We start from the raw sequence: 186946 nt of genomic DNA, 5'->3' as shown, positions 1-186946 counted from the left end.
ACGCGGCGTCGCTGCATCAGGGTTTCCCCCATTGTGCAAGATTCCCAACTGCTGCCACCCGTAGGTGTGTGGGCCGTGTCTCAGTCCCACTCGGGGGGATCATCCTCTCAGACCCCCTACACGTCGTAGCCTTGGTAGGCCTTTACCCCACCAACTAGCTGATGTGTCATGAGCCGCTCCACAAGCGAAAAACCATTTAATTGCACGGGGATGCCCCCTCGCAATCACATTCGGTATTTATGGCATTTCTGCGTTTGTCCCGATCTTGTGGGCACGTTGCTCATGTATTACTCCGCCGTTCGCCACTAGGTCCGAAGACCTCGTTCGACTTGCATGTTTTAGGCACGCCGCCAGCGTTCGTCCTGAGCCATGATCAAACTCTCCGAAGAAAGTGTTCCTACTCCTGGCGAACCAGGCTTAGTTTTCATGGTATTTACTCAAATTTGAACGTTGGCCAAAAATAAATTTTGACTTTGTTCTATCAAGAACACGCATCCTTATTCAACTTTCAAGCTGCTTCCCGATGTCCGGGGCGAGTGATATTGTTCCGCATTCACCCCCCGGCTGTCAAGGCCCTAGGGGAAAATTCTCAAAATAGACGGTGCGATCCTCCGAGCTCCGCCGTCTTGTATCTCTTGCGGGCTCTCTACCCGCTCAACGCTCATTCACCCCCGGCAGCCTCACCACGGGTGAATTCTTGCGCTCTCACATTCCCTGCGACCGGGAAGATTTGTTCAAGTCGCGAGAATATTTTGCATATTCCTATGGTTTCGGTGACACTTCAGCCAAAGTTGCCGAAAGATTCTCGTACCATCAGGGTAACGGCCCCCGCGGAGTGCTGGGGCATGCTTGGAGAAGTGAAATGAGAAACAGACTTTTGATTCTTGCGCTCGGTATCGCCGCCGTTTCGATGAGCTCGACGGCGTCGGCGGTCGATCGGCGGTGGCTGACCGCAACGTCCGGCAACTGGAACGTCACTACCAACTGGTTCGCCACTGGAATACCTTCCGGGGACTCGGTCTACATCGACTACGCTCCCTATGCTCTCACCGGAGGGGTCGGCAACTTTACGACGACGATTTCAGACAGCTATACCATCAGCCAACTTTTCTCGCGAGCGAACATCACGCACAGCGGTGGAATCCTTACGATTCAGAACCCCGGTTCCGATGTGAAGGGGACTTATACGCTGAACGGTGGAAACCTTAACGTTCTGGCAAACGCGACGTTCGGCCCCGTCACCTTCAATTCGGGGAATATCAATGGAAATGGGCACACCATCACGGGCCTGTTTATGCTAGATACTGCGCCGAACAAACAATTCCAGGGCTCATGGGGAGTTAGCGGCAACACCCAATTCAAGGGCGGCGCGGTCTACGCTTTCGGCTCGACCCTGACCAACTCAGGAACCTTCCAGGTGATGGGGGACCTGATCTACCGCGACGGCATCATCAACAACTCAGGCATTCTCGAAAAGACCGCTGGCGCTGGCACCACGACGATGAACGAGGCGTGGAGCGGTGGCGCCGCTGGAGTGAACAACACCGGTACCGTCCGCTCCTCTTCCGGAACCCTTGCGCTAGCGGGATCGGGCACCTCGACTGGCACGTTTTCGGCGTCAGGAAGTGGCAAGGTGCGCTTTGCAGCGGGATCACCCGTGCTGAATGCAGGCGCATTCCTGGGCCCAGGAGATGTGGGTATGTATGGTGGAACACTCACCGCCAACGCGGGGGTCAACGGGCAGGACTTTGCACTCGAGGGTGGCAACCTCGGCGGATCCGGGCTTGTGCTCAACGGCAAGCTCATCCAGAGCGGCGGAAACGTCACCGGAACGGTGGTCGCCAACGGCGGCATGAACCAGAACGGTGGGGGAGATCGCTTCATCTACGGGTCCCTGACGGCTGGCGGCACGTCCACTTGGACTGGCGGCATCGTTTACTCTTTCAATGGAGCCTTCACTAACAGTGGGTCCATGCAAATCCAAGGTGACCTGACCTGGCGTGACGGTACCTTGACCAACAATGGGACGATCGCCAAGACCTCGGGTGTTGGGACTGCGATTCTCAACACGCCGTGGAGCGGCGGCACCATTTTGACGAAGAACCAAGGGACGATGACTTCGTCCAGTGGCGTGCTCGCGTTTGGCGCTAACGGCCTCCATACAGGCGGCACCTTTTCTGGCACTGGCTCCGGAACCGTGCAATTTGTCACGGGAAACCACACTATTACAGGCTGTACACTAGCAACTGGTTCTGCGGTCAACGGCGCAACACTCACGGTGACCGGGACGAACACGTTGAGCGGTACCCCCCAGTTCCTCGCTGGCACCATCACGGGTACTGGCAAGTTCGTCGGGAGTGCGCTCGTGTTCACAGGAGGCTCAAGCCGAAGTCTTTCCGGCTCAGTGGAGAACGCGGGCACGATCTACCTAGACGCGTCGAACACTTACGCGTACAGTTCTAGTTGGAAGAACTCCGGAATCTGGGATGTGCGCGCCGATGGATTCTTGCGCGATGGCGTGTTGCTCAACACGGGCATCCTGCGCAAAACGGCCGGAGCGGGCACGATGAGCTTTAACGAGGCTTGGAGCGGCGGCGCCCGCGGCGTTTCGAACCAAGGCCAGGTGCTCAGTACAAGCGGCGTGCTCGCGCTCCACGGCAGCGGAACCCACTCCGGGTTCTTCAACGGCACCGGTGGGGGCATTGTCACCTTCGCGGAAGGGAATCAGTCGCTCGTAACCGGCATGTCCACAGGAACCGGCGACGTTCGCGTGACGGGTGCGACGGTGAGCATCGTGAACGACGTGAGCGTCCAGAAATTCGCGGTGGATGGTGGCAACCTGACCGGCTCCGCGAATATGACCTGCACCGATCGATTCACGCAGCGGGGTGGAACACTCTCGGGAACGGGAACTCTGAACATGTTCGGCGGGGCCACGTTCACCACCTCGAACAGCAAAGCGGTGGGGCGAAAAGTCGTGATCCTCGGCAACTCGCTGTTCGATCAAGGCACCATTTATGCCTACACGGGAACGATCACGAACCAAGGCACGTTCCACATCGCGGGGGACCTGAGCATTCGCGACGGCATCTTCAACAACGAGGGAGTCCTGCAAAAGACAGCGGGCGCGGGCAGTGCGTTCATTGGCGAAGGCTGGAACGGCGGTCCTACTTCATTCAATAACAAGGGCACGGTGCAGTCGCTCTCAGGCGTCCTGCGACCTCTCAACAGCGGCACCCACTCGGGTGCATTCTATGGTTCGGGCGGAGGCACCTTCCAATTCACGAACGGGACGCACGTCATGCAAACCAACGCCACCATGGGGACGGGGTGCTACCTGAATGGTGCAACGATGACCCTTGCGGGTGCCGTCACCCTCGATGGATCTCCGAAAATGCTGAGCGGCACTCTGAACGGAGTCGGCAGCATCAACGGAGGAACATTGATGGTTGATGGAGCGTTCGGGCTTTCAGCGGACTTGACCTCCTTTAGCACGATCCAGCAAAACTCAACGATCTACTCGTACAACGGAACGATCCGCAACAAGGCCACCTATATTGTGAACGGACCACAATCACATCGCGATGGGTGGTTCATCAACGACGCGTTGATCCAGCGCGTGAACGGTGGAGGAACGTCGTACTTCAATCTGGGTTGGAGTGGCGGGCCGACAGGCTTTACGAACAACGGCACCCTCGAGTTGCTCGACGGAAACGTGGTGATGACCGCGGGCATGTCGAACTACAGCGCGGGCACCTTTGGCGGCGGCACGATCATCGTCAACGACAACTGCATGCTCTCGACGCAAGTGCCGCCTCCAGTTAAGAACGCCTCGCGCATTCGTCTACTGGGAGTCAACTCTGGCTTGCGGGATAACGCAAATCAAGACTTCCTGCGCAACATGGTCACCAACACGGGAAGCATCATCTACTCGGGTGGCCGTTCCCAAAGCGTGAGCGGCTCGGTGAACAACCAGGGTGATATTACGATGGGTACCGGAGGTACCTTCACGACGAGCCCTGCGGCCAGCACCTACACCCAATCCGCAGGGCTCACAATCATCGACGGAACGCTGACGACGAATGGCGTCACGCTCAGCGGTGGTTCGTTCCGCGGCAAGGGTACGGTGGGCTCAGCGATCAACCAGTCAAACGGAATCCTCGCTCCGGGTAACCCCACCGGGACCCTCACGACTGGTAACGTCACCATGACAGGCGGCCAGTACAGCGCGCGCATCGGCGGATACGCGGTGGGCCAGATCGGCAAGCTCGCGGGCGCAGCGGTCACCGTCGCTGGCAAGCTGGAAGTCAGCGTGCTTCCGGGCATGGTGGTCCAGCCAAACGACACGTTCCGCATCATCACCGGCACGAGCCGGGCGGGCACCTTCACCACCTTGCCACCGGCAGCAGACTGGTCGGTGATCTACGGCGGAACGTTTGTGGACATCAAGGCGAATCGGCAAATCATCGGGCAAGCCGTGGTCTCGGGCAAGGTCGATCTCAAGTCCTGGAACTTGAGCGTTACCACCATCCCGGTGACGATCCAGCTGAAGCAGGCTGGCAACGTCCTCGACACGAAGATCGTGAACTTGGATGCAAGTGGCAACTACTCGTTCGTCACTTCGGTGGGAGGCACCTACGACATCGTCGCCAAGGCCTCGCACTGGTTATCCGACAAACAGTCCAACGTCTTCATCGGCGACTCCGCGGTGACCGACGTGAACTTCAGCCTCATCAATGGCGACTGTAACGGCGACAACACCGTCGACTTCTTCGACTTCCTGGTGATGTCCGCGGGCTACGAGTCGACCACGGGCGATCCGGCCTACACCGCCAACATAGGTGCAGACCTGAACGGCGACGGCTCGATCGACCTCTTCGACTACTTCGTGATGAGCGAAGCTTGGGAACTGCAGGGCGAAGACTAATCTCGCGCCCCAGTCTAGCCCCGATCCTGGATAGGATCGGGGCTTTCTTTTGCCTCAGGCACTGCTGGAGTCCGCAACAATCCGTTGTACACTGAAGGGGCCTGATGAATCGTTATTGCTTGCTTGCTTTTGCTGTCCTCGCCTCCGCTACCGCGCTTGGACAGACCTACCGTTCTGACCGCCCGATTCGAGGCGTCTGGCTACGACCGCCCTCGACCATCTCTAGCCTAGAGACGAGCCTTCAAGCGTATGCCCGCGCGGGCATCACGGACCTGTACCTAGAGACCTTCTACCACGGCCTCAGCACGGGCAAGCAGGGGATCTTCAACAGCCGGTTCGGATACGACTACCTTGGCCAAGCGATCCCGCTCGCCGCACGCTACAACATCCGAGTTCATGCCTGGGTCGAAGCCGGCTACTGGCAATACCAGACCACCGGTGCCTACAACTTCACCTCGAACCCTGAGTGGCAGGTGAAAAGCATCGCTACCGGGGCGACCGGAGGCGATCAAGCTGGCCAAGTCTTCGCGAATCTGTGCCATCCCGGAGTGCAAGCCAAGCTCAGGGCCTACTGCACCGAACTGGCGGGCTACTCCGGACTCTGGGGCATTCAGACGGACTACCACCGCATGCCCATCGACGATGTCACCAACGACGTGTACAGCGCGCCTTGGAGCTACGAATCGTGGTCAAATGCGCAGTTCATGGCGATCTACGGGGCGGGCGCAGACATCTTTACGCAAGCCGACCGATCGACTAAGCCGTACTGGAATCAATTCCTCAATTGGCGACGTGCGGGCATCAGCGAGGCTGCACGGCAGATGTATCTCGGGATCAAGGACGGATCGGACGACATCCCGTTCGAGGGGGCGATTTTCGCGTCCGCGATGAGCAGCAGCGCTCAGATTGCCAAGTGCCAAGACTGGCCAAGCTGGTGCAGCGGCGGCTACCTGGATATGCCAACTCCGATGGCCTACGGCTCGCTGAGTGGCATCACCAGCGACTTGAACACCGCCAAGAGTTCCGCAGCAGGCAAACGGGTCGTTGCGGGCCTCGCGATCACGAGCGGCCACCCGGCGCTGACCGACCAACTCGACAAAACGAGGGATGCAGGCGTCGGAGATTTCATCCTCTGGGAAGGCAACCAGATTACGGCATCGATTGAGCCAACACTTCTCGCCTGGCTGCAGAACACAACCAATGCAAAGCCGATGCGCGCCGACCTGAACGACAATCGTGTGCTTGACGTGGCCGACTACCTCCAGTTCTTGACCGGGTACAGCGGCACGGCGGTCGGGGGCCAGTCTGCCGCACGCGCCAACATGGACGCTGACACGGATATCGACTCGAACGATCACAAACTCTTCCGCGAGGCCATCGCGGGATACCGCATCGGTCACTACGGCAAGCTCAGCAACGGTGACCGCACCCAGCTAAACCTAGCCCGAACGGCCGCACCCGCGGGTGGTGGCGCGACCGTGAAGAACGTCTACGACTTCGACAACGACGGCGACGTGGACGACATGGACTCGCGATGGATGGAGAAGTTCGGCGCGGCAGGCCCGTTCGCCTTCATCAGCGTCTCGCTCCAGGGCTCAAGCATTGGGCTCGGCTCACGGGACGTGCAGCTGGAGTGGCGCACCACCGGCAACGTGCCAATTACGACGTGGAATGACCGACCGGTCCTCAACAGCGGATTGATCGTCATTCCCACCCCAGGCGCAGGCAACTACAAACTCAGCCTGAAGTACAGCCACTGGCTCCGCCGCACCATCAACGTGACCGTCGGATCGACCGACGTGGCGAACGTGATCCTCTCTATGGTGAATGGAGATGTGAACGGAGACAACTTCATCGACTTGTTCGACTATCTCGCTTTCTCCGGTGCTTATGACGCGTCGACTGGTGACCCGACTTGGCTCGCCAATGCCGATTTCAATGAGGACGGCACGATTGACTTCTTCGACTACCTCATCTTGAGCGGCAACTACGAAACCGACGGCGACATCTAAACCGCAGCTAGCGCTTTGCGTCCTGGGTAGACGGCCAACGCTTTCTCCAGGATGTCCATCGCCAGGTTGAGCCGGTCGCATTCGAGCACGTAGGCGAATCGAACTTCGTCGATGCCGAGCCCAGGCGTCGCATAGAACCCGGTCGCAGGCGACACCATGACCGTGTGCCCTTCGTGCTCGAACGATTCCAGTAGCCACTGGCAAAACCGGTCGGCATCATCAATCGGTAGCCGTACCGTCGCATAAAATGCGCCGTCAATCCGGGGACAGAATACGCCCGGGATAGAATTCAGCCGCGCGACGAGCAGGTCTCTGCGCCGCATGTACTCGTCGCGGACGCACACGTAGTACTCGGGCGAGGTCTCGATGGCCGCTTCCACGCCGATCTGCGCGAGACCTGGGGGTGAGAGGCGCGCCATCGCGAATCGCAGCGCGGCGGACATCACCAGTTCGTTCTTGCTGACGATGAACCCAAGTCGCGCCCCGCAAAGCGAATAGCGCTTGGACACAGAATCCACCATCACTGCGTGCTGCTCCAGTCCCGCCATCTGCAGGATGCTGGGAACCTCGCTATCGGTGTAGTTGAACTCGCGGTAGACCTCGTCGGCAATCACGTACAGATCGTGCTTCAGCGCAACCTCGGCGAGGGCCTCCAGTTGCGCGCGATCATAGATCGTGCCCGTCGGGTTGCTCGGGTTACAAATGAGGATGGCACGGGTGCGGTCGTTGATTTGCTCGGCAAAGGCCCGGGCATCGGGCAAAGCGAAGTTGTCCTCGATGCGGGTGGTGATGGGCCGGATTACGACACCCGTGATCTGCGCGAACCCAAGGTAGTTCGCGTAGAACGGCTCGGGGACAATGACCTCATCCCCAGGATTGCAGCACGCTAGCATGGCGAAACAGATCGCTTCGCTTCCCGCTACCGTCACCAGCAACTGTGGCTCGGTCAGCTCGATCCCCAGCTGACGCTTGTAGAATTCGCGCATTTTCTTGCGCAAACTCGCATTGCCACCCGACGGTGAGTACTCCAGCACGCGGGGCCGACGGTCTCGCAGCGCGGTCCAGAACTCTTCAGGGGCCTCCAGGTCCGGTTGCCCGATGTTCAGGTGAATCACATCCACGCCGCGGGCCTTGGCCGCATCGGCGTACGGCAAGAGCTTGCGAATGGGCGAGGGCGGCATGGCGACTCCGCGGGCAGAGATCTGTGGCATGACGCTCTCCATTGTACTGCACGACCCTGCGGGTACTCTCGGACTCAATCCCCATGGAACTCTTGGACCAACTCAAGTACAACGCCGACGGGCTCATCCCTGCGATCATCCAGGACAGTGAGAACGGGCAGGTGCTGATGATGGCGTGGATGAACCGAGAGTCGTTGGTCCAGACCCTTGAGACCGGGCTGTGCACGTACTGGAGTCGGTCGCGGCAGAAATTCTGGGTGAAGGGGGAGAGCAGCGGTCACCTGCAGCATGTCGAGCGAATCACCATCGACTGCGACCTCGATACGCTCTTGATCTTCGTCAAGCAGGTCGGAGCGGCGTGCCACGACCATTACCGATCGTGCTTCTACCGCGATTTCGCGAAGGACGGTCTGACCGTCAACGCCGAGAAGCTGCCGGTCTAAGCGTCGACCGGCGCGCCACCCTTCTCTTCCGAGGCCCAGGCCGCTTGGGTCAGGCGTGCGACTTTGAGCGCGTCCTCGAACGTCGCGATGAGCGGAACCCGACCCAAGATGGCATCGACAAAGTGCTGGTCTGGGGTCCCCATCCCAGGCGGATTCTCCACCCGCAACTTCGTGCCGTTCTCCTCGACGATCGTGAGCTCTCCACCCCGCACATAAAACGTGGCCCGATCGCATGCGATAGTCAAATCTTCATGCCAGTTCGCGCCGTCGCCAAGAATGCAGACGCTGCCAAGCGCGCCGCCCTCGAATTGGATGTTCAATGTCGAGTTGATGTCCACCTCGGTCCCGCGGTGGTCAGTCAAGGCACTGACCCGCTTCGGAGCAAGCCCCGTCACCCAGAGCAGGATATCGAGCATATGGCTGCCCGAATCGTTGAGCTGCCCTCCACAGGAGAGCTCTTTCTTTTGTCGCCAGGTGTTGGCGGTAAGTCGCTTCCACTCTTGACTGAGAAGCGCGTGGACCATCTGCACCGCTCCGTACTTTCCCGAACCGATCAGCTCGCGAATGAGCAAGAACTCACCCTGGGTGTGGCGTTGATAACTCACCATGCCGACCTTCTTGGCCTTGTCGCGCGCGGCAATCACCTGATGGGCCTCTTCCACCGTTGCGACCAGTGGCTTCTCGCAGCACACGTGGCATTTGTGGCTGAACGCTTCCAAAATTTGGGGAGCATGGAAAGCGTGCGGGGTCTGGATAACGACCGCATCGAGCTTCACGTCGTCGTACATCGCCTCGGTGGTGGAGTAAGCGGGCACATCCGCGAGTTGCGGGTACGAGTTCCGGGTCTGGTCGATCTGATTCGCGCTTGGATCGACCATCGCCACAACCTTGGCATCCGAGACCTTCAGCATGTTTCCGATGCGGTAGCGGGCAAAGCCTCCCGCGCCGACGAATCCGATTCGAACGTTGCTCATCGTGGGCCATAGTACCGTTCGAGCCGCATCGTCGGCGTAGAATGGAAATGTTGATGAAGACAGTCTTCAAGTTTTTCGGAATTGCAGGAGCTTGCACGCTGGGAACGTTGGCGGCATTGCACATCTACAACTCGGTGCAGGCGAGTCAGGCCCTGTCGTACATTGGCACGCCCAAAAGCGCGGGCATCATCCAAGCCGAATCCACCGGCCCGCAAGGAACAGGAGTCGACTTTCGCGCTGCGAGCAAGAAGATTCTCCAGAGTGTGGTGAGCATCGACGCCTCGGGAAAGGTCGAAAACGTGTGGGGGGAGACCTTCGTGCGCGCCTTTGGCAGCGGCACGGGAGTGGTGATCTCCTCCAAGGGTCACATCATCACGAACAACCACGTGATCTCCAACCCTAACAACGGGGGTCTCGCCGAGTTCGTGAAAGTCCACCTCGCGAATGGCGATGTCGCTGCTGGCAAAGTCATCGGCAACGATCCACGCTCGGATCTCGCCGTCATCAAAGTCGATCGAACGGACTTGGTACCGGTCGAATTTGGCTCGATCAAGACTTTGGAGGTCGGGCAGTGGGTCATCGCAGCAGGAAGTCCGCTCGGTTACGACAACACCGTCAGCGTGGGAGTGATCAGCAGCCTGGGTCGCGCGGTTGATTTGAGCGAAGCCGGAGCCGCCCAGCGCGGCGGAGCCCCCTTCCTCGTGAACGCCATCCAGACGGATGCCGCCATCAATCCAGGCAACTCGGGTGGAGCGTTGTGCGACACCGCGGGAAATCTGGTCGGAATCAATACCGTCATCGCGACCAACACTGGAACGAACGTCGGGATCGGGTTTGCGATCCCGGTCGACCGGGTCCAACGCGTGGCCAATGACATCATCCAGTACGGTCGCGTTCGCTACGGGGTGCTCGGAATCGTGGAAGATCAGTTCCCTGGTCGCCTCAAGTACGAGAACGTGCGCAACGAGATCAAGGGAATGGTCGGAGCCGCTCCGCCCGAAGATGGGATCATCATCGTCCAAGTCGCCCCCGATAGCCCCGCCGCGAAAATCGGCATGGAGCGTCTAAGCATTCTTGTACAGATCGACAATATGCCCATCAAGTTGCCCATCGATCTTCGCAAAGCGCTCGCGGACAAATCGCCTGGCGAAACGATCCAGGTGAAGTATTGGAAAAAGGGAAAAATCGTGACTTCCCCGGCAACTTTACAGGAATTAGCCAACAATTAACATACGATCGCGGCCAGATGGAGCGAGCATTCGTCTCAAACTCCATGGGGCACGAATCGCCAGATTTCATGTCGATCTTTGCAGATGGTCTCCCGCAGTTCCTCGATATTCTCCCGCCCGTAGTCCGCGAGAAGCTGCAAACCTCACCTGACCTAGACAGCCTGGTCGAGGTGGTACTGGACTACGGACGTCCGGCAGAAATCCGCTACGGCGGCCGCGTCGAGCGGATGCAAAACGTGATGGTGTCCGAGCACGACATCGAGTACGTGGTCAAGTCAGTCGGCGATTTCGGTGACGACAACCGCGCCGGTATCGAGCGCACGCTTCATCGCGTATCGGGCATCAGGAATCGCCACGGCAAGGTCATCGGCCTTACGTGCCGCGTGGGCCGGGCGATGGAAGGGACTATCGATATCATCGACGATCTTGTCCGCAGCGGCAAGTCGATCTTGCTGCTGGGGCGACCGGGCGTCGGTAAGACCACTAAGCTTCGCGAAGTCGCCCGCGTGCTCGCAGACGATGTCGAGAAACGGGTCGTCATCGTGGACACCTCAAACGAAATCGCAGGCGACGGCGACGTACCCCACCCGGGCATTGGCAGCGCACGACGCATGCAGGTCCGTCGAACGAACGAGCAGCACTCGGTCATGATCGAAGCGGTCGAGAACCACATGCCGGAGGTCATCGTCATTGATGAGATCGGCAATGAGGCCGAGGCAATGGCCGCCCGCACCATCGCGGAGCGCGGGGTGCAGTTGGTCGGCACCGCCCACGGCCAGTCGCTAGAGAATTTGATGCTGAACCCGACCCTTTGCGACCTGATTGGTGGCATCCAGGCGGTCACGCTCTCGGACGATGAGGCGCGCCGACGCGGCACTCAGAAAACGGTGCTGGAGCGCAAAGCCCCACCAACCTTCGATGTCGTCGTCGAACTGCTGGAGTACGACCGGCTCGCCGTTCACAGCAACGTGCAGAAGACGGTCGATCTGATCCTCCGAGGGGTCCCGCCGAAGCCCGAAGTCCGGGTTCGTCGCGCGGGCAGTGTCGAGGTGGTGCAGATGGAAGTCGCACCCGATCTCGACGCCCCGGGCTTCAACGAGCGATTCCCGAGCCTCTCGCAGCGCCCGGAGGCCGAGCCACCCAAGCCTTCGCGCCGAAACGGCCGCCACGAAATCACCTCGCTACGCCCCATCGAGCCCGCTGCTGCCCCACCGCAGCCGCCGATGGAACGGCGAGATCCCAAGACTCCGAACTTACTGCGGATTTACCCGTACGGAATTGCGCGGACCCGCCTGGAGCGAGCGGTGCGCGAGCGAAAGGTCAACGCCTACATCGTCAACGACATCAGCCAGGCCGACGCGGTGATCGCGATGCGATCGACTTACCAGAGTCGGCCCGCCAAGCTGCGCGAGCTCAACCGACCGATCCTGACGGCGGTGGTGAAGAGCAACACGTTCAGCCAGATCGCCGCCGCGCTTGAGGACCTGATGGAGCAGTTCAGCAAGGTGCAAGACCATGAGTCGGGCGCGATCGACGACGTGGTGCATGGCGTCGAACAGGTGATGGCCACGAACCGGCCGGTTGAGCTCAAACCGCAGGACGCACGCAATCGAAAAATGCAGATCCAGCTAGCGGAGAGCAAGAAAATCGCGGCGGAAGCGGTCGGCCAAGAGCCGGATCGATACGTGCGATTGCTACCGACTCGGCTCGCTGACCGCTGAGTCGTCAGCTGCGGGACGAATGATCCTCAGGCTCGTAAGCCAAGCGGCGGTGACGCAGAGCGCGCACGCTGTGAACGGCGCATAACGTCCAATTTCAGGATTGATCGATTGTAGATTTCGGTACAGCCAGCCGCCCAGCGGCGCGCCAATAATCGCACCCAAGCCCTGGGCCGTCATGACCGCCCCGATATTCACCGCGCGGCGATTCGGGTCGATTTCGCTCACGCTGGCATACCACGCGGGGATGGCGAGCAAGAACCCGATACCCAGCGGAATACCGCCGAGCCCGAGTGCAAGCGTGCTGCGGAAGAATGGTACAAAACCACCTAAGGCAATAAACGAGACCCCGAGCGCACACAGTCCCATGCCCAAATGAACTGCCCGCGCACGACCAATCCGCTCGCCGTAGCGAGACATTGGCACCGACAAGGCCGCCATCGCTGCCGCCCCGGGCAGCACAAGCAACCCGAACTGGGTCTCGCTCATTTGGAACTGGTCCTTCGCGAAGAGTTTGATCACGACCATCGGGAATCCGATGCCCGCAAAGGTGATCAATCCAAGTGCAATGTACTCAGGAATTTGCTTCAAAGCTGACCAAAACTCAGCAAGGCCGCCGTGCTCGGTAGGTGAAGTGTCCGAAACCCGAGCGCGGTGTTCGCGACCGCTCGGGCAGCTACGATAGGCGGCGTAGGAAGCTCCCATGAAGAGCACCGCCGCGAAGTACAGCGAGGGTGTCCGCTCTCCGGTGAGTCCCGCGAGGTACTGACCGAAGACGTCATTGAAGATTCCACCAAGCGGCAACGCCAAGGCGATCCCCAGCAGGTAGCACGTGTTCAGCAGCGACATCGATTCCTGGCGCTCCTTTGCGGGCACCATGTCCCCCATGAGGGCAAATGCCGCGGGCCACAGCATCGCTGCCCCCAGGCCGTCAAGGACGCGAAGGAGCATGAGCGCAAGCGTCTCGCCCACCCCCCAGCCGGTGTGCGGCACAAGCATAGTGAGGAGCGCCGTGAAGACAGTCAGACCCGGCCCAATGACCATGAACCGACGACGACCCACCTTGTCCGCGAAGTGGCCCATCGGCCCTTTAAAGATCGCCTCGCTCAATAGGAAAGCCACGATGACGAGGCCGATGACGCCTTCGGAGAACTTCCGATCCTCGCGCAAGTAGACCGGCATCGTGGAAATGTTGAGGACCGCGTAACCGATTTCGGCGCACAGCGCGATGAGCAGTAGCTGTGCGACTCCTTTTCGTCTCCAGAGCGGAGCAGGTTGGGCAGCGGGAGATGTCTCCACCATGCCCCCTCAGTGTAGCGCATGCACCGAGAGCACCCGCAGGGCTTCGGACCGGGTAAGACAGACGTCATGCTTCGCCAAGCGGTCTTGATCACTCTTGCGCTGGTCAGCGCCCCTTCGGTGTCGGACGTCAGCCAGCGCCACATCGAACGGACCCTCGACGCCATCGCCACCGAGCCCATGCATGGGCGCATGACGCTCTCCAAAGGTCTCGGTGACGCCCAAGCGTTCATCGAGCGAGAGGTCCGGTCCATGGGATTGCAGCCTTACAGGGGAAGCTACCGACACACTTACGAGCTCACGGCTGGATACAAGATCGGTCCAGGCAATGAGGTCAATCTAAACGGGCAAACCCTGAAGATCGAGTCCGACTTCGTACCGCTTGCCAACAGTGCGCAGGACAAGAAAGTCACCGGAGAGCTCGTATGGGCCGGGCTCGGGATGGTCAACGACAGCCGCAACGATTACGCAAACCTCGACGTGAAGGGCAAGATCGTCGTGGTCTTCCGCGGAACTCCGGCGGAGGGACCTCGCTCGGGCAACGCCCAGAAAGCCAGGCTGGCCCTCGACCGAGGCGCGATCGGCATCGTCTTCCTCGGTCCGCAGATCGGGGGCGCGTTAGAGCTACCAAAGCTTGTGAGCGGCCAGGGGCTGGGACGAGCGTCGGGTCTCGTTGGAATCGCGATCCACCAGAAGTTTGCGAGAGCACTCCTGGGCAAGTCCTATGCCGATGAGTTGAAAGACCCTAAACCGCGCGTGCTGCCGGCCACTTTGAGCATGACCACCCATACCGAGCCGAACCGCGGGAAGGCGACGAACGTCATTGCCGTGCTCCCGGGGACGGACCCCAAGCTGCAATACGAGAGCATCATCGTCGGCGCCCACTTGGACCACCTGGGCTACGCCGAGACCGGCTCGCTCTCCGGGATGGAGCAAATCCACTTCGGGGCGGATGACAACGCAAGCGGATCGGCAGGCATCCTCGAAATCGCTCGCTACTTTGCGACGCACCGCACCAACCGCAGGACCCTGATTTTCCAGTGGTACTCCGGGGAGGAACTCGGGCTACTGGGGAGCGAGGCCTGGGCCAAAGACAACGTGAAAGCGCTGTCCAGAACCCACCTCATGGTCAACTTGGACATGATTGGCCGGTTGCGCAACGGTGAGCTGACCGTCTTCGGTGCCGACACGAGCCCAAGCCTACGTGGATTGCTCAGTGCGATGGAGCGGCCGGGAATCAAGCTGATACCCGTCGGCCAGAGCCCTGGGAACAGCGACCAGTACTCCTTCAGCCGTCGCGGGGTCCCCGTGCTTTTCGCCAACACGGGGCTGCATCAGGAGTACCACACCCACAAGGACACCATCGCCACGCTCAACATCCCGGGCATGGTCACGGTTTGCGAGTCGGTGATTGGAGTGATCAAGGCGGCTGACGCGCTCAACGAGCAGTTGAAGTTTTCGCCTACAGGCAACGTGCAGCCGAATCAACGCAGCGGCGAGCGGACTGGGCGCCGCGTCCGAACCGGATTCATCCCAGATATGAGTGGGTCGGGTCCCGGGCTGCTGATCACCGGCACGATCAACGGAAGTCCCGCCGCCCTGGCAGGGATCAAGGCTGGTGATCGACTACTGAAGTTCGATGGCAAACCGGTCAACGATGTCGAGGACTTGCAAGCGGTCCTGAGCACCGCGAAGCCCGGAGTCCCCGTGAAGCTGGTGATCCTGCGCGATGGTGCGGAAATCGAGGTGACGATCACCCCAACCGAAGCCCCTAACGCCGGCTAGGTTCGGCCCGGTAAAGCCGGTAGCCGCGCATGGAGCTGGACCCTGGGTCGAGCTCCATGCGCGTTCCGTTCTTCTGGATCGCCAGCAGATCGGCCTTGGACAGCCGATCTGGGCGAGTAATGATCCAAGTCGGCCCCTTGAGTGCGGAAATCTCTTGGGGCGTTTCGAGTTGCAGTACAGGCTGCTTTAGGTAGAAAACCACGCTCGGGTGGCTCGTCTCTTGCAGCTTGGCTTGGCCGGTGCCTAGGTCGCCGCCGCGCCGGGAAATCTGATACACGGCAACGGTGCCGCCTCCAGCTCGTGCCCGTTTTGCCAGGGCGTGGATCTCTGCATGCGAGTCGTTCGAGAACAACCCCTGATAGACGCCATAGAACGCCAGATTGGCGATCACGCACAGCGTCAACGCCCCAATCGCGAATCGTTGGAGCACCTTGGTATCGCTCCACTGAAACCGCGTCTGGGCCAGGTGCGCCCCGATAAGCAAGCTGAGCGGTGGGATGCACGGTGCGATGTAGTGCGGGAGCTTGCTGCCGCCCACGAAGAAGAAGATGAAGACGACCGACGCCCACGCAGCACACAGCCGCTTGAAGTCTCGCTCGGGGGATGCCGCATCGAGGAGCTTGGGCCACGCTCGCCGGATCTGAACCGACCAAGGGATCATTCCCACGAGCAGGATCGCCGGATAGTAGATCAGCGCGAGCAGCCCTGGTACGGTGTGCGCCTTGTCACCGCCTTGGAACCGCTTCACGTTCTGCTCGATCAGGAACTTCTCCACAAACAAGTCGCGATTGGCCAAGTAGCACGGGACGTACCACGAGGCGACCGCGAGTGCAAAGAGCGCGGTCCCGATCAGCCAGCCACCACGGAACTTGGGCCGGAGCGCAGGCATCCGCCAGAAAACCCAGCCGTACAGCAGCACAAACAGGACGCACCCCACCGGCCCCTTGGCCAGCACACTAACGCCCAGGAGAAACCCGGCAAGCCAACGCGCTCGCGGGCCGCCGTGCAGCGACTCCCAAAAGGCCAGCACCGCGCCGGTGATGCACAGCACCAGCAGAGCGTCCGTCATCATCATGCGACCGAGACCGACCCACAGGACGCTCGTCGCGCACACGAGCATGGCAAAGAGTCCCGCCCGGTCACCCAAGTACTTGTTCCCGGCTCGGTAGAGGACCCAATACACTCCGAGCGCGGCGAGGACACTCGGGAGACGCGGTCCGAGCGCATCGCCGAAGATCCAGATCAGTGGCTTGGCGAGCCAGTACAGAAGAATCGGTTTCTCGAACCAGGGAGCACCGTTGTAGAACGGGGTGATCCACTCGCCGCGCCACAGCATCTCACCGGTGACGGCTCCGTAAAACCCTTCGTCGAGGTCGAGGAGCCCGGTGAGCCACCATCCGAGCAACGGAAGCACTGCGATGAGCCACGCCCAGCGCATTACGACCGACTTGGAAGGCGTGGTTACCACCGGATGAGGTTTGCGCCCCAGACGAGGCCCGCGCCAAAGCCGACGGTCATCACGATCATGCCGGGCTTCAGTCGCCCTTCGGCTTCCGCCTCGTGAAGACCAATCGGAATCGAACCCCCGCTCGTATTCCCGTACTTGTGGACGTTGATAAAGACCTTCTCATCGGGGAGCTCGAGCCGCTTGGCCGCCGAGTCGATGATGCGGAGATTTGCCTGGTGCGGCACGAAGAGGTCGATGTCGCTGGCCTCCATGCCCGTTCGCTCAAGCAACCGACAACAAGCGTCGCCCATCGCGTTAACAGCGAAGCGGTACACCTCGGCACCCGCCATGAAGATGTGGCTACGGCATTTGGCCGACTCGGGCTCGCTGCGCGGGTGCAGACTGCCACCCGCACAAAGATTGATGTGCTGCGCGCCCGAACCGTCGGACAGCAGGATCGTGTCGATGAGGCCGCGGTCGGTATCGGTCTTCGCCTGAAGCACCGCTGCACCTGCGCCATCTCCGAAAAGAACGCAGGTCGAACGGTCCGTCCAATCCACAAACTTGGTCAGGGTATCGACGCCGACCACCAGCGCGGTTTTGCAACGCCCTGCTGCGATCATCGAGGCGGCGACGTCCGCGGAGTAGATGAATCCTGCGCACGCAGCCCCCACGTCCATCGCGCCTGCCTGCCGGATGCCCAGGGCCTCCTGAACCAGACACGCGGTGCTAGGGAATGGCATATCGCCGGTGACTGTGCCGCAGATCACCAACTCGACTTCTTCGGGAGTGACTCCGGCGCGCTCCAAAGCCATCTTTCCGGCTCGGGTCGCCAAGATGGCGCTCGATTCACCCGGGGCTGACATGCGTCGCTCTTTGATCCCCGTGCGCTGCGTGATCCATTCGTCGTTGGTGTCGACAATTCTCTCAAGATCGTGGTTGGTCAGGACCTTGTCAGGAACTGCCATACCCGTACCGACGATTACCGCTCGGGGATTCATAGGCGTCTATAGATGCTAAGTGCTCAGCGAGGACGACACACTCTCACGCATCTTCTCCAATAGGTTAGCATCCACGGCCCGCTGCGCGTAAAGCAGCGCGTTCTTTATCGCCTTGCTATTGCTCCGGCCATGGCAGATGAACGTGAGGCCATTCAGCCCGAGCAGCGGCATGCCGCCATACTCGGTGTAGTCCGTCTTCTTCCTCAGTGGTGCGAGCAAGCTACGAAGTGGCAAGTAAGGCAGCCTCGCGAGAGTGCCGGTCGGGAGGGCGTCTCGGATGCTGCCCATCATGAACTCGGCGATCCCCTCTGCGCTCTTCAAAACGATGTTGCCGACAAAGGCATCGCATAGGACGACGTCGGTCTCGCCGCGAAACATGTCCTTGCCCTCGATGTTCCCCTTGAACCAGTCGCGCTGGCTCAGCACGTGGTACGCGTGCTTGGCAAAAGCGTTCCCCTTCCCTTCCTCCTCGCCAATGTTTAGGAGGTGGACGCGAGGGTCTTTGATCCCCATCACGTGCTCGGCATAGATGCGACCTAGCAGCCCGAACTCAACGAGATTTGACGGGTCGATGTCCGGGGATGCGCCGGCGTCTAACAGCAAGAAATGGCCATGTCGGTGCGGGAAAACGGCGGCGATCGCCGGTCGGTGGATCCCCTTCATCTGACGCCAGCCAATGAGCGACGCTGCCGTCACCGCACCCGTGTTCCCTGCAGACACGACCGCGTCGGCGACGCCGGCCTTCACGAGCTCGATGCTGACCGCGATGCTGCTGTCTTTCTTCTTACGCAGTGCCTCAGTCGGCTTGTCGTCCATCGTCACGACCTCGCTGGCGGGGACGATGTTGATCTGCGGGGGCGCGGGGGTGGGCAGGTGAGCTTGGATCTGGGCGGGAATGCCGACGAGACTAATTGTGCCGTTAATGAACGGGGCCGCCTGGACCGCTCCGGCTACGATCTCGGCGGGGGCGTGGTCACCCCCCATCGCGTCGAGGGCGAGATTCAACCGGCGTCCTCCGACTCATCGTGCAGAAGCGACTTCAGCCGCTGCAGCTGGTCGTTTTGGGCAGCAGCGGTGCCCTCTTGGACTCGGCGCTGCTCGTGCGGGCAAGGCTCTTCCCAGCCGTGCTCGCACAGGACGGCCATCGGCAGATTCACCAAAAGTCCCTGGCGCACCAGTTTCTCCACCATCAAACTGTTCCCTTCAAAGAGAGGGTAATCCTCTTCGTCCTTCACCCGCGCGTAGTCGTCGTGCGAATACGTGCTCGGAGTCCCAATGACTTGGAACTGCTCTTCCATCCGGTACTCGATTTCCTGCTCCAGCGGGTGGCCGCAACGCGAACATTCGAGCACGCATCGGGTCTTGAACTCCCCTTCGACGAGCAAGACATTACCGGTGCTCACCGCCTCCAAATACCCTTCGACGGGGGACAAGAGGTCGATGTCTTCCTCTTCCGGAAGTTCGGTGCTGAGATCGACCGCGATCTCGCGACCGGGATGCTGAAGCGCATCATTCATATCCAAGAGGTCGTCGCGCTTCATGGGGATAAAAGTGTACCCAGCAGACGTCCACCGAACCGAACTGCGGTCGTATAATCAAGGCAGTGGCCGACATTCGTCTACCGATGGAAACGATCGACTCGCGACCGTTGCGAGTCATGTTTCTCGACCTAAACTCCTACTTTGCCAGCGTCCAGCAGGCAGAGCGGCCCGAGTTGCGCGGGAAGCCTGTCGGTGTCTGCGCAGTCCAGGCGGATTCGAGCTTCCTCATCGCCGCCAGCTACGAAGCTAAGGCGTTTGGGGTGAAGACCGGTACCCGTATCGGCGATGCCAAGCGGATGTGTCCCGGGCTCATCCTCGTGTCTGGCGGGCATCGGATCTATTCGCAATACCACGATCGCATTCTGGATGCGGTCGAAACGGTGCTGCCCATCGATCGAGTGTGCAGCATCGACGAGATGCAGTTTCGGCTGATCGGCAAGGAGCAGCAACCCGATGAGGCGGAGAAACTCGCGATGCGGATGAAGAAAGCGATCTGGGAGCAGGTCTCGCCCGCGATTCACTGCAGCATTGGCGTCGCCCCCAACGGGTTCCTCGCAAAGCTCGCGACCGACCTCCAGAAACCAAACGGCCTTGTATTCATCCACGGTCACGAGCTTCCGGACCGGCTCGCGCCGCTCGGACTCACCGAGTTCACGGGGATCAACCGCCGCATGGAAGCGCGGCTCAATGCGAAAGGAATCTTCTCCGCAGCCGACCTCATCAAGCTCAGCCGAACCGAACTCACCGCGGCCTTCGGCTCGATCTGGGGCGAGCGTTGGTGGTACCTCTTGAGGGGGTACGAGCTCGAAACCAAGACCGGCGAGAACCAATCGCTGGGCCACTCCCACGTCTTACCGCCGGATTTGCGGACGGATCAGGGAGCGCGCGAAGTCATGCTCCGGCTAATCCAAAAGGCGAGTGCTCGCCTCCGCGCGAGCGGGCTCTACGCGAGCTCGCTCTCCCTCCACGTACGCGGTATACGCCGCAGCTGGGATGCGCACACGCGGCTTTCGCCCACCCACGACAGCGTCCGCATCAATTCCGAGGCAATGCGTCTATGGGAAAAGCGAGACTTCGATGTCCCCACCCAAGTCGGACTCACCTTTCGCGAACTCTTACCGCTCGAGCAAGTTACATTCTCACTCTTCGAAGAGGGCCAGCCAGACAACGAAAGGCTGAACCAAGCGGTGGACGTCATCAACCACAAGTTCGGGAAGAACACAATCTACATCGCGGGGATGCACCAGGCCAAGGACACTGCCGAGGAACGAATCGCCTTCCAAAAGACTTCCCTCTTCGACGAAGGCGGCGAAAAGTCCCACCGCAAGCGCAAAAGCCCGTTCCGCCGCGCCTAAAATGAACCGTGGCATTTGAGCCCCTCGAGACGGATGAGAAGCTCGAAACGCCGGTCAAGCATCAGGCGGACATGGATACGCAAATGCTCGGCGGTTGTACGTTTTTCGTCGCCGTCAGCTTCCTGACCTACTTCGTCGCGGTGTGGCCGTTCATTGTGTTCGGCGATCTGCACACCCTGTCCGGGCTGCTCCGCGCAAGTCTTTTTGGGCTCCTACCAAGCTGTCTTTTCGGCGTCTATGCGATGCTCCGAGGGGGGCTCCCCGCCGCCACTGGGTTCGTGGGTGGATCACTCGCCGTCGCGATATTCGGATATCTTCGACTGGACCAACTTGCACTCGGCTACCAATTGCGCGAGATCGCCAAGCCCGAGTTCCCATTGCCGTGGGTCTGGCAAGCTCCTTTGGGGTACTTGCTACTGACCGTCGCGATCACGCTCGCGATGACCCCAAAAGTGTTCGATCCACCATCCAGAGATGGGGAGTAGCCGCCAATAGTTTCAATGAGGCATGCCGTACTGTGGCACCTCATCGGGGACTGATCCTTTGGCGAACCAGAGACACCTTCACGCGTACCAGAACACCCAGGTGACCAGCGCATCGCCGCTGCAACTCGTGATCATGCTTTACGATGGGGCGATACGCTTCGTCAAGCAGGGCCGTGAAGCGGTGGTGGCAGGCGACACGTTCAACCAGAATCGCTGCATCCAGAAGGCGCAGCGGATCGTGACCGAACTGATGTCGTGTCTGGACATGCACCGAGGTGGCGAGGTCGCCCAAAACCTGTTTGCACTCTACTCATACGCCTACAACGAGCTCGTGATGGGGAACATCGAAGACAACCCCGAGATGCTTGACCGGGCCATCAAAGTTCTTGAGGACCTACGGAGCAGCTGGGTAGAGCTCGACCGCCAACAGCGGACTGGATCCATAGGAGAGCTTGATGCCAAACCGAACGCAGCCTGAATTGCCGTCGGATCGACGGCTCATTGACCAGTACAGCCGACTCACTCTTGCGCTGCTTGCCGCAGTCCAGAGCGACCGACTTGACGAGATGTCACCCCTGCTATCCGAGCGGGAGACTGTGCTCGCCGAGCTGGAGACGCTGATCTCACTTTCGCCGCTCGCGATCCGCGAGCTGAACGCCGCGGTGGAAATGGACGACCGACTGAAGGTCGCCCTGAAGGCCGCACAAACGGACAATGTGAAGGGGCTCGTGGGACACTACGAAGACATGCGGGGGCGAAAGGCCTACGCGCCGAAGCAGCAAGAATTGGAAACGCTTGAGCAGGCCGGATAACCGGTCATGAGGCAAAAAAATAGCCGAGTAGCGGGAGAGGACAGCAAGTGCTACTCGGCAGGTATTCGGTTTTGTTGTCGCGGCCGGTGCAATTACGCTTCCCCGAGTCGCGATCTCCTTTCAAAGGTCTATCGGTCAAAGAGTCCCCAAAATGTGACAACAATTTTGAGAATTTTCTGTTCTAGGTTCAAATTTGCGCTTCTTTGAGCCTGCGAACTGTCCCAGAAGCCGACCAAGTAAACTGAGGAAACTATGCCAGTCATCGTAGATGTCGTCGCAAGAGAGATTCTCGACTCCCGCGGAAACCCCACCATCGAGGTAGACGCCCTTCTCGATGACGGCTCGTTCGGTCGAGCAGCCGTCCCCAGCGGAGCGAGCACCGGAGCGTTCGAAGCGGTCGAGCTTCGGGACGGTGACAAGTCGCGCTACGGCGGTAAGGGTGTCTTGCAAGCCGTCGAGAACGTGAACGAAGTCATCGCACCAAACCTGCTCGATCGGGACCCAACCGACCAAGCGGCGATGGACGCCGTGATGCTTGAACTCGATGGCACCGCGAATAAAGGCAAGCTGGGTGCCAATGCCATCCTCGGCTGCTCGCTGGCGATCGCCAAGGCCGCGGCCAGTGCGAGCGGACTCCCACTCTACAAGTATGTGGGCGGCGTCAGTGCCAACGTTCTGCCCGTGCCCATGATGAACATCCTCAACGGTGGACAGCACGCGGACTCGAACGTCGACTTCCAAGAGTTCATGGTGCTCCCGGTCGGTGCATCGAGTTTCAGCGAGGCGATGCAGTGGGGCTGCGAGGTGTATCACTGCCTCAAGGCCGTCCTGAAGAAGAAGAGCCTCGCAACCGGCGTCGGCGACGAAGGTGGATTTGCTCCAAACCTCGAGACTCAGGAGCTCGCACTCGACTACATCATCGAAGCCATCCAGAAGGTCGGCTTTGAACCGGGCAAGCAGATCTGGCTTGGCCTAGACTGTGCAGCCACCGAGTTCTTCGAGGGCGGTTTCTACAACTACAAGGCGGGGGCGGTCACGAAGCGCACGGGCGACCAGCAGGTCGAGTACCTGGCCGACCTTTGTACCAAGTACCCGATCATTTCAGTTGAGGACGGCATCGCCGAGGACGACTGGGCAAGTTGGTCCAAGCTCACGAAGGCGTTGGGCGACAAGGTCCAGCTCGTGGGTGACGACCTCTTCGTGACGAACGTTCAGCGACTGGGTCGCGGCATCGCAGAAGGCGTCGCGAACTCGATCCTCGTCAAGGTGAATCAAATCGGATCACTGACGGAGACCCTGAGCGCAGTAGAAATGGCCAAGCGCGCGGGCTACACCGCGGTGATGAGCCATCGCAGCGGCGAGACCGAAGACACGACGATCTCGCATCTGGCGGTTGCCACCAACTGTGGCCAAATCAAGACCGGTGCCCCGAACCGAACTGACCGAGTGGCGAAGTACAACGAGCTGCTTCGCATTGAAGAGTTGCTCGGCTCCAGCGCACAGTACGCCGGTCCAAGTGGATTCGGCAAGCTGGCTGGCCGACTCGCCTAAAGCGGCAACGAAGCTTGTAAGCCCGCTTGCTCCACTCGGAGCAAGCGGGCTTTGTTTTCGATACCGCCCCCGTAACCGCCCATCGATCCATCACGCTGGACGACCCGGTGACACGGCACGACGATTGCAATGCGATTCGAGCCGTTCGCGCGGCCAACCGCGCGCACCGCAGCTGCCGAGCCGACGGCTTTGGCGAGATCGAGATAGCTCCAGGTCTCACCGTACGGAATCTCACAGAGCTTGGCCCAGACGCGTTGCTGGAAGTCCGTCCCTGGCTGCTGCCAAGGAATGGTGAACGCGGTGAGCTCGCGCCGGAAGTAGGCGGCGAGTTGTGCCTCCAGCTCATCAAGCAGGGGCGACTCGCTTGGACCGTCGAACCGCTCCACTTTTTGACGCGTCAGTCGATCCTCCGAGTTGAACTCCAGCAGGTTCAGCAAGTTTCCGTCGGTCCCGGCGCGCAGGGTTCCGACCGGCGTTGCGATCAAGCGTTGAGCTACCAAGTTCCGGCCAGCTTTTCGCCCATGAAGTGGGTCAAATGTTCGATGTGATACGCATCGTGTAGTCCCATGAAACCGATCAGGTCGATCGTTCGCATGGGGCCGAAGTTCGGATGGGGGACTTCCCGCTGGAGCTGAGTTTCGGTCAGAGATCGGCAGTACGCCAAGTTCGCCTCGCGCTGAACCCTGAACTTCTCCAGCGATTGCCAGATCGGCTGGTCCGCGTAGCGCTGGGTAACGGCCCGCTCGCTTTCGTCGTAAGGGGTCACGACGTAGCCGTCTTGCTCCGCGGCACCCTTAATCCGCTCCAGGAAGATCGGCTCCCAATCCGCCAGGTGCGCGATCTCCTCAATGATGGTAAATCGATTTGGGTCGGGACGCTCGTGGAAGCGGGCCTCGGGGATCGTGTGAAGCAGGCGCTCCAGAGTGCCCGCCGTCAGGCTCGGGGCGACAAGGACGTAGGGATGCATGCGCTAAGCGTACAACTTTGACCGCAGAAGGCGCAACATGCGCGTAGGGCTGCCGACGGGCCAGGTAAATTCAGCGGTATGCCCGTGTCGGAGAAGATCAAACCACGAGCCCTGAAGCCAGGTGATACGATCGCCGTTTGCTCTCCCGCGTCGGCTATCGATGAAGATCGGCTCACGCGCGGTTGCGCGCTTATTGAGTCTCACGGCTACAAAACGAAACTCTCGAAGAACATCTACGACTCCAACGGCTACCTCGCGGGGGATGACCAAGTACGGGCGGCAGACCTAATGGCCGCATTTGAAGACCCAGAGGTGAGCGCGGTCATGTGCTCGCGCGGCGGTTACGGTTGTGCGCGGCTCTTTCCCTACATCGACCTGGACAAGATGGCCGCAAGCGGGAAGATGTTCATGGGGTTCAGCGATATCACCACGCTGCATTTGGCTCTCAATCGCCGGGGCCTGGTGACTTTCCACACCCCGATGCCGATCACGCTCAGCTATGACCGTGCGCCGTGGGTCCACGAGAGTTTCTTCAACCTGCTGAAAGGCGATGCCACCACCCCCACGGACGCCAAGCGCGCCGAGGTGCTCGTCCCGGGAGTGGCCGAAGGCGAAGTCACCGGCGGCTGTCTGTGCTTGCTTTGCGACTCGATCGGGACTCCCGACCCATTGACGACCCAAGGGAAGATTCTGGTCATCGAGGATGTGGATGAGTACCCGCATCGGATCGATGCCATGTTCACCCACCTGCTCAATACCGGCATTCTGCAGTCGTGCGCCGGCATCGTGATTGGCGAAATGACGAACACGAACGATCGGTACGACCCCACCATGGGCGGGCTCCCATGGGAGACGATCATCGCGGATCGGGTCAAACCCCTGGGGATCCCCACCATGACCAAGTTCCCGTTCGGGCACATGAAGACCATGCTGAGCGTCCCGCTTGGAGTGCGCGCGCGGATGGACACCGAAGCCGGAACCCTGACCTTCTTGGAGAACCCATGCGCTTAAAAAAACCTCTCATCGCCGCACTGCTCTGTACAGCTATTCCTGTTGCGGCAGATGCACAGATCTGGGAAAAGTTTCTCCGCCCCGGCCTGAGCTATCGGATGCAGACCGATCTCCTGACGCCGCGGCTCATCCACATCCTTCGGTACTCACCGGGCTCGCCTTTCATCCGCATGGTGCCCGAAGTTGCGGGCGGAGCGGTTTACGCGCTACCCGAGGACGGCGGCCGCGAGACCGTGAGCGCCATGGTCCAGCGAACCGGCGCGATCGCGGGCCTCAACGCCGACTTTTTCCCGTTTACCGGTGACCCGCTTGGACTCATGGTGCGCGATGGCGAGCTACTCTCAAGACCGGATAATCGCCGCATCGTCTTCGCGTGGGGCAAGGGCGCGAGCGCAACTGCACGCTGCGTATGGACTGCCAAGGCCGAAATTGCCCCGGGTGATTCCATCGAGATCAATGGCCTGAACGAGGCGTGCGGCGACAACATGCTGGTTCTCTACACCTCGTCGGCCAAGCAGGTCGTCAGTTCCGCGCCGTTCACGGCAATCGTCGTGAAGTCGCAGGATCACGGCCCATGGAAACCGAACGACAGCCGCGAAGTCGCAATTACCGAGATTCTGGAGAACCAAACCGCATACGTTCCGCCTGCGGACGGATTCGTGCTTGTCGCGCGGGGGACCAAGGCGACGCAAGCGAAGCGACTGCGCGCCGGTGATCCCCTGAAGCTCATCGGCCAGACCTCTGGGCTTGATTGGAAAAAGGTCGACCAAGTGGTTGGCGGCGGCCCGAACCTGATCACGCGCGGAGCGATCAATATCACCGCGGAGATGGAAGGGTTCAAGGCCGGTTTCATCACCACGAGGCATCCTCGTACCGCTCTCGGACGCACCGCACGTGGTGAGTTCCTGTTCGTCGCCATCGACGGGCGCCAAGACATGAGCGACGGGTGCACGCTCCAGGAATTGGCCGACATCATGCTGAACCTGAGTTGCACTGATGCGATCAATCTGGATGGCGGCGGTAGTACGACGCTGAACTTGCACGGGATCACCGTGAATCGACCCAGCGATGGCACCGAGCGCAAAGTTGCCAATGCCCTACTGTGGTTTGACAGCCGACCGGCTCCCGTCTCGCCACTTGAATACAAGATTCAGCCTCCGGCTCCGCTCGCCGCAGGAGTTGTCTCCCAGCTGAAGGTCTTCACCCAGCGCGGGTTCTACGTTCCGAACAGCGAGGTGATCTGGTCGGCAACGGGGGACGGCTGGATCGACCAAGGTGGCGGCTTGCGCGCGATGAAGGAAGGCAGTGTCAGCATCCAAGCGTGGGTCCGTGGAAAAACTCTGTCCCTGATCTTGCCGATCGCTGCGCCCAAAGTCGCAACTCCTGAACAAAAGTAAGAAAGTGCTTGGCATTTACGCCGGGAGAGGCTATGATGGGTTTGGTTATGTTCATTCGAACCACCCGTCAGGCTGACAAAAACTATGGACTGGACGCTCTCGCTCCGGTGCATCGTGTTGGCCAGTCGGTTGTCATCGTAGTCGTAGTACTTCTTTCCGTCTCACAAGCCTAGCTGGGAAGACAACACAACGATTCAACAAAAGAGGTCTTCCCAGAGCGGGAAGGCCTCTTCTGTTTGGCGAACCGGGTGTCAGCGCCGCCACCCGGTGGGTCCGAAGAAAGTGGCCAGGAGACTGCACCATGATAGAAGAAGAAGAACAACAGACAAGAAGCGGCGCGCGCATCGTGCTGGAATCGCTCGTGCGCGAGGGAGTCGAGACCCTTTTCGGTTATCCCGGAGGAGTGGTCCTGCCGCTCTACGACGAATTCCTGCACTGGCCCCAGATTCGCCATATCCTCGTGCGGCACGAACAGTGTGCCGCGCACATGGCCGATGGTTATGCTCGTGCCACTGGGCGCGTCGGGGTGTGTTTGGGCACCAGCGGCCCCGGCGCGACCAACCTCGTCACGGGCATCGCCAACGCGATGATGGATTCGGTTCCCATGGTCGTGCTCACCGGTCAAGTGAACACGTGGGCGATCGGCAAGGATGCGTTCCAAGAGACCGACATCCAGGGAATCACCATCCCAATCACTAAGCACAACTACCTGGTGACGAACGTGGACGACCTCCCATATGTAATGGCCGAGGCGTTCTACCTTGCCCGCACCGGCCGCAAGGGGCCTGTCCACGTGGACATCCCGAAAGACGTCTTTCTCGCCACGACCTCTGCGCCAGCACCCCGCACCATCGAGCGCAGGGGATACTACCTCCCCGGTGCGCCAAGTACGGCCTCGGTTCAAGAAGCAGTCTCCTTGCTCGCCGAGGCCATGCGCCCTGTTGCAATCGCTGGCGCAGGCGTGGTTTGGAGCGAAACCAGCAATGCGCTGCGTCAACTCGCCGAGAAGTGCGACCTGCCGATCATCAACTCGCTGCTCGGGCTCGGCGCGATCGATCGACACGATGTCCGTTCGCTGGGCATGATGGGTATGCACGGCGAAGCGACGGCCACGATCGCGGTCCAGCATGCCGACCTGGTCATCGGCATCGGGAACCGGTTCGATGACCGTCTGACCGGCAACACGCGCGGCTTTGCCCCTAACGCAAAGATCATCCACTTCGACATCGATGACAGCGAGTTTGGCAAGGCGGTGACCACCTATTGCCGCGTGCACGGAGACCTCGCACAGTCGTTACCGGCGTTCTTGGAAGCGGCTGAGCCCAAGAAACACACCGAATGGTGGGCCGAACTGAAGGGCTGGCAAAAGGAGTATCCGCTAGCCTTGCCGAGCGACGGCAAGTTCCTCTGTCGCCACGTCATGGCCGCACTAGACAAGCTCACGGACAGCGATGCGATCATCGCCACCGACGTGGGGCAGCACCAGATGTGGGCGGCGCAATTCTACAAGTTCCGTCGGCCGTTCCAATGGCTGAGCAGCGGAGGGCTGGGCACGATGGGATTTGGGTTCCCTGCCGCAGCGGGCGCGAAATTCGCGTGCCCGGATCAAGAAGTCTGGGCGGTGGTCGGCGACGGCGGGTTCCAGATGACCCTGCAAGAGTTGATGACCGTCGCGGAGAACCAGCTCGACGTGAAAATCTGCCTCATCAACAACGGCTTCCTCGGCATGGTCCGGCAGTGGCAAGAGTTGTTCTACGACAATCGCTACAGTCACGTGGCGATGGGCAATCCCGACTACGCCAAACTTGCCGAGGCGTACGGCATCCAGTTCTATCAATGCACGAAGGAAGAAGACTTGGAGGCAACGATCCAAGCCGCCCGGGCACACCGAGGGCCGGTTCTGTGCGAATTTGTTGTGGAAATGGAAGAAAACGTATACCCAATGGTCGCAGCTGGCGCGAGCAACGACAGCCTACTGATGGACCCCGCCCTGCAGGCATCTGAGGAGGTGTCGCGATGAAGAATCACACCATCACCGCCCTCGTCCAGGACGAGGCGGGCACGCTGAATCGGCTCGTTTCGCTCTTCCGCCGACGCGGCTACAACCTCGCCAGCCTCAATGTGGGAGTCAGCGAGCAGACGGGATTCTCGCGACTCACGGTTGTCGTGCAAGGTGACGATCAAGAAATGAACCTGTGCGTCTCGCAACTCCGCAAGCTCATCGACGTCGTCGAAGCGAATGAGCTGCCGACCGAGCACGGGATCCATCGCGAGCTCGCGCTCATAAAGGTCAATGCACTCGCGCACCAGCGTAGCGAGGTGCTGGAGGTTGTGCACATCGTCGGCGGCCGCGTCGCCCACCTAGGACAAGACGGCATGACCATCGAGTTTGCCGACGAGCCCAAGCAGATCGAGCATTTCATCTCTCTTCTGGAGCCGTACGGAGTCCAGGAGATCGTCCGGACGGGGCTGGTGGCGATGCGCACGAGCGGAGCTACCACCCGCTAGGTCAACATCAAGGAGGAAGCATATGGCAACGATTTATTACGAGAAGGACTGTAAACCGGCGGCGATTTTTGACCAGACGGTGGCGATTATTGGCTACGGAAGTCAGGGGCATGCCCACGCCCTGAACCTGAAAGACAGCGGCGCGCGCGTGCTGGTTGGACTGCACGCAGGTTCGAAGAGCCGGGCGGCAGCGGAAGCGGCGGGACTCGAAGTCGTGAGCGTGGCGGAGGCGGCCGCGAAGGCGGACGTCGTCATGCTCTGCGTTCCCGACGTCCCGATGAGCAAGATCTACAACGACGAAATGGCTGCATCTTTGCGTCCGGGATCGCTCGTCTTGTTCGCCCACGGGTTGAACATCCACTACGGTCTGATCAAACCGGCGGCAAACTTGGACGTCGGCATGGTCGCCCCGAAGGGCCCGGGCCACCGATTGCGCACCGAGTACGTCGCGGGTGCCGGGCTCCCGTGCCTCATCGCGATTCACCAGGACGCGACCGGCCGAGCCCGCGAGCGGGCGATGGCGTACGCCTGGGGTATCGGCGGCGCACGCGCGGGGATCCTGGAAACGACCTTCAAGGAAGAGACCGAAACCGATCTTTTCGGCGAGCAGTCGGTCTTGTGCGGCGGCCTCTCTGAGCTCATCAAGGCCGGATTTGAGACGCTCGTGCAAGCGGGCTACCAACCGGAGGCGGCGTACTTCGAGTGCCTGCACGAGACCAAGCTCATCGTCGATCTGATGTACGAGGGCGGGCTGAATTGGATGCGTTACAGCATCAGCGACACCGCCGAGTGGGGCGATTACGTCGCAGGCAAGCAGATCATCAACAGCGAATCGCGCGAGGCGATGAAGGAGATCTTGGCAAACATTCAGAGTGGCAAGTTCGTCCACGAGTGGGTCGCCGAGAACGAGGCGGGCCGGCCCGTGATGGAGGCTCGCCGTGCCGAGGAGCGTGCCCACCCGGTGGAGGCCGTCGGCAAGCAGCTTCGCAGCATGATGCCGTTCATCCAGGATAAGGAACCTCCGCAATGACGTGGGCTGGCCGGCCAGGCTTTGATCCAAAACACCGGTCGCGCACCCTGACCGAACAGCCCGACAAGACCGCGAATCGGGCCATGATGCGCGCGATGGGGCTTACTGATGCCGACCTACAACGACCGTGGGTCGGCGTCGCCACCGTCTGGAGCGAGGCGACACCGTGCAACGTGAACCTGGACGAGCAAGGAAAGCAGATCGCGCAGGCGGTGCATGCGTGCGGCGGCACGCCGCGGCGGTTCAACACCATCTCGGTCAGCGACGGCATCGGCATGGGCCACCAAGGGATGAAGGCTTCGCTCGTCTCGAGAGAGGTCATCGCGGATAGCGTCGAGCTGATGATGATGGCGCATGGCTACGATGCGCTCGTTGGGGTCGCGGGTTGCGACAAGAGCCTCCCCGGGATGCTTATGGCGATGGCCCGGCTAAACGTTCCGAGCATTTTCGTCTACGGCGGGACGATCATGCCCGGTCGGTACAAAGATCGCGACGTCACAATTCAAGACGCGTTCGAGGCGGCAGGGGCGTACGCGGCAGGCACGATCACCGCGGAGGAGTTGCACGCCATCGAATGCGCGGTCTGCCCCGGAGCCGGCGCATGCGGCGGACAGTACACGGCGAACACCATGGCCTGCGTCGCGGAAGCGCTGGGGATGGCGTTGCCGGGCTCCACTTCGGCGCCAGCAGTAAGCGAAGATCGTCGCGAGATTTTGGACCAGATCGGTATCGCGATGATGGAAGCAGCGCACAGTGGCCTGTTGCCCAGCGACATCATGACCCGCAAGGCATTCGAGAACGCGGTCATGGTGGGTGCGGCGACCGGCGGATCGACGAATATCGCGCTGCACCTGCCCGCGATCGCCCATGAGCTGGACATCAAACTTGACCTGGAAGATATTCATCGTATCAGCGAGCGGACTCCGACGCTGGCGAACCTAAGGCCCGGCGGCAAGTACGTGATGCTCGACCTCCACCAGGTTGGAGGTGTGCCGACCGTCCTAAAGGCCCTGCTGGATGCTGGCTGTCTGCACGGCGACGCGCTTTGCGTCAATGGACGCACGATGGATGCGAACCTTGCTGCCGTTGAGATTCCGGCGGATCAGGACGTCGTCTTTCGCGCCGATCAGCCTCTCTCGCCTACCGGCGGGTTGGTCGTTCTGCGCGGCAATCTGGCTCCCGAGGGCGGAGTCATGAAGACCACGGGCGTCTCCAAGACTCGCCACCAAGGTCCGGCGAGGGTCTTTGACTGCGAGGAGGCGGCGATGGCGGCCGTCCAAGCGCGCCAGATTCAGAAAGGGGACGTGGTGGTCATCCGATATGAAGGTCCAACCGGTGGTCCAGGGATGCGCGAGATGCTCGGAGTGACGGCCGCGATCGTGGGACAAGGATTGGGGTACGACGTCGCGCTCATGACGGACGGCCGGTTCTCAGGAGCGACCCGAGGGCTGATGGTGGGTCATATAGGTCCAGAAGCGCAGCGCGGCGGCCCGATTGCACTCATCCAGGATGGAGACCAAATCACGCTTGACATCGAAACGCGTGAACTAAGCGTCGCGCTGAGCGACGAGGTCTTGGAGCAGAGGAGACAGGGCTGGTCAGCTCCGAAACGCGATGTTCGCGGCGCACTGGCACGCTATGCGAAGCTTGTGGGTCCCGCATGCGACGGTGCTGTAACGCACTAGCGGCAGACGCGGAAAAGCCTTCCTGATCGTAAGGATCAGGAAGGCGAATCGATACGGCGCATGGGACAGCGCCAGCCTTAGTTCTTTCGACGTCGTCGCATCACAGCGACGACGCCCAGACCAAGCGCTGCGAAAGTAGCAGGCTCAGGCACCGGCGACGTCTGGATGTTCTGGTTGACGACGGCGAGGGCCGCAAGATCGTTGACCGGGGTGTCCAGAGCGCTCAGGGCGAACGTCTTGACGACGCGAATGCACTGCGTGGACTGCGTCAACGAAATCGTGTTCGAGTAGACCGTCGGACCACCCGCAACGAACGTGTACGAGTCGAAGCCGATCAGGCCCGTCACCGTATTCGTGTTGCAGTCGAGGTTGTAGATTGACTCAGTGAACGCGACCGTGCCGCTACCCTGCAGGGCTGTGCCCAGGGCAACTCCGACAACGTTTGCTACCATCATCGAGCTGCTATCAGCATCGTACTGGATGGTCAGGTTGCCAGTGCGCATCGGGGCCGTTGCATCGCTCACAACCGCCATGGGCGTGAAGAAGCTGATTGCGTTCCCCGAAGACCAGTAGCTCGAAAAGTTCGACAACGGAGCCGCACTGATCGAGACGTTTGAAAAAGTGACTGCATTTGCAACACCTGCAACCGCTACAAGCGTTGCGAGCGTAGCCATGCGCTTAGTACCATTCGCCATATTCATACTTCCTTTCAACTAGATTAAGAGGGGAGACCCCTCAAATAACAATGCTATTGTATCAAAAATCTTGCCATAGTTACCCGGCATTAGTACCGGTTCGACTATTCGCTCTTGGCGATTGAGGCTCTTTGCCTGGTTCCAACCTGAAGTCTGTGAGGCCCCTACTTTTCAGATGGGGCCTCATGACTCACATATTAGAAGGCGGGCCTGATAACCCGAACCTTTACTTTCGTCGTCGGCGCGATGCCAACGCAACGACACCAAGTGCCATCGCGGCGATGCTGGCGGGCTCAGGCACAACCTTGATGTTCTGGTTGACAATTGCCAGAGCTGCCAAGTCCGTTGCCGGGCTGTTCGGTGCGTCCAAAGTGAACGCCTTCTTGGCTCGGAACCACTTCACCGGCTTGCTGAAGGTGATCGTGTTCGAATAGACGGTGTTCGTACCCGAGAAGACGTGGGTATCGAAACCGATCAGGCCGAGCTCGTTCGCGTTCGGACCAGGACCATCGAGCTCCATGACGAGCTCAACGAAGCTGACCGTACCGGTGCCGAGCAGAGCCGTTCCCAGCGCGATGCCAACCTGGTTGGCGATCATCATCGGGCCACTCTGTGCGTCGTACTGAATGTTCAGCGTGGCCGATCGCAGCGGAGCCTTGGCATCTCCAACCGAAGCGTTCGGCGTGAAGAAGCTAATCGCGTTACCCGAGATCGAGTGGCTCGAACCGAGATTCAACGGTGGGCTCTGAATGATGATATTCGAAAAAGTCACAGCCTGAGCAACGCCCGAAACTGCTACGAGTAGACCAAAAGTCGCGATGCGACGATTAAGTCGAGTCATTATCCGCCTCCTTTCCTTCTGTGTAAACAACTCCACTGAGGGCAATCCCGCTCAGTGTTATATGAGATACAAGGCCATTATATCAAACACCTGGTAAAAGGATGCCAGTATTATTGCCTTGTTTGCCGCAACTTTGTCACGCCGCATTGCGAGAGCGGTTCAATTTTTGCTGCTCTTGCTTAGACGCACCAACACATCGTACGCCGCAACATCGAGCAAGACCATTTTGACCCAATAGCGCAGTTTCTCGTCGTCAGTCATCTTAGTGACGTCAACGCTGGGATCGAACGCTTTGGGATTCAGCGCATTGCGTGCCGCGGCCAGTTGACCCGTGTTCAGGGTCTTCTTCAGAACCTCAAGCACGTTTGTCGTGTTCATCTCGATGATGATTCCGCGGGCGCGATTCATCTTCGCGAAGGCGACAAGATACTCGGAGAGCACGCTTACCTCCGGGACCTTCCCTTCTTTATAGGCGCTTTCGATCGCGGGATCGAGCTTTTTCTCCAGTTCCTTCAGCGTGTCGCGCTCGGCCGCTTCGGTCTTTTTCACATTGGCGCGTGCCTTTTCGACTTCGGTGAGGACGGCGCTGAGCTGCTTCTTAGTCATCAACACCGGCAAGATTTGGTTCAGGAGGTCGAGCTCGCGGACCTTGCGCAGGACACGGTCGGCCGTCCCGACGTCGGTTTTTTCATCGGCTCGCGCCATGGTCGGCATGGCGAGACAAAGCGACAGGGCCACGATCGGCAAAACCAGACGACGCGCTACTTTGAGTGAGTTCATAACCTTGATTGCTCCGAACCTTCGGACGTTCCCGGCCGGGCGAGCGAGACCATGAGCCCGGCTCCCACGACTTGACAATGGACGAACAGGAGCCCCAAAAGTGTCACCGCTGCCCAGCCCCAGCCGGTGAGCGCTCCGCGCTGGATCGCGCCTGCCGCCCCGAGGCCGATGAGGCCCGCCAGGAGCAGCACGGCACCGCCGATCAGCCACAGTGCGCTGCGCCCAACCCGTGATGCCCGCGGGATCCTCTCAATGGCCGTTCTAAGCTGGGATTCACGGCCGCGCATGCGGATTCCATAACAAATCCACAGCACAAAGCTCACCCCGGATTGAAGCCAGATCATCCTGAACCCCAAGGTTACCGCCTCGAGATCGGGCAATTGGGGTTCCGAACGCGCCACAATAGGTTAAGAAAGCAATATGACACTCCGTGGCTATTACGACAATCGGATTGAGCAAATCCGTTCAGAAGTCGTGCGGATGGCAAACGTCTCCAGCGAAATGATTGAGCTCGCGGTTGAAGCAGCGAGCAGCGGCAACGCATCACGCGCGGAGGAAGTCATCGCGCGCGACGATCAGGTCGACTTCCTCGAAGAGGAGGTCATTCGCAACACAGTTCTACTGGTGATGCAGGAGATGCCCGTCGCGGGCGATCTTCGCATCCTTACTTCGACACTCGGCGTGATTGGTGAGATCGAGAAGGTCGCAGACGACGCGGTGAAGCTCGCGCGGCGGGCCAAGACGGTCGAAGGCAAGTTCCCCGGCGAGATGCGCGCCGCTCTCATCGACATGGGTGTAGCCGCCCGCCGCGCGCTCGCCTCAGCCATTCGTCTGTACACCCAGTACGAGCCGGAACTAGCCGCTGAAGTGATCGACGGCGACGAAGAGATTGATACCATGTACGCCGTGGCATGCCACCGGCTCGTGGAGCTCATCCAAGCCAAGCCCGCGGAGACCGACGACTACCTTGCGACGATGGAGATCTTCCACGCGCTAGAGCACATTTCGGACCGAAGCGTCGCCATCGCCAAGCGCATGCGCGTGCACTACGAGTCTTCGTCCCGCACGAGCTGAAGCCCGATCCGGGTGATGCGTCGCCGGGCCATGTTCTCGACCCGCAGGGTGCCCAACTCCGTCGCGACCGAGTCGCCCAACTTGGCCATTCGGCCAAGCTGATCGATCATGACCTGGGCCAGCGTATCGGTCGAGATATCACTGGAGTCGTCTTCGCGACCGAGGAACTCAAGCAACTCATCGTATCGCACGTCAGCGCGCATGCTGATGCGTCGTTCCGCGACCTTCTCGATAGCAGGTCGCTCGGCTTCGACTTGGTCGTCCATCTCACCGAAGACCTCTTCGACGACATCCTCCAGCGTGATGAGTCCGCTCGTTCCGCCGTACTCGTCCACGACGATGACCAGGTGAGTGCGCGATTCGCGCATGCGGGAGACGATGCGGTTTAGGCTGAGGTTTTCGGGGACCACTTCGACGGGACGCAGGTGCTTCTCAAGCTCAAAATCGGCATCGCCCCAGTGACGGAGAAGATCGTTTGCATAGAGGATCCCGACGATGTCGTCCAGGTCCTCGCGGCACACCGGCACGCGGCTGTGCCCGCACTTAGCCATCTCCACGAGCAGCGACTCTTTGGGCGTCTCGAGCGAAAGCCACTTCATGTCCAGGCGGTGGATCATCACGTCGTCCGCGTCGAGCTCGTCGAACCGCAGCGCTTTGCTCACGACGCTTGCGTGCTCCTCTTCGAGTGCGCCCTCGCTCGTACCCGATCGCACAAGGAGCATCAACTCTTCCTTCGAGAGTTTTGCGTTGTCCGGGTTCGCCTCGACTCGAATCAGCTTCAGAATCCCGCGGCCAGAGACTTGCACGAGCCACACCAACGGCGACAGGGCCGTCGTAAACACCTTCAGCGGCACAATCGTGACGACGGCGACTCGCTCGGCGTGCTGCAAGCTGACGTACTTCGGTACGAGCTCGCCCACGACCACCATGACGAAGGTCACGAGAACCAGCGAGCAGGCGACGCTCACGCCACGATTGACGCTGCTACCCAACCATCCGGAGATCGCCTCGGTGAAGACCGGCTCGGTGATCGCGCCCATTCCGATGCCGACCATCGTGATTGCGATCTGGATGGAAGCGATGTACCGGGGAGTGTTTGCCATCTCGGCCAAGAGGATCCGGGCCGACCGGCTTCCCGCCTTTGCGAGTGATTCGATACGGCTACGCCGCGCCCCCACCAGTCCGTACTCGGCGGCCACAAACATGGCGTTGCTGAGTACAAGCAAGATGCTTACGAACCACTGCCAGGAACCCCCGCTTCCCATGTAGGCAGTTATTTTAGCAGACTGGACTCAGGATCACTGCCCCAGCGGCTTGCCGGGTGCCTTGATGACTTGGATGGTGCCGATTCCACGTGGAATCCGAATCCAGACAAACGGGCTTGTGCTGTCTTGCTTCGCGAACATCGGCGCGGTCTCCTCATAGTAGTTGACCGTGATCTGGCCCCGGTTGATCTGCTGCACGTCGATGACTCGCACGCCGTAGCCTGCGGTGTATCGACGCCCAAGGTGGATGGCGATCAGGTTCTCGCGGTCCCAATCGACGTCCACATCCGGCAGTTCTTGGCCCGAGAAGTACTGGTTGCCATAGTGGGCGTACTCCCGCTGACTGCGCATGATCACATGCATCTGCGAGAGTGCACCCGAGTATTGGCCGTTCCAGAGCGTGCGGTATGGAACGATCTGAGGGTAGTCGACTTGCCGGTGACAGGCGCAGGCGCAGTTCGCGAGGCAACCGCGCGAGCATCGACAGTCGGGGACCGGCGCATAGATGGTCCGACTCTCGCGCAGGGTGCCCACGAACCGGGGAACGCCCGAAGTGCGCTTGATGCGGATGAGCACGTAGGGCGAGGTCATCACACTTGCGGTCGCGCTCCCCCGCGCGGGGGTCTCTTCGACGTAGCGCACCCAAAGCGTGTTCTGCTCCAGCTCGATGGATTGGACAAACACCCGGTAGCCGCCGGATGTGCGTCTGCCCAGGTGGATCGCGAAGATCTGTTCGGTGTTCCAGTCGACGTCGGTCGGTGCGCACCCTTGCAGGTTCTGCTGCCAGTAACGTTGGAAGTCACCTTCTGTCGCCAGAGCGACCGCCGAGTACTTCGTGGCATTGCACTGCGTGCCCGAGGAGTAGGTGCTCCAGCGGACCACCGGTTTGCCCTGCATGTCGAACTGCGCGACACCGAACGCAGCGCACAGGAGAACGCACAATGCGAGCCAGAATTTCATAAGGTCCCTCACCTTACATAACGCACGGACCGGTGCCAGGTTTCACAGGGGTCAAACACAGCGCTGCCCCGGCCATAAGGCTCGGGGCAGCGAGTGTCAGTCGATCCTAGAAGCGATAGCCGAGGAAGAACCCAAATGCGTTCCCCTTCACGCCGCCGCCATCAGTCGTCCACAGCAGTCCGCCCTCGGCGAACACGGTGTCGCTGAGTTCCTTGCCCAGTGCGAATCGCATGGCATAAGCGGTTTTAGCCTTCTTGACGTCGATGTGGGCGATTCCAGCACCCACCATGATGTAGGTGCGCTGAGTCGCCTCCGGATCCTTGTCGACGTTGATGCGCTGGTTGTACAGCACCGGGAAGATGTTGCCCTTGGCACCGCTGCCGCTCTTGCCGTACCAGTCGGCGCTGAGATAGGCTTCGCCGGTCTTCGCGAGCGAACGAACCGGGAAGTCGAGACCGATGGCAAGCATGTTGCCCGTGATCTTTCGGGTTGCGCCTTCGAGCGGATAGACCGCACCAAGTCGAAGTCGAAGGCCGGTGGCATCGATGCCTCCGACGGTCGGTTGTGCTAATGACAAGCTGGCCATCGCGGCCGTGGCGAGAAGTACGAGCGTTCGCTTCATGCAGTTCATCTCCTGAAAATCCTGATGTTGCCTTTCGGCTCGCCGCAGTTTACACAGTCCGAGGCGTCGGCGTGCTCAGATCGGCTCAAAGTAGGGGCAGGTAAACTCGCCGCTCCCATGTCTGAACGCGTTGCCGACCTTGATCGCACAGAAACCGAGTACATGCCGGTAGGCCAGCCCCAACAGGAGCCCCCTTCGGTGGGCGTCGCCGTCCTACGTGAGCTCGTTCTTGAATTGGGTTGCGAAGAGCTACCAGCCATGGCGGTCCGCCAAGCCATGGACGACCTCGCCAAGAACATTACTTCGCGCTTGGCCGAGGCAAACATCAGCCATGGAGAGGTCCAGACGTACGCGACCCCCCGGCGATTGATCGTCGGTATCTCATCGGTTGTCGAGCGACAGCCAGACAGCGAGAAGGAAGTGCGTGGACCGTCTGTGAAAGTCGCATTTGACGCTGCTAATGCTCCGACGGGCGCATTGCTCGGCTTCTGCAAATCGCAAGGCGTAGACCCAAATTCGGTAACCAACGACGGCGAGTACGTGTGGATTCGCAAGAAGAACGAGGGCCAACCGACCGCGGAGTTGTTGACAAAAATCTTGCCGGACGCGATCTGCGCCCTCACATTTCCCAAGTCGATGCGCTGGGGCACCGCCAAGATGCGGTTCGCCCGGCCGATCCGATGGATCCTCGCAGTTTACGACCATGCTCCTGTATCCTTTTCGATCGAAACTGTCGAGTCGGGTTCGAGTTCCGTGGGTCACCGGTTCATGTCCCCCACCACTTTTCAAGCGAAGACGCTGGCAGAGCTGCTTTCTGGCTTGCGCGAGCGGTTCGTCGAGCCCGATCCGATCCTCCGCGAGCGGATGATCCGAGACGAATCGCGCAAAATCGCCCCCGGGATGGTCGAATTCGACGATATGCTGGTGGACGAGAACGTCTTCCTCACGGAGTGGCCGATGCCCGTCTTGGGGACCTTCCGGGAAGAGTTCATGATATTGCCCGAACCTGTCCTGATCACCGCGATGGCCAAGCATGAGCGGACGTTCCCCGTGCGCAGCGGCGACGGCAAGCTCACCCAGCACTTCATCGCCGTTCGTAACTCGGGACACCCAGACGCCGTGAGCGAGGGGTATGAGTGGGTCCTCAACGCCCGGTTCAATGATGCCAAGTTTTTCTACGACGAGGACCGCAAGCGGACCTTCGACGAGTTCCTGCAACGCACCGAAGCGATGATGTTCCAAGAGGAGCTGGGCTCGGTCCGATTGCGCTGCGACCGGCTGGCCGCACTCGCCCGGCGCATTGCCACGGACTGGATCGGAGAGACCGCAGGCGATCAAGCAAGCATGGCGGGTCTGTACGCAAAGGCGGACCTCAGCACGGGCTTGGTCAGCGAGCTCTCGTCCCTCCAAGGGGTCATAGGCGGAGAATACGCCCGCCAAGCCGGGTTGCCCGGTCCGGTGGCCGATGCTATCGCTGGCCAGTATCGGCTTTCCAGCAACCTTCCCGCCGACACCCTCGGTGAGCAGCTCGCGGTCTGCGTCTGCGTGGCAGACCAGATTGACAAGCTCGCGGGCTACCTCGGGGTTGGTTTGACTCCCACCGGATCAAGCGATCCATTCGGCCTGCGCCGCGCTGTGAACCTCGTCATCGAGGCCGGCCTGCCGGGTTCGGCAGATCGTTGGTTTGACTACGCGAGCGAGCAGTATCTGGCGCACTCGCTTCCACACAATGCCGAATCCATGCGCGCTGCGCTTGTCCCCATCTTCAAGGGCCGATACGAAGTCGCGTTCGAAGAAGTCCGGCACGACATCGTGCAGGCCGCCCTCGCCGACGACCTAACGACCCTGGCAAATCCGACACTTATCGCGGGCCGCGTCGAGGCCCTGAGCCAGCTCGCACCGGTGGTTGAGTTTGTACAGGCGGCCACGCGACCCATCAATATCGTGCGCGCCGCGGAGAAGAAGGGGATTGCGATCCAGCGCAACGGTCTTGCAGCGGTCGATGTCGCGAGTCTGGATTCTGCCGAGGGCGTGGCGTTGCGCGATGCGGCCATGCAGGCGATCCCGCTCGGTGAAGATATCGATGCGGCACTCGACTCCGTGCGCGCACTCCAAGGGCCCATCAATGCGTTCTTCGAGGCGACGATGGTCATGGTGGACGACACCAAGGTCCGAGATGCTCGTCTGTCCCTGCTCGCAGAGGTCAGCGACCTGCTGCTGAGCTACGGCGACTTCACCGCACTCGTCATCGAAGGCTAAAACTTCGCCGTCGTGAATCGCATCTTGAGCAGGCTGCGGATCTGCATCACCGTGAACCCGATGAGGATCGCGCCCATCACCCACGCGGCGGCGGTGGCGTATCCGAACTTCAGATACATAAACGCGTTCTGCCAGATTTCCAGGCCGATCGTCTGAGTCGCGTAGAGCGGTCCACCAAAGGTCAAGACGAAGATATTCTCCATCGCCTTGAATCCGGCGATGAACACCCCGAGCAAGTTGATGAGGATGAGCGGCTTCAGCCCCGGCATGGTGATGAAGAGGATCTTGCTCCACCACGAAGCGCCGTCAAGATCGGCAGCTTCGTACCGCTCCGAGGGGATGTTCTTGAGTGCGGCCAGGTACAGGATCGAACCGGGACCCGCGCCCGCCCAGATACCAGGCAACACGACGGCAAACATCGCGAGAGACGGATCTCCGAGCCAGTCGTGCGCCTTGGCGATTGGCTCAAGGCCAACCCACGTAACGATCGGATTGATCGTGTCGATGATGGGTAGCAAGAGCGTGTTCAGCAGCCCTTGGTCCGTCTTGTCGTACATCTGCCGCCACAGCAGCGAAATCACGATGGGACTCGTCATCGCCGGGAGGTAGAAGAGCGTTCGGAAGAGCGTCTTGAACCGGGGGATCTCATTGAGTGCAAGCGCCAGCATGATAGGCAAGAGGAACCCTATGGCGAGGCTCAGGATCACGTACAGGAAGCTGTTCGTCAGCGCCTTATAGAACAAGGGCGACGTAAAGACGGCGATGAAGTTGTCCAGCCCGACCCAGCTTGCCCCTTTGGTGATGCGGTAATCCTGGAATGCAATCTTCAGACCGCTCGCGAGAGGATAGTAACTCCATACGAGCAGGCTCAGGGCTGCGGGACCCAGACATAACGCCATGAAGGTGTACACCCTGCGCCGGACCGTGCCTGCCGCAAGGCTCTCCTGCTCAACCACCCGCGTTGCGCGTGCCCTGCGAACCGAACGCACGACCAAGGGCACGAGCACGAGTAGCAACGCGATGAGGATGCCGGTCGCCCAGCCGCGCTGACGCGCCATGACGTCGGCCGGTTTGTAGCCCAGCAGCTTCTCGTTCATCTCCCGCTCGGCCGTCGCCAGAATCTCCTTCGCCGAGGTGTTCGGCTGCGTCCGCGCGCGGTCCAGAACGTTATCGAGGACGCTATAGACCTGCTGGCAGTTGCGACCGTATGGCTCGGGGTGCCCATTTTTGAAGATGTCTTTGCTCGCCTGGACATAGGCGGGATCGACCTGTTTGGCGAGGTCTGGATAGCCAAACTTCTCCAGATACACGGGGTTGACCTGGTTCGCCATACCGAGCTCGACGAACTTATCGGTACTCACCCGGGCGGCATCGTCGCCCGCGAAGTAGCGGATGAACTTCCAGCAAGCAGCGAGCTTCTCAGGATCCTTGACGTTGGCATTGATCGCCCACATGCCCGCGTTGATCTCGTTGCTGGGGCCAGCTGGGCCAGCAGGCATGGCCGAAATGCCGATGAGCTGCATCGGGATGTCCACCGCGCCCGCAAGTTGGACGTCGTTCGTGTACGCAAACCACATCGCGGTTTTGCCCTGACGTATGTCCCCCGAAAAGTCGGTGGAGAGGCGCGCCATTGGGCCGTAACGCTTGCCATCCTTGCCGATCCAGGTCTCCAGCACCAACCGGCGGAACATCTCGACCGCCTTCTCCCCTGCAGGAGTGTTGATCGCGGACTTCCAGGACTTGCCATCACCCGGGACGACGATCTCGCCGCCCGCCTGGTACACGAAATTGCTCCAGTGGTATCCCTGCGGCGTGCTGAAGATGAATGCGGCCCGGTTCGGGTCGGATTCGACCAACTTTCGACCGTATGCAATGAACTCATCCCAGTTCTTTGGCGGCTTACTGGGGTCGAGGCCCGCCTCGAGGAAGAAGTCGCGACGGTAGTTCAGGCCGAGCGCGACGTGAAAGAACGGTACCGAATAGATTTGCCCGTTGTAGCTGGTCAAAACCTTACGGATAATCGGGCTCGTCCGGTCCATCACGTCCGGGTTCTGGGCAATCAGATCGTCGAGCGGGCGAATGAAGCCCTGATCGATAAAGTTGTAGTACTGCCGGAAGTTAACGTACAGAACGTCCGGAGCATTCGCTCCCGCCATCGCCATGAGCATCAGCGAGTCGGCTTGGGCACCGACGAGCTCAAGGCCCCCCGCGTTGACGACCCGTACATCTGAGTTGGCTTTGTGGAACGCGTCAAAAACAGCGCGGCGCGCCAAGCTTCGAGGGTCGATGGCTTCTTTGGGTGGGATGCCGTACCCCGGACCCGGCAGCATGCGCACGGTCACCTCAGCCCGACCGAGCGTCGCGCTGAGCAGCAAGAGACCGACCCACAACCACCGCAGTTGCATGAGGCTTGGGTTTACCCTAAGCCGCTACTTCCGCTTCTTCGCGGGGATCAGCTGAGTGTAAACGTCGACAAATCCTTGCACCGTGATCTTCTTCAGCATGGATGCGAGCGCGTCCATCGCCACCCCATCCGAGTCCTTCACGCGGATACACGCTTTTCCCATGTCCAGCTTCTTTCCGGTCGCTTTCCACTCCTCGATGAACTGGGCCTGGTGCTCAGTATTGATGTAGAGGCAGAACGCGTAGATGCCAATGTGGTTCTTCTGCGAGGCGATGCCCAGGAACGGGAGCGGTTGGGTCTTGTCGCAGTGATAGCCCGCAGGATAGAGGGAGAACGGGACAAAGTAGCCAATCGCGCCGTACTGCATCCCTTCTTCGAATCCAGGATTGATGTTCTTCCTGACCACGTCACGGATCGCTTCCATCGAAACACGACGATCTTCAGGCAACGATATGAGGTATTCCTCAACGGTTTTTGCGTCGCTGGTCATGGCGCAGTTGTACCCAACATGTGCAAGACTGCTATAATCTTGTCTAGCATTTCGGGCCACTACAGGTTCGATTCGTAAGGAGAAGCCATTGGCAGAAAAGACCGCACCCAATGATCGTGAGCGTGCCTTAGAGCTCGCCCTGAACCAAGTCGAAAAGTCGTTCGGTAAGGGCGCGATCATGCGTCTCGGCACGGGCGAGCGAGAGATCATCGAGTCGGTTCCGACCGGATCGCTGAGCCTGGACATCGCCCTCGGTGTTGGCGGCCTGCCTCGCGGACGGATCACCGAAATCTACGGCGCTGAGTCGAGCGGTAAGACGACCATCGCCTTGCACACCGTCGCCGAGTGCCAGCGCCGTGGTGGCCTCGCACTCTACGTGGACGCCGAGCACGCGCTGGACACCGAGTATGCCCGCGCGCTTGGGGTGGACATCGATCGACTCTACATCAGCCAGCCTACGACCGGTGAAGAAGCGCTCGAAATCATGGACGCGATCATCCGATCCGGCGCGGTTGACATCGTCGTTCTGGACTCCGTTGCGGCTCTCGTACCGAAGGCCGAAATCGAAGGCGAAATGGGCGATAGCCACGTCGGTATCCAGGCGCGCATGATGAGCCAGGCGCTCCGTAAGCTTGGCGGTAGCATCAACAAGTCCAAAGCGGTCTGCATCTTCATCAACCAGCTTCGCGAGAAGATCGGCGTCATGTACGGCAACCCCGAGACCACTCCCGGCGGCCGCGCTCTGAAGTTCTGGGCGTCGGTTCGACTCGAAGTCCGACGTGCCGATGCCATCAAGGTCGGAACCGACCAGATCGGCACACGCACCAAGGTGAAGGTCGTCAAGAACAAGGTTGCTCCGCCGTTCAAGACGGCCGAGTTTGACATGATCTACGGCGAAGGGATTAGCCGCACCGGCGACGTGCTCGACAACGCCGTCGCACGCAATATCATCGGCAAGGCGGGCACCTACTTCAACTACGGCGATGTCCGACTCGGTCAGGGTCGCGAGAACGCTCGACAGTTCCTGAAGGACAACCCGAGCGTCTTTGAAGAGATCGAAAACCGCTTGCGTGAGACGTTCAAATCTGAGCGCACCTCGGCGGTCGTTGATGTCCCCGAGCCAGAGGCGGTCGAGGCCCAATAGCCGGACTAAGTGTGCCAATGAGCGATCGCGCGCTGCTGATCGCCTTGCGTTGCTTGCGCCGTCGAGACCATCTTGAGGCGGAGCTGAAGGCTGCCTTGGAGCGAGAGCAACTCGGTCACGAATGGGACCGAGTTCGCCACAAGCTGCACGAGTGGCGTTTCTTGGATGACCATCGGACGGCGAGTGTGCTCACCGAGCGACGCCAAGAGAAGGGGTACGGCAAGGAACGGATCCTCGCCGAGCTCGATGCAAAGGGTGCGGATCCCGAGATCTTGGCCGAGATCGAGGCTTGGTTCGACCCTGCTGCAGAAGCAGACCGGGCGGGCCATCTCCTTCGCAAGAAGTATCTTCCTTCGGATGCGCCGATCAAGGGTGCCCGATATCTGGCCGGACGCGGGTTCGACGAAGACATCGTCCGATCCGTGGTCGAAGCGTACTTCGAGGCCTCGCTGGAGGGTGCTGAGTGAACGTCTCGGTCACCGCCTTCGTCGTCGATCTCATCCTGGCGATCGGTTTCAGCGCGCTCATCACGTACGTGCTGATGAACCGGCGCATCCAGGCGATGCGTGAGCGCGAAGTCGCCCAAGAGTCGGCCATTGCAAACCTTCGGTCCGAAGTCGAAGAGGCCAAAAAGCTCGCCCTCCTGGAAGCGATGGAGGAAGAGAAGCGAGCGCGCGAGCGGCTCGAAGCTCGCGAAGAGAAGCTAGAAGAGCGCACCGCGCTTATGGAATCGCAAGAAGCCGAACTTCACAGCCGATCCACAAACCTGAACTCGCGCGAGGCCGATCTCACCCAGAAGATGGAGTCTCTTGCGGGCCTGAACGCCGACGAGGCCCGCGCACTCGTGCTCGCGAAAGCCGAGGCGGAGGCAGCGGAAACGGCGCGGCAAATCGCCAAGACCATTGAAAGCGAAGCCGCCGCGGACGCGCAACGCACCGCCCGTAAGCTCGTCATCGGGACGATGGAGCGCGCGCACGTGGACATTATCACTGAGTCCACCGTCGCGGTCGTGACGCTTCCCAGCGAGGAGATGAAGGGGCGCATCATCGGCCGGGAGGGGCGAAACATCCGCGCCTTTGAGCAGGTCGCCGGTGTCGATCTGATCGTGGACGATACGCCGGAAACGGTCGTGATCTCGTGCTTCGATCCGATCCGCCGCGAAACCGCCCGGCTCGCTCTGATGAACCTGATGGTCGATGGGCGCATCCACCCGGGGCGGATCGAGGAACTGTACGAGAAGGCGCAGCAAGAGGTTCAGCGGACCATTCGCGAGTCGGGTGAGCGCGCGTGTGACCGAGCCCAGGTGGCAGGGTTGCCGTCCGCAGTCATCGAGCAAATGGGGGCACTACGATTCCGCTCCAGCTACGCACAAAACGTTCTGGACCACAGCGTCGAAGTCGCCCAGCTTGCGGCGCACCTGGCCGCCGAACTCGGCTGCAACGAGGAAGTCGCACGTACCGCCGGGTTCCTGCACGACATCGGCAAAGCGCTCGGCAGCGAGTACGACTCGCGGCACGCCATCGCCGGGATGCAGTACCTGGAGCAACAAGGGCTGAACCGGCCGGTTCGCCATGCGGTGGGCGCGCACCATCGAGAAATCGAACCCGAGACCGAAGAGGCGCAATTGGTCATCATCGCCGACTCCATGAGTGCGAGCCGCCCGGGTGCTCGGCGCGAGAACCTCGACAACTACGTCAAGCGGCTGGGGGCACTCGAAGCCATCGCGAACAGCTTCGAAGGGGTTGAACGGAGTTTCGCCGTACAAGCAGGCCGAGAGCTGCGACTGATCGTACGTCCAAACGACTTGGACGATGCGGGCGCGGCTAAGCTGGCCAAAGCCGTAGCCAAGCGGATTGAGACGGAAACCGAGTACCCCGGCCAGGTGAAGATCACCGTCATCCGCGAGGTGCGAATCTCGGAGGTTGCCAAGTGACCTACCGCATTCTGTTCCTTGGTGACATCGTGGGCAAGCGTGGTCGGCGCGCCGTCGCGGAATTTTTGCCCGGCCTGCAAGAAGACTATAGGCCGCTCTTCACCATTGTCAACGGCGAAAACTCTGCTGGCGGAGTGGGGATCACCCCGGACATCTGCCGCGAGCTCTTCAAGCTTAACGTGGATGCGATCACGCTGGGCAATCACGCCTTCAACAAGAAGGAGATTATCGAGACGTTCGCCACCGATGCACCCGTCGTTCGACCAGCGAACATGCCGCCCAGTGCACCCGGACGCGGTCTGACGTCAGTTGAGCGGGACGGAATCTTGTTGCACATCATGAACGTGTGCGGTCGCGTCTTCCTTGATGGTTACGACGATCCCTTCGCGTGCATCGACGGATTGCTCGCGCAGTGCGCCAGCCCGCATCGGCTCCTCGACTTTCATGCCGAGGCGACAAGCGAGAAGATCGCGATGGGCTATCATTGCGAAGGTAGGGTGACGGCGGTGCTGGGAACCCATACGCACGTGACGACGGCGGATGAAACGATCCTCGAGATGGGGACCGCTTACATCACCGACGTGGGAATGTGTGGGCCCAGAAACAGCGTATTGGGGATGGAGCGGGAGATTATTCTCCGCAAGTTCCGGACCTCGATGCCCGAAAGATTTGAAGTCTCTGACGAACCTGGATGTATCGCTGGGGTGGTCATTGACGTCGAAAGAGATACTGGACGCGCCGTAGCCATCGAGCGAGTGCGTCGCGAATCGGCAGGATAACAACACATGAAGACCTGGACAGTAATTGGTAGTATCGCGCTTTGCGCCTGGGCCGCCGCCGCGCCGTCGGTCGTGCTCTACAGCCCCACGCGCACGGTGAAGGACCAGGGGGTGAGCCTGACCGGTTGGGGGAGCGGTAGCATCGCTGAGACCGATGAGGCCGCTTACGAAGGCACAAACAGCATTCGCATCAGCACACGCAACTTCTTCCAGGGCGGGCGCATCGTCTTTGCCAACGCCGTCGATTTCTCTGAAGCAGCCGCGGATCCAAACAATTTGCTTCGCGTCGCCGTTAAGCTGGCGGACAGTACCCAGACGATGGGCGGCGGACCGGGCGCGCGGTCAGGCGGACCCGGGGCGTCATCCACCTCGGGAGGCGGCGGTATGGCCGGCGATGAAGGTGCTGAGCGCGGCGGCGGCGATCCTTCGGGCGGTGTCCGGGGAGGTCCTGGCAGCGGCAGCGGCACCACGACTCCGGCAACTCCGACGGCCTTTGACCAAATCCGTATGATCGTGACGACTTCGGACGGGCTCAAGAGCGAAGTCTTCTTGAAGTTCGGAGCGGCTGGCGAGAACGGTTGGCGCATGGTTTCCGCTCCCCTGCAAGCGATTAGTGGTTTTGCCCGCACGAACAAGAAGGTCGTAGAAGTCGCTTTCAGCGGCAACTCGGTCGGGACGTTTTACATCGGTGAAGTTCGCAGCATCAACGATGCGACCCCGATCAGCGGCGAGCCGACTTTCCGTGAGCGCAATATTGGCCTCGGCGAAGAGCTCCAGTTCTCGGCAATCGGATACGGCGGATCGTCTACCCTGCGCTACACGTGGGATTTCGACTCTGCAGATGGCATCCAGGTGGACGCCGAAGGTCAAACCGTCAAGCGCCGATTCAGAAAGTCGGGCAGCTACGTGGTGACGGTGACGATCTCTGACCTCTTCGGGCTGAAGAAACCGTACTCCACCACACTGAACGTCAAGGTCAACTGACCATTTCGAAAAGCCTGCCCCGGGACCACCCGCGGCGGGCTTTTTTGTGCCAATCTGAAACGTGCATTGACAGAATGGTCAATTCGGCATAAACTGAAAATAGTTAGTTGAATCTCAGGGTTCCAGGGGCAAGCAATGGCCACGTATAATCCCGATTCTTATGCATATCGATACTCGCACCTCGCCGACGAAGAGGTGGTGAGTCTGGCCCGCACGGGGCTGACCGATGCCACTGAGTGCATCGTCGCCCGATATCGCAATTTTGTTCGCCTGAAGGCACTTGGCTTCTACGTGTCTGGTGGTGACACCGAAGATGTGATCCAAGAAGGGATGATCGGCTTGTGTCGCGCCATCCGCGATTATCGTCCCGACAGGCTCCCACGCTTCCGACCCTTCGCCGAGCTCTGCGTCACTCGACAGATCATCTCTGCTGTGAAGGGCGCGACGCGCAGTAAGCGAGCAGGAGACGCCCGAACGGTCTCGCTGGATGCCGAGTACGGCGAGCAACAATTGGCCGAGCTGGTGGCTGACGAACGGAGCGTCAATCCCGAGCGACTCCTGCTCCAGAAAGAATTCCCCAAAGAGATCCGCCAGTTGATGGAGCGCAAGCTCAGCCCAATGGAGATCTGCGTCCTCAAGAGATACTTGGCGGGCCAGAGCTACATCGAAATGGGGGAGGCGCTGCATTGCCCGCCCAAGACGGTGGACAACGCCCTCCAGCGCGTGCGCAAGAAGATCGGCCCGACGCTCCGCAACTAGCGCGGGGTATCGTGGTTCGCAGATCATGAAGACACGGGTTCTGACCGCGATCTTGCTCATCGGGATTGCGCTTGGAGCGATTTTCGCACCTTGGAAATGGCCGCTACTCGGACTCGGTTTCGTCTTGGTTGGCATCGGCGGCCATGAACTGTCCAAGCTGCTACGGAGCGGCGCGATCGTTACAGTGCTTGCGGCGCTTGCCTATGCTGGCTTTGCACTGGGCAGCGACTGGTCGATCGGGAAGGGGCCTTATCTGGCGTTGCTGGCGGCAACTCTGATGCTGGGTTTTATAGGCTGCTTAAAGAAGCCACTTCACTCACTTTCCGGACTCTATTTGGCTGCGCCGCTGGCCGCTTGCGTCTGGCTGCAGCAGCTTGGGCCGCTCATGCTTTTGCTCGCCCTCGTCCCCGTATGGGCGGGTGACACCGCAGCTATCTTCGCCGGTCGGGCCTGGGGCAAGACCAAGCTCATGCCCACAATCTCACCCAACAAGACCTGGGAAGGGTCGGCCGCCCACGCCGTCAGCGCGATGGCCGCTGGCGCACTACTCTCGACTCACAACCTGGGCTTGGGAATCGCCGCTGGCGCGATCTGTACCGTCTTCGGTCAGGCCGGGGACCTCTTCGAGAGCTACATGAAGAGGCGGGCAGGGGTGAAAGACAGCGGCACCCTTTTGCCGGGGCACGGCGGCGTACTCGACCGCATCGACGCCATGCTGCTGACCGCCGTCCCCGTCGCGCTCCTGATCTACTGCTGGCCTGCAAGGTAGGCTACGCGAGTGGCAGTGATCGAAGTCGAGCGGCTAAGCAAAGCCTATACCGCAACCAAGAAGGAATCGGGGATCGCCGGGGCGTTCAAAGCGCTGCTGACGCGCAAGGTCGAACACATCCACGCGGTGCGCGAAGTCTCGTTTAGCCTCGCGGAGGGCGAGATCGTTGGGTTTCTCGGGCCGAACGGTGCTGGCAAGACCACGACGATCAAGATGCTCTCGGGAATCTTGTACCCCAGTGGCGGGTCTGCAACTGTACTTGGCTTCACGCCATTCCAACGCGACCCGCGCATGCTGCGCCAGATGAGCCTGGTCATGGGCAACAAGATGCAGCTCTGGTGGGACTTGCCCGCTCGCGAGAGCTTTCTCGTGATGAAAGAGCTGTACGACGTTCCGGACGCGGACTACAAGAAGCGATTGGACTTTCTGGCCGATCACCTACAAATCGGCGCGAAACTTGACACTCAAGTTCGAAAACTCAGCCTGGGAGAGCGAATGAAGTGCGAGCTCGTAGCTGCGCTGCTCCATCGGCCACGCGTCGTCTTCCTCGATGAACCCACCATCGGGCTCGATGTTGTCTCACAGAAACGGATACGCGACTTTCTAAAGGTACTGAACCAGGAGGATGGGAGCACGATTCTGCTCACCAGCCACTACATGCAGGACGTCGAAGCGCTATGCGAGCGCGTGATCATGATCAACAACGGATCTATGGCGTTTGAGGGAACACTGGAAGCGCTAACCGCTCAAATGGACCCGCAAAAGCGGCTCCGTATCACCTTTAAGGGCGAAGCACCCGTTGATCGATTTGAGAGTGTGATCGAGACCTTTGATGGCGGGGTCGTCATCACCGCCCCGCGGAATGAGACTCCCGCACTTGCTGCGAGCATCCTCAGCAACTACGATGTTGCCGACATCGCGATCGAAGACCCGCCGATTGAGGAGATCGTCACCAAGCTAATGGAGAGCACCGGCTAAGGCACGTTTCACGTGAAACGATAGGGTGCACGGTACAATGTGTGAGTCTTTCAAGACAGGAAAGCTCAACAATGATAGAAGTAGATCTCGCACCGCGCTACGACGCGTCGCTCGTAGAGTCGAAGTGGTATGCCGCCTGGGAGGCGGCTGGCTTGTTCAAGCCAAGCCCCGACACATCTCGCCCCACGTTCACTATCACGATTCCGCCGCCCAACATCACGGGATCGCTGCACATGGGACACTCCCTCTGCTACCCGTTGCAGGATCTGGCTGGACGATTTCGTCGGCTTCGCGGCGATCGTGTGCTCATCCTGCCGGGGCAGGACCATGCAGGCATCGCAACCCAGAGCGTGGTGGACAAGCAGCTGCGCAAAGAGGGCGTCTCTGCAGCAAAGATAGGTCGCGAGAAGTTCATCGAGCGCGTGTGGGAGTGGCGCGAAGAGAGTGGAAGTACGATCATCAGCCAGTTCCGGCAGCTGGGTTGTGCGTTCGATTGGGGCCGAAGTCGGTTCACCCTTGACCAAGGCTATGCCGATGCGGTGCTCAAAGTTTTCATTGATTGGTTTGATCGGGGGCTGATTTACCGCGGTAAGCGCGTGGTGAACTGGGATCCGGTACTGCGAACGAGCGTGAGCGACATCGAAACGGAGCGCAAAGTCGTCCGTGGCAAGCTCTACCATGTTCGCTATCCATTCGAAGATGGCTCGGGCGAAGTCGTGATTGCGACGACGCGACCCGAAACCATGCTTGCCGACGTGGCCGTGGCGGTCCATCCGTCCGATGACCGATATAAGGCGCTTGTCGGCAAGAACCTCGTTCTTCCGCTCATGAATCGACTGATTCCGCTCATTGCGGACCCGTATCCCGATCCGACTTTCGGAACAGGTGCAGTCAAAATCACTCCTGCGCACGACCCCAACGACTTCGAAGTAGGGGTCCGGGCCGGACTCTCGATGCCGGTGGTGCTCGATGAAACGGGCAAGGTCACTGGAGACTGCGGACCCTACGAGAGTCTGGACCGCTATGAAGCGCGAAAGCGGATTGTGGCCGACTTAGAAGCCTCCGGTCACCTGGTCAAGGTCGAGGACCATGAGATCGCATTGATCGTGAGCGAGCGCTCCGGCGAAGTCGTCGAGCCGCTGCTCAGTGAGCAGTGGTTCGTGAAACAGACCGAACTCGCAGGACCCGCCATGGAGGCCGTGCGCCAGGGTCGCATTCGATTCATTCCGGACCGCTACAACAAAGTTTTCCTAGACTGGCTGGAGAATATCCGGGATTGGTGCATCAGCCGGCAGTTGTGGTGGGGGCACCGCATCCCGGTTTACTACACCGAGTCTGGCGCGAGCATCGCGGCCATGTCTTTGGAAGACGCTCAGGCTAAGGCAGGCGCAGACAAGATCGTCCGCCAAGATGACGATGTGCTCGATACTTGGTTCAGCAGCGGTTTGTGGCCCTTCGCAACGCTCGGATGGCCCGAAAGGACGGACGATCTTGCCGCTTTCTACCCGACTTCCCTTCTCGTCACCGACCGTAACATCATCAATCTATGGGTCGCGCGCATGGTGATGATGGGCATGGACTTCGTAGGCGATATCCCGTTCAGCGAGGTGTACATCCACGCGACGGTGCTCACCGAGGACGGCCGCCGCATGAGCAAGAGCTTGGGGACAGGCATCGACCCGCGCGGGGTGATTGAGAGCATCGGCGCGGACGCACTCCGGTATACGCTGCTGTCGCAGTCGGGCATGAACCAAGAGATTCGGTACAGCGATCGTCGAACTGAGGACGCTCGCAACTTCTGCAACAAGATCTGGAACGCCTCGCGATTCGTTCTAATGAACCTGGACGGCTACAGCGGGGCCAAGCCGGAGAAGCTCGAGATAGTTGACGAGTGGTTGCTCAGTCGCCTCGCCGCGATCGAGAAGATCGCTCGCGAAGGGTACGAGGGTTACGACGTGCAGGCGGTTGCCGGAGCGCTGTACAGCTTCTTCTGGTCCGATTTCTGCGACTGGTACATCGAGGTGAGCAAGCATCGCATGCAGGACGAAGCCCAGCGCGCCGTACCCCAGTGGGTGCTGAGCCAGGCGCTACGCGCGTTCCTGATCATGCTCCACCCGATCATGCCGCATATCACCGAAGAGATCTATGCTCATCTGCCGGTCGAAGGGAAAACCCCGTTCGTGGCGGAGGAGTGCTGGCCTGCGTGGGTGGCGGACTACTCGCAGCCGGACGCCGAACAGACCGTCAGTCAGTGGTTTGAGTTCACCCGTGGAGTGCGAGGGTTGCGTGCGGAGATCGGCATGGGTGCACTCAAAGAGGCACTTCCCTGCTTCTACGAGGGTGACCTACTCGGCGGAGAGGAGGTCATCCGATCCCAGGCCAAGCTCGCAACGCTCACTCCAGGCAAGCCGCAAGGACGGTTCCTAAGCACGACGGTCTCAGGAGTCGACTTCCACCTGCCGGTCGAAGGGATTATCGACGCTGAGAAGGAGATTGCGCGTATCGTCCGCGAGACCGAGAAGTCGGTCGTCGAGCGCGACAAGCTAGCTGCTCGCCTGGCGAACCCGCAGTTCACCGAGCGCGCCAAGCCAGAGATAGTCGAGAGAGAGAGAGCGAATCTTGCCGAGCTCGACGCACTTATCGGCAAGCTCGAAGAGCGTAAGAAGCTGTTCGGCGGCTAGGGCGCTAGTGCAAATCCGGCGGCGGTAGGGCGAAACTCCACTTCGCCCTGCCGGTCCGTCCGCCAAACACGGCAATGTACGGCCCTGAGACGCTCCAGGACGCCCGCATTGGGGTGGCCGTAGGTATTGTTGCGTCCGCAGCTCACCAGACCCCATTTGGGCTGCGTACGCATCAAGAACTCTGCAGATGTGGATCCGCCGCTGCCGTGGTGGCCAAGCTTCAAGAGATCCACCGGGCCAACTAACCCACGCGCTACGAGGTCGTACTCCACGTTCGCCGAAGCGTCGCCCATCAGCAGGGCCGAGGATTTTCCCATCGTCACCCATGTGAGCAACGAGCCGTCATTGTCGTTGTCTGGCTGCTCGCCCGGGGGCGCGACGATCCTCAGCGAAGCGCGATTGAAGGTGAGCGTACGCTGGGAGGACACCCACAGAACCCGATCGGAAGTAATGCGAGAGAGCGCCAACGTGCGGAGCATGTCCGGGTGCTGGCGAAAAGCCTCGTTCACGAAGACCTTCCCTACTGCGAAGTGCCGACTCACCGAGATGAGGCCCCCCACGTGGTCCGAGTCGGGATGGGTGAGAATAATCGCGTCGATGTGGCGTACTCCCAGATCGTAGAGTTGCGGCACCGCAAGCGATTCGCCCGCATCTAGGACGTCGTTCCGCGCGGCCGAGTCGACCAGCACCGTCGTCCCCCCACTCTGAATGACCGTGCAATCGCCCTGGCCCACCTGCAAGAAGACGATGCGATCTGGAGAGTCAGCGGGACTTGCGCGCAGCACACTCTGGCCCAAAAGGCCCGCCAAAACCAGCGCGCTTAGGATGCTAAGCCGGTCGCCAATGGGGCCGCCAAAGGATAAGCGCCATGCCATAGATCACCACCAACCACCAGACTGAGAAAGGAGCCACCGAAGTCCACACAGACGGGCTTGCCGCCACACGAGCCAATCCGGCCACGAAGTCGAGCGCGATCCCAACGATCGGCGCGATCACCGGATTGAGGAACCCGAACGCCACGCTGGAGACCACCCAGCCCCCCATGCCGACCCACACGAGCAGCGAATACGGAATCTCGGCGAGCAGCGTTGCCACTCCTCCAGCCAAGGGCACGGCATGGAAATGGTAGGCGGCTAGCGGCGACGAGAAGATCCATCCACTGAGGGCGAGGAAAACACCGGCTTGGACCCGCTGCCCAAAGGTCCAACGGCTCGCCGATTGCCAGTCGAACGGGTATAGCGACAGCCCGAAGAGGCAGGCGTACGAGATCTGAAACCCTACGTCGAAGAGCGTCATCGGTGCAAGCAAGACGTTGACAATGAACACCAGCGACAGCGCGCTGAGGCTATCGTATTCGCGACGGAAACCGTACGCCAGGAAGTAGAGCACCGCCATTCCATATGCTCGTATGACCGATGCAGTCATTCCTGCTGCGGCCACGTAGAGCAATAAAAGCGCAGAGATGAGACAAAGGACCGTCCATCTTGGCAACGGAAGCCACTTTCCAGCCCAGAAAAGTGCCGCGGAAATCAAAAGGATGTTCGATCCCGATGCAGCCATCAGGTGCGCCAAGCCTGATCGCTGGAACGCTTGGCTGGTGTCGAGGTCGAGGTCTCCTCGGTGGTTGAAGCACATTGCGTCGAGCAGTGCCGACCGCTCCGAGTTCAACAGCCGATCGGAGTAGGCCAAGAAGTTCGACCGGACGGCCAGCCCAAGCCGCCAGATGTACGCTCCCCGTTCCGCGACCTCGGGCTCCATGCTCGTTTTGAGCTGCGCACTGATGCCCTGTTGAGTCATCCGCCGCTCCGCGGCCTCCCCAAGTGGCGCGATCCACCCGCTCAGTTCGACTCGGTCACCCCACGAGACGTCCCATCGTTGCCGTGTTGTGACGAGGAACCGCTCCGCACCGCTGCTACCAATGAACGAGTAGCCGTCCGTTGTTGTTTGCGGAAGCGAGACGATGTCGACCGTCTTGCGCGCGTATCGCTCCTCATGGACAGGTTTCACGGCCGGCCCCGGAGCAAGGAATGCGCCTACAAGATACGAAGGAACGAGCATTGCGACTGTAGCCCAGCGTCTGCTCATCAATAAAGGTAACAGTAGCAAGAGGGGGGCGTAGGCAAAAAACGGCGCGGACATTCCCGCTCCCAACCCGACGGCAACCATGAGGAGCGGTCGGGATTTCCAGGGATCGGCCATCGGTTGCTAATCCTTCAGGGGGTCCGGCGCCGCTTCCCAGTCTCGGCGCGGGGGGCGGGTGCCAATCCGCATCTGCGTGAACAGTTCCTCGCCCGCTGCCTCGTTCATCATCGCCAGGATGCGGTCCTTCTGAAATCGCAACTCCTGCTCCCAAGCGTTTCCTTTGGCCGCAATCCAAAGTGTCCCATGGTCGTACCGATCTGGGACGCAACGCTCGCCCAAGACGGGTCCGGCAAACTCCTTCCATCGCCGCACAATGGGTTGCGCGCGGCTCGCCCTTAGCACCTCGGGCCGATCGACCGAAAGTGCGAGCAGATCGGAAAGCCGTCTCATCGCTGTGACACCACACCTTGTCGTACCTCAAAATGCCGGGCTTGCTTCATCAAATCTTCGCCCGCCTGCTCTGGTTCCGTACAAGTAATGCAGACTTGGCCGCCATGTTCGAGTCCCAATTGAATCAAGTTCGACCGGCGGTGTTTATCCAAATCCGAGAATATGTCATCGAGCAAAAGGATCGGTGACGCGCGCAAGATCTGTCTTGCAACCGCCAGCCCCGCCATCTTCAAAGCGATCATTGCGCTCCGCTGCTGACCCTGTGATCCGTACAACTTGATCTCTAACTCATTGATCGTAAAGTAGATATCATCCCGATGGGGTCCGATCTGAGTCGCCCCTCGGTGGATCTCCACGCTCCGATGGTGCCGGTAAGCAGCACTGAGCTCATCGGGCGTCGCCCCAGGGTCTTTCGGCATGTAGACCACCCCGAGGATTTCGCCATTCGCCAATTGGCGATGGAAGCCGGTTGCTTCGCCTGCGAGCCGACGTACGTAGTCGTGGCGCAGCTCTCGCAATGCGGCACCGTGCTCGCACAGTTCTGCCTCCCAGACCTCAAACGACTCGGACTCCACCGTCTGCTCTTGTGCCATCTTCAGCAAAGCGTTTCTCTGGTCCACTGCCCGGCGATAGTGAGCCAAATGCCTGAGATACCCCGCCGAGAGCTGGGAGAGCGCCAAATCGACGAACAGACGCCTTTCTGACGGTTCTCCGCGGAGGACCTCCAGGTCTCGAGTCGTGAATGTCACGGTCGGTAGCCGTCCGAGCAAGTCCGCCGCGCGGCTCAAACCCATGTCGTTCAAAAGAGCTCGCTTGCGAACGCCTCGCCTGAGTTGAACCTCTACGGTGGTCGAGTGCTCCACCAGCTCGCCTCGGATCCTCGCCTCTTCGCACCCATGGCGAATGGCTTCGGCGTCCCGGTGGCCTCGTAGCAGCTGCGCCGTCGAGATGAGCGCGATGGCCTCCAGGAGGTTGGTTTTCCCTTGGGCGTTCTGACCGTAGACGAGGTTGAGCCCCGCACTCAGCTCAATGTGGGCCTCTTCGTAGTTCCGGAAGTCGCGGATCGCCAGGGTCTTCAGCATGAATATTCTAAGAAGAGGTGTTTAGAGAAAGAGATTATGATTACTATTATGGGATTCGAGAATGTGGATAACTCTCGGTGTAATTGTAGGTCTGCCGCTCGAAACTGACCTGAAGGAACCTAAGCCTGTAATAGAACGCCTATCGGCGCACCGTGGAAAACCGTGTGGGTAAATCGCTCTATGTATAGGTTTCAATCCGTGGGTTTTCCCATGTCGAGACCCCCCCAAACTCGATCCATCAGTTTTCCACCGATTGTCACACGAGCTTGTGTAAACGTCCGAATTTCATGACCACAGCCTCAATCAGATAGACGTCGTGCACTCCGTCCAGATGCGAGATCTGCGAGCGTACGCGGAACGGCTCCCAGACCGTTTCCAGCAGCTTGGCTTGGTATTGCGGGCTGAGTTGCGGGAACCGATCGGCAAGTCGTTTCAGCGCCACGTACTCTTCCAAGCTCATCGAGCGGAGCTCGCCCACGTGCTGTTCCAGCGGGTGGATACCCATCTTGTGCGGCGAGACTTCGAAGATCGGCTTTTCGTTCCCGGTGTGGATGACCATGGTATCCGCGGCAATATCGCCAAGTCTCTGGCCTCTCGGATTGATAAACATCGAGATGAGCCCGAAAGTATAGAACGCGGGCAGGAAGTCGGCTGGCCGGAGGAAGTTTCGGTAGACCGCCGCGCGGAATGTGAGCGGCGTTCCATCGGTCATCACGACGCGGATCTTCATCGCCTTCTTCCCGAGCGTGTTGCCGTTCCAGAGCCCCTCGGTCAGGATAAAGAAAATGAATGGCAAGAACAATCCGAACCTTTGCAGGAGCGAAACCACGAACTCCATGCCCAGAGCGCCTAAGGCGAACGTACAGACCCAAACAAGTGCACCAAAGATCAGGAGGTCCAGCAAATGCGCCTGAATACGGCTTCCCGCGCGGGCCACCCGGTAAGATAGCGACACCTTCTCGGGAGTGAGTACGGCGACCTCGTGAATCACGAAAACGATGCTACCTCTGGAGTTCGCGGCGGATGATTCCCACGCGTCGATTCTGGGCGCTGATTGCGGTAGGGATAGGCCTCGCGTTGCTCGGCGCGGTTGTTCCGGGCATGGAGCGGGTGGTGATGCCGTACAACCTCATCCTATTTGTGTTGCTGTTCCTCACCGGCCTTGCCGTGCCCCGAGCCAAGTACCTGCGGATCGAACGGTCGCACGATATGGCGCTGTCCGTCCGCCAACCCAACAAGATCTCGCTCACCGTCTTTAACGATGCAGGTGTGCCGATCCGGGGCCGGGTTCGCGAGGGTTCGCCGGAGTTCATGCAGGTGTCGCAAGTCGAGTTCAAGCTTGCGATTCCGGCGCGGCGCAGCCACGCGTTGGAGTATCACCTCACGCCAGATACTCGGGGTGAAGAGCGGTTCCGTGACGTGACCCTTCGACTCTTAGCCCCGCTGGGTCTAGTGGAGGTGGAGCGAACTCTGCCGGGGACTGGGGTCATCCACGTGTACCCAAACGTGCTAGCGTTGCGCGAATACGATCTGCTGAAGCAGCGCGGCAAGCTCAGCATGATGGGGATTCGCCAGACGCGAATCCGGGGCCAGGGCACCGAGTTTGAGTCGCTTCGCGAGTACCACCACGACGATTATCGCCGCATCGACTGGAAGTCTTCTGCCCGCCGAAACAAGCTTGTCGTTCGGGACTACGAGGTCGAGCGGAACCAAAACGTCATCGTCTGCCTCGATATCGGCCGCGCGATGCTCGCCGAGGTTGATGGCGTCGGCAAGCTGGATCTGTGTCTAGATGCGTGCCTGATGCTCTTGCATGCTGCCCGGAGCGAAGGAGATCAGACTGGGCTCATGGTGTTTAGCGACCGCGTGCACCAGTTCATCCCACCGGGCAAGGGTCGCCAGCAAAACGGCGCGATCATGGACGCAGTGCACGACCTGGATGCCGTGCCCGTCGAGGCGAACTACGACGAGGCGTTCAACTACCTGCGGTCACGGTGGAAGCGCCGCTCGCTCATCGCAGTCTTTACCGACAGTGAAGACGAGGCCCATGCCCGCACCCTCACCCGCGCCCTGTCCCCCGTGTGCCGACACCATTTGGTGCTGCTGGTGCGTGTCTCGGACCCGCGCATCAAGGAACTACAGCAGTTGCCGCTGGCGTCACCGAAGGACCTGTTCCTGCGAAGTGCCGCACTATGGTACAGCTCCGAGCGGCGGCGGGCGGAGAGCGTCTTGGCCGGATCGGGGGTCAAAAGCGTGGACAGCGAGCCCAAAGATCTGACCCAAGCACTGGTCTCCACGTACCTGCTCGTTAAGGAAACCGCACGACTTTAGGGGTCGGCTTACCGGCGGCTGGTATCCTTAGAGCTCTTATGCCAGACCCCATGATCCGCAACATTGGCATCATCGCGCACGTCGACCACGGAAAGACGACGCTCGTTGATGCTATTTTCCGCCAGGCTGGCATCTTCCGCTCCAACCAGAACATCGAAGATCGGGTCATGGACAACAGCGACCTAGAGCGCGAAAAGGGGATCACCATCCTTTCTAAGGTGGCCAGCGTCCGGTACAAGGATTACAAAGTTAATATTGTAGACACGCCTGGTCACGCGGATTTTGGTGGCGAAGTCGAACGTGTGCTGAGCATGGTCGACGGCGTTCTGCTCGTCGTTGACGCTTTCGAGGGGCCGATGCCGCAGACACGATTCGTGCTGAAGAAGGCGTTCGCGAACAAGCTCAAGCCGATCGTTTGTGTCAATAAAATCGACAGGCCCGGCGCGCGTCCGCACGAGGCGTACGACAAGACGATCGATCTCTTCATCGACCTCGGAGCGGACGAGGAAGACCTTTTCTTCCCCCACATTTACACGAGCGGGGCCGCTGGATTTGCACGCAGCGAGCCCGATGGCACCGAAACGGACATGCGCGAGTTGTTCGAGACGGTAATCAATTCAGTGCCACCTCCTGCTGTAGAATTAGATGGGCCGTTTATGCTCCAGATCAATAATCTGGACTACAGTGAATACCTTGGTCGGATGTTCGGTGGAAAGATCCTGCGCGGCAGCGTCAAGGTTGGCGACCGTCTCCAGCACTTGAAACCTGACCAGGACAAGAAGCAGGCATTCAACGTGACCAAGCTCTGGGTTTACGAGGGAATCGAACTGCAGGAGGTTACCGAGGCCCGCGCGGGAGAGATCGTCATGCTGGCTGGTATCGACAACGTCGGCTTGTTCGATACGATCGCCGCGCCCGATACGATCGCCGCGATTCCCGCCGTGCAGATCGAGCCGAGCACGCTCAGCATGAATTTCTATGCGAACCAGTCCCCGCTGGCAGGCAAGGACGGCGGTAAGTTCCTTACCATCCACAAGATTCGCGAGCGACTGGAGAAGGAAGAGCACATCTCGGTCTCCATCAAGATTGATCCCGACGCCGCGACGGACACCGTGAAGGTAAATGCACGCGGAGAACTTCAGCTCGCGATCCTCATCGAGACTATGCGCCGCGAGGGATACGAAATGGCCATCTCCCGCCCTCAAGTCATCATTCGGCGCGACGAGCAAGGCGAGCGGACCGAACCGTACGAGGTGGTGACGCTGGAACTCCCGAGCGAGTCGATGGGGAGCGTGATGGAGGAGTTGGCCCGACGTAAGGGTGAGCTGCGAGACATGCTGCAGGAGAACGACTCAGTTCGGCTGGAGTACAACATCCCGACGCGCGGTTTGATTGGTTTCCGAACGATTTATCTCACACTCACGCGTGGCCTCGGGACGATCTCCTCGCTCTTCGATGGCTATCAGCCGTACAAGGGCGAAGTCGTGAGCCGCACCCAGGGTTCGCTCATCGCCAAGGACCCGGGCAAGATCACCCGGTACGCCTACGAGAACGTTCAAGAGCGAGGCATGCTGTTCTTCCCGGTCGGCACCGAAGTTTACGGCGGAATGGTGATCGGGGCGAATGCTCGCGATGAGGACATGGTCGTAAACATTACGCTCCAAAAGGCGGCGACGAACATGCGCTCGGCCAGCGCCGACGCGACGACCGTGCTGGATTCGCACAAAGAATTCTCACTTGAGCAGGCTCTCGCTTGGCTTCGGGACGACGAGCTTCTCGAAGTCACCCCCCGGATGCTGAGGTTTCGCAAGAAGCTTCTGGACCATAGCGAGCGCCGAGTGGCAGAACGACGAAGCGAGGCAACAGTCTGAACAATGGGACACTGGAGTAAGAACTTGGCAAAGACAATTTGGATCACCGCAGCGGCGGGCGCGGCCCTGGCCGCTTACGGACTCTTCGCGCAGGCACCGCGTGGCATCGGACCATCCCCGGATCTCACCCGAATGCGGGTGATGACCTACAACATCGAGTGGTTCAACGCCTTCCAGCCCAAAGCGCGCAACGAAAACCTGAGATCGGTGATTCGGTCCGTCAACCCCGACATCGTGGGCGTACAAGAGGTCGAGAATACTTTTGCTCTGAGCAAGATTTTCGACAAGAATTGGTCCATCGGACTGCTAAACAGCAAAGAGGAGAAGCAAAATCTTGGAATTGCTGTGCGCAAGCCGTACGTGCTGCGAGAGTACAAGATGATGTTTCCTTCGCCTGCAGACGACTTTGCGTTCCCCGGCAAGCGCGACGTGCTCCACGCCGTGATCGAGACGCCCAGCAGGGACCAGCTGGACGTTTTCGTCGTTCACTTCAAGAGTCGTCGAGGCGGCCGTTTGACGACCGACCCGCAGCGTCATGCCGCCGCCGAGAAGTTGGGCGAGGCGATCCGAAACCTCAACTTGCCCAACGTCATCGTGCTCGGCGACTTCAACGATTCGCCGCTTGACACAACGCTGACCAAGCTAGCGGCCAGCGCAACCTACAATGCCGCACCGATGGTGAACCTCACGCAACCTTTGTACGAAGCGGACGGGGTCTCCATAGGCCTCCACGACCTTTACAAGGGCAAACCAATCGCTCCGGTCGTCGCAGGTGCATTTGCGGACAACGAGCGACTGAAGGGCAAGGACTACAAGTTTCCGGACGATGTGAAGGTCACCCAGACTCTCTTCGACAATATCGTGGTCTCTGCGCCGCTGCGCCACAGTGTCAAGGATCCTGGTGCGGTGATCTACTCAGGCGAAGATGCGTTGCGCGGCAAGCCAGGCACGGGCGCAGATCGTGCTCTGGCCTCAGACCACTTGCCGGTATACGCGGACTTTGTGCTTCCGCTGAAGAAAACGGCGCACTAGCCCAGATCGCGGCCGACGCGTTCCAACAACCACAATGCGCATTCCAGCTTCGACTGGACTGCGCTTTGTTCTTCTTGACTTGCGGTGATCAGTGTTAGCTGGTTCGTGTCCGATTCAAAACCAGTGTTCGCGCCGGAGATATCGTTTGCCACGATGGCATAGACGCCTTTCTTCGCGAGCTTCTCGCGAGCGATCTGGAGATCGCCAGTAGGCTCTGCGGCAAAGGCAATGACGCGCGCCTTGGGCTGCGCCGCCTTTGCCAGCGCAGCGATGATGTCCGGATTGGGCACGAGCGAGAGCTGTAGTTCAGCGTCACTCCGACGGATCTTGCCAGCAGATGGGGCCGCGGGCCGATAGTCGGCGACCGCAGCCGCACCGAGGATCAAGTCCGCCTGGGGAGCAAACGGCTGGGCTGCCGCCAGCATCTCTTGGGCGGTGCGCACCCGGTGCACGGCCGCTTGCCCAGGCAAAGGCGCGGCCGCAGGGCCGGTGACGACGGTGACCTCAGCCCCCATCAGCAGCGCAGCGCGTGCGAGCGCGGCCCCCATCTTGCCACTTGATCGATTGGTGACGTAACGCGCGGCATCGATGGGCTCTTGCGTCGGCCCCGAGGTGATGAGGACCCGCTTGCCCGCGAGCAAGCGCGTGGTGCTCAAGATCGTGAGGACCGCGGCCAGGATCCGGTCGATGCTGGCAAGCTTTCCCTGACCATTTTCGCCACACGCGACATCACCGGAGTCGGGCTCAACCACGGTTGCGGCGCGTGACCGCAGCGTGGCCATCGAAGCTAGAACGCTGTCGGTTTTCCACATCGTCGGGTTCATCGCCGGGGCCAGCACCACGGGGGCGGTCGTCGCCAGAGCTAGCGTCGTGAGCATGTCGTCGCCGATCCCCGCCGCAAGTTTGTTCAGGGTGTTGGCGGTCGCGGGGGCCACTACCACTACTTCGGCCCAGCGCGCCCAGTCGATGTGCGCCATCTTGCCCACTTCGGGCTCTTCGAATGCGGAGCTGAGACAGGGCTCACCCGTAAGTGCTTCGAAGAGGGCCGGGCGGACGAATTCTGCCGCGGCATCGGTCAAGCAGACTCGAACTTGGCAGCCAGCGCGCATGAGTTCGCGGGCGAGGTCGGCCGCTCGGTATGCGGCGACACTCCCTGAAACTCCTAAGACAACCCGTCGCTTATCCAACGCACTCCCGACTCACGATCGACTCAAGCTCTTGGATGACCCTGTCCAGATCGTCGTTTACCACGCGATGTTGGTAGCGCGGGGCGTGCTCAATCTCGGCATGGGCTGCAGCCAGCCGACGCTCAATCTGCTCGGGGCTATCCGAACCGCGCCCTCGAATCCGGCGATCCAATTCTTCGATCGACGGCGGCATGACGAAGATCGTCAGTGCGTCGGGGCGCAGCTCCATCGCGTCTAGCGCGCCCGCCACGTCGATTTTTAGCACAGCGCAAGCGCCCGCCTCTATCATCGCATTCATATCGTGGAGCGGCGTCGCGTACAAGTTTCCATATACTTCTTTGTACTCCAGGAAGGCCCCTTCCGCTGCCATCTCTTGAAACCGTTCGCGGGTGACGAAGTGGTAGTCCAGTCCCTCGATCTCACCTTCGCGCTTGCTCCGCGTGGTGTAGCTGATCACCCGCTGGATGCGCTCGTTGACACGTCCCCACTCGACCAGGATCGTGTCCTTGCCGACTCCGCTCGGTCCGCTGAATATGATCAATCTTCCGCTCATGCGTTTAACACATCCATCAGCCGCGCCGCAACCTTGAGGGGGTCATGGCGGACGTAATCCATTTCGTTCATGAAATTGCCGGAGACCACCCGAAAGCCAAGTGCTCGAATCCGCTCGACATCGGCTTCGACAACGTACTGATCTGAATTTCGGTACTTGTCGACCGTGCCTTGAGTGGGACGGCCGGTGTTTACCAGCACATGATCAAAGATGCGCCGGTCAACATTCGCTTGGATCGCGGTTACGTGTTCGGCAGCGGTGAAGGAGTCGCTCTCCCCGGGTTGGGTCATGACGTTGCAGACGTACGCCTTCACGGCCTTGGCATTGTGCACTGCGTCGGCCATGCCCGGGATGAGGAGGTTCGGAATGACCGATGTGAATACGCTTCCCGGGCCAATGATGATCATATCGGCCTCTTCGATGGCGGTGCTGGCGTCCGGGAACGGAGCGACATCCATCGGATCGAGGTAGATCCGGCGGATCCTCTTGCCCGCGGCGACGATGGTCGTTTCGCCGCAGACCTCGCTGCCGTCATCCATGAGCGCACGGAGTCGCACTGTCTGGGTCGTGCTAGGCAGCACCCGCCCGCGGATGTTCAGAACTTCGCTCGCCATGGCCAGGGCCCGGTCAAGGTCACCGTCTGCCTGCTCCACGAGGCCAGCGATGAGCAAGTTGCCGATGCTGTGCCCTGCGAGCGAGCCCTTCGCCTTGGCAAATCGATGCTGGAAAAGGTCGGTCATGAGCTTTTCCGCGTCGGCGAGCGCGACCAAACAGTTGCGCATGTCGCCCGGGGGCACGATTCCCATCTCGCGTGATAGCCGCCCCGAACTCCCGCCGTCGTCGGTCACCGTCACGATTGCCGTGATGTTGCTGGTGTGGTGCTTCAGGCCGCGCAGGAGTGTCGACAGCCCGGTACCGCCGCCCATCGCCACGATGCGGGGACCGGCGGAAAGCTGCTGCCGTCGAACGAACGTATTCACGATCTTGTCCGAGCGGCTGGCGGGGGCCATCACTTGGTAGAAGCGGCGCTGGAGGCTCCTGAGCCCGGTGAAAGCGAGATAGAACCCCAGCACGAGGCAGACACCGCCGAGCACGTGGTTAAACTGTGCCGCGCGGTCTATCCCCACCCACCGCTCGATGAACCCATTCCACAGCTTGCCAAGGTTGAGGATGATCGGCAGTGCAGTCTGAATGAAACTCAGGCTCAAGCCAAACAGGAGGACCAGCAGACCGATCCCCGCGCGGACGATAGGTTTTCGCAGTCCGGCGGTCGGCGCCAAGAGGCGCCGCATCCGATGACGATTAATCATCCTTCTCCGAATCGGGTAGGAACTGATGGAGGATGGAGCAGGTCAGCGAAAAGACGACGCTGGCGACAAGCGCCGCAAGGTAGTTGTCAGCGTGAAATCCGAAATTGAGAGTGGAGACCAGGAAGAACATCAGTCCGTTGATCGCGACGGCCGCCAGACCAAATGTCAGGCAGTTGAGGGGGATGGCCAGGAACTTCAGGAGCCGACCCAGCGTGGTGTTCACAAGCGTGAGCACGGCGACCCCAATGAACAGATTCATCACGTCGGAGCTTGAGCCAACTTGGACACTGAAGCCTTTCATGAACAGGCTCGTGACCAAGCCCGTCACGATGAGTGCCAGCACCGTCAACGCCCACTTCAAGAAAAATCGCTTCATACCGACTCCGAGTCCTTATTGTAGCGCTTTGCACTGGTAGTCTCATCAGTCATGCGTTCCTGGCTTGCACTCTGCCTGTGGCTTTGTTTCGCTAGCTTTGCGTGGTCAACCCCAACCGTCATCTGCCTGGACCCAGGGCATCCTTCGGAGGTCGGCCCGGGCACCCGGGGCAAGGTGCTCACCGAGATGGGGTTCGCTTGGACCATCGCCAAGCAGCTTGAGAGGCAGTTGCAGAAGGAAGGGTTCAAGGTTGTCATGACCAAGAGCTCCGAAAAGCAGCACGTTACGAATCGAGAGCGGGCTCAGATCGCCAATCGGTCCAAAGCTGCGCTGATGCTAAGGCTGCATTGCGACTATGCCCCCGGCGAATCCGGATTCGCTACGTTTTTCGCGGACACGAAAGGCAAGCAAGGCAACGAAACCGGTCCATCGGACGCGGTGCTGGACCAGGTGCGGCCCATGGCCAAGGCGTTTCACATCGCGGCCACCAAGGAACTGAAGGGGAAGCTCGGTGATCGAGGATTGCGGACGGATCGACAGACCGCGGTCGGCAAAAAGTACGGCGCGCTGATCGGCAGCATTTTCAGTGAAGTTCCTTCCGTCTTGGTGGAAATGTGCGTGCTCAACAACCCGAAAGATGAGAAATGGGTCCGCACTGAGGCTGGCAAGTCGCAGATGGTACGTGCGCTGCTTGCCGGTATTCGTGCCGCTTTGGGAGCTCGGCTTGAACCAAAATGACATGCAGGCCGTCCTTTCAATCGCTCGGGGTAGAGCGAGAAAGACGGGAGGGTGCGCAAAATCCCCCCCGATTCGGTCTAAAATGCTCGAACTGAGGGAATTGCGTCACCGTGCGTTCCGCACGCGTGAGGACGCAAACGAGGTGGACTGAAAACTTATGGATCGCATGCCATTGGACCAGTGGCTCTTGCAAAAGGGCTTCATTACCGGAGAACAGTTAAATGAAGCGAAGAGAGTCCAGCAGCAGTCCGGGCAGAAGGATATCGGCAGAGTCGTCATTGACCTGAAAATGGTTGGTGAGCGTGAAGTCGTGCAAGGCCGCGCTCAAGAAGCTGGCGTTCCCTTCGTCAACCTCGATGACATCACGATCGAGAGTTCGGCGCTAAACGTCGTCCCCGATCGCTTGGTCAAGAACCATAACGTCATCCCTGTCCGCAAAGACGACGTGGGCCTCTGGCTAGCGATGAAGGACATTAACGACATCGCCGCTCAGGACGATATCCGCATGGTGTCTGGGCTACGCGTCAAGCCCGTCATGGCCGTCCCCGGGGCCATCGAGGACGCGATCCGCAAGTATTACAGTTCCCCCGTGGCCACTGCCGTGGGTGGCGAGACCGCACCAGCCAAGCGCGAAGAAGCATCGCCCGCCGCCCAACCCGCGGGTGACATGCGCCGAATCATGGCCGAAGCCGCCGTGGGTCGTGGAAGCGAAGACGACGAGACCCCGGATGCCGAAGCTGAGAAGATGGCCGAGCAGGCGCCGATCATTCGGCTCGCAAACGCGGTAATCCAGCAAGCCATTTTTGACCGTGCATCGGACATCCACGTCGAGCCCCAGGTCCGTGGCGTCCGCGTCCGGTACCGTGTGGACGGTGTTCTTGCCGAAGCCATGACTGTCCCCAAGAACCTTCAGGCCCCGCTCATCAGCCGTTTGAAGATCATGGCGGACATGAACATCGCCGAGCGCCGCGTCCCGCAAGACGGTCGTATCGAAGTTCGCCACCAGGGCAAAGAGTTTGATCTTCGCGTAAGCTCGATCCCCACGCCATTCGGCGAAAAGATCGTTATGCGTATTCTGGACAAGTCGAGCGTCATGATCGGCTTGGGCAAACTCGGATTTACCGAAGAGAATCAGCTCAAAATCGAAGAGCTCACTGCTCAGCCGAACGGATTGTTCCTCTGTACGGGACCCACCGGTTCGGGCAAAACCACGACCCAGTATTCGGTGCTTAACAAGCTGAACTCGGTCGGGGTGAACATCGTGACCGTCGAAGATCCGGTCGAGTACCAGATCGGCGGTATCGCCCAGGTGCAGGTGAACAAGAAGGCGGGACTGAACTTCGCCAACGCGCTCCGCGCCTTCCTCCGTCAGGACCCGGACATCATCATGGTCGGTGAAATGCGCGACTTGGAAACGGCCGAAATCGCCATTGAGTCGTCGCTCACGGGCCACTTGGTATTGTCCACCCTGCACACGAACGATGCGCCTTCGGCCACCCTACGTATGGTCGACATGGGTGTCGAGCCCTACCTCATCGCGGCGACCCTCATCGGCTGTCTCGCCCAGCGACTGGGACGACGGATTGACCCTGACCACCGCGAGTCGTACGAAGTGACTCAGATGGATTTGCGACGATTTGGATTCAAGGTCGAAGACCCCGAAGCGAAAGTGCAACTATGGCGTGGCATCCCCGCAGAGACGAACAAGATGTCGGGCTTCCGCGGCCGAACCGGCTTCCACGAGCTCATGTGCATGAACACGGAGATCGCTGAGCTGATCGTGCGCCGCGCGCCGCTAAACGATATCAAAGCCGCCGCCAAGGCGAACGGCATGCAAGAGCTGCGCGAAGACGGATTGGGCAAGGTGCTTGCGGGCGTAACGACGCCCGACGAAGTCATGCGCGTCGTCTTCACCGCCGGTTTCTAGTTCGGGCTAGGGAGACGGCTCTGGCGTGGCCGGAGTCTGCGACGGGTCATCTTTTGACCACCGCTTGACCATGTTTGCAACGGTGTCATCCTCGTACGGCCAGTCGCTGAGACCCATGTCTTCAGCCGAGAGTTTTAACTCCTTGCCGAGCATGATCACGGGGATCACATGGCGGTCGGTCTTGTCTGAATCGACCCCCTTCATGGCGAGCAAGTGCTCCAGGAAATCCGCCTTGGCCTGCACGTAGGCTTCACCGGACTTCTCCTCGACGTGCGCGCGAATCCTACACAGCTCTCCATGGGCCATGAGCGCAAACCCGCGAGAGTCCTCAAGGTTGTCAGAGTGGGCTAGAACAAAGTGGCCAGCCTGTTCATAGACTTCGCCCGCTTCCAAGAATCGGCTTTCTCTTCGGAGTCGCTGTGCGTGTAGCTCGAACGGCAGGACATCGCTTGGGTTTGCCCTCACGTGCTTCTCCTCTTCATCAGCCGCCTCCTCTAGCTTGAAGTAGTACAGCGCCAATATGCCGATTGCGCCAAGGGCGACGCCGATGAGCCACAGAGTCCCCGGCTTCGGATCGCCGCCCGAGCTTGTCCCGAGAAATCGAACGAACGCGGAGACCAGCAGTGCACCCGTTGCGCCAATGAGTAGCGCCACCTCAAACCCCTTGAAGTTCAACAGTTCCGCCTTGGCCTTCTTGGTGTCTTTGCCGCTCGTTACAGCGTCGACGTATCGGCTCAGCCCGAGCATAAGCAGATACGGAAGGGGGGCAAGGATCATGAGCTCAATAGCCTGGAGGGCTGACTCAAGGAACTTTCCGTGACCTTCTCCAGCAGCCTCAGGAACAAGTTTGAACTCTGAGAGCATTGCGATCCCGTACTTTTGGAGAGCCAGTACGTATGCCACGACCATACCGAAGGCGGCCACAATCGTCACTAGGTTCAATGAGTTCCTGATGAGCGCGAGCACCGTGCTGCCGAGCCCCGAATTGAGTCCTCCGGTCGCCGAACGGCTGGGCTTTGAGAGGTAGGTCGAGAGCGGGTGGATTCGCTCGTTCACGAACGCCTTCCAAGGGAGCGTGACCCTCCGCCCATGTGTCGAGGCCGGGACTCCGAGGTAAGCGTGGTCGAAGTGGCGCTTATCTTCGACCATCCGTTCTATTACAGACCAATACTGAGCGGGGGCCCATCGATGCGCCATAGCTACCCTCCGAACAATATTGTCACATGCCTTCCAGGCTTGGTTAGCGGCTACCGTTAGCGGCTGCTTCGTTGCAAGCAGGATCGGTAACGCACCGGGAGCGAGCCACGATTTGTACCAGCCAGCGAATGAGTCGCGAATGTTCATTGTCGGGAACACCGCGACGGGCAGCGTCGTGGTTGGCTCGCCGCTCAGCACGACATTGATGACACTAGCGTGGTAATGTCGGCGCAGCAACTTGGGCCGGTTGCCGGTACTCGCGTTGCATATGAACCACGCGAACTGCATCGTCGTGCTGCTCAGGACCAACTTCTTGATATGCGCAAACTGCCCACTCGAAACAATGCTGCGAATGCCGGAAGAGCGCTGAACATCCCAGGAGCCGTCTGCGTGCAGCTTAAATCGGATCTTGCGCCGTGCGAATGTCCGCACAACCGCATAGAATATCGCAAGAAACGCAATGGCCAGCGGCCAATAGTTACCCCACAGCTCGACGAGACGGTTCTTCACAAGTGACCCCAGGGTAGCTTCATCGGCCGGCGCGTGGGGACCATTGAAAAGGAGCTCGCTCTGCGCGGCGACGACTGTCAGAGCCCACAGCCCAAATCGAAACGACTGGGATGTGATAAACCAAACCAACCACTCCCATGGACTCATATTCGGGCAGTCGGGAGGAACGAAACAGATCCGGTATGGGGGTTGTGATCCGCTCGGAACCTGATAATTCGACACAGAGCGAGTCAGCGCATCATGACAAGTAAGAAACGGTCTCGTGCATACCCCGAAGTGATGCACGATGACCGCGGCTGTGAACGAGCAGGCAGTCAGGTGAAAAGGGTGCCCCAGAAAAGCCTTGTTCGCTATGATCTGAGTGAGCGTGGCGCACGCAACAGGACTCAGAATCAACCACTTTGAAGGCGCATGGCTCGGCTCAGACAAGTAGAAATGGCGTTTCACCGGGCCAGCCGACACTGCGGCCCGTGGCTTCTTCGAGGGCCAAGGAATATAGATCGCCCAACAGAGATTGGTCAACAGGCACAGGCCCAGGTAAACAACGGCGATAACGAGCAGTGCGAGGAACCAGTTGCGATCAGCCAGCGAGTGAAGATTATCGAGCCACATGGGTAATGGGTTAGCCAACCGTCACTCCTACCAATGCAGTCAATACCAAGCCAGGCTTGTCAGCAAATGAGGTTGCGTCACGCATGCGATCCTATCATATACGATTCAGCTAGAGCACTAATACTTTACGACAATTTTGCCAGGCTTTCAGCGCAACGAATCCTGCGGCCTCTCCAATCGAGGCCCTCAGATCTCGAACCTTATCCGCGCAAGTTGCGTCCATCCACCAGGAACTGGAGTAGACTTGCCGAATCTGGCTGTGTGTCCGAGCCTGTCTCGCTGGCCACGGTTGCAACACAGACCTCCCTGAGCGAAGAATGGACCAATACAACAATTCTGGCCAAGTGCCTCCGATGGCACGCCCCATGCAGGCGCCACCCATGCAGGCCCCCCCTGCTGCCCCTGCCCAAGCGCCGCTGGGCCAGCGCCGCACCCTCGAAGATCTTCACATCGACGAACTACTTGGCATCATCGTCGACAAGAAGGCGTCAGACCTTCACATCTGCACCGACGCCGAGCCCGTCATCCGCGAAGACGGTGCGCTCAAGCGACTGACTCAGTACGAGCGCTTCACTCCCCCGGTGACTCAGCGGATGCTGTACGAGATCATCTCGGACGACAACATCCACAAGTTTGAGACCTCGAAAGAGCTCGACTTCTCCTACAGTCTCCCGGTACCGCCAGAGCAGCGCGTGCCCGGGGGTCCATCAGTCCGCGCCCGGTTCCGTGTGAACCTGTACCGTGAGCGTGGTTCGGTCGCTGCCGCGTTTCGACTCATTTCGAGCAGCATCCCTACGTGCCGGGATTTGAACCTGCCGCCGATCTTGGAGCAATTGACCGAGCGTCCGCGCGGTCTCATCCTGGTGACCGGCCCGACCGGTTCGGGCAAGTCGACATCGCTCGCCGCGATGATCAACTTCATCAACACGAACAAGTCGCACCACATCATCACGATCGAAGACCCCATCGAATATCTCCACACGCACAAGCTCTCGATCATCAACCAGCGCGAGCTGGGTGCGGACACGCTCACCTTCAACGCCGCCCTGCGCGCGAGCCTTCGCGAGGACCCGGACGTCTTGCTCGTAGGTGAAATGCGAGATACCGAGACGATCGCCCTCGCGATCACCGCCGCTGAAACCGGCCACTTGGTCTTTGCGACCCTGCACACGAACAGCGCAGCCGAATCGATCGACCGTATGATCGACGTCTTCCCCCCTGGGCAGCAGGAGCAGATCCGCATTCAGCTGGCGAACAACGTTGTCGCCATTATCTCGCAGCAATTGCTTCCGAGACTTGGCGCACCAGGCCGCGTCCCCGCGAATGAGATCATGATCGCGAGCCCGGCCATCCGCAACCTCATCCGCGAGAACAAGACTCACCAGATCAACTCGATGATCCAGACGAGCGGTGGCATCGGCATGATCACCATGGACCAGTGTCTGCGAGACCTCTACAACAAGGGCCTCGTAACGATGGACGAAATCATGACGCGAGCCATCAACGTCGAAGAATTAAAGAAAATGCTGAACACCACGGCTGCTGTGGGTCAACCCGGCGCACGGCCTGGCCGATAAGGAGTAGAGAACATGCCCGTTTACAGCTATACATTCAATGACGCATCAGGCGGCATGCAAAAGGGCACCGCAGAAGCAGAAAGCGAAGAACTACTGCGTGCACGGTTCTCTGAGCAGGGCTTCACGGTCACCGAAGTCACTGTCATCAAGGGCGCAAAGGTCAAGAAGCAGAAGAGCTATGGCAAGGTCAAGCTCGGCAACCTCTCGGTTTTCTGTCGGCAGTTCTCCACCATGGTGGACGCAGGCGTATCCCTGGTCCGGTGCCTGGACGTTCTCGGTCGCCAGACTCAGGATCCCAAGCTCAAGAAGATCCTTCTGGACATCGGCGAACGGGTTGAAGGCGGTGAATCGCTCAGCCGTTCGATGATGCGCCACCCGCGCACATTTAACAACCTCTTCATCGGTTTGATCAAGGCCGGTGAAGTCGGTGGTGTCTTGGAAGAGTCCTTGCAGCGTCTGTCTCAGTTCTTGGAAAAGGACGTCGAGCTCCGCCGCAAGGTCAAGGCCGCACTTACCTATCCGGTGCTCGTTATGGTCGCCGCGCTCGGTATCGTCATCTTCCTCGTCGCATGGGTCGTCCCGAACTTCGCCAAGCTGTTCGCCGACATCGGCATGAAGCCCGAAGAGTTCCCGGCGATGACTAAGTTCCTCGTCGACCTCTCGGCTACATTCGCCGAGCGCTGGTGGATCTATCTGGTCACCATCGTCGTCGTGGTTGTTGCGTGGAAGATGTTCAAATCGACCCACTTTGGGTTGCGCGTCGCGGACCGCATCAAGCTCAAGATCCCAGTCTTCGGGAAGCTTCACCATAAGGTCTGCATGGCCCGGTTCAGCCGGACGATGGGCACGCTGCTCACCTCGGGTGTCCCCATCCTCCAAGCCATGGAGACGGTCTCGGGTACGGTCGGCAACTCAATCATGAGCGACGCCGTCCTCAACGCTCGAGCCCGCATCCGAGAAGGAGACCGCATCGGCGATCCTCTTGAGGCCAGCCGCCTCTTCCCGCCGATGGTCGTGCACATGATCGGCGTCGGCGAAGAGTCGGGTTCGTTGGACTACATGCTCCAGAAGATTGCGGACTTCTACGAGGCCGAAGTCGAGGCGACGCTGTCGTCGCTTACGGCCGCACTTGAGCCGCTCCTCATCGTCTTCCTCGGATTTGTGGTTGGCTTCATCGTCATTGCGATGATGCTTCCGCTCGTGAAGGTTATCGAAAGCCTGTCCTCGGGCAGCGCCTCAGAGAGCTAAAATATCACTGTCTCGGGCCGCGACCTGCGCGACGGGTCGCGGCCTTTTCTTCGTCTGATGAGCATCCAAGACACCCTGATCCGTCCCATAACTGCCCTGGCGGTGCGGTGCGAAGCCTTGGAAACCTCTGCCTCGATCGGGGTCGCGGGCCGTCGGATGCTCGAAGAGGGACTACCATTCCTACCCCTGCTTGAAGACGGCAACATCATTGGGGTCGTCCGCCAGCAGGCCATCGTGACCGCCCTCGCCCAGGGGATGGATCGAAACGATCCGGTCGCCCCGCTGCGTTCACCGACGCCGCCAGCGATCCGCGCATCAGCGACAGGAGCCGTTGCCCTTCGCAAGTTTGAAGAGGAGCAGGTCGATGCGCTCATTGTCATGGACGCGAACAAGCGCCTTCTCGGCGTCTTGCTCCCCGCGCATCTGGCCTCCGCGCCCGAACCCACCCGACTCCCCCGGGTTGGGGGTATGGCGACGCCGTTCGGCGTGTACCTCACCGACGGTGTCCATGGTGCCGGAGCAGTGGGTTGGCATCTCGCCGCTTCGGGCGCGCTGATGATGACACTCCATCTGATCGCCGGTGTCATCACGACCCAACTTCTCGACTTCCTGAATGTGGGCGCACTGTCCTTTGGGGTGCAGTCGTTTTTGCTCGCGACTCTGTGGTCGCTTCTCTTTCTTCTTGGGTTGCGGCTGCTGCCGTTGGCCGGGATTCACGCAGCCGAGCACATGACCGTGCACGCCCTGGAACGAGGAGAGCCGCTGGAGCTTGAGGTCGTGCGCCGCATGCCCCGCGTCCACCCTCGGTGCGGGACAAACTTCGCTGCCGCTGCGCTCGTGTTCTTGGGCGTCAGCAGCGCCCAGTGGCTGCCCGATACCGAGATCCAGTCGCTGGTCGCGGCCGTCATCGCGCTGGGCACATGGCGTCCGCTGGGGAGCGCTCTCCAGAAGTACTTCACGACCCGACCCCCTTCCGATGCTCAGATCCAAATGGGAATCCGGGCTGGTCAAGCGCTCGTCAAGAAGCACGAAAGCGACCCACGCACGTGGGCGCCGCTCATGAGTCGCTTGTGGACATCGGGGTTGCCGTTCGTTCTGGCGGGGGCGGTCGGCAGTACGCTCCTGTTCGTTGCGTTGGCAGAATGGGTTCCTGCCTTCAGCTTCCTGAAGGTATACTTATAAACTCAAAATCATGAGCCCTGCCCTGTACAACGTGTTGCTAAGTGTCGCAGTCCTCGTCGCGGTACTGTTCATCATCCTCGTGATCATCACGGGCAAGGGCGATGCCATGTCGGGCGGCGGTTCGATCCGCACCACCTATAAGGGCAAGCAGAGCATCGAAGACCAGATCGGTCGCATGACGATGATGCTCGGCATCGGATTTATGGGCCTCATGCTCATCCTCGATGTCGTCAACAGCCGCATGAAGTAAGCGGCCCTTCGCATGGCGCACGCCATCTCGATCCTTCACACCAACGATTTTCACGGCCATCTCACGGGTGCGCGCGTCGCCGAGCTGGCCGCAGCCCGCGAGTCCGTTGACCTTTACTTTGACTGCGGGGACGCCATCAAGACGGGCAACCTGGGGATCCCGCTTGCCCCCGAGGAAGCGTGGACTCGACTGGCCGAAAGCCGTTGCGATGCGAGCGTCCTCGGCAACCGTGAGACCCACGTGCTCGAAAGCGCGTTCCGCCGCAAGCTTGAGGGGGCAACTCACCCGATCCTCGTGGCAAACCTACGTATGCGGAGCGGTGCGCTGTTCCTGCCGGGCTCGCAAATCTTCGAGCGGCACGGAGTCCTCGTCGGAGTTTTTGGCGTGATGGTGCCGATGGTGACGGAGCGGATGGTCACTGCTCGGGCAAGCCAGTTATTGTGGGACCCGCCCATCGAGACCGCCGCGCGCGTCGTGGCGGAACTCCGACCGAACGTGGACCTACTCATCGCGTTGACCCACATCGGCATCAGCCAGGATCGCAAGCTTGCCGAGGCGGTCTCTGGGATCGATGTCATTCTCGGTGGCCACTCGCACACGGTCCTCGAGACTCCCGAGCGGGTGGGGGAGACCTGGATCGCCCAAGGCGGGGCCCACGGGCGGTACTTTGGGCGCTACGAGTGGACTCCGGCAGCCCTCACCGGAGGATTGGTTCAGTTCGGGGCGGGTTCGGCGTAGGCTATACTAGACCCTATGAGCCAGCAACTTCCCGAGTGGCTTAAGATTCGCATCCCTCGACCGGACACCATCAAACAGGTCGAGCAAATGATGCGGACCAAGAACCTTCACACGGTGTGCGAGAGCGCGCGCTGCCCGAACTTGCCCGAGTGTTGGAGCAAGAAGACGGCCACCTTCATGATCCTCGGCAATACGTGCACCCGCAGTTGCGGTTTCTGCGCGATCAAAGTTGGCCGGGGCGAAGAGCTCGACATTTTTGAGCCCAAGAACGTCGCCCTCACCGCCCGCACGATGGGCATGAAGCACGTCGTCGTCACGAGCGTCGCCCGAGACGACTTGGCAGACCAAGGCGCGGGTCAGTTCGCGAAGACGATTGAGGCGCTCCATCGAGAAGTGCCGGAGATCATCGTCGAGATCTTGACGCCGGACTTCAAAGGCCGAGAAGACTGTCTGCGAACCGTGTGCGCCGCGCATCCGGAGATCTACAACCACAACATCGAAACGGTTGAGCGACTGCATACGATCGTGCGGCCCCAAGCCAAGTACGCCCGCACCATGCAGCTTCTGGAGATGGTGCGCACCATCGATTCAACGATCTACACGAAGAGCGGCATCATGCTCGGACTTGGAGAGACGCGCGAGGAGGTCATCAAGACCCTGTCCGACCTACGCGCAATCGGGGTGGACGCCGTCACCATCGGCCAGTACTTACGCCCGACCATGAAGCACTTGCCCGTCGTCGAGTACATCCACCCCGACGTCTTCAAGGAGTACGAGACGATCGGCGAAGAGATGGGCTTTGCGTTTGTCGCGAGCGGCCCATTCATCCGCAGCAGCTACAACGCGATCGCCTTTAGCGAGAAGGTCATGAAGGAGCGACTGGAACGGGTGGGAGCACATATCGAAGCCGCCGGTTTAGGCGCTTGATGAATCTGCCGCGAGGTGCGGTCGTCTACTTAGATTAAGCATGGCGCGGCGGATTCTTGACCGGATCTTGCACGGCGGAGAGTGGCTCTCGGCCCTGGCCGCATCGTGGATCCCGTTTCTGCTGCTCCTTGCGCTCTCCATCCTGTACTTGATTGGCGCGGCGCAGACTTTGCTTGCTCCCGGCGCCCCGGTCCAAGTCACCTACGATGCGCAGAAGGGCCGCTATCGTCTGCGGGCCGAAAGCTACGCGATCTACCCGCTGGAAAAGATGGCGATCCTGCAGGGTGTCCGGTTGATGGATGAGTCGGGCCGTCTGGTGGGCCAGATCGGAACTCTCCGCGCATCGATTCAGAAGGGTGCGGTGCACGTCAAAGCGCAGCGCGGGCTGGTCCAGGTGACCCGACGCAAAGACCTCGACTTCTCAATCGCCGACGTACTCCCGCCCTCGCAAGACGAAGGCCCATCGACTCCGGCAGAGATCCTCCTAGAAGATATCCAGCTCATCTACCGCGACGCCAGCGCCTTGCCCGAACTGCGCACCGAACTCACGGTGAAGTCGGCCCACATCGCCATCGCCGACGGCAAAGGGGTCGCCCGGGGCAAGCTATTGCTCCCACGTGGCGAGGCGGTTCCAGTCTCGGCGCGCTGGAACGACACCGGCGGTATCTACGTCGAGGCGAACTCACCGCGCGCCGAACTCGGCTGGGCCCTACCGCACGTCTCACGGTGGCTGTCAGGTGATGAGCAGAAGCTCCTCGCCAATTCCCGGGCCGAATCGCTCGTCTCACGTACCGATTTCACCTTGACGCTAGAGCCTAAGATGCCGCTGAAGTACACAGTTCAGGCGGACCTGGTCGGCCGGGGTATCACCGTGCCGGACTACGCACGCAACGCTTCGGTCCAAGGCAAATTGTCGCTGGTCACCGATCAGTTGACGATCAATGCGACCGTGAACGAAATCGGCCGCAACGCCAGACTCGATGGCGTGATCGACTGGCAGCGCGAGCTGGTGCTGCTGGGCAATCTCAAGGCGAGCGCGGCGAACCACCGCGCAGTATGGAAGCCTCTGTTAGCGGTGCTGCCGCGCGATCTTGCCGTGGACCGACCCGCATTCGATGGCAGCGTGGCGTGGAAAGGAGACGACTACGAGCTCGCCGGTACGCTTCGGGCCGACCGAATCAGCTACGCGGGCGAACAAGCCCGGTCCGTGAACGCCGCCGCAAAGTTTAACTCTAGCGGCATGCAGTTAAACATTCGCAAAGCGACGAGCTTTGGCTCGCCCCTGCGCGGCAGTCTGACTTACCGCTTCAAAGGGGGCCAGCTCTCGGGCTTTGCGCGCACCACCAAGCCGGTTGCGCTTGGGCCTTTGGCTGGGCGATTCGGGGTCGAAGGGCTGACCGGCTATGCAAACGTCACCGCCCTTTTCGACGTCGCCCGGGGTAAGCCGCGGGTTGAATTCGCGATGCAAGGCAGCGGAACATACACGCAAGAGGGGTTTGACCCGATTCGAATGTCCCGCATCGACGCGCGCGCGACCTATCAAGACGGCATGCTCGCGCTGCATCGGGTGCGCACGTCCGGGCCCCTCGGCAGCGCCGCGGCTCACGGACGAGTGAACCTGACCAAGCGCTCACTCGACGTTCAACTTGACTCTGGTGGGCTGGACCTGAGCCCGTGGAGCAACGAGATTGGTGGCGTTGCTCGGTTCGCAGGGCGCGTGCACGGCGGCTTTGATAGCCCGGTGCTTGAGGGCAAAATCGGAGTTACTGATGCCGAAGTCGCGGGTCGGCCCATCGCTCGTTTCACGAGCGATGTCTGGCTGAAGAACAACCTCCTCAAGCTCTCCGACGCGACGCTCGCGGCCGAGGAAGGAAAGCTGAGCGGACAACTCGCGCTCGATCTAAAGCGCAAGACCCTGCAGGGCTCAATGCTGGCGAGCCAGTTGCAGCTTGCGGATTGGACCCAAGATGCCGCGATCTCCGGCGTTCTGACCGCGGGCCCCATCCAGATCGGAGGCACCTTCGATGAACCTGTTGCTACCGTCGACCTCGCGGCGGACAAGGTTCTTGCGAAAGAGTACGCATTCACGAACATTCGCGGCCGGGTGACCGCGGACAAGCACGGGCTAAAGATCGAGAAGGCTGGGTTCACGCTCGGCGAGGGGTCGGCCACGGTCGAGGGGCACAGCGACTACGACGGGCGAAACTTCGCGCTGAAAGCGTTTGTGGATGCGCTGGACTTGAATGCGGTCGTCAGGGGACCCGCGGTCCCGGACATCCAAGGGCGCATCTCGGGCAAAATCGACCTGTCGCGCAAGGATGGCGAATTCGACGCCAGTGACTCCGAGTTGAAGCTCAAGGACTTGCGCGTCGAGGGAGCGGCACTCGGTTCGGGAACGATCATTGCCAAGACCGCAGCCGGTCGCACGACGGGCTCCATCAGCGTTGGCCAAGACAACCGCTACATCCTCGGCGAGAACCTGAGCTACGATTCGAAATCGAAAGAAATCGGCGGTGAGCTGACACTCTTCAATGCGCCGGTCGCGGATTGGGTTCAGCCGTCCACCTTGCGCAAGCGGGGCGTTCCCGAGGAGTGGGTGAATGCCCTGGCTGAAACCTCGGGCAACGTCACAGCCGCACTCAAGGCAAACGGCACGACCGACAATCCAGTGGTGTCTCTGGACGAATTCTCGGTTGAGAACTTCGTGATTTCCGGGAGGAACGCAGGCGAACTAACCGCCAAGGGCGAGTACGGGTCGACCGGTCTGACCGTCAAATCGTTGCTATGGAATGTGGGCCGCGCAGCAGGCGACGAGCGCGCATTCGTCCCCTTCGTTCGGGCGAAGGGGTTCTGGGGATCCGACGGCACTGTGGACTTTCGCGACATCCGAATTGGCGATTTCGACCTCTCTTGGCTCCATACGGTCCGTCCCGACTGGCCCGAAATCCAGGCCCTTGTCTCGACGACTATTGACGTAATCGGCGCGATCTCCAAGCCGACGCTCACGGGCACGCTGGCGGCTACGTACCTCGGCAACAACATCGATCCTGAGGATCCGCAGCTGCCGAACATTAACCTCGATACGGTCAGCCTTCGGGATGGAATCTTGCGCATAGGCGGCGCTTTCACCGTGCAAGAGTTCTCCGGGACCGTCGAGGGTACGGTGCCACTGGAGGCGTTCGATGAGCGCCGTCCAAACCCCGATCCCTTCTCGATTGTACTGAAGGCCAATGAGCGGGATCTGCACGACATGGTCCGTGCGTTCCCGGGTTTGGATCCAGAGCGCTCAAGCGGCAAGCTTGGCGGTTCGCTTGCCATCACAGGCACGCTCGGCGATACCAAGATCGTGGGTGGCCTGAACCTGGCGAACGGCTCTATCGCCGCGAAGGACGTCGCCACCAGCCTCCAGAACATGAATCTAGCCGCGAACTGGTCGAATTCCCAGCTCCAAGTCAAGGGTTCGGCGGCAAGCAGCGCAGGCGGCACACTCGCGATGGACTGGATGGCGCGAACGCCCAATCCGCTTGAAGAGGAGATCGACCTCGCCTCGTTCCTGAGTGGATCGGTTCTCTCCGGGAACCTCCGGACGGACAACTTCCGGTTCGTGCACGAGCCCAACACGCCCAGCAAGAAAATCGATTTAACGCTCGCGCCGACCACACTGTTCGCCTCCGGGAGCCTGAAATCGCCCGAAATCCGTGGCGATCTGCTGTTCTCGAACGTGGACTTCACCGTCCCCGAAACGGGCGAGCCGGGAGATCCGGTCGAGTATCTGATCAACCCGATTTTCAGGGCGGTCAACTTGCGCTTGACGAACCCCGCGATTGTTCGCACGGCCTCGACCACGCTCACGATGACGGGAGGCGGCAAGCTGGACGGATCGGCGCAGCAGCCCCAGGCTTACGCCAAGTTCCGATTGGCGGACGGCAAGTTCACGCTACCGAATGCCGTCATAGACCTGGAAGAAGACGGCGAGATCGAGTTTCGGTACGACTCGCTGCTGGCGACGGAAGCCTCCTCCCGGCTCGATCTTCGCCTGGTTGGCCGCACCCAGGTGACGGCGCGCAGCTTCACCGACTCACCCGAGCGGTACGAGGTGTTGTTGCAGATCAACGGCAACCTGCTTGAGCCGGGTGGGCTTGTCCTCCGCGCGACCAGCGATCCGCCCGACTTGAGCGAGTCGGAGATTCTCGCGATTCTCGGTCAGAAGGAGCTCATTGAGCAGATCGCACGCGGCACTGGCCGCAACCAGCAGGACGCACTTCAAGGGGCTGCGTTGACCCTGGCGACCCCGCTTCTGAGCGGCTACCTGACTCAGCCGTTGGCACGCGGGTTCAAGCTGGACTACCTCTCGGTCGAATACAACCCGTTCGACGGCTACATCGGAACCGCATCCAAGACCCTTGGAAAAGGATTGACGCTCACCGGCCGACGCCAGCTCACGGACCCCATCAGTGGTGGCATCCGCAAATACGACATCCGCCTGACCTACCGAATTCCGAGTAGAAACCGGCTCCTATCGCGACTTCGATTCGGGATCGGCGTGGACGAGCTGCGGCCATGGAAGATCACCATCGACTATTTCACGCGCATTCGCCTGTAAATTTGGAAGAACTAGGACCCCACGCAACGGTACTAGGCATGAAGCGTCTAAAATGATCGAAGTGCTTCCTGGAGGGACCGATTGACCAAAGGATTGACCGTTTTTGCCATCGCTATGCTCGTCGCCGCCAACGCTGCCGCTCAGACAGGCGGCGGAACGGTTCGCGAAGTGATTGTCCGGGGGAACCAGTACATCGCCAGCGAGAGCATCATGACGGCTATGAGCCTCACGACGGGGCGACCCTACGATGCTTCGAAGATCCTAGCGGACAAGCGGGCCATCGAGAACCTCGGCCTTTTCAAGGACGTCAAGGTCCTCTCCCAGCCGATCACTGAAACGGACTGGCGCATTATCGTCGAGGTCGCGGAAAACGCCTACATCAAGGAGATTCGCATTTCAGGCAACACCGTCGTAGCCACCAAGGATCTGTTGGCGCTCGTTCGGCAGCCGGTGAACGCCGTCTTTAGTTTTCTGAACATCGCGCCCACTAGCGATGCGGTGAGCGCGCTGTACGAGAAGCGCGGCTACTACGCTCAGGCTGAACTCGAGCCACTGGAGGATTCTCCCGGCACGCTCAATGTTCGCATCATCGAGCGCGCGGTCAACGAGATCAAGGTCACCGGCCTGCAGCGCACCCGACCCAGCGTTGTCCGACGGCTGATGAAAACCGAGCCAGGTCAGGCGTTCAGCGAGCAGAAGTGGGCCATCGATCGACGCCGTTTGGAAAGCACGGGCTGGTTCGAAGCGCTTGAGGCAAGCAGCGAACCGACCGCCGATATCGGCAAATTCAACCTGTTGCTCGACGTCAAAGAGATGCGTACCGCGCAGATCGGTTTCGGCGCGTCTCTCGACCCGCGCAGCCGCCTTGCTGGCTCGCTCCGCTTCAACGATTCGAACTGGAACGGGCTCGGCCAGACACTTGGACTGCTGCTGCAGCAGGACACTGCGGGCAAAGGTTTGAGTACGAGCTTCGAGTTTGCAAACCCATACATGGATTCGCGCGATACGCAAATGGCGTTCAGCGCCTACAGCCGCGTAAGCAGCTACTTCACGGGTTCGGGCATCGGCAACAACGACTCGCCGAACGACCAAGACTTCGACGAGCGCCGAACGGGAGCATCGCTCGGGTTCTCGCGTCCGGTCAGCCGCGATTGGACCGTTTCCCTCGGCTCTTCTTTCGAGCGGATTTCGACCATCGACCGTCGCACGAACATCAACAACAACGCCAATATCGACTTCATCCAGCAAGACGGTGACCTACTGGGTTTCCGTATGGGACTTGCCCGCGATCGCCGCGATGTCCCGCTGGATCCTGCCGAAGGTGACTACTTCCGCTTCTTGCTCGAGCCGTATTTGACGCACATTACGAAGATCGGTGGAAACGTCGGCGCGAACACGGACATCCTTGGCAAGCACAAGTTCCTCCGCTCGACGTTCGAGTACAAGTCGTTCTGGAGCAAGCGGCCCAAGGACCCGAAGAAGCTCGCCGATCCGCGAAACGTCATCGCATTCCGAGCGCGGTACAGCCGCATCGACGGCGCGGTGCCGTTCTTCGAGCAGATCTTTGTCGGGGGTGCGGACTCGCTCCGCGGGTACAGCGACCAGCGTTTCTGGGGCAAGCAGGCGTTTGTCACCACGCTGGAGTACCGTAAGCCTGTCCAGAAGAGCTTTAACCTGATCGGCTTCGTCGATTACGGTGGAGCGTGGGGCGGGTACGGCTCGTTGAATAACTTCAAGCAGAGCCCCTCTCTCAAGACCCAGCTCGGATACGGCGTCGGTGTTTCCTTCCGCACTCCCCTCGGTGCGATCCGAGTGGATCTCGGCTTCAACGAAAAGGGTGGCAACCGCACCCACTTCTCGATCGGAGGCAGCTTCTAAGCCGCCCACAAACAACCATTATGAAAATCAACACTTCAATGTTTGGATGGATCGTCGCCGCAGCGCTGGCGGTCACACTCGGGACGGCCGGATTCCAGAGCGGGTCCGAGAAGACCGGGGTCGTGGACATGCAGCGCATGGTTTCCACGAGTGAACTTGGGCTTAAGAACGAGCAAACTCTGAACGCCGCGCTGGCGTCGCGCCGGGACCTCCTGGATTTCATCCGCAAGTACGGCGTTTTGACCACGGACCAGGCCAACAAGCTGCGCACCCTGACTCTGAAGGAGAACGCGACCGAGGCCGATAAGGCCGAGATCAACCGCATCCGCAAGGAAGTCATGGATGCCAGCGACAACCGCAACAAGCTGCTGCAGAAGCCGAACCCGACCGATGCCGACCGACTGGCTCTTCAGGACTATAACAACCGTGCTCAGACGATGGGCGAAGTGATGGGCCAGTGGAGCGAGGAGTTCCAGAACGAGCTTGATCAGATCGAAACGTCGGTTCGCACGGCGACGGTCACCAAGGCCCGTCAGGTGCTGAAGGACCTCGCCAAGCAGCAGGGGTACAGCGTCGTCTTCGAGGCAAGTGTCGCGCCGTACGGAGCAAACGATCTCACGGAGGCGGGCGTGAAGGCCCTGAATGCGGCGCGGTAAGCCGCAGCTCCATTGGATTCTGCTGGGCGTAGTGCTCGCCGGGTGCGCAAGCCCGGCACTACGCCCCGTCACCGTGGACCTTTCGCGGGTCAACATTCCCGCGCGGACGGTGGCCACCACCGAAGTTTCTCTCACCACTGCCGCGCTCGGACCGGCCGAAACTGCAGCGATCTCTGCGCTGCCCGCCGCGAACTTGGGCGAATCTCCTCTTGATTCCGGCGTCAACTGGTCTGCCCGGATGGAGGCGAACCGTGAGCGGACCATCAAGCGCCTTCGCTCGTCGCTTGAGAAACAGTACCTGCGCGAAGTCACGGATGATGAAGAGGCGCGTGCGTCGGAGTCACGACCCTCGGTCGATGCCCTGATCAGCGAGGGATATGACCAGATCGACCGTCGGTTCGTCGCAACATCGGACGAGATGGGCCGTCTGCGGACCAAACTAGCGAACCGGATTGGCCACCCCGATCGTGGAGCAATGACGCCGATTCTCTGGCGACCGTGGATGATGGGTGGATCCCAGCATGTGGTCCCCATCCGCGAAGAGATCGATCGAATGGATGCAAGATTCGACCGCGATGTCGCCGCGATCCTTCGTGACATCGACGTTGGAGTGGACGCTTGGATCGTCTCGAACCGGGTCCGCACCGCCTTGCTCGAAGATCAGGCGCTCCAACGCGCTTGGAGCGAGGCGAAGGCCCGCGCCAACCGCGACCTCTTTGACCCCAGCGCTAACGCCACAGTGGACGTACCGAAGTTTGCTCCTGGCATCGGCGGTGCGCAAATCACCACGATGCCCCTGGGTAGCGTCAAGGTGCCTGCACCGTCGCGAAAATCTCAGCGTCTGCCCGCCGCTCCGTCCAAGGCACTGCTGGAAGAGGTGCAGATCTGGGCGAAGCTGCGCGGCTACCGCATCGTTACGAGCACGGGTCGAGGCGCACGAGACGCGACCGACGAGTTTCTCAATTGGCGCAGCGAGGCACGCCCATGACGCTCAGTGAATTGGCGACGCTCCTGGGCGGCGAACTGCGCGGTCCAGCCGACCTTGAAATCACTCGACCGGTCGAAGCGGGCAACCCGGACCCGCATGGAATCACGTTTGGGGAGAAAGAGGCGTTTCTGGCAAAGATTCGGGGGAGCGGTGTTGGGGCGGCTCTCGTCCCCATGGACGCTTCCGAACTCGATGTGCCAACTATCCGGCTAGCCCATCCGCGGGCGGCATTTGGCCGGGTGCTGGCCATGTTCGACCGTCCCCTTCCACTTGGTCGCGGCATCCATTCGTCCGCCGTCATTGAGCCCGGCGCGTCGGTTGCTTCTGACGCAAGGATCGGCCCTGGAGTGGTAATCCAAGCCGGAGCCACCGTCGGCTCCGGAGCGGTCATTCATGCACTCAGTTTCATCGGTGAGGGGTGCAGCGTCGGGGCGAATACCGTCATCTACCCCCGCGTGGTGCTAGTCCAAGATGTTCGTGTCGGCGAACGTTGCATCATCCACTCCGGCGCGGTCCTGGGTGCCGATGGATTCGGGTTTGCTTGGGACGGTAGTGCGCACCGTAAAGTCCCCCAAGTCGGTGGCGTACTCATCGGTGACGATGTGGAGATCGGCGCGAATACGACCATCGACCGAGCAACCTGCGGCGACACTGTCATCGGTAGTGGTACAAAGATTGACAACCTGGTGCAGATCGCGCACAACGCGAAAGTTGGCCACCACACCGTGATTGCGGCGTGCGTTGCGATGGCGGGTAGTTCCTCGGTCGGCAATGGAGTCGTAGTGGCCGGCCAGGCAGCGATCACCGACCATGCGTCGGTGGCAGACGGTAGCGTCCTCGGTGGGCGCACCGGCGTGACCAAGGACATCACAATCGCTGGAGAATACTGGGGTACCCCGGCCATCCCCGTGAAGGAAGAGCTGCGGCGACTTGCCTCGATTCGCTCGATTCCCGAGCTCCAAAAACGGATCGCAGCCCTGGAGAAGTTACTTCAAAATGATCGAGATTAAACGGAAAACTATTACTGAACCTGTTTCTTTTAGCGGGCTGAGTCTCCACGGGGGCCAGGCTGTTACTGTCACCGTCCACCCCGGGGAAAATGGCATCGCGTTTCGGTACGGCGCAAACCGCTACGCGGCAGTGCCATCGGAAGTCACCGACACGACGCGCTGCACCAAGCTGGGTGAGATCAGCACTATTGAGCACCTCATGAGTGCGCTCGCCGTTGCCGGTATCACTGACTGCGAGGTCGAAGTTTCCGGCGCGCCAGAGCTTCCGGGTCTCGACGGTTGTGCTCAAGCTTACTTCTCGAAAATTATGCAGATGCCGCATCAGGCGCTCCCCGCTCGGACCATCGACGGTCTGTTCGCCCGGGTGTACGAGAAAGGCGAAGCCCACGAGATCGCCATGGGTCGCGGTGAAGGCCGGTGGCGCTACACATTCACGAGCGGTGATCGGTTTCCGGGATTGCAGGAGTTCGAAGTGGTACTCACACCCGGGGTTTACGCCGCGGAGGTAGCGCCTGCGCGCACCTTCGCCTTTGAGTCAGAGCTTCCGGCGCTCAAGCAGATGGGGCTAGGTCAGGGGCTCGACGAGCAAAGCGCCTTTGCGATCGGGAAGGCCAGATACCTCGGAACGCCACGGTTCGCCGACGAGCCCGCACGCCACAAACTCCTTGATTTGATTGGTGACCTGTACTTGGCTGGAATCCCACCGCTCCACCTGTCCGTGGTGGCCGAGCGTTCGGGTCACACCGCCAACGTCGGCGCAGCGGCGAAGCTCCTCGCGGCCGTACGCGACCACCTCGACTAGCGAGGTAGGCCGGGGTACATCTGGCGGGAAAGCTGCTTGACGTCAATCAGCCACTTGCCGTCCTTCTTGACCAGCGCGAGCCCGAAGTTCTCATCGTAGCTGGATTCGGAGTTGGCATTTCGCATGACAGCAACGCGCACCGAGGCGTTGTTGTCGTCACTCTGCGCTTCGCTCAAGATATGCCACCGGAACATGTAGTGTTCCCCGACCTTGACCGTCTTCTCCCACCGCTTGGTGAGGTCCTCTTTGGAGACGCCGTCCATAAAGCTGTTGTCGCTAAGCGTCTTGACATCGCCCTGAGCCAACGCAGACATAAAGCGCGTCGCCGACGTCGAGACCCCCTCCTTGCTGAAGAGCAGGACACCCACGACCAACAAGGCCGCGGCAACGCACAGAATCAACAGGAGGCTAGCTCGTCCCCGAACTCTCATCGAAACCATTAAACCCCACTGAACAGGTTCAAATTCTGCGAGACGACCGGATCGATCCTCCAGCTCCGGTTGATGCGTCTCAGACGCCAGACCATGGCTGCGGTTCCGCCGTTCGAATAGGTGTACACCGTGATGACCTGCGCGACTCCGGAATCGAGCATCTCCGCGGGCCGAACTTCGAACGAAGTCCCGCGAGAGAGGTGATACGCGGCTTGATCGACGAGCCATGCCATGGAGTTATCGCCTCGGTGGTCGGGAAGGAACTGACTCACCACATCTCGCCCATTGCGTCCCAGGATCGACATGTGCAAGCGCTTGACCGCGTTCTCTGGACCCGATGAGGACGCCTGAATGGCAAACACGCCGATGGTAAGCCCTGCAAGTGCAAGCGCCGATATGATGGACAGCGGGCTGATGGGCTCACGCATACGCCCGCAGTGTACCGAAGGTGAACTTTGTGAGCCGCAGACCGTCCTGTCCTACAATAGTGTGGAGCGGAGCCTGAACCATGAACGACAACATCACTCGAAGAAACTTCATGAAATCTTCCGGCATGATCGCCGTCGGTTTGGTCGCGCCCAGCTGGCTGAGCACGATTGCCCGGGCAGATGTTGTGCGGCAGAGCAAGGGCGGCAAGCTCGACCCCGATTGCGTCCTTGTGGTGTGCCAGCTCAGCGGCGGGAACGACGGCCTGAATACGGTGGTTCCCTACGCGAACTCCCGCTACTACCAACTGCGCCCGACGCTCGCTGTCAAAGAGAGCGACGTCCTGAAAATCAACGAGCAAATTGGGTTCCATCCGGCGCTCGCGGGGCTCGCGGGTTTGTATAAGTCCGGACATGTAGCGGTCATTCAAAACGTTGGCTACCCCAACCCGAACCGCTCGCACTTCAAGAGCATGGACATCTGGCAGTCGGCTTCGCCGGAGCAGACGCTCAAGTACGGTTGGGTCGGCCGGACCACCGATTCGCTCTCTAAGACCGCCGCTAGCAATCCGGTCTTGACGATTGGACTTTCGACTGAGAAGCCCCTCGCGCTTCAGGCCGATAAGGCGTCGATTCCGTGCTTTGCATCGCTCGCCGATATCCAGGCGATGGTCGGCGATCCCGATGCGGAGCGACGTCTGCGCGAGATATCCGGGGTGGGCTCATCGGGTTCGGCGGGCCAAGTGGTTGTCGATGCGAATCGGGCCGCGCTCGATGCGATGGTGGTCTTGCGTGATCAACTCACCAAGTTCAAACCGACTCAAACTTACGGCAAAGATCGCTTCGGCGAAGGGTTCCGTCAGATCGCACAGATTGTCGCGACTTCGCCGCAGACGCGCGTGGTCTATTTCAGCGCCGGCGGATTTGATACCCACGCGAACCAGCCCGATCAGCACGCGAACCTGCTGCAAGGTTTTGGCGACGCCATCGCTGCCTTCCAAGCCGAGATGGCCGCGATCGGCAAGGACAAGAAGGTAGTGGTGCTCGTTTTCAGCGAGTTTGGTCGCCGGTCGTACGAGAATGCGAGCCACGGTACGGATCACGGCGCCGCCGCGCCGATGTTCTTGGTCGGATCGCGCGTGAAGGGTGGACTCTACGGCCCAATGCCCGACCTGGAGAACTTAGCCGACGGCGATCTGCGCTACTCCATCGACTTCAGGCAGGTGTACGCGACTGCATTGGACGATTGGATGGGAGCAGACTCGAGCGCCATCCTTGGCAAGAAGTTCGATTCGCTCGGTCTAGTTTAGCGGCTCTTCATGAACTGAAGATCCCAAACGCGCAGCACCTTATCGAGGCCGCCGGTCGCGAGCTTTGTGCCGTCCGGACTGAACGCGATGCAGCTGAGTGGCTGCGCGCTTGCCACCACGCTGGCATGACCGCGTCCCTGCGAAACGTTCCACAGTCGCATCTGTCCGTCCCGTGCCACTGATCCCAACAGAACGCCCTCAGGATGGAAGGCGATCTGCTCGATCGGTTTCTCGTGACCGAAGAAAGCCTTGACCGGTTGCAGGTCGCTCAGGCGGAAAATCCGGATCGACAGGTCCACCGCAGCGACGGCCAGCAAGTCCGAATCTGGGGAGAAAGCGAGTGCCGTCACGGTGGACCGCACGGCCTTGAACGTGTGGAGCTCGCGGCCGCTCACGCCTGACCACAGGTTCACGGTCGCGTCGGCGGAACCGGTCGCGACGAATCGCCCGTCCGGTGACCATGCCACGGCGGTCACACTCTGAGTGTGGCCGGTGCCAGCGAAGACGGCATCACCGCTCTTGGCTCGGCAAACTTGCAAGGTGTGGTGGACCGAGCCCATGGCGACGTTGCGCCCGTCGGTCGAGACGCCCACGCAGCTGACCCACTCCAGCGGACTGTTGCGCCAGCTTGCCACTCGGTCTCCCGAAAGCATCCAAACCGAAACCACGCTTTCGCTACTGCCAGCGGCGACCACGCGATCCTCGGTGAGCGCCTTCACCGTGCTCACCACGCCTCCTTCAAGCTTCAGGCGTCGCTCCAGTTCGTAGGTCTCGGGATTCCACCAGAGGACCTCATTGTCAAAAGAACTGGAAACGAGGCCGTTGGTGTCCGGAGCAAAGCTCAGGCTGTAAATCGGGGTCTTGTGCTCGCGCAGCTTGTACAGCATCGAGGCGCGGACGGTGTCCGGCTCGCGGTGGACAGTCTCGGTTGGCACATCGGTGCCCAGCGGTGGGCCCACGTTCAGCGTCGCATCGTACTCTCGCCGTCGATCGGGATCGATGAGGGTCTCGAAGGCAGCATTGATCTTTGCCATCCGCTCGTGAGCCTTTGGATCGGCATTCACATCCGGATGGAATTTTCGCGCGAGGCGTCGATAAGCTTGTCTGAGGGTCGTGACCTTAGCTTCGGAATCGACACCCAAAACTTCGTAGTGGGTCGTCACGTTCTTAGGCTCGATTATGGCGTTTCACGACAGAAAAACTCTACGTTTTGCTCCCCTCGAATGGCCCAAAGCCCAGCTTTTTGCCGGGGTGAGTTAGGACCGGGTGCGGATCTTGTACGCCCACCGTCGAAATCGAATCAACCATGGGTCTCGAATGCCGGTTGCACTCAAAAATCGATCCTGATCTCTCCGCGCAGACTCGATTTCGAGGCGCTTTTCTGCGAGATACTCCTGAGGATCGGTGTATTCAATGAGTCGGACGTGCGCATCCATGAGGAACCCGAGCCGTTTCCCCTGCGCTAGCACCCGCCTGCCACGCCACGCGTCTTCCCAGATCAAGTACTTCTCCGGACGGTCGGGCAGTTTTCCCACGTGTCGGGCAACCTCAGCCGGGAAGATGAGCATCCCCCCGAGCAGGTGATGCCCCTTCAGACAGGTCCGAAGCCGAGTCGAACCGATGCGCTCCTCCTGTCCGATGCGGCTCGCGCCCATGAGCTCCAGCATCTCGGGAGTGTCGCCGTACCAGGGGGCCACGCACCCCAAATCCGGTACATCGCGGAATGCCCGCACGGCGACCTCTTGCCATCCGGTCGCCGGGACGACGTCGTCATCCAGTGTGACGTAGAACTCGTGCCTAGACTCCAGGAGTAAGGTGTCCACCGCGGCGTTCAGCGCCGCAGGCTTCCCCGCACTCCCGTCCAAGATCACGAGCTCGGTCGGCAGCGTGAAGCTCTGGCGAATCGATTCCAACGCTTCGGCAAATCCCGGCAGTTGCTGCCGAATGGTAGGGACAACGATCTGGAACGAAGCGCTCACCGCGATTGTGCAAACCCTGGAACGAGCATTTTCCATTCGACCGTTTGGTATCCGGTGGCCAAATCCTCGGGGTAATCGAACTCTTTTTCTGGGAACTTCGCAGCGGTATCGACACGATCACGGACCGCGGTGAACTTGAGTTTGGTGCCGTTGGCCGCGACCACATCCGCTTCGGCGCGAAGCGGAACGAATGTGTCGGGTCCAACCCAAATGCGCACAGTGACTCCGGAGTTCGATCCCGGCCGTTTGGCCTGTGCGCTGACCAACCTGGCGGCCACTCCCTCGAACAGTGAATTCTCGATCTTGGTGAGAGTCAACCCCGGACGGCTTGAGACCATGAGATCGTAAATCCCGTCGAAATTCATGTTGAAGTCCCCGTCTTGCAAGAACTTTGGATCGATGGTCGGGGTCCGACCAAGCCACGCATTCCCCCCATCGAATTTGGCGACCATCTCACGTCCGGTGTAGATGAAGTAGCTCATCTTCGCGTTCGATCCAAGCAGCAAGACGGGTTGCCCGCCCGCGGATACCGAGAGCGCCCCGCGGTCTCCGTCGATGCTCCGCGTCACGCGCAAGGTCACTTTGTCTGTGGGCGTGGTCGTCGTCAGGAGCCAGCTGTCGCGGTACGCCTTCAGCTTGCGCATATCGACCCCAATTGAACGCTGGACCTCCTCAAAAGTCTTAGGGAGGGCGGGTTCTTCGCGGAGGGCGGTGCCCAGCAGCAGGGTGATGGCGGCGGTCAGCATTTGTGAGTCCTAGTATGACTGACGGACGAACCGGGTCCCGGTGACACTGACCCCGCATCAGGCCATAATTCACCCCGATCATGCCGCAGCCGTATCCCTCCCTATCCCTTCGCGGGCAAGCCCACCGCATGCGACGCATCGCGGTCCAGGCGCTCGGTGCTTGGGGGATGACCGATGCTGAGTTAAGACTGATCAATCACGGATTCAACACGACGTTTCGCGTCACGACCCACAGCGAACGATATGCCCTGCGGATCAACGTCAACTCGGTGCATAGCCTGCCCGAGACGTACGCGGAAGTGGACTGGCTTGAGCATCTTAAGCAGGAGCCCAGCCTGGACACCCCCCGACTCGTGAAAGCACGCTCCGGTGAGCCCCTCGTTCTGATCGATGATTCGGGCTTCGACCGCCCGCTGCCTTGCCTATTGTTCGAATGGTTGCCCGGCCCAAATCTCGCCGGTAGAGAGACTGTAGCGAGCTACGAATCGCTAGGCATGGCCATGCGTGCGCTCCACCGGAACACCCGGACGCTCGAGCTCTCGTCTCGTGCCGAACTCAAGGAGATCACGGACCCGCTGCTCGGCTTACCGCTCGACCTGCGCGGGCATCCGGCGGACCTGCCGCTGTTTCGGGAGGTGGTTGCCGAAGCGCAGGAATCGTTCCAAGTTCTGAGGTCTACGCCCGCCATCCCGCTGCACTATGATCTTCACGGCCACAACCTCAAGTTTCACGGCGGGAGACTTGCCGTGTTTGACTTTGACGACTGCGTAGCCGGGCGCCCCATCCTCGATCCCGCGGTAACCCTCTACTACCTGCGCAACCACCGGCGCGCCGAGCTGCTGGAGGCAGCGATGTGGAAAGGGTTCGGCTCGGGCCCCGACGCACATGGTCTCTCGGAACGACAGTTCGAGGTGATCGTCGCCGCGCGGGCCGTTCTGCTTGCCAATGACATCGTTCAGACAAACAATCGCGAGCTCCTGGACTACATCCCGACCTACCTCAAGCGGTGCGACGCTCGGCTCGCGCACTTCGCCCGCACGGGCCGATTCGATCCCAAGCAGCACGGTGAAAGTGCCTAGGGGCCATCGACACAATTTCAAGATATGTCGATTTTCTGGCAAATTTTCGACATGATCAGCTAATCTGTCGATGGTTTGAACACGATGCACGATCCAACAAAGCCGCACAATGGGCTCCCGCTCCTCCCGCCGAGCGTCGAGATCGAAACGCGTGCAGTCCTGAAGAAAGCGATCTCGGCCCGAGCTGCCCTCGCCGAACTGAAGGCCGCCTGCCACTTGCTACCGAACCCGGCGATCCTCATGCGTTCCATCGTGCTGCAAGAAGCCAAGACCAGCAGCGAAATCGAGAACATCTTCACCACCCACGACGAGCTCTATCGCGCTGCCGGGAGCAAGCTGCCCGCGACCGATCCGCACACCAAGGAGGTGCTGCGCTACCAAGATGCGGTTTGGATGGGCTACCACCATGTGTCCGTTGGCGAGCCCATCAACACGCCGTTCATCGTGCGGCTGTGCCAGGCGTTGAAGCAAGAGCCGATCGACCTGCGCTCTCGCCCGGGTACGCAGATCGCGAGCAGCAAGACCGGTGCCGTGGTGTACACGCCGCCAGTGGGACGCGAACTCATCGAGTCGTTGCTCGCGAACCTGTGCGACTACATCGGGGATCGCGACGACGAAGCCGACCCGCTGGTCAAGCTTGCGGTCGCCCACTACCAGTTCGAGGCGATCCATCCATTTCCCGACGGCAACGGACGTACTGGCCGAGTGCTCAACATCTTGCAGCTCGTCCAGAAGAAGCTCTTAGAGTGGCCGGTGCTCTACCTCAGCCGATTCTTCATCGAGAACCGGGCGGAGTACTATGCGGGCCTCCGGCGCGTGACAGAAGAGGGGGCCTGGGAAGATTGGGTGCTCTTCATCCTGGATGCGATCGAGACCACGAGTGTTGCCACCCGGTACAAGATCGTTCAGATTCAAGATGCGGCGATCGTCGCCGCAGAGCGAGCCCGGGCGGAGGTGCCCAAAGTCTTCACGAAGGAGCTCATCGAGCTCGTGTTCGAACAGCCGTACACGCGGATCAGCCACCTCGAAGAACGCGATCTCGCCAAGCGGCAAACAGCGAGCGTGTACCTCCAGGCGCTCGAATCGATCGGGCTTCTCCGCGCACACAAGGTCGGGCGCGACGTGATCTACGTCAACGACGCGTTGGTCCGCATCCTCAGCGCGTAGAATAGTGCTATGGAATTCGCAGACGTGACCAACGCGCTCGCCGACTTGCGCGAAGGCAAGATGATCATCGTGGTCGACGACCCCGACCGCGAGAACGAAGGCGATCTCATCATGGCTGCCGAATCGGTGACGCCCGATGCGATGAACTTCATGATCACGTATGGCCGCGGCGTGCCGTTCATCGCTACCACGTCGGAACGGTTCGAACAGCTCGGCATCCCCATGATGACGAAGCAAAACACCGCGCGCCTCGGCACTGCAATGGGCGAGACGGTCGACGCGCTCGAAGGCACAACCACGGGAGTGAGCGCCGCCGATCGAACGGCCACCGTCAAGGTGTTTGTCAACGATTCTGCCACCGCCACAGACCTTGGACGCCCGGGCCACATGTTGACCCTGCGAGCAGAGAAGGGGGGCGTACTGCGGCGCGCGGGCCACACCGAAGCGAGCGTGGACCTAATGGAGCTGGCGGGCATGAAGAAGGTCGCCCTCGGCTGCGAAATCCTGAACGCCGATGGCACGATGATGCGGCTACCCGACCTCATCCCGTTCGCCAAGGAGCATGGGTTCAAAGTCCTCACGATCGCCGATCTGATCGCTTACCGCCGCCGCACCGAAAAGCTGATCAAGATGGTCGCAGGTCCGATCCAGTTCCCGACCCACTTTGGCGAGTTCACCATCTCGGCCTACGAAGGCACCTTGGATGGCACGCCGTACCTCGCCATCATCAAAGGCGACGTCGCGACCGAGGAGCCCGTGCTCGTCCGTATGCACAGCTCCTGCCTCACCGGCGACATCCTGGGCTCCCTGCGTTGCGACTGCGGCGACCAGTTGCAGCTCGCGCTTCACCGCATCGAAGCGGAGGGTCGCGGCGTGGTCATCTACATTGAGCAGGAAGGCCGCGGCATCGGCATCCTCAACAAGCTTCGCGCTTACAAGCTCCAGGACGAGGGTCTCGACACGGTCGAGGCGAACCTGGCGCTTGGCTTCAAGGCGGACTTACGCGACTACGGTCAGGGTGCGCAGTTGCTCGCCGACCTCGGGATTCAGAAGATCCGTCTGATGACCAACAACCCCAAAAAGGTGAGCGGGCTCACAGGCTTTGGACTAGAAATCGTAGAGCAAGTGCCGATTGTTAGTGAGCCGAATGAGTACAGCCAGCGCTACCTTGAGACCAAGCGCACCAAACTTGGGCACCAACTGCCGGACTGAGCCGGGCTAGCATCCTCAAGGCCGCCGTATGAGTGATTCTCGGTTCTTTGTCGATCCTGATATCCGCAAGGCGAGTACGCTTCCGGCTGAGTTTTATTCGGATACCGAAATATGGGAATCAGCCAAAGAGTCGGTGTTTGGGTCGAGCTGGCAGTGGATTGGAGACTCCGATCCCGTCAAGATCCCCGGTCAGGTGTGGCCCTTCACCCTCTTGCCGGGAGTCTTGGATGAGCCGCTCCTGCTCACGCGCGATTCCAAGGACCAGCTTCGGTGTCTGAGCAACGTCTGCACGCACCGCGGCATGCTCGTGTGCGAAGGCGCGGGGAACGAGCGGTACCTACGTTGTCGATACCACGGTCGCAGATTCGGGCTCGACGGTCAGTTCCAGCACATGCCCGAGTTCGAAGGCGTGGAGGGATTCCCCACCGAAGCGGATCATCTGCCGCAAGTCCCGCTGGAGGCATTCGGGCCGTACCTCTTCACCTCCTTGACCCCGGTTGCCCCGTTCAGCGAGGTATTTGGCCCGATTGTGGATCGCTTGGGATGGCTTCCACTGCATGAGTTTCGGTACGTTCCGGAGGAGTCGCGGGACTATGTGGTGAAGTCCCACTGGGCGCTGTACGTCGATAACTATTTGGAGGGGTTCCACATCCCGTTCATCCACGCGGCTCTGAACGAAACGGTCGACTACGACACGTACGCCACGGAGCTGTACCCTTACGCGAATCTGCAGCTCGCGGAGTCCAAAGACGGCCAGGGTGTCTTCGACTTGCCTCCCAGTTCGCCCGACTTCGGACGCGCGATCTCCGCCTACTATTGGTGGGTCTTCCCGAACCTGATGCTGAACTTCTACCCGTGGGGGCTCAGTGTGAACGTCGTGCGACCGCTTGCCCAAGACCTCACACGCGTGAGCTTTATTCGCTACGTGTGGGGCGACCGAAAGCCAGAGGGCGGGGCCGGTGCAGACCTAGACCGCGTAGAGCGAGAAGACGAGGTGGTCGTCGAGGCGGTTCAGCGTGGATTGCGTTCGCGCTACTACGATCGGGGACGCTTCTCACCGCTGCGAGAGATCGGGACTCACCACTTCCATCGGCTGCTGGCCGAATCGATCCGCACAAAATGAAGCGCGGGGAGAACCTGAAGCTCTCAACCCGCGCCTTCTCCTCTCTCTGACCTTCACTCCCAACCGTAGGTCCGCCTCATAGACTTGTGTGGAGGCCGGTGACCCCGTGTCAGGGACGGGACTCTCCTTGGCTGCATGCAGCGCGTTCCCGTAACCCCTATTGAACTGCATTTTGGGGTCCTGTTCAAACCTAGAAAGGACAATCTGGCATAAATGCCGGGAGTGTTTCAGGCGGGTACGATCTGCGTCGTGCAGGCGCGAATGGTCATCCTCGTAGGTTCAAGAGGTCGTGGTTCGAACATGGCCAATCTCGTGACCGCTTGCTCTGACGGGCGGCTCGCCGCCGACCCCGTGCTCGTGATTTGCGCCCGGATCGACGCACCGGCCTGCGCCGTCGCGACCCAGCTTGGAATCACCGTCGAGGTCGTATCACCCAAGAGCGAATCGTACGCCTCGGGCCTCATGCGGGTGCTCGAATCGGCGCGGCCGACCGTGATCTGTCTCGCTGGGTACATGAGCCTGCTCCCGCGGATCGTCGTGCAGGCCTTTGCGGGCCGCATCCTGAACATCCATCCCGCATTGCTGCCCAAGTACGGCGGCAAAGGGATGTACGGGATGCACGTGCACGAGGCGGTCCTGGCCCACGGGGAGTCGGAGTCTGGCTGCACAGTACACCTGGTTACCGAAGAGTACGACGAGGGTGCGATCTTGCTCCAGAAGCGATGCGAAGTTCTCTCCGATGACACTGTCGAGACTTTGGCGGCGCGGGTACTCCAGCTTGAGCACCAGGCCTATCCCGAGGCGGTCGCGACGCTGCTGGCGGGGGTCAAGTCTTGAAGCTCGGCTACCGGCTGGTGGTTGGGATTGCGCGAGGGCTGTTCTGGGTGCTCGGTGCGGTCCGGGTGCGCGGTAGCGCGTCGGTGCCCGACAAGGGAGCAGTGCTCATCGTCGCCAACCACCGGTCGGACTGTGATCCACCAGTGGTCCAAATCGCGACCCCAAGGCACGTCCACTTCATGGCGAAGAGTGAGCTCTTCGAAATGCCGAGCGTTGGCTGGTTCTTGCGTTGGTGGCAAGCGTTTCCGGTGAAACGCGGCGCTCCAGACCGAGGCGCACTGCGCGAGGCGATCAACCGCCTGAAGGCTGGGCACTGCGTATGCATCTTCCCGGAGGGCCAGCTCAGTGCCACGGGCCTACTTCAAGAGGTGTTGCCCGGAGCAATGCTCGTGGCACGCCAAGCGGGGGTTCCGATGGTGTGCTTGGGTCTGCAAGGGACGAACCGAGTGATGCCCTACGGCAGTCTGGTGCCTCGACCAAGCCTTCATTCCATCCGCGCGGAGTTTGGCGATCGGCGTATGGTCACCAACGACGACTCGAACGAAGAGCTCGCCCTCTGGGTAGAGGGCGAGCTCAAACGGCTGACCGGCGAAACCCTTGATTAGGGCGTAGGATCTCCGAGACCCGTGTTCTCAATCGGAGTATTGTCCCTTACGCGCTGCAGCGCGGTAGGGGTCTGCTTCTCCCAGCCTCGCACCGGCTCATAGCGGCGCGTGCCGTAGTCGATGAACGACAGGAACATCAGCAGGAACGTCCCGAAGCCGAGCACGACGTACATCTTGGTCAGGTTGGACGAGTACTTGACCCCCATGAAGAACCAGATGACGAGGCAGGCTTTGATGACCGCGATGCCCATGGCGATCACGTTGTTGATGAACGAGTTCCAGGGACCCGAGAACGCGTGTACTGGGAAGTAGGCCACGAACACGGTGATTCCCATGAACACCATCAGCAGGAAGAAGTTTCTCCCGAGTTCGAACCTAGTTGGATGAGCGTGAGTTTTTCCGGCCATGGCGTTATTGGGGCATCAAGTAGAACAACGGGAATAGGAAGATCCACACGAGGTCCACAAAGTGCCAGTAGAGACCGATGAGCTCGGTCGGGATGTAGTCGTTCTTGACAAACACGCTGTCGCGGTGGACGAGGATTGCCAAGGTTCCGATGATGAGGATGCCGATGATGACGTGAAGGCCGTGCAGCCCCGTCATGGCGAAGTACAGGCTGAAGAAGAGCTCAGCGACGCCCGCGGGCACCTTGTCGTTGTGCCACTGGAAGTTCGCGCCTGGCAGCAGGTGGTGCGCAATCTTCTCCTTGTACTCGAAGAACTTAACAACCAAGAATCCGCAAGCGCACGCAATCGTCGCGCCCAGACACATAAGCTGAGCACGCTTTTGCCGGTGCTGCGCGTAGTAGACCGCCATCGCCATCGTGAAGGACGAAGTCAGGAGGATGACCGTGTTGAGGCCGCCCATCGGAATGTGCAGTTCTTTGTGGACTTCGTACCAGTACGGCTGGTGCTTCCAGCGGTACAGGCTGTACATCCAGAAGAGGGCTCCGAAGAACATGACTTCGGTGACCAAGAACGCCCACATGCCGACGACGTAGCTCTCGTTCTGCTGTTCGAGATCTTCGAACTGCTCGAAGACCGCTCCGTACTCGCCCGGAGCTAAGCGATCGCTGTGCCCGTGGCCCATCGTTAGTCCTCCCCTCGAGCGGCTCGCTCGCGTTCGTAAACGCGCTCATCCGCTTCTGCGTCGTAGTCGTAGGCATCGCCGGTGATGACCGGGATCTCGTGGAAGTTGTGTGGATCTGGAGGCGAATCGGTCTCCCATTCCAAGCCCTTCGCGCCCCACGGGTTGGGTGGAGCGAGCTTGCCGCTCTTGAGCGATTTGAGCAGGTAGAAGGCGGGAAGGATGAATCCGACGGCGAGGACCGAAGACCCGAGGGTCGAAGCGATCTGCCAGATCTGGAAGTCCGTGTTGAAGTAGTAGTAGTGGTACCGTCGCGGCATCCCCATGTAGCCCGCGATGAACTGCGGGAAGAACGTAAGGTTGAAACCTAGGAAGACGACCACGGCGTTGTACTTTGCCAGCGTCTCGGGATACATACGGCCCGTCATCTTGGGCCACCAGAAGTGCAATGCGCCCAGGAACGCGAGCACCGTTCCACCGACCATGACGTAGTGGAAGTGCGCGACGATGAAGTACGTACCGGTGAGGTGGACGTCTGTGGCCAGCGAGGCCAGGTACAGGCCGGTGAGACCGCCGATGACGAAGAGCCCCAAGAAGCCGATGGCGTAGACCATGGGTGCGCTCAACCAGATCGAACCCTTGATCATCGTGAACGACCAGTTGAACACCTTGATGGCGCTCGGGACCGCGACGAGGAAGCTCACGAGCGAGAAGAACACGCCCTGGTACATCGATTGGCTGGAGATGAACATGTGGTGTCCCCAGACCAAGAAGCCGAGACCGGCGATACCGAGCGATGACATCGCCACGAATCGGTAACCGAAGATGCGGCTTCGCGAGAAGCACGAGATGATCTCGCTGATGACACCCATGGCCGGCAGGATCATGATGTAGACCGCCGGGTGCGAGTAGAACCAAAACATGTGCTGGAAGAGCACCGGGTCGCCACCCAACTCTGGGCTGAAAACGCCCAGGTGGATCGTGCGCTCAAGCACCACCAGCAGCAGCGTGATGGCGACGACGGGCGTGCCCAGAAGGATGATAAGCGAAGTCGCGTAGTGGCCCCAGATGAAGAGCGGCAGTCGCCACCAAGTCATGCCGGGAGCGCGCATCTTATGAATGGTTGCGATGAAGTTGACGGCCGTTGCGATGCTGGAAAAGCCCGCAATGAACGCTCCGACGAGCACCATCGTCACCTGCGAGTTCGAATACATGGAGCTCAGCGGGGTGTAGAAGGTCCAGCCGGTATCGACGCCTCCCCACATCATGGCAACCAAGCCGAACAGGCCCGCGATCATGAAGAGGTACCAGCTCAGCAGGTTGAGCCTGGGGAATGCAAGGTCCCGGGCACCCACCATCAATGGCACCAAAAAGTTCCCGAACACCGCCGGAATGGCGACGAGCAGGAAGAAGAAGATCATGATCACGCCATGGGCGGTGAACATCTTGTTGTACGTTTCGCTGGCCATCAGCAGGCCGCGCGGCGACGTCAACTCGATGCGAACCATCGAGGCGGCCAAGGAACCCAGGAAGAAGAAGAACGTGACGCTGATGAGATACAGCATCGCGATCCGCTTGTGGTCCTTGGTCAACAGCCAGGACTTCAAGGTGTGCGAGACGTTTAAGTAGTTGACCTTCTCAGTGGTTGCGCTGTGTGTGGACACCTCGCTCATAATTGCTGCCTCTCAGGTTGCGCCGGAGTCGCTGCACCGGCTGGTGTCGGGTTCCCGGCGGATGCTGGTACAGCGGCCGCTCCAGGGGTCATAGATCGGATGTATTCGACGATGGCCAGCAGCTGCTCTTCGCTGATCTGCTTCTTGTACTCGTACACAGGCATGCTCGTGTCATAGCCCTTCGTGATTCGGCCGTACGGGTTGATGATCGACTCACGAATGTAGTTCTGATCGACGGTGCCCGAAGTGCCATTCTCAAACTCGCGGCGCGTGTTATAAATTCCGACCAGAGACGGGCCATCGGAGGTGTTATTCGGACCGTGGCACGAACCGCAGTTAAACTCGTCGTAGTAATATTTGCCTTGCTCGACGATGGTCTTCGGCTTTGGATTGAAGCGGTTGCCGCCCGAGGCAAGCCATTCGTCAAATTCTCGTTGCGAATTCACGTAGACGTAGCCACCCATCTCCGAGTGCTGCGTGCCACAGTGGATTGTGCAGAAGAGGTGGAACTTGCCCGTCTTGGTTGGTTCAAACCAGAGCTGCGTGTACCGGCCCGGCACCACGTGGTACTGCACCCGCATCTCGGGGAGATAGAAACCGTGGATCACGTCTTGCGAGATCATCGTGACCTTGACCGGTCGTCCGATGGGCAGGTGAATCTCATTGTTCTCACGAACTCCGTTCGGGTGTTGCACATGCCACATCCACTGCTTTCCGATGACGAAAATCTCGTAAGCGTCCTTCGGCGGTGTGCGCATGTCCAGGTAGATCTTGGAAGACCACGCGAAGATGCCTAGGCCCAAGAGTGTTGGGATCCCAAGGAAGATCATCTCCAGCTTGTGATTGTCATGAACCGGATTGGAGCGATCGACATGGGTGCCTCGTCGATACTTCGCGACGAAGTAGATCACCATCACGCCCACGATTAGCGTGAAGACCGCAGCCAGCGCGCTGATCGTGTAGAACAGCGCATCGTGCGGCCCAGCAAAGTTACTTGCTTTTTCTGGCGCAAACCGAATCGTCCAGTTGTTCATTGTTGCGAATCCTTGGCAGATGACTTCATTTTCAATTGGGTGTGCTCGTCCGTCGGCGTCGCTCCATGACGACGATGCTGCAGATCAGAGCGAGAACGGTCGCGATACCGCTGACCTTGAGTGCTTGCAAGACGACGAGCTTGTACTTGCCCTTGGTAGGGTCGTACTCCAGGCATCCGAATAGGATCTTCTGTGCTTCCGGACCAATCTTTTGCGCGTCTGCGGTCTTCAGCGCGTCCATCACCATCTTGGGCACGTAGTCCACGCCATAGAAGTAGCGGGAAATGACGCCGTCGCGGGTGAGGATCATGATCCCAGCCGGGTGATTGATCAGGGTTCCATCCGCAGTTTGCTTGAGCTGATAGCGAAAGCCGAGCGCCTGAGTCACGGTCTGGACCGACTTTGGCGAGCCGGTGAGAAAGTGCCATCCGTTCTCGACACCTTGCTTATGTAGCGTATCGTGGACGACTTCGCTGATCAGTCCCTTTTTCTTCATCGCATCCTTTGCGGTTTCGGCCGGGTCGATGCTGATGCAGACCATATCGTAATCCTGGCCAAGTCGGAAAGTCTTGAAGTCACGGACACAGTCCAGCACGCCATTAAAGATCAGGTTGCAGGAGCTGTTGCAGTTGTAGAAGATCGGCATGACGATCACGGGGCGCGTCTTGATGACGTCGCGTAGCAAGATCTTCTTGCCGGACTCGTCCGTGAACTCGGTAGCCAGGGGCACGATCGATCGACGCTTGTCATCGATGCCGATGTTGTCCGTAATCTTCGGGTTGAGTGCGCCCGACGAATCAGTGTATTGAGCGTGGGACACCCACGGCATCAATGCCAACGCGCAAACACCCAGTGCGGCTCGGTATGTCACGGAGTTGTTGCCTCCTGGGCGGCCGGGGCTGACGCGCTAAGCCCCGTTTTGGCCAGTCGGTCGATCGCCGCATCCACCGGGATGCGCACGATGCCCTTTTCCTTGTCCACATAACCGTAGGTTGTCATCGCTTCGAGCTCAGCCTTGCGTAGGTCGGCGATGTCGGTCTTCGCGGTGATGTTGCTTTGGAGCAGCGGCGCAGGCGGAAGCGTTGCACGCCCGCTCGGCGACTGTCGGTCGAAGGTGGACATGAACGAGCTGCGGCCCTGGACGACACGGTCGTAGATCATGAGCACGAGGAATGTGGCTACCAGCGACACCGCGCACAGTATCACAAGGCTAACGCTCGATCCCTTGCCGATCTTGCCGAAGTCAAAGTCTCGATGCTCGTAACCGGCGCTGACGGCTTTCTCAAGTTCTTGTGGGTTCTCAGGTTCGTTATGCGTGGACATGAGCAGCCTCCGATTGTTTCTTGGTCTCGACAAGGCGTTGATCGTGAGCAGGGAGAAGATTCGATTGGCTTGCTTCCTTGCCGAAAGTCCAGAACCAGAATGCGCCCAAGCTCAGGAAGCAGGTGACGTCCGTCCATGCGAAGTGATCGCGGAAGAACGGGATGATGATCCAGTACCAGTCCGGGATACGCATCACGAAGATCAGTACCGCCAGCCACATCAGCTTGTTGGTGTCTCGCTTGGCGCGCGGCGAGAGCAGCGCGGTCCAGGGCAGGAAGAATGCGAAGAACACATTGAACGCGCCGAGGAGGTTCCAGAACCCACCCTGTCGGTTTGCGAAGTAGGACGTGAACTCCGGCAAGTTGCCCGACCAGATGATTAGGAACTGGCTGACCGTCATGTATCCCCACAGCATGGTGAACATGAACAGCAGGTTGCCGAGGTCGCGTTGCAGCGCGGGGGTCACCACACTCTTGTAGGGCTCAACGTTCTTGTATCGGGTGATGATGAACGTCGCGAGCGAGAGTGCCGCCAGCGAGGAGTAGATCACAAAAAGGAAACCGTAGATGGTGGAGAACCAGTGCGGATCGAGCGACATCACCCAGTCGGTGATCGCGAAGGTCATCGTGATGACGAACGCGATGATCCCGCCCGCGCCCCACGAAGAGCGCTTGGCTCCCAGTCGTGGGTCGGGAGAGTTGTCGTCTTGGCGGGTACTGCGCTTGAAGTACGCCGAGAACCCGATCCAGACGAGGAAGTAGAGCACCGTGCGCGCAAGGAAGAACGGAACGTTCAAATAGCCTTGCTTGTGGGCCAGAATCAGGTCCGCCGGATCTGGATGGGTCCAGTGGTGGTAGACCTCATTGATGCCCAGCGCGATTGGCGCGAAGAGCAGCAAGAAGGTGATGAGCATGCGGGGTCCACCGCCCGCTTCGAAGAGCCGCAGCGTCGCCAGTCCCCAGCTGCCGCGCACCGTGTGATGCAGCGTGACCAACCCAAGGCAGCCCAGCGTCAGCGACACCCAGAACATGTACGAAAAAACGTAAGAGCTCAGGAACGTCTCTTTCGAAACGGTGTAGCTCAGGATCGTGACTGCGACGCCCATGATCGCGAGGATCAAGCCGGTGTTACCTAGGCGGGCAAAGTTCAAGCCAGGAGCATTGTTGTGCTGCTCGCTCATTCGTGCCCTCCCGTCTTCTCAACTGTCGGTTTCGTCGATCCGGGATTGTTCAGCATTTTCAACTCTTCGGCGGTCAATTCGCTGGCTTTGGTGTTCTGGCTCATCTGCAGCGCCCGAATGTAGGCTACGATCGCCCAGCGGTCGTCGGTCTTCACGCGGCTCGCTTGGCTGTACATCGTGCCGTAGCCGCGTGCGATGACGTTGTAGAAGTGGCCCAACGGCATATTGCGCAGGCGATCCGTGTGGTAGCTGGCTGGCGGGCGCTTGAGGACCAATCCGCGCTGCGAGATCATCCCCTTGCCGTCGCCCGTGTCGCCGTGGCAGTGCGAGCAATAGATGTGGAATCGCTCTTGACCGCGCTGCAAAACCTTCTTCAGGTCCTTCTTGGTATCCACCTTTTCGCCAAGGATCGTGAGCGTGGCCGGGAGTGCGTTCACGAGCTTGCCGTCCACGCGCCCCTCGAATCGTGCGCTGTCGGTCTTTGCGCCGCCCATGGGGACCGTGCCCTCGACGAGTGGCCGCGAGCTCATGCCATCGTCAAACAGCTCGTTCTTCTGGTACGGATGGTGGTGCTTGGGCTGGACCCACATGTCGGTGTGGCATCCAGTCATCACCACGCCAGCGCACGCCAGCAGCGTGATGGAGCGCAGTTGGGATCGACTCACTTACTTTCCTCCGGCTCTTCGCCGTACACGTTGCTCACGTTGACTGCGCCAAGCTTCTGAAGCAGCGCGTGAACTTCCTTCTCGTCGAAATTGGGATCGGACTTCTCCACGCAAAGGAAGAAAGTGTCCTGCGAGGCCCGCTCGAAGTTGGGCGTGTTGAAGATCGGGTGGTATGGCCGGGGCAGACCATTGAACAGCAGCATCGAGATCGCTGCCGCCAGGCCCGCGAACAAGATCGTGCACTCGTACGCCACGGGGATGAAGCTCGGCCAGCTGAACTTGGGTCGACCACCGACGTTCATCGGGTAGCCCACCATGTTCACCCACGCTTCCAGTCCCATACCGGTCACCAGTCCGGCCAATCCCGCGAGGAAGATCGACCACTGAACCTTGGCGCACTTGAAGCCGATGGCGTCATCGAGCCCGTGGACCGGGAACGGCGTGTAGCAATCGAGCTGAGTGTAGCCAGCCTCTCGGACGCGGTTTGCGGCCCGCAGAATGTCTTCCGAAGCGTGGAACTCCGCCACGATGCCGTGGAACATCGGATCGTTTTGTATTGCGACGGCAGCCATGATTAGAGAGCGCCTCCTTCCGTAGCCGCGCCCACCGGCTCGTGGCCGTGCGAGTCGTGGTCTTCGTGGCGAATGCGTTCAAGCAGATCCTTCATTTCAAAGATATTGATCATCGGGACAAACCGCACGAAGAGCATCATCAAGAAGACGAAGAAGCCGATCGTGCCGAGGAACATTCCCCAGTCCCACATGGTGGGCGTATAGAGCCCCCAGGCGCTTGGGACGTAGTCGCGGTGCAGCGACATCGGGATGATGACGAACCGTTCGAGCCACATGCCGATCGAAACGAACTGACAGATGATGAACAGGACCGTCAGGTTCTGGCGAATCTTGGGGAACCAGAGCATCTGTGGGATCAGGCCGTTGCACACCCAGAGTGACCAGAACGCCCAGGCGTATGGACCGGACATGCGGTTCTCCTTCAGGAAGAGTTCGTACGGGTTGCCGCTGTACCAGGCGTAGAAGACTTCCATGATGTAGCCATAGAAGACGATGAGGCCGGTGGACAGCATGATCTTCGCCATCCAGTCGATATGCTTCATCGTGATGATGCCCTTCAGGTTGTACCAATGCCGAAGCGGGATCGCGAAGGTGATAACCATGGCGAAACCGGCGAAGACGGCGCCGGCAACGAAGTACGGCGGGAAGATCGTGACGTTCCAGCCCGGGACAATCGAGACGGCGAAGTCGAAGGACACGATCGAGTGGACCGAAAGAACGAGTGGGGTCGAAAGACCAGCGAGGATGAGGTACGCCGCCTCGTAGCGGTGCCAGTGCTTGGTCGAGCCGCGCCAGCCAGCGGCCAGCGTTCCCCACAGCTTGCGTTGCCACAGTTTGGGGCTGCGGTCTCGCATCGTGGCAAAGTCGGGGATTAGACCGACGAACCAGAACACCGCCGAAATCGTGATGTACGTGGAAACCGCAAAGACGTCCCAGATGAGCGGCGAGCGGAACTGTGGCCACATCCCCAAAACGTTAGGATAGGGGAACAGCCAGTACGCGACCCATGGGCGACCTGTATGCAGAAGCGGATACAGACCCGCGCACATGACCGCGAACAGGGTCATGGCTTCGGCAAAGCGGTTGATCGAGTTGCGCCATTGCTGTCGCAGGAGCAGCAAGACTGCCGAGATCAGAGTGCCCGCGTGGCCGATACCGATCCACCAGACGAAGTTGATGATATCGAAACCCCATCCGACGGGCTGGTTGTTACCCCAGACACCGATGCCTTGGTACAGCAGCCAGGCGATCGAGACCAGCATCAAGTTGACGCCCAGGAAGCCGATTCCGAGCAAGCGGAACCACTTCTTGTTGTCTTGGTGCTGCCTCTGGTTGAGGACCAAGCCGCCCAGAATCTCGTCGAGCGCCGCATACGAACGGTGATCGGTCAGGAGGGTCTTATTCTCGCTGGGTAAGGTCGCCATTTATGCGTTCTCCAAGGCCGGGTTCGGATTGCGAAGTCGAGCCATATAGGTTGTTCGGTTTCGTGTGTTGAGCTCGGGCAGCATCGCGTAAGTCCGGACGTCAGCCTTGAGCTTGCTCACTCGGCTCGTCGGATCGGCGATGTTGCCGAACGTGATCGCTTGAGTCGGACAGGCCGCCTCGCACGCGGTGACGATCTCACCGTCACGGATGTCGCGCTTTTGCTTTTTGGCAGCGATTCTTGATTTGTTGATCTTCTGCACGCAGTAGGTGCACTTTTCCATGACGCCGCGACCACGAACGGTGACGTCCGGGTTGCTCATCAGCTTCAGGTACTCGCGCCCGTGCGGCTTCTCGCTGGAGATAAGGCCGTTCGCGACCTCGTGGCGATCCATGAACTGCGCCTGGTTGTCGGTGTAGTTCAAGAAGTTGAAGCGACGCACCTTATAGGGGCAGTTGTTTGAGCAGTAGCGGGTGCCGACGCAGCGGTTGTAGACCATTTGGTTCAACCCCTCGTGGCTGTGCACCGTCGCGGCGACCGGGCAAACCGGTTCGCACGGTGCCTTCTCGCAATGCATACAGGCGACCGGAGCGAATACTGTCTCCAGATTCTTGGAGTCGAGCACGTCTTTGAGCGAGTCGCCGTAGTCCGTGATGTCGCGCGAATTCGTGATCTCCACGTTCTTCGTCATCACGCCAGCGGCCGCTTCCTCTGCGCTGTGCCCTCGGACTCGGTAGTACCGGTCGATGCGAATCCAGTGCATTTCGCGGCCCTTGCGAACCTGATCCTTACCGACGACCGGGATGTTGTTCTCGGCCTGACAGGCGGTTACACAGGCGTGGCAACCAGTGCAGACGTTGAGGTCGATCGACATGCCCCACTGCGGGCCCTCGAACGGGAACTCGGTCTTGTAGCTGGGGAACATTTCGATCCCCTCTTCGGCCTTCTTGCCCAGTTCGTCGCCTTCCGTGTGCAGCGTCGGGTTCTGCAGGAACTCCGCCACCGTCGCGGCCTTCAAGATGTCGCGACCCTCCATGCTATGGTGGGTCTGGGTGAGTGCCAGTTCAGAACGTCCTGAAGCGCGCTTGATGGTCGCGTCGTCGGCGTGCCATAGCGTCGTGGAGGATCGGACAAAGTAGGCGTTGGCCCCTGCGCCCTCGCCGATCGAACCGATTTCGGTCCGTCCATAGCCAAGGTGCAGAGTGACAGAGTCATCGGGGTGCCCGACCGAGATCATCGCCGGGATCACTACTCGACCACCGCTCACCTCAACCGAGACGTGGTCGCCGTCGCGGACGTCCAGAGTCTGTGCCATCGACGGCGAGATCAGTGCGGCATTTTCCCAAGTCAGAGTGGTCATGACCTTGGGCAGCTCTTGCAACCAGCCGTTGTTGGCATACCGGCCGTCCCAGATCGTCGGGTCTGGGCGGAAAACGATGGTGGTTCCTTTGGGTTTGGGCGACGGACCGAGATTCATTTGGCCCGCAGGGATCAGACTCGCGGGCAAAGCCGCGCCAGCTTGCACTCCCGTATTGAGCAATTCCGTCCATGCCGATTCGTTCGCAGGCGTCACGCCGTGGGTCTCGCGGACGATGTCGTACCCGCCCCGAGCGTCCGAGAGAAGCAGCCCGAGGAATTCGATCCTGGACTTCGTATCGTGGAGTGGTGCGATTAGCGGTTGGACAACCGAAGTCGTTCCATCCATCGCCCTCAGGTCGCCCCAAGCTTCCAGGAAGTGCGAATCGCCAGTGACCCAAGTCGACACCTTGGAGGTCTGATTGAAATACTGCGTATGGTGAACGGAGACCGGCACCCGCTTGATCAGATTCTCCAGGATGAGGTCGGCTGGACCCGTGTAGGCGGGGTCGCCACCGAGCATGATGAGCACCTTCGCCTTCTCGGCATAGAGGTCGGCGTGAAGCGTCTTAAGATCGATCCCCTGCGCCGGTGCGGCGAGGTAGTGCACGCACTGCGAGCCCAGCTTCGAGTTCATGGCTGCGGCAAGCGCGTGGACGGCCGGGCTGGTGAACTGTCCCGCCATAACGACCGCACGCGATCCCTTGGACAGCAGATCCTTCGCGACTTCCTTGACCCAAGCGGTGGGGATCGCCGTGTCGTTCGGAACGTCGGCGACGCTGACCCCGAGTTCAGCGGCGACCTGCCGGGCGAGGGCTTCGATGGTGTGGGGCTTCAGCGAGATGCGGTGGTCGGCCATCGCGCCCGTGGTCGTCGGAGTCGCTTCGGCGGCGTACAGCCGGTTCATATTCGCGACATCGGTGCCCTGGACTCGGCGTCCGTCCATGAACTCGCGAGACAACCGAACCGAGTCGCCCATCGAATAGAGGAAATCGGCATCGAGCGAGAGCACGACGCTCGCCTTAGTCAAGTCGTAGTGCGCTCGCGCGGGCTGTCCAAAGGCCGTGTTCAGACCTTCGCGTTCGGATTCATGTCCGACTGCATCGTACGTCGCGATCCGCGCATTGGGCAGATTGTTCGCGATCTTCTTGGCCAGTCGCTGGATCGTGGGTGAAGAGTTCGATTCGAGAACCACATACAGACCCGCTCCGCCGAGCGGCTTCAGCTCGTCAATCGAGGCTCGGATGTTTTTGGTGAAGAGCTCCCATTGCGAAGCTTGGCCCTTATGGAGGACTCCTTCAAACCGGTCAGGATCGTACAAGCCGAGCAACTCGGCCTGGGCAAAGTGGTTGCTTGACCCAAGGCTGTTCGGATGCGCCTCGAGCCCGTCGATCTTGGTCGGGCGACCTTCGTGGCTTTCGACCACAAGGCCCATGACGGTGCCGTTGTGCTCGAACGCCGTCGTAAACTGCATCGGCATTCCGGGCACGAGGTCTTCCGGCATCTTCGTATAGGGCAATGCGTGCTCACTGGGCAAGCGGAGCGATCGGCAACCGCCCACGCCCGCGAGCAGCATGGATGCGCCCATGAACTTCAAGAATGACCGGCGGTCAAGCTCTGCGATCGAGCGTCTGTTCGGGAACTCATCCTCGACCCACGCCTGAAATTCCGGCGTCTCGGCGACTTGCTCCAGGCTGCGCCAAAACTCCTTGCCCCGACGTCGTGCGAGCTTTTCGCGTACGACCTCTAGGTTCAACTGCTCCGTATTTTGAGTATCCATCCGACGTGTTATTCCAAGACCCTAAGTGCTTTCAAACAAAAATGTTAGTGGTGGCAGACCGTACAATCGGCGAGCTGATCTTTCTTGACCCCTCGCTCCTTGAGCAGCTCGTTTCCACGCTTGATGAGCTCCGCGACCGAGGTCTTCTGCTCGCCGCCGTGGATGAGTTGCTGCTCCTGCGGGGTCATTTTCTGCCCCTTCGGATCGGACTGCTTCTTCAGATAGAGGTTGAAGACCTGCTGCCGGGGCGACATTCCTCGCGCAGCGGCTTCGGGATCCTCGTAGAGGTACTTCTCTGGCTGGGTGTGGCACTCCAAGCACCACGCCATCTGGAATGGCTTACCCTTCCAAGTGATCTGCATCTCGGTCACCGGACCATGGCAGTGGTTGCAGCTCACGCCACGATCGATGTGGATCGAGTGGTTGAAGTACACAAACTCGGGCGCCTTGTTGACCAAGGTCCACTCGATGGGCTTGCCCGTCTGGTAGCTCTGGCGTACCGGATCCAGCAAAGGTGAGTTCGTCCAGATCTGCGAGTGGCAGGTCATGCACGTCTCGGTCTGAGGCAGGCCCGCAAACCCGGTCTCTTCCACGCCCGTGTGACAGTACCGGCAGTCGATGCCGAGTTCGTACGCATGGTGCTTGTGGCTAAACGGGACCGGCTGTTCCAGCGGGATCTCGACGCCCGTATTGGCGGGCGATCGTGTGATCTGGGATCCCACGACGATGGCCACGACCGGCAGGGCCGCCGCGAGTACCGAACTGGCGCGCGCCAGAGTATTCGCCGAGGGCTTAAATAACTGAGCCATTCAACAACTCCATGTTTCTGTCTCGATGGCGAGGCGTCCATGGGACGACCACGCGTTGCACAAGCCAAATTTGGGGCCTTCCGTGAGTCCCCTCAATGAACCAGGCCAGATTATAACCCGAACACTGCCTCACGAGAGCACTCCTCGGTCGATCGCAATCATCAAAAAGAGGGCGGCCAGATAGACCATTGAGTATTTGAAGAGGGTCCGCGCCTTGGCGTTGTCAGGCGCTTGGACCAGCTGGAACGTCCGGACGAACAACACGGCATTGAGAGCGAGGGCAGCCACCAGGTAGATCGGGCCGGACTGTCCCATGAGCAGCGGCAGCAGGCTCACGATCACGGTCAAGACGGTGTACAGCGCGATCTGCAGCACCGTTGCCCGTTCACCTCGGACAACCGGCAGCATCGGAATCCCGGCCGCGCGATAGTCGTCTTTGATGAGCAGCGCGAGCGCCCAGAAGTGCACCGGAGTCCAGAGGAAGATGATCGCGAAGAGCACCCAAGCGAGCGGACTGAGCGAGCCGGTGACCGCGGAATAACCTACTAGCGGAGGGAACGCCCCGGCTGCGCCGCCGATGACGATGTTGTGCCAGGTTCGGCGCTTGAGCGCCATGGTGTAGATGAAAACGTAGAACAACAGTCCCGCCAGCGCCATGACCGCGCTCAAGAGATTGCACACGCTCCAGAGCAGCACGAAGCTGAACGATTCGAGCACGAGCGCGAAGAGCAGAGCGTTGGCACTGCTGATCCGGTGCGTAACCGTGGGACGCTTCGCCGTTCGCTCCATGCGAATGTCGATGTCCCGGTCGTAAACCATGTTGATCGCGTTCGCGGCACCGGCGGCGGCATAGCCTCCGAGCGTGATCGCAACGAGCAGCCATCCGCCCGGCCAACCCTTCGCCGCAATGAATGCGGCGGTGACCGTGGTGAACAAGAGCAAGCTGATCACGCGCGGCTTGGTGAGCTCGATGTACGCCTTCCAGAGCGGGACGGCGGGTTCCATGACCGGGGTTGGTTCGGGAGTCTCGGTGGTTGGCTCGGCGAGGAGTACGACCTCGGCGTTCTTGTTCAGCGCCTGAGCGCAAGCCAGGATCAACGCAATCCACAGCACGTCGGCGACGAGCAGGTGACCGAGCGCCATGAGGAGCGGTCGCTGCATCACCAGGTTCGCAACACCAAAGACCATCTGGAACGCAAAGATGCCGACGACCAGGTTCGACAGCTTTCGCATTTCTGCGGCGGGGCGCACCTTGGTGAGGTAGCTCATCAAGAAGACGACGTAGACGCCGACGCTCGTGGCGATGAGCGGGTGGGACAGTCGCAACCGTACGAGGAAGTGCGAAGAAGGATCGAAATCCTTGCGAATCCCTTCGGCGAGGCTTGCGGCAGCGCTGTGGTCGACCATGTTGCCGAGCGCGGCAATCGCTCCGGTCACGCCCATGAGCAGCACGCCCACGAGCCCGATGACGATGGCGGTCATCGCGGGTCCCTGGCCTTTCAGTCGCAGCTGAGGCTTACCAAAAGCCAGCCACACAACCATGGTCATCGCGGCGAGAAGGAAAAACGTGTTGACGAGGTGGATGCCACCCCAGAGCGCGCGTTCAGCCGTCGCGTTGCCCGCGACGTAGCTCTTCAAAACGAGCTGAGCGCCGATGAGCCCCTCTGTAATCGTGAGCGCCACGACGGCCAATGCAGACTTTCTTAGCTGAGACTTCTTGGGCGCGACGCGGTGGCACCAATACAGCAAGCCTAAGGAAAGGGGTCCGATGATCCCTGAGCTGATACGGTGAACAAACTCGATGAGCGTCTTGCTGTCGACCATCGCGGGCAAGATCTGCCCATCGCAGAGTGGCCAGTGGATGCCGCACCCATCGCCGGAGAACGATATTCGGACGAACGCACCCCAAACGATCACGACCAACGTATAGATCAGCAAGCCAGCCGAGAAGCGGCCTAAGCCTAGGGAACGATTCATCGACACAGCCTCCTTGAGAGCTGAAACTCGATAGTTGACTCAGACGTCAAGATTGAAACGGAAGTCTTAACTAAGAAGCGATGCAGAACAATGATCTGCATCGAGTGGGTCGCTTCAAGCGGATGACACGGCGTCACCGCTCCTCGATCGAGGTGGCACACGATACTTCCCAATACTGTATCCACCCGGGCGAGCTTCGCGCAAGGGCCACTGTTGCGCATTCTGCAGTGAAAATTCACCAATGCCGAGAACCCGGCATTGAAAATCCCGTAGGAAGACGGTGGACTTTTTTGGTCAGTTGCCGTCGAACGGCAAGAAATTGGCGTAAGGTAGAGTCTCAATCTTGCTTCACCGCCGAATTGGGAGGTGAGCAATTGGACCAGGAGCAGAAAATGGCGATCACCACGCGAAGCGGAAGTGTCCTTGCGGCAATGACTGTTGCAGCCGTTGCAGTGTCCAGCGCTCCCATCTCGTACCACGGGATGAAACGCGGTCACCTCTTTTTTCATGTGGTCCAGGCAGACCTGAGTTCGGGCTATGCCACGGCTACAACTGTGGCCCCTCGCGGGCTGCACTCATTCAGCGACCTCGTCCGCACCCGAAAGCCAGAAGTCGCCATCACCGGGACATTTTTCAACACTGCGAACGGTCAGCCCGTCGGTGATGTCCTCTCCGAAGGGGATCTACTCGCCCGCGGAGCCCGCGGGTCGGTCATCGCGATCGACTGGAACAATCGCCCGGCGATCTTCGACACGACGTTCAGCAAACCAATGGACTGGTCGCGATTCAAGAGCGGTTTGCGAGGCACCGTTCGAATCGTCCGTGATGGTGTCGTGGCCTCGAATCCCCGCGCTCAACAGTTCCGTGACCCGCGCATTTGGGGCCGCGCCCGTCGCGCCGCCGCCGGCATCACAAGCAGCGGAAAGCTGCTGCTCGTCGCCACCAGCCAATCCGTCACTCTGAACGAGCTCGGTTGGGCGATGGTCAAAGCAGGGGCTGTGGATGCGGTGAACTTGGACGGTGGGTCCTCGACCGCGCTCCAGTACCGGGGCAAGATGTTGGTGCAGCCGCAGCGCAAGCTGTCGAACCTGCTGATCGTCAATTCGGTGCCGGGCATGACTCCCAACGAACACATGCAGGTCGAGTAGGTCGCGGCGGTATTCTCTCGCTACCTTGAGCGAGCCTTCCCTCGCCGTGATTGTCCCGGCTTATAACGAATCGGTGCGTTTGCCCAAAACCCTGGCGCGACTGCATGAGTACTTGTCGGACCAGACGTACCCGTGGTCGGTGGTTGTCATCAGCGACGGGAGCACGGACGATACGCCGCGAATCGTTAATGATTTTGGTATCAAGCATCCCCAATTCACACTAATTGACTCTCAGCCAAACCGAGGGAAGGGGTTTGTCATTCGACGCGCAATGCTCGAAGTAGACGCCGATCTGCTGCTGTTCTCGGATGCGGACCTCGCCGCGCCGATCGAGGAGATCGAGAAGCTGCTCCCCAAGATCCGCGAAGGGTACGAGATCGCTATTGGCAGTCGGCCCCTGCGCGAAAGCCGTCTGGAGATCCGCCAGCCCAAGTACCGCGAATACGCCGGTCGGGCATTCAACCAGGTCGTGCAGATGCTCGCCATCCGCGGGATTCAGGACACCCAGTGTGGGTTCAAAGTCTTCACCAAACCGGTCGCACGAGATGTCTTTGCCAGGTGCACCTTGGACGGGTTCAGCTACGATTTCGAGGCGCTGATGATCGCCCGCGATTTGGGCTACAAGATTGCCGAGGTGCCCATCCGCTGGGCCCACCAAGAAGGCTCAAAAGTCCGTTTTTTGCGCGATGGCAGCCGCATGCTGCTCGACCTGGTCCGGCTTCGACTGAAGGGCCGAAAGGGTCGTCTCGAGGGCCGTGCAAGCTGACGAATATCTCAGGATGCGCTCCGTCGAGGATCGCTACTGGTGGTTCGTTGCCCGGCGTCGGCTCGCCATTGAGCTCCTTAGAGACGAACTTAGCCAACTTTCTGGTCGCAAACTACTCGATTTTGGGTGTGGGACCGGGGCGGCGCTTGCCGAACTCCAGGCCGAGTCCTTCGCGGTGGGTGTTGACTTCAGTTCCATCGCTTTAGAACTCGCTGCGGAGCGCGGCCTCACGCGCCTGGTACAAGGCGACGGCGAACATGTCCCTCTGCGTGCGGACCAGTTTGAAGGGATGATTGCCCTCGACATCTTCGAACACATTCAGGGAGTCGAGGCTGCATTTGCCGAGGCGTACCGCATCCTTGCTCCGGGCGGCGTGCTCGTGCTCAGTGTGCCCGCCTACCGGTGGCTGTGGGGACCACACGATGTCGCACTCATGCACAAGCGACGCTACACCCGCAGCCTCTTGCGTCGCCAACTGGGCGCGGCCGGATTCGAGGTGAGCTTGGTGAGCTACTCAGTCTTCTGGCTCTTTCCGGTTGTCGTGTTCTTGAGGCTAATCGACAAGTTCCGACGTCGGCCGGCGGCAGTTTCACTTCCGCAAGTGGGCGATGCGCTGAACGGCGCGCTCATCAAGCTCATGGCTTGGGAGACTCCGCTGATCCGACGCTGGGGGCTACCGTGGGGCTCGAGTGTGATCGCGGTGGCCCGAAAGAGTTCGTCGGGAAACACGTAGAATGAAGCGTAGTGCAACGATTTCGGCTTGGATCGGTCCCGTATGTCAATGCTGTCCCGCTTGTTTGGGCGGCGGCACGCGCGACTGACGAATTCGAAGTTCTCTACGCACCGCCGTCCGAACTGCCCGTGCTTCTCGAAGCCGATCGGGTGGACGCCATCCTCGTCAGCAGCGTAGACGCACTGAGAGTCCCCGGCCGGCGTATGGCAGCCGGAGTCTGCATCGGATCGCGTGGCGCGGTGCGCAGTGTGCGCCTCTTTAGCCAAGTCCCATTTGACAAGCTTCGTACGCTGTGCCTTGATCAAAGCTCGATGACGTCCAATCGTCTCGCGCAGGTCGTGCTCGGCCAGGTGGTGGGTGTCCGACCCGTGACCCGAACCGCCCCGCCCGATCTCAACGTGATGCTGCGCGACTCCGATGCGTGCGTTCTTATCGGCGACCGCGGGTTGGAGGCCGAAGGTAAGGGCCTGCATGTAATGGACTTGGGTGAAGCGTGGCTTGAGCTTTCGGGGCTTCCGTTCGTGTGGGCGGGCTGGATTGGCGGCGAACGGTTGACCGCCGAGCTTTCGGGCAGACTGCGATCAGACGCCGAAAGCAGTTTGACTCAGCATCGCGAGGAGCTTGTCGCGGATGCCATGCGGCGGTCTGGTTGGTCTGCTGACACCGTACGGAGCTACCTGTTCGAGAGTATGAGCTTCCTTCTGGGCGAGGAAATGGAGCCAAGTTTGCGCGCGTTCCAGTCCGCTCTTCGGGCCTCAGGGTTCGATGACTGCTCGCATTTCCCCGAATGGGTCGGCGTCACTTCGACTTGCGGGCGATGACGTGATGCACGTGCCAATGCTTGGGCTCATCTAGCAGCGTCAGCCCGTCGCGATTGACTTCTTCGCGGTGGAGGATCGAGAAGTTTTGCAGCAATTCGGACACTTGCTGAGCGGTGTGCGTGACGTATTCGCGTTCGGCCCAATCGTCGTCAGGCCCCAAGAACTGACCCATGAACAAGCCGCCGGGGCGGATGCTTGCGACGATCCGATCCCAAGTAGCAGGGAAGTCTTTCGGATGCATGAAGAACAAGCTGAACTGGGCTACGACTACATCCACGTCCGGAAGGGCCAGGTTCTCAAGCATAGAACCGACCAAGTGGCAATCTGCCCCGTCCGGGAGGCGTCCTTCGACGATCTGCAGCGCCTCGTTGTCGTTATCGACGGCGATGACGTGCAATCCTCGTTCAAGAAGCCACAACACGCCGTTCCCCACGCCACATCCCAGCTCGATCGCATCCCCTAGGCCATCTAAGTGCGGCTCAAGGAGTGCGTAGTTGGGGTGGACGGGCCGGTCAAGAGAACGACGGTAGTACTCGCTCCAGTTCACAGGCTCAAGTATGGGCGCATTTTCTCAAACTTCTTGGGGCCGATCCCTTTGACATCCATCAACTGCTCGATCGACTTGAAGCCTCCCGCCTGAGCGCGGAACTCCAAGATTTTCTGCGCGGTCGACGGTCCAACCCCGGGCAACCGGTCGAGATCGGCAAGCGTCGCTCGATTGAGGCTGATCGAGCCAGGCGCGAGCGGTGTCGAAGGAGAAGAACTACCGCTCATGTGCGTCGTGCTCGGGCGGCTCATGATCCCGGCAGGAGGCGCGGAACTCGTGGTGACCAGGGGTGTCTCCAAGTCTTGACCAAACTTCGGGACGGTAATTTTCGATCCGTCGAGCAGCGGTTCCGCCAAATTTAGTTGGCCGAGATCAGCATCACGCGTTTCTCCGCCAGCAGCCTCGACAGCGTCTGCTACCCGAGCACCCGTTTTCAGGCGCAGCAGGCCCGGCTTTCGGACGGCCCCGGCAACCTGCACCACGACGGACTGCGCGAGCACTGTGGCGGGTGCATCCGCGGAGACGACCATACTGTTCCCGACGTGTTGCCTGGAGCTCAACACGTAACCACCCGCCAGGGCAGTCAGCATTAATACCCCTGCGGCCCCGATGCGGGCCGGCGCACTTTCTAGCCTGTGCAACATATGATTCCTCACGCGACACTAACGGTCACGTACTGATTAACTTTACACAATATCGCCGCGCAACAAGCCAGCGCGCCCGGAGACATTGCAAAATCTAAGCATGTGGAAGCTGCTCTCGTTGCTTGTTTCGATGAACGCGACCCCGCCATGCTGCCCCGAGCACGCCGCCCTCGGCACGCTCGATGACGTCGCCGCGCTCGCCATGCAGACCAGCGGAGCCGAGTACCCTGCACCCAAGCTCGACGATCGCGAGGCTCATCTTTCCAACCTGCGACAGCTCACCTTCGGGGGCCAGAATGCCGAAGCGTACTGGGACAAGGACGGCAAGCAGATCGTCTACCAGTCTCGTCAGCCGGGCTACCCCGACGAACAGATCTTCGTCATGAACGCCGACGGTTCGGGTAAGCGGCTGGTCAGCACTGGACTCGGACGCTGTACCTGCAGCTACTTCACGCCCGACAAGCGCTGGATCTACTTCAGCAGCACCCACGCCAAGAACAAGGGGGCTCAGGCTCCATTGGACATGAGCAAGGGGTACCTCTGGATGGTTAACCCCCAATTCTCGATCTACCGAGTGCGTCCGGACGGTACCGGGCTGGAACGGGTCCTGGATAAGAACAGCTATGTGGCCGAGACCACGATCTCACCGCGCGGCGACTACATGACTTTTACCAGTGATTCCGAAGGCGACCTGGAGATCTACCGCTCGAAGCTCGATGGTACCGGCATCAAACGGCTTACCAACGACCCCGGATACGACGGCGGTCCATTCGTCAGCTGGGACGGCAAGAAAATCGTCTACCGCCGCGACAAGATCGACGCGGAGAGCGAACTGGCCGACTACCGCGCCCTGCTGAAGGAGCACTTAGTTCGACCCGGAAAGCTCGAAATCTGGATCATGAACGCCGACGGCAGCGGAAAGCGCCAGGTGACCCAGCTCGGGTGCGCCAGCTTTGCTCCATTTCTCCACCCCAACGGCAAGCAGATCATCTTCAGTTCCAACTACGGGGATCCCAAAGGACGGGAGTTTGATCTGTTTATGATCAATGTGGACGGCACGGGACTTACCCGGATCACGCACACACCCGAGTTCGATGGGTTCCCCATGTTCACGCGCGATGGCAAGCGGCTTGTTTTCGCGAGCAACCGGAACGGCAAGGTCCGCGGGGAGACGAACATCTTCGCCGCCGACTGGAAGAACTAGCCGAAAGGTATCCTCTTACCCCGGACTATGGAAACAACTTTGGTTTTGATCAAGCCGGGCGGAGTGCAGCGCAACCTCATCGGCGAAATTACGCGACGCGTCGAGGCGCGCGGCCTCCAGGTCGCCGCGATGAAGCTCATCAAGGCAGAGCGCGCGACCGTCGAGGCACACTACGCCGAGCACGCCGAGCGCCCGTTCTTTAAGGACGTCTGCGACTACCTGACCAGTGGCCCCGTTGTCGCGATGGCAGTGAGCGGAACGAACGCAGTGAAAGCGATCCGCGCTATGATGGGTGCGACGAATCCGCTCGAAGCCACCCCGGGCACGGTGCGAGGCGACTTTGCGCTCACCATCGACGACAATCTCACCCACAGCAGTAGCGACCCCGAAGCAGCGGCCCGCGAGCTGGGACTGTGGTTCCCCGAAGGCCTGATCAAGTAAGGCCCGTAACGCCTCGTGCTGTCCGCAGCACGAGGCGTCTTTATGCCCGAAACTCGGAAACTTGCCTCATCCCCTGCGCATCCAAGTGCGCCAGCAAGTCCAGCAGAATCCTCGGGACAAGCGAGGGACCCCCGTACACCCAACCGGTGTAGATCTGAGTCAGATGTGCGCCCGCAGCGAGCTTGGTGATCACGTCCTCGGCGGTGAAGATCCCGCCGACCCCGATCAGCGTCATGCTCGGGTCCAGCGCCTGGGTGAGCGCGGCCAACACTTCGGTAGACCGAGTGCGGAGCGGGGCCCCCGAGAGGCCACCAAGCTCGCCCGGATCCCGGGTCAATTTGCTCCGATCCAGAGTCGTGTTTGTGGCGATCAAGCCGCTGATCTTAGTCGTCATCGCCATCTCGATCACCTCGTCGAGCGCGGCGTTTGACAAGTCGGGCGAGACCTTGATCAGGATCGGACGAATCGCATTGACTTCGCGCATGGCGGCGACGATGCCCTCCAATGATGCTCGGTCCTGGAGCGCGCGGAGACCCGGAGTATTTGGGGAGGAGACGTTCACCACGAAGTAGTCGCCATAGGTGTGTAGTTGCCGAAACGCGGCTTGGTAGTCGGCGGCGGCATCTTCGGCGGCGGTTTCCTTGTTCTTCCCGAGGTTGATCCCGATGGGGATCCCCGGACGAGCCCGCTCCAAACGTGCGGCCATGGCCTGAGCCCCCTGATTGTTGAATCCGAACCGGTTGATGACCGCCTGGTCACCGGGCAAGCGAAAGAGTCTGGGCTTCGGGTTGCCGGGTTGCGCTATGGGGGTGACCGTTCCGATCTCTGCAAACCCGAACCCGAGGCCCGCCCACCGATCAATTGCCACTCCGTCCTTGTCAAACCCCGCCGCGAGCCCAACGGGATTTGGAAAGTCGACACCCAGCTGACGGACGCTCAGACGCGGATCGACGACCAGCCGCGCACGGATCAAACCGCGGGCGATCAGCGCCATGCCAATGTGGTGGACCCGCTCGGGATCGAGCCGAAACAGGAGTGGGCGCAGCAGCTTGGTGTAGGCGGTGCCGGACACGGGTGCCATGATTATGCGCCCTAAAACCTGGGAACATTCTGCGTCGACCGGGGGTCACGCTTACCATAGGGGAAAACCTGCCTTACAATAGGGTCTAGGTTCTGGAGTATCTATGTCCGTTCGATCTGTAGCTCTATTCGTCGCCGCTTTGGGTTCGGCCTTCGCGACCGCCAACCCATTCGAAATCCGCTCCATCAAGAAGGCCGAGCCCTTGACTCGAGCAGAATCGATCGTGCCGGGCTACGTGAAGGTCAAGCTGACGCCAGCCCAGAGTCGCAACTTAGTGCAAGCGGACGGCGCGACGAGCCTGGTCCCCGACGGAACCTTGACCGCCAAGCTCGGTCCGCTGGGTTGGTCCATCTACCAAGTTCCCGAGACCCTGGACATCGATCAGTTCGTCAGGCAACTTCGCTCGAGGGGCGTTATGGCCGAGCCGGTCTACCGAGTTCGCACGCTCCTGGCAACCCCCAACGATCCAGATTACGATGCCGTTGAGGACAACCCCGACATGTATCTGGCGCTCGACGAAGAGTCGGTAGTGCTCTTCCCGCGCATGTGGCCACTCTACGACATCAACGCCTTCGAGGCGTGGTCGATCTATCCGAACGCCTACTTCACCACGTTCAATCGACCGGCACATCCTCCGACCATTGCCGTGGTGGACAGCGGCGTGGATATGGATCATCCCGACTTCCGAAACTTGTCCGGAACGAGCACCCGGCGGAACCTCGGCGGCCAAATGGACTGGACTCGATCTCGCTCGTTCTCAAACTTCCAGGTTGAGATCGGTTCGAACGGCGCAGACGTCAACGGCCATGGGACGCACGTGGCGGGCATCGCGCTGGCCGCGGGCAATAGCGGCGCATATGGCTCGCACGGAACCATTGGTACCGGCTACAACTGCCAGGGAATGAGTCTGCGAATCATCAGCGAAGAGGGATCAGGCACGGACGTCGATGCGGCGCGAGCCGTCATGTATGCAGCCGACCGCGGGGCTGACGTCATCAACATGAGCATTGGCTCGACCGAGAACTCGATTGCTTTGCAGGAAGCGACAACTTACGCGTTCCAAAAAGGGTGCGTTCTTGTAGCTGCCGCGGGTGAGAGCAACTCCCCAACGAACCTGGGTCGCTTCTACCCAGCCGCCAACTCGGCGGTCCTTGCCGTCACCGCCAGTACGGCGCAACAGATCCCTGCGACTAGCTACTCGGGAACCGGCAGTTACATCGACATGGCCGCTCCCGGAGGCGACATTCTCCAGGATGTCAACCTCAACTACTATCTATTCTTCATCTGGGCGCCGTTCCCGACGTACCATGTGACGCTGAACGATCTGGCGAGCTACTACCCGCCGATCCAAAACAACTACACCTACCTGTACGGCACAAGTATGGCGTCGCCGCATGTGGCGGGCGCGGCTGGACTGTACATGGGCAAGAACGGGCTAGTTCGGCGCGGAGGCTGGAGCAATATCCAGACCATGCAGGCGCTAGAGCGCGGCGCGATCGGCTCGGCAGGTGGCAACCTGCCTTGGAGCGAAGTCAAGGGTTTCGGTGACCTCAATATGCAGGCGACGCTTCTGGACCAAAACGCCCGTGGCGCGACGACCGGATCGGTCGAAGGCCTGGTGAGGTTCATGGGCGACCCGACCGTCGGAGTGAAGGTCACCGCGCGGCTTCCAGGTCAGACCACCGGTGGCATCGTGAACAACACCGTCGCCGGCGGCGCGTACCGCTTCGCGGGCCTGAATCCCGGGAGTTGGGTGATCATCGCCGAATCGCAGTTCCAGAGCCGCACGATCAACGTGACGGTCAAGGCGGGCTGTAACACGCCTGGGGTGGACTTCTGGATCGGCGGCAATCCGTTCGACACCACTCCCGCCAGAGTCGGACGCTTTGAGTTGGCGAGCAGCCCAACCACCACGACCTTGTCCGTGCGGCACTGGGCGTACGACACGGAGACAAGCATCGAAAAGATGACCTTCCGAATAGGCACGACCGCCGGGGCTAGCAATGTGCGAGGCGATACCGTCATCTATCCCGATGGCGATGTGGTCAACTTCACCGGCCTGTCGATGACCTCTGGGCAGACCTACTGGGTCCGGGGAACGTATCGAAATGGCGCGGGTGTGGACACGACCATCGACATGCCATTCGTGGCGGGAGCGGCCATGCGCACCGTCCAGGGCACCGTGACGCTCAACAGTCTAAGCGGCGCGCAGTACGGGATCATGGGGGACGTCCGGGTGAAGTCCACGACCAATAGTGGTCTCGTCGCCCGATTCCCGATCGTGTTGCAGCCGGACGGGACCTACAAGTTCACGACCAACCTTTCCGGGACGTTCAACGTGAGCCCAAAGGTTGAGCAGTGGCTCCGCAAGCGGGTTGCGAACGTGAACCTCACGGGTGCGACGGTCAATGTGCCCGGGATCACGCTTCCGAACGGCGACTGCAATGGTGATAATGCCGTCGATCTCTTCGACTACTTCATCCTGTCCGACTCGTTTGAACAGGTTTACGGTGGGCCCTTCTACGACGCCCGCGCGGACCTCGACCGGGACGATGAGGTCGGATTCTTCGACTATTTGGCACTCTCAGCCAACTACGAACTGGAAGGGGACGACACGCTCTGAGCCCGTTCGAGAACGCCGCCGACTCATGATGCGTAGGAGTTGGGGTAGGTTCCGATTGGAATCCACTTGAGAGCAGCATGATTGACCAGTCGAACAACTCTTCAACGCTGACCAACGCGGTGATCCTGCCGGACGTGCAGAAGACCCCCGACCAGCGAAACATCCCGATCGATCGCGTGGGGGTGCGCAACGTGAAGTACCCCATCACGGTGCTCGACCGTGCCCAAGAGCACCAAGCAACGGTGGGGACGTTCACTTTGACCGTCGATCTACCGAGCCATTTCAAGGGGACGCACATGAGCCGATTCCTTGAAGTGCTGAGCGAGCATCAAGGTGCCGTAAGCGTCGAGAGCATTCCCTCAATCCTCACCGAGCTGCGCGAGCGATTGCATGCGAGCACGGCTCACTTGGATGTTGAGTTTCCGTTCTTCATGACCAAGCATGCGCCCGTCACCGGTAAGCAGGGCATGATGCAGTTCGATTGTGCTTTCCGGGCGACCGGCGGGGCGAAGACCGAGTTCGAGATCATCGTCGTGGTCCCCGTCGCCACCTTGTGCCCCTGCAGCAAGGAGATCAGCAAGTATGGGGCCCACAACCAACGCGGCTACGTGACGGTGAGTTTGCATACCCGCGCGTTGGTTTGGCTCGAAGAGGTCATCGAGATGGTCGAAGGGGCCTCGTCCTGTGCGCTCTATCCGGTGCTGAAGCGGCCCGATGAGAAGTTCGTAACCGAGCATGCGTACGAGAATCCTCGATTTGTTGAGGACATGGTGCGCGAAGTCGCCCTGGTCTTTGACCAGGACGACCGCATCACTTCGTATCAGATCGAAGTCGAGAACCACGAGTCCATCCACGCGCATAACGCGTTTGCGATGCTGACTCGTACAAAGTAGCGCGAACTACTTCGAGCGGTTCCAACCGAAGAGCTTGCTCGGGGTAAACGATTCGCACGACTCGATCGTGACCGCTTCTGTGGTCTTTGAAAGCATGAACGCGGCCTTCGGTCCCAGGCAGTCTTGCTCGTACTGGATCTCTAGTTTGCCGCCCTTTCGCGGAGCGATCCGGATACCACCGTAAGCGTCATTGGGTCCGCTGATGAAGGAGCCATTGAAAACCGCGTCTGATGAAGTGACCGCAATGCCACCCCGAGCGGCATAAACCAGTCCGATCGCCGAGTTCTGCGACGAGGCCATACGGATCGCCTCTTTGTCTTGCAGGAGGCTGACCAAAGACGACGCATTCAACATTTTCCGGCGTGCATCGACCGAAGGATCGTCATTCTCGGGCAAGATGGCCTTCTTGAGTCGGACCGATCGTGGGTCGCCCGCGTCAAAGCTGAGCTGCACCGAGTATTTACTGGTTGGAGTGTCGGAGTACCGGCCATTCGAAACGAGCGTCACTCCGGCATTTACAATCGACCCCTCGTTGGTGATGTCCCCGGTGGTGTAGATGACGTTGTCTGCTTCGATCGCCGACGTGCCAAGGAACTTCACCTTCGTTCCCGCTTGAATATTGATGTTGCCGTGAACGACCAAAGGGGTCTTGATGGTGACGACTCCATTCTTGTCAGGGGTGTACTCGCTGGAGTTCAAGTCGCCGCAGATTTGTGTCGAGTCGGCCGCATGCACTCGTGCAAACCACTGTCCTTCCCAAGTATCCACCTGGCTCTTGGTGGGCATGTACCACTTCTTGGGGATCGCCGTGAGCTCAGAGCCACTGGATTTGACTTTGCCAGAGGAGGCGTCTGCGAGCATGGTCGTGGTTGTAGTGGCGACATCGCCCAGCAGCTTCATGTTTGCCGTCGAGAGAGCGAGTTCTTCGAAGTACTCCACAAGCCGGCCCAAGTTGCTCCCGGCCAGGTACGCCTGTGTGCCATTGTAGGAGGTCGTCGAATAGTTGATCTTGCCGTTGGGGTTGTTCATGCCCGTCTTGGCGATGGTCACGTCGTAGGGTGTTGCCGTCGGCATGTTCGGTGCCATGATCATCCCTTCCACCGTAAAGAAGCTAGATGAGGAGATATCCGTCTTCGTCTTGCTGACCGTTGACCAAGTGATGCCCGCGTTGGACACGATATGTGCGCTTGGGTACTTCGAGTTGTTCGGGTCCTTCGCATTGAAACCCTCGTCGCTGCGGAATTCGATGGGTCCGTTCGATTGAACCGCCCCCGGAGAGAACATGAACAGCCCAAAGGGATCGGCGGGAGCATCGACTTGCGACGTTCCTGCCGCACCAATTGCGGTGAAGCGTGCGGTCACGACACTCTCAGCTCCATTTGCGGCGCGGCCAGTGCCACGCACTATGAACGTCCACTCGGTTTGAACCCCCATCCCGGTGGAGACTTCCTTCGTCGTCATGTTTTCGACCACTGCGGTGTAGGTCCCGACCGGAGTTCCCCCGCCGTCGAGGTCAGTTCCGAGCGAGCCCGAGACCGATTCAGGGTACGTATTCGACGCCTGCATCTGCCGACGCACCTCGTCGTAAAGGTGGTTGATGCCACTTTCCGCCAGCGTGTTCGAAGCGATCTTGGATTCGGATCGGAACGCCATGCGGTTGCCCATGGTCGCAAGCGCGAGTCCTGAAATCGCGATCAGCGAGATTCCGCCGATGAAGAACATGACGGTCACAAGCGACATGCCGGCCTGTTTGGTCCGTCGTCGTCGCATCGATCGATTGAGCTGCAGTTTGAGTTCTTGCATAGGTCCCCTTGGTTGAAACTAGCGATTGCGCAAAAAGGTTGAAGACATCACGTTAAGCGGAGTCGATTTCTCCTTGAAACCGGTGGTCTTCCACTTGGTGACTGGGTAGATCAGGACTGTCACCATGGAGGTGCCGGTCAAACCATCCGTGAGAGAAGTTCTGGCCGGAATAATCGGATACGAAACGTCCAGCGTTCCGTTTGCGGGCAGTTCGCCACTGAGCGTCAAGTTCAGCCCGCCCCCGCTATCTCCTGAGATTCGGGCAGCACTTGACGCGGTGAGATCCGTGCCTGCGTAGAGAATGCGTGCCGGCGGGGCGCAGGTTGACTTCTGCGAATACGATGCCTCAGCGAGCGGATAACTCGATTGCGTGGTGCTGCCGACCACCCGCTGGCTGGCCGTGTAGCCAAGCTCCATACCCCCGACTTGCTCCGCTACCGTGCTGCTCAGGCTGGCCGCGCTGGCGACTCCGCCGACGATCGTGCCGGTGTATCGCCGCAGGGCGAAGGGTCCGGCCTGTCCGGCGACAGCCTCGAGCCGGTATATCACCACGTTCCAAGAACCTGAGACCATGGAACCGTCCGTCGCGAACTGGGGCTGCCGCAGAATCAAGACGTTCGCTTGATCGGTCACCACGCTCGGTGTGCCGGTCGGCGGGTACTGCCTCAGGACGGCGTCGGCGGATTCAATGTCCGAAGCCATCTCGTCAATGGCCTTTCGAGCCTTGGCCACGGTCTGGGTCTCATCCTGGTTCTTCTGTGCAAGCCTTCCGCTTTGCGACATGAAGAGCGTCATAGCGCCGAAGACGGTGATCAGAATTGACACCGTCGCGAGAATTTCCACCAATGAGAAGCCAAGCCGACTTCTTATCTGCGTCCTCCTCATGTCGTGGGCTCCATGGCGACGATGGCCGAAAGAGAGACCTCGGAGATCGGTGCAGTCTCCGCTTTGGTGTTGCTGGCGTTGCGCCACGAGATCGTGACGATGACTTGCTGCCGTGTTGTTGAGCCGCTGACGGGTGCAACCGAGTAACGGCCTTCCATCTTCACGCCTTTGCTACCGCCCGGGAAGTTCTGCAACACGCGCTGCGGAATCGGGAACGCCTGGTCGCTGACCGTGAGACGGTTACTTTGATCTTGGGCACGGAGGATTTCCAGTTGCTGTCGAGCGGCGGCGTATGCCACGCTCCTAGCGGCCGCTTGGCGGTTCATCAGACTCGATGCGCTGTAGAGGGCAGTCCCGAGAAGGATGCCAACCAGCACGAGGACCGTGCTGATCATGGTCTCGACCAGCGTTAGCCCCCGAATTCGATTCTTGATGCGTCCTCGCCCGGTGTTGTGCATTCTTGACCCGTTGAGCACAAGGCTCACCCGATCACTAGATTCCATTGGAGTCGAACGCACGAGCCCCGACGATTACCGGTTTTGCTCGTCGATTCGGGTACCTTGGCCGCACCGTGGCAAAGACGCTGAAGGACTTCGTAACCCAGGCACTGGAGACCGTCGCAGAGGTCGAAGTGTCCGATCTAGACCGCTTGACGGCTGAAGGCTATACACTGCTGGATGTGCGCGAGGGCGATGAATTTGCGGCGGGGCATATTCCGGGGGCAATCTTCATGCCCCGCGGGTTCCTGGAGGTGCGGGCCGATCTGGAGCACCCAAAGCGCGATCCGCGTATGGCCGACCGATCCCAGCGATTGGTTTGCTACTGCGGTGGTGGACACCGGAGTGCCCTTGCGGCCCAGTCTCTGCAGCAGATGGGATTTAGCGACGTCGTCAGCCTTAGGGGCGGTTGGACGGCTTACTCTTCAGCCGATCTTCCCGTAGAGGTTAGCTAATGACCTACCTTGGCGAAGCGAAGTCGCTTCCACACCTGTTCCAACTTTCCTGCCAGACCTGGGGCCTCAAGGTCGCCATGCGTATTCCGCACGGCAAGACGCGGCGCGACATCAGCTTTACTCAGCTGTACAAAGACGTCCATGCGATGGCAGGTGCCGTCCGCTCATACGGGCTTGTGCGTGGCGACGCACTGTGCCTTTTCAGCGAAAACTGCTACGAGTGGGCGTTGCTGGACTGGGCCTGCCAAACGCTTGGCATCATCCTCGTGCCTGTCTACCCGACCTTGCCCGCGGACCAGGCGAAGTACATCGCCGACGATTGCCGCGCAAAGCTTTTTGTAAGTGGGTCGCAGCCCCACCACGAACGGATCGATGGCGTCATTCACATCCAGAAGATTCTCTTGAAAGGTGAGCCCGACGCGCTGCTGGAGCGGTCGAAAACCACCGACTGGCCGCAAGCCGATTGGGAAGCCGAGATCGCCAAGGCAACGCTTGCCGACGTCGCCACGATCATCTACACGAGCGGAACGACGGGAAATCCTAAGGGCGCGGTCCTTACCCACGAGGCATTCGTCTCGCTCGTTACCAACGTGCGGAGCCAGCTCCCGATCGATGAGCACGACACGTTCCTGTCCTGGCTTCCGATGGCGCACGTCTACGAGCGGTTTGCGGGTCTCGTGCTTCCGACGAGCGTTGGCGCGACCGTCGTGTACGCGGGCTCGCTCGCTACTCTCGCAAACGATCTACAGGAGGCCCAGCCCACGATCATGCTGGCCGTGCCGCGGTTCTTGGAATCGATGCGCGAGAGAATTCTCGATTCAACGAAGAAAATGCCGCCGATCAGGCGTCGCCTATTCGAAATGGCGCTCGCCCAAGGCACCACCAAGCTGCGCGGAGGGTTCGCACCGCTGAGTGGGTTGCTGGACAAGCTGGTCGGCGAGAAAATCCGTGCGCGCACCGGTGGCAAGCTGAAGTTTTTCGTCTCGGGAGGCGCAGCTATGCCGCTGCACGTGTACGAGTTCTTCGGTGCGTTTGGGCTGAAGGTACTCCAGGGTTATGGGCTGACCGAGACATGCGCAGCGACGAGCTTCAACCCACCCACCGACAACCACCCCGACACCGTGGGTATTCCGCTCGACGGCCTCCAAGTCCGGATTGCCGCTGATGGCGAAATCCTCATCAAAGGGCCATCCGTCATGCGCGGTTATCATAACTTGCCCGATGCCACTCGCGAGGCGATTGACCCCGAAGGCTGGTTCCACACAGGGGACGTCGGCAAGTTCGTCGGCAAACACCTAAAGATCACCGATCGCAAGAAGGACATTTTGGTGCTAGAGAACGGCAAAAACGTCGCTCCACAACCGATCGAATCGAAGCTGCGCGAGAGCCGGTACATCGCCGAAGTCGTGCTGCTGGGTGACGGGCAATCGTACGTCGGTGCCCTCGTAGTGCCCGATCTCGACCATGTCGGAGCGTATGTCAAGGAGCAAGGGATGAAGGTGGACGATCCATCGCACCTCCTGGATCATGAGCCCGTCCGCGCGCTCATCAAGGGCGAGATCGACAAGGTGAACAAGGTATTGGCGGACTACGAAAAGATCAAGCGGTACGAGTTGATCAGCGCACGATTCAGTGTCGAAACCGGCGAGCTCACGCCGAGCCTGAAGGTGAAACGCAAGGTCGTGATGGAGCGCCAGAGCGAGGCGATCAAGAGGCTCTTCAAGCAGGGGTAGGCTTGAGGAGGCATGGAAGTCTCCTTTCTCACCCTGCGGCTCAAGAAGCTTTTTCCGCTGGCCATCAGCCGAGGCACGACCGCCGAGCACAATAACCTCTTCGTGTTCGTGCGTCGCGGCGAGCACGTCGGTATCGGCGAGTGTGCACCGCGCACCGGTTTTGCCGACACCATGGCCCCGCTGGCGCAAGCGGATCTTGAACGGCTGGTGGCGAGCGACCTGGAGGGGCTCTCAATTCACGGTGTTCACGCCCGCGCCCGCGAGATGGAGCTGGATCCCTTCGCGCTGTGCGCGCTCGACATCGCACTGTGGGACTTGCGTGCCAAAGAGGCCAACATGCCGCTGTACCGGCTTCTCGGGCTCAGCAATCGCTCGACTCCGACGAGTGTGACGATCGGCATCGAGCCCGAGGAAATCGTGCGCGAGCGAGTCCCCATCATTCTCGATCTCACCGGGGCCAAAGCACTCAAGATCAAGCTAGGATCACCCCAAGGGATGGAGCACGATCAGCAGATCTACTCCACCGCGGCTGAAGTTGCCCGACCGTACGGCGTTTCTTTGCGGGTGGACGCCAACGGCGGATGGGACGTGGCCCGCGCCCGGTCGACGATGGCGTGGCTGGCTGAGCGAGGGTGTGACTACGTCGAGCAGCCGCTTGAGAAAGGCAATGAAGCCGAGCTGCCTGCCATCTTCGAAGGCCGACCGTTGCCGATCTACCTTGACGAATCGATCTGGTCGTCCGCCGACATCCCGCCCGTTGTCCACTGTATCGACGGCGTCAACCTCAAGCTGACCAAATGCGGCGGCATTACCGAAGCGTTGCGCATCGTCGCGACGGCGCGGGCGCACGGTCTGGGCACGATGATCGGCTGCATGAGCGACTCGTCAGTTGGGATCGCCGCGGGAGCCGCGCTGGGCGAACTCTTCGATCACATTGATCTTGATTCGCATCTGAATCTTAACCCGGACCCTGCGACGGGCGCGCCGATCATCGATGGCGTCGTCACGCCCACTGAACAACCCGGTCACGGCGCCGCACTCAAGCCGGAGTTTCTTCCAGCGCCTTGACAAGTTCTTGCTGTCGTTCGGTAGTCATCCCGACTTTCAGCGGAGCGTCGCCGCGACCATCGCGGAGCCAGGCCAGCAGGTCGCCGACACTCTCCTTGAGGCTCCGGTGGGTGAGCCCAATGGATTGCGCACGAGTGATGGGCACATCGCTGAGCGACCGGTGTGCGCTGGGATCTGCCACCCACAGTGGCAGATCCGTCCATTCTTGCACGCCTTGCCCAGTCAGCCAACTGGGATCGGCCCAGACTACGCGTGAAACATTGTCCGTCGCCGCTTGACATACCGAAACGATCTCGCCCCACGTGACGCCGGATCCCGTCGCGTTGTACGTCCCGCTATGGCCAATCGATTTGAGGGCCAGTTGGGCAAGGTCACGCCCGTCGATGAGTTGGATGATCGAATCGGGGCTGGCGGCGAGTACGACGGCCTCTCGGTCGAACCGCATCGGCCAGTACGAGAATCGGTCGGTGCGATCGTGCGGTCCGATGATGAGCCCTGGGCGGATGATCGTCGCCCGTTCGCCGAAGGCTTCGCGCACCATGCGCTCACAGCGGACCTTGAGCGGGCCGTAGGTTTCGCCGGTCACCTCTTCGGTCTGTAGCCCCTCATCGGGCAGAACAGGGCCGTCCTCGTCAAGGGCGTCTCCGGGGCCGTCACGATACACCGAGATTGTGGAGATGAAGACGTAGTGCCCCACCCGGTCTCGCAGCGTTTCCAAGAGGCCGCGCATGTTCGTGGGCGTGTATCCGGAAACATCAATGCAAGCGTCCCATTGCCCAAACTCCAGCTTGGCCGCATCAGTGTTGCGGTCTCCCAGGATCCGCTCGACCCCCGGGAATAGGTCAGTGCCGGACTGCCCGCGGTGGAAGAGGGTTATCTCCCAGCCCGCGGCGAGCGCCGCTTCTGTGATGTGCCGACCGACAAAGACGGTCCCGCCGATGATGAGTAGCTTCTTCATGAGTTATCTGAGCTTGCGCAGCAGCTTGGCTGGCAGGAGCAACGATCCGATGCGTAAGAGCGACTTGAACCGCGTGGGAAGCAGTCGCAGCGAATCTAGATACGCAACGAGCGCGGCACCCCGGTTCCCTCGCCATGCCGATTCGGTCCCGATACACGCCAAATTGTGCGCGAGTGCGCGGCGCAGTTCATTGCTAGAACGATCGGACTGGAGCAACTCACGGGTGCGACCACGCAGCCAAGTCCGAATCCGCCATTCGTCCTCGATCATCCGGTCCGAGTTGTGACAGGCGTTCAAGTCGTGGACCCGGTACCGAGTGAGCGATCGGTGAACGAATCCGACGTGCCAGAACTCTGCGATGCGCACCCACATGTGCCAGTCGCCGCAGCCGTAGAACTCCGGATCGAACGGTCCGACCTTGGCGAGGCACTCACGCCTGAACAAGGCTGAGCTGGCGATAATCTTGTTGAACTCGATCAACGCGGGAAACATGTCCCCCGTGGCTGTGCGTGGGTACGCAAACCCCAGTGGGCTTCCCTTGATCACCGCGCTCTGCTGGTCCACAAACTCGCCATCGGTGTGGGTGAGGCCAATGCGCGCGTCGTTCCGCAGTAACTCGACCTGCGAGGCGATCTTTTCCGGCAACCAGAAGTCGTCGTCATTCAGTACTGCGAGCAACTCACCGCTGCTTGCTTCGATCGCAGCATTCAACGCGCCGTACGTACCCAGGTTCTGCTCTGAGAAAATGATCTTGATCGGGCACCGCGTGGCGATCCGGGACTCGTTCTCCTTGAGCCATTCGCGAGTCCCGTCCGTCGAGCCGTCATCAATCGCAATGATCTGCAGATTGGGGTAGGTCTGAGCTAAGACTCCCTCCACACATTCGCCTATGTAGGGCAGATGGTTGTAGCACGTAAGCAGCACCGAGACCAGCGGCAGATCGGTCATTGGACTCGGACTTCGACCTTCCAATCGACAATGTCCAAGTCTGGGTTGGGTGTGTCGCCGCGCGGCTCAATCGCGCCCGACAAGGAGTTTGAGTAGGTGCCGCTGGAGCGCAGGGGAATGGTGATCGGCAGATTCACTTGCGCGGTGTTGCCATCGCCGAGCGCGTCCCACTGCTTACTCCCCTGGGTACTGCCGAACCGATCCATCGTCAACAAGTTGAGTTGCAAGGAGCGCGCACTTTGGCCAGTTGGCAAGGCCGTCTCAAGCTGATCGACGTCAATTTCGAACTGGAGGGTCTGCGAGTTGGATCCAGTGATCTGACCATTTACCGGAATGCCGATGGGAATGTAGTTGTTCAGCGTCGTGTCTACAAAACGGTATACGGTGTACGGATTCACGGCGGTTGGATCCCACCACACGAAATGGCTAACATCGCCGGCAACGAAACCGTTGCCCCAGGGTGGCGAAATGACCGGCGTCGGGCCTAAGGTAGTGGGGTTGTCGACGGTGGCCACGTTCATGGCGACAATGTAGATGTACGGAATGCCTGCATCCTCTGGCCGCGATCCGTCGCGCAACCGACCGTCGACGGTCAGGGTCACGAGCACGCGAGTCGAACCGGCCACGCCCGTCGCGGGCTGTTTGGCGCACGCGCCGAGGGTCAGCAACACGAACCCGCACGAAGCAAGCTGAGCTAGCCTTCGACCAAGATGCGAATCAAAATGCGATGACAGGCTTCGCATGTGACGATGCGTCCCTCCTTCGTGTACTCCAGGGGCTTGGTGGGCAATGAGGTTCCGCACTGCGCGCAGTTGCCTGTGGCCGTGACCTCGCTCATCCCAATTCCGCCGTGTCGTTCCCGGATCGCTTCGTATTGCTTCAGCAAGCCTGCTGGTACCGTCGGGGCGATCGTTTTACGCTTCTCGACGAGCGTCTTGTACTGCGCTTGCATTCGCTCCTTCTCCGCCACAGCCGCGTCGTACTGGGCCTTCTGCTTCGCCTGGAGTTCTTGCATCGCACGGTCGATGATGGTCGCCTCCTTGCGCAGTGGCGGTTGCGCTTCGAGCAGTTCCAGAGCTTTCGTCTCTGCCTCGTCTCGCTGGCGCTGGAACATCTTCTGCTCCTTCTGGTACGCCTCGACCTCTCGCGGATTCACAACTTTGCCCGAGTACAGCAGGGACTCAATGTGCTGGATCTTGTCGGTGAGCGTCTTTTGCAAAAGCTCCAAGTCGGCGACTTCCGTTCTCGAGGAAGCGTATGCGGTGGTCGCTGCAGACCATTTCGGCTTCAGCCGCTCAATCTCCTCTTTCACCGAGCGGCCAGCGTCCATGTTTGCCGCCCGCTTCTTCAACTCAACAATTGCCGCATCGACCTTGTGTAGACGCAGGAGACTGCTCAGATCGTCATGTGACATTAGATTCAATCATACCGCTCCACGAGTTCGGGCTACGTATTTGGCGGGAATAGACCGAAAGAGTCCAAAGAGACACATGAAAAGCACATTGTCGCAGATCATTCTTGACGTCGCGAACTTGGAGCGATCGCTGGAATTCTATGCCGGCGTGCTGAAGATGCGAGTCTCTCCCGCTGCTGGCTTCGGTGGCCACCCCATGGCCCATTTGAGCAACGGCGAAACCGAGCTCCTGCTCATCCAGGGCGGCTCAGACGGAGCCGACTACGATCGGCGCGGCGGCGTGATTCTCAGCTTCCAGATTTCCAGCATCGCGGATGTGTTGAGCAATTCTGAGCAGATGGGTCTCACGGTTTTGCGCGGCATGGAGGGCGGTTCGAATCAGGTTCGCTCGGTCCTGATTGCCGACCCAGACAACTACGCGATTCTCCTCAGCGAAGCCGCCTAACGGGGCGGGATGATTCGCAACCGGCAACTCACCAGCCGCTCGCGGTGGTCGTTCATGACGCAGATCGCCCGCACGCCGAATTGATTGGCGACTTCTACGGCTTGCGTCCACTTTTGTGGATTCACCTTTCCATCGCGGCACTTTGCCTCGTCTGTATTAAAGCGTGGGCAATCTCTGCAGTCCATACTAGTACCGTAAAAATGTTGGTGATTCCCATTCTACTTTGCCTTCAGACCACCGCCGTCAGCGGCGTGGACACTGTCCGGTTGGCATACGACGGATGGAACTTCGTCGCGACTGGATCCAACTGGACGGAGCGGGTGCCGGTTTCGACGGCGACGCTGCCTCCGGCGAAGACATTTGAGTTTTCCGACGGCGAGCTCTCGATCAAATTCGATGGGAAGCAAATGACCATCACGCTGGGTAAGTACACACGGTCCACGCGCTTCCCAGATATCCCCACCAGCCCGCGGCTGTTCAGCAAAGAGCAGATCCGCGATGCCATCCAAGGCATTGAGGCTGGATCACGCGCTCGGGAAGTCTCGGCACTTTCCGGTTACGAGCTGCTCGGCGATCAGATGTACTTGCTGCTGCACTGGGACGATGAGGATCGCAAGCCGATCTTCGAAGCGCTCGTGTCCATCGACCTGGCCGAGGCGATCCCCTGGTTCAAGGTGGTGGACAAGATGCCGGGTGTCTCGACCGCGACGGGCTCAATCAGCGACGAACTGCTCGTCGTGAATGGGCGGCTCGCGACGGTCGCCAAGAACAGCGAAAAGTGGGGGCTAGCGACTTGGGACTTGGACAAAAAGTACACCCGCTTCTACCCGATTGGCTCGGGTCTGATGCGTTACTCCATCCCGAGCCAGGCTCCGAGCAAGCTACTCTTCGTGGAGCGCACTTCGTACGGCTCGTGGCTGGCTGGACGTGTGGATTTGGCGACCAATGAGCGAGAAGATCTCGCCGAAGATCGAGACAAGGTTAGTTTCGTGGCGACGGACCCGACCGTGCTTCGCTTCGACTCCGAGCAGGGATGCCGCATCCGCTACCTGGCCTCGGGACTTGAATCAAGTTTCCCGGCCTGGACCGCGGCTCGAGACACTCCGCACGGGCTGATCACCTGGTACCCGAGCACGAAGCCCACCACCGCCACGTGGTACGCCAAGGGAACGTGGACGCCCGTCGCGCGGTGGACGCAGCCCCCGCCCGCCAAGCCCCCGGCACCTAAGCCGAGCCCTGCAAAGCCCTGAGCTCTTCAAGTCGTGCGGCGGTTGTCTCCCAGTGTCCGAGTTGAGCCTCGACGTCTGCTTGGATCTGGGCGTGATCCTTGCTCATTGCGAAGTGATCGTCTTTCGGGTCAGCGAGGGCCATGCGTGATTCCAGCGCGGAGAGCTTCGCCTCCGTGGCGGTGATGGCGTCTTCGGCGTCCGCGATCGCCTTCTCGAGTCGCTGGATTTCCTTGCTGAGTTCACGCGGGCTGAGGGCCGCACTCGCCACGACCGCCTGGGCCTGTACTTGCGCCTTCGTCTCCGTGGAGGGAGTGGTCTTGCTCCGGCGATACTCTGCGTAACTTCCTCCGTACTGGATTGGAACCCCTCCACGCATATCGAGTGTGTGGTCGGTCACTTGAGTCAGCAGCGTCCGGTCGTGAGAGACCAGGATGAGCGTGCCATTGAACTCAGAGAGCACCTCCGTGAGCGCGTCCCGTGAGGCCATGTCCAGGTGGTTGGTCGGCTCGTCCAGGATCAGGACGTTGGGGTGCTGGATGGTGAGTACCGCGAGTTGAACCTTGTTCCTCTCGCCGCCGCTCAGCGTTCTAATCGGGCGCATCGCGTCATCGCCGCTGAGCAGGAAGCGTCCCAAGAGGTTGCGCGCTGCCGCGATCTCCATCCCTTCTCGGTGGTGCAAGAACTCGATGGGGCTGAGATCGCTCACAAGCGCGTCGGCGTGCTGGCTGAAGTAACCGACGTTTACGTTTGAGCCGACTTTGATCGTCCCATTGGTGGGCGGGTACTCGCCCGTCAACAGTCGGACCAAGGTCGATTTGCCCGCGCCGTTTACGCCGATGACGCCCCAACGTTCACCCCACCGGACCGTCCAGTCGAGCCCTTCGAAGAGGTTCGAACCACCAAACCCATGTCCGAGCCCGCTTGTTTCGTAAACCCGGTCGCCTGCGCGCTTCATGACTTGGAAACTGGTGACCATGGACTTCTCGGCTTTGGGAGCCTGGACGGCGCTTGCCTGGAGTTTCTCCAGCTGCTTCAGCCGGCCACGGGCCTGGGCCGTGCGCTGGCTGTTCATGAACCGCCGGACGTACTCATCCAGCTTGGACATCTGATCCTGCTGCTTCTTGGCGAGGTCCGCGAGTCGCGCCTCGTCCTCCTCACGCAGCTTCAAATACTGGTCGAAATCGCCGGGATACGACTTCACCCGCCCATCGCGCATCTCGATGACGGAGCTCACCGTCCGGCGCAGAAACTCGCGGTCGTGAGAGACCACCAGGACGGCACCGTGATACGCCCGGACCCACCCCTCAAGCCACTCGGTTGCCTCCAGGTCCAGGTGGTTCGTTGGCTCGTCCAGGATGATCAAGTCCGGCTCTTCCAGCAGCAGCCGGGCGAGCATTAGGCGCGTCTTCTCGCCACCAGAAAGGTATTTGACTTGCCGGTCGAACTCTGAATCCTGGAAGCCCATGCGAGTGAGCACGACCCGGAAGTCGGTCTCCAGCGAGAACCCACCTTCGGCGTGGAAGTGCTCGTGGAGGGCGCTGATCTCTTCCAAGTCCTCCATCGACGGGGACGGATTTTCAAGCAGTGCGTCGAGGCGAGTCTTCATCTCAACGAGGTGCCCCCTCGCTTGCTCAGCCGATTGAAGGACGGTCAACTCGTTGTCCAGCGAAGCCATCTGGCTCAGGTAGCCGATCTCGGCTCCGCGAGCCAGGTTCACGGTCCCGCCATCCGGCTCGTACTCCCGAACGATTACTTTCAGCAGAGTTGTCTTGCCGCAGCCGTTGCGGCCTACGAGTGCCACCTTGTCGCCCCTTTGAATGCGCAGATCGACACCGTCAAGGACGATGGAATCGGCAAACTCCTTGCGGACGTTGGAGACGACCAGCAGCACTCCACGATTGTACTAGGCAACCAGGTATGCTCGGATTTCTGGCCGGGATGGCGGAATGGTAGACGCGGCGGTCTCAAACACCGTTGAGCTCAAACTCGTGCGGGTTCGAGTCCCGCTCCCGGCACCAACATATCGGTACCGCTGTTTCCATTTTTGTATAAGCACTGCGCTTAGAAAGAATGGCCTTTCTTTTTTTGACGGCTCATCATTGAGGTTAGTGCATCAGTGGCGTTCATTCAATGGCATCAGTAGACGCTAAGCCGATCCACCCGCTGGACGAAGAGGCGCGGGAGATTCTGTGCAGCCTATTGCACACTCACCCCTTGGGCAAGCCGATCACTTTGCGCTGGCGGAACTATCGCACGACGGCCGGCACTGCCGAGTTTACGACGTTTACGATCTCGCTCAGCAAGACGCTCATGACCGACGCTGAGCGTCTGCGCAGCACGCTGGTGCACGAGTACGCCCATCTTCTCGCTTTCGCGCGCCATGGCCTGCGGGGACGGGGCCACGGGCCTGCGTGGCGTCAAGCAATGGTCGATCTCGGGGAGACTCCGACCGTTCGCCACCGGTACGACTGCCAGCGAAACCGCACGCGCCACCTCCACATCTATGTGTGCGTCCGGTGTCGCGAGCAGTTCAAAAGGGGACGACTTTTCTCGCGCGGCAGGGTCTATATCCACAAGGATTGCGGTGGCAAGCTCAATTATCTGCAAAAGATCGCGATAACGAATTCTGAATTGGACGCGTAGTTCTCAATGCCCTCCCAGGAAGGCGACTATGTGGATCGCAACGGCAGCACATGCGCACAGATTGGATGACCGAGCGGAAGAACTCTACGGTCTATCGACCGATATCCTGATCGAGCGGGCTGGCCAATCAGTCCGAGACGCCATCCTTGAAATGCTTCCCGAAGGCGGCCGGGTTACTTTTTTCTGCGGCAAGGGCAACAATGGGGCGGACGGTCTGTACGCCGCAACACTTGTTCACCAGACCGGACTCGGGGTCGAGGTGCTCATGACCCACTCAGAGGACGAGCTCAATGCGCACGCACTTGCTCACCTCACGAACCTGCGCGCGCAGGGAATCGATCCGATTTTCCCGAGCGATCCCCAGTGGCTGACCAAGGCCGGATGTGTGGCTTGCCGCGACCTGGTGGTGGACTCCGTGCTTGGAACTGGCGCACGGGGCGACGTCGCTGATGCCGTCCGCGCGGCGATCCGCTCCATGAACGAGGGTGGGTTGCCGGTCATCTCCGTGGATGTGCCAAGCGGGATCGTGGCCGACTCCGGGGAAGAACTGGGCGAGAGCGTGTGGGCGAGTTGCACGATTACGATGGGGCTTCCCAAGCAGTGCTTCTTCCAGGGGATCGGGATCGAGCATTCTGGCGCTTGGCGCGTGGCCGACTTGGGGTATCCGGACGAACTCCTGCGGGAGCCAACTTCCGCCCGGCTGATCGACCGCGAATGGGTCTGTGACTTGCTGCCCGATCGACTCCGTTCCAGCCACAAAGGTGATCACGGGCACGTGCTCATTGTCGCCGGGAGTGCGGCGATGCCGGGTGCGGCAGTGCTGGCCGCTCAGGCTGCCCTGCGTGCGGGTGCGGGGCTGGTGACCGTCGCCGGGATCGAGAGCGTGGTGCGCGCGGTGTCGCAGCGATTGCCCGAGGCCCTGCTCCTCGTGCTCCCTGAGCGCGAAGGGTGCATCAGCCCGCTTGCGGTCGAACCCTTGTTAGCGGCTTCGCAACGCGCGACGTCCGTGGTGTTCGGTCCAGGCCTTTCAGACTGGCTGCCGGTGACCCAGTTTTTGGCCGACCTCTGGCCGCGGTGGGACATCCCATCGGTGATCGATGCCGACGCCCTAAACGCGGTGAGCCGTGGCGTCACACTCCCCCCGGGCGAGTGCGTGCTAACTCCTCACCCCGGCGAGATGGGCAGGCTGATGCACTGTAGCGCCGCCGAGATTCAATCGCGCCGATTCTCGATCGTCGAGGCGGCGGTCCAGAAATTCGAACGGACGATCCTCTTGAAGGGGGCGTACAGCATCGTAGGCAGCATGATGCAGCCGTTGAACGTCAACCCGACCGGCAACCCCGGTATGGCCACCGGTGGGATGGGGGACGTGCTCAGTGGACTGCTGGGTACGTTGCTGGCGCAGGATCTACCGCCGTACTTGGCTGCATCATGTGGGGCGTATTGGCACGGACTTGCGGCTGACCTTTGTGCCGAAGAGATTGGACCTCAGGGTTACCTCGCTTCCGAGGTTGCAGCAAAGTTACCGGCTGCAAGGGCTAAAATCACTGCACCGTGCCCGTCAGAAGACTCTTGTCAGTTGCCGTAGTCGGCGTGCTGTTCGCGGGGGTAGCCCATGCGCTCACGCTCCAGTTCGTCAACGAGGGAAAGCGCGTTGCCTGGCTGGCCGATTCCTTCGGCGGGGCCCCGCCCGCCGAGGCCGCGGTGAGCGAGGCGAAGGTCACCCTCGCGGACGATAAGTCCAAGCCGTGGTGCTATGTCCTCGACCTCTCGACGGGTCGGGCGGCCCGGCGCAAGGTCGCCGATGTGAAGGGCTCGTGGACGGTCAAAGACACTGATTTCAACCTCATCGGCAAGGTCACGGTTGTGCTGACTCACGCCGAGAAGCCCGTCAGCGCCGCCCAAGTGGTCCTCACCACGGGCTCCGAATCCTACTCTGGGTTGCTTGCTCCCGCCGACGTTGGCACCCTGAGTTTTTACTGCCTGCCCACGGGGCCAGCTAAACTGAAGATCACCTACCGTTCCAAGGGCACAACCCAGGAACTCGTCCCCCGACCCATGTTCGACCTTGCGCTGCCGAAAGACGGTCAACCAGTCGTGCTGCCGGTTTCGATCACCGCCGCGGTCGATACGGTAGCCCCTGACGCCGAACCCAAAGCCCACGCGCAGCCAGCCGCGAAGGACGCCCCGGCTCAGCCGAACGAAGGACAATCACTCCTCGGCCGCGTCATTGCCTACATTCTGGGCTTTGGGGTCGTCGCAGCCGTGCTCTACTACGGCACTCGGTACCTGACGGGCAATATCGCGACAGTCAATCAGAACCTGGCCAAGATTGGCGTTCAAATCCCGGAAGACCCTGCGGAACCGGACGAGACCGCTCCGCCACCTCCGACTTCCTCTCGCCGAGCCGAGCCCGTCCCGCAAATCGTCTTGGACAGTGCGCCGCTCGATCCCGTTGCCCCGATCGCAACCGCTCCCGTAGTGAGCAATCCGCGCCTTGTCTTCGGCTCGGGGGAGATTCGCCTGATCGCTGACGGAACGACGACGGTCGGGCGGGAGGCACCCGCCGATTGGGTCATGCCGGGCGAGCCCTCGCTATCGCGGCGGCATGCCGAGTTCAACCGTTCTGGGGACGTTGTCCGGCTCAAAGACTTGGGCAGCACGAACGGGACCTACGTGAACGGGGATAAGCTAGGGGTGGACGACAGAATTTTGGAAGTGGGCGATGCTGTGCAGTTTGGCGCGGCTTCCTTCCGATTTGAAAAATAGATGTACGGCCGCGCGTTTGCGTTGATGTTTGTGGGAGCCATGGGCGGAGCGCTCGCCTGGGCCGTTTCCGAACCGTTTGCTCCACGGATGATTGACGCACCCACTTGGGCTGCTTTCGAGCGCATCTTCAACATCAGCATGGGGTGCTTCATCGGCGGCCTGATCGGGTTTGTATCAGGCCGGTTTCAAGGCTCCCGAACTCACTCGATTCGGGGACTGATTCTAGGTTTGATCGTCGGTTTGGTCGTCGGTCCGATTGCCGGCAGTGTGGGCTCCGCAGCATTCAATTCGCTCACGGGTGGCGTTGGGGCCCTCGGCGGGGGCCCGATCGTGTTCGTTGCGCGCCTTGTGGGCTGGGGAATCTTCGGAGCGCTGCTCGGGCTCGGATTAGGCGCGATCGGACGAAGCACCAAGCGAGCGATTCAGGGCTTGATTGGCGGCGGCTTGGGAGGCATTGTTGGCGGGTTCGCATTCGAGATGGCAGCGGTTGTGGTCGCCCCGCTGCTCGTAACCCCGGGCGCGGGCGTGCATGAGGTTGGCACGATCCCGAGAGCGGTGGGTTTGACCTGCGTAGGCGCGGGAATTGGTCTCTTCATCGGTCTTGCGGATGCGTACGCCCGGACCGCTTGGATTCGACTCATGCTGGGGCGCAACGAGGGCCGCGACTGGTCGCTCGACTGGCCGACTGCCTACATCGGCAGGGACGAGCGGGCCCACATACCGCTGTTCGGCGACATGAACGTTGCCCCACACCACGCCACAATCGTCCGCCAGGGTGCGGGTTACTGGGTTCATGATGCGGGTACGCCGATCGGTATCGGGCTGAATGGACAACGTGTCCAAGGCTCGGCCCCGCTCAACAATGGCGACGTCATTCAGGTAGCCGGACACCAGCTTCAGTTCCTGTCCAAAGGGCCACGCCCGCAATACATCCCAACTGCTGCGCCCGCACAAGTCGATCCGCGCCACGCCGTCTCCAGCGCCCCGGTGAACGTGCTGCAACCGACCGTCGCCATGCCCGCTGCAGGTGGCGGTATGGCAACGCTCGTCGCGACCGGTGGGCCGCTGGCAGGCATGCGTTTCCCAGTGGTTGGGACGATGTTCGTCGGACGCGAGGCCAGCGCGATTCCAGTCGAATTCGACTCGCTCGTCTCCCGTCGCCATGCGAGCCTGGAACCGCAGGGAATGGGGGTCTTGGTGACCGATCATGGCAGTACCAATGGCACGCTCGTGAACGGTCAGCGCGTCCAGTCGACCCTGGCAAACCCGGGCGACACCGTGCAGATAGGATCAACCGTCTTTAGGGTTGAGTAACTCTCGGGCGGTTTCTCGTCAATAATCAAGAACATGGAACCTACGCAGGCATTTGATCCAAATCGCACGATGATCGCGCCCCCGGCCGGTCAGCCCACGATGGCGATGCCCGCGGGCTCCATGGCGCAGCCAGCCCAGTCGCTGGTCGCCAAGCTGACGCCTAGCCGCCCGGCAACCATGGCAAACGGGCCCGCGCGCGAGCAGTTCTTGCTGGAGATCACCTCGCCCAACAACGACCTGCCGGGCGTGGCTTCGGGCTCGGTCCGCACTCCGCTCAACCTGTGCTTGGTCGTGGATCGCAGCGGTTCGATGGAAGGGCAGCCCTTGGAGTACGCCAAGCAGGCCTGCACTTACGTGGTGGACATGCTCTCACCGAACGACATCCTGAGCATCGTCACCTTCGAGCAGTTTGTCGAACTTTTGATGCCTCCCCAGCGCGTGACGAGCAAGGACCCGATCAAGCAGGGCATTTCGCGATTGACGCCCGGGAACACCACCAACTTGTACGACGCATTGAACATGGCGATGCAGCAGGTGATATCGTTCCAAGAAGGCAAGCGCGCCACCCGAGTGATCGTCCTGACGGACGGCGACCCGACCGAAGGAATCAAGGACTTCGCCACGCTGGTGGCTTTCGCGGGCGAGCTCAAAGCCAAAGGGATCACGACGACCTTCCTGGGGTTCGGCGGCGACTACAACGAAGAACTGCTGGCCGGGATGGCCAAGCGAGCAGGCGGCAACCACTACTTCATTCCTCGCCCGGAACTACTTCCCGAGATTTTCCGCACCGAACTCGAAAAACTCTTCACGCTCACGGGGCAAAATCTGCGACTCCAGATGAAGCTCGCCCGATGGGTGAAGCTTCGCGCGGCAACGGGCCACAACGTGCCGCCCGGAGACCGCGAATTTGAACTGACGCTCACCGACCTCGAACGCGGCGCGACTCTACAGCAGGTTTTTGATTTCGAGTTTGCCAACCACCCGCTCGGGCACTACCGAGTGGCAACCGGGCGCTTGCTTTTCGATGACTCCACCACTGGCCAACCTTCGAGTATGGAGATCGACTTCGAAATGGAGTTCACTGCCGATGCCGCGCGATACTCTGCCCCGGCGAATCCGGTGGTCACCCAGGCGTCCGATGTCGCCGCCGCCAGCCGCGCCGTCGAGCGGACTATCATGGGACTCAAGACCGGCCAAATCACGAGCATGGGTGCGGTCGCAGAGCTCCAAAAGACGCAAGCGCTCCTCCTGCAAGATGGCCGCATCAGCGAAGCTCAGGAAGTGACGATGGCACTGCGGGCATTGCAGTCCGGAGACCACGGCACCGCAGAGAAGACGTTGATGGGCACCGTGGTCCAGCTAGATCAGGGCAAGAAGCAGAGCTAGGAAAACAGGTCTCGCTCGTCCGGGATCCCCAAGGGAGCCGCATTGAGATCGGGTCCTGGGTGTGAATTGTCGTCGAGATTCCCGGCGTTTTCTAACGCGTACCATCCGATTGCCAAGAGGCCCAGACCGGCGGCGATGGGGATGACGATAACCCAGACGTAGTCGCTCGTTGTGCGCAGGTCCATCGTGAGAACCATCACCACGGTTGCGCCGAGCATCAGCATGCCGATACCCATCGTGCCGCACCCGAGGATCCAGCGTGTCACAACCCATGGTATCGCATGTTGCACAATGAACGCATCCCAGCGATGAAAACCCCTGCCAAGACCGTGACCCACGCCATCGTGGGAGGCGTCGCCCAAATCGAAGTTGCCGATGTGGCAATGGACGCGCGCACGGCGGGCAACGAGGCGCTCTACACCTACAGCAACGCAGTCGGGGCTTCGCCGGGAGATACCGTCGTGGTGCCGCTCGGCCCGCGCACCGCTCTGGGAACCGTCCTCTCGATTCGACGTGTGTCCCCGCGCCAACTCGGATTTGCGCCGTCGGCGCTACGGCAGATCACGGGGATCGTCCACGGTGTGCGTCTCCCGGAGACGCTGCTCGACCTGGTGGAGTGGGTCGCCACGGAGACTCTGTCTTCGACCTCCGCTGCGCTGGGTCTGGCGATGCCACCCGGGTTGAAAGAGCGGATAGTGACCGAGTGGAAGGTCATCCGAGCTCTTGAAAAGGACGAGCAGACCGGGCTGTCCGTCGCCCAGTCGGAGACTCTCAAGGTGTTGGCCGATCACGGCGGTTCACTTATCGAAACCAAGCAGAAGCCGATCGCGGCGGGAGCCAAGAAACACCTGCGTTCACTGCGCAAGCTCGGGATCGTCGAGGAGCAGTTGAGTGTCGCACCGCTCGTCGATCGACACCGTCTCACGGGCGAGATCCGGTTGACTTCAGACGAGCATAAAATTGAGCTGTTCCTGGCCAAAAACGGTAAGAAGCGGCCCGCGCAGGCACTTACTTTGATGCGGCTACAGGGGGCATCTACTTCCAGTTTCAGCGCGCAAGAGGTCAAGGCGCTCAGCGGGGCAACCGATCAGACACTCCATGCGCTGATCCAGGCGGGGCTGTTGGAGCGCGTCGATGCCGACGGTTATCTTTCGACCCCTGCGCCGGTCTTAAACCCGGCTCAGCGCAAGGCGACCGACGCGGTTGTGTCCGCAATCACCGGTCGTCGTCACGAGTCATTCCTGCTCTTTGGCGTCACGGGGAGCGGCAAGACAGAAGTCTATCTGCACGCTGCCGAGCAGGCCCTCCGGCTGGGGCGAAGCGTCCTCTACCTCGTCCCTGAGATCGCCTTGACCGCCCAAGTCATTGCCCAACTGCGAAACCGCTTCGGTCGCGGGGTGACCGTCCTGCACAGCAACTTGCCTCCACAGGAGCGGCTCGCAAACTGGCTCAAAATCGCGAGCGGCGAGGCGGCAGTGATCCTTGGGGCACGATCGGCGCTCTTTTCGCCGATTCGCGATCTCGGTTTGGTGATCGTGGATGAGGAGCACGAAAACAGCTACAAGCAGGAATCGGCCCCGCGCTATCACGGTCGCGATGTGGCGCTTTTCTTGGGGCAGCAGTTCGATGCGCCCGTGGTACTGGGTTCGGCCACACCCAGCATCGAGAGCTTTTACGCAGCCGAGACCGAGAAGCACACGCTCCTGGAGATGCCGGTGCGGACGGCGAGCGCCAAGCTGCCGACCATCCACATCCAGGACCTCACCGAGTTGTATCGCGAGCGACACCCCTCGCTCTTTTCGCCCCTGCTGAAGCAGAAAATGGTGTCCTCACTCGCGCGAGAAGAACAGGTGATCCTATTCCTGAATCGGCGCGCCTACTCGCCGTTTCTTCTGTGTCGTGATTGCGGGCACCAGTTCAAGTGCGTAAACTGTGCCACCGCGATGAGCTTCCATAAGCGGGTGAAGCGGCTGAAGTGCCACCACTGCGCACGCGAGGAAGCGGCGCCGGACGTGTGCCCGGCCTGCTCTAGCGACCGGATCGGGGCGTTCGGTACTGGCGCGGAGAAGGTGGAAGAAGCCGTCCGTCAAGAGTTTCCCACCACGTCGGTCGCACGCTTGGACCGCGACATTGCCGCAAAGTCGGGCGCGCTTGAGGAAACGTTGGCGCTTTTCCGTAGCCGAGCCATTCAGGTGCTTGTCGGCACCCAGATGGTGGCGAAGGGTCTCGACTTTCCCCATGTCACGCTGGTGGGCGTCATCGCCGCCGACATCTCGCTCAATATTCCAGACTTCCGTGCGAGCGAGCGCACGTTCCAACTGCTCTCGCAGGTGAGCGGTCGCGCGGGACGCGGCGAGCGACCCGGCGAGGTCGTCATCCAGACCTTGGCCCCCGAGAACCACGCCATCAGGTGTGCGATGAGCCACGACTATCGCGAGCTCTATCGCAATATTCTTTCCGAACGGAAGGAAGCTTGGTACCCCCCATTCTGCAGGCTGATCAATATTGTAATCTCTGGTGAGGATCGCGAAGCGGTCGGCGCAGCGATCTCGGATTTGTCCACGCAGCTCAAGTCGGCGGCGCACGGAGTGCGGGTCAACGGGCCAGTGGATTGTCCATTGGAACGGCTGAATAACCAGTGGCGCATGCACTTGCTGCTGAAGCTGCCTCTGCATGTGCACCCCTCGGAGATTGGCCTGATCTTGGCCGGATTCGACCCCAAGAAAGCTTCGATGATGGTGGACGTCAACCCACATTCCATGATGTAACTCAGGCTCGCGGGTACCCTTTAGGGCACTTCGCCATGAAAGCCAGCGAGCTCCGCCGTAAATACATTGAATTCTTCGTCGAGAAAGGGCATGACCATTTCCCATCGGGTTCGCTCGTGCCTTACGATGTCACGGGTCGTTTGGATGAGTCGCTGCTCTTCAACGGCGCGGGCATGGTGCAGTTCAAGCCTTACTTCCGCGGGGTCGCGGAACCGAAGAATCGACGATTGACGACCGCGCAGAAGTGTGTGCGCACCGGCGACATCGAGATCGTCGGCGATAGTTCGCACCTCACCTTCTTCGAGATGCTCGGCAACTTCTCGTTCGGAGACTACTTTAAGGCCGAGGCGATTCAGTACTCGTGGGAATTCTTGACCTCGAAAAAGTGGCTGGGTCTAGACCCGAAGCGTCTCGCATTCACGGTCTTCGAGAATGACGACGAAGCGTACGATGAGTGGGCGAAGTGCCTCGCGTCGGTCGGAATTGACCCGGCGACACGCATCTTTCGCTTGACCGAGGAAACGAACTTCTGGCCGGCTGGTTCATTCTCTTCCGGCCCTCCGGGACCCTGCGGGCCAAATTCGGAAATGTTCTACTGGACTGCCGACTCTGGACCGCTTCCCGAAGGACCCTACACCCGCGAGGACTATCTGCGGGACGAAGAAGCGGGCCGCTGGCTGGAGATCTGGAACGATGTGTTCATTCGATACGAATGGCAAGGCCACTTGATGAATATTGATCGCCCCGGTGACGGCTATGTCAAAGACGGAATGCCTGACCTCCCGTTCCCGAGCATCGACACTGGAATGGGACTTGAAAGGACCGCCGCTGTGCTGGGCGGCTTTAGCAGCGTCTACGAGACGGACGTCTTTCAGCCGATTCTTGCGCGGATTGGTGGGCTTTGTAACCGAAAGTACGGAGCGGACGAGACGACCGATGCAGCCATGCGCATCATCGCCGACCATCTGAGAACGGCGTCCTTTTGCATCGGGGACGGAATCTTGCCCGGCAACACCGGGCGCGGATACGTGCTGCGCCGCCTCATTCGCCGCGCAGTGCTCAAGGGACAGCGTGTATTACATTTTGATCAGCCGTTCATGCACCTGGTCTTCCCCGTGCTCCCAGAGATCATGGGCTCGGCGTACCACGAACTAGTGGACCGAGAAGCCGCGATCGCCGAGACGCTGGCGAACGAGGAACAACTATTCCGCCGCACGCTCGATGCGGGTTTCGCTCGGTTGCAGGAGGAAATCGAGTCGAAGCAAGCAGGCGATGTGCTCGATGGTGAGTATGCGTTCAAGCTCTACGACACGTACGGCTTCCCGCTTGAGGTGACACTTGAGATCTGCGGCGAGTCGGGCGTCACCGTGGATACCGATGGCTACGAGCACGCCATGCGCGAGGCGCAAGAGCGCAGCCGTGGCGCGAGCGGGCTCGACACGGTCTACGGTGGGGTCGAGATTCAGTTCATCTTTGAAGCGGACTCCGACAGTGCGACCCCTACCCACTTCGTCGGATACACAGAGGCTCAAGTCCCGGCGCGGATAGTGGGTGCACTTCCAGAGGTCCTGGAGAACGGGTTGAGCACGGGGCGAGTCGCGATCGCGTTAGATCGGACGCCACTCTATGCAGAGTCTGGCGGCCAAATCAGCGATACCGGCACCCTGGTCGGCCCCGCATTCGAGTTGGAGGTCGTCGATTCCATCCGACAAGATGGTGTCTTCGTCCACTTGTGCGAAGTTAAGAAACTAAACCATCCGACCGAGCTCTCTGGGCTGCCGCGATATGAAGTTGCGAAAATACTGCACTCGCAGCTCTTCAACCACGAAGTCGTTGCCATGGTCGATGTTAGTCGTCGCCGCGAGATCATGCGGAACCACACCGCAACTCACCTCCTGCATGCAGCGCTGCGCAAGACGCTCGGCAGCCATGTGAGCCAGGCTGGCTCGCTCGTCGCGCCGGATCACCTCCGCTTTGACTTTTCGCATAGCAAAGCACTGACCCACCAGGAGTTGGCAGAGATTGAGGAGGCTGTGTACGAGCAGATACTCGCCAATACATCCGTCGTCACCCATGTTGATCTTCCGATTGAGGAGGCTCGTGCGCGCGGCGCCATGGCATTGTTCGGCGAAAAGTACGGTGATCGTGTGCGCATGGTCGAGATCGGCGAGTTCAGCCGCGAACTGTGTGGTGGCACGCACGTCGGTGCGACGGGCGAGATTGGACTTTTCCGTATCGTAAGCGAGAGCAGCGCCGCCAGTGGCATCCGGCGCATTGAGGCTCGGACCGGCAACGGTGCGCGTGCCCTGCTGATCGAGCAGGCCGAAACCATCCGTGCGGCGAGCGCATGCCTCAAGGCCGCTCCCAAGAGCCTCGTCAGTGCAATAGAGCGCACCCTGGAGCAGCTGCGCGAGGAGCGTAAACGGCGCGAGACCGTCGAGCGACGGTTGCTCTCTGGTGAGGGAGAAGAAGGCGGAATAAAGACCGATCTTTTTGGAGAAATCGAACTTTGGCGCCCGACGTTCGAGGACATCGAGCAAAAAATGGTCTCCGAGCAGGTGGACAACTTCGTCGCTGGCAATCCGTTGCGCGTAGCTCTGGCTGGCCTCTTGGCCGATGGCAAATTGACCTTCTTCTGCAAGGCTGGTGCCGGGGCGGTAGAGAAGGGTGCGCACGCGGGGAACATCGTTCGCGAAGTCGCCAAGGCAGCCGGTGGCGGTGGCGGTGGCCGGAGCGAGTACGCAACTGCGGGGGGCCGCGATCCTTCGAAACTGAACGAAGCCCTTGAGATCGGTGCGGCTGCGCTGAAACAGATGGTGAGCAGCTAGTGCAGTCTTATTACGTGTGGGTCGATATCCAGAAGGGCGTGCATGATATTGCTTTTAGCGACGCCCTCCACAAGTTCCTCGGCTACCTGAAAGAGACCGGTGACATCGCCGAGTACCGGATTCAGCGTCGCTCCCTGGGGTTTGGTCCAAGCGAGCTCGGCGAATGGGCTGTGGTCATCGACGTGATGGACTTGGTGCAGCTAGACCAAGTTTTCAACCACGCGGCCGCACGCGCCGGTGAGCTAGAGACGCTCCATGCCGAGGTCTTCAGCCGAATACGGTCCATGCGAACCGCGCTGTACCGCGACTTCCCGGACCCAGTTCGAGTGCGCTAGCGACCGAGAACTGTTTCGATCGTCTTCGTCAGCAATGCCGCGTCGACAGGCCGTGTGCCGTCGCGATCCAAGAGTTGCGCCATCGGAGGCGTTTTGCCAAAACCACCCGTTGCCGAGTCGAGATCGGCGGCGATGTCGAGCATTCGCAGTCCCTCCTTTAGCACGTCTGCGAGCTTTCGCTCGCGCCACGGTTTGCCGGTGCGAGTGAGGTACTCAAAGATGCCGCGAATCCGCTCCGAGCCGCTCCCCGCTGCGGCGTACTCCCCGCTCAAGAATTGCGCCCCGGCGGCGTCAAAGAAGAACATTTTGAACTCATCGCTATGCGAGTCGTACATGGACAAGATCGGGATGAACACGCCGATCCCCTGCATCGCCATGGGCATGTTCCCCGCGAGTGCGCGCGAGATCTCCTGCAGCTTGCCCTCAGTGGACATCGAGCTCATGTGCATGCGCCGGTAGTACTTGTAGGAGTGCTTGAGCATCCGGCACACTTCGATGGACCGGGCGAACGAGCCACTGATCGCGACGACGGTCGCATCGTCCAGGGGCATGATCTTCTCCGCCTGATCAAACATGATCAGGTTGCCCATGGTGGCGCGCCGATCGGCCAAGGTGAGGATGCCTCCATCGTAACGGAGCGAGAGAACGGTGGTTCCGTGGACTTCACGGTCGGCCGAGACGCCCGTGACTTGGCGGTCGTGGAATCCCACCAGATCAGCGAACGAGCGAGGAGGAGGAACGTTCATTGGCCGCTGCGCTGGCGATACTTCTTCGCCTGGTCTGGATCAATATTCTTCATCCGGCGCAACAACTCGTTGGGCAAGGAAGGCTTTTGCAGGTTGGGGTTCTTGGGCCCCTCGTCTTCTCCCAGTTTGCGCTCGGGTTCAGCTGGCTTCGGTCGGTTGATTCGTTCAGGCATTGCACCGCTCCAATTCAGTGATGAAATCTTCTACGCTGAGTATAGACTCCGGGTTCGGGGGAGCAGCGATGTCCGGAGGTAATGCCACCTCAATTTCTCCGCTTCCGACCGCCAAGGTCAAGCTACTCCACGTGACCGCTCTGACTGCTTCAGGCCACCTTTCGAGTGCCAGCGCTCGCCAGGCCGCTCGGGTAGGTGGAGCCTCAGTCAGCTCAACGAGATCGTCCAGATCGGGCACCATACCGGCTGCGGCGAGACCGTAGTACAGTCCCTCGTCGCGATCCAGGTCGCAGTAGGCCAGATCCACGGCGCGCCCATCCAGGTCGCCTGAAAACGCTCTGAGCAAGTACTCTTTGGCGACCCAGTCCACTGCGCCGATCGCCTGGTCATCAAGACTTCGGACCCAATTCATCACCCGTGCGATCTCATCGAGCGCCTCCCGGCCACGGGAGCAGAGATCAAGATGCTGCACGGCTGCTTCAAGATATGAATCCAGGATAGCGTAGGCGCTCACCCCCTCCGGTGTCTCAAACTTGCGCGTTGTATCGCGGCTGATTTGCCTGATGGCCCGGACAGGATCGGCCAGCGGCCAGCGGGGCGCATGGCCCGCCTCAGCGAGCCGCAACGCGATGTGCATCAAGGAGACTTTGCGTGCGGTCGCGTTCGGATTCATGTTCGCATCGCCCGAGATGACGTGCAACCGCATCCACTTTCGCGGGTCGGCATGCGGCTCGTCTCGGGTGTTAAAGATCGGTCGGCGGTACAGCGTCTCTGCGTTCGCCGATTCCATGAAGAAGTCTGCCCGTTGGCTCAGTTGGAAATCACAGGGCTCCCCGGATTCAGCGCACGCCTTGCCTGCGCCGCACAAGATGGTTCGCGCGACCAGCATCGGCATTACCGCCGCGTACAATGCCTCAAACCCGACCGCGCGCGGCACCAGGTAGCTCTCGTGCGTTCCGTACGAAGCCCCGTGGAAGTCTGTGTTGTTCTTGTAGACCTTGCATCGCCGACCGGTCCTCTCGGTGAACTGTGTGGCGCAATGACGCAGCGTCGCATGCCCTGCGAGGTCGTGACACACCAGATCGGCGGTGTCCAGGCATTCGGGGGTGGCGTACTCGGGGTGGCCGTGGTCGTTGTAGTACCTTCCCCCGTTGTGCATCACGCGGTCGCTCCGCACGGCCGCGTCGGACTGTCGCACGCGCGAGCCCGATTCAAACTTCCAGTCTTCCGGATCGACGCTCAGCCGCTCAAGCTTGAACCCACGCAGGTCATTTCGCGGCGATTCGTGGTCGTAATTCCATCCAACGAAAGACGGACCAAGGTGGCTCCGCACAAATTCCGCGGCGTCCTCCACTTGGTCCGTTGGTGTCCGCCCTTCGACGAACAGGCCATATTCAGTTTCGATGCCTGTGAGAAGGCCTAGGTTCAACGTCGATAGGTTGCGAATCCGCCGCTGGTGCCGAAGACCCAGCTGCCCGGGGTCGTCCCCGAGACTAGCCAGTTGCCGCGCATGACCGCCCCGTTCTGAGTCACAAGGCCTGAAACGGTGCCTGTCACGGTCTCCGTGGTGACCGGGATGGCGTTGTCAACTGTGCTGACGGGGAAGAGCTTGAACGTTCCGGACGTCGAATCGTCCGAGTAGTCCACCTGTCCCTGCCACATCGCGGTGATCGATCCGTTTGCTTGCTTGTAGATGACCAACTGCTGCGAGGCACCATCATCACTCTTCGGGAAGGCGATCATGGTGATGTCGCCGCCGGGCGAGACCACGTCGGTGTGAGGCTTCCAGACGCCGGTAAGCGCCGTCTCGGTCGACGAGCTCGGATTGCTATCGGTCAGCAGGTAGGTGTTGTTCGCCTTGCGTCCGCCAATCGTGGGACCGACTTGGATCGTGCCCGACTGGATCGCAATGGGTGCGAGCAACTCGAACTTGCTGGTCGAGCCGACGCCGCGGCTGATGGCGATGCCGTCACCGCTGAAGTAAACGCGGTCCGCTACTTGGCCATTCGACATGAACGGGCGATCGCCAGCGGGCGTCGCATTCAGGTCAAACGCGAGATAGTCGGAGAAGAAAGTCGGCATCGATCCGCGAAAATCGTAGTTGAACGCTTGGAACTTATCCTCGTCGAAGATCAGGCCCGTGGTGCTGTTGTACTTCACGATTTCCTGATCAAGGCGTACCTGAATACCGGTGTACCGACCCGGCACGACGGTCATATCCACGTCAAATGGTTGCGATGCGGCGAAAACCGGACTGCCTGCGATCGGCAGATCCTGTGCTGTTCCGTCCGACTGGATCTCCTTGAGCTTCGCGATCTGGAGCGGGAACTCGGTGAACATCTGGCTCGCGCGAGTTCCGTCGAAGTTAACCACGATCTCGCCCGTGTTGATGCGGTACTCGTCCAGCACCACTGAGAGCTCAGGGAAGGCACCCTGGCTGGCGCCAGGAATCCGCTCGCCATCGTCGTTCTGGAACTCGACCGCGTTAATAACCGCAACTTGCGATCCGGTCGCGCGCCGACTCAGGCCACTCAGGAAGGTGACCTGAACGATGCCGTTCTGCGACAAATTGAACGTGGGGTAGTTGCGAGAGATGCCGCCGCCGCCGCTGGAGGAGCCACCGCTCGAAGACCCACCGGAAGTGCTCCCGGAATCATCGTGGAAATCGAAAAATCCACCGCCACCGCAGCCAGCGATCAATGCCGCCGACATCGCCAACACAAGCAAATTGCCTTTCTTGAGCACGTTCGTCAATTCCTACCTTATCGGTTTCGTCGTCCCTTCATCCAGAACCCGGTTACGGAGTTCCCGAAGATTGACGCGCAACGCGTGACGATAGTTTGCACGGTTTTAGGAGGAAAGTGCCAGGGGCGTGCCTGGAAATGCTTACAGCTTGTACCGCTGGAAGTCTGAGACCGCATCCAGCACTGCCGATCGGATGAGCCCGAGGTCCGAGACGTCGATCTCGGCTTGCTGCAGATGGTGCGGCAAAATTGGGTTTGCGACGGTTGCCAAGCCCATGTCGAAGCCCAGCTTGTGCGCGGCATGCGATGCGAATGCTGCATGGCGTTTCAAGCGGCTCGGGATCGAATCCGGGTCCGCCGCTGCGATCATGAATTCCGGAAAAGCCCGCTCGCCAAAGATGGCATGCGTCACTTGCCGGTGGTTCAGACGGAACATGGAGAGCTCTGCGGCGTGCAACTGCACACCTGTACCCATCAAGTTCGAGACGCATTTGGCGTAGGTGCCCGCATCGTAGTTGCACAGCACGGGAATGCCGATTCGCCAGCACATGCCGTACAAGAACCACTGATCCTCGTCTTCACCATGGCGCTTCGCCAGCCAACGCATGGTTGCCGCGCTTGCGACCGCGTGCTTCGTGAGCTCGCGGGACAGATAGCCGGAACCCTTGAAGACGCTGGAGTGGATCTGGTCTACGAGCATGATCACCGTCAGCTCGGCCACGTGGCGATCGCCGTAGATCTCGATGATGTCTGCTGCGCTCTCGAAGGGGCGCCGTGGGTCCTCGATCACGAATTCGCGCACTGAGTTCAGTAGCTTTAGTTTCAGCGCAGGATCGACACAAACGAATCGGTCCAGCACAACCGGCGACGGAACGTAATGGTTGACGACGCCGACCAGACGATGGATCAGGTGATCCAGGTCAGCATTCGCATCGAGCTTTTGTAGGACGGCGCGAAGATGTTCGCGTGCATCCGACTCGTAATTGAGGGCGAGTCCCATCGCTAAGGAATTCTCGGCACAAAGTGTTGAGATTTGTATGAGCCAGCCCCGCGATCGACCCGCGATTGGAGCGATTAGAAATTTGGACTATGATAAAGTATCGTGCCGTGGCCGATTCTTAAACTTAGAGCTATGCCAGAACCACGTGTAATTGCCGTACTTGCGATGGTCAGCGCCATCGCGGTTGCCTCAAACCGATCGATGACCCAGAACCCCTACTTCTCAAAGGGCGAGTCGGAACAGATTCGCGCGGATTGGAACAAGCCGGGCCGATTTGCGCTCACTGCGCCCGCCAGCGCCGAGAAGGCGGGTCGGTCGCAGATGCGTTTGACTGTGGAGGGCTCCACGTGGCTGTGGAACTACTACCGGGCGCGTGGCTTCGGCAAAGTGATTCCGACCCAAGACCCGAAGTCGCAGGATCCTGAGGCGGCTACATGGGACGCTTGGATCGACGCGAAGGTGAACTTTGACCGGGCGGTCGCCCAATTGGAAGCCGACCAGGCGAACGGTCGACCGACGACCACCATGCTGCCTCCAGATCCCGGCTTACCGCCGGATTCGCTCGTCGCTCTCGCCGGAGAACCGCCGATTTTCGCAAGCTGTGTCCGACCCACAGGATACAAGATCACCTTCTCGACCGGGGTTACGCTGAGCTACGAAGACAATGTCTCCATGCGCCCCAAGTTCGCCTATTACCGATTCTCGCAAGGCGTCCGAAGCGGCGGGGTCAGCGTCAAGAAGATGCCGGAGTCGGATCTGCAAGCCCTATTCCGCTCGGCCGGGCTCGACGATCGAGCGAAGCGCATCATGGCATCCGTTTCGTTGCTGGAAGGCGGCTTTGATTCGGTGAACACTTATGACACTGGGTTCCTCAGCGTCGGCGTGATCCAGTTCGCCACGCTGAAAGAAGGAGCAGGCTCGCTCGGCGATGTGCTGTTGGACCTCAAGAAGGACAATCCCACCTCGTTCCAACGCGACTTCCGCCAATATGGGATCGACGTCGCGCCCGCTGGCTACATCGTGGCACTCGACCTGAACACGGGCGAGGAGAAAATCGGTGCGGCGGCCGTGGCTACGATTATTGAGGACAAGCGGTTGACTGCCGTATTCCAGCACGCGGGGCTGACCAGCCGCGACTTCTGCATCTCGCAGATTGACATTGCGATGAAGCGCTATTTCCCCGCCGGTGACCCGTTCTCGGTCACGTTGGACGACGGCACCGTCGTCAGCGGAACCGTAGGAGATTTCGTGAAAAGCGAGGCTGGTCTGGCCACGCTGATGGATCGCAAGGTCAATACTGGCAAGGTCGATCCGCTTGCCCAGACGGTCAAGCAGTTGATGACCGAGTACGGCCTTCGCACCCTCGGCGAATTGGCGACGTACGAGTACCAGCTTGTCCAGCGCATTCGGTACCGCAAGGACTATCTGGGCGACCTCTCGTTGTCTCAGCCGCGCGAGGTGCCCCCGCCCGCATTCCGGGGCGGTACGGGCAAACGCGGCGGAACTCGGCCCTAAACCGCCGGCGCGAACTCACGTTCGAGCAAGGCGTGTCGCCACCCGCGGACGCTGACGGTGCAACCTAGGACATGCAGCTTCTGAAGGAACCTCTCTAAGATGAGCGCGCCGATGTGGAGAGTCCGCTCACGGCCCAGCTCGATCCCGGGGATGGCGCGCCGCTGGGCTTCGGTCATCTCGCACATCCAAGCGACCGCGCGACTGATCTCTTCGTAATCGAGCCACGCTCCATGCACCCGCTCCGACTGCCAGGTCACCATCGATTCGCGGATGGAGACGAGGTTCGTTCCCGTTGCACCCAGCACGATCGTCTGACCGGCGGCGAGCGGGAGGTAATCGAGCCCAATGAGATCGTCGAGCGCGGATGCGGTGCGCAGGCGTGCGGCGATGCCGGGCGACTCCTCGTGCATTGGCCCTTCGGCCAGGCCGAGCGCCCCGACTGAATAACTCTTCTTGAAGACGGTCTCCCATTCACCGCTGGCGTTTCGCACCGCGGTCACGAGTTCGGTGCTGTGGCCGCCCGGATCGACGATACTCAGTCGATCCACACCCTGGAACGTTGGATCGTCAGCGACCGCCAGGAACCCCAACTCCGCCTCTTCCTCACCCGATACCAACCGGACGGGTGTCCCTTGCGCCTGGGCGCGCCCCAGAAACTCGGCGGTGTTGCGCGCGATCCGCAGCGCCATCGTCCCACCGGCGAGGATCTCCGTTGCGCCGTTTTCACGTGCCCAATCGAATCCGGTTTTGATCGCGGCGAGCGTGTCCGCCATCGCTTGCTCGGTGAGGATCCCACTCTCTTTGGTCCCGCGCCCAAGCCCGGTAACCGCCGAGGTTTCGCCTACCGTGTGCCACGCGCCGAGCTTCCACTCCGCGACGAGCGTGAGCACCGAGTTTGAACCCACGTCGAGGACGGCTCTTCTCAACGACTCGCGCTTCCGAAAACTGCAAGCATGACGAACACGTAAAGCAGGACCCCGATCGCGGATAGGATGCCCAGGATCAGATTGCAGATGTAGGGTGCCTTGGCGACCGCCGGGTTGACGGCCTCCACTTTCTTGGCAAAGTGCATCCCGATCCACGGTGTGATGCACCCGCAACCTGCAAAGGCAAGGCCGAACATGACCCACGAGATGATCAAGTTGTTCTGGGTCTGAGGGTCGAGCGCTCCTGAGCCCGAGACGTCGTGGGGTCGCGCATACGGGCTCGGAGGTTGACTGAAACCCGCGGGCGGGATGGGATTCTCGTAGGGGTTCGACTGTGGGTGCGAAGGAACTCCCGGAGAACTGAATGGACGCGGCTGTTGAGGGGGAGCCGCGGGCCCTGACGGCGCATCAAGGAAAAGAATTCCCTGGACACTGCCCGCAGGAAGACGTTGGCCCGTATCTGCAGACTCGAGTATCGACTGATGCGTCAAGCGGCCTTCGGCGGCCCATTGCGTCAGCATGTCGACCTCGGCGGGGCCGTACTTCTGACCGTCTGGCATCACCACGAAGAACTTCGTAGACATGGTCCTATTATCGTGCTTTTACGACAAATCTGTCGCGGAGGGTCCCAGTCGCCCCAAAGTAACTTCGTTCAGCGGGGTTTGAACCTGGTGACAGGTAAACTCCGATTCGTTGTCGATGGTTCTCTCCAAGCCTGCCCTGCTGGGCCATAGCGCCCGCGAGCTGTCCGAAATCCTCGTCGATCTCGGAGAGCCGAAGATGCGTGGCCGACAACTTGCGCAGAACCTGTATCGCCAGAACGTTCGTGAGTTTGGACTCATGACCGATCTGCCGGTCCAACTGCGAACGAGGCTTGAGGCGGAGTTTGTGGCGTGCCCACTGCAAGTCGCCGATCACAAGAAGTCCTCCGACGGGGTCGAAAAACTCCTGGTTCACCGCGGCGACCAGCAGGTCTTTGAGTGCGTACTGCTTCCTTACCAAGATCGCGTGAGCTGCTGCCTCTCGACCCAGGTCGGCTGTCCGATGGGCTGCACCTTCTGCGCAACGGGTCTTGGCGGCTTCGATCGCAACCTAGAGGTCAGCGAGATCATCGGTCAGTACTTGCTTCTCCAGTCACTTACCGAGCGCCGCTTGAGCCACGTGGTCTTTATGGGGATGGGCGAGCCGCTCCTCAACCTGGACAATCTGCTCAAGACGATTCACCTCATGCACGATGAAGTGGGCCTCAGCCTGCGTCACATCACCGTCTCCACCGTCGGTCTCGCTCCCCAGATACTCAAACTCGCCGAGCACAAACTCCCCATTCACCTTGCGCTGTCGCTCCACTCGGCGGTTGACGAGGTCCGTTCGCGACTCATGCCCGTCAATCACAAGTGGCCGGTGGCCGAAGTCTTCGCCACCATGCGGACCTACCACGAGGCGACGGGACGCAAGATCACGATCGAGTACCTGCTGATTCAAGGGGTCAACGATTCGCGGGAGCAGGCGGACGCCCTGGCCAAGCTCGTGAAGGGCGTACCCAACGTCATCAACATCATCCCGTTCAACTGGGTGGACACGGGTCAGGGATTCAAACGACCCACGCGCGAGAACGTGCGCCGATTCAAAGGCTACTTGGAGAGTCGCGGCTGCAACGTGACCGAGCGTGTGGAACGGGGGCACGACATCGCCGCCGCATGCGGGCAGCTTGCTGGCCAGCATACGGGTCGTTTTGCCCGCCGATCGGGAGGCTTGCGCGTTGTGGACTAGCGGCGGCGCGCTGGCCTGCGCCGCGCTCTTCATGCTGTGCGGCTGCGGCGCGAAGCCGACCGCTCCCAAGCCTGAAGTGAAGCCCGAGTCGTCGGCCACCGCGAGCGAGCCTGCGCGCAAGGTGAACACCGGCGCTGGAGCAATGACTCAGACTTCTCCGGAAGGGAAATCCTTGTGGACCGTCAAGTGGAGCACTGGAGGCGTCTCGCTGGATGGAGAAGGCCGTGCCGCCGGGCAGTTTGATCAGGTCACCGGGAGCCTCTACCAGGACGGCACTGAGGGCAGCACCTTTTCCGCCCCAAAGGCAGTTGCGGACCAAAAAGCGGGCGTTCTCAGTCTGTCGCCCGGGGTTCATATAAAGCAGGTGGGTGGCGACCTCGCCTTGTCCGCCGACTCCGTGCGATACCTCGACGCTTACCAACTGATCGAGGCGCGCGGAAATGTCCGGATCGTTAGCAAGTCGTACAACGTGGGTCCATTGCCCGCGATGCTTGCGACCGCCGACATGCGCAGGGTGGGAACCCCGGACGTCTTCAAGAGAGAGATCGAAACGATGAAGCAAAACGCGATGCGACGAAACGCCGCACTGCCCATTCTGGCAGTCGCCCTCACCACATCCCTGGCGGGGCAGGCCGAGAACCGTGTCGCCGATATGGCTATCGACAATTTCAAGTCGGTCAGCCGGGAGCTTGTCTCGGATGCGATGCACTTCACGGTCGAAGGGGCGCCCCGATTCAAGGGATTCTGGCGCAAGCAAAACCTCACCGTCCTCGCCCGTCGTGCCGAAGGGAAGGCGCTCGCTGCCGATGGCGGAGGATTCGAGCTCTCAACCGCGACCTTCAGTGGCGACCTCGATGCGACCATCGTCAACGAACTCGCGACCGGACGCCGGACGCTCGCCATGGAGTCCGAACGCATGGACTACGTCGCGGGCAGCGGTGAGAGCGTGGCGACCCTGCCCGGCAAAGTGAAGATCACCAACACTTTGGACGGCGCCGGGGCGAAAGACCGCTCGGTGGTGCTGACCGGCTCGTCCGCTCGCGTACGGCTCGCTCCGTTCGGAACTCAGACCAAAGCACCTTTACGCGGCATCGAGATTTCGGGCCCGGTGGTTGCGACGATGTCGGGGCAATCCGCGGAAGGCTCGCGCAAGACCCAAGTCGATGCTTCTGCAGTTGACTGGACGGAAGGCGCGAGCGAGAGTACGCTCGTGGCAAAGGGGGCCGTTACCGTGCGAAGCACGATCGACGGGTTTCAGGACTTGACGATTGGCGGATCGGGAGCGACCGTGTCCATGACCCCCTTGAGCGAATCGAGCAACACCGCCTTGCGCTCCATGACGATGCGCGGCCCAGTGCGACTGACCCTCTACGAGCAACGCAAAGGCAAGGACGGCAAGGTGAATCCGCTGCGCGTGGACGGCACCAGCGACGCTCTGGTCTACGAATCTCTGGACGGGGGTGCCGCGCGGATCACGCTCGACGGGAACGTTCGCTTCACGGGCGAAGACTCCGCCCTCTTCGGCAACACCCGCTGCAAGAAGGCCGTCGTGATGCTCAATGCGCAGGGGCTCGTCGGCAAGGTCGAGCTCATCGGTGAGGGCACCAGCGAAGTGACCGAAAAGCCGGGAGCGAAAAATCCGTGAAGATCACTGCTGAAGGGCTCGTCAAGATCTACAAGTCGCGGCGCGTTGTCAACGAGGTCTCGTTCGAATTTGAGACGGGTGAGGTCGTGGGGCTCCTGGGACCCAATGGCGCGGGCAAAACCACTACCTTCTACATGATCACTGGCCTTGTCAAACCGAACGAGGGGACCGTGAAGCTGGACGGCAAGACCATCACCAAGTGGCCCATGTACCAGCGCGCGCGCGCTGGGATTGGCTACCTGCCGCAGGAAACGAGCGTCTTCCGACGTCTGAGTGTTGCCGACAACATTCGTCTCGTGATGGAAATGAACGGCGCTGGCAAGGCCGCAATCGCCGAGAAAATCGACGAGCTTGCTGCTGAGCTGCACATCTCGGCGCTGCTCGACCGAACGGCCGGAGTGCTCTCGGGTGGCGAGCGGCGGCGAGTAGAGATCGCGCGGGCCATGGCCACCGAACCGCACTTCATCCTCCTCGACGAACCGTTCACCGGCATCGACCCAGTGACCATCGAAGAGATCCAGGCGATCATCAGCAAACTCAAATCGCGGGGAATCGGGATTCTGATCACCGACCACAATGTCGGCGCAACGCTCCGCATCACAGACCGCAACAATATCCTCATCGACGGCGAGATCATCGCGCACGGCACGGCAAGTGAGATCACTGCGATGGACGATGTTCGCAAATTCTATCTTGGCCAGCAATTCGAGCATCGGGAGGTTGACGGCGCTTGAAGCGCATCGACCGCCTTGTGCTCGGCGAGATCATCGGCCCGTGGGTCTTTGGCGTCGCCATCTTCACGACGCTGATCATGGCGGGCTCTTTCCTGTTCCAACTCACGGCGTACCTGGCTAAGGGTGTGGACATGTGGACGGTCACCAAGCTGGCCACCCTATTGACTCCCGGCGTCATGGCGAAGACTTTTCCCATGGCAGTGCTTCTCGCCGCGTTGCTCTCCTTTGGGCGGCTCAGCGGAGAGAGCGAGATCGTGGCGATGCGCGCGGCAGGGACAAGCCTGGGGCGGATCATGGTGCCGGTCGCGATCTTTGGCGCGGCCGTCTCGCTCCTTGCGTTCTTGATCACGGAGTTCCTGGTCCCGCAGGCGAGCTACAGCGCGACCGCGTTGAAAGAGAAGATCGTCACCCAAATTGACGGCCAAAGCGTGCGACCGACGAGCTATCCCATCTTCGAGAAAGGAAAGCTCACCGGCATGGTGGCGGCCAAGAATTTTAACATTGCCGATCGGGCGCTCGATAACGTCGCAATCGTCTTCTATGACAAAGATGAGGTGCCAAACCTCCTGCTCACCGCGGATCGGATGGTCTTTGACCTCACCAAGGGCAAGCTCAATCCGGACCAAGGCTGGCGTGTCGTGGGCAAGGCCAAGCTCATCAGCGACAAAGGAGTCACCGCGACCTTCACCGATGCGTGGCCAGGCTCAGTCCCGCGCCCCACTTTCACCGACCAAGACCTGCTCGCGGGCGATCTCAAGGACCTTGATTCCCTGAGCATGCGTGAGATCAGCCGCCAAATCGAAAATCAGCGAAAGATCAATGCCCCAGCCGATACCGTGGCGAATCTTGAGTTCGGCTACTGGAACAAGATCGCCATCCCGCTCGCCGCACTCATTTACGCGCTGGTCGGCGCTCCGCTGGGCATCCGCAACCACCGCACCGGCGCGGCGGTTGGCTTTTGGCTCAGCGTTATTATCATCTTCGGCTACCTGCTGCTCACCAATTTCATGTCGATTTGGGCGCGCGGCGGAGCGATTCCCGCGTGGTTGGCCAGTTTCTTGCCGCTGGGAATTGGACTGGCCGTCGCGCTGTTCACTATTCAGAGGAAGAATGCCTAACCCATGAACATAGTAAGCGCTGGCCTGATCTTGGTCTTCTGCTTCGTCGGCGCAGTCGTGGCATTGCTGGCCGATAACATGGGGCGCGCCATCGGCAAGAAGCGGCTTTCCATCTTTCGGATGCGACCCAAGCACACTGCCACCGTCTTCATCACCTTGGCTGGCTTCCTGATTCCGCTGATCACGACTGCGATGCTCGCGTTCTCGAGTCAAGACCTTCGGACCATCTTGCGCGAAGGCTCGCAACTCATCTCCGAGCGAGATCGGGTTCAAGCCGGGCTGGTCACTGCCAAGAGCGATCTGAGCGCGGCCAAGTCAGATTTGACCAAGCTCCAACGCACCGCAGACCAGATCGAGGCGCAGCGGATCGCCGCTGAGAAGCAACTCAAGACCGCCCGCACCGACCTTGGTCAGCGCCAAGCACGAATCAAGGAGCTTCAGACTCAAGGCGGAGCGCTACGAGCGCGACTCGGTTCACTCCAATCCACCGTCAACCGCGTTCAATCGACGCTGGCTTCGCTGCGCACTCAGTCCGGCCGGTTGCAGCAGGAGAACGGAGTCTTCGCCAGCAACTTGAGGGTTCTCAAGCGCGACATCGTTTCGTACAACACCCAACTCAGCAAGGTGAATGCGGAAGTCGATTCGTTGACGCGAGAAGCGCGCAGGCTGGACACGGAGAAGACCCAGGCACGGGAAGACCTTCGGCTCGCGCAGGCCGAGTTCGATCGGCAGTTCGAGCTTACGGGCAAGCAACTCGCCGAGAAGGAGTCGCTCATTCGCGACGCCGAGGCTAGGCTGACCGACATCGAGGTCCAAGCGCGGGCGCTCGAAGAGAAAGCACGGCAACTGCGCGAGAACGCTGGCGTGGCCCGCGTCGGCGGGCTCATCTACTCGATGAACGATGAGGTCGTTCGCCGTGAACTCCCCGCCGCGATGACTTACCCCGAAGCCGACGCCGCGATCGCCGAGGCGCTGCGCTCCGCTGCAAAGTCCGCACGCGAGCGCGGAGCAGCCGATTCCATCCTGTACAAAGCCGCTGACTTTCACACGATCGGCGAAGGCGAGCGGTTGGTGACTCCCGAGCGGCAACGCACCTTCCTTCGTGAAGAGATGGTGCGGCAGTCCGAGCCGATGGTGCTGATTTTGAGCGCGGTCTGGAATTCGTTCAAAGGCGAGTCGGTGCCGCTGCGGTACTCCCTCCGTGCCAACCGCGTGATCTACCAGCCCGGCGCGATTATCGCTGAAACTCGCATCGAAGGCGACCGTAGCGAGCGGGAGGTCCTCGACACGATGACCCAGTGGCTCGCGACTCAGCTCCCGTTCGTACTGGATCGGGACGGAGTCATCCCGGTAGCTGGGCGTGGCGATCCCTTTGGTCAGGTGAGTCAGGCCCGGGTGCTGGAGCTCGCGCAGGAAATCCGCGCGCAAAACCGTCGAATTCGTCTTCAAGTGCTGGCGTCCGGCGCAATTCGGTCTGCTGGCCCCGTCCGATTTGAATTGAGGTTGCGATGACCGGAAGGATCATTCTGGCTATGGATCCCGGTTCCAGCAAGATCGGCATGGCCCTGGTCGAGCGGGTTGGCGAAGAGAAACTCGATATCCTGTGGCGCAAGGTTTGCCCGGTTGAGAGCGTCGACGAGGCTGTGCGCGAAGCGTTTTCACTTCGCGGCCCCACTCTGGTGGTCATCGGGAACGGGACCAAGTCCAGTGACCTTCAGCGCCGCCTGCGAGAAGAACTCCCTGGGGTTGCACTCATGGTGGTGGATGAGCACAACACTTCGCACGAGGCGCGCGCCCGCTACTGGGTTCACAACAAGCGATCCGGCTGGCGAAGGCTCCTGCCCTCGACGCTTCAGGTGCCGCCCGAGCCGATTGACGACTTCGTCGCCGTGATCCTCGCCGAGCGCGTGTTACTGAACGCCTAGTAGCTCACGCCGAGGTTCGTGACGAACTGGAATCCGGACCGGATTTCGGCAAGCGCATCGGCAGGATTGTCGATCTCAACAAAAGCGTACTCGGCCCCGGCTTCGTAGCAGGTAAAGAGGATGGACGGCCAACTCAAGATGCCGCTCCCGGGGGCGCACTCCTTCTTGTCCTCGCCGGCACTCAAGTCTTTGAAGTGCACGAGCGGCATCCGCCGCTTGACCTTTCGGATTTCCGCGCCTGCCTCGAACCCAGCGTACTCCACCCAGTAGGTGTCGATCTCGGCCTTTAGGAACTGCGCATCGGCGGCTGCGTAGAGGTTGTCGAGGCCGATCCCACCATCAGCGTCTTCGCCAAACTCGAACTGGTGGTTGTGGTAGCAAAGCGTCAGGCCTACGTCGGCCAGTTTCTGGCCGATCGGCTCAAGCGCTTGCCCCACCGCCGCCCAACCGGACTCATAGTGCTCCTTCCCCAGCCACGGCAGTACCACGTACTTGCAGCCGTAGAACTGGGCGTCCTTGACGAGCTTGGCGACGTTACTCCCGTCGAGCTTGACGTCGGCATGCATCGAGACTGGGTTCAGGCCTGCTTTGTCCAAGGCGGTTTTGAGCTTCTTCGGCGTGTGTCCATGCGTCCCCGCGAGCTCAACAAACCGATAGCCGCACTCGCGCACCGCCAGGAGCGTGCCGAGCAAGTCTTCTTCGAGCAGATTTCGTAGGGTGTAGAGTTGGACGCCGAGTCGCATACTGGACCTGTTTGTCCGGTGAAGTTACCCGTTTGCCGCCGCGTCCGGTACAGGCCAAACGTTACGCAAGATGCTCACAAGGTCGGAATCGCTGGGGCGATTGACCGTTTCACGAAGTTTTTTGAGATCCTCGCGGGCCATGTCCGCGACGAAAAGCATTTTGGGTCCGGACACCAAACGCATGGTGACTCGCGGAGCATCGTCCACGATGTCCAGTGCATCGGCCGCCATGCGCGCGCACAGCGATTTCAGATCTTCGGTTGCGCTGGCGGTCGCGGTGATCATGATCGCCAGGGAGCGCACCTCGCGCTGAGCATCGATGACGCGCTTGGACTCGACCAGTTGCTCACGCACCTTCTCTAGGATGGCAAGGTCGACCTCCGGCTTGGGGGAGGCGAGCGGGCGCGTGAGGATCTCGTCACGGGGAACGTCGGCGGACTTGTTCATCGCTGGAGTTTCCAATGGAGCGGCCGTCTTCGGAGGCTCCGAAGCCTCGTCCGCAGGCTGAGATGCCGACTGGGTAATGGCGATGGGGGTCGTGTAGTCGCCGACCTTCGAGCTCTTGAACATCCGACCCGCGATGAACGCGAGGACGGCCACCAGAGCGGTGAACACGACGGCTGCCCAAGTGAGCGCCCTCACTCGCGGTTCGGGAGCAGCGATGCCAAGCTGAGCGCTCGTGCTGGCCGAGTGTCGCTGCTTGATGCGGGTCTTGATCGACTCCAGTTTCTCGCGCACCGGCTGGTCCTCGGGGTGCAGATCGATGGCGAGTTCGTACCATTCGCTGGCATGCTCGAGGTCTCCACGCTCAGAATAGATGTCGCCCAAAAGAGAGTGCGCGGCAAAGCTGCCCGGTAAGCGCTTGAGGATCGAGAGGCAGGTTCCGGTCGCGCCGTCGTAGTCTCCGCGCATTCGCTGAAGGTTGGCGCGAGCAAGTTCCGGGCCGACCTGGAAGTCACCGCCGGTATGGACATCCGCGTCCGCCATGGGGCATCCGGTCTCGTGGCACTCTCGGTAAGGCCGCGTCACCAGGTTCAGGCACTGCGGACAAGTTTCGCTAGTTGGTTCCTGTGCTGCCAAATCCACTCTCTCCACGTTCTGTGTCATCGAGCGAAGCGACCGGTGTGAATTCCGCCCGAGCAACCGGACAGAGAACCATTTGAGCCACGCGCTCGCCCGCCCGGATCTCGATGGGCGATTCGCCGAGGTTGATCAAAATGAGTCCGATCTCCCCTCGGTAGTCGCTGTCGATGGTTCCCGGCGTGTTTACCATGCTGAGTCCAAGCCGACTTGCAAGCCCAGATCGCGGACGAACTTGCAGCTCATAGCCTGCCGGAACAGCAACTCTTAGACCCGTCGGAACGGTTTTTCGTTCCATCGGTTGCAAGACAAAATCGATCTTTGTGCAGACGTCCGCTCCTGCCGCTCCTGCGGTCGCGTAGCCGGGGACGGTTGCTCCCGTCTCAACGACGACCGGCACGGGTATGGCGGGCTCAGGCATCGTCTTCGGTCGCAACCGCCTCGGCCTCGTCGAGTTGTACGTCAACGGCGGCAAATTGGTACGGGACCGTCGATTTGCCCCATGCGAGCTCCATGAGCGACTGGCGCAGTTCCTCGGAGTTTCCGCGCCCCATGAGCTCCCGCAGGTGCTCCAGCTCCGTGCGTAGCCACTCTTGGTTGACCGCCTTCGGCTGGGCCACGACCCGAATTTTGGGGTGACTGGTCGCTTCAAGTTGTTCGTCCGAATATACCAACTCTTCGTGCGTCTTCTCGCCCGGGCGGACGCCGGTGAACTGCACTTCAATGTCCTCATTAGGCACCAACCCGTGCAGTCGAATGAGGTCACGAGCCAGATCGACGATCTTGATCGGCTCGCCCATGTCGAGGATGAAGAGCTCGGCAGTCGATCCCATCGCTCCCGCTTGCAGGATGAGTTGCACGGCCTCGGGAATGGTCATGAAGTACCGAGTCATGTCTGGGTGCGTAAGTCGGACCGGGCCACCGCGCCGAATTTGGCGCTCCAAAACAGGGACAAGCGAGCCTCGGCTCCCCAAGACGTTGCCAAATCGCACGATGGCGAACTGCGTTTCGCTGCGCTGAGCGTACGAGCGGACGATGATTTCGCCCACACGCTTGGTCGCGCCCATCACGCTGCTCGGTCGAACCGCTTTGTCGGTAGAAATATATACAAACTTGCGTACACCATGGCGCACTGCAAGGTCGCAAAGAATCTCGGTGCCAAAGACGTTGTTCTTGATCGCCTCGACACTGTTCCCTTGCATAAGCGGGACGTGCTTATGAGCGGCCGCGTGGAAGATGACGGTTGGCTTGTAGGCGACGAAGATGTTCTCCATCATCTGCCTGTCTCGGACGTCAGCGATGACACACGTCGGCGCGAATCCAAGCGTCTGGATCAACTCTTGCTCGATCTCGTAAACCGAGTTCTCGCCCTTACCGACGAGCACGAGATTTGCTGGCGACAAGCGGGCGATCTGGCGGGCGAGCTCGCTCCCGATCGAGCCGCCACCCCCCGTGACCAGGACGGTCTCGGCGCTAATATAGGCTTCGGCGATCTTGGGGTCGGCAGTGATCGGTTCGCGGCGCAGCAAGTCCTCGATGCCCACTTCGCGCAACTGGTACTTGAGGCCGTGCTCGGGGCGGAAAATCTGTGTCACCGGCGGGAGGATGCGAAGTCGCACTTCGGCTCGGTCGCACAGCTCAACCAGGCGACGCATGGTGGTGCCATCGGCCGAGGGGATCGCGAGGATGATGTCGTCGATGTTGAACTCGGTCGCAAGGTAAGGGATCTGCGCGGTCGGGCCGACCACCTTCACGCCATGGATTGAGAGTCCAATCTTGGAAGGATCGTCATCCACAAACAATACGGCGATATGCTCGGAGTGCGACGAGCGATTCATCTCCCGGACGATCAGGTCACCGGCGTCGCCTGCGCCCACGATCATGGTGCGGCGTCGCTTGATCTTGCGTGTGTTGCCGATCGGGAACTGCCAGTTCACGTGGCGATGCAGCACGCGAATCCCACTCAGCATGGTGAGCGAAATGAAGCCGAAGAGGATTGGCGTGAGAATTTCACCCGGGTAACTGTGAAGCGTCGGATCCAGGCGGACGAGGAGTGCGAACACCGCGCTGCCCATTCCGACCACCAGAGCCAGGTTCACGAAGTCAACCATGCTTAGGTAGCGCGCATTGATGCGGTGCGCACCGCGCCACAGCAGGAGCAAGCCGAACACGCCAGACAACACCAGGCCGTAACGGGCAAGGAGATTTGTGATCGCGTCTGGATACACGAACTGGTGCGCGAGCCCCGTTGCCACGACCAGCGCGATCGCGATAAGGATCAAGTCTGTTGCGATGTCACGAAAGAAGCGCGCCCATCGCCAGCCCGGTTTGGCCATGATGGCCGCCAGGTTCCTCGGTGCTTCGTTCTCCGGATTGCTTCGTATTGGGTGGTTCATCCTTGATGCCTTGGACTCGTTACGGCTTCGTGCCGATGATGGTGATCACTTTGTGCCGGACCGGTTGAAAAGTCGGAGCGACGGGTTCGGGCATGTGCGCCTCGGCATCCGTCGGCTTGAGTTCGGCAGGGAGTGGAATGAGCGTCCCATGCATTAGACGCTTCAGCAGCTCCTTGCCCCCCATCGTTTTGGGAATCAAATTCATCTTCACCGCGAACTTCCGGATCCCGCTTAAGATCCGACCCTTCAGACTTTTCTTCTGCTCTTCGTACCCTACCCGACAGTCGGGTGTCAGGCCGTTCGTTTCCATCTCCTTGGCGATTTCGCTCAGCGTCAGGTAACGGGTCGAAAACGGTGCCGGGTTGAAGTTCGTCCACTCCGAGTTCGCCGAAACGACCAGCAGCTTGCCCCCGGGTCGCAGAACCGTTGCTGCATTGCGGATCACTTGCTTCGGGTCGGGCATGAAGTACAGCGACTCCATGATGAGCACGAGGTCGAAAGACTCGGCAAGGAAATCGAGGTCCATCGCATCCAAGCGACGTATGGTCAACCGATCGCCATAGGTTGCTGCGGCTTGGGCGACCATGTCCGGGTCATAGTCTCCTGCGACCACGCTCTTGGCCGTCGCGGCCACCATCCCGAGCCCCATTCCCGGCCCGCAGGCAATATCGAGGACGTCGCGACCGGCAGCGAGTTCGGCAGCGAGGGTGTAGCGCGTTACCAGCATGCTCAGACTTTCGGCGGTACTGCCGTGGCCGGGCATCTCGGTAACGCTCGTGAATGCCGAATGTCGGTCCGTCATCGTTGCGCTCATCGGCTTGCTGTCACCATGCTTTCCATCTTCTCCAGCACCCTCTTCGAGACTGCCAATGCATCGAGGCCGTATTGCGCGCGCAGATAGTCTTGGTCACCGACGATGCTGCTGAATTTGCTCTGCAATCCGATCCGGACGAATCCGCGCGGGATCCAGCCGTTCTCCAGGCAGGTCTCCGAGACCGCACCCGCAAGCCCACCTTCCACAACGTGCTCTTCCAGCGTTACCAGCAAGGGGGTGTTCTCCACCGCGTCGCGGATGGCGTCGGTATCCAGCGGCTTAAGCGTGTGCATGCTCACGACCGAGCACTCGATGCCCTGCTTCGCCAGCAGTTCCGCAGCCTTCATCGCTTCGCCGAGCATGCCGCCCGTGGACATGAGAGTCACGTCGTCGCCGCGTCGCACCGTCCGCGCGCGTCCGAGGACGAACGGTTCGCCCGTGGTGGATTCCACCGTCATCGATGCCCGATCAAGTCGCAAGTAGCAAGTGCCCGGGAGCGCAGTGATCGCTTTGGTCGCCTCGACCGTTTCGTAGTCATCGCCGGGGGCGACGACGGTGATGTTCGGCAGCGCGCGCAGAATGGCCAAGTCCTCGGTCGCGTGGTGCGAGATTCCGAGTTGGCCGTAACTGAATCCGCCGCCGATGCAAACCACCTTGACGTTCGCGTTGTGGTAGCACGCGTCGTTGCGGATCATCTCCAGGGCGCGCAGGGTCGGGAAGTTACCGATGGAGTAAGTAAAGACGGTTCGCCCGTCCATGCCCATGCCGCTGGCCATCAAGGTCATATTCTGTTCGGCGACCCCTGCGTTCAGGAATTGCTTCGGAAATCGAGCGGCAAAATCGTTCAGGACACCAAAGCCGAGGTCTCCTGTGATGAGTAAGATTCGATCATCCTGCTCCGCAAGTCGCGACAAACTATCAATAAAAGCATCTCGCATAGCGAACTAGTAGGCTATTGTACCGGGACGGTACCGTGATCGTCCAGTTTTGAACTTAGAGAGACGGGGATTAGGGTTCGATTTCGAACCAGCCGGGCGCACCCAAGATTCGGTCAACTAACCCCTGCGGCAGCGATAGCCGGCTCGCCGCTCCCTCACGCGGGAAGAGTAAATCGGGGATTTGTTGTCGCCCGATTTTCTCAGGGAAGTCAGGATCGGTAATGCCAGCCTTGCCGATGGCCACCGCCGCCGCGCCCGCCTCCAGACACGCTGCGACATCTTTCGCGGTCCGAACCGAGCCAACCGCGATGAGAGGCACTCGCCCGCCGATGGCCGCAAGGCACCGTGACAAGAGGGTGGCAGATTCGGACTGCGACTCGGCCGGAAGCTGGGCGTAGTGTCGCAAAGAGATGTGGAGGAAATCGAGCCTTTCTTCGCAGAGCCGATCCAACAATCGTGTGGTGTCCTCGAGCCGGATTCCGGGCGTCTCGAGTTCTTCCGGCGAGAATCGGTAGCCAACGGGTAGGTTCGGCGCGTCCTGCTTGACCGCACGCAGGACCTCGATGGAGAACCGAGTGCGGTCGGTGCCCCATGCATCCTCACGACGGTTCGAGTGAGGTGAAACGAACTGCTGCAAGAGATAGGTGTTTGCGCCGTGAATCTCGACCGCGTCGAATCCTGAATCAACGGCCCGGCGAGCGGCTTGCCCGAATGCGCGGATGACTTCGGCGATCTCGTCGTCCGTCATCGCCTGTGGGGCCTCAGCTCCGTCGCGCGGGGCAGGGATCGCGCTGGGTGCAAGCGGGACACCGCCGCAGACTGCTCCCGGACACATCCGGCCGCCATGGTGGATCTGCAGAATCGCCTTTGATCCCCCCGCATGGATCGACTGTGCCACGGCGCGCATGCTCGGGATGCGCACAACGCTCTCGCAGCCCCATTGGCCCGGGAACGCCTTGCCGCGCGGATGTACGTAGCAAGCGGCGGTCATCACTGCACCGTAACCGGGACTGCGCCGCCGGTAGTGCGCCAGTTCGCCCTGGCTCGCGTCGCCATTCGCCTCACCCGAGTAAGTGGTCATCGGCGCGAGCACGAGGGGTCCGTCGAGCGGAAGCCGCCCGAGCTTCAATGCACGATCTCCACGCTCGCCTCATCGTACAAAAGCTCGATGACATTCATACGGGCAATCTCTGCTCCTCCGGTCGTTGCGGTCGCGGCCCCCGCGGCCAGACCCCATTGCAGGGCGTCCGCCCACGGCGCACCGGCATCCCGTTTCGTCAGGATGCCCGCGAGGAGAGAGTCGCCGCTCCCAACGGTGCTACGCGCAACGACTTGGGGCGACCGCCCGAGGAAAGTACCTTCGACGCACGCGAGCACGGCCCCTCTCGCGCCGCGACTGATGATCGCCACACTTGCCGGACCCAGTCTGCGATGGAGTTCGCGCGCAGCGCCGATCGCATCAGCGTCAGATTCGACAGGATGGCCCAACAGTCGGGCGGCCTCGTGACTGTTTGGCTTCACCATCGTCGGACCCGACTCCATGCCGAGCTTCATTGGATCGCCGTCGGCGTCAAGGAGCCACGGCTTGCCGCTGCTACTCACAATCTCACCCAGGATTCGGTATGCGTCGACGGGAACCCCAGGGGGGAGCGACCCGCCCATTGCCACCCAGGTTGCGCCTCCCAGATGGCCGCGTAGGGCAAGGAGCAGTGCCTCCCATTCGTCAGGGCTGACTTCCGGTCCCGGGGCGTTGAACGTGGTCGGCGGCTCACCCGAGTCGCTCTCGATATTGATGTTAATCCGGGTGTCGAAAGCAATGGGGGTGAAAGCGTTTGGGACACCCTCGTCGTGCAGGACGTGGTGGATGCATGCTCCATGGGGGCCCCCGACGAGGCCGAGCGCCGTGGTACGCCCTCCCATTTCGGTCGCCACTCGAGAGAGGTTGATCCCCTTGCCACCTGCGTCGGTTTCCACTTTGCGGACCCGATTGGTGTCCCCTGGTTTGAGCGTGTCGATGAACAACGTTCTGTCCACGCTCGGGTTGAGCGTGAGCGTGAGGATCACCGTGCCATGACCTCAACGAGGAAGAGTTTCTCGGCCTCAATCGTCCTTTCGCTGGAGAGTACGTAGCTGATCGGGTGGCTGACGAGTTTGCTCCCGTCCACGCCCACCATCTCGCCTTTGAATCCGCTAATGAGGCGGTTCGCGGCGAACGCACCCAACCGCAGACCAAGCACGCGGTCAAATCCAGTGGGGCTCCCGCCTCGCTGCATGTGCCCCAGCACGAGGTAGCGGGCCTCGAATCCTGTGCTCTTGGTGATGAAGTCTTTGATGTCGCTCGCCCGAGCCGCGCCTTCTGCGACGACGATGATGCTGGACCGCTTTCCGCGATCATGCATGGCTTTCAGTGAGTCGCAAATGTCCAGAATTGAGTAGGGGACCTCGGGGATGATGACCGCTTCGGCACCTGCCGCGAGCCCCACTTCGAGGGCGATGAAGCCGTTTCTCCGACCCATAACCTCGATGACAAAGACCCGCTCGTGCGAGTACGCGGTGTCGCGAACCTTGTCAATCGCTTCCATGGCCGTGTTAACGGCCGTGTCAAAACCAATCGAGAAATCGGTGCCCGCGATATCGTTGTCGATCGAACCCGGGACGCCCATCACAGGGAAGTTGAACTCATCGGCGAGGGTGCGAGCACCCGTGAGCGAACCGTCACCCCCGATGACAACGAGCCCTTCGATGTCGTGGCTCAAAAGGTTGTTGTAGGCGGTCTTGCGCCCGTCGGGAGTCATGAACGCCTTGCTACGGGCGGTGCGTAGGATGGTGCCGCCACGGTCGATGATCCCACCGACGGACTTCGAGTCCAGGTTCATGAACTCGTCTTCGATGATCCCTTGGTAGCCGTGAACGAACCCGCAGACCTCGACTCCGCGCCCAAGGCCCGCACGCACCGCGCCACGAATCGCAGCGTTCATGCCCGGGGCATCGCCACCGCTGGTAATAATTGCAATCTTGCTTAGAATGGGGACTCCTCCAGCATCATCAGCGGTACCACCCCATTGTTACCCGAAAGTCGGGGTTCAGTTCATGCGCTTCCGTTGCGCGTATTCTGCGCTCTTCTGGACCCAGTGCGTGAAGGCGTCGTAGTTGTCGAGTACGTTGCGTGGCATGCGGACGTACTCCTTCATGGGTTCCGAACTACCTTCGGTGCGCAGCAACTCGGCTCCGGGAAGTAGGAGCGCCTCTTCAAGGTCCTCGGGGCAGAGCTTCAAACCGATGTCTTCACCAGCCAAAAACGCAAACATTTTCTCACCGGTATAGATGCCCATACCGTTAAACATTCGACGCGCACGAACATCAAGATGCTCGGCCGCCTTCATCATCTGCTCGTATCGCAGTGGCCGGTAAACCATGCTATAACCCTTCAGAAAACAGTGAGAGGGGTGGCCATCGCTCCACCCGAAACTGGTCGCCCAGTTGCTTATTCTACCGTTATTCTCAATCTTCGGGTGCCGTGACTTCGGTGACGTTGAAGACAAACCGTGCGTTGCCAAATGCAATCTCAGTGCCGTCCGTCAATTCAGCTGCCTCGACCTTCTCAAAGTCGGCGCGACGAACAAACGTGCCGTTGCTCGATCCCAAATCGACAACCTTCCAAACACTTGCCTCACAGGTGATGACGGCATGCTTGCGGCTCACATAGCTCCCCTCGGGAATGGTTGCCAGGTCGACGTCGATGGGGCCAAGACTGGGGTCGAAGCGGCCAATCGTCGCCGATGCGCCGATGGGGAAAATTTCGTCAGTCGGTGCACCGTTGCGCACCAAAGTCAGCGTGGCGGCCGCGGTAGCGGCCATTACGGGCGCATCAATAGACTCATCGGTTTGCACCGTTTCTGGCGTTTCTTCAAGCTCTGTTACCGTTTCGTCGTTCATGGTTCATCTCGATTTTGGCGAATTCGGGCCCCAACCCACAGGATTGCGCTGCTGAGCACGAGCCCGGGCAGCAGTGTGCCGATACTGATTTGTTGACTAGACGCGATGGTCGCCTCCATCGGTTCAGAACCGGACAATCCCGGCAACATCCAGCGACCGTTCACATGGGCGATGGAGAGAAAAGGATTCCCGGTTCGCAGTCCGAAGATCATCCAGCCGAGCGCAAGCAGAAAACCCATGGTCGTCGCGACCACGACCGCCCGTTCCATGGACCGTAGGTCGGATCGCCCTCGGTATGCCATTAGCGTAGGAATCAGCATCGCCCCGACGATCGAGCCCGCCCACGAATACCAAAGGTTTACGACCGACTGAACACTCAGTGCGAGGCCCCATGCGAGGCAAGCAGCGATCACTGTTCCCGCCTGGACCCATCGCTTGATCTGCGAATCGTCGACCAGCTTCAAAGCGCGGGCGATGCATTCCCGCCCGAACGAGCCGCCCGCGACGAGCAGATACCCCGCATAGGCGCTCACGACCGTGCCGAGAATCCCGCAGAAGAACAGTCCTCGCACTCCGTGCGGGACCAGTGCACTCGCCGCGGGATAGATGTGCATCGGATCGGGGGGAGTCTGGCCGAGCCGAGAGAGCGCATAGAGTGCGGCGCCGATACTGAGGAGATCGAAAAGCATCCAGCACCCGACCGAAACCAGGACCCCTGTTCGAGCGGTTCCAGGGTCGCGAGCGCTGGCGGCTCGTTGGTGGAACCCAGGGTCCACCAACGTCCACGCGCCCAGGATGAAAAAGCTCAGCACAAACGGCCAACCGGTGCCGCCATCCCAGGTGCGTGAGGACTCCGGAAGCCGCGACCATGCGACGAGTGGCGACTCTTGGAGCATGTTAGAGCCGACAAGCGCCGCGAATCCGATGTACATCATCAGGAACGCTGGGACCGCGATCCGGACGTCGGCCAACAGGCCTCCGCGCATGAGCAGCGCCAATCCCAGGACGGCGGAGACGGTCACGCATACGAGGAGGCTCCAGCCGAAGATGACTTGGATGAGCACCCCAAGCATGAGCACATGGGCAGCGGGCACGCTCAGCAGAAACATCAGCACGCCGCCAAGCACTCCTGCTCGCGGACCATACACTGCTGCGAATCGCTCGGGGATCGAAATCTGGTCCGCGGCGCGCACTCGCTTGCTCAAGAAGACCGCGTAGATGAATCCGAAGACGTAGTACGGCACGCCCATGAGCACAAGGGTTCCGTAACCGTAGTAGCTGACACTCTCGCCGACTCCCAAGATGCCGCCGTACCAAGTGCTGACTAGCGTGGCGACGAAGGCGGGGAGGCTCAGCCCACGCCCCGCCGAGAGGTAGCCGAGAACGGTACCGTCCTTCGCCCGAGTCAGCATCCCGATCCCCAACAGCAGCGCAACGAACCCACCGAGGACAATCCAATCGAGCGCTGCAAAATTCACCATGCTGCGGGTGATTCCACCGGCTCGCTGAGTATCAGCCAGGCGTGCCCTCGCGTGAGGCTAACGGAGATCGGTGGTTCGATCGCCACGTTTGACAGGCTCAAAGATGCGCCGAGCCGTAGGTCGACTCGCCGCAGTGGCCACTGCACTCCGGAGAACTCCTCGACCGTGCACTCGGGATAGGGGATAAGTGACACCGTCTGGCCCTTCCGGGCCGCGATCTGACGCACGTCGCCATGGCGAATGAGGATGGCCTGACCGGTGCGCAAGATCACGCGCACGCCAAGATTGGAATGCACCGCAGAGCTCAAGGAGGCGAGGACATGATCAAACCGGTCGCCCTCAAGGCCGATGAGCGTGATGTCCGTATGGCCGAGTGCTTCGACGTGGCGTAGCAACTTGTCGCAATCGGAATGGCTTTGATCGGGGATGACGATCCGCTCCACGTTCGACTCGATTGTCATGGAGTCCATGTCGCCAATGATGATATGTGGGGGGCGCTCCAACTGGGAGAACATGTCAGCGGCACCGTCGGCAGCGATCACCCAATCGGCCAGTTCTGCCCACTCTTTGACCCTGGAGGGCTGGACATCTCGACCAGCAAGTACCCCCAAAACGCGCATTCCCACCCCAACATATTATCCGGGTTCCGAACAAATAGTGATGGATGATCTGTTTGAACTTACTGATGCAGAGAAAAGCCGTGAAACAGCACGAATATCGTCGAAAAAGCAAGAAATATTTTTCTGCATGGGCGTGGGTATGCGAAAAAGTATGAGAACATGGCCCAGTGACCGTAAACAGCGGTGGAGAAGTCTCCACAAACTGTCCACCCTGTGTATAATCCTCTCTCCAGGCCGGTGGAAATGCCAGCCTCAGAGGGTAGTGAAGGGATGGGAAAACAGTACACATTGGACGAGCACGAAGAGAGCATTCGCCTGCGCAACGCATGGGAGCACACTCTCAAAGTACTCGCCAATGAGGTGCCCAAAGCGCACCTGAATAAGTTTGTTCGCCCACTTATCCCCATCTCTTTCAACAATGGTGTGATCGAGATGCACGCAGCCGGCGCGTTCGTCGCCGAGTGGGTTCGCAGCAAGTACCTGGGCCGACTGCAAGAGGTTCTTGGCGACTCACTGGGAGAGGAAGTGACCATTGAGTTCCACACCGTGGCCCGCGATCGAAGTGAGTCGTCGGTCGCGCCGGCCGCAGTGGCGACTTCCACCATTCGGGCCGACGAGCCGAGCTTCCGACCGAATCCGAAGTACCGATTCGAGAATTTGGTCGTGGGCCAGTGCAATCGCATGGCGGTCGCTGGAGCCCGAGCGGTAGCCAGTGAGCCGGGCGCACGCATGAATCCGCTCTTTATCTACGGATCTAGCGGGCTGGGAAAGACCCACCTCATGCACGCAATTGCGCACGACATTCTCCAGCGCGATCCTCGCGCCAAGGTGTCGTATGTGCCCGCCCAGTTCTTTGCCGAAGAGTACGTGCAGGCGGTGCAGTCCAACCGGATCGATCAGTTCCGCCGCAGCCAGCGCAGTGTGAACGTTTGGCTTGTGGACGATATCCAGTCGATCATTGGCCGCGAGCGCACTCAGGAAGAGGTTTTCCACACGTTCAACTATCTGCACCAACTGGGTCGCCAGATCGTGTTGTGTGCGGACCGCGCTCCCCGTCAGCTCTTCAGCTTAGATGAGCGTCTGCGGAGCCGATTCGAGTCGGGGTTGCTGGTCGATGTCCAGTCGCCGGATACCGAGACTCGCGCGGCGATCCTGCTTAGCAAGGCCGCTGAGGAAAGTCTCAACCTGTCTCCCGAGGTGGCGCTGTACCTGGCGGGCAATGTGAACGGAAACGTTCGCGTGCTCGAAGGGGCGCTCACGCGCATCGCGGTCATGGCAAGCCTTGAGCGCACCGAGATCACCGCTGAGCTCGCGAAGGCCGTCGTCGAGCAGTACTACCAATCGATGTCCCACGCCAAGCCGGGCTTCCGCCAGGTGATGGAGATGGTCGGGAAGTACTACAAAATTTCGGTGGCTGAGATCGAGAGCCCTTCACGCAAAGCGCCCGTCGTGCATGCCCGACACGTCGCCGTGTATCTCATGCGAGAGATTTCCGGCGATAGCTGGAAGCACATCGGGAACCAGTGCGGTGACCGCGACCACACCTCGATGATGCATGCGCACCAGAAGATCAGCGAAATGATCGAGCGCGATCGGCAATTTGCGGGAACCATCACTGCGTTGATGCAGGACCTAGCCCCGAACTAGACCCGAGCCCAGGGGATGGGGTATCTTTAGAGGGTTAATTTAAGGACCGGTACCGAAGATGAAGCGCACTTACCAACCGAACAATCGCCACAAGCACAAGACGCACGGATTTCTTGTCCGAATGCGCACGCAAGATGGCCAGAACACGCTCAAGCGACGCCGCACGAAAGGCCGCCATCGACTTGCGGCGCGGACCACTCGATAAAGGGACCCCGCAAAGCACAATTTGACATGGTTTTCCGGGAGGGCAAGCGCGAAAGATCTCCCTCTTTCCGACTCATGTCTTTGCCTGGAAGTGGCCTCGTTGGGATCGCAACGAGCAAATCAATCGGATGCCATGCCCGGAGAAATCGCATCAAGCGCCGCGCTCGTGAAGTGGCCCGTGCTTGCAACCTGCACCGATACACGCAATTTGACTGGGTCGTGTCGGTGGGTGGCGATTCGCTCCGAGTGCCCTTGAAGACGCTTTGCAGTGAAATCTCCGCGATGTCAGAAAAGCTCACGTCACGATGGGAAGGCGACTCGGCGAATGGTTGATTCGGCTGTATCAGCGGTCAACGCGTTGGATGCCAGCGACGTGCCGCTACACACCGAGTTGTTCCGAGTACACGCGCCAAGCCATCGTCGAATACGGGCTCTTGCTGGGATCATGGATCGGACTGAAGCGTATCTTAAGATGCCATCCCTTCCATCCCGGCGGACACGACCCGATTCCACCACGTAAACAGATTCAAAAATGAAACCCGCTGCGCCCACCAAACAATCCTTCATCCAAACCTTGCTGATCTTCAGCGTGGTGTTCCTCGGGATGCAACTCATGTGCAATCCTGGCAACCGAGGCGCGGGCGTCGCGGGTCTGACCAGTCAAGAATTGCTCGCAAAGATGCGCACCGCAAGCACTGAACTGCGGGCGAATGACGTGCAGAGCCTCTCGAGCACGTACCAGTCGCAGGTTGACGCCGAACTCAAAGCGGGCAAAATCAAGCCCGCCGATGCGGAACTCGCCCGCGTCACTGGCGCGGTCATCGTGGCGGACACCTACCTTCGAAGGGCGCAGGCAAACAACAACCAAAACGATTCCATGCAGGCGTTCAACACGCTCACCGGCTGGGAGCGCAAGCACAAGAAGAACGCAGCCTGGAGCACCCAGTTTGCGCTCGCGCCCAAGAAAGACCAGCCACAGGTCATGGGCAGCGGAGCCACGGTTTACGAGGCAATCAAAGTCGACCTTGATGCTCGGTACCGCAAGGACAAGGTCTGGGGCTTGGTCCAGGGCTACGGGTTTATCGATGGTCTCGTCGCTCTTACGGGCCGCGTATCCGGCTTCAGCTACGCGTTTGCGGCATTCATCCTTGCCGTGATCGTTCGCGCCATCGTCTGGCCGCTCGCGCAGCGGCAGTTGATCTTCGGACGCAGGATGACCCAGCTTCAGCCGCTCATGAAGGAGCTGGAGGAGACCTTCAAGAAGAAGGACCCTTCGGGCGCTTTCAAGAACACTCCGGAGTACCAGCAGAAGGTGATGGGGCTGTACAAGGAGTACGGCATCAACCCGCTCGCCGGGTGTCTTCCCGCGCTTCTGCAGATGCCGCTGTTCTTGTTCGTGTACCAGTGCATGATGCACTACCGATTCTCGTTCGAGAACGGCACCTTTTTGTGGGTCAACGCAGGGATGCACGACGCGACGAACGGCTTCATTGCCCGCAGTCTTGGCGAGACTGACAGCATCCTGATCGTGCTGTACGGCATCTCGATGATTGCCACCACCTTGCTCGCCCCCGTCAGCGACCCCAACAACGCCCAGCAGCAGCGCCGCATCGGCCTCGTTCTGGCCGTGGTTTGGACGGTCATGATGTTCTTCTTCCCGCTACCGAGCGCTTTCGTTCTGTACTGGATCTTTACGAACGTCCTCTCGTCCGCCCAGTCGCTCATCGCCTACCGCATCCCTCTGCCGCCGCTGCAAAAGTTGAACGCGCCGGGCGGCGGTGTCTTCCCCACACCGACCCATGACGGAAACGGTGTGACGACGAATGGTCTGTTTGGTAAGACCGGTGGGCCAAAGGCCCAAAAGCCAAAGGGCAAGAAAGCCTAGTACGATTTCCCGAGGAGAAACTATGCAATCGATTGAACTGACCGTGAAGAGTGTTGAAGAGGCGAAGAAGACGGCTGCCGAGAAGCTGGGAGTCAGCGCCGACCAGATCGTGGTGACCGTGCTCGAAGAGACCAAGGGTCTTTTTGGCAAGGCCTCGCTGAAGGTTCGCGCCGAAGCCGGTTCGGACGAGCCGAAAGCCGAGAAGAAGCCGCGCGGTCGTGCGCCCAAGGCCGAGAAGGCCGCTGAGCCCGCCGCCGAAGTCGAGGTAGAAGCACCCGCACCTAAGGCAAAGCCCGCCCCCAGGGCCGCAAAGCCCGCAGCAAAGGCCGCTAAGCCTGCGAAGGCCGAGAAGCCCCAGGCCGTTGAGTCGGATGCCGATGGTGACGACACTGAAGTCGAAGTTGTGGCGACCGAAGCCGACGGTGAGGCGCTTTGCGACCTCATCAACCAGATTCTCGAGCTTTCTGGCCTCGAAGCAAGCGTACAGCCGCTTAGCCTGAACGGTCGCTACGTGAACATCGAGATCGATGGCAAGGACGTGGCCTACCTCGTTGGCAAGCACGGCGAGGTCCTGAACAATCTCCAGTATCTCGTCAACGTCATCGCTGGCAAGCAACTGGGCAACGGCGTCCGCGCCACCCTCGACGGCAACAACTACCGCGCCCGACGCGAAGAGGCATTGGCCAATCTTGCCGCGACCATCGCCGAGCAGGTTCTGGAGCGCAAAGAAGAGGCCGTCCTCGACGCGCTTCCCGCCTTCGAGCGACGCCTCGTCCACCGAGCGTTGGTGGAGATGGAAGGGATCACGACCTACAGCGAAGGCGAAGAGCCGAACCGCCGCGTCGTCATCGCACCGGCTGAATAAGCCAAACAAGCGACCGCAGAATGGCTCGCAGACCGGTGGTCTGCGAGCCATTCTGCTATTTCTTTGCCTTCAGGTGTCGTTCCCACCACCGCACGATTTCGTTCAGGCGGTGCATCCGCAAGTCGGCGGGGCCGCTGCGCGAGAGCCCGTGGCTTGTATTCGAAGGATAGCGGACGAAGCGCGCTTCCACGTTCTGCAGTCGCAGGGCCGCGAAGACTTGTTCGCCTTGCTCGACGTTGCATCGCAAGTCGCCCTCGCTGTGGATGATCAGCATCGGCGTCTTGACGCCTTCGAAGTAGGCAATCGGGGACTGTTGCCACAGACCGCGAATCCGTTCGTGCGAGCCGTAGCTGCAGCCACCAAAGTATTCGTCGCCATTGAACGGGAAGTCGCTATTCCCGGACATCGAGACGATGTTGCTCACGCATCGGTCGGTGATCGCCGCCTTGAAGTCGTGGGTGTGTCCGACAGCCCAGTTCGTCATGTAACCGCCGTAGCTGCCGCCCATGACACCCATCTGGCCCGAATGCACTTGCGGCATGTACTGCATCGCGCGGGTAACGGTTTGGATGTCGGCCCAGTCGCGATCTCCCCAGTTCCCCTTGATAGCCTCGCAGAATGCTTGGCCGTAACCCTTGCTTCCGCGTGGGTTTGAGTACACCACCGTGTAGCCTTGTGCGGCCAGCACCTGGAACTCATGGAAGAACGCCCAGCCGTACTGAGTGTGGGGCCCGCCATGAATCTGCAGGATCGCTGGACCCTTCTTGGAAGCCTTGCGGGTGGGCGGGTGCATGACCCAAGCGTGGACCTTGACGCCATCCTCGCCATCGAGCCATATCTCGGTAGGCTCGACGATGTGAGTGGAGTCCAGATACTCCTTGTTCACCGCGGTGAGGGTCTGATAATCCCCCTTCTCGGTTCCAATCACGACGATGTCGGAGATTGTCGTCGCGGTTGATCGCGTCGCGGCGAAGCTCTTGCCGTCGGTGCTGAGGCTACTGAGCCCGAGGCAGTGCTGGCCCTTGGTAACGAGCTTCACGCCGCCCTTCGCGACGTCGACTCGGCCTAGTTGGGTCTCTCCATGCCAACCCACACAGACGTAGATCGACTTCGAGTCCGGTGACCACTTCACCAGCCCGTCGCTGACGGCATCGCGCGTGTCGCTGAGGGTCATTACGCTCAGACAGTAGTCGTCGCTCTCGGTCAGGCAACGGGGGGCACCACCTTCCGCCGAGACCAGGTACAGCCTGCGGTTGCTGGTTCCCCAGTCGGTCTCGTCATTCGGGCTGGAAAGATACGCAATGTGCTCGCCGTCGGGTGACCAGGCCAGCGTGCCTTTCGACGACGCGGGTATGCCTGGGAGTTGGTACCAGTCGCCTTCAAGGTTCACCAAGAAGAGTTGATCGTTCGTCCTCTGCGCCAGGAAGTTCGGATCAACTGGGTGCGACACCACCAGCCTCGCGCTATCGGGAGCCCAATCGAACTCCATGTGACCCGAGGGAGATCGGTCGTAGAGCTTTGTGGTTTGGCCCGTCGCGACGTCGACGATGTACAGCGCGTGACGTTGACCGCCAAAGTAGCCGTCCCCATCCAGCCGGTACCAAAGGTCGTCAATCTCCCAGGGCGGAGTGCTGGCTCCGCTCTCTTCGCGTGCCTTGCGTGCCTTCTCGGTGCGGTCCGGGTGTGTGGGCCGGAAGAGGAATGCGATCGACTGACCATCCGGAGACCACTTGAATCCCGCAAGCGATCCCTCTTCGAGCTGGGTAAGCGGTCGCGCCTCTCCACCGTCGGTGGGAAGAAGGAAAATTTGGGGTGCGGGCTTCTCTCGGCCCGAGATGAAGGCGATGGAGCTACCATCGGGAGACCATCTGCCGTGTCCCGCGCCGCCTTCGCCGTGAGTCCACGCGCGCTGATTGCCTTTGAGGTCGACCGTCCAGAGGTTGGTGACACCTTTGAATTTCTCAGAGGTGTGCTTGAGGGTGAACAAAATGGAGGACCCGTCGGGCGAAAACTGTGGATCGCTGACGAGTTTGTACTTGAGGATGTCGCTGATGGCGACCGGGTTCTTAGGCATGGTTTGAACCAAACTTACCCGTTGCGAGTGAGAATTCGGTTGTATATATCAAGCAACCTTGGTCGAACCAAGTTCCAATCGTAGTGGGACTGCGCCAAGGCGCGGCTGCGGTCGCCCATCGCGCGGGCCTCGTCTGGGTGCTCGATAAGGTGCTGGATCTGGTCGGCGATCGACTCATGTTGCCTTGGGTCGCAGAAGAGCGCGACGTCGTGGCCGTCCAGCAAGTGGTGGTGGGGAGGAAGGTCGCTGACGACCAGTGGCAAGCCCAAGGCCAGGTACTCAAATAGTTTCACCGGCCACGCTGCGTTGTTATTGCCCGCCGAAGGCAGGTGCGGTACCACGCCGATGCTGGCGGCATTGGCCATCGCTTGACCCTCAGCGGGGTGGTACGGCCCTTGGAGCGTGACGACTTCTTCCAGGCCCAAGTCGCATACCCGAGCGCGCATGAGTTCGGCCGTCGCCTGGTCGGCTTTGCCCGCGATCAGCAGCCGTGCCTCGACGCCGCGATCGCGCAGAATCCCGAACGCGTCAATGAGCTGGAGGATGCCCCGGTTCAAATCCAGGGTGCCGTTGAAAATGCAGTCGCGTCCACTTCGCTCGACCTTTGGCAAACTGAGCGGTCCGCGTAGGTCCGCGTAGTTCGGCAGGATCACCAGATCCGGGCGTAGCTTTTGGTATGGCTCGGCGACCTGATCGGTCACCACGATGAGCCCCGCGCATTTCCGGAGGAGCATCTGTTCGCGTAGTCGCCAGAGGGTGCTCGCCACCGGGCGCAGCGGCTTCGGCACCCAATCTCGGTCACGGAGGACCTCGAAAAACAGTTCGTGTACGTCGTAGATCACCGGGGTCTTGCCAGCGCGTGCGAGCGTTGCCCCCAGGAGCTCCGGTTCATGTAAGTGAATGACGTCGGGGTTCAACGCCATCGCCATGTTTGCGACCATGTCACGTCGCTTGATGCGGGCCATCGAACTGTCGATGTGCGGGATCGGATGGATGGTGACGCCGTGGTGATCGTACGCTTGCGCGGCAGGATCGGTCGCGATCAGGTGCACCTCGTAGCCAGCCTCTCGAAGAGGAACCGCTGTACGTTGGAAGACTCGGGCGTCGGTGGATGGGTGGGCCGAGCAGAGCTGGACGACGCGCTTAGGCACCGGCGGCCTCCGCGGTGAGCGCGGGTGGGGACGCAGTGCGGGTCGCTTTGCAGCCCGACAGTAGCCACAGCAATCCGAGGGTGACCACAACGCCCGAGCTCAGCAGCGTGGTTTCCACCGCTTGCTCGCCCCAGACAATGGCAAAGAACGCTCCCGACACGGCGGCCAGCTCAAAGCTTGATTCGTTTGCGAGCCCGTCGACCAACTTCAGCAGAATGGCGCAAAGGAGGCTGCACAGCAGGAGGCCGGGGTAGCCGAAATTGCCGAACGCCGACGCCCACGCGTTCGCATTGTAGTTCTCGTCCACTCCAAAGCCATAGTCGCGACCGATGATCCGGGACTTCGGGAGGACGTCGGGTCGTCCGATCAAACGGGCGAAAATCGAATCGCGCATCATCATCGGCTCGCGCTCAAACGCTTGCCAATAGAAAGTCGTTGAGACCCCCTTAGAGATGATCAGTCGGCGAGAAAACGACTCGGAAAGAATCGGGTTGCCCTTGTTGACCCACAGGAACATGCTGATCCACACGAGGGCGGTCGCACCCAGAATCAGCGTTGGGGCGAAGGAGCGCCGGCCGGTTCGCACGAGCCAGAAGAGCAGCAGCACGATGATCGGAGTGAACAGCGATGACTTGGTGCCGCTGAAAGAGAAGATCGCCATCAGGCCAACCACTCCCGTGGCGACGAGTAACCATCGTTTCCGGATCAGGCCGTACGTGATCGAAAGAGGGGCAAACGACCCAGCAAGCCAGGCCAAGGCGTAGCCCGCTAGCGACCCGCTCGTCGCCGTCTCGCGGGCCTCCAGCCGCCGAGTGTAGGTGTCTTCCAGCGAGAGTTCGAGTCGAAAACCGTTGAGGGCCGCCACCGCCAGCGCGAGCCCGCCGGTCGCGATGAGGAGCACCCAAAACATGCTGCGGTGCGAAAACGGAATCGGACGGATCCGAATCGGTCGCAGGTTCAGCAGGAGCAAGGCGTACATCATGAACGCGCCCATCATGCTCAGTACGAGGATCGTCACTCGCTCGGGTGGGTACTTCGAGACGTGGTACGGAAAGAACGTCATCGGCACGATCAAGGTCACGTACGTGATCCAGATGGCGAGATGACTCGGCGCTCTGAGTTGGAGCGGGAGCCAGCAGGCTGGAAGCGCCGACAACGCGTAACCGAGTAGCAGGTACTCGAAGGGAGGTGGCCGTAACACGAGCCCCTGGTAGGCAAAGAGGACGGTCTCGGCGCTCGCATACGAGCGGTTGAGTATCACGGCGTAAACAAGAACCAGAACGATCAGGGCGGCCCGGAAACTGAGCAGGCGCTCAATGTTTGCGCGAAGTCGAGCCAGGCGTGCTACGCCGCGCCCCCGGGGCTCGCCTTGGACAAGGCCGCTTTCAGCGTTCGTGGAAGACGGTAGCACGCCCGCAGCACGCGCAGCAGCAATGTGTTTTCGTACGCCGGATAGTCGGCGATGGTCCGCGGCGCGCGCGCCATCAACTCTTCAAACTCTGCTTCAGTAAGGCCGAGTTTCTTGATAACGTACTGCTTGTCCTGTCGCAAAAGGCCTTCTTCGCAGATCGGCTCTTCCATCGCCTTGAGTGCGCCCTCGCGGGTGATGGTCCCCGACATGACGAGGGTGCTCAGGTGGGCGCGGCGCTTATCGTAACCGAACTTGCGCGGCAGGATGTAAGACTGGAAGAAGCGTGTATAGATCGACTCGTAGTGCTTCCCACCGTAGTAGACCCAACCAAGTTCATCCTCAATGACCTTCATGGCGCGGGCCTTGTCGTAGTCGATGGAGTCCAGGATGTTGACCCAGCGGAGACCGTAGACGGTCCGGGAGAAGATGAACTGTAGCAAAGTGAAGCGTGGGAAGGAGCGCAAGGGAACGGTGCCGAAACGGGCGTGAACCGACTTGATATACTTCCAATCGCGGATGCCGTTGGACCAGCTGGACGGCATGATCGCTTCGCTGCTCACGTTCGAGCCCATGATCACGTACTTGATGCCGTGTTGCCGCGCCCGCTGCATGAGCACCGCGGTGATCGCATGATCGGTAGGGATTTCAGAGTCCGGCGTGCTCGCCTTCAGGAAGGCCAACTGCAAGTCTTTGAACTCTTCCCAATCCAAGACTTCGGTGTCGAGGGGGATTTCTAGGGTGTCGAGCGTCTTCTTGATGTTGCTGACCGCGAGCTCGGAGTTCCAGCCGTTGTCCATGTGCACGGCCAGGGGTCGGAGCCCCAGCTTCTTCACCTGGTAGGCCACGTAGGTGCTGTCCACGCCTCCGCTCACGCCGATCAGACAGTCAAACTCGTGCTTCTTACCGGAGTTGCGAATCGCGCCCACGAGGGCCTGAAGCCGCGTCTCGCGTGTCTCTTCGTCCCACACCATGGTTTGCTTTTGATGCTCGTAGCCTCGGCAGTGGTTGCAAATCCCGGCGCTGTTAAACTCAATCAATGGATCGGACGTATCCATGATGCAGCGCGTGCAGATTTGGTAGGGGCGAACCGGGTGCATGAATCTTCTATTTTAGCGCGTTTGGAGTACCGACTCAAGCTCTGACTGGGTCGGAAAGTTGATCAAGACTGCTTTGAACTTCCCTTGATAGACGAACAAGCTGCCTGCCGCGACAGCAGAAGCTCCGCCAGCATCGACCGCGGACCTAAAATCTTCAATGCTCCCTGCGCCTCCACATGCGACGACGGGAACGGTCACTGCGCTGGAGATGCTCTTGATCAGCGCGGTATCGTAACCCTTCATGAGGCCATCGCGATGGATGGCGTTGACGATGATCTCGCCAACCCCCGAGTCCTCAAGCCGCTTGGCGACCTCGACGGGGTCCTGTTTGGTATTGACGGTGCCCCCGTGGGTCCACACTTCGGCCTTGCCAAGCATGTTGCGGTTGACGTCGATGCAGCCCACGACGCTCTGCGCTCCCAGGTCTGCGCTGCATTGACGCACGAGTTCCAAGTCGCGGATCGCAGCGGAACAGAGGATAACCTTCTCGACCCCGAGCTGGACGATGCGCTTCGCTTGCGCCAGGGTGGTGATGCCTCCGCCGTATGCGACGGGCATAAACGCCTCACTGACGATCTCGCGAATGAGCTCCTCGACCGGCGCTTTGCCCTCTCGAGTGGCCAGGATATCGAGCAGGACGAGCTCATCGACCTCCTTATCGTTGAAGATGCGCACCGCGTTGCGCGGATCGCCCAAGTACCGGGCGTCCTTGAACTTCACCGTCTTCATCAGGCGCGTGCCGCACAGCAACAGGCACGGGATTACGCGGGTGCCAACCATGGGACCTCCAGTTCGGCAAAGTTTTTCAGCAGCCGCAAACCGAACTTGTGGCTCTTCTCGGGGTGGAACTGCGTCCCCATCACGTTCTCATGTCCGATTACCGCGTCGAACTCAAAGCCGTACCGAGCACGGGCGATGACCGCTTCCTCGCGCGCGCACTGAACACGGTAAGAGTGCACAAAGTAGAAACGGGGGTCATCGTGCATCTCTTCGAACAGCGGGTGGTGGCGCACAGGAATCGTTCGGTTCCAACCCATGTGCGGAAGTCGCAGCTGCTCGCCTTCGAACTGAAACTTGATCGTTCGTCCCGCGATCCAACCGAATCCAGGCGTTGGGACACCTTCCTCGCTCCCCTCGGTCAGGAGCTGCATCCCCAGGCAGATGCCGAGCACGGGCTTGCGGACTTCACGTGCTGCATAGTTGAGCGGTTCGATCAAACCGTAGTTCGCGAGATTCTCCATCGCG

The 186946-nt window shown here is 60.4% G+C and carries 170 protein-coding genes, 1 tRNA gene and 1 rRNA gene (1 of these 172 cut by a window edge); 87 read left to right on the top strand and 85 right to left on the bottom strand.

Annotation, left to right across the window (positions count from 1 at the left end):
- Positions 1–389: ribosomal RNA gene (locus tag JNM85_05105) — 16S ribosomal RNA — on the bottom strand; the annotation flags it as partial.
- 473 nt (positions 390–862) lie between these two features.
- Between JNM85_05105 and JNM85_05100 the strand changes: the two genes are divergently transcribed.
- Both JNM85_05100 and JNM85_05095 read left to right on the top strand, forming a co-directional pair.
- Positions 863–4927 (top strand): hypothetical protein, encoded by a 4065-nt coding sequence (locus JNM85_05100; GenBank protein ID MBL8087436.1) that lies wholly within the window; start codon positions 863–865, stop codon positions 4925–4927.
- A gap of 104 nt (positions 4928–5031) precedes the next feature.
- Positions 5032–6939, top strand: a complete 1908-nt coding sequence (locus JNM85_05095) for a family 10 glycosylhydrolase (GenBank protein MBL8087435.1) — start codon at positions 5032–5034, stop codon at positions 6937–6939.
- On the opposite strand, the gene JNM85_05090 is transcribed toward JNM85_05095, so the two are convergent.
- Positions 6936–8150 carry a pyridoxal phosphate-dependent aminotransferase gene (locus tag JNM85_05090; protein ID MBL8087434.1) on the bottom strand — a complete coding sequence of 405 codons (1215 nt, stop codon included), beginning with the start codon at positions 8148–8150 and terminating at the stop codon, positions 6936–6938. The genes JNM85_05095 and JNM85_05090 overlap by 4 nt on opposite strands.
- Before the next feature lie 53 nt (positions 8151–8203).
- Between JNM85_05090 and hisI the strand changes: the two genes are divergently transcribed.
- Complete coding sequence (gene hisI, locus JNM85_05085) at positions 8204–8563, top strand: phosphoribosyl-AMP cyclohydrolase (protein ID MBL8087433.1); 360 nt, start codon at positions 8204–8206, stop codon at positions 8561–8563.
- Here the strand turns inward: hisI and JNM85_05080 are convergent.
- Entirely contained in the window at positions 8560–9537 is a 978-nt protein-coding gene (locus tag JNM85_05080) for a Gfo/Idh/MocA family oxidoreductase (protein ID MBL8087432.1), read from the bottom strand. The genes hisI and JNM85_05080 overlap by 4 nt on opposite strands.
- Before the next feature lie 53 nt (positions 9538–9590).
- Here JNM85_05080 and JNM85_05075 point away from each other — a divergent pair, with 53 nt between their 5' ends.
- Both JNM85_05075 and JNM85_05070 read left to right on the top strand, forming a co-directional pair.
- Entirely contained in the window at positions 9591–10766 is a 1176-nt protein-coding gene (locus JNM85_05075) for a trypsin-like peptidase domain-containing protein (GenBank protein MBL8087431.1), read from the top strand.
- 17 nt (positions 10767–10783) lie between these two features.
- The gene (locus JNM85_05070) at positions 10784–12487 is read left to right on the top strand and encodes an AAA family ATPase (GenBank protein ID MBL8087430.1); all 1704 of its coding nucleotides are present in this window, start codon (positions 10784–10786) and stop codon (positions 12485–12487) included.
- Here the strand turns inward: JNM85_05070 and JNM85_05065 are convergent.
- Positions 12461–13786 carry an MFS transporter gene (locus JNM85_05065; GenBank protein ID MBL8087429.1) on the bottom strand — a complete coding sequence of 442 codons (1326 nt, stop codon included), beginning with the start codon at positions 13784–13786 and terminating at the stop codon, positions 12461–12463. The genes JNM85_05070 and JNM85_05065 overlap by 27 nt on opposite strands.
- Before the next feature lie 18 nt (positions 13787–13804).
- Here JNM85_05065 and JNM85_05060 point away from each other — a divergent pair, with 18 nt between their 5' ends.
- On the top strand, positions 13805–15568 hold the full coding sequence (locus JNM85_05060; GenBank protein ID MBL8087428.1) for a M28 family peptidase: 1764 nt from the start codon (positions 13805–13807) through the stop codon (positions 15566–15568).
- On the opposite strand, the gene JNM85_05055 is transcribed toward JNM85_05060, so the two are convergent.
- From JNM85_05055 to JNM85_05040, 4 genes are read right to left on the bottom strand one after another with little or no spacing between them, the layout of a single operon-like run.
- Positions 15555–17006, bottom strand: a complete 1452-nt coding sequence (locus JNM85_05055; GenBank protein ID MBL8087427.1) for a glycosyltransferase family 39 protein — start codon at positions 17004–17006, stop codon at positions 15555–15557. The genes JNM85_05060 and JNM85_05055 overlap by 14 nt on opposite strands.
- A 23-nt stretch (positions 17007–17029) precedes the next feature.
- Positions 17030–18016: a ketoacyl-ACP synthase III gene (locus tag JNM85_05050; protein MBL8087426.1), complete on the bottom strand. Its 987-nt coding sequence runs from the start codon at positions 18014–18016 to the stop codon at positions 17030–17032.
- 15 nt (positions 18017–18031) lie between these two features.
- Positions 18032–19021 (bottom strand): phosphate acyltransferase PlsX, encoded by a 990-nt coding sequence (plsX, locus tag JNM85_05045; protein ID MBL8087425.1) that lies wholly within the window; start codon positions 19019–19021, stop codon positions 18032–18034.
- The gene (locus tag JNM85_05040; GenBank protein ID MBL8087424.1) at positions 19018–19557 is read right to left on the bottom strand and encodes a DUF177 domain-containing protein; all 540 of its coding nucleotides are present in this window, start codon (positions 19555–19557) and stop codon (positions 19018–19020) included. The genes plsX and JNM85_05040 overlap by 4 nt, the downstream gene beginning before the upstream one ends.
- A 62-nt stretch (positions 19558–19619) precedes the next feature.
- On the opposite strand from JNM85_05040, the gene JNM85_05035 reads away from it, so the two are divergent.
- The 5 genes from JNM85_05035 (at position 19620) to eno (ending at position 23760) form a co-directional block, all read left to right on the top strand.
- Complete coding sequence (locus JNM85_05035) at positions 19620–20912, top strand: hypothetical protein (protein ID MBL8087423.1); 1293 nt, start codon at positions 19620–19622, stop codon at positions 20910–20912.
- 8 nt (positions 20913–20920) lie between these two features.
- On the top strand, positions 20921–21397 hold the full coding sequence (locus JNM85_05030; GenBank protein ID MBL8087422.1) for a hypothetical protein: 477 nt from the start codon (positions 20921–20923) through the stop codon (positions 21395–21397).
- Between the two features lie 58 nt (positions 21398–21455).
- Positions 21456–21875, top strand: coding sequence for a flagellar export chaperone FliS (fliS, locus tag JNM85_05025; protein ID MBL8087421.1), 420 nt, complete (start codon positions 21456–21458; stop codon positions 21873–21875).
- Positions 21853–22209, top strand: coding sequence for a hypothetical protein (locus JNM85_05020; GenBank protein MBL8087420.1), 357 nt, complete (start codon positions 21853–21855; stop codon positions 22207–22209). Before fliS ends, JNM85_05020 begins: the two co-directional genes overlap by 23 nt.
- Before the next feature lie 252 nt (positions 22210–22461).
- The gene (gene eno / locus JNM85_05015) at positions 22462–23760 is read left to right on the top strand and encodes a phosphopyruvate hydratase (protein MBL8087419.1); all 1299 of its coding nucleotides are present in this window, start codon (positions 22462–22464) and stop codon (positions 23758–23760) included.
- On the opposite strand, the gene JNM85_05010 is transcribed toward eno, so the two are convergent.
- Both JNM85_05010 and JNM85_05005 read right to left on the bottom strand, forming a co-directional pair.
- Complete coding sequence (locus tag JNM85_05010) at positions 23757–24245, bottom strand: methylated-DNA--[protein]-cysteine S-methyltransferase (GenBank protein MBL8087418.1); 489 nt, start codon at positions 24243–24245, stop codon at positions 23757–23759. The genes eno and JNM85_05010 overlap by 4 nt on opposite strands.
- 8 nt (positions 24246–24253) lie before the next feature.
- On the bottom strand, positions 24254–24727 hold the full coding sequence (locus tag JNM85_05005) for a DinB family protein (GenBank protein MBL8087417.1): 474 nt from the start codon (positions 24725–24727) through the stop codon (positions 24254–24256).
- A 78-nt stretch (positions 24728–24805) separates the two neighbouring features.
- On the opposite strand from JNM85_05005, the gene JNM85_05000 reads away from it, so the two are divergent.
- From JNM85_05000 to ilvD, 6 genes are all read left to right on the top strand, one after another.
- Positions 24806–25738 carry an LD-carboxypeptidase gene (locus JNM85_05000; protein MBL8087416.1) on the top strand — a complete coding sequence of 311 codons (933 nt, stop codon included), beginning with the start codon at positions 24806–24808 and terminating at the stop codon, positions 25736–25738.
- Positions 25729–27135 carry a phosphodiester glycosidase family protein gene (locus JNM85_04995; protein MBL8087415.1) on the top strand — a complete coding sequence of 469 codons (1407 nt, stop codon included), beginning with the start codon at positions 25729–25731 and terminating at the stop codon, positions 27133–27135. The genes JNM85_05000 and JNM85_04995 overlap by 10 nt, the downstream gene beginning before the upstream one ends.
- 301 nt (positions 27136–27436) lie before the next feature.
- Positions 27437–29155, top strand: a complete 1719-nt coding sequence (gene ilvB / locus JNM85_04990) for a biosynthetic-type acetolactate synthase large subunit (GenBank protein ID MBL8087414.1) — start codon at positions 27437–27439, stop codon at positions 29153–29155.
- Entirely contained in the window at positions 29152–29643 is a 492-nt protein-coding gene (ilvN, locus tag JNM85_04985; GenBank protein MBL8087413.1) for an acetolactate synthase small subunit, read from the top strand. Before ilvB ends, ilvN begins: the two co-directional genes overlap by 4 nt.
- Positions 29644–29665: 22 nt before the next feature.
- Positions 29666–30673, top strand: a complete 1008-nt coding sequence (gene ilvC, locus JNM85_04980) for a ketol-acid reductoisomerase (protein MBL8087412.1) — start codon at positions 29666–29668, stop codon at positions 30671–30673.
- Positions 30670–32358: a dihydroxy-acid dehydratase gene (gene ilvD / locus JNM85_04975; protein MBL8087411.1), complete on the top strand. Its 1689-nt coding sequence runs from the start codon at positions 30670–30672 to the stop codon at positions 32356–32358. Before ilvC ends, ilvD begins: the two co-directional genes overlap by 4 nt.
- 77 nt (positions 32359–32435) lie before the next feature.
- On the opposite strand, the gene JNM85_04970 is transcribed toward ilvD, so the two are convergent.
- The 4 genes from JNM85_04970 to JNM85_04955 all read right to left on the bottom strand — a co-directional run bounded on the left by JNM85_04970 (position 32436) and on the right by JNM85_04955 (position 35018).
- Positions 32436–33032 carry a PEP-CTERM sorting domain-containing protein gene (locus JNM85_04970; GenBank protein MBL8087410.1) on the bottom strand — a complete coding sequence of 199 codons (597 nt, stop codon included), beginning with the start codon at positions 33030–33032 and terminating at the stop codon, positions 32436–32438.
- 247 nt (positions 33033–33279) lie between these two features.
- Positions 33280–33894: a PEP-CTERM sorting domain-containing protein gene (locus JNM85_04965; protein MBL8087409.1), complete on the bottom strand. Its 615-nt coding sequence runs from the start codon at positions 33892–33894 to the stop codon at positions 33280–33282.
- 159 nt (positions 33895–34053) lie between these two features.
- Positions 34054–34674, bottom strand: coding sequence for a hypothetical protein (locus tag JNM85_04960; protein ID MBL8087408.1), 621 nt, complete (start codon positions 34672–34674; stop codon positions 34054–34056).
- On the bottom strand, positions 34671–35018 hold the full coding sequence (locus JNM85_04955; GenBank protein ID MBL8087407.1) for a hypothetical protein: 348 nt from the start codon (positions 35016–35018) through the stop codon (positions 34671–34673). Before JNM85_04955 ends, JNM85_04960 begins: the two co-directional genes overlap by 4 nt.
- 76 nt (positions 35019–35094) lie before the next feature.
- Here JNM85_04955 and JNM85_04950 point away from each other — a divergent pair, with 76 nt between their 5' ends.
- Positions 35095–35748: a hypothetical protein gene (locus JNM85_04950; protein MBL8087406.1), complete on the top strand. Its 654-nt coding sequence runs from the start codon at positions 35095–35097 to the stop codon at positions 35746–35748.
- Here the strand turns inward: JNM85_04950 and JNM85_04945 are convergent.
- The 3 genes from JNM85_04945 to JNM85_04935 all read right to left on the bottom strand — a co-directional run bounded on the left by JNM85_04945 (position 35721) and on the right by JNM85_04935 (position 38595).
- On the bottom strand, positions 35721–37013 hold the full coding sequence (locus JNM85_04945) for an HlyC/CorC family transporter (protein ID MBL8087405.1): 1293 nt from the start codon (positions 37011–37013) through the stop codon (positions 35721–35723). The two genes, JNM85_04950 and JNM85_04945, sit on opposite strands and share 28 nt — an antisense overlap.
- 33 nt (positions 37014–37046) lie before the next feature.
- Positions 37047–37973 carry a protease complex subunit PrcB family protein gene (locus JNM85_04940; GenBank protein ID MBL8087404.1) on the bottom strand — a complete coding sequence of 309 codons (927 nt, stop codon included), beginning with the start codon at positions 37971–37973 and terminating at the stop codon, positions 37047–37049.
- Positions 37974–38079: 106 nt separating this feature from the next.
- Positions 38080–38595, bottom strand: coding sequence for a hypothetical protein (locus JNM85_04935; GenBank protein ID MBL8087403.1), 516 nt, complete (start codon positions 38593–38595; stop codon positions 38080–38082).
- A 117-nt stretch (positions 38596–38712) separates the two neighbouring features.
- Here JNM85_04935 and JNM85_04930 point away from each other — a divergent pair, with 117 nt between their 5' ends.
- On the top strand, positions 38713–40854 hold the full coding sequence (locus JNM85_04930; GenBank protein ID MBL8087402.1) for a glycine--tRNA ligase subunit beta: 2142 nt from the start codon (positions 38713–38715) through the stop codon (positions 40852–40854).
- Here the strand turns inward: JNM85_04930 and JNM85_04925 are convergent.
- Together JNM85_04925 and JNM85_04920 are read right to left on the bottom strand one after the other, a co-directional pair.
- Complete coding sequence (locus JNM85_04925; protein MBL8087401.1) at positions 40851–43259, bottom strand: extracellular solute-binding protein; 2409 nt, start codon at positions 43257–43259, stop codon at positions 40851–40853. The genes JNM85_04930 and JNM85_04925 overlap by 4 nt on opposite strands.
- A gap of 24 nt (positions 43260–43283) precedes the next feature.
- Entirely contained in the window at positions 43284–43748 is a 465-nt protein-coding gene (locus tag JNM85_04920) for a DUF1801 domain-containing protein (GenBank protein ID MBL8087400.1), read from the bottom strand.
- Between the two features lie 88 nt (positions 43749–43836).
- Between JNM85_04920 and recA the strand changes: the two genes are divergently transcribed.
- The 9 genes from recA (at position 43837) to JNM85_04875 (ending at position 53775) form a co-directional block, all read left to right on the top strand.
- Positions 43837–44892 carry a recombinase RecA gene (gene recA, locus JNM85_04915; protein ID MBL8087399.1) on the top strand — a complete coding sequence of 352 codons (1056 nt, stop codon included), beginning with the start codon at positions 43837–43839 and terminating at the stop codon, positions 44890–44892.
- Between the two features lie 17 nt (positions 44893–44909).
- Positions 44910–45359, top strand: coding sequence for a regulatory protein RecX (locus JNM85_04910; protein ID MBL8087398.1), 450 nt, complete (start codon positions 44910–44912; stop codon positions 45357–45359).
- The gene (gene rny / locus JNM85_04905; GenBank protein ID MBL8087397.1) at positions 45356–46825 is read left to right on the top strand and encodes a ribonuclease Y; all 1470 of its coding nucleotides are present in this window, start codon (positions 45356–45358) and stop codon (positions 46823–46825) included. The genes JNM85_04910 and rny overlap by 4 nt, the downstream gene beginning before the upstream one ends.
- Positions 46822–47604, top strand: a complete 783-nt coding sequence (locus tag JNM85_04900; protein ID MBL8087396.1) for a TIGR00282 family metallophosphoesterase — start codon at positions 46822–46824, stop codon at positions 47602–47604. The genes rny and JNM85_04900 overlap by 4 nt, the downstream gene beginning before the upstream one ends.
- 6 nt (positions 47605–47610) lie before the next feature.
- Positions 47611–48588 carry a PKD domain-containing protein gene (locus tag JNM85_04895; GenBank protein MBL8087395.1) on the top strand — a complete coding sequence of 326 codons (978 nt, stop codon included), beginning with the start codon at positions 47611–47613 and terminating at the stop codon, positions 48586–48588.
- Positions 48589–48723: 135 nt separating this feature from the next.
- Positions 48724–49347, top strand: a complete 624-nt coding sequence (locus JNM85_04890; GenBank protein ID MBL8087394.1) for a sigma-70 family RNA polymerase sigma factor — start codon at positions 48724–48726, stop codon at positions 49345–49347.
- 25 nt (positions 49348–49372) lie between these two features.
- The gene (locus JNM85_04885; protein MBL8087393.1) at positions 49373–50116 is read left to right on the top strand and encodes a phosphatidate cytidylyltransferase; all 744 of its coding nucleotides are present in this window, start codon (positions 49373–49375) and stop codon (positions 50114–50116) included.
- Between the two features lie 9 nt (positions 50117–50125).
- Complete coding sequence (locus JNM85_04880) at positions 50126–51094, top strand: ATP-binding cassette domain-containing protein (GenBank protein MBL8087392.1); 969 nt, start codon at positions 50126–50128, stop codon at positions 51092–51094.
- 71 nt (positions 51095–51165) lie between these two features.
- Positions 51166–53775, top strand: coding sequence for a valine--tRNA ligase (locus JNM85_04875; protein MBL8087391.1), 2610 nt, complete (start codon positions 51166–51168; stop codon positions 53773–53775).
- On the opposite strand, the gene JNM85_04870 is transcribed toward JNM85_04875, so the two are convergent.
- The 5 genes from JNM85_04870 to JNM85_04850 all read right to left on the bottom strand — a co-directional run bounded on the left by JNM85_04870 (position 53772) and on the right by JNM85_04850 (position 58380).
- On the bottom strand, positions 53772–54650 hold the full coding sequence (locus tag JNM85_04870; protein MBL8087390.1) for an MBL fold metallo-hydrolase: 879 nt from the start codon (positions 54648–54650) through the stop codon (positions 53772–53774). The genes JNM85_04875 and JNM85_04870 overlap by 4 nt on opposite strands.
- A complete protein-coding gene (locus JNM85_04865; GenBank protein ID MBL8087389.1) occupies positions 54604–55860 on the bottom strand; it encodes a ComEC/Rec2 family competence protein in 1257 nt (418 codons plus the stop codon). Before JNM85_04865 ends, JNM85_04870 begins: the two co-directional genes overlap by 47 nt.
- Before the next feature lie 120 nt (positions 55861–55980).
- Positions 55981–56307 (bottom strand): DUF721 domain-containing protein, encoded by a 327-nt coding sequence (locus JNM85_04860; protein MBL8087388.1) that lies wholly within the window; start codon positions 56305–56307, stop codon positions 55981–55983.
- Positions 56304–57389 carry a DNA replication/repair protein RecF gene (gene recF / locus JNM85_04855; protein MBL8087387.1) on the bottom strand — a complete coding sequence of 362 codons (1086 nt, stop codon included), beginning with the start codon at positions 57387–57389 and terminating at the stop codon, positions 56304–56306. The genes JNM85_04860 and recF overlap by 4 nt, the downstream gene beginning before the upstream one ends.
- A 256-nt stretch (positions 57390–57645) precedes the next feature.
- Complete coding sequence (locus tag JNM85_04850) at positions 57646–58380, bottom strand: RDD family protein (protein MBL8087386.1); 735 nt, start codon at positions 58378–58380, stop codon at positions 57646–57648.
- Between the two features lie 32 nt (positions 58381–58412).
- Between JNM85_04850 and JNM85_04845 the strand changes: the two genes are divergently transcribed.
- From JNM85_04845 to JNM85_04835, 3 genes are read left to right on the top strand one after another with little or no spacing between them, the layout of a single operon-like run.
- Positions 58413–59720, top strand: a complete 1308-nt coding sequence (locus JNM85_04845; protein MBL8087385.1) for a DUF58 domain-containing protein — start codon at positions 58413–58415, stop codon at positions 59718–59720.
- 38 nt (positions 59721–59758) lie between these two features.
- Positions 59759–61591 (top strand): translational GTPase TypA, encoded by a 1833-nt coding sequence (gene typA / locus JNM85_04840; protein MBL8087384.1) that lies wholly within the window; start codon positions 59759–59761, stop codon positions 61589–61591.
- Between the two features lie 24 nt (positions 61592–61615).
- Positions 61616–62623, top strand: coding sequence for an endonuclease/exonuclease/phosphatase family protein (locus tag JNM85_04835; protein ID MBL8087383.1), 1008 nt, complete (start codon positions 61616–61618; stop codon positions 62621–62623).
- Here the strand turns inward: JNM85_04835 and coaBC are convergent.
- The 4 genes from coaBC to JNM85_04815 are packed head-to-tail and all read right to left on the bottom strand — an operon-like array spanning position 62620 to position 66049.
- Positions 62620–63810: a bifunctional phosphopantothenoylcysteine decarboxylase/phosphopantothenate--cysteine ligase CoaBC gene (coaBC, locus tag JNM85_04830; protein ID MBL8087382.1), complete on the bottom strand. Its 1191-nt coding sequence runs from the start codon at positions 63808–63810 to the stop codon at positions 62620–62622. The two genes, JNM85_04835 and coaBC, sit on opposite strands and share 4 nt — an antisense overlap.
- Complete coding sequence (gene gmk / locus JNM85_04825) at positions 63803–64363, bottom strand: guanylate kinase (GenBank protein MBL8087381.1); 561 nt, start codon at positions 64361–64363, stop codon at positions 63803–63805. The genes coaBC and gmk overlap by 8 nt, the downstream gene beginning before the upstream one ends.
- A complete protein-coding gene (locus tag JNM85_04820; protein MBL8087380.1) occupies positions 64360–65655 on the bottom strand; it encodes a YvcK family protein in 1296 nt (431 codons plus the stop codon). Before JNM85_04820 ends, gmk begins: the two co-directional genes overlap by 4 nt.
- A gap of 10 nt (positions 65656–65665) precedes the next feature.
- The gene (locus JNM85_04815) at positions 65666–66049 is read right to left on the bottom strand and encodes a phage holin family protein (protein MBL8087379.1); all 384 of its coding nucleotides are present in this window, start codon (positions 66047–66049) and stop codon (positions 65666–65668) included.
- A gap of 51 nt (positions 66050–66100) precedes the next feature.
- On the opposite strand from JNM85_04815, the gene JNM85_04810 reads away from it, so the two are divergent.
- Complete coding sequence (locus JNM85_04810; GenBank protein ID MBL8087378.1) at positions 66101–66787, top strand: N-acetylmuramoyl-L-alanine amidase; 687 nt, start codon at positions 66101–66103, stop codon at positions 66785–66787.
- A gap of 157 nt (positions 66788–66944) precedes the next feature.
- A complete protein-coding gene (gene tadA / locus JNM85_04805) occupies positions 66945–68714 on the top strand; it encodes a Flp pilus assembly complex ATPase component TadA (GenBank protein ID MBL8087377.1) in 1770 nt (589 codons plus the stop codon).
- A gap of 6 nt (positions 68715–68720) precedes the next feature.
- Here the strand turns inward: tadA and JNM85_04800 are convergent, their stop codons facing one another.
- Positions 68721–70421, bottom strand: a complete 1701-nt coding sequence (locus tag JNM85_04800) for a hypothetical protein (protein MBL8087376.1) — start codon at positions 70419–70421, stop codon at positions 68721–68723.
- A gap of 992 nt (positions 70422–71413) precedes the next feature.
- On the opposite strand from JNM85_04800, the gene JNM85_04795 reads away from it, so the two are divergent.
- The 12 genes from JNM85_04795 to JNM85_04740 all read left to right on the top strand — a co-directional run bounded on the left by JNM85_04795 (position 71414) and on the right by JNM85_04740 (position 86892).
- Positions 71414–72610, top strand: coding sequence for a type IV pilus twitching motility protein PilT (locus JNM85_04795; GenBank protein MBL8087375.1), 1197 nt, complete (start codon positions 71414–71416; stop codon positions 72608–72610).
- A gap of 12 nt (positions 72611–72622) precedes the next feature.
- Positions 72623–73858: a type II secretion system F family protein gene (locus JNM85_04790; GenBank protein ID MBL8087374.1), complete on the top strand. Its 1236-nt coding sequence runs from the start codon at positions 72623–72625 to the stop codon at positions 73856–73858.
- A 57-nt stretch (positions 73859–73915) separates the two neighbouring features.
- Positions 73916–75040: a DUF1385 domain-containing protein gene (locus JNM85_04785; GenBank protein ID MBL8087373.1), complete on the top strand. Its 1125-nt coding sequence runs from the start codon at positions 73916–73918 to the stop codon at positions 75038–75040.
- A gap of 10 nt (positions 75041–75050) precedes the next feature.
- Positions 75051–75290 carry a preprotein translocase subunit SecG gene (gene secG / locus JNM85_04780; protein ID MBL8087372.1) on the top strand — a complete coding sequence of 80 codons (240 nt, stop codon included), beginning with the start codon at positions 75051–75053 and terminating at the stop codon, positions 75288–75290.
- A gap of 12 nt (positions 75291–75302) precedes the next feature.
- Positions 75303–76028 (top strand): metallophosphoesterase, encoded by a 726-nt coding sequence (locus JNM85_04775; GenBank protein ID MBL8087371.1) that lies wholly within the window; start codon positions 75303–75305, stop codon positions 76026–76028.
- A gap of 15 nt (positions 76029–76043) precedes the next feature.
- Positions 76044–76955, top strand: coding sequence for a lipoyl synthase (gene lipA, locus JNM85_04770; protein MBL8087370.1), 912 nt, complete (start codon positions 76044–76046; stop codon positions 76953–76955).
- 40 nt (positions 76956–76995) lie between these two features.
- Positions 76996–81558: a translocation/assembly module TamB domain-containing protein gene (locus JNM85_04765; protein ID MBL8087369.1), complete on the top strand. Its 4563-nt coding sequence runs from the start codon at positions 76996–76998 to the stop codon at positions 81556–81558.
- Positions 81559–81639: 81 nt separating this feature from the next.
- Positions 81640–83436 carry a BamA/TamA family outer membrane protein gene (locus JNM85_04760; protein MBL8087368.1) on the top strand — a complete coding sequence of 599 codons (1797 nt, stop codon included), beginning with the start codon at positions 81640–81642 and terminating at the stop codon, positions 83434–83436.
- 20 nt (positions 83437–83456) lie between these two features.
- The gene (locus JNM85_04755) at positions 83457–84092 is read left to right on the top strand and encodes an OmpH family outer membrane protein (protein MBL8087367.1); all 636 of its coding nucleotides are present in this window, start codon (positions 83457–83459) and stop codon (positions 84090–84092) included.
- A complete protein-coding gene (locus tag JNM85_04750; protein ID MBL8087366.1) occupies positions 84079–85080 on the top strand; it encodes a hypothetical protein in 1002 nt (333 codons plus the stop codon). The genes JNM85_04755 and JNM85_04750 overlap by 14 nt, the downstream gene beginning before the upstream one ends.
- The gene (gene lpxD, locus JNM85_04745) at positions 85077–86090 is read left to right on the top strand and encodes a UDP-3-O-(3-hydroxymyristoyl)glucosamine N-acyltransferase (GenBank protein ID MBL8087365.1); all 1014 of its coding nucleotides are present in this window, start codon (positions 85077–85079) and stop codon (positions 86088–86090) included. Before JNM85_04750 ends, lpxD begins: the two co-directional genes overlap by 4 nt.
- Positions 86077–86892 carry a UDP-3-O-acyl-N-acetylglucosamine deacetylase gene (locus JNM85_04740; GenBank protein MBL8087364.1) on the top strand — a complete coding sequence of 272 codons (816 nt, stop codon included), beginning with the start codon at positions 86077–86079 and terminating at the stop codon, positions 86890–86892. Before lpxD ends, JNM85_04740 begins: the two co-directional genes overlap by 14 nt.
- Here the strand turns inward: JNM85_04740 and JNM85_04735 are convergent.
- Both JNM85_04735 and JNM85_04730 read right to left on the bottom strand, forming a co-directional pair.
- Positions 86889–87323 carry a hypothetical protein gene (locus tag JNM85_04735; GenBank protein ID MBL8087363.1) on the bottom strand — a complete coding sequence of 145 codons (435 nt, stop codon included), beginning with the start codon at positions 87321–87323 and terminating at the stop codon, positions 86889–86891. The two genes, JNM85_04740 and JNM85_04735, sit on opposite strands and share 4 nt — an antisense overlap.
- A gap of 8 nt (positions 87324–87331) precedes the next feature.
- The gene (locus tag JNM85_04730; GenBank protein ID MBL8087362.1) at positions 87332–87751 is read right to left on the bottom strand and encodes a hypothetical protein; all 420 of its coding nucleotides are present in this window, start codon (positions 87749–87751) and stop codon (positions 87332–87334) included.
- Between the two features lie 80 nt (positions 87752–87831).
- Here JNM85_04730 and JNM85_04725 point away from each other — a divergent pair, with 80 nt between their 5' ends.
- Positions 87832–89058, top strand: coding sequence for a DUF1501 domain-containing protein (locus JNM85_04725; protein ID MBL8087361.1), 1227 nt, complete (start codon positions 87832–87834; stop codon positions 89056–89058).
- Here JNM85_04725 and JNM85_04720 read toward each other — a convergent pair.
- The 3 genes from JNM85_04720 to JNM85_04710 form a co-directional block, all read right to left on the bottom strand.
- Entirely contained in the window at positions 89055–90221 is a 1167-nt protein-coding gene (locus JNM85_04720; GenBank protein ID MBL8087360.1) for a DnaJ domain-containing protein, read from the bottom strand. The genes JNM85_04725 and JNM85_04720 overlap by 4 nt on opposite strands.
- A gap of 93 nt (positions 90222–90314) precedes the next feature.
- Positions 90315–91037, bottom strand: a complete 723-nt coding sequence (locus JNM85_04715; GenBank protein MBL8087359.1) for a hypothetical protein — start codon at positions 91035–91037, stop codon at positions 90315–90317.
- Complete coding sequence (locus tag JNM85_04710; GenBank protein MBL8087358.1) at positions 91034–91783, bottom strand: hypothetical protein; 750 nt, start codon at positions 91781–91783, stop codon at positions 91034–91036. The genes JNM85_04715 and JNM85_04710 overlap by 4 nt, the downstream gene beginning before the upstream one ends.
- Before the next feature lie 128 nt (positions 91784–91911).
- On the opposite strand from JNM85_04710, the gene JNM85_04705 reads away from it, so the two are divergent.
- The 6 genes from JNM85_04705 to JNM85_04680 all read left to right on the top strand — a co-directional run bounded on the left by JNM85_04705 (position 91912) and on the right by JNM85_04680 (position 97806).
- Positions 91912–92862: a phosphotransferase gene (locus JNM85_04705; protein ID MBL8087357.1), complete on the top strand. Its 951-nt coding sequence runs from the start codon at positions 91912–91914 to the stop codon at positions 92860–92862.
- Positions 92863–92946: 84 nt separating this feature from the next.
- Complete coding sequence (locus tag JNM85_04700; GenBank protein MBL8087356.1) at positions 92947–94029, top strand: Fic family protein; 1083 nt, start codon at positions 92947–92949, stop codon at positions 94027–94029.
- 9 nt (positions 94030–94038) lie between these two features.
- Positions 94039–95241 carry a GTP cyclohydrolase II gene (gene ribA / locus JNM85_04695; protein ID MBL8087355.1) on the top strand — a complete coding sequence of 401 codons (1203 nt, stop codon included), beginning with the start codon at positions 94039–94041 and terminating at the stop codon, positions 95239–95241.
- 28 nt (positions 95242–95269) lie between these two features.
- A complete protein-coding gene (locus JNM85_04690; GenBank protein MBL8087354.1) occupies positions 95270–96364 on the top strand; it encodes an aromatic ring-hydroxylating dioxygenase subunit alpha in 1095 nt (364 codons plus the stop codon).
- A 213-nt stretch (positions 96365–96577) separates the two neighbouring features.
- A complete protein-coding gene (purN, locus tag JNM85_04685) occupies positions 96578–97201 on the top strand; it encodes a phosphoribosylglycinamide formyltransferase (protein MBL8087353.1) in 624 nt (207 codons plus the stop codon).
- Positions 97198–97806, top strand: coding sequence for a 1-acyl-sn-glycerol-3-phosphate acyltransferase (locus JNM85_04680; GenBank protein MBL8087352.1), 609 nt, complete (start codon positions 97198–97200; stop codon positions 97804–97806). Before purN ends, JNM85_04680 begins: the two co-directional genes overlap by 4 nt.
- Here the strand turns inward: JNM85_04680 and JNM85_04675 are convergent.
- From JNM85_04675 to JNM85_04615, 13 genes are all read right to left on the bottom strand, one after another.
- Complete coding sequence (locus JNM85_04675; GenBank protein ID MBL8087351.1) at positions 97803–98213, bottom strand: cytochrome C oxidase subunit IV family protein; 411 nt, start codon at positions 98211–98213, stop codon at positions 97803–97805. The genes JNM85_04680 and JNM85_04675 overlap by 4 nt on opposite strands.
- A gap of 4 nt (positions 98214–98217) precedes the next feature.
- On the bottom strand, positions 98218–98895 hold the full coding sequence (locus tag JNM85_04670; protein ID MBL8087350.1) for a cytochrome c oxidase subunit 3: 678 nt from the start codon (positions 98893–98895) through the stop codon (positions 98218–98220).
- A gap of 2 nt (positions 98896–98897) precedes the next feature.
- Entirely contained in the window at positions 98898–100565 is a 1668-nt protein-coding gene (locus JNM85_04665; protein MBL8087349.1) for a cbb3-type cytochrome c oxidase subunit I, read from the bottom strand.
- Positions 100562–101599: a cytochrome c oxidase subunit II gene (coxB, locus tag JNM85_04660; GenBank protein MBL8087348.1), complete on the bottom strand. Its 1038-nt coding sequence runs from the start codon at positions 101597–101599 to the stop codon at positions 100562–100564. The genes JNM85_04665 and coxB overlap by 4 nt, the downstream gene beginning before the upstream one ends.
- Positions 101600–101630: 31 nt before the next feature.
- Entirely contained in the window at positions 101631–102470 is an 840-nt protein-coding gene (locus JNM85_04655; protein ID MBL8087347.1) for an SCO family protein, read from the bottom strand.
- Positions 102467–102922: a hypothetical protein gene (locus JNM85_04650; GenBank protein MBL8087346.1), complete on the bottom strand. Its 456-nt coding sequence runs from the start codon at positions 102920–102922 to the stop codon at positions 102467–102469. The genes JNM85_04655 and JNM85_04650 overlap by 4 nt, the downstream gene beginning before the upstream one ends.
- Positions 102909–104102: a hypothetical protein gene (locus JNM85_04645; protein MBL8087345.1), complete on the bottom strand. Its 1194-nt coding sequence runs from the start codon at positions 104100–104102 to the stop codon at positions 102909–102911. The genes JNM85_04650 and JNM85_04645 overlap by 14 nt, the downstream gene beginning before the upstream one ends.
- Positions 104099–104767, bottom strand: a complete 669-nt coding sequence (locus JNM85_04640; GenBank protein MBL8087344.1) for a cytochrome c — start codon at positions 104765–104767, stop codon at positions 104099–104101. The genes JNM85_04645 and JNM85_04640 overlap by 4 nt, the downstream gene beginning before the upstream one ends.
- Positions 104764–105339: a DUF3341 domain-containing protein gene (locus JNM85_04635; GenBank protein MBL8087343.1), complete on the bottom strand. Its 576-nt coding sequence runs from the start codon at positions 105337–105339 to the stop codon at positions 104764–104766. The genes JNM85_04640 and JNM85_04635 overlap by 4 nt, the downstream gene beginning before the upstream one ends.
- Before the next feature lie 2 nt (positions 105340–105341).
- Positions 105342–106763 carry a polysulfide reductase NrfD gene (nrfD, locus tag JNM85_04630; protein ID MBL8087342.1) on the bottom strand — a complete coding sequence of 474 codons (1422 nt, stop codon included), beginning with the start codon at positions 106761–106763 and terminating at the stop codon, positions 105342–105344.
- Positions 106764–109898 carry a TAT-variant-translocated molybdopterin oxidoreductase gene (locus JNM85_04625; protein ID MBL8087341.1) on the bottom strand — a complete coding sequence of 1045 codons (3135 nt, stop codon included), beginning with the start codon at positions 109896–109898 and terminating at the stop codon, positions 106764–106766. It abuts the gene before it with no gap.
- A gap of 44 nt (positions 109899–109942) precedes the next feature.
- Positions 109943–110707 (bottom strand): cytochrome c3 family protein, encoded by a 765-nt coding sequence (locus JNM85_04620; GenBank protein MBL8087340.1) that lies wholly within the window; start codon positions 110705–110707, stop codon positions 109943–109945.
- Between the two features lie 129 nt (positions 110708–110836).
- Positions 110837–112684, bottom strand: a complete 1848-nt coding sequence (locus tag JNM85_04615; protein MBL8087339.1) for a protoheme IX farnesyltransferase — start codon at positions 112682–112684, stop codon at positions 110837–110839.
- A 374-nt stretch (positions 112685–113058) separates the two neighbouring features.
- On the opposite strand from JNM85_04615, the gene JNM85_04610 reads away from it, so the two are divergent.
- Genes JNM85_04610 through JNM85_04595 form a run of 4 tightly spaced genes read left to right on the top strand, consistent with a single transcriptional unit; the run spans position 113059 to position 116152 of the window.
- A complete protein-coding gene (locus JNM85_04610) occupies positions 113059–113832 on the top strand; it encodes a phosphodiester glycosidase family protein (GenBank protein ID MBL8087338.1) in 774 nt (257 codons plus the stop codon).
- Between the two features lie 25 nt (positions 113833–113857).
- Entirely contained in the window at positions 113858–114598 is a 741-nt protein-coding gene (locus JNM85_04605) for a glycosyltransferase family 2 protein (protein ID MBL8087337.1), read from the top strand.
- A 13-nt stretch (positions 114599–114611) separates the two neighbouring features.
- Complete coding sequence (locus tag JNM85_04600; protein MBL8087336.1) at positions 114612–115331, top strand: class I SAM-dependent methyltransferase; 720 nt, start codon at positions 114612–114614, stop codon at positions 115329–115331.
- Positions 115332–115342: 11 nt separating this feature from the next.
- On the top strand, positions 115343–116152 hold the full coding sequence (locus JNM85_04595) for a menaquinone biosynthesis protein (GenBank protein ID MBL8087335.1): 810 nt from the start codon (positions 115343–115345) through the stop codon (positions 116150–116152).
- On the opposite strand, the gene JNM85_04590 is transcribed toward JNM85_04595, so the two are convergent.
- Together JNM85_04590 and JNM85_04585 are read right to left on the bottom strand one after the other, a co-directional pair.
- Positions 116130–116699, bottom strand: coding sequence for a class I SAM-dependent methyltransferase (locus JNM85_04590; protein MBL8087334.1), 570 nt, complete (start codon positions 116697–116699; stop codon positions 116130–116132). The two genes, JNM85_04595 and JNM85_04590, sit on opposite strands and share 23 nt — an antisense overlap.
- On the bottom strand, positions 116696–117289 hold the full coding sequence (locus JNM85_04585) for a helix-hairpin-helix domain-containing protein (protein ID MBL8087333.1): 594 nt from the start codon (positions 117287–117289) through the stop codon (positions 116696–116698). The genes JNM85_04590 and JNM85_04585 overlap by 4 nt, the downstream gene beginning before the upstream one ends.
- A gap of 154 nt (positions 117290–117443) precedes the next feature.
- On the opposite strand from JNM85_04585, the gene JNM85_04580 reads away from it, so the two are divergent.
- Positions 117444–118547 carry a PD40 domain-containing protein gene (locus JNM85_04580; protein MBL8087332.1) on the top strand — a complete coding sequence of 368 codons (1104 nt, stop codon included), beginning with the start codon at positions 117444–117446 and terminating at the stop codon, positions 118545–118547.
- A gap of 27 nt (positions 118548–118574) precedes the next feature.
- Positions 118575–118988 (top strand): nucleoside-diphosphate kinase, encoded by a 414-nt coding sequence (gene ndk, locus JNM85_04575; GenBank protein ID MBL8087331.1) that lies wholly within the window; start codon positions 118575–118577, stop codon positions 118986–118988.
- 40 nt (positions 118989–119028) lie between these two features.
- Here ndk and JNM85_04570 read toward each other — a convergent pair whose 3' ends face one another.
- Positions 119029–120069: a quinone-dependent dihydroorotate dehydrogenase gene (locus JNM85_04570; protein ID MBL8087330.1), complete on the bottom strand. Its 1041-nt coding sequence runs from the start codon at positions 120067–120069 to the stop codon at positions 119029–119031.
- 103 nt (positions 120070–120172) lie between these two features.
- Here JNM85_04570 and JNM85_04565 point away from each other — a divergent pair, with 103 nt between their 5' ends.
- Both JNM85_04565 and JNM85_04560 read left to right on the top strand, forming a co-directional pair.
- Positions 120173–122692 carry a S8 family serine peptidase gene (locus JNM85_04565; GenBank protein ID MBL8087329.1) on the top strand — a complete coding sequence of 840 codons (2520 nt, stop codon included), beginning with the start codon at positions 120173–120175 and terminating at the stop codon, positions 122690–122692.
- A 77-nt stretch (positions 122693–122769) separates the two neighbouring features.
- Positions 122770–123585, top strand: a complete 816-nt coding sequence (locus tag JNM85_04560) for a GTP cyclohydrolase I FolE2 (GenBank protein ID MBL8087328.1) — start codon at positions 122770–122772, stop codon at positions 123583–123585.
- A gap of 6 nt (positions 123586–123591) precedes the next feature.
- On the opposite strand, the gene JNM85_04555 is transcribed toward JNM85_04560, so the two are convergent.
- Genes JNM85_04555 through JNM85_04545 form a run of 3 tightly spaced genes read right to left on the bottom strand, consistent with a single transcriptional unit; the run spans position 123592 to position 126776 of the window.
- Complete coding sequence (locus JNM85_04555; protein ID MBL8087327.1) at positions 123592–125388, bottom strand: hypothetical protein; 1797 nt, start codon at positions 125386–125388, stop codon at positions 123592–123594.
- An 18-nt stretch (positions 125389–125406) separates the two neighbouring features.
- A complete protein-coding gene (locus JNM85_04550) occupies positions 125407–126213 on the bottom strand; it encodes a hypothetical protein (protein ID MBL8087326.1) in 807 nt (268 codons plus the stop codon).
- A 56-nt stretch (positions 126214–126269) separates the two neighbouring features.
- Positions 126270–126776, bottom strand: coding sequence for a type II secretion system protein (locus JNM85_04545; GenBank protein MBL8087325.1), 507 nt, complete (start codon positions 126774–126776; stop codon positions 126270–126272).
- Here JNM85_04545 and JNM85_04540 point away from each other — a divergent pair.
- The 3 genes from JNM85_04540 to JNM85_04530 are packed head-to-tail and all read left to right on the top strand — an operon-like array spanning position 126776 to position 130026.
- Positions 126776–127225 (top strand): hypothetical protein, encoded by a 450-nt coding sequence (locus tag JNM85_04540; protein MBL8087324.1) that lies wholly within the window; start codon positions 126776–126778, stop codon positions 127223–127225. The genes JNM85_04545 and JNM85_04540 overlap by 1 nt on opposite strands.
- Positions 127225–128958, top strand: a complete 1734-nt coding sequence (locus JNM85_04535; protein ID MBL8087323.1) for a long-chain fatty acid--CoA ligase — start codon at positions 127225–127227, stop codon at positions 128956–128958. Before JNM85_04540 ends, JNM85_04535 begins: the two co-directional genes overlap by 1 nt.
- A 12-nt stretch (positions 128959–128970) precedes the next feature.
- Positions 128971–130026: a dipeptide epimerase gene (locus JNM85_04530; GenBank protein MBL8087322.1), complete on the top strand. Its 1056-nt coding sequence runs from the start codon at positions 128971–128973 to the stop codon at positions 130024–130026.
- Here the strand turns inward: JNM85_04530 and JNM85_04525 are convergent.
- Genes JNM85_04525 through JNM85_04510 form a run of 4 tightly spaced genes read right to left on the bottom strand, consistent with a single transcriptional unit; the run spans position 129998 to position 133346 of the window.
- Positions 129998–130984: an NAD-dependent epimerase/dehydratase family protein gene (locus tag JNM85_04525; protein ID MBL8087321.1), complete on the bottom strand. Its 987-nt coding sequence runs from the start codon at positions 130982–130984 to the stop codon at positions 129998–130000. The genes JNM85_04530 and JNM85_04525 overlap by 29 nt on opposite strands.
- 3 nt (positions 130985–130987) lie before the next feature.
- Positions 130988–131932 (bottom strand): glycosyltransferase, encoded by a 945-nt coding sequence (locus JNM85_04520; protein MBL8087320.1) that lies wholly within the window; start codon positions 131930–131932, stop codon positions 130988–130990.
- Positions 131929–132675, bottom strand: coding sequence for a hypothetical protein (locus JNM85_04515; protein ID MBL8087319.1), 747 nt, complete (start codon positions 132673–132675; stop codon positions 131929–131931). Before JNM85_04515 ends, JNM85_04520 begins: the two co-directional genes overlap by 4 nt.
- Positions 132627–133346 (bottom strand): hypothetical protein, encoded by a 720-nt coding sequence (locus tag JNM85_04510; GenBank protein ID MBL8087318.1) that lies wholly within the window; start codon positions 133344–133346, stop codon positions 132627–132629. Before JNM85_04510 ends, JNM85_04515 begins: the two co-directional genes overlap by 49 nt.
- A 76-nt stretch (positions 133347–133422) precedes the next feature.
- Here JNM85_04510 and JNM85_04505 point away from each other — a divergent pair, with 76 nt between their 5' ends.
- Together JNM85_04505 and JNM85_04500 are read left to right on the top strand one after the other, a co-directional pair.
- A complete protein-coding gene (locus tag JNM85_04505; GenBank protein ID MBL8087317.1) occupies positions 133423–133791 on the top strand; it encodes a VOC family protein in 369 nt (122 codons plus the stop codon).
- A 206-nt stretch (positions 133792–133997) separates the two neighbouring features.
- Complete coding sequence (locus tag JNM85_04500) at positions 133998–135041, top strand: hypothetical protein (GenBank protein ID MBL8087316.1); 1044 nt, start codon at positions 133998–134000, stop codon at positions 135039–135041.
- Here the strand turns inward: JNM85_04500 and JNM85_04495 are convergent.
- The gene (locus JNM85_04495) at positions 135016–136911 is read right to left on the bottom strand and encodes an ABC-F family ATP-binding cassette domain-containing protein (protein ID MBL8087315.1); all 1896 of its coding nucleotides are present in this window, start codon (positions 136909–136911) and stop codon (positions 135016–135018) included. The genes JNM85_04500 and JNM85_04495 overlap by 26 nt on opposite strands.
- A gap of 41 nt (positions 136912–136952) precedes the next feature.
- Here JNM85_04495 and JNM85_04490 point away from each other — a divergent pair.
- The 6 genes from JNM85_04490 to JNM85_04465 all read left to right on the top strand — a co-directional run bounded on the left by JNM85_04490 (position 136953) and on the right by JNM85_04465 (position 143132).
- Positions 136953–137038 (top strand) — tRNA-Leu (locus JNM85_04490).
- A gap of 112 nt (positions 137039–137150) precedes the next feature.
- The gene (locus JNM85_04485) at positions 137151–137663 is read left to right on the top strand and encodes a SprT-like domain-containing protein (GenBank protein MBL8087314.1); all 513 of its coding nucleotides are present in this window, start codon (positions 137151–137153) and stop codon (positions 137661–137663) included.
- Positions 137664–137691: 28 nt separating this feature from the next.
- The gene (locus JNM85_04480; protein MBL8087313.1) at positions 137692–139251 is read left to right on the top strand and encodes an NAD(P)H-hydrate dehydratase; all 1560 of its coding nucleotides are present in this window, start codon (positions 137692–137694) and stop codon (positions 139249–139251) included.
- Positions 139236–140432, top strand: coding sequence for an FHA domain-containing protein (locus JNM85_04475; protein ID MBL8087312.1), 1197 nt, complete (start codon positions 139236–139238; stop codon positions 140430–140432). Before JNM85_04480 ends, JNM85_04475 begins: the two co-directional genes overlap by 16 nt.
- Positions 140433–141746 carry an FHA domain-containing protein gene (locus JNM85_04470; GenBank protein ID MBL8087311.1) on the top strand — a complete coding sequence of 438 codons (1314 nt, stop codon included), beginning with the start codon at positions 140433–140435 and terminating at the stop codon, positions 141744–141746.
- A gap of 33 nt (positions 141747–141779) precedes the next feature.
- Positions 141780–143132, top strand: coding sequence for a VWA domain-containing protein (locus JNM85_04465; GenBank protein MBL8087310.1), 1353 nt, complete (start codon positions 141780–141782; stop codon positions 143130–143132).
- On the opposite strand, the gene JNM85_04460 is transcribed toward JNM85_04465, so the two are convergent.
- Positions 143129–143398, bottom strand: a complete 270-nt coding sequence (locus tag JNM85_04460; protein ID MBL8087309.1) for a hypothetical protein — start codon at positions 143396–143398, stop codon at positions 143129–143131. The genes JNM85_04465 and JNM85_04460 overlap by 4 nt on opposite strands.
- A gap of 15 nt (positions 143399–143413) precedes the next feature.
- On the opposite strand from JNM85_04460, the gene priA reads away from it, so the two are divergent.
- Genes priA through JNM85_04445 form a run of 3 tightly spaced genes read left to right on the top strand, consistent with a single transcriptional unit; the run spans position 143414 to position 149063 of the window.
- The gene (gene priA / locus JNM85_04455; protein MBL8087308.1) at positions 143414–145900 is read left to right on the top strand and encodes a primosomal protein N'; all 2487 of its coding nucleotides are present in this window, start codon (positions 143414–143416) and stop codon (positions 145898–145900) included.
- Positions 145901–145935: 35 nt separating this feature from the next.
- On the top strand, positions 145936–148728 hold the full coding sequence (gene alaS, locus JNM85_04450; protein ID MBL8087307.1) for an alanine--tRNA ligase: 2793 nt from the start codon (positions 145936–145938) through the stop codon (positions 148726–148728).
- Positions 148728–149063 (top strand): hypothetical protein, encoded by a 336-nt coding sequence (locus tag JNM85_04445; protein ID MBL8087306.1) that lies wholly within the window; start codon positions 148728–148730, stop codon positions 149061–149063. Before alaS ends, JNM85_04445 begins: the two co-directional genes overlap by 1 nt.
- On the opposite strand, the gene JNM85_04440 is transcribed toward JNM85_04445, so the two are convergent.
- The 5 genes from JNM85_04440 to JNM85_04420 form a co-directional block, all read right to left on the bottom strand.
- Positions 149060–149809, bottom strand: a complete 750-nt coding sequence (locus JNM85_04440; GenBank protein MBL8087305.1) for a hypothetical protein — start codon at positions 149807–149809, stop codon at positions 149060–149062. The genes JNM85_04445 and JNM85_04440 overlap by 4 nt on opposite strands.
- Positions 149806–149982: a ubiquitin-like protein UBact gene (locus JNM85_04435; GenBank protein MBL8087304.1), complete on the bottom strand. Its 177-nt coding sequence runs from the start codon at positions 149980–149982 to the stop codon at positions 149806–149808. The genes JNM85_04440 and JNM85_04435 overlap by 4 nt, the downstream gene beginning before the upstream one ends.
- Positions 149975–151411 (bottom strand): proteasome accessory factor PafA2 family protein, encoded by a 1437-nt coding sequence (locus JNM85_04430; GenBank protein ID MBL8087303.1) that lies wholly within the window; start codon positions 151409–151411, stop codon positions 149975–149977. The genes JNM85_04435 and JNM85_04430 overlap by 8 nt, the downstream gene beginning before the upstream one ends.
- Positions 151408–152727 (bottom strand): hypothetical protein, encoded by a 1320-nt coding sequence (locus JNM85_04425; protein ID MBL8087302.1) that lies wholly within the window; start codon positions 152725–152727, stop codon positions 151408–151410. The genes JNM85_04430 and JNM85_04425 overlap by 4 nt, the downstream gene beginning before the upstream one ends.
- A 141-nt stretch (positions 152728–152868) precedes the next feature.
- Positions 152869–153726, bottom strand: coding sequence for an HDOD domain-containing protein (locus JNM85_04420; protein MBL8087301.1), 858 nt, complete (start codon positions 153724–153726; stop codon positions 152869–152871).
- A gap of 132 nt (positions 153727–153858) precedes the next feature.
- Between JNM85_04420 and JNM85_04415 the strand changes: the two genes are divergently transcribed.
- A complete protein-coding gene (locus JNM85_04415) occupies positions 153859–155241 on the top strand; it encodes a hypothetical protein (protein MBL8087300.1) in 1383 nt (460 codons plus the stop codon).
- Here the strand turns inward: JNM85_04415 and JNM85_04410 are convergent.
- Both JNM85_04410 and JNM85_04405 read right to left on the bottom strand, forming a co-directional pair.
- Positions 155238–156167 (bottom strand): hypothetical protein, encoded by a 930-nt coding sequence (locus JNM85_04410; protein ID MBL8087299.1) that lies wholly within the window; start codon positions 156165–156167, stop codon positions 155238–155240. The two genes, JNM85_04415 and JNM85_04410, sit on opposite strands and share 4 nt — an antisense overlap.
- Entirely contained in the window at positions 156164–156751 is a 588-nt protein-coding gene (locus JNM85_04405) for a hypothetical protein (GenBank protein MBL8087298.1), read from the bottom strand. The genes JNM85_04410 and JNM85_04405 overlap by 4 nt, the downstream gene beginning before the upstream one ends.
- 109 nt (positions 156752–156860) lie before the next feature.
- On the opposite strand from JNM85_04405, the gene rlmN reads away from it, so the two are divergent.
- From rlmN to JNM85_04375, 6 genes are read left to right on the top strand one after another with little or no spacing between them, the layout of a single operon-like run.
- The gene (rlmN, locus tag JNM85_04400) at positions 156861–157937 is read left to right on the top strand and encodes a 23S rRNA (adenine(2503)-C(2))-methyltransferase RlmN (protein ID MBL8087297.1); all 1077 of its coding nucleotides are present in this window, start codon (positions 156861–156863) and stop codon (positions 157935–157937) included.
- Positions 157927–159582 (top strand): hypothetical protein, encoded by a 1656-nt coding sequence (locus tag JNM85_04395; protein MBL8087296.1) that lies wholly within the window; start codon positions 157927–157929, stop codon positions 159580–159582. The genes rlmN and JNM85_04395 overlap by 11 nt, the downstream gene beginning before the upstream one ends.
- A complete protein-coding gene (lptB, locus tag JNM85_04390) occupies positions 159579–160316 on the top strand; it encodes an LPS export ABC transporter ATP-binding protein (protein MBL8087295.1) in 738 nt (245 codons plus the stop codon). The genes JNM85_04395 and lptB overlap by 4 nt, the downstream gene beginning before the upstream one ends.
- Entirely contained in the window at positions 160313–161434 is a 1122-nt protein-coding gene (locus tag JNM85_04385; GenBank protein MBL8087294.1) for an LptF/LptG family permease, read from the top strand. The genes lptB and JNM85_04385 overlap by 4 nt, the downstream gene beginning before the upstream one ends.
- A gap of 3 nt (positions 161435–161437) precedes the next feature.
- Positions 161438–162946 (top strand): DUF3084 domain-containing protein, encoded by a 1509-nt coding sequence (locus JNM85_04380; GenBank protein MBL8087293.1) that lies wholly within the window; start codon positions 161438–161440, stop codon positions 162944–162946.
- A gap of 20 nt (positions 162947–162966) precedes the next feature.
- The gene (locus JNM85_04375) at positions 162967–163359 is read left to right on the top strand and encodes a hypothetical protein (protein ID MBL8087292.1); all 393 of its coding nucleotides are present in this window, start codon (positions 162967–162969) and stop codon (positions 163357–163359) included.
- On the opposite strand, the gene JNM85_04370 is transcribed toward JNM85_04375, so the two are convergent.
- The 13 genes from JNM85_04370 to JNM85_04310 form a co-directional block, all read right to left on the bottom strand.
- Positions 163356–164102: a sugar phosphate isomerase/epimerase gene (locus JNM85_04370; protein ID MBL8087291.1), complete on the bottom strand. Its 747-nt coding sequence runs from the start codon at positions 164100–164102 to the stop codon at positions 163356–163358. The genes JNM85_04375 and JNM85_04370 overlap by 4 nt on opposite strands.
- Positions 164103–164126: 24 nt before the next feature.
- A complete protein-coding gene (locus JNM85_04365; protein ID MBL8087290.1) occupies positions 164127–165089 on the bottom strand; it encodes a tetratricopeptide repeat protein in 963 nt (320 codons plus the stop codon).
- A 70-nt stretch (positions 165090–165159) separates the two neighbouring features.
- On the bottom strand, positions 165160–165603 hold the full coding sequence (gene dut, locus JNM85_04360; protein ID MBL8087289.1) for a dUTP diphosphatase: 444 nt from the start codon (positions 165601–165603) through the stop codon (positions 165160–165162).
- The gene (locus JNM85_04355) at positions 165596–167578 is read right to left on the bottom strand and encodes a polysaccharide biosynthesis protein (protein MBL8087288.1); all 1983 of its coding nucleotides are present in this window, start codon (positions 167576–167578) and stop codon (positions 165596–165598) included. Before JNM85_04355 ends, dut begins: the two co-directional genes overlap by 8 nt.
- A gap of 19 nt (positions 167579–167597) precedes the next feature.
- A complete protein-coding gene (locus JNM85_04350; protein ID MBL8087287.1) occupies positions 167598–168392 on the bottom strand; it encodes a class I SAM-dependent methyltransferase in 795 nt (264 codons plus the stop codon).
- On the bottom strand, positions 168389–169330 hold the full coding sequence (locus JNM85_04345) for a transketolase (protein ID MBL8087286.1): 942 nt from the start codon (positions 169328–169330) through the stop codon (positions 168389–168391). Before JNM85_04345 ends, JNM85_04350 begins: the two co-directional genes overlap by 4 nt.
- 70 nt (positions 169331–169400) lie before the next feature.
- Positions 169401–170459, bottom strand: coding sequence for a hypothetical protein (locus JNM85_04340; GenBank protein ID MBL8087285.1), 1059 nt, complete (start codon positions 170457–170459; stop codon positions 169401–169403).
- On the bottom strand, positions 170456–171394 hold the full coding sequence (locus JNM85_04335; GenBank protein ID MBL8087284.1) for a 1-phosphofructokinase family hexose kinase: 939 nt from the start codon (positions 171392–171394) through the stop codon (positions 170456–170458). The genes JNM85_04340 and JNM85_04335 overlap by 4 nt, the downstream gene beginning before the upstream one ends.
- Positions 171391–172308 carry a 6-phosphofructokinase gene (locus JNM85_04330; protein ID MBL8087283.1) on the bottom strand — a complete coding sequence of 306 codons (918 nt, stop codon included), beginning with the start codon at positions 172306–172308 and terminating at the stop codon, positions 171391–171393. The genes JNM85_04335 and JNM85_04330 overlap by 4 nt, the downstream gene beginning before the upstream one ends.
- 105 nt (positions 172309–172413) lie before the next feature.
- Positions 172414–172746: a TfoX/Sxy family protein gene (locus JNM85_04325; protein MBL8087282.1), complete on the bottom strand. Its 333-nt coding sequence runs from the start codon at positions 172744–172746 to the stop codon at positions 172414–172416.
- Positions 172747–172831: 85 nt separating this feature from the next.
- Positions 172832–173266 (bottom strand): FHA domain-containing protein, encoded by a 435-nt coding sequence (locus tag JNM85_04320; GenBank protein MBL8087281.1) that lies wholly within the window; start codon positions 173264–173266, stop codon positions 172832–172834.
- Positions 173263–174747 carry a hypothetical protein gene (locus tag JNM85_04315; protein ID MBL8087280.1) on the bottom strand — a complete coding sequence of 495 codons (1485 nt, stop codon included), beginning with the start codon at positions 174745–174747 and terminating at the stop codon, positions 173263–173265. The genes JNM85_04320 and JNM85_04315 overlap by 4 nt, the downstream gene beginning before the upstream one ends.
- On the bottom strand, positions 174741–175367 hold the full coding sequence (locus JNM85_04310) for a thiamine diphosphokinase (GenBank protein MBL8087279.1): 627 nt from the start codon (positions 175365–175367) through the stop codon (positions 174741–174743). The genes JNM85_04315 and JNM85_04310 overlap by 7 nt, the downstream gene beginning before the upstream one ends.
- Before the next feature lie 270 nt (positions 175368–175637).
- On the opposite strand from JNM85_04310, the gene dnaA reads away from it, so the two are divergent.
- Genes dnaA through JNM85_04280 form a run of 6 tightly spaced genes read left to right on the top strand, consistent with a single transcriptional unit; the run spans position 175638 to position 179968 of the window.
- Positions 175638–177014, top strand: a complete 1377-nt coding sequence (gene dnaA, locus JNM85_04305) for a chromosomal replication initiator protein DnaA (GenBank protein ID MBL8087278.1) — start codon at positions 175638–175640, stop codon at positions 177012–177014.
- A 58-nt stretch (positions 177015–177072) separates the two neighbouring features.
- Positions 177073–177219 carry a 50S ribosomal protein L34 gene (rpmH, locus tag JNM85_04300; GenBank protein ID MBL8087277.1) on the top strand — a complete coding sequence of 49 codons (147 nt, stop codon included), beginning with the start codon at positions 177073–177075 and terminating at the stop codon, positions 177217–177219.
- Between the two features lie 26 nt (positions 177220–177245).
- Positions 177246–177551, top strand: coding sequence for a ribonuclease P protein component (locus JNM85_04295; protein ID MBL8087276.1), 306 nt, complete (start codon positions 177246–177248; stop codon positions 177549–177551).
- On the top strand, positions 177524–177754 hold the full coding sequence (gene yidD, locus JNM85_04290) for a membrane protein insertion efficiency factor YidD (protein MBL8087275.1): 231 nt from the start codon (positions 177524–177526) through the stop codon (positions 177752–177754). The genes JNM85_04295 and yidD overlap by 28 nt, the downstream gene beginning before the upstream one ends.
- Positions 177751–179103 (top strand): membrane protein insertase YidC, encoded by a 1353-nt coding sequence (locus JNM85_04285; protein ID MBL8087274.1) that lies wholly within the window; start codon positions 177751–177753, stop codon positions 179101–179103. The genes yidD and JNM85_04285 overlap by 4 nt, the downstream gene beginning before the upstream one ends.
- A gap of 22 nt (positions 179104–179125) precedes the next feature.
- Positions 179126–179968: a KH domain-containing protein gene (locus JNM85_04280; GenBank protein MBL8087273.1), complete on the top strand. Its 843-nt coding sequence runs from the start codon at positions 179126–179128 to the stop codon at positions 179966–179968.
- Between the two features lie 55 nt (positions 179969–180023).
- On the opposite strand, the gene JNM85_04275 is transcribed toward JNM85_04280, so the two are convergent.
- The 6 genes in view from JNM85_04275 to hisH are tightly spaced (at most 14 nt apart) and all read right to left on the bottom strand, a layout consistent with a single transcriptional unit that may run on beyond the window.
- A complete protein-coding gene (locus JNM85_04275; GenBank protein ID MBL8087272.1) occupies positions 180024–182042 on the bottom strand; it encodes a S9 family peptidase in 2019 nt (672 codons plus the stop codon).
- A 14-nt stretch (positions 182043–182056) separates the two neighbouring features.
- Positions 182057–183193 carry a glycosyltransferase family 4 protein gene (locus JNM85_04270; protein MBL8087271.1) on the bottom strand — a complete coding sequence of 379 codons (1137 nt, stop codon included), beginning with the start codon at positions 183191–183193 and terminating at the stop codon, positions 182057–182059.
- Positions 183186–184604: a hypothetical protein gene (locus JNM85_04265; protein ID MBL8087270.1), complete on the bottom strand. Its 1419-nt coding sequence runs from the start codon at positions 184602–184604 to the stop codon at positions 183186–183188. The genes JNM85_04270 and JNM85_04265 overlap by 8 nt, the downstream gene beginning before the upstream one ends.
- Positions 184538–185701, bottom strand: coding sequence for an N-acetyl sugar amidotransferase (locus JNM85_04260; protein MBL8087269.1), 1164 nt, complete (start codon positions 185699–185701; stop codon positions 184538–184540). The genes JNM85_04265 and JNM85_04260 overlap by 67 nt, the downstream gene beginning before the upstream one ends.
- A 12-nt stretch (positions 185702–185713) precedes the next feature.
- A complete protein-coding gene (gene hisF / locus JNM85_04255; GenBank protein MBL8087268.1) occupies positions 185714–186481 on the bottom strand; it encodes an imidazole glycerol phosphate synthase subunit HisF in 768 nt (255 codons plus the stop codon).
- A protein-coding gene (hisH, locus tag JNM85_04250; protein ID MBL8087267.1) for an imidazole glycerol phosphate synthase subunit HisH crosses the window boundary here: on the bottom strand, positions 186463–186946 show its 3' portion. It continues 302 nt past the right edge of the window; the window shows 484 of its 786 coding nt (coding positions 303–786); its start codon lies beyond the right edge, outside the window; its stop codon occupies positions 186463–186465. Before hisH ends, hisF begins: the two co-directional genes overlap by 19 nt.

The organism is Chthonomonas sp., from assembly GCA_016788115.1.
Classification (GTDB): Bacteria; Armatimonadota; Fimbriimonadia; order Fimbriimonadales; family Fimbriimonadaceae; genus UBA2391.
This window is presented reverse-complemented; position numbering and strand designations above follow the sequence as displayed.

What these genes read in the sequence shown, in the direction of transcription:
- JNM85_05100 (MBL8087436.1), top strand. Translation starts at nt 863, where the DNA reads ATGAGAAACAGACTTTTGATTCTTGCGCTCGGTATCGCCGCCGTTTCG.
- JNM85_05095 (MBL8087435.1), top strand. Translation starts at nt 5,032, where the DNA reads ATGAATCGTTATTGCTTGCTTGCTTTTGCTGTCCTCGCCTCCGCTACC.
- JNM85_05090 (MBL8087434.1), bottom strand. Translation starts at nt 8,150, where the DNA reads ATGCCACAGATCTCTGCCCGCGGAGTCGCCATGCCGCCCTCGCCCATT.
- hisI (MBL8087433.1), top strand. Translation starts at nt 8,204, where the DNA reads ATGGAACTCTTGGACCAACTCAAGTACAACGCCGACGGGCTCATCCCT.
- JNM85_05080 (MBL8087432.1), bottom strand. Translation starts at nt 9,537, where the DNA reads ATGAGCAACGTTCGAATCGGATTCGTCGGCGCGGGAGGCTTTGCCCGC.
- JNM85_05075 (MBL8087431.1), top strand. Translation starts at nt 9,591, where the DNA reads ATGAAGACAGTCTTCAAGTTTTTCGGAATTGCAGGAGCTTGCACGCTG.
- JNM85_05070 (MBL8087430.1), top strand. Translation starts at nt 10,784, where the DNA reads ATGGAGCGAGCATTCGTCTCAAACTCCATGGGGCACGAATCGCCAGAT.
- JNM85_05065 (MBL8087429.1), bottom strand. Translation starts at nt 13,786, where the DNA reads ATGGTGGAGACATCTCCCGCTGCCCAACCTGCTCCGCTCTGGAGACGA.
- JNM85_05060 (MBL8087428.1), top strand. Translation starts at nt 13,805, where the DNA reads ATGCACCGAGAGCACCCGCAGGGCTTCGGACCGGGTAAGACAGACGTC.
- JNM85_05055 (MBL8087427.1), bottom strand. Translation starts at nt 17,006, where the DNA reads ATGCGCTGGGCGTGGCTCATCGCAGTGCTTCCGTTGCTCGGATGGTGG.
- JNM85_05050 (MBL8087426.1), bottom strand. Translation starts at nt 18,016, where the DNA reads ATGAATCCCCGAGCGGTAATCGTCGGTACGGGTATGGCAGTTCCTGAC.
- JNM85_05040 (MBL8087424.1), bottom strand. Translation starts at nt 19,557, where the DNA reads ATGAAGCGCGACGACCTCTTGGATATGAATGATGCGCTTCAGCATCCC.
- JNM85_05020 (MBL8087420.1), top strand. Translation starts at nt 21,853, where the DNA reads ATGCCAAACCGAACGCAGCCTGAATTGCCGTCGGATCGACGGCTCATT.
- eno (MBL8087419.1), top strand. Translation starts at nt 22,462, where the DNA reads ATGCCAGTCATCGTAGATGTCGTCGCAAGAGAGATTCTCGACTCCCGC.
- JNM85_05005 (MBL8087417.1), bottom strand. Translation starts at nt 24,727, where the DNA reads ATGCATCCCTACGTCCTTGTCGCCCCGAGCCTGACGGCGGGCACTCTG.
- JNM85_05000 (MBL8087416.1), top strand. Translation starts at nt 24,806, where the DNA reads ATGCCCGTGTCGGAGAAGATCAAACCACGAGCCCTGAAGCCAGGTGAT.
- JNM85_04995 (MBL8087415.1), top strand. Translation starts at nt 25,729, where the DNA reads ATGCGCTTAAAAAAACCTCTCATCGCCGCACTGCTCTGTACAGCTATT.
- ilvB (MBL8087414.1), top strand. Translation starts at nt 27,437, where the DNA reads ATGATAGAAGAAGAAGAACAACAGACAAGAAGCGGCGCGCGCATCGTG.
- ilvN (MBL8087413.1), top strand. Translation starts at nt 29,152, where the DNA reads ATGAAGAATCACACCATCACCGCCCTCGTCCAGGACGAGGCGGGCACG.
- ilvC (MBL8087412.1), top strand. Translation starts at nt 29,666, where the DNA reads ATGGCAACGATTTATTACGAGAAGGACTGTAAACCGGCGGCGATTTTT.
- ilvD (MBL8087411.1), top strand. Translation starts at nt 30,670, where the DNA reads ATGACGTGGGCTGGCCGGCCAGGCTTTGATCCAAAACACCGGTCGCGC.
- JNM85_04970 (MBL8087410.1), bottom strand. Translation starts at nt 33,032, where the DNA reads ATGGCTACGCTCGCAACGCTTGTAGCGGTTGCAGGTGTTGCAAATGCA.
- JNM85_04965 (MBL8087409.1), bottom strand. Translation starts at nt 33,894, where the DNA reads ATGACTCGACTTAATCGTCGCATCGCGACTTTTGGTCTACTCGTAGCA.
- JNM85_04960 (MBL8087408.1), bottom strand. Translation starts at nt 34,674, where the DNA reads ATGAACTCACTCAAAGTAGCGCGTCGTCTGGTTTTGCCGATCGTGGCC.
- JNM85_04955 (MBL8087407.1), bottom strand. Translation starts at nt 35,018, where the DNA reads ATGATCTGGCTTCAATCCGGGGTGAGCTTTGTGCTGTGGATTTGTTAT.
- JNM85_04950 (MBL8087406.1), top strand. Translation starts at nt 35,095, where the DNA reads ATGACACTCCGTGGCTATTACGACAATCGGATTGAGCAAATCCGTTCA.
- JNM85_04945 (MBL8087405.1), bottom strand. Translation starts at nt 37,013, where the DNA reads ATGGGAAGCGGGGGTTCCTGGCAGTGGTTCGTAAGCATCTTGCTTGTA.
- JNM85_04940 (MBL8087404.1), bottom strand. Translation starts at nt 37,973, where the DNA reads ATGAAATTCTGGCTCGCATTGTGCGTTCTCCTGTGCGCTGCGTTCGGT.
- JNM85_04935 (MBL8087403.1), bottom strand. Translation starts at nt 38,595, where the DNA reads ATGAAGCGAACGCTCGTACTTCTCGCCACGGCCGCGATGGCCAGCTTG.
- JNM85_04930 (MBL8087402.1), top strand. Translation starts at nt 38,713, where the DNA reads ATGTCTGAACGCGTTGCCGACCTTGATCGCACAGAAACCGAGTACATG.
- JNM85_04925 (MBL8087401.1), bottom strand. Translation starts at nt 43,259, where the DNA reads ATGCAACTGCGGTGGTTGTGGGTCGGTCTCTTGCTGCTCAGCGCGACG.
- JNM85_04920 (MBL8087400.1), bottom strand. Translation starts at nt 43,748, where the DNA reads ATGACCAGCGACGCAAAAACCGTTGAGGAATACCTCATATCGTTGCCT.
- JNM85_04910 (MBL8087398.1), top strand. Translation starts at nt 44,910, where the DNA reads ATGAGCGATCGCGCGCTGCTGATCGCCTTGCGTTGCTTGCGCCGTCGA.
- JNM85_04895 (MBL8087395.1), top strand. Translation starts at nt 47,611, where the DNA reads ATGAAGACCTGGACAGTAATTGGTAGTATCGCGCTTTGCGCCTGGGCC.
- JNM85_04890 (MBL8087394.1), top strand. Translation starts at nt 48,724, where the DNA reads ATGGCCACGTATAATCCCGATTCTTATGCATATCGATACTCGCACCTC.
- JNM85_04885 (MBL8087393.1), top strand. Translation starts at nt 49,373, where the DNA reads ATGAAGACACGGGTTCTGACCGCGATCTTGCTCATCGGGATTGCGCTT.
- JNM85_04875 (MBL8087391.1), top strand. Translation starts at nt 51,166, where the DNA reads ATGATAGAAGTAGATCTCGCACCGCGCTACGACGCGTCGCTCGTAGAG.
- JNM85_04870 (MBL8087390.1), bottom strand. Translation starts at nt 54,650, where the DNA reads ATGGCATGGCGCTTATCCTTTGGCGGCCCCATTGGCGACCGGCTTAGC.
- JNM85_04865 (MBL8087389.1), bottom strand. Translation starts at nt 55,860, where the DNA reads ATGAGCAGACGCTGGGCTACAGTCGCAATGCTCGTTCCTTCGTATCTT.
- JNM85_04860 (MBL8087388.1), bottom strand. Translation starts at nt 56,307, where the DNA reads ATGAGACGGCTTTCCGATCTGCTCGCACTTTCGGTCGATCGGCCCGAG.
- recF (MBL8087387.1), bottom strand. Translation starts at nt 57,389, where the DNA reads ATGCTGAAGACCCTGGCGATCCGCGACTTCCGGAACTACGAAGAGGCC.
- JNM85_04845 (MBL8087385.1), top strand. Translation starts at nt 58,413, where the DNA reads ATGATTCCCACGCGTCGATTCTGGGCGCTGATTGCGGTAGGGATAGGC.
- typA (MBL8087384.1), top strand. Translation starts at nt 59,759, where the DNA reads ATGCCAGACCCCATGATCCGCAACATTGGCATCATCGCGCACGTCGAC.
- gmk (MBL8087381.1), bottom strand. Translation starts at nt 64,363, where the DNA reads ATGAGCGGAAGATTGATCATATTCAGCGGACCGAGCGGAGTCGGCAAG.
- JNM85_04820 (MBL8087380.1), bottom strand. Translation starts at nt 65,655, where the DNA reads ATGCGGCGCCTCTTGGCGCCGACCGCCGGACTGCGAAAACCTATCGTC.
- JNM85_04815 (MBL8087379.1), bottom strand. Translation starts at nt 66,049, where the DNA reads ATGAAGCGATTTTTCTTGAAGTGGGCGTTGACGGTGCTGGCACTCATC.
- JNM85_04810 (MBL8087378.1), top strand. Translation starts at nt 66,101, where the DNA reads ATGCGTTCCTGGCTTGCACTCTGCCTGTGGCTTTGTTTCGCTAGCTTT.
- tadA (MBL8087377.1), top strand. Translation starts at nt 66,945, where the DNA reads ATGGATCGCATGCCATTGGACCAGTGGCTCTTGCAAAAGGGCTTCATT.
- JNM85_04795 (MBL8087375.1), top strand. Translation starts at nt 71,414, where the DNA reads ATGCAGGCCCCCCCTGCTGCCCCTGCCCAAGCGCCGCTGGGCCAGCGC.
- JNM85_04790 (MBL8087374.1), top strand. Translation starts at nt 72,623, where the DNA reads ATGCCCGTTTACAGCTATACATTCAATGACGCATCAGGCGGCATGCAA.
- JNM85_04785 (MBL8087373.1), top strand. Translation starts at nt 73,916, where the DNA reads ATGAGCATCCAAGACACCCTGATCCGTCCCATAACTGCCCTGGCGGTG.
- secG (MBL8087372.1), top strand. Translation starts at nt 75,051, where the DNA reads ATGAGCCCTGCCCTGTACAACGTGTTGCTAAGTGTCGCAGTCCTCGTC.
- JNM85_04775 (MBL8087371.1), top strand. Translation starts at nt 75,303, where the DNA reads ATGGCGCACGCCATCTCGATCCTTCACACCAACGATTTTCACGGCCAT.
- lipA (MBL8087370.1), top strand. Translation starts at nt 76,044, where the DNA reads ATGAGCCAGCAACTTCCCGAGTGGCTTAAGATTCGCATCCCTCGACCG.
- JNM85_04765 (MBL8087369.1), top strand. Translation starts at nt 76,996, where the DNA reads ATGGCGCGGCGGATTCTTGACCGGATCTTGCACGGCGGAGAGTGGCTC.
- JNM85_04755 (MBL8087367.1), top strand. Translation starts at nt 83,457, where the DNA reads ATGAAAATCAACACTTCAATGTTTGGATGGATCGTCGCCGCAGCGCTG.
- JNM85_04750 (MBL8087366.1), top strand. Translation starts at nt 84,079, where the DNA reads ATGCGGCGCGGTAAGCCGCAGCTCCATTGGATTCTGCTGGGCGTAGTG.
- lpxD (MBL8087365.1), top strand. Translation starts at nt 85,077, where the DNA reads ATGACGCTCAGTGAATTGGCGACGCTCCTGGGCGGCGAACTGCGCGGT.
- JNM85_04740 (MBL8087364.1), top strand. Translation starts at nt 86,077, where the DNA reads ATGATCGAGATTAAACGGAAAACTATTACTGAACCTGTTTCTTTTAGC.
- JNM85_04735 (MBL8087363.1), bottom strand. Translation starts at nt 87,323, where the DNA reads ATGAGAGTTCGGGGACGAGCTAGCCTCCTGTTGATTCTGTGCGTTGCC.
- JNM85_04730 (MBL8087362.1), bottom strand. Translation starts at nt 87,751, where the DNA reads ATGCGTGAGCCCATCAGCCCGCTGTCCATCATATCGGCGCTTGCACTT.
- JNM85_04725 (MBL8087361.1), top strand. Translation starts at nt 87,832, where the DNA reads ATGAACGACAACATCACTCGAAGAAACTTCATGAAATCTTCCGGCATG.
- JNM85_04710 (MBL8087358.1), bottom strand. Translation starts at nt 91,783, where the DNA reads ATGCTGACCGCCGCCATCACCCTGCTGCTGGGCACCGCCCTCCGCGAA.
- JNM85_04705 (MBL8087357.1), top strand. Translation starts at nt 91,912, where the DNA reads ATGCGACGCATCGCGGTCCAGGCGCTCGGTGCTTGGGGGATGACCGAT.
- JNM85_04700 (MBL8087356.1), top strand. Translation starts at nt 92,947, where the DNA reads ATGCACGATCCAACAAAGCCGCACAATGGGCTCCCGCTCCTCCCGCCG.
- ribA (MBL8087355.1), top strand. Translation starts at nt 94,039, where the DNA reads ATGGAATTCGCAGACGTGACCAACGCGCTCGCCGACTTGCGCGAAGGC.
- JNM85_04690 (MBL8087354.1), top strand. Translation starts at nt 95,270, where the DNA reads ATGAGTGATTCTCGGTTCTTTGTCGATCCTGATATCCGCAAGGCGAGT.
- purN (MBL8087353.1), top strand. Translation starts at nt 96,578, where the DNA reads ATGCCGGGAGTGTTTCAGGCGGGTACGATCTGCGTCGTGCAGGCGCGA.
- JNM85_04675 (MBL8087351.1), bottom strand. Translation starts at nt 98,213, where the DNA reads ATGGCCGGAAAAACTCACGCTCATCCAACTAGGTTCGAACTCGGGAGA.
- JNM85_04670 (MBL8087350.1), bottom strand. Translation starts at nt 98,895, where the DNA reads ATGGGCCACGGGCACAGCGATCGCTTAGCTCCGGGCGAGTACGGAGCG.
- JNM85_04665 (MBL8087349.1), bottom strand. Translation starts at nt 100,565, where the DNA reads ATGAGCGAGGTGTCCACACACAGCGCAACCACTGAGAAGGTCAACTAC.
- coxB (MBL8087348.1), bottom strand. Translation starts at nt 101,599, where the DNA reads ATGAACAACTGGACGATTCGGTTTGCGCCAGAAAAAGCAAGTAACTTT.
- JNM85_04650 (MBL8087346.1), bottom strand. Translation starts at nt 102,922, where the DNA reads ATGTCCACGCATAACGAACCTGAGAACCCACAAGAACTTGAGAAAGCC.
- JNM85_04645 (MBL8087345.1), bottom strand. Translation starts at nt 104,102, where the DNA reads ATGAGCGAGCAGCACAACAATGCTCCTGGCTTGAACTTTGCCCGCCTA.
- JNM85_04635 (MBL8087343.1), bottom strand. Translation starts at nt 105,339, where the DNA reads ATGGCTGCCGTCGCAATACAAAACGATCCGATGTTCCACGGCATCGTG.
- nrfD (MBL8087342.1), bottom strand. Translation starts at nt 106,763, where the DNA reads ATGGCGACCTTACCCAGCGAGAATAAGACCCTCCTGACCGATCACCGT.
- JNM85_04625 (MBL8087341.1), bottom strand. Translation starts at nt 109,898, where the DNA reads ATGGATACTCAAAATACGGAGCAGTTGAACCTAGAGGTCGTACGCGAA.
- JNM85_04620 (MBL8087340.1), bottom strand. Translation starts at nt 110,707, where the DNA reads ATGGCTCAGTTATTTAAGCCCTCGGCGAATACTCTGGCGCGCGCCAGT.
- JNM85_04615 (MBL8087339.1), bottom strand. Translation starts at nt 112,684, where the DNA reads ATGAATCGTTCCCTAGGCTTAGGCCGCTTCTCGGCTGGCTTGCTGATC.
- JNM85_04600 (MBL8087336.1), top strand. Translation starts at nt 114,612, where the DNA reads ATGCGCTCCGTCGAGGATCGCTACTGGTGGTTCGTTGCCCGGCGTCGG.
- JNM85_04585 (MBL8087333.1), bottom strand. Translation starts at nt 117,289, where the DNA reads ATGCTGACTGCCCTGGCGGGTGGTTACGTGTTGAGCTCCAGGCAACAC.
- JNM85_04580 (MBL8087332.1), top strand. Translation starts at nt 117,444, where the DNA reads ATGTGGAAGCTGCTCTCGTTGCTTGTTTCGATGAACGCGACCCCGCCA.
- ndk (MBL8087331.1), top strand. Translation starts at nt 118,575, where the DNA reads ATGGAAACAACTTTGGTTTTGATCAAGCCGGGCGGAGTGCAGCGCAAC.
- JNM85_04570 (MBL8087330.1), bottom strand. Translation starts at nt 120,069, where the DNA reads ATGGCACCCGTGTCCGGCACCGCCTACACCAAGCTGCTGCGCCCACTC.
- JNM85_04565 (MBL8087329.1), top strand. Translation starts at nt 120,173, where the DNA reads ATGTCCGTTCGATCTGTAGCTCTATTCGTCGCCGCTTTGGGTTCGGCC.
- JNM85_04560 (MBL8087328.1), top strand. Translation starts at nt 122,770, where the DNA reads ATGATTGACCAGTCGAACAACTCTTCAACGCTGACCAACGCGGTGATC.
- JNM85_04555 (MBL8087327.1), bottom strand. Translation starts at nt 125,388, where the DNA reads ATGCAAGAACTCAAACTGCAGCTCAATCGATCGATGCGACGACGACGG.
- JNM85_04545 (MBL8087325.1), bottom strand. Translation starts at nt 126,776, where the DNA reads ATGGAATCTAGTGATCGGGTGAGCCTTGTGCTCAACGGGTCAAGAATG.
- JNM85_04535 (MBL8087323.1), top strand. Translation starts at nt 127,225, where the DNA reads ATGACCTACCTTGGCGAAGCGAAGTCGCTTCCACACCTGTTCCAACTT.
- JNM85_04530 (MBL8087322.1), top strand. Translation starts at nt 128,971, where the DNA reads ATGGAAGTCTCCTTTCTCACCCTGCGGCTCAAGAAGCTTTTTCCGCTG.
- JNM85_04525 (MBL8087321.1), bottom strand. Translation starts at nt 130,984, where the DNA reads ATGAAGAAGCTACTCATCATCGGCGGGACCGTCTTTGTCGGTCGGCAC.
- JNM85_04520 (MBL8087320.1), bottom strand. Translation starts at nt 131,932, where the DNA reads ATGACCGATCTGCCGCTGGTCTCGGTGCTGCTTACGTGCTACAACCAT.
- JNM85_04515 (MBL8087319.1), bottom strand. Translation starts at nt 132,675, where the DNA reads ATGCGAAGCCTGTCATCGCATTTTGATTCGCATCTTGGTCGAAGGCTA.
- JNM85_04510 (MBL8087318.1), bottom strand. Translation starts at nt 133,346, where the DNA reads ATGTCACATGACGATCTGAGCAGTCTCCTGCGTCTACACAAGGTCGAT.
- JNM85_04505 (MBL8087317.1), top strand. Translation starts at nt 133,423, where the DNA reads ATGAAAAGCACATTGTCGCAGATCATTCTTGACGTCGCGAACTTGGAG.
- JNM85_04485 (MBL8087314.1), top strand. Translation starts at nt 137,151, where the DNA reads ATGGCATCAGTAGACGCTAAGCCGATCCACCCGCTGGACGAAGAGGCG.
- JNM85_04480 (MBL8087313.1), top strand. Translation starts at nt 137,692, where the DNA reads ATGTGGATCGCAACGGCAGCACATGCGCACAGATTGGATGACCGAGCG.
- JNM85_04470 (MBL8087311.1), top strand. Translation starts at nt 140,433, where the DNA reads ATGTACGGCCGCGCGTTTGCGTTGATGTTTGTGGGAGCCATGGGCGGA.
- JNM85_04465 (MBL8087310.1), top strand. Translation starts at nt 141,780, where the DNA reads ATGGAACCTACGCAGGCATTTGATCCAAATCGCACGATGATCGCGCCC.
- priA (MBL8087308.1), top strand. Translation starts at nt 143,414, where the DNA reads ATGTTGCACAATGAACGCATCCCAGCGATGAAAACCCCTGCCAAGACC.
- alaS (MBL8087307.1), top strand. Translation starts at nt 145,936, where the DNA reads ATGAAAGCCAGCGAGCTCCGCCGTAAATACATTGAATTCTTCGTCGAG.
- JNM85_04440 (MBL8087305.1), bottom strand. Translation starts at nt 149,809, where the DNA reads ATGAACGTTCCTCCTCCTCGCTCGTTCGCTGATCTGGTGGGATTCCAC.
- JNM85_04435 (MBL8087304.1), bottom strand. Translation starts at nt 149,982, where the DNA reads ATGCCTGAACGAATCAACCGACCGAAGCCAGCTGAACCCGAGCGCAAA.
- JNM85_04420 (MBL8087301.1), bottom strand. Translation starts at nt 153,726, where the DNA reads ATGGGACTCGCCCTCAATTACGAGTCGGATGCACGCGAACATCTTCGC.
- JNM85_04415 (MBL8087300.1), top strand. Translation starts at nt 153,859, where the DNA reads ATGCCAGAACCACGTGTAATTGCCGTACTTGCGATGGTCAGCGCCATC.
- JNM85_04405 (MBL8087298.1), bottom strand. Translation starts at nt 156,751, where the DNA reads ATGTCTACGAAGTTCTTCGTGGTGATGCCAGACGGTCAGAAGTACGGC.
- JNM85_04380 (MBL8087293.1), top strand. Translation starts at nt 161,438, where the DNA reads ATGAACATAGTAAGCGCTGGCCTGATCTTGGTCTTCTGCTTCGTCGGC.
- JNM85_04375 (MBL8087292.1), top strand. Translation starts at nt 162,967, where the DNA reads ATGGATCCCGGTTCCAGCAAGATCGGCATGGCCCTGGTCGAGCGGGTT.
- JNM85_04370 (MBL8087291.1), bottom strand. Translation starts at nt 164,102, where the DNA reads ATGCGACTCGGCGTCCAACTCTACACCCTACGAAATCTGCTCGAAGAA.
- JNM85_04365 (MBL8087290.1), bottom strand. Translation starts at nt 165,089, where the DNA reads ATGGCGGACGCGGATGTCCATACCGGCGGTGACTTCCAGGTCGGCCCG.
- dut (MBL8087289.1), bottom strand. Translation starts at nt 165,603, where the DNA reads ATGCCTGAGCCCGCCATACCCGTGCCGGTCGTCGTTGAGACGGGAGCA.
- JNM85_04355 (MBL8087288.1), bottom strand. Translation starts at nt 167,578, where the DNA reads ATGAACCACCCAATACGAAGCAATCCGGAGAACGAAGCACCGAGGAAC.
- JNM85_04350 (MBL8087287.1), bottom strand. Translation starts at nt 168,392, where the DNA reads ATGAGCGCAACGATGACGGACCGACATTCGGCATTCACGAGCGTTACC.
- JNM85_04345 (MBL8087286.1), bottom strand. Translation starts at nt 169,330, where the DNA reads ATGCGAGATGCTTTTATTGATAGTTTGTCGCGACTTGCGGAGCAGGAT.
- JNM85_04330 (MBL8087283.1), bottom strand. Translation starts at nt 172,308, where the DNA reads ATGAACGCTGCGATTCGTGGCGCGGTGCGTGCGGGCCTTGGGCGCGGA.
- JNM85_04325 (MBL8087282.1), bottom strand. Translation starts at nt 172,746, where the DNA reads ATGGTTTACCGGCCACTGCGATACGAGCAGATGATGAAGGCGGCCGAG.
- JNM85_04320 (MBL8087281.1), bottom strand. Translation starts at nt 173,266, where the DNA reads ATGAACGACGAAACGGTAACAGAGCTTGAAGAAACGCCAGAAACGGTG.
- JNM85_04315 (MBL8087280.1), bottom strand. Translation starts at nt 174,747, where the DNA reads ATGGTGAATTTTGCAGCGCTCGATTGGATTGTCCTCGGTGGGTTCGTT.
- JNM85_04310 (MBL8087279.1), bottom strand. Translation starts at nt 175,367, where the DNA reads ATGCGCGTTTTGGGGGTACTTGCTGGTCGAGATGTCCAGCCCTCCAGG.
- dnaA (MBL8087278.1), top strand. Translation starts at nt 175,638, where the DNA reads ATGGGAAAACAGTACACATTGGACGAGCACGAAGAGAGCATTCGCCTG.
- rpmH (MBL8087277.1), top strand. Translation starts at nt 177,073, where the DNA reads ATGAAGCGCACTTACCAACCGAACAATCGCCACAAGCACAAGACGCAC.
- JNM85_04295 (MBL8087276.1), top strand. Translation starts at nt 177,246, where the DNA reads ATGGTTTTCCGGGAGGGCAAGCGCGAAAGATCTCCCTCTTTCCGACTC.
- yidD (MBL8087275.1), top strand. Translation starts at nt 177,524, where the DNA reads ATGGGAAGGCGACTCGGCGAATGGTTGATTCGGCTGTATCAGCGGTCA.
- JNM85_04285 (MBL8087274.1), top strand. Translation starts at nt 177,751, where the DNA reads ATGAAACCCGCTGCGCCCACCAAACAATCCTTCATCCAAACCTTGCTG.
- JNM85_04280 (MBL8087273.1), top strand. Translation starts at nt 179,126, where the DNA reads ATGCAATCGATTGAACTGACCGTGAAGAGTGTTGAAGAGGCGAAGAAG.
- JNM85_04275 (MBL8087272.1), bottom strand. Translation starts at nt 182,042, where the DNA reads ATGCCTAAGAACCCGGTCGCCATCAGCGACATCCTCAAGTACAAACTC.
- JNM85_04260 (MBL8087269.1), bottom strand. Translation starts at nt 185,701, where the DNA reads ATGCACCCGGTTCGCCCCTACCAAATCTGCACGCGCTGCATCATGGAT.
- hisF (MBL8087268.1), bottom strand. Translation starts at nt 186,481, where the DNA reads ATGGTTGGCACCCGCGTAATCCCGTGCCTGTTGCTGTGCGGCACGCGC.